At 60.2% G+C, this 176,075-nt stretch carries 137 protein-coding genes, 1 tRNA gene, 1 pseudogene and 1 riboswitch; of the genes and pseudogenes, 84 read left to right on the forward strand and 55 right to left on the reverse strand.

Going from position 1 to position 176,075, the window contains the following annotated elements; genetic code table 11:
* Positions 1–3,017, forward strand: a 3,017-nt coding sequence (locus FH08_RS0117110; protein ID WP_031359495.1) for a YadA-like family protein, incomplete at its 5' end; no start/stop codon positions are given.
* Positions 3,018–3,227: 210 nt separating this feature from the next.
* On the opposite strand, the gene FH08_RS0117115 is transcribed toward FH08_RS0117110, so the two are convergent.
* Positions 3,228–4,073 carry a MurR/RpiR family transcriptional regulator gene (locus FH08_RS0117115; protein ID WP_031359496.1) on the reverse strand — a complete coding sequence of 282 codons (846 nt, stop codon included), beginning with the start codon at positions 4,071–4,073 and terminating at the stop codon, positions 3,228–3,230.
* 281 nt (positions 4,074–4,354) lie between these two features.
* Between FH08_RS0117115 and edd the strand changes: the two genes are divergently transcribed.
* From edd to FH08_RS51380, 9 genes are all read left to right on the forward strand, one after another.
* Positions 4,355–6,208, forward strand: coding sequence for a phosphogluconate dehydratase (gene edd / locus FH08_RS0117120; protein WP_051888334.1), 1,854 nt, complete (start codon positions 4,355–4,357; stop codon positions 6,206–6,208).
* A complete protein-coding gene (eda, locus tag FH08_RS0117125) occupies positions 6,205–6,837 on the forward strand; it encodes a bifunctional 4-hydroxy-2-oxoglutarate aldolase/2-dehydro-3-deoxy-phosphogluconate aldolase (protein WP_031359498.1) in 633 nt (210 codons plus the stop codon). Before edd ends, eda begins: the two co-directional genes overlap by 4 nt.
* Before the next feature lie 188 nt (positions 6,838–7,025).
* Positions 7,026–8,396, forward strand: a complete 1,371-nt coding sequence (locus FH08_RS0117130; protein ID WP_031359499.1) for a gluconate:H+ symporter — start codon at positions 7,026–7,028, stop codon at positions 8,394–8,396.
* A 10-nt stretch (positions 8,397–8,406) separates the two neighbouring features.
* Positions 8,407–8,901, forward strand: a complete 495-nt coding sequence (locus FH08_RS0117135) for a gluconokinase (RefSeq protein WP_031359500.1) — start codon at positions 8,407–8,409, stop codon at positions 8,899–8,901.
* 447 nt (positions 8,902–9,348) lie between these two features.
* Positions 9,349–14,985 (forward strand): Ig-like domain-containing protein, encoded by a 5,637-nt coding sequence (locus FH08_RS0117145; protein WP_031359501.1) that lies wholly within the window; start codon positions 9,349–9,351, stop codon positions 14,983–14,985.
* 551 nt (positions 14,986–15,536) lie between these two features.
* A complete protein-coding gene (locus FH08_RS0117150; protein WP_031359502.1) occupies positions 15,537–18,431 on the forward strand; it encodes an Ig-like domain-containing protein in 2,895 nt (964 codons plus the stop codon).
* 390 nt (positions 18,432–18,821) lie between these two features.
* Entirely contained in the window at positions 18,822–23,414 is a 4,593-nt protein-coding gene (locus FH08_RS0117155; RefSeq protein WP_152602860.1) for an Ig-like domain-containing protein, read from the forward strand.
* Between the two features lie 381 nt (positions 23,415–23,795).
* A complete protein-coding gene (locus FH08_RS0117160; RefSeq protein WP_160172480.1) occupies positions 23,796–28,703 on the forward strand; it encodes an Ig-like domain-containing protein in 4,908 nt (1,635 codons plus the stop codon).
* A 475-nt stretch (positions 28,704–29,178) separates the two neighbouring features.
* On the forward strand, positions 29,179–30,114 hold the full coding sequence (locus FH08_RS51380; protein ID WP_051888335.1) for an Ig-like domain-containing protein: 936 nt from the start codon (positions 29,179–29,181) through the stop codon (positions 30,112–30,114).
* Between the two features lie 117 nt (positions 30,115–30,231).
* Here FH08_RS51380 and FH08_RS0117170 read toward each other — a convergent pair.
* Positions 30,232–30,525 (reverse strand): annotated as a pseudogene (locus FH08_RS0117170) (lyase family protein); the annotation flags it as partial.
* Between FH08_RS0117170 and FH08_RS52580 the strand changes: the two are divergent.
* From FH08_RS52580 to FH08_RS0117185, 3 genes are all read left to right on the forward strand, one after another.
* A complete protein-coding gene (locus FH08_RS52580) occupies positions 30,522–30,707 on the forward strand; it encodes a hypothetical protein (RefSeq protein WP_031359507.1) in 186 nt (61 codons plus the stop codon). The pseudogene FH08_RS0117170 and the gene FH08_RS52580 overlap by 4 nt on opposite strands.
* Positions 30,708–30,787: 80 nt before the next feature.
* The gene (locus FH08_RS0117180) at positions 30,788–31,015 is read left to right on the forward strand and encodes a ParD-like family protein (protein ID WP_031359508.1); all 228 of its coding nucleotides are present in this window, start codon (positions 30,788–30,790) and stop codon (positions 31,013–31,015) included.
* On the forward strand, positions 31,012–31,290 hold the full coding sequence (locus FH08_RS0117185; RefSeq protein ID WP_031359509.1) for a type II toxin-antitoxin system RelE/ParE family toxin: 279 nt from the start codon (positions 31,012–31,014) through the stop codon (positions 31,288–31,290). The genes FH08_RS0117180 and FH08_RS0117185 overlap by 4 nt, the downstream gene beginning before the upstream one ends.
* 125 nt (positions 31,291–31,415) lie before the next feature.
* On the opposite strand, the gene purB is transcribed toward FH08_RS0117185, so the two are convergent.
* Entirely contained in the window at positions 31,416–32,804 is a 1,389-nt protein-coding gene (purB, locus tag FH08_RS0117190) for an adenylosuccinate lyase (RefSeq protein ID WP_031359510.1), read from the reverse strand.
* Positions 32,805–32,955: 151 nt separating this feature from the next.
* Between purB and FH08_RS0117195 the strand changes: the two genes are divergently transcribed.
* Together FH08_RS0117195 and FH08_RS0117200 are read left to right on the forward strand one after the other, a co-directional pair.
* A complete protein-coding gene (locus FH08_RS0117195; protein ID WP_031359511.1) occupies positions 32,956–33,201 on the forward strand; it encodes a FitA-like ribbon-helix-helix domain-containing protein in 246 nt (81 codons plus the stop codon).
* A complete protein-coding gene (locus FH08_RS0117200; RefSeq protein WP_031359512.1) occupies positions 33,198–33,626 on the forward strand; it encodes a type II toxin-antitoxin system VapC family toxin in 429 nt (142 codons plus the stop codon). The genes FH08_RS0117195 and FH08_RS0117200 overlap by 4 nt, the downstream gene beginning before the upstream one ends.
* Positions 33,627–33,649: 23 nt before the next feature.
* On the opposite strand, the gene murU is transcribed toward FH08_RS0117200, so the two are convergent.
* Positions 33,650–34,363, reverse strand: coding sequence for an N-acetylmuramate alpha-1-phosphate uridylyltransferase MurU (gene murU / locus FH08_RS0117205; protein ID WP_419178014.1), 714 nt, complete (start codon positions 34,361–34,363; stop codon positions 33,650–33,652).
* The gene (locus FH08_RS0117210; RefSeq protein WP_031359514.1) at positions 34,363–35,388 is read right to left on the reverse strand and encodes an aminoglycoside phosphotransferase family protein; all 1,026 of its coding nucleotides are present in this window, start codon (positions 35,386–35,388) and stop codon (positions 34,363–34,365) included. The genes murU and FH08_RS0117210 overlap by 1 nt, the downstream gene beginning before the upstream one ends.
* 251 nt (positions 35,389–35,639) lie before the next feature.
* On the opposite strand from FH08_RS0117210, the gene FH08_RS0117215 reads away from it, so the two are divergent.
* From FH08_RS0117215 to FH08_RS0117240, 6 genes are all read left to right on the forward strand, one after another.
* Positions 35,640–38,018 carry an LPS-assembly protein LptD gene (locus FH08_RS0117215; RefSeq protein ID WP_031359515.1) on the forward strand — a complete coding sequence of 793 codons (2,379 nt, stop codon included), beginning with the start codon at positions 35,640–35,642 and terminating at the stop codon, positions 38,016–38,018.
* 121 nt (positions 38,019–38,139) lie between these two features.
* Positions 38,140–39,510 (forward strand): peptidylprolyl isomerase, encoded by a 1,371-nt coding sequence (locus FH08_RS0117220; RefSeq protein WP_081889501.1) that lies wholly within the window; start codon positions 38,140–38,142, stop codon positions 39,508–39,510.
* A gap of 18 nt (positions 39,511–39,528) precedes the next feature.
* Positions 39,529–40,521 carry a 4-hydroxythreonine-4-phosphate dehydrogenase PdxA gene (gene pdxA / locus FH08_RS0117225; protein ID WP_031359517.1) on the forward strand — a complete coding sequence of 331 codons (993 nt, stop codon included), beginning with the start codon at positions 39,529–39,531 and terminating at the stop codon, positions 40,519–40,521.
* Between the two features lie 60 nt (positions 40,522–40,581).
* Positions 40,582–41,394 carry a 16S rRNA (adenine(1518)-N(6)/adenine(1519)-N(6))-dimethyltransferase RsmA gene (gene rsmA / locus FH08_RS0117230; RefSeq protein ID WP_031359518.1) on the forward strand — a complete coding sequence of 271 codons (813 nt, stop codon included), beginning with the start codon at positions 40,582–40,584 and terminating at the stop codon, positions 41,392–41,394.
* A 472-nt stretch (positions 41,395–41,866) separates the two neighbouring features.
* Positions 41,867–42,961 (forward strand): porin, encoded by a 1,095-nt coding sequence (locus FH08_RS0117235; protein ID WP_152602862.1) that lies wholly within the window; start codon positions 41,867–41,869, stop codon positions 42,959–42,961.
* Between the two features lie 150 nt (positions 42,962–43,111).
* On the forward strand, positions 43,112–44,059 hold the full coding sequence (locus tag FH08_RS0117240; RefSeq protein ID WP_051888336.1) for a LysR family transcriptional regulator: 948 nt from the start codon (positions 43,112–43,114) through the stop codon (positions 44,057–44,059).
* Positions 44,060–44,210: 151 nt separating this feature from the next.
* Here FH08_RS0117240 and gloA read toward each other — a convergent pair whose 3' ends face one another.
* The 14 genes from gloA to FH08_RS0117310 all read right to left on the reverse strand — a co-directional run bounded on the left by gloA (position 44,211) and on the right by FH08_RS0117310 (position 59,042).
* Positions 44,211–44,597 (reverse strand): lactoylglutathione lyase, encoded by a 387-nt coding sequence (gene gloA, locus FH08_RS0117245; RefSeq protein WP_031359521.1) that lies wholly within the window; start codon positions 44,595–44,597, stop codon positions 44,211–44,213.
* 170 nt (positions 44,598–44,767) lie between these two features.
* Positions 44,768–45,769: a M48 family metallopeptidase gene (locus FH08_RS0117250; RefSeq protein ID WP_031359522.1), complete on the reverse strand. Its 1,002-nt coding sequence runs from the start codon at positions 45,767–45,769 to the stop codon at positions 44,768–44,770.
* Between the two features lie 96 nt (positions 45,770–45,865).
* Positions 45,866–46,693 carry a lysophospholipid acyltransferase family protein gene (locus tag FH08_RS0117255; protein ID WP_051888337.1) on the reverse strand — a complete coding sequence of 276 codons (828 nt, stop codon included), beginning with the start codon at positions 46,691–46,693 and terminating at the stop codon, positions 45,866–45,868.
* A 74-nt stretch (positions 46,694–46,767) separates the two neighbouring features.
* A complete protein-coding gene (gene gmhB, locus FH08_RS0117260; RefSeq protein WP_031359524.1) occupies positions 46,768–47,331 on the reverse strand; it encodes a D-glycero-beta-D-manno-heptose 1,7-bisphosphate 7-phosphatase in 564 nt (187 codons plus the stop codon).
* An 11-nt stretch (positions 47,332–47,342) separates the two neighbouring features.
* Positions 47,343–49,442, reverse strand: a complete 2,100-nt coding sequence (glyS, locus tag FH08_RS0117265; protein ID WP_031359525.1) for a glycine--tRNA ligase subunit beta — start codon at positions 49,440–49,442, stop codon at positions 47,343–47,345.
* 18 nt (positions 49,443–49,460) lie between these two features.
* Positions 49,461–50,468: a glycine--tRNA ligase subunit alpha gene (gene glyQ / locus FH08_RS0117270; RefSeq protein ID WP_075583345.1), complete on the reverse strand. Its 1,008-nt coding sequence runs from the start codon at positions 50,466–50,468 to the stop codon at positions 49,461–49,463.
* Between the two features lie 181 nt (positions 50,469–50,649).
* Positions 50,650–51,141 (reverse strand): GNAT family N-acetyltransferase, encoded by a 492-nt coding sequence (locus tag FH08_RS0117275; protein WP_200878760.1) that lies wholly within the window; start codon positions 51,139–51,141, stop codon positions 50,650–50,652.
* Entirely contained in the window at positions 51,128–52,831 is a 1,704-nt protein-coding gene (gene lnt, locus FH08_RS0117280; RefSeq protein ID WP_031359528.1) for an apolipoprotein N-acyltransferase, read from the reverse strand. The genes FH08_RS0117275 and lnt overlap by 14 nt, the downstream gene beginning before the upstream one ends.
* 221 nt (positions 52,832–53,052) lie before the next feature.
* Complete coding sequence (locus FH08_RS0117285; protein WP_031359529.1) at positions 53,053–53,973, reverse strand: HlyC/CorC family transporter; 921 nt, start codon at positions 53,971–53,973, stop codon at positions 53,053–53,055.
* 235 nt (positions 53,974–54,208) lie between these two features.
* Positions 54,209–54,880 carry a gamma-glutamylcyclotransferase gene (locus FH08_RS0117290; protein ID WP_031359530.1) on the reverse strand — a complete coding sequence of 224 codons (672 nt, stop codon included), beginning with the start codon at positions 54,878–54,880 and terminating at the stop codon, positions 54,209–54,211.
* A gap of 36 nt (positions 54,881–54,916) precedes the next feature.
* Positions 54,917–55,384, reverse strand: coding sequence for an rRNA maturation RNase YbeY (gene ybeY / locus FH08_RS0117295; protein WP_419178015.1), 468 nt, complete (start codon positions 55,382–55,384; stop codon positions 54,917–54,919).
* A gap of 2 nt (positions 55,385–55,386) precedes the next feature.
* A complete protein-coding gene (locus FH08_RS0117300; protein WP_031359532.1) occupies positions 55,387–56,496 on the reverse strand; it encodes a PhoH family protein in 1,110 nt (369 codons plus the stop codon).
* A gap of 32 nt (positions 56,497–56,528) precedes the next feature.
* Positions 56,529–57,890 (reverse strand): tRNA (N6-isopentenyl adenosine(37)-C2)-methylthiotransferase MiaB, encoded by a 1,362-nt coding sequence (miaB, locus tag FH08_RS0117305; protein WP_031359533.1) that lies wholly within the window; start codon positions 57,888–57,890, stop codon positions 56,529–56,531.
* A gap of 171 nt (positions 57,891–58,061) precedes the next feature.
* Positions 58,062–59,042 carry a LysR family transcriptional regulator gene (locus tag FH08_RS0117310; protein ID WP_051888339.1) on the reverse strand — a complete coding sequence of 327 codons (981 nt, stop codon included), beginning with the start codon at positions 59,040–59,042 and terminating at the stop codon, positions 58,062–58,064.
* 133 nt (positions 59,043–59,175) lie between these two features.
* Here FH08_RS0117310 and FH08_RS0117315 point away from each other — a divergent pair, with 133 nt between their 5' ends.
* The 3 genes from FH08_RS0117315 to FH08_RS0117330 all read left to right on the forward strand — a co-directional run bounded on the left by FH08_RS0117315 (position 59,176) and on the right by FH08_RS0117330 (position 62,023).
* Entirely contained in the window at positions 59,176–59,589 is a 414-nt protein-coding gene (locus FH08_RS0117315) for a VOC family protein (RefSeq protein ID WP_031359535.1), read from the forward strand.
* Between the two features lie 10 nt (positions 59,590–59,599).
* Positions 59,600–60,781, forward strand: a complete 1,182-nt coding sequence (locus tag FH08_RS0117320; protein ID WP_035566473.1) for an MFS transporter — start codon at positions 59,600–59,602, stop codon at positions 60,779–60,781.
* Positions 60,782–61,156: 375 nt separating this feature from the next.
* Positions 61,157–62,023, forward strand: a complete 867-nt coding sequence (locus FH08_RS0117330) for a hypothetical protein (RefSeq protein ID WP_031359538.1) — start codon at positions 61,157–61,159, stop codon at positions 62,021–62,023.
* A gap of 205 nt (positions 62,024–62,228) precedes the next feature.
* Here FH08_RS0117330 and ribB read toward each other — a convergent pair whose 3' ends face one another.
* Positions 62,229–62,948: a 3,4-dihydroxy-2-butanone-4-phosphate synthase gene (ribB, locus tag FH08_RS0117335; protein ID WP_031359539.1), complete on the reverse strand. Its 720-nt coding sequence runs from the start codon at positions 62,946–62,948 to the stop codon at positions 62,229–62,231.
* Between ribB and FH08_RS52585 the strand changes: the two genes are divergently transcribed.
* Positions 62,947–63,102, forward strand: coding sequence for a hypothetical protein (locus FH08_RS52585; RefSeq protein WP_160172482.1), 156 nt, complete (start codon positions 62,947–62,949; stop codon positions 63,100–63,102). The genes ribB and FH08_RS52585 overlap by 2 nt on opposite strands.
* 6 nt (positions 63,103–63,108) lie before the next feature.
* Positions 63,109–63,297, reverse strand: a riboswitch (FMN riboswitch).
* Positions 63,298–63,397: 100 nt separating this feature from the next.
* On the opposite strand, the gene FH08_RS0117345 is transcribed toward FH08_RS52585, so the two are convergent.
* Positions 63,398–64,156, reverse strand: coding sequence for an XRE family transcriptional regulator (locus FH08_RS0117345; RefSeq protein WP_081889502.1), 759 nt, complete (start codon positions 64,154–64,156; stop codon positions 63,398–63,400).
* A gap of 164 nt (positions 64,157–64,320) precedes the next feature.
* Positions 64,321–65,913, reverse strand: coding sequence for a glycerol-3-phosphate dehydrogenase (gene glpD, locus FH08_RS0117350; RefSeq protein WP_081889503.1), 1,593 nt, complete (start codon positions 65,911–65,913; stop codon positions 64,321–64,323).
* 256 nt (positions 65,914–66,169) lie between these two features.
* Between glpD and FH08_RS0117355 the strand changes: the two genes are divergently transcribed.
* Entirely contained in the window at positions 66,170–66,550 is a 381-nt protein-coding gene (locus FH08_RS0117355; RefSeq protein WP_031359542.1) for a hypothetical protein, read from the forward strand.
* Between the two features lie 94 nt (positions 66,551–66,644).
* Here the strand turns inward: FH08_RS0117355 and FH08_RS0117360 are convergent, their stop codons facing one another.
* Both FH08_RS0117360 and FH08_RS0117365 read right to left on the reverse strand, forming a co-directional pair.
* Positions 66,645–66,842, reverse strand: coding sequence for a hypothetical protein (locus FH08_RS0117360; protein ID WP_031359543.1), 198 nt, complete (start codon positions 66,840–66,842; stop codon positions 66,645–66,647).
* Between the two features lie 330 nt (positions 66,843–67,172).
* Positions 67,173–67,952 carry a DeoR/GlpR family DNA-binding transcription regulator gene (locus FH08_RS0117365; protein ID WP_031359544.1) on the reverse strand — a complete coding sequence of 260 codons (780 nt, stop codon included), beginning with the start codon at positions 67,950–67,952 and terminating at the stop codon, positions 67,173–67,175.
* A gap of 749 nt (positions 67,953–68,701) precedes the next feature.
* On the opposite strand from FH08_RS0117365, the gene FH08_RS0117370 reads away from it, so the two are divergent.
* Both FH08_RS0117370 and FH08_RS0117375 read left to right on the forward strand, forming a co-directional pair.
* Positions 68,702–69,529 carry a ferritin-like domain-containing protein gene (locus FH08_RS0117370; protein WP_031359545.1) on the forward strand — a complete coding sequence of 276 codons (828 nt, stop codon included), beginning with the start codon at positions 68,702–68,704 and terminating at the stop codon, positions 69,527–69,529.
* 86 nt (positions 69,530–69,615) lie between these two features.
* On the forward strand, positions 69,616–70,131 hold the full coding sequence (locus FH08_RS0117375) for a hypothetical protein (protein ID WP_031359546.1): 516 nt from the start codon (positions 69,616–69,618) through the stop codon (positions 70,129–70,131).
* Positions 70,132–70,370: 239 nt separating this feature from the next.
* Here FH08_RS0117375 and FH08_RS0117380 read toward each other — a convergent pair whose 3' ends face one another.
* The 4 genes from FH08_RS0117380 to FH08_RS0117395 all read right to left on the reverse strand — a co-directional run bounded on the left by FH08_RS0117380 (position 70,371) and on the right by FH08_RS0117395 (position 75,168).
* Positions 70,371–71,903, reverse strand: a complete 1,533-nt coding sequence (locus FH08_RS0117380; protein WP_031359547.1) for a DEAD/DEAH box helicase — start codon at positions 71,901–71,903, stop codon at positions 70,371–70,373.
* Positions 71,904–72,199: 296 nt separating this feature from the next.
* Complete coding sequence (gene trhA / locus FH08_RS0117385; protein ID WP_031359548.1) at positions 72,200–72,820, reverse strand: PAQR family membrane homeostasis protein TrhA; 621 nt, start codon at positions 72,818–72,820, stop codon at positions 72,200–72,202.
* A gap of 266 nt (positions 72,821–73,086) precedes the next feature.
* Complete coding sequence (locus FH08_RS0117390) at positions 73,087–74,385, reverse strand: c-type cytochrome (protein ID WP_031359549.1); 1,299 nt, start codon at positions 74,383–74,385, stop codon at positions 73,087–73,089.
* Between the two features lie 21 nt (positions 74,386–74,406).
* Positions 74,407–75,168, reverse strand: a complete 762-nt coding sequence (locus FH08_RS0117395; protein WP_031359550.1) for a c-type cytochrome — start codon at positions 75,166–75,168, stop codon at positions 74,407–74,409.
* A gap of 448 nt (positions 75,169–75,616) precedes the next feature.
* Here FH08_RS0117395 and FH08_RS0117400 point away from each other — a divergent pair, with 448 nt between their 5' ends.
* The gene (locus FH08_RS0117400) at positions 75,617–76,552 is read left to right on the forward strand and encodes a CopD family protein (RefSeq protein ID WP_031359551.1); all 936 of its coding nucleotides are present in this window, start codon (positions 75,617–75,619) and stop codon (positions 76,550–76,552) included.
* Positions 76,553–76,578: 26 nt separating this feature from the next.
* Here the strand turns inward: FH08_RS0117400 and FH08_RS0117405 are convergent, their stop codons facing one another.
* Together FH08_RS0117405 and dgoD are read right to left on the reverse strand one after the other, a co-directional pair.
* The gene (locus FH08_RS0117405) at positions 76,579–76,884 is read right to left on the reverse strand and encodes a hypothetical protein (RefSeq protein ID WP_031359552.1); all 306 of its coding nucleotides are present in this window, start codon (positions 76,882–76,884) and stop codon (positions 76,579–76,581) included.
* Between the two features lie 301 nt (positions 76,885–77,185).
* On the reverse strand, positions 77,186–78,334 hold the full coding sequence (gene dgoD, locus FH08_RS0117410; RefSeq protein ID WP_031359553.1) for a galactonate dehydratase: 1,149 nt from the start codon (positions 78,332–78,334) through the stop codon (positions 77,186–77,188).
* 172 nt (positions 78,335–78,506) lie between these two features.
* Here dgoD and FH08_RS0117415 point away from each other — a divergent pair, with 172 nt between their 5' ends.
* The 6 genes from FH08_RS0117415 (at position 78,507) to FH08_RS0117440 (ending at position 87,445) form a co-directional block, all read left to right on the forward strand.
* A complete protein-coding gene (locus tag FH08_RS0117415; protein ID WP_031359554.1) occupies positions 78,507–79,184 on the forward strand; it encodes a FadR/GntR family transcriptional regulator in 678 nt (225 codons plus the stop codon).
* A 153-nt stretch (positions 79,185–79,337) separates the two neighbouring features.
* Complete coding sequence (locus tag FH08_RS0117420) at positions 79,338–80,390, forward strand: DedA family protein/thiosulfate sulfurtransferase GlpE (protein WP_031359555.1); 1,053 nt, start codon at positions 79,338–79,340, stop codon at positions 80,388–80,390.
* Between the two features lie 37 nt (positions 80,391–80,427).
* The gene (locus FH08_RS0117425) at positions 80,428–81,324 is read left to right on the forward strand and encodes an alpha/beta fold hydrolase (protein ID WP_031359556.1); all 897 of its coding nucleotides are present in this window, start codon (positions 80,428–80,430) and stop codon (positions 81,322–81,324) included.
* Between the two features lie 354 nt (positions 81,325–81,678).
* Positions 81,679–84,462 carry a DEAD/DEAH box helicase family protein gene (locus FH08_RS0117430; protein ID WP_031359557.1) on the forward strand — a complete coding sequence of 928 codons (2,784 nt, stop codon included), beginning with the start codon at positions 81,679–81,681 and terminating at the stop codon, positions 84,460–84,462.
* Entirely contained in the window at positions 84,462–85,967 is a 1,506-nt protein-coding gene (locus tag FH08_RS0117435) for a restriction endonuclease subunit S (RefSeq protein WP_075583346.1), read from the forward strand. The genes FH08_RS0117430 and FH08_RS0117435 overlap by 1 nt, the downstream gene beginning before the upstream one ends.
* Entirely contained in the window at positions 85,964–87,445 is a 1,482-nt protein-coding gene (locus FH08_RS0117440; RefSeq protein WP_031359559.1) for an HsdM family class I SAM-dependent methyltransferase, read from the forward strand. Before FH08_RS0117435 ends, FH08_RS0117440 begins: the two co-directional genes overlap by 4 nt.
* A 508-nt stretch (positions 87,446–87,953) precedes the next feature.
* On the opposite strand, the gene FH08_RS0117445 is transcribed toward FH08_RS0117440, so the two are convergent.
* The 4 genes from FH08_RS0117445 to FH08_RS0117460 form a co-directional block, all read right to left on the reverse strand.
* Positions 87,954–88,030 (reverse strand) — tRNA-Met (locus FH08_RS0117445).
* Positions 88,031–88,149: 119 nt separating this feature from the next.
* On the reverse strand, positions 88,150–89,808 hold the full coding sequence (locus FH08_RS0117450) for an MFS transporter (RefSeq protein WP_031359560.1): 1,659 nt from the start codon (positions 89,806–89,808) through the stop codon (positions 88,150–88,152).
* Between the two features lie 227 nt (positions 89,809–90,035).
* Entirely contained in the window at positions 90,036–91,613 is a 1,578-nt protein-coding gene (locus FH08_RS0117455) for a sensor histidine kinase N-terminal domain-containing protein (RefSeq protein ID WP_081889504.1), read from the reverse strand.
* Positions 91,614–91,637: 24 nt separating this feature from the next.
* Complete coding sequence (locus tag FH08_RS0117460) at positions 91,638–92,381, reverse strand: response regulator transcription factor (protein WP_035566508.1); 744 nt, start codon at positions 92,379–92,381, stop codon at positions 91,638–91,640.
* 226 nt (positions 92,382–92,607) lie between these two features.
* Here FH08_RS0117460 and recA point away from each other — a divergent pair, with 226 nt between their 5' ends.
* From recA to FH08_RS0117500, 8 genes are all read left to right on the forward strand, one after another.
* Entirely contained in the window at positions 92,608–93,684 is a 1,077-nt protein-coding gene (recA, locus tag FH08_RS0117465) for a recombinase RecA (RefSeq protein WP_031359563.1), read from the forward strand.
* A 19-nt stretch (positions 93,685–93,703) separates the two neighbouring features.
* Entirely contained in the window at positions 93,704–95,335 is a 1,632-nt protein-coding gene (gene recX / locus FH08_RS51385) for a recombination regulator RecX (RefSeq protein ID WP_051888341.1), read from the forward strand.
* A gap of 252 nt (positions 95,336–95,587) precedes the next feature.
* On the forward strand, positions 95,588–96,277 hold the full coding sequence (locus tag FH08_RS0117475) for a DUF2889 domain-containing protein (protein WP_031359565.1): 690 nt from the start codon (positions 95,588–95,590) through the stop codon (positions 96,275–96,277).
* A 185-nt stretch (positions 96,278–96,462) separates the two neighbouring features.
* A complete protein-coding gene (gene sucC, locus FH08_RS0117480; RefSeq protein WP_326928964.1) occupies positions 96,463–97,644 on the forward strand; it encodes an ADP-forming succinate--CoA ligase subunit beta in 1,182 nt (393 codons plus the stop codon).
* A gap of 132 nt (positions 97,645–97,776) precedes the next feature.
* On the forward strand, positions 97,777–98,658 hold the full coding sequence (gene sucD / locus FH08_RS0117485; protein WP_031359567.1) for a succinate--CoA ligase subunit alpha: 882 nt from the start codon (positions 97,777–97,779) through the stop codon (positions 98,656–98,658).
* Positions 98,659–98,813: 155 nt separating this feature from the next.
* Positions 98,814–99,524, forward strand: a complete 711-nt coding sequence (locus FH08_RS0117490; protein ID WP_031359568.1) for a TerC family protein — start codon at positions 98,814–98,816, stop codon at positions 99,522–99,524.
* A gap of 232 nt (positions 99,525–99,756) precedes the next feature.
* Positions 99,757–100,266: a pilin gene (locus FH08_RS0117495; protein WP_213767645.1), complete on the forward strand. Its 510-nt coding sequence runs from the start codon at positions 99,757–99,759 to the stop codon at positions 100,264–100,266.
* A gap of 231 nt (positions 100,267–100,497) precedes the next feature.
* Positions 100,498–102,318, forward strand: coding sequence for a PglL family O-oligosaccharyltransferase (locus tag FH08_RS0117500; RefSeq protein ID WP_031359570.1), 1,821 nt, complete (start codon positions 100,498–100,500; stop codon positions 102,316–102,318).
* A 181-nt stretch (positions 102,319–102,499) separates the two neighbouring features.
* On the opposite strand, the gene moaC is transcribed toward FH08_RS0117500, so the two are convergent.
* The 7 genes from moaC to FH08_RS0117535 all read right to left on the reverse strand — a co-directional run bounded on the left by moaC (position 102,500) and on the right by FH08_RS0117535 (position 108,598).
* Entirely contained in the window at positions 102,500–102,979 is a 480-nt protein-coding gene (moaC, locus tag FH08_RS0117505) for a cyclic pyranopterin monophosphate synthase MoaC (RefSeq protein ID WP_031359571.1), read from the reverse strand.
* A 228-nt stretch (positions 102,980–103,207) separates the two neighbouring features.
* Entirely contained in the window at positions 103,208–103,822 is a 615-nt protein-coding gene (locus FH08_RS0117510) for a DUF2946 family protein (RefSeq protein ID WP_031359572.1), read from the reverse strand.
* On the reverse strand, positions 103,815–105,113 hold the full coding sequence (locus FH08_RS53410) for a YheT family hydrolase (protein ID WP_235210393.1): 1,299 nt from the start codon (positions 105,111–105,113) through the stop codon (positions 103,815–103,817). Before FH08_RS53410 ends, FH08_RS0117510 begins: the two co-directional genes overlap by 8 nt.
* A gap of 122 nt (positions 105,114–105,235) precedes the next feature.
* Positions 105,236–105,682, reverse strand: coding sequence for a nuclear transport factor 2 family protein (locus FH08_RS0117520; protein ID WP_031359574.1), 447 nt, complete (start codon positions 105,680–105,682; stop codon positions 105,236–105,238).
* 334 nt (positions 105,683–106,016) lie between these two features.
* Positions 106,017–107,066, reverse strand: a complete 1,050-nt coding sequence (gene waaF, locus FH08_RS0117525) for a lipopolysaccharide heptosyltransferase II (RefSeq protein WP_031359575.1) — start codon at positions 107,064–107,066, stop codon at positions 106,017–106,019.
* Between the two features lie 281 nt (positions 107,067–107,347).
* Positions 107,348–107,542: a zinc-finger domain-containing protein gene (locus FH08_RS0117530; protein WP_031359576.1), complete on the reverse strand. Its 195-nt coding sequence runs from the start codon at positions 107,540–107,542 to the stop codon at positions 107,348–107,350.
* A 132-nt stretch (positions 107,543–107,674) separates the two neighbouring features.
* A complete protein-coding gene (locus FH08_RS0117535; protein WP_031359577.1) occupies positions 107,675–108,598 on the reverse strand; it encodes a branched-chain amino acid transaminase in 924 nt (307 codons plus the stop codon).
* A 582-nt stretch (positions 108,599–109,180) separates the two neighbouring features.
* Here FH08_RS0117535 and FH08_RS0117540 point away from each other — a divergent pair.
* From FH08_RS0117540 to FH08_RS0117580, 9 genes are all read left to right on the forward strand, one after another.
* A complete protein-coding gene (locus FH08_RS0117540; protein ID WP_081889506.1) occupies positions 109,181–110,053 on the forward strand; it encodes an AzlC family ABC transporter permease in 873 nt (290 codons plus the stop codon).
* Complete coding sequence (locus FH08_RS0117545; RefSeq protein WP_031359579.1) at positions 110,050–110,373, forward strand: AzlD domain-containing protein; 324 nt, start codon at positions 110,050–110,052, stop codon at positions 110,371–110,373. Before FH08_RS0117540 ends, FH08_RS0117545 begins: the two co-directional genes overlap by 4 nt.
* A 464-nt stretch (positions 110,374–110,837) precedes the next feature.
* Complete coding sequence (locus FH08_RS0117550) at positions 110,838–112,028, forward strand: phosphoglycerate kinase (protein ID WP_031359580.1); 1,191 nt, start codon at positions 110,838–110,840, stop codon at positions 112,026–112,028.
* A 430-nt stretch (positions 112,029–112,458) separates the two neighbouring features.
* Positions 112,459–113,895: a pyruvate kinase gene (pyk, locus tag FH08_RS0117555; RefSeq protein WP_031359581.1), complete on the forward strand. Its 1,437-nt coding sequence runs from the start codon at positions 112,459–112,461 to the stop codon at positions 113,893–113,895.
* Between the two features lie 501 nt (positions 113,896–114,396).
* The gene (locus tag FH08_RS0117560; protein WP_031359582.1) at positions 114,397–115,299 is read left to right on the forward strand and encodes a phosphoribosylaminoimidazolesuccinocarboxamide synthase; all 903 of its coding nucleotides are present in this window, start codon (positions 114,397–114,399) and stop codon (positions 115,297–115,299) included.
* A 219-nt stretch (positions 115,300–115,518) separates the two neighbouring features.
* On the forward strand, positions 115,519–116,046 hold the full coding sequence (gene purE / locus FH08_RS0117565) for a 5-(carboxyamino)imidazole ribonucleotide mutase (RefSeq protein ID WP_031359583.1): 528 nt from the start codon (positions 115,519–115,521) through the stop codon (positions 116,044–116,046).
* A 73-nt stretch (positions 116,047–116,119) separates the two neighbouring features.
* Positions 116,120–117,307 (forward strand): 5-(carboxyamino)imidazole ribonucleotide synthase, encoded by a 1,188-nt coding sequence (locus FH08_RS0117570; protein WP_031359584.1) that lies wholly within the window; start codon positions 116,120–116,122, stop codon positions 117,305–117,307.
* Positions 117,308–117,312: 5 nt separating this feature from the next.
* Positions 117,313–118,335 carry an L-threonylcarbamoyladenylate synthase gene (locus FH08_RS0117575; protein WP_031359585.1) on the forward strand — a complete coding sequence of 341 codons (1,023 nt, stop codon included), beginning with the start codon at positions 117,313–117,315 and terminating at the stop codon, positions 118,333–118,335.
* 133 nt (positions 118,336–118,468) lie between these two features.
* A complete protein-coding gene (locus FH08_RS0117580) occupies positions 118,469–119,965 on the forward strand; it encodes an ATP-binding protein (protein WP_031359586.1) in 1,497 nt (498 codons plus the stop codon).
* A 163-nt stretch (positions 119,966–120,128) separates the two neighbouring features.
* On the opposite strand, the gene FH08_RS0117585 is transcribed toward FH08_RS0117580, so the two are convergent.
* The 3 genes from FH08_RS0117585 to FH08_RS0117595 all read right to left on the reverse strand — a co-directional run bounded on the left by FH08_RS0117585 (position 120,129) and on the right by FH08_RS0117595 (position 124,289).
* Entirely contained in the window at positions 120,129–121,319 is a 1,191-nt protein-coding gene (locus tag FH08_RS0117585; protein WP_031359587.1) for an SGNH/GDSL hydrolase family protein, read from the reverse strand.
* A 247-nt stretch (positions 121,320–121,566) separates the two neighbouring features.
* The gene (dacB, locus tag FH08_RS0117590) at positions 121,567–123,165 is read right to left on the reverse strand and encodes a D-alanyl-D-alanine carboxypeptidase/D-alanyl-D-alanine-endopeptidase (RefSeq protein WP_419178016.1); all 1,599 of its coding nucleotides are present in this window, start codon (positions 123,163–123,165) and stop codon (positions 121,567–121,569) included.
* A 155-nt stretch (positions 123,166–123,320) separates the two neighbouring features.
* Entirely contained in the window at positions 123,321–124,289 is a 969-nt protein-coding gene (locus tag FH08_RS0117595; RefSeq protein WP_031359589.1) for a LysR family transcriptional regulator, read from the reverse strand.
* Positions 124,290–124,415: 126 nt separating this feature from the next.
* Between FH08_RS0117595 and FH08_RS0117600 the strand changes: the two genes are divergently transcribed.
* The 3 genes from FH08_RS0117600 to FH08_RS0117610 are packed head-to-tail and all read left to right on the forward strand — an operon-like array spanning position 124,416 to position 128,026.
* Positions 124,416–125,726, forward strand: a complete 1,311-nt coding sequence (locus tag FH08_RS0117600; RefSeq protein WP_031359590.1) for an MFS transporter — start codon at positions 124,416–124,418, stop codon at positions 125,724–125,726.
* 19 nt (positions 125,727–125,745) lie between these two features.
* Positions 125,746–126,990: a Zn-dependent hydrolase gene (locus tag FH08_RS0117605; RefSeq protein WP_031359591.1), complete on the forward strand. Its 1,245-nt coding sequence runs from the start codon at positions 125,746–125,748 to the stop codon at positions 126,988–126,990.
* A gap of 13 nt (positions 126,991–127,003) precedes the next feature.
* On the forward strand, positions 127,004–128,026 hold the full coding sequence (locus tag FH08_RS0117610) for a histone deacetylase family protein (RefSeq protein ID WP_031359592.1): 1,023 nt from the start codon (positions 127,004–127,006) through the stop codon (positions 128,024–128,026).
* 128 nt (positions 128,027–128,154) lie between these two features.
* Here FH08_RS0117610 and FH08_RS0117615 read toward each other — a convergent pair whose 3' ends face one another.
* A complete protein-coding gene (locus FH08_RS0117615) occupies positions 128,155–129,258 on the reverse strand; it encodes a helix-turn-helix transcriptional regulator (protein ID WP_051888343.1) in 1,104 nt (367 codons plus the stop codon).
* Positions 129,259–129,657: 399 nt separating this feature from the next.
* Between FH08_RS0117615 and FH08_RS0117620 the strand changes: the two genes are divergently transcribed.
* The 11 genes from FH08_RS0117620 to FH08_RS0117670 all read left to right on the forward strand — a co-directional run bounded on the left by FH08_RS0117620 (position 129,658) and on the right by FH08_RS0117670 (position 141,669).
* Positions 129,658–130,665 (forward strand): porin, encoded by a 1,008-nt coding sequence (locus tag FH08_RS0117620; protein WP_035566483.1) that lies wholly within the window; start codon positions 129,658–129,660, stop codon positions 130,663–130,665.
* Between the two features lie 12 nt (positions 130,666–130,677).
* A complete protein-coding gene (locus FH08_RS0117625) occupies positions 130,678–131,874 on the forward strand; it encodes an MFS transporter (RefSeq protein WP_031359595.1) in 1,197 nt (398 codons plus the stop codon).
* Positions 131,875–131,925: 51 nt separating this feature from the next.
* Entirely contained in the window at positions 131,926–133,044 is a 1,119-nt protein-coding gene (locus FH08_RS0117630) for a class II histone deacetylase (RefSeq protein ID WP_031359596.1), read from the forward strand.
* Positions 133,045–133,241: 197 nt separating this feature from the next.
* Positions 133,242–134,102, forward strand: a complete 861-nt coding sequence (locus FH08_RS0117635; protein WP_031359597.1) for a molybdenum cofactor biosynthesis F family protein — start codon at positions 133,242–133,244, stop codon at positions 134,100–134,102.
* Between the two features lie 95 nt (positions 134,103–134,197).
* Positions 134,198–135,697, forward strand: a complete 1,500-nt coding sequence (locus FH08_RS0117640; RefSeq protein WP_031359598.1) for an aldehyde dehydrogenase family protein — start codon at positions 134,198–134,200, stop codon at positions 135,695–135,697.
* A 153-nt stretch (positions 135,698–135,850) separates the two neighbouring features.
* A complete protein-coding gene (locus FH08_RS0117645) occupies positions 135,851–136,513 on the forward strand; it encodes a response regulator (RefSeq protein ID WP_031359599.1) in 663 nt (220 codons plus the stop codon).
* Positions 136,513–137,838, forward strand: coding sequence for an ATP-binding protein (locus tag FH08_RS0117650; RefSeq protein ID WP_031359600.1), 1,326 nt, complete (start codon positions 136,513–136,515; stop codon positions 137,836–137,838). The genes FH08_RS0117645 and FH08_RS0117650 overlap by 1 nt, the downstream gene beginning before the upstream one ends.
* 65 nt (positions 137,839–137,903) lie before the next feature.
* A complete protein-coding gene (locus FH08_RS0117655; protein ID WP_031359601.1) occupies positions 137,904–139,463 on the forward strand; it encodes a DegQ family serine endoprotease in 1,560 nt (519 codons plus the stop codon).
* Positions 139,464–139,814: 351 nt separating this feature from the next.
* Entirely contained in the window at positions 139,815–140,246 is a 432-nt protein-coding gene (locus tag FH08_RS0117660) for a carboxypeptidase regulatory-like domain-containing protein (RefSeq protein ID WP_051888348.1), read from the forward strand.
* Between the two features lie 248 nt (positions 140,247–140,494).
* The gene (locus FH08_RS0117665; protein ID WP_031359603.1) at positions 140,495–140,857 is read left to right on the forward strand and encodes a DUF427 domain-containing protein; all 363 of its coding nucleotides are present in this window, start codon (positions 140,495–140,497) and stop codon (positions 140,855–140,857) included.
* Positions 140,858–140,904: 47 nt separating this feature from the next.
* Positions 140,905–141,669 carry a CoxG family protein gene (locus FH08_RS0117670; RefSeq protein ID WP_031359604.1) on the forward strand — a complete coding sequence of 255 codons (765 nt, stop codon included), beginning with the start codon at positions 140,905–140,907 and terminating at the stop codon, positions 141,667–141,669.
* 9 nt (positions 141,670–141,678) lie between these two features.
* Here the strand turns inward: FH08_RS0117670 and FH08_RS0117675 are convergent, their stop codons facing one another.
* A complete protein-coding gene (locus FH08_RS0117675; RefSeq protein ID WP_031359605.1) occupies positions 141,679–142,329 on the reverse strand; it encodes a TetR family transcriptional regulator in 651 nt (216 codons plus the stop codon).
* Positions 142,330–142,777: 448 nt separating this feature from the next.
* Here FH08_RS0117675 and FH08_RS0117680 point away from each other — a divergent pair, with 448 nt between their 5' ends.
* Genes FH08_RS0117680 through FH08_RS0117690 form a run of 3 tightly spaced genes read left to right on the forward strand, consistent with a single transcriptional unit; the run spans position 142,778 to position 148,914 of the window.
* The gene (locus FH08_RS0117680) at positions 142,778–144,055 is read left to right on the forward strand and encodes an efflux RND transporter periplasmic adaptor subunit (protein ID WP_031359606.1); all 1,278 of its coding nucleotides are present in this window, start codon (positions 142,778–142,780) and stop codon (positions 144,053–144,055) included.
* Positions 144,056–144,083: 28 nt separating this feature from the next.
* Positions 144,084–147,269, forward strand: a complete 3,186-nt coding sequence (locus FH08_RS0117685; protein ID WP_031359607.1) for an efflux RND transporter permease subunit — start codon at positions 144,084–144,086, stop codon at positions 147,267–147,269.
* Between the two features lies 1 nt (position 147,270).
* Positions 147,271–148,914, forward strand: a complete 1,644-nt coding sequence (locus FH08_RS0117690) for an efflux transporter outer membrane subunit (RefSeq protein WP_081889508.1) — start codon at positions 147,271–147,273, stop codon at positions 148,912–148,914.
* 98 nt (positions 148,915–149,012) lie between these two features.
* On the opposite strand, the gene FH08_RS0117695 is transcribed toward FH08_RS0117690, so the two are convergent.
* Positions 149,013–150,386: a nucleobase:cation symporter-2 family protein gene (locus FH08_RS0117695; RefSeq protein WP_031359609.1), complete on the reverse strand. Its 1,374-nt coding sequence runs from the start codon at positions 150,384–150,386 to the stop codon at positions 149,013–149,015.
* A gap of 335 nt (positions 150,387–150,721) precedes the next feature.
* Between FH08_RS0117695 and FH08_RS0117700 the strand changes: the two genes are divergently transcribed.
* The 4 genes from FH08_RS0117700 to fghA all read left to right on the forward strand — a co-directional run bounded on the left by FH08_RS0117700 (position 150,722) and on the right by fghA (position 155,556).
* Positions 150,722–152,152 carry a xylulokinase gene (locus FH08_RS0117700; protein ID WP_031359610.1) on the forward strand — a complete coding sequence of 477 codons (1,431 nt, stop codon included), beginning with the start codon at positions 150,722–150,724 and terminating at the stop codon, positions 152,150–152,152.
* A 79-nt stretch (positions 152,153–152,231) separates the two neighbouring features.
* Positions 152,232–153,464: an AGE family epimerase/isomerase gene (locus FH08_RS0117705; RefSeq protein WP_031359611.1), complete on the forward strand. Its 1,233-nt coding sequence runs from the start codon at positions 152,232–152,234 to the stop codon at positions 153,462–153,464.
* Between the two features lie 62 nt (positions 153,465–153,526).
* Complete coding sequence (locus tag FH08_RS0117710; RefSeq protein ID WP_031359612.1) at positions 153,527–154,633, forward strand: S-(hydroxymethyl)glutathione dehydrogenase/class III alcohol dehydrogenase; 1,107 nt, start codon at positions 153,527–153,529, stop codon at positions 154,631–154,633.
* Between the two features lie 77 nt (positions 154,634–154,710).
* Entirely contained in the window at positions 154,711–155,556 is an 846-nt protein-coding gene (fghA, locus tag FH08_RS0117715; protein ID WP_031359613.1) for an S-formylglutathione hydrolase, read from the forward strand.
* Positions 155,557–155,563: 7 nt separating this feature from the next.
* Here the strand turns inward: fghA and FH08_RS48475 are convergent, their stop codons facing one another.
* Genes FH08_RS48475 through FH08_RS0117735 form a run of 4 tightly spaced genes read right to left on the reverse strand, consistent with a single transcriptional unit; the run spans position 155,564 to position 158,390 of the window.
* On the reverse strand, positions 155,564–155,761 hold the full coding sequence (locus FH08_RS48475) for a hypothetical protein (protein WP_035566485.1): 198 nt from the start codon (positions 155,759–155,761) through the stop codon (positions 155,564–155,566).
* Positions 155,758–156,540, reverse strand: a complete 783-nt coding sequence (locus FH08_RS0117725; RefSeq protein WP_031359614.1) for a metal ABC transporter permease — start codon at positions 156,538–156,540, stop codon at positions 155,758–155,760. Before FH08_RS0117725 ends, FH08_RS48475 begins: the two co-directional genes overlap by 4 nt.
* The gene (locus FH08_RS0117730; protein WP_051888349.1) at positions 156,533–157,450 is read right to left on the reverse strand and encodes an ABC transporter ATP-binding protein; all 918 of its coding nucleotides are present in this window, start codon (positions 157,448–157,450) and stop codon (positions 156,533–156,535) included. Before FH08_RS0117730 ends, FH08_RS0117725 begins: the two co-directional genes overlap by 8 nt.
* Positions 157,451–157,493: 43 nt before the next feature.
* Positions 157,494–158,390, reverse strand: coding sequence for a metal ABC transporter solute-binding protein (locus tag FH08_RS0117735; RefSeq protein WP_035566487.1), 897 nt, complete (start codon positions 158,388–158,390; stop codon positions 157,494–157,496).
* A gap of 405 nt (positions 158,391–158,795) precedes the next feature.
* On the opposite strand from FH08_RS0117735, the gene FH08_RS0117745 reads away from it, so the two are divergent.
* From FH08_RS0117745 to FH08_RS0117770, 6 genes are all read left to right on the forward strand, one after another.
* Positions 158,796–159,569, forward strand: coding sequence for an L-iditol 2-dehydrogenase (locus FH08_RS0117745; RefSeq protein ID WP_031359617.1), 774 nt, complete (start codon positions 158,796–158,798; stop codon positions 159,567–159,569).
* A 204-nt stretch (positions 159,570–159,773) separates the two neighbouring features.
* A complete protein-coding gene (locus tag FH08_RS0117750; protein WP_035566522.1) occupies positions 159,774–161,081 on the forward strand; it encodes an extracellular solute-binding protein in 1,308 nt (435 codons plus the stop codon).
* Between the two features lie 113 nt (positions 161,082–161,194).
* Complete coding sequence (locus FH08_RS0117755) at positions 161,195–162,130, forward strand: carbohydrate ABC transporter permease (RefSeq protein WP_031359619.1); 936 nt, start codon at positions 161,195–161,197, stop codon at positions 162,128–162,130.
* The gene (locus FH08_RS0117760) at positions 162,127–162,975 is read left to right on the forward strand and encodes a carbohydrate ABC transporter permease (RefSeq protein ID WP_031359620.1); all 849 of its coding nucleotides are present in this window, start codon (positions 162,127–162,129) and stop codon (positions 162,973–162,975) included. The genes FH08_RS0117755 and FH08_RS0117760 overlap by 4 nt, the downstream gene beginning before the upstream one ends.
* 46 nt (positions 162,976–163,021) lie before the next feature.
* Positions 163,022–163,750, forward strand: coding sequence for an HAD family hydrolase (locus tag FH08_RS0117765; protein ID WP_419178017.1), 729 nt, complete (start codon positions 163,022–163,024; stop codon positions 163,748–163,750).
* Positions 163,751–163,799: 49 nt separating this feature from the next.
* Positions 163,800–164,921, forward strand: coding sequence for an ABC transporter ATP-binding protein (locus FH08_RS0117770; protein WP_031359622.1), 1,122 nt, complete (start codon positions 163,800–163,802; stop codon positions 164,919–164,921).
* A gap of 77 nt (positions 164,922–164,998) precedes the next feature.
* On the opposite strand, the gene FH08_RS0117775 is transcribed toward FH08_RS0117770, so the two are convergent.
* From FH08_RS0117775 to FH08_RS0117795, 4 genes are all read right to left on the reverse strand, one after another.
* Positions 164,999–165,946 (reverse strand): sugar-binding transcriptional regulator, encoded by a 948-nt coding sequence (locus tag FH08_RS0117775; RefSeq protein ID WP_031359623.1) that lies wholly within the window; start codon positions 165,944–165,946, stop codon positions 164,999–165,001.
* Between the two features lie 140 nt (positions 165,947–166,086).
* Positions 166,087–167,568 carry a xylulokinase gene (gene xylB, locus FH08_RS0117780; RefSeq protein ID WP_031359624.1) on the reverse strand — a complete coding sequence of 494 codons (1,482 nt, stop codon included), beginning with the start codon at positions 167,566–167,568 and terminating at the stop codon, positions 166,087–166,089.
* Positions 167,569–167,690: 122 nt separating this feature from the next.
* Positions 167,691–169,082 (reverse strand): D-arabinitol 4-dehydrogenase, encoded by a 1,392-nt coding sequence (gene dalD / locus FH08_RS0117785; protein WP_031359625.1) that lies wholly within the window; start codon positions 169,080–169,082, stop codon positions 167,691–167,693.
* 431 nt (positions 169,083–169,513) lie between these two features.
* The gene (locus tag FH08_RS0117795) at positions 169,514–170,341 is read right to left on the reverse strand and encodes an EAL domain-containing protein (protein WP_031359627.1); all 828 of its coding nucleotides are present in this window, start codon (positions 170,339–170,341) and stop codon (positions 169,514–169,516) included.
* Between the two features lie 187 nt (positions 170,342–170,528).
* On the opposite strand from FH08_RS0117795, the gene FH08_RS0117800 reads away from it, so the two are divergent.
* The 5 genes from FH08_RS0117800 to fahA all read left to right on the forward strand — a co-directional run.
* On the forward strand, positions 170,529–171,485 hold the full coding sequence (locus FH08_RS0117800; protein ID WP_031359628.1) for an MBL fold metallo-hydrolase: 957 nt from the start codon (positions 170,529–170,531) through the stop codon (positions 171,483–171,485).
* An 18-nt stretch (positions 171,486–171,503) separates the two neighbouring features.
* The gene (locus FH08_RS0117805) at positions 171,504–173,171 is read left to right on the forward strand and encodes an FAD-dependent oxidoreductase (RefSeq protein WP_031359629.1); all 1,668 of its coding nucleotides are present in this window, start codon (positions 171,504–171,506) and stop codon (positions 173,169–173,171) included.
* 11 nt (positions 173,172–173,182) lie between these two features.
* Positions 173,183–173,410, forward strand: a complete 228-nt coding sequence (locus FH08_RS0117810; protein ID WP_035566490.1) for a DUF2783 domain-containing protein — start codon at positions 173,183–173,185, stop codon at positions 173,408–173,410.
* Between the two features lie 10 nt (positions 173,411–173,420).
* Positions 173,421–174,773 carry a homogentisate 1,2-dioxygenase gene (gene hmgA, locus FH08_RS0117815; protein ID WP_031359631.1) on the forward strand — a complete coding sequence of 451 codons (1,353 nt, stop codon included), beginning with the start codon at positions 173,421–173,423 and terminating at the stop codon, positions 174,771–174,773.
* Positions 174,770–176,075: fumarylacetoacetase (fahA, locus tag FH08_RS0117820; protein ID WP_035566492.1), on the forward strand; the 1,306-nt coding region annotated here is incomplete at its 3' end. The genes hmgA and fahA, both read left to right, overlap by 4 nt.

The raw sequence follows: 176,075 nt of genomic DNA on the forward strand, positions 1-176,075 counted from the left end.
ACAACGTTGCAGCTGCGACGACCGCAGCAGGTGCAGCGGCAACGGCAGCCAAGCTAGCATCGGGCAACGCAGTCCAGTACGACAGCACCACGCACGCATCGGTCACGTTTGGTGGCACGGGCGCAGCTGTCGCACTGAAGAATGTTGCAGCAGGCAAGGACACGACTGACGCAGTCAACATGGGTCAGTTGACGGCCATGGGTGCCAAGTTCGACTCGACCGGTCAGATGACGAATGCATTTGTCGCTTACGACAGCGCAGCCAAGACATCGGTCTCGTTGGGCAACGGCACGGCTGGCGTTCAGATCCATCAAGTCGCGGCAGGTACGGCGGACACCGACGCGGTCAACTTCAAGCAGTTGAACGCAATGACTAGCAGCCTCTCGGCTGTGACCGGCAGCCTGAAGTACATTCGCTTTGGCGCTTCAGTAGGTCAGACGGCTATTGCATCGGGCACTGATTCAATCGCGTTCGGCGGCGATGCCAATGCGAACGGTTTGGGTTCGCTCGCGATCGGCCGCAAGTCGACCTCTTCAGGGATCAACGCAATGGCGTTCGGACTGGGCTCGAACGCCAGTGCGGACAATTCGATCGCGCTGGGTGCCGGCTCTTTGGCAACGGACACCAACACCGTTTCGGTGGGCAACTACAACCTGCAACGTCGCATTGTGAACGTCGCGGACGGTCAGGATGCTGAAGACGCAGTCAACCTGGGCCAGGTCGAAGCGCTGATCGGTGCTGCAAACAAGGCTCCGGCAGTGCTGAAGGCCACGCGCTCAGCGGGCTTGCTTGGCGATGGTTTGCCGCCTGCTTCGTTGACGCCGGACCAGTTGATGAAGACGGGCGCGACGGACAAGGTTGACCAGATCGATGCCGTCGGAACCGACGCAATCGCGATGGGCCTCAATGTCCACGCAACTCAAGACGGCGCTGTGGCTATCGGCCAGGGCGCGGGCGCGAGCGGCAATAACGCAGTCAGTATTGGTGTGAATACGGTTTCAGCAGGCGACTTGGCGACCGCAATTGGTGTCAATGCACAAGCCATGGGAGACCGTTCGCTGGCAATCGGACGCTTGTCCAGCGCCAACGGCGACGACACGATTGCGGTGGGTAACAGCAATATCGTTGACGCCTCTGCGGCGAAGGCGGCGGCGTTTGGTTTCGGTAATACGGTGGTTGGCGCGGGTTCGGTTGTTATCGGCAATTCGAATAAGTTGTCGACGGCAAACACGTTCGTGTTGGGTAGCAATATTACCGGTACGGACCTCAAGGGCAAGGGCGGCACAAACAGCATCATCTTGGGCGCTGGCAGCGATGGCTCGCAGTCGAATGTCTTGTCTATCGGTGCAGCCGGTTCGGAGCGCAAGATCGTCAATGTAGCGGCAGGTTCGACCACGACCGACGCAGTCAACTACGGTCAGATGACTGCGGCGATCAAAGCGGCTGGAACAGGCGGCACGGGTGGCGACACGTTCGTGACGCAAGCAGCGGCTGGCAGCGATCTCCTCGTTGGATCGGAAACTGACGGCACGCATGTGAACTTTGCAGGCAAGGGCGGGGCATCGCGTGAACTGATCAACGTGTCGGCTGGTACGACGGATACGTCGGCAGTGAACCTGAGCCAGTTGAAGCCGGCAGTAGCGGCTTTGGGCGGCGGCGCAGGAATCGATGCTTCGGGTAAGGTAACTGGCCCGACGTATTCAATCGGTGGCAAGGACAAGCACACGGTTGGCGACGCTTTCACTGCGGTTGATACCAACCTGACGACGTTGAACAGCACGGTTGCAGGCATCACGGCGGGCGGTACAGGTCTGGTCGTTCAGGACCCGGCAACCGGTGACATCACGGTCGGCGCATTGTTGAACGGCAGCAAGGTCAACTTCGCAGGTAGTGCAGGTGATCGCGTACTGACCGGCGTTGCGGACGGTGCTATCACGAGCTCAAGCTCAGACGCAGTGAACGGCAAGCAGATCGCCGGTATCTCGTCGAGCTTTGCAACGGCGATCGGCGGTGGTTCGCAGATGAACACCGACGGTTCGGTAACCATTCCGACGTTCACGGTGGGTGGCAAAACGGTGAATAACGTCGGCGATGCGATCAACAGCCTCGACACCAATATCAGCAGCCTCGACACCAGGATCACCAACATCAGCAACGCTGGTGGTGTGGCTACGCCGAACGCAGTGGCGTACGACTCGGCAGCGAAGGACACGCTGACGTTGGGCACGGCTGACCAGAAGACGACGCTGACGAACCTGAAAGATGGCGACATCTCCACGGCGACCAGCACGGATGCGGTAACGGGCGGTCAGTTGTACACGACGAACCAAAACGTCGCAGACTTGACGCAGAAGATGATCAACGTCGAAACGACCGGTTCCACGAGCATTGGCGTGAACGGTGCGAACGGTGCTGACGGCCAGCCGGGCGCAGCAGGTGCAGCAGGAGCCACTGGCGCAGATGCAATCGCCATGGGTGACACGGCATCGGCTTCTGGCGATCATTCAGTCGTGATCGGCGGTGGTGCAACGGCTTCGGGTGACGGCACGACGGTCATCGGCGGAAACGGTAGCGCAACGGGTGCGAACTCGACGGCAATCGGTAGCGGCTCCAACGCTACTGGCGCCAACTCGGTAGCATTGGGTGCGGGTTCGGTGGCAGATCGTGACAACAGCGTGTCGGTCGGTTCTGACGGTCACGAGCGTCAGATCACCAACGTGGCAGCTGGTACACAGGGTACGGACGCAGTCAACCTGAACCAGATGAACTCGGCGGTGGGCGGCATTGCTCGCAAGGCGTACAGCGGTATCGCGGCAGCTACAGCGCTGACGATGATCCCGGACGTCGACGCGAACAAGACGTTGTCGATCGGTATCGGCGGCGGTACGTTCCAGGGCTATGCAGCAACGGCCATTGGCGGTACGGCTCGTATTACGCAGAACATCAAGGTGCGCGTAGGCGCAGGTTGGTCGGCAGCGGGTACGACGGTTGGCGCAGGTGCTTCGTACCAGTGGTAATTAACGCTTGACCCAGTAGAGCCCGGTTCGGAAGGGCCGGGCTCTACGAAGGCCAGGAAACAAGATTGTTCAGCAGTACCGTAGTAGCTTGAGTCAAATATTCAGATTGTTCAGCAGTACCGTTGTAACTTGATGCGGGTTCTTCTTCGGAAGAACCCGCTTTTTTTTCGCCTGTTTTTCTTGTTTTTCTAAGGCGAGGTCAGCGCGGCGTCAGTTCCCCACCCGCCGCTTGTCCAGCACGTCCTTCGCCTCAGCGAGTCTCTCCGCAAATTCCGGCCCGCGCGCGAGCGCGACGCCCACTGCCAGAATGTCGCCAATCGCCAGATGCGAGACGCGCGATGTCATCGGCGAAAAGATGTCCGTGTCTTCATCCACGTTAGCGAACAGCCCGACCGTGGCCATGCGCGCGAGCGGCGAATTCCCGTGCGTGATGGCAATGACCTTCGCCCCGCCTTCCAGCGCCGACTTCACGGCATCGAGAATATCGCGCGTGCGGCCCGTATTCGAGATGACGACAACCACATCGCCCGCACCCAGCAATGCTGCCGATGTCGTGTACGTATGAGGATCGGAATACGCGACGCTCGGCACGCCGAGCCGGAAGAACTTGTGCTGGATATCCAGCGCAGCGATGCCCGATCCGCCCGCGCCATAAAATTCGATTCGCCGCGCCTGCGCCAGCAGGGTAATCGCGGCGCCCACGCTATCCGATGACAAACTGTTGCGCACCTGCAGCAGCGCGCCAATCGTCCGGTCGAGCACTTTCGCAACGACGCCGGCCGCCGGTTCGTCGGGACGCACATCTCGGAAAACGGAGGGCGCGGGAACGTCGGATGCGACGCTTTGCGCCAGGCGGATCTTGAACTCGCGGAAGCCAGAAAATCCCAGCGCCTGGCAGAACCGCGCGATGGTCGGCTGGCTCACGCCGGCTCGCACGGCGAAGTCGGTCATCGTGAGGTCGAGCACTTCGCGCGGCGCGTCGATGACGTAATCGGCGAGCTTGCGCTCGGAGGGGCGCAATTGATCGCGCATTGCTTCGACTTGGGACAGCAACATCGGGAATTCGCCTATGCTGGAATTGCACGGACTATAGCCGATTCGCCGAAATGTACAAAAACTACAAGACAAATCACGATTCGAATCAGCTTTCGGACACGGTAAGCGCCCATGTAATAAAAGCATTTCAAAGAAATTAGGGTTTTCCAGATGGTGCGTATGTAGTTTTTCTACTAGAATTTGGATTGATCCGCTCGGGTGCGCCTAGAAAACGATAAGCGCCCAAACCCGCGCACCCCATTTACCTGACGCTCGCCCAGCCGCCAAGCGAAGGAGTTTCGATGGTTTCCCCGCATTCGCATCTTCAAAAAGTCACGCAACGTGTCATCGAGCGCAGCAAGCCCACGCGCACGGCGTATCTGGCGCGTATCGATGGCGCACAAGGTCACTTCCCGGCGCGTGGCGCGTTGTCGTGCGCGAATCTCGCGCACGGTTTCGCCGGCCTTGAAGGGCAAGAAAAGATCTCGATCCGAGCGGTTCGCGAGCCGAACATCGGCATTGTTTCGTCTTATAACGAAATGCTTTCCGCGCACGCGCCGTTCAAGGATTACCCGGACATCATCAAGCGCGCGGCGCGCGAGGCGGGCGGCGTGGCGCAATTCGCGGGCGGCGTGCCGGCCATGTGCGATGGCGTCACGCAAGGCAACGCGGGCATGGAACTGTCGCTGTTTTCGCGCGAAGTGATCGCGATGAGCACCGCCGTCGCGCTGACCCACAACATGTTCGATGCCGCGCTTTGCCTCGGCATCTGCGACAAGATCGTTCCGGGCTTGCTGATCGGCGCGCTGCAATTTGGCCATTTGCCGACCATTTTCGTGCCGGCCGGCCCGATGACAAGCGGCATCAGCAACGACGACAAAGCCAAGGTCCGTCAGAAATTTGCGACTGGCGGGTGTGATCGCGAAGTATTGCTCGAAGCCGAAGCGGCCGCGTATCACGGCCACGGCACGTGCACGTTCTATGGCACGGCGAACAGCAACCAGATGCTGATGGAAGTAATGGGACTGCATTTGCCCGGCTCGGCCTTCATCCACCCGCATACGCCGTTAAGAGATGCGCTCACCGCTGAAGCCGCGAAACGCGTGCTTGAACTCACCGTGGAGCGCGGCCATTACACGCCGGTCGGCCATGTTGTCGATGAAAAATCGATCGTCAACGGCATCGTCGCGTTGCTGGCGACGGGCGGTTCCACCAATCACACGCTGCACCTGGTCGCGATCGCACGCGCGGCGGGAATTGTGATCGACTGGAATGACTTCGATGAGCTCTCGCAAGCCGTGCCGCTCGTCGCGCGCATTTATCCGAACGGCAAGGCCGACGTGAACCATTTCCACGCGGCGGGCGGCATCGCATATCTGGTACGCGATCTGCTGCAAGCCGGCTTGCTGCATGAAGACGTGAAAACCGTCGCCGGCGAGGGCTTGAAACACTACACGCGCGAACCGAAACTGCTCGACGGCAAACTCACCTGGGTCGACGGCACCGAAACCAGCCACGACACGAAAGTCCTGCGCAGCCACAAGGAACCCTTTGCCCCCGATGGCGGTCTGCGTCTGATGCAGGGAAAGCTCGGCCGCGGCGTGATCAAGATCTCAGCGGTGGCGGAATCGCATCGGCTGGTGAAAGCGCCTGCGATTGTTTTCGAGTCGCAGGAGCAGGTTCAGGAAGCCTTCGACAACGGCGAGCTCAAGCGCGATTTCGTGGCGATCGTGCGGTTTCAGGGCGCGCGCGCGAACGGCATGCCGGAGTTGCACCGGTTGACGCCGCTTCTCGGCGTGTTGCAGGATCAGGGCTTCCATGTGGCATTGGTGACGGACGGGCGCATGTCGGGTGCATCGGGCAAGGTGCCCGCCGTGATCCATCTCTCGCCGGAAGCCTTGCTGCAAGGACCGCTGGGCAAGGTGCGCACGGGCGACACAATTATCATCGATGCAAACAAGGGTGTGCTTGACGTCGAAATAGACAACGCCGAATGGGCGGCCCGCGAAGTCGAGCAGCCGCAGCACCAGGCGGAAAACGAAGTGGGTTTCGGCCGCGAATTGTTCGGCGTTTTCCGCCACTCGGCCATGCCGGCGGAACTTGGCGCATCGGTATTCGGCCCGATGGTCGGAGAAATTTCAAGGAGCAGCAAATGAAGACAGTAAGCGAAATCGTGCGCCTCGGGCCGGTGATTCCGGTCCTCGCCTTCGAGTCGGCCGAGCAGGGTGAAAACGTGTCGCGCGCGCTGCACGCGGGCGGCGTCAAGGTGCTCGAGATCACGCTGCGCACGGCGGCGGGGCTCGAGGCGATCGAACGTGCGAGCCATCTGGCGGACGATATTGTTGTCGGCGTGGGGACGATCACGAAGCCGGAACATTGCGCCCAAGCGAAGAAGGCGGGTGCGCAATTCGGGGTATCGCCGGGACTGACGAAGGCCATTCACCAGGCGGCGCTCGATTGCGGCTTGCCGTTGTTGCCCGGCGTGATGACGCCGACCGACATCATCCAGGCCATGGAATTCGGCTACGAGATCGTCAAGCTTTTCCCGGCTCAGCAGGCGGGCGGCGTGTCGATGCTGCAAGCGCTCAACGGTCCGTTCCCTACGCTTAAGTTCTGCCCGACCGGCGGCATCACGGCGGAAACGGCGCCGAATTTCCTGGCGCTGCCGAACGTGGTGTGCGTTGGCGGATCATGGCTGACGCCGAAAGCCGCGCTCACCGCGCAGAACTGGGAAGAAGTCACGCGGCTGGCGCGTGCGGCGAGCACGCTGGCGCCATCGAAATGAACTGATTTAGCTGCACTGCAAAAAGCCTCCGCGCTCACCCCGCGGAGGCTTTTGTTTTTTCAGATTCTGATACGGCTCGTGGGCGAGTTTCTTGCGCCGCAAGTAAAATCGCCGAAGCCATCGGATAACCGTGGTCCTTTGCAACTCGCTCGCGGCATAAAACTTCACAAAATCGGGAGACGCTTCATATGGAACCAGTCCACGGCAGCATGTTGCTGGTGTACGCGGTGATCGCCATCGCGTTGTTGATCCTGCTGATCACGCGCTACAAGGTTTACCCGTTCCTCGTCCTGATCATTGTTTCACTGCTGCTGGGGCTGGCTGTCGGCATGCCGATGAGCAAGATTGTCTCGGCGTTCGAAACCGGCAACGGCAACACGCTCGGGCACATTGCCATTGTGGTGGGCTTGGGCACCATGCTCGGCAAGATGATGGCCGAATCCGGCGGTGCAGAACGCATTGCGAATACGCTGATTGGCTGGTTTGGCGAGAAATATATTCACTGGGCCATGATGGTCGTTGCGCTGATCGTCGGCCTGCCGGTCTTCTTCGAAGTCGGCTTCGTGCTGCTGATTCCAATCGCGTTCAACGTGGCGAAGCGGACCAATAAATCGCTGCTGCTGATCGGCCTGCCGATGGTCGCGGGCCTCTCCGTCGTGCACGGCCTGATTCCGCCGCACCCGGCCGCGTTGCTTGCGGTGCAGGCGTATCACGCGGATATCGGCCGGACGATAGCTTATGGCGTGATGGTCGGCGTGCCGACCGCGATTGTCGCGGGTCCGCTGTTCGCGCTGCTGATCCATAAGTACATCAAGTTGCCTGAGCACAATCCGCTCGCGGCGCAATTCGTGGATTCGAAGAAGGAAGGCGAAGAAGGCGCCAAGCGCGAGCTGCCGGGTTTCGGCATCACGCTGTTCACCATTTTGCTGCCCGTGCTCCTGATGCTGATCGGCAGTTGGGCCGACTTGATTTCCTCGCCGAAGACATTGCCGAACGACTTGCTGAAGTTTGTCGGCACATCGGATGTGGCGCTGCTGGTTGCTGTGCTGTTCAGCTTCTGGAGCTTCGGCGCATCGCGTGGTTTTGATCGGGCGCAGATCCAGAAGTTTTGCGGCGACTGTCTTGCGCCAATCGCGGGGATCACGCTGATCGTGGGTGCGGGCGGCGGTTTCGGCAACGTGCTGCGCGATAGCGGCATATCGCAGCAACTGGTGGCCACGGCGTCGGCGGCGCATTTATCGCCGTTATTGCTGGGCTGGTTCGTGGCCGCGTTGATCCGTCTCGCAACCGGTTCCGCGACCGTCGCCATGACGACCGCATGCGGAATCGTGGCGCCGATTGCGGCGGCATCGCATGGTGCGGTCAGCGCGGAATTGCTCGTGCTCGCGACGGGTTGCGGCTCGCTGATCTTCTCGCATGTGAACGATGGCGGCTTCTGGCTGATCAAGGAATATTTCGGCATGACCGTCGGCCAGACGTTCAAGACGTGGTCGTTGTGCGAGACGATAATTTCGATAATGGGTTTGGGCTTGACCTTCGCGTTGTCGACGGTCGTGTAAGGAGAATCAAATGATATTGATCGCAATGGGCGTATCCGGCTGTGGCAAGACCACGATTGGCGAGATGCTGGCGAAGCAGTTGAACTGCGATTTCGCCGATGCGGACAGTTTTCACAGCCAGGCAAACAAGGACAAGATGCACAAGGGCATTCCGCTCGACGATGAAGACCGTTGGCCGTGGCTGAAGGCGATTCGTGCATCGATTGAAGAGAAGCGGGCGGACGGCAAGCCGCACGTCTATGCGTGCTCGGCGTTAAAGCGTGTGTACCGCGACATTCTCCGCGACGGCGACCGGGACGTGACCTTTGTGTATCTGAAAGGCACGCCGGAGTTGCTGCGCGAGCGCATCAAGACGCGCACGGGCCATTTCTTCGATCCGGCGTTGTTGCAAAGTCAGTTGGATACACTGGAGCCGCCCGGGCCGGATGAAGCGATTGAAGCGGATATTGCCCTGTCTCCGGAAGCTATTGTCGATAAAGTATTAAAGGAAGTTGAAACTCGTTAAATAGATTGCAATTATAAATTGTAACGCGTGCAGGATAAAATTCACGGAATCGATTATCTTAATAATTCCGAATAATGCGCGTTAAATTCATGTCGTTCCTCAGAAAAAGACCGTTTCAGCTTAAGGCTGGACCGGTCTTTGTCTTTTCGATACCTTGAAGCGATAGCGCAAACGCAGATCCTTGTTGCGTATGGCATTGCGTAAGCTCTTGCGCGTTTAAGCACATTTTTTGACGAATCAGACGACCTATTTAATGGTCGGCGAGAACGCCTGCGCATTTAGGAAATGTCCCGTATCAGTGCACGGGCTCGGCGGTCAAAATCGCGAATTCCGCTTCGAGGCCGTTCAACACGGAATTGAGGCGCTCCTTGGTCGGGAATGGACGAATCATTTGTTGCATTCGATTTACGTTTCCCGTCGATTTCTCAGTAATACAGGATTAATGAAATGGCGCTTACTCCTCAAGACCCGCACAAAGCGGTCATTACCTCCGTTGGTTCCGCAATTGGCGGCGGCACGGCAAGCAGCACGAAGCCGGTGATCACGGGAACGGCGGACGCTGGCTCGACGGTCGACATTTTCGACGGCGTGCGCATGATCGGCACGGCACTTGTCGACTCGAAGGGCAACTGGTCCTTCACGCCGACGGCTGACCTGAAAGCGGGCTCGCATTCGTTCACCGCCATTTCGGTATACAGCAACGGCGACATGGGTGCGTCTTCCACGCCAATGTCCGTCACGGTGCCAAGCGGCACGCCGGTCGCGCCGGTGAAGCCGGTCATCGACGGCGGCGGCCCAACGGATGACACAGGTCATCCGCTGTCGAACCCGACCAACGATCCGCGTCCGGAGATGAGCGGCACGGGCACGCCGGGCGACACCATCACCATGTACGACGGCAATACGCCGATCGGCTCGACGGTCATCGACGGCACGGGTCACTGGGTTGTCCATCCGGACAAGGATCTGGGACCGGGCAACCATGACATCTATGTGATCGAAACGAATCCGGCTGGGGTTCCGAGCCAGCCGTCGGACCACTATCCGGTGGTGATCGACACGAGCGTTCCGGCTGCACCTGTCATCACCAGTTTGACCGGTGACAACGGCATTGCTATCCCAAGCGGCGGCGCAACGCCGGACGTCCGTCCGACCATGAACGGTACGGGCGCGCCGGGTGACATCGTAAAAATGTACGACGGTCAGGACGTGATTGGCTCAGCGAAGGTGGATGGGAACGGTCATTGGAGTATTACGCCGACCAAAGACCTGTCGGACGCAACTCATGATCTGTACGCAATCGAAACGAACACGGCAGGCACGGCCGGGCCAACGTCGGCACATGTCGTCATCACGATTGACACGAGCGTGCCGGCGACCCCGGCCGCACCAACCCTGACTGACGACAACGGCGCGACGATTCCAGCCGGCTCGACGACGTCAGATGCGCATCCGCACATCAACGGCACGGGCACGGCGGGCGACACCATCACGATTTACGATGGCAGCACCGTGATCGGTTCAACCACCATTGGCGGCGACGGCAAATGGTCATTCACGCCATCGCCGGATCTTGGTCCGGGCTCGCACGATATTCACGTGATTGATACGAACGCGGCAGGAACGTCGAGCCTCGCTTCGGATTCCATTCATATCGACATTGGCTGGACACCCCCGGGCATCTGGAGCGTCGTTGGCGCATCTGGGCCTCTGGCGGGCGGGGTGGATCAAGGCGGTATAACAACGGACGGCAAGCCGGTGATCAGCGGCACGGGTCACGCGGGCGCGATCATCAATGTCTACGACGGCACGGTTGTGATCGGTTCAACCGTGGTCAATTCGACTGGGCAGTGGTCGTTCAGCCCGTCGGCCAACCTGGGTTACGGCGCTCACAACGTGCATGTAACGGAAACGAAATCGGGGGTGACAAGTGCCTCGTCGCCGACCTATACGTTCACCACGCAATACACGGCGATCACAAGCGTCACTGATTCTAGCGGTCACGCGATTGCTAATGGCGGAGTTGCACAGGGTACGCTGACGGTGACCGTCTGGGTGGACTCGTCGATGATCGGTGGCGTCTTGCGACCGCAGTTCGGTAGAGGTGGTTATACCGACTCGCTCGTTGGCAAAGAAAACATTCCGATTACTGGCAACCCGGTGACATTCACCATAGCAAGCACTGATCATTGGACCGGAAATCAAGCCGCTTCTTTCTTAGGCGGAACGTTCTCGATGTCAGGTAGCGTCGCTTTAAACGGGAAGATTGTTTCCGTGTATTCCGCCGGAACTTCAACTGGCTGGAACGTCACTGATTTCTTTGGCACGCCCACGGTGCTGCCCGCAAGCGGATCAATGGCAGTAACGGACGAGCGTGGCTCATACCTCTCGTCGGGTATCGCAACGATTGATGCACGTCCGACTATAACGGGCACCGGTAACTCAGGCGATACCATAAAAATCTACGACGGTAGCACCCTGATTGGCTCGGCCACAATCGATGCCTTTGGCAACTGGTCATTCAAACCAACGAATGCTTTCTCGGTCGGCACGCACACATTGACCGTGACCGAAACGAATTCGGCCGGCACGAGCCCGGCTTCGGATTCCTTTTCACTGGTGGTGGCGGCGGGCACGGCGCCGGCGCAGCCGTCGGCTCCGGTTTTGGTGGATGACTCGGGTGCGGCGATTCCGTCAGGCAGCACGACGCCTGACGGACATCCGCACATGAGCGGCACGGCAACCGCGGGAGACCTCATCAAGGTGTACGACGGCTCGGTGGTTTTGGGTTCGGTGCTGGTGGGCAGCGACGGCCAGTGGAGTTTCACGCCGAAGACAAATCTTTCCAACGGCACGCATGACCTGTACGTGATCGATACGAACGCAGCGGGAACATCAAGCGCGGCGTCCGTTCATACGTCGCTCGTGGTCGATGTGTCGACAGCGTACGCACCGGGTATCTGGAGCGTAGTTGGCGCATCTGGGCCTCTGGCGGGCGGGGTGGAACAGGGCGGTATAACAACGGACGGCAAGCCGGTGATCAGCGGCACGGGTCACGCGGGCGCGATCATCAATGTCTACGACGGCACGGTTGTGATCGGTTCAACCGTGGTCAATTCGACTGGGCAGTGGTCGTTCAGCCCGTCGGCCAACCTGGGTTACGGCGCTCACAACGTGCATGTAACGGAAACGAAATCGGGGGTGACAAGTGCCTCGTCGCCGACCTATACGTTCACCACGCAATACGCGGCGATCACAAGCGTCACGGATGCTGGCGGTCACGCGATTGCTAATGGCGGAGTTGGACAGGGCACGCTGACGGTGACCGTCTGGGTGGACTCGTCGATGATCGGTGGCGTCTTGCGACCGCAGTTCGGTAGAGGTGGTTATACCGACTCGCTCGTTGGCAAAGAAAACATTCCGATTACTGGCAACCCGGTGACATTCACCATAGCAAGCACTGATCATTGGACCGGAAATCAAGCCGCTTCTTTCTTAGGCGGAACGTTCTCGATGTCAGGTAGCGTCGCTTTAAACGGGAAGATTGTTTCCATGTATTCCGCCGGAACTTCAACTGGCTGGAACGTCACTGATTTCTTTGGCACGCCCACGGTGCTGCCCGCAAGCGGATCAATGGCAGTAACGGACGAGCGTGGCTCATACCTCTCGTCGGGTATCGCAACGATTGATGCACGTCCGACTATAACGGGCACCGGTAACTCAGGCGATACCATAAAAATCTACGACGGTAGCACCCTGATTGGCTCGGCCACAATCGATGCCTTTGGCAACTGGTCATTCAAACCAACGAATGCTTTCTCGGTCGGCACGCACACATTGACCGTGACCGAAACGAATTCGGCCGGCACGAGCCCGGCTTCGGATTCCTTTTCACTGGTGGTGGTGGCGGGCACGGCGCCGGCGCAGCCGTCGGCTCCGGTTTTGGTGGATGACTCGGGTGCGGCGATTCCGTCAGGCAGCACGACGCCTGACGGACATCCGCACATGAGCGGCACGGCGACCGCGGGAGACCTCATCAAGGTGTACGACGGCTCGGTGGTTTTGGGTTCGGTGCTGGTGGGCAGCGACGGCCAGTGGAGTTTCACGCCGAAGACAAATCTTTCCAACGGCACGCATGACCTGTACGTGATCGATACGAACGCGGCGGGCACGTCAAGCGCGGCGTCCGTTCATACGTCGCTCGTGGTCGATGTGTCGACAGCGTACGCACCGGGTATCTGGAGCGTAGTTGGCGCATCTGGGCCTCTGGCGGGCGGGGTGGAACAGGGCGGTATAACAACGGACGGCAAGCCGGTGATCAGCGGCACGGGTCACGCAGGCGCGATCATCAATGTCTACGACGGCACGGTTGTGATCGGTTCAACCGTGGTCAATTCGGCTGGGCAGTGGTCGTTCAGCCCGTCAGCCAACCTGGGCTCTGGAACCCACAACGTGCATGTGACGGAAACGAACGCAGGGGTGACAAGTGCCTCGTCGCCGACCTATACGTTCGCCACAAATTACTCAACGGTCATGAGTGTCACGGATGCTGGCGGTCACGCGATTGCTAACGGCGGAGTTGGGCAGGGCACCCTGACGGTGACCGTCTGGGTAGACTCGTCGATGATCGGCGGCATCTTGAATCCGAGTTTCGTCATAAATAATATGTCCACATCGGTCGCCGCCAAAAGCGCAATCCCGATTACAGGCAACCTGGTGACATTCACCATGGAGAGCACTGATCTCTACAACTCGCGTGGAACCACTACCATGGAGGGCGGAACATACCGGTTGCAAGGTGACGTCGTCGTTGGCGGGCAGATTGTTTCCTCTTATGGCCCCGGCATTTCTACTGGCTGGGCCGTCACTGATCTGTTTGCTACGCCGCAACATCTGAGCATGACCTTAGGGCCAAATGTACGGGACGAGCTTGGCTCATCGGTCGTTGGGACGACAACGATCGATGCACGTCCGACTGTTTGGGGCTTTGGTAACTCAGGCGATATTATAAAAGTCTTCGACAATGGCAACCTAATTGGCTCGGTCACAATCGACAACTTTGGCCAGTGGTCGTTTAAACCGGCCAATGCTTTCTCAGTTGGGTCGCATTCATTGAGCACGTCAGCAACGAATTCGACTGGGACGACCGTAAGTACCTTCTCCAGCAAGGTGGTGGTGATGGCGGGCACAGCGCCAGCGCAGCCGTCGGCTCCGGTTTTGGTGGATGACTCGGGTGCGGTGATTCCGTCAGGCAGCACGACGCCTGACGGACATCCGCACATGAGTGGCACGGCAACCGCAGGAGACCTCATCAAGGTGTACGACGGTGCGGCGGTTCTGGGTTCGGTGCTGGTCGGCAGCGACGGTCACTGGGGTTTCACGCCGAAGACAAATCTTTCCAGCGGCACGCATGACCTGTACGTGATCGATACGAACGCGGCGGGAACGTCAAGCGCGGCGTCCGTTCATACGTCGCTCGTGGTCGGCGGATCGTTGCTGACTTCTGGCCTCGCCGCGATGGATCTGACTGGTACAACCTACCACACGATCGTTTCGGAGCACGATGCGTTCATTGGCACGTCCGCGAACGGCAACGAGACCGTAGACCTGAACGCTGACCCTTCGACGTACTTCAAGGACGCGGCGGCGCATATTGAAGGTGCGAAACACGGCGCCATCGATACCTTGCACCTGACAGGCGACCATCAAGTGCTGGATCTGACCTCGCTGACGGGTAAAACCGCGGCGGCAAAGATCTCGGGCATTGAGGTGGTGGATCTGGGTGGTCAGCACAACACGCTGAAACTGTCCCTTATCGACGTGCTGAATCTGGGCGAAACCGACCTGTTCCAGAAGGACGGCAAGCAGCAGATGATGGTTCAGGGCAAGGACGGCGACACGGTGGACTTGTCGAACACGCACATTGCCGGTCTGGCTGACGGTGAATGGGCGGCGCACGGCACAACGCAAGTTGGCGGCGTGACGTACAACGTGTACGAGCATTCGGGCGCGCATACCGAATTGCTGGTCAGCAAGGCGTGCAGATCGTCGTGCATTAAGGGGTTGTGCATCGGCTTTCGCTAGCTTGCGAAAGGCTCAGTAAAAAGCAGTAAGCCGAGGCCGCCCGGGGAGTTTCCCTGGGCGGCTTTTTTGTCTGAATAAGAGTTTCGAAGAAGTTGATGCTCGAAAAATAAAATAAAACTATAAATGGCAACGCGTGCGGAATAAAAATAACGAAATCGATTATCTTAATAATTCGATTTAACGCGCGTTAAAAGCAGGTCATTCTTTGTAAAAAGACCGTTTCAGCTCAAGGCTGGACGGGTCTTCGTCTTTTCGATACCTTGGAGCGATAGCGCAAACGCAATCTCAGATCGGGATCTGCGCTGCGTAATCTCTATTTATTCAACACATTGTGTGACGAACCGGGCGACCGATTTGGTAGCCCATGGGAATCCTTACGTCTTTAGGAAATGTCCCGTATCCGCGCACGGGCTCGGCGGTCAAAATCGCGAATCATGCTTCGAGGCCATTTAACGCGGCTTCAAAGCGCTCCTTGGTCGGGACCGGACGAATCATTTGTTGAATTCGATTTACGTTTCCCGTCGATTTTTCAGTAACACAGGATTAATGAAATGGCGCTTACTCCTCAAGACCCGCACAAAGCGGTCATTACCTCCGTTGGTTCCGCAATTGGCGGCGGCACGGCAAGCAGCACGAAGCCGGTGATCACGGGAACGGCGGACGCTGGCTCGACGGTCGACATTTTCGACGGCGTGCGTATGATCGGCACGGCACTTGTCGACTCGAAGGGCAACTGGTCCTTCACGCCGACGGCTGACCTCAAAGCGGGCTCGCATTCGTTCACCGCCATTTCCATTGACAGCAACGGCGACATGGGTGCGTCTTCCACGCCGATGTCCGTCACGGTGCCAAGCGGCACGCCGGTCGCGCCGGTGAAGCCGGTCATCGACGGCGGCGGCCCAACGGATGACACAGGTCATCCGCTGTCGAACCCGACCAACGATCCGCGTCCGGAGATGAGCGGCACGGGCACGCCGGGCGACACCATCACCATGTACGACGGCAATACGCCGATCGGCTCGACGGTCATCGATAACACGGGCCACTGGGTTGTCAAGCCGGAGAAGGATCTGGGGAAGGGCGATCACGACATTTACGTGATCGAAACGAATCCGGCTGGCGTTCCGAGCCAGCCGTCGGATCATTATCCGGTCGTGGTTGATACAAGCGTTCCGGCCACGCCGGCCGCGCCGACGCTGACGGACGACAGCGGCGCGACCATTCCAGCGGGCACGACCACGGGCGACGCACATCCGCATATTAACGGCACTGGCACCGCAGGCGACATCATCAAGGTGTACGACAACGGCACGGTCATTGGCTCGACCACCATTGGCGGCGATGGCAAGTGGAGCTTTACACCTTCAGCCGATTTCTCCAGCGGCTCGCATACCATCACGGTGGTGGACGTGAACCCGGCGGGCACGCCGAGCGCGGCTTCCACCCCAATCAGCGTGGTTATCGTAGGCGTACCCGTGGCGCCTGCCGCGCCAACGCTTACTGATGACACCGGCGCGAACATTCCTGCGGGCAGCACAACGCACGTCTCCACGCCGCACATTGGTGGCACGGGCCACGCGGGCGACACAATTACGATCTACGACGGGGCCACGGTGCTTGGTACGGCTACGGTAGACGTAACTGGAAGCTGGTCATTCACACCGTCCACACCGTTGTCGGGCGGCTCGCACAGCATCAGCGTGACTGAAAGCAATGCTGCTGGTGCAAGCGCGCATTCGACGGCTATTAGTGTCACCACGTCCGTGCCGACGATTGCCATTACGGGCCTGTACGATCATGACCATAACTTGATCGCCCAAAACGGCTCAACAACTGGAACCGTAACAATCGAAGGCACGGCGAGCGGTTATGGTGACGGCGACGTCGTCAGCCTTGCATTCATTGGGCCCGCAACAGTGAACGGCGCTCGCTGCCAGATATTTGCAACGATTGTAGACGGCAAGTTTTCCGTGACCGTTTCCGCAAGCACGCTAATAGACCCAACTTTTGGAAGTGGCCCGATATTTAGCGGAGCAGGGAGTTTCACTGTAGCCGCGCTATTAATGCATATGTTAAGCCCTACAAGTGCCGAATTCCGTGCGACGAGTGACCAGTACACCATCACGGACACCAACTGGACCGTTGCGGGCGTACCCGCCACTCCGGCGGCGCCGACGCTCACCGACGACACCGGCGCGAACATCCCCGCGGGCAGCACAACACACGTCTCCACGCCGCACATCAGCGGCACGGGCCACGCGGGCGACACGATTATGGTGTTCGACGGTGCCACTACGCTTGGCACGGCTACAGTAGGAGTGGATGGAAGATGGACATTCACGCCCGCCAAGCCGTTGTCGGGCGGCTCGCACAGCATCAGCGTGACCGAAAGCAATGCAGCTGGTGCAAGCGCGCATTCGACGGCTATTAGTGTCACCACGTCCGTGCCGACGATTGCCATTACGGGCCTGTACGATCATGACCATAACTTGATCGCCCAAAACGGCTCAACAACTGGAACCGTAACAATCGAAGGCACGGCGAGCGGTTATGGTGACGGCGACGTCGTCAGCCTTGCATTCATTGGGCCCGCAACAGTGAACGGCGCTCGCTGCCAGATATTTGCAACGATTGTAGACGGCAAGTTTTCCGTGACCGTTTCCGCAAGCACGCTAATAGACCCAACTTTTGGAAGTGGCCCGATATTTAGCGGAGCAGGGAGTTTCACTGTAGCCGCGCTATTAATGCATATGTTAAGCCCTACAAGTGCCGAATTCCGTGCGAAGAGTGACCAGTACACCATCACGGACACCAACTGGACCGTTGCGGGCGTGCAGGCGGTACTGACCCAGACTGACAACAGCAGCGACCATTCGCAGGCAGCGTCTGTTGGTGACTCGGGTCAGTTGGCACAGCAAACCAATCAGCACACGGTTGTGGGCGAACACGATGCGTTCGTAGGTAAGGCTGCCAATGGCAAGGAAACGGTGGACCTGGCCGCGGACCCGGCTTCTTACTTCAAGGAAAGCACAGCGCATATCCAGGGCGCGGGCGGCACCGCTATCGATACCCTGCACCTGACGGGCGACCATCAAGTTCTGGATCTGACCTCGTTGACCGGTAAAACCGCGGCGGCGAAGATCTCGGGCATTGAAGTAGTGGATCTTGGCGGTCAGCACAACACGCTGAAACTGTCTCTGCTCGACGTGCTGAATCTGGGCGAAACCGACCTGTTCCAGAAGGACGGCAAGCAGCAGATGATGGTGCAAGGCAAGGACGGCGACACGGTGGACTTGTCGAACACGCATATTGCCGGTCTGGCTGACGGTGAATGGGCGGCGCACGGCACGGCAGTAGTGGGCGGTGTGACGTACAACGTCTACGAGCATTCGGGTGCGCATACCGAACTGCTGGTTCAGCAAGGTGTGCAAATCGTCGTGCATTAAGGGTTGAACATCGGCTTTCGCTAGTTTAGGAAAGGCGGATTAAAAAGCAGCAAAGCCAAGGCCGTTCCGGATTTTCCGGAACGGCCTTTTCGATTGTCTGAAGCCTTCTCATCTCGCCCAGTTGTTTATCCGCACGCAAAACGTCTCTCTATTTGTGAAGAATCGTCACATCGAAACCGTGGCATAAGGCTTTCAGCGCGGCCACAAATACTCGCCAATGAAATTAGGACTGTTCCGGTATTCCGACAAGGCTAACGCAAGCAGAATCGCCGCTCACGGGTCGATGGCTACGCTGTCGCCCCTTGCGCTAGGCGGAAGCGCAAGTTTTTGCGCTGTCAGGATGCCTCAGCGATTTCTCATCGATTTCTCAGCGAAACAGGTAATACACACATGGCAACAACATCTCAAGACTTGAACAAAGCGGTCATCACATCGGTAGGCCTGGCGGTTGGCGGCGGCACGGCCAACAGCGCGAGCCCGGTCATCGCGGGTACTGCGACAGCGGGCATGACCATCGACGTGTTCGATGGCGTGCGCATGATCGGCACGGCAATCGCCAACGCAAACGGCGTCTGGTCGTTCACGCCGCCGGCCGATCTCAAGGCAGGCTCGCACTCGTTCACGGCAATTGCAGTGGATAGCAACGGCGACTTCGGCACCTCTTCCACGCCAATGTCCGTCAAAGTGCCGAGCGGCACGCCAGTCGGGCCAGTGAAGCCGGTCATTGACGGCGGTGGCCCGACGGATGACACGGGTCATCCGCTGTCGAACCCGACCAACGATCCGCGTCCTGAGATGAGCGGCACGGGCACGCCGGGCGACACCATCACCATGTACGACGGCAATACACCGATCGGCTCAACTGTCATCGACAACACGGGCCACTGGGTTGTCAAGCCGGAGAAGGATCTGGGACCGGGCAACCACGACATCTATGTGGTTGAAACGAATCCGGCTGGCGTTCCGAGCCAGCCGTCGGACCACTATCCGGTGGTGATCGACACGAGCGTTCCAACCAAACCGTCGATCCCGACCATGACGGACGATAACGGTGCGACGATCCCCGCGGGCAGCACGACCGCCGATGCGCATCCGCACATCAACGGCACGGGCACGTCGGGCGACATCATCAAGGTGTACGACGGCAGCACGCTGATCGGTTCCACCACCGTTGGCGGCGACGGCAAGTGGTCGTTCACGCCCTCGCCGGACCTCGGCCCGGGCGCGCACGATATTCACGTGACCGAGACGAACCTGGCGGGTACGCCTAGCCCGGCGTCTGATCCCATTCATGTTGTGATCAACACGGGCGTGCCGGCAACGCCAGTTGCGCCGACCATGACGAACGACAGCGGCGCGGCGATCCCTGCGGGCAGCACGACCTACGATGCGCATCCGCACATCAACGGCACGGGCACAGCAGGCGACGTCATCAAGGTGTACGACGGCAGCACGCTTCTGGGTTCGACCACGGTCGCAGGCAATGGCCAGTGGACCTTTACGCCATCGTCTGATCTGTCGACAGGTTCGCACAGCATCAACGTGACGGAAACGAATGCGGCGGGCACGCCGAGCGCGCACTCGCCGTCTGTGGCCTTCTCGGTCAATCCATCGCTGGCCTATCCGGTGATCACCTCGGTAGTCGACTCGGTCGGGCCAATTCAAGGCAACATCGCGCAGAACGGCACGACCGATGATCCGCGTCCGGTGTTGCACGGCACGGGCATGGTGGGCGACGTAGTGAAAGTATGGCTCGAAGGCACCACAGTTATCGGATCGGCGGTCGTCGATGCATCGGGGCATTGGACGTTTCAGCCAGCCGCGAACCTGTCCAATGGCGTACATAGTTTCATAGCGACTACGTCACTCCTGTCCGGTTGGGCGAACCAATGGATTATCACGGTCGACACAACAACGCCCGCTACGCCAGCCACACCAACCCTGACAGACGACAACGGCGCATTGATTCCTGCAGGCAGCACGACGGCCGACAATCATCCGCACATCAACGGCACGGGCAAGGCCGGCGAAATCATCACGGTGTACGACGGCAACACGGTGCTGGGCTCGACCACGATCGGCTCGAACGGTCAATGGACGTTCGCGTCGGGGAATATGTCGACGGGTTCGCACAGCATCAACGTGACTGAGACGAACGCGGCAGGTACGCCGAGCGCGCATTCGGGTGCAATCAGTGTGGTGATAAACACTAGTACACCCGCAACCCCGGTCATCAACAGTCTGACGAACGACAGCGGTGCGGCGATTCCGGCGGGCAGCACGACGTCCGACAATCATCCACACATCAACGGCACGGGCACGGCGGGCGACATTATCAAGGTGTACGACAACTACATTTTGATTGGTTCAACCACGATCGGCTCGAATGGCCAGTGGTCGTTCACGCCGTCGAACCTGAGCGACGGCAATCACGCCTTTATCGCGTCGGAAGTGAACGCGGCGGGCACAACGAGCGCACCGTCGGGCTCGATCAGCGTGGCGATCAACACGGCCACCCCAGCCGCTCCGGTCATCAACAGTCTGACGGACGACTATGGCGTGGCGATTCCGTCGGGCAGCACGACCACCGATAACCATCCGCACATCAACGGCACGGGCACCGCGGGCACTCTCATCATATTGTTGGACAACAATAAGACGCTCGGTTCGACCACAGTCGGCTCGAACGGCCAATGGACGTTCACGCCGTCGAGCATGAGCGATGGCAGCCACAGCATCGGGGCATGGGCACAGAACGCGGCGGGCACGATAAGCAGCACTTCTAACACGGTCTTTGTGACGATCGGGCCGGTCGTGGCGACGGCCCCGACGATCACAGGCATCCTGGACACCGTGGGCACGGACATGGTTGCAATTCCGAGCGGCGGCATCACCAACGGTAGCCACCCCACGGTCAGCGGCACGGGCACGGCGGGCAACACGGTTTATATCTATCAGAACGGCGCTGGATGCGGCAGCACCATCGTGGATGGAACAGGTCACTGGTCAGTGACTATTTCCGGCGCCATCGACAACGGCGTGCGCGCCATGACAGCGACCCAGTTCGCCAACGGACAGAGCCCGAGCGCGTCCTCGAACACCTGGACCATCACTATTGACACAACCAGGCCGGATGCGCCTGCCGCACCGACGCTGACCAACGACAGCGGCGTGGCAATTACTGCGGGCTCCACGACAAGCGATGGTCATCCGCACATCAACGGCACGGGCAAGGCAGGCGACGTTATCAAGGTGTACGACAACGGCACCATCATCGGCTCCGTTCAGGTGGGTGGCGACGGCAAGTGGTCATTCACACCGTCGACCGACTTATCCGTGGGCTCGCATAGCATTACGGCGATAGACGTGAACGCGGCCGGTACACAGAGCGCGCCTTCAGGGAGCGTCAGTTTCACGATCAGCTTGGTGCCGCCGACTCCTGCCGCTCTCTCGATGTCGGACGACGCCGGCTACATAATTCCGATCGGCAGCACGACGGCAGATGCGCATCCGCAAATCAATGGATCAAACGGCACCCCTGGCAACATCATCAAGGTGTACGACGGGAGCACGCTGTTGGGCTCGACAACGGTCGGTTCGAATACCCGTTGGACGTTCACGCCGAACGACTTGCCGAACGGCTCGCACACCTTCACGGCGGTCGAAGTTAACGCAGCGGGTACGGCAAGCTCGCCTTCAAACTCAATCAGCATCGTAATCGCCAGCACCAGCGTGGTGCCGCCGTCTCCTGTAATGGGTTCTATGGCGGACGACAACTATGTCAAAATTCCAATTGGCAGCACCACGGCCGATGCGCACCCGCAGATCTTTGGAGCTGGGACCACCCCCGGCAACATCATCAAGGTGTACGACGGAAGCACGCTGCTGGGCTCGACAACGGTTGGTTCGAATGGTGGTAACCGTTGGACGTTCACGCCGAAGGACCTGCCGAACGGCTCGCACACCTTCACGGCGGTCGAAGTTAACCCCGCGGGTATGGCAAGCTCGCCTTCAAACTCAATGAGCGTTGTAATCGCCAGCCCACCCCCACCCCCACCGCCCGTACCGGTAATCACATCGTTTACGAGTAGTGATGGAGTTACAGTCAATTCGGTAAAGACTTACACTGCCAACACTATGTTCTCAATGCAGGGAACCGGAACTCCAGGAGCGACCGTCGCCATTTATGTCCATCAAAACGGGAGCCTCGTTTCGAAGGCTATCGCCCAGGTTGATAGCACTGGTCATTTCAATACCGGATATGTGCTCTGGGTGGCTGTTGGAACAACTGATTTCTGTGTAGCGCAAGTTGTAGACAATAATTGGAGCGACTTTTCGAGCGTCTGGCCGATTAAAATAGTCGCTGCGCTTTCAGCAACCCTCGACGCGACTGTCCATACTGATGACCAGTCGCAAGTAGCATCGGTTGGCGATTCGGATCAGTCCACTCAGCAAACCAATCACCATACGGTTGTGGGTGAACATGACGCGTTCGTGGGTAAGCTTGCCAACGGCAACGAGACCGTGGACCTTAACGCAGACCCTGCTTCCTACTTCAAGGAAAGCACCGCGCACATTCAGGGCGCGGGGGGCACCGCTATCGATACCCTGCACCTGACGGGCGACCATCAAGTGCTGGATCTAACCTCGCTGACGGGTAAAACCGCGGCGGCGAAGATCTCGGGTATTGAAGTAGTGGATCTGGGTGGTCAGCACAACACGCTGAAACTCTCCCTGATCGACGTGCTGAATCTGGGCGAAACCGACCTGTTCCAGAAGGACGGCAAGCAGCAGATGATGGTTCAGGGCAAGGACGGCGACACGGTGGACTTGTCGAACACGCATATTGCCGGTCTGGCTGACGGTGAATGGGCGGCGCACGGTACTGCGGTGGTGGGCGGCGTGACGTACAACGTCTACGAGCATTCGGGTGCGCATACCGAACTGCTGGTTCAGCAAGGCGTGCAGATCGTCGTGCATTAAAGGTTGAGCATCGGCTTTCGCTAGCTTAGGAAAGTCGCTGTAAAAAGCAATAAAGCCAAGGCCGTTCCGGATTTTCCGGAACGGCCTTTTCGTTGGTTTGGACCCTCTCATCTCGCGAAGTTGTTTATTCGCACGCAAAACGCTTCTCTATTTGTGAAGAAGCGTTACACCAAAACCGTCGCATAAGGCTTTCAGCGCGGCCACAAATACTCGCCACTGTAATTAGGACTGTTCCGGTATTTCGTAAAGGCGAACGCAAGCAGAATCGCCGCTCACGGGTCGATGGCTACGCTGTCGGCCCTTCTGCGGGGCGGCAGCGCGCGGGGTTTGCGCGTGGTCAGGATGCCTCATCGATTTCTCAGCGAAACAGGTAATACACACATGGCAACAACATCTCAAGACTTGAACAAAGCGGTCATCACATCGGTAGGCCTGGCGGTTGGCGGCGGCACGGCCAACAGCGTGCGCCCGGTTATCGCCGGCACGGCGACAGCGGGCATGACCATCGACGTGTTCGATGGCGTGCGCATGATCGGCACGGCAATCGCCAACGCAAACGGCGTCTGGTCGTTCACGCCGCCGGCCGATCTCAAGGCGGGCTCGCACTCGTTCACGGCAATTGCAGTCGATAGCAACGGCGACTTCGGCACCTCTTCCACGCCAATGTCCGTCACGGTGCCAAGCGGCACGCCGGTTGCACCGGCGAAGCCGATCGTGAACGGTATGACCGACGACGCAGGTCACGCGCTGACCAACCCGACTAACGACGCGCATCCAACGATGAGCGGCACCGGCACGCCGGGCGACACGATCACCATGTACGACGGCAATACGCCGATCGGTTCAACGATCATCGACAACACGGGTCACTGGGTAATCAAGCCGACCAAGGATCTGAACTCGGGCACGCACGATTTCTACGTGATTGAAACGAATCCGGCCAAGGTCCCGAGCGTGCCGTCGGACCACTATCCGGTGGTGATCGATACATCGATTCCCGCCGCGCCGGTCATCACGAGCGCGACTGACGCAGTCGGTCCGGTGCAGGGTCTGATCCCATCCGGCGGCACGACAGATGACGACAAGCCGACATTTGCGGGCACGGGCGTGAAGGGCGATATCGTCAAGCTGTACGACAAAGGCACGCTGATCGGTTCGGTGTTGGTGGATTCGAACGGCAAGTGGTCGATCAAGCCCACGAACGCGTTGAGCAACGGCGCCCACGACGTCTTCGCCACGGATACGAACACGCTCGGCACGACCAGCGGGGAATCGACACACTTCAAGTTCATCCTGGATACCACCACGCCGGCAACTCCCGCCGCGCCGATCCTGACAGACGACAACGGTGCAACGATTCCGGCAGGCAGCACAACCGCCGATGCGCATCCGCACATCAACGGCACGGGCACGGCGGGCGACATCATCAAGGTGTACGACAACGGCAATGTGATCGGTTCGACCACGGTAGGCGGAGACGGCAAGTGGACGTTCACCCCGTCGACTGACCTGTCCAACGGCACGCACAGCATCACGGTGGTGGATGTGAACCTGGCGGGTACGCCGAGCGCGGCTTCGAATGCAATCAGTGTGGTGATCGGGGTAAGCGTCCCGGATACGCCTCTAACGCCAGCCCTGTTTGACGACGGCATGAACGCCATTTTGGCAGGCGGCACAACCTACGACGTGCATCCAAAGATGTCGGGAGTAAACGTGCCCGGCTACATCGTTACCGTGTACGACGGAAATACGGTGTTGGGTTCGACAACGGTAAACGCAAACTACGGCTGGTCCTTCGCGTCGCCGAACTTGTCAACGGGCTCGCACAGCATCAGCGTGACCGTAACGAATGCGGCTGGCACGTCGAGCGCACACTCGCCATCCAAGGGCTTTTCGATCGACCCGTTACTGGCCTATCCGGTGATCACGTCGATAGTCGACTCGGTTGGACCCGTTCAAGGCAACATTGCGCAAAACGGCACGACCGATGATCCGCGTCCGGTAATGCACGGCACGGGCGTAGTAGGTGATGTGGTGACAGTAGCGGATAACGGAAAAACTATGGGATCAGCGGTCGTCGATGCAACGGGCCAGTGGACGCTGCAGCCGGGCACGAATTTGTCCAATGGCTTCCATAGTTTTGTAGCAATTGGGAAGCTTGTGTCCGATTGGTTGGGCGGGTGGAATATCACGGTCAACACAACAACGCCTGCCACGCCTGCCACTCCAATCCTGACAGACGACAACGGCGCTTTAATTCCGGCGGGCAGCACGACAGCCGACAATCATCCGCACATCAGCGGTACGGGCACGGCGGGTGACATCATCAAGGTGTACGACAACTACATTTTGATTGGTTCGACCACGATCGGCTCGAATGGGCAGTGGACGTTCACGCCGCCAAACTTGAGCGACGGGATCCACGCCTTTATCGTACAAGAAGTAACTTCGGCGGGCGCAATAAGCACACCGTCGGGCTCGATCAGCGTGGCTATCGATTCGAGCACGCCAACGCCGGCCAAGCCAGCTACTCCGACCCTGACAGACGACAACGGCGCGATCATTCCGGCGGGCAGCACGACGGCCGATGCGCATCCGCACATCAACGGCACGGGCAAGGCCGGCGACATCATCAAGGTGTACGACGGCAGCACAGTGATCGGTTCAACCACCATTGGCGGAGACGGCAAATGGTCGTTCACGCCCTCGCCGGAGCTCAGCGCGGGTGCGCACGATATTCATGTGATTGAGACGAACCCGGCGGGTGCACCGAGCCCGGCGTCCGATCCCGTTCACGTTGTGATCGACACAAGCACGCCTGCCACACCGGCGGTTCCGACCCTGACAGACGACAACGGCGCATTGATCCCTGCCGGCAGCACGACGGCGGACAATCATCCGCACATCAACGGTACGGGCAAAGCAGGCGACATCATTACGGTGTACGACGGCAGCACGGTGCTGGGCTCGACCACGATCGGCTCGAACGGTCAATGGACGTTCGCGTCGGGAAATATGTCGACGGGTTCGCACAGCATTAACGTGACGGAGACGAACGCGGCGGGCACGTCGAGCGCGCATTCGGGCAGCATCGGCTTTACGTACTCGAACGTGTCGGGGGCGCCGACGATCACAGGCATCCTGGACACCGTGGGCGCGGCCATGGTTGCAATTCCGAGCGGCGGTACGACCAACGGCAGCCATCCCACGGTCAGCGGCACGGGCACGGCGGGCAACATGGTCTACATCTACGAGAACAGTAACGGATGTGGCAGTGCGGTCGTGGATGGAACAGGCCATTGGTCTGTGACCATTCCTGGGGCCATGGGCGACGGTGTGCACGCCATGACAGCGACGCAGTTTGGCAGCGGACAGAGCGCAAGCGGATCCTCGAACACCTGGACCATCACAATCAACACGAGCGTGCCGGCTACACCAGTTACACCGACGTTGACCGACGACAACGGCGCGTCAATTCCAGCGGGCAGCACGACAGCGAATAATCATCCGCACATCAACGGTACGGGCAAGGCGGGCGACATCATCACGGTGTACGACGGCAACACGGTGCTGGGCTCGACCACGATCGGCTCGAACGGTCAATGGTCGTTCGCGTCGGGCAACATGTCGACGGGTTCGCACAGCATCAACGTGACGGAGACGAACGCGGCGGGTACGCCGAGCGCGCATTCGGGCAGCATCGGCTTCACGTACTCGAACGTGGCGGGAGCACCGACGATCACAGGCATCATGGATACTGTGGGCTCGGCCATGGTTGCAATTCCGGACGGCGGTATGACCAACGGTAGCCACCCCACGGTGAGCGGCACGGGCACGGCGGGCAACACGGTTTATATCTATCAGAACGGCACCGGGTGCGGCAACACCATTGTTGATGGAACAGGTCACTGGTCATTGACTATTTCCGGCGCCTTGGGCGACGGCGCACGCGCCATAACAGCGACCCAGTTCGCCAGCGGACAGAACCCAAGTGCGTCCTCGAACACCTGGATCATCACGATTAACACAAGTCCGCCTCCCGCGCCTGCCGTCCCATCCCTGAGTGACAACTACGGCTCGTGGATTACTGCAGGCTCCACGACAACCGATGGCCATCCGCACATCAGCGGCACGGGCGCGGGGGCAGGCGACGTCATCAGGGTGTACGACTACGGCACGCTCATCGGCTCGGCTCAGGTGGGTGGCGACGGCAGGTGGGTATTTACGCCGTCGACCGACTTATCCAAGGGCTCGCATAGCATCACGGTGGTGGATGTGAACGCGGCAGGTACGGCAAGTCCGGCTTCAGGGGCAATCGGCTTTGTAATCAGCGACGTACCCTACGTACCTCCCGTACCCACCGCACCGACGATCACATCGATAACTGATTCTGGAAAAATGGTTGACTCGAGCAGTTGGACTTCCCCCTACACCTGGGTTCTAGTCGCCGGAACCGGCACTCCGGGGGCATTTATTAGTATCTACTTGCATACAAAAAACGGCTCTAAAGCCTCGGCTACAAACTATTTATACGTCGTTGATAATACCGGTCATTGGCAATCCGGAGCGCGTGATTTCTACCTTATTCTTGGAACGACTGATTTCTTTGTAACGCAGACCATATCCAATGTAGAGAGCGCACCGTCGAGTGTTTGGGGGGTCGCCGTAGGCAATTATCAACAAACGCGCGACCTGACTGTCCATACTGATGACCAGTCGCAAGTAGCATTGGTTGGCGATTCGGATCAGTCCGCTCAGCAAACCAATCACCACACGGCTGTGGGTGAGCATGACGGTTTCGTGGGTAAGCTTGCCAATGGCAACGAGACCGTGGACCTTAACGCGGACCCTGCTTCCTACTTCAAGGAAAGCACCGCGCACATTCAGGGCGCAGGCGGCACTGCTATCGATACCCTGCACCTGACGGGCGACCATCAAGTGCTGGATCTGACCTCGCTGACGGGTAAAACCGCGGCGGCGAAGATATCCGGTATTGAAGTAGTGGATCTGGGCGGTCAGCACAACACGCTGAAACTGTCCCTCATCGATGTGCTGAATCTGGGCGAAACCGACCTGTTCCAGAAGGACGGCAAGCAGCAGATGATGGTTCAAGGCAAGGAAGGCGACACGGTGGACTTGTCGAACACGCATATTGCCGGTCTGGCTGACGGTGAATGGGCAGCGCACGGCACGGCAGTCGTTGGCGGTGTGACGTACAACGTCTACGAGCATTCGGGTGCGCATACCGAATTGCTGGTTCAGCAAGGTGTGCAGATCGTCGTGCATTAAGCCAAGTGAACGCCGCTTTCGCCAAATAGGGAAAGCGGGTTGATTCAGGCGACAAGAAAAACCGTTCCAGGAACTTCTGGAACGGTTTTTTGTTTTTGACTGCTCGCCCGTGTCTGACAAACTCAGCATGCAACGAAGTTCACGCTGCGCTTTAAATTCGCTGAAACCTGCAACAGGTTATTTCACCGTTCTTATGGCTTTGCCCGGCATGACCAAGTAACTTGGTCGTTCGATTGCGGTCCCGCCTCGCCTTGGCGTCGTGGTCAATGAAGCGAATACCGCCGCTCAAGATTCGCGCAATCTAAGGCGGAGGAAACCTTCCCCCTATTCGTGTCATGTTTGCATAACCAAAACCGGGTGGGCGCCGGCTTCTGTTCTCGACTGACGCATCGCCTGACATGCGCGCAATCGAATGCAGGCAAATGAATTGCCAAGTAGTCACCGCGTCGATTCTCTTAATAAAAGGATTCCCCCGATGCCTTCCGATTTTAACGTTCGCGTACAAGCAGTTATCACCGACGTGCAGGGTGTAACGAACGGCGGCACCATAACCAGCGAGAAACCGCTGATCGCTGGCAAAGCCGATCCTTTTGCGACTATCGACGTGTACGACGGCACAACGTTGCTCGGCGTGGTTGCGGCGAACGGACAAGGCGGCTGGTCGCTGCAACTTTCTACGCCACTTTTTGATGGCATTCATGATCTTTCCGCAGTTCAACTGAACGAGTTTGGCGTTGGCCCCAGCACAAGTTATTTCGCCATTACGGTTGATACGTCGGAAAGTGAGCAGGTGGCCCAAAACAATGACTCATTGTTCGAACGCACGCCCAGGGTTCTTGATAATCAAACAGGTAGCGATTTGCCGTATTTTCCGCCGAACCTTTTCAAACTTCACTCAGCGTCGTCCAACGCCAATACCGATGGTATCGTTGCTGACAAGACCGCTCACGGTCTTGTTGATTCAACCGGTGATCCGCTGCCCTATGTCAGGCAATCATCCGCGCCCCTGGAAAGTGGCAAGGGCTTCGACATGATTTCGTTCTTGGGAGACCACCAGGTTCTCAATCTGAACAATTTCACGGAGCACTCCGCCGCCGCCGCACAAACTCAAAGTGTTGTGGGTTTTGATCTCGGCGGCCACCACAACGCGTTGAAAGTATCGCTTGCCGACGTGCTTAGCCTGGGCGAGCAGGATCTTTTCATCGACGATGGAAAACAGCAATTGATTGTGAACGGCAAAGAGGGAGATTCCGTGGATCTGACCAGCTCGCATGTTGCGGGTTTGGCAGAAGGCGATTGGCACCATCATGGAACCGCGGAAGTGGGTGGCGTTCTTTACAACGTTGTCGAGCATTCGACCGCGAATACGGAATTACTCGTTGAACATTCGGTGCGAATTGAAATGCACTGAGGCGCAGGTGGCCATTTCGTTGTTCTGCTGTTTTGCTAAACAATCAGTGATCGGACCAACAAGCAAAAGGCCGTTCAAATTGTTGAACGGCCTTTGCACTTGATTACGCCGAACGTATTACTTGATCCGCTGCGCCAGCTCCACGGCTTTCCCAACATACGATCCTGGCGTCATGGCGAGAAGCAGGTTCTTGGCGTCATCGGGAATAGCGAGCCCTTTGATGATGGGATTGACCTTGTGCGGCATCGTCGATGAACCGATCTCTCCGGCTTTAGTCCGCTGCTTGAAATAGCCGACCGAAATGTAACCCCAGATATCGCGGTCCAGATCGAAAAGAATGGTGTTGGCGCGCGAGACGGCATCGAAGACCTCGGCCATGTAATCTTGCGGTTCAATCTGAGCAGATGATGGTCCAAGGCAAGGATGGCGACTCGGTGGACCTGCCGAACGCACAAATCACCGGTCTGGCTGACGGCGAATGGGCGCAGCACGGCACCGCGGTAGTCGGCGATGTGACGTACAAGGTCGTGGGGCATTCGAGTGCAAATGCGGAACTGCTGGTTGAGCACGAGGTGTGTATCGAATTGCATTGAATTTAACCCTTGTTCCAGCTCCGGACGCGTTGCGCCTCTGCTACAATTTCGTTACTACATTTGTAGCAAAGGAGGTTGAGATGAGCATGCCCGTCCGGATTGATGACGAGTTGTACGAGCAGGCGAAGGCCGATGCGTCGGCAGAACACCGATCAATCGCCGGCCAGATTGAATTTTGGGCAAAGATCGGACGCGCAGCGCTGGACAACCCGGATCTGCCAGCGTCGTTCATTGCCGAGTCTCTGATCTCGATGGCCGAACCGCGTGAACACTCCACACCGTTCGTGCCACGAGGCCGCAGGGCATGAGCTACGCGGTACGTCAAACGAGGCGTTTCGCAAGGCAATACAAGAAGCTTCACGACAACGTCGCTGCGGATGTTGACGAGGCAGTGGCTGTCGTCGCGGCCGATCCGGTTGCCGGCGAGCGAAAGAAAGGGGATTTGGTTGATTTGCTTGTGTACAAGTTTCGTTGCCAGGGGCAGTTGTTCCTGCTCGGCTACACGGTCGACGACGGACTACGATTGGTGTACCTCGAAGCGATCGGACCACACGAAAATTTCTATCGGGATCTGAAGCGATGAGCCCCTCGCGCGGTTAGGACGAGGTTGGCTCAATCCTTTTCACTCTCTTCAAGCCTTGCCGGCACGGATAAAAAAAGCCGCACGATCAATTCGAGCGGCTTCAGTGCCGAGCCGAAAGCGGCGTATTACTTGATCCGCTGCGCCAGCTCCACGGCTTTCCCAACATAGGACCCCGGCTTCATGGCGAGCAACAGGTTCTTGGCGTCATCGGGAATAGCGAGCCCTTTGATAAACGTCTGCAAGCCTTCCTGCGTGATCCCTTTGCCGCGCGTCAGTTCCTTCAACTGCTCGTAGGGGTTTTCGATGCCATAACGGCGCATCACTGTTTGAATCGGCTCGGCCAGCACTTCCCAGCAATTATCCAGGTCTTCATTCAGCCGCGCGGCATTGACTTCGAGCTTGTCCAGTCCGCGAATCAGCGAGTCATAAGACAGAAGTGAATATCCCAGCGCGACGCCGATATTGCGCAGCACGGTCGAATCCGTTAAGTCGCGCTGCCAGCGGGAGATCGGGAGTTTATCGGCGAGATGGCGCAGCAGCGCATTCGCCATGCCGAGATTGCCTTCCGAATTCTCGAAGTCGATGGGATTGACCTTGTGCGGCATTGTCGATGAACCGATCTCTCCGGCTTTAGTCCGCTGCTTGAAATAGCCGACCGAAATGTAACCCCAGATATCGCGGTCCAGATCGAGAAGAATCGTATTCGCGCGCGAGATGGCATCGAAGAGTTCGGCCATGTAATCGTGCGGTTCAATCTGGATGGTGTAGGGATTGAACGTCAACTTCAGCCGGTCTTCCACGACCGCTTCGGAGAACGCTTCCCAATCGAATTCCGGATACGCCGATAAATGCGCGTTGTAGTTCCCCACGGCGCCATTCATCTTCGCCAGAACCGGCACTTCGGCAATCCGTTCAATCGCCTGCTGAAGCCGCGCCGCCACGTTCGCCATTTCCTTGCCGAGCGTGGTCGGACTTGCCGGCTGGCCGTGCGTGCGCGAGAGCATGGGTTGCGCGGCGTGCGTGTGGGCGAGCTTTACCAGGCGCTCATGCACCGAGCGCAGTGCCGGGAGGATCACGTGTTCGCGCGCGCCGTCGAGCATCATGCCGTGCGACGTGTTGTTGATGTCTTCCGAGGTGCAAGCAAAGTGGATGAACTCGCTCGCGCGTTCAAGTTCCGCATTGCCTTTCACGGATTCCTTGAGCCAGTATTCGACGGCTTTCACGTCGTGATTCGTGACTTTCTCAATGTCCTTGATCCGGGCGGCGTCGTGAGCGGTGAAGCGTTCGGCGAGCTGGAGCAAGAAGTCTTCGGCGGCGTCGGAGAAACGCGGGATTTCATCGAAACCGGCTTGCGACAGCGCGATCAGCCAATGAATTTCCACCTTCACGCGATGCTTCATGAACGCGGATTCGGACAGCCAGTCCCGCAGCGCTTCGGTTTTAGCGGCATAACGGCCGTCGAGAGGAGACAGCGCGGTGAGCGCGAAGAGGGTATCGGGACGGGTATCGGACATGGGCAACCGCGAAGAAAAGGCGAAAGGGAAGGCACTATTTTAACATTTGCAAACCGCGTGCTGATCGACACCGGCTTCATCCTGCTGACAAGCGACCATCCTCCGCACTATGTGCTAGCATTGCAGTCAATGACAGCAGACGGAGGACTCAATGGCCACGCTGACAATTCGCAATCTGGACGAACAAGTAAAGGCTTTGCTTCGTGTTGAAGCGGCGCGGCATGGCCGGTCGATGGAGGAAGAGGTACGAGTGATCCTGCAAAATGCGTTAGCAGGCACTGCAAACGTGACGGGTTTCGGCAGCCGTGTGCACCAACGCTTTGCGAGCCTCGCAGACAAGGGCCTGACAATACCGGATCGCACGGAACAGCCACGGGCCGCTGAGTTTCCGGAATGATCATTCTGGATACGAACGTCTTGTCGGAGCTCATGCGCGCCAACCCCGACGAAAATGTGCTGGCTTGGCTGGACGTCCAGAACATGCAGGACCTGCAAACCACGGCCGTCACTGTCGCCGAACTGTTTTACGGTGTTCAGAGGCTTCCGCACGGCCGACGCAAATCCGCGCTGCGCGGCGCAATCGAATCGATGCTCGACGGCGAACTCGCCGGCAAGGTACTGCCTTTCGATGATCATTCCGCACGTCAATACGCCATGCTCGTAGCCGAACGCGAGGCGCAAGGCCGGCCGATCAGTTCCGCCGATGCGCAGATCGCCGCAATCTGCCACAGCCGCGACGCGGCGCTCGCGACGCGAAACGGCAAGGACTTCGAAGGAACGGGCGTCTTGGTCATCGATCCCTGGACTGCAGATGTAGAGTAACGCGCTGCGCTTGTTTGCTGCGATTACCTGTTCCGCAACGCCCGATCCAGCGCCTCCAGTTGCGCCGCGGTACCAATGTTCTCCCATCGTCCTTCGAACAGCTCGCCGGTAGCGCGTCCGGCCGCAACAGTCTCCTGGTAATACGGCGTCAACGCTCGCCGCGTGTTGGGAGCGAGATCGCGAAACATGCGTGTATCGTACAAACCGATGTTGCCGAACGTGTAGCGCGCCGCGCCATCGAGGGCAAGCGTGCCGTTGGGATTGAGCGCGAAGTCCCCAAGTGTATGAAACGGCGGATTCGGCACCATCACCAGATGCATTTCCGGCTCGGATGCAAGCGCCATCGAGGGCGCGCGTGCCCGCAAACTTGCGTAATCGAAATCGCAAAAAACATCGCCGCTGACGGCCAGGAAAATCGCCGGCTCACCTTGCGTTTCCAGTAGCGGCAAAGCCTTGGCAATCCCGCCCGCCGTCTCCAGCGCGTGCATCTCGTGCGAATAACGAATCTCGACACCCCATCGCGAACCGTTGCCAAGATTCGATTGCAGCATCCGCCCAAGCCACGCGTGATTAATCACGATGACTTTAAAACCCGCCGCCGCCAGCCGTTCAATCTGCCAGACGATCAACGCTTTGCCGCCCACTTTCAGGAGCGGCTTGGGACACGTATCCGTCAACGGACGCATGCGTTCGCCGCGCCCGGCGGCGAAAATCATTGCAGTATTCAAGGCGCTCATCAAAACGTATATCCCACATCCACGGCGCGGCCTTCCAGCGTATCGAGCAATCGCGCAAACGGGCGCAACGGCCTGTAGCGCTCGGAAACTTTCCTCGCATAGCCAATAAATCGCGGCAGATCAGCCAGATACTGCGGTTTGCCATCGCGATGATAAATCCGCGCAAACAGCCCCAGCACCTTGATATGCCGCTGCAATCCCATCCATTCGATCTGCCGGTAGAACTCGCCGAAGTCCGCATCCACCGGCAAGCCGGCCTTGCGCGCGCCTTCCCAGTAGTACACGAAGCAGTCTAGCTCGAACTCTTCTTCCCAGCTCACGAACGCGTCGCGCAACAGCGAAGCGATGTCATACGTCAACGGTCCAAACACTGCGTCCTGGAAATCGAGCACGCCGGGATTCGGCTCGCAGATCATCAGGTTGCGCGGCATGAAGTCGCGCAGCATGAAACCCTGCGGCTGGGCCAAAGCGCTTTGAACGAGCACGTTGAACGTATCGTCGAGCACCTTGCGTTCGGCCGTGTCCAGCGTGTGGCCGAGATGCCGCGCCACGAACCACTCGGGCATCAATTCCATTTCACGACGCAGGAATGCTTCATCGAACGCGGGCAGAACGCCCTCACGCGAGCTGACCTGAAATTTGATCAATGTATCAATGGCCGAGCGCATCAGCGGCCGGGCATTTTTTTCATCGAGGACGGAAAGATAGGTCGTGGTGCCGAGATCCGTCACCAGCATGAAGCCGGCATCGAAATCCGTTTCCAGGATCTGCGGCACATGCACGCCGGCTTCGCGCAGCAAGCCGGCTACCTGGACGAACTCGCGGCACTTCTCAGGCGGCGGGGCATCGACGGCAATCAGCGTGTTGCCGTGCTCGCTGTCAGCAGCCAACCGGAAATAGCGCCGGAAACTGGCGTCGGTGGAAGCGGGGACAAGCGTGGAAAGATCCAGCCGATACCGCTCGCAAAGGGGAAACAACCAGTCGTGGAGCTGGGTAAGGCGAAAATCCGGGGGATTGGGCGTCATAAACTCGAGGGGTGAAACGTCTTGCCATATAATACCCCACGACTTTTTTAAGCATTCCGTTTGCGCCCGGCGCGAAGCCTGCGGCAGGCCATAAAGGCTGCCGTTGGCCGAGATCACCGCCCGTTCCATCCATCGATCGATTCATTTTCGTTCGCAGCGAACCGTCAACTCCGGTGGCGCGAGTTCCGGTGGCTGTGCCCGGGTGCTCTCGTCGAGCGCGGGGCGCGGGCGCGATTGAACAGCACTCAAACATGCCGCCACGACAGTTTTCCAAACCAGTTCCCTTGCGCGAAGCGCGGCCACGCAGGCGGCGGCTGTTCGCGGCATTGTTAGCCGTGCCGGGTCTCATGCCCGCGCTTGCGCACGCGCAGCTTTCGGGTGCGGCAGCCGATACGCAGCCGCTCGGCGACCCGTGGAGCCTGCGGCTCGCGCCGCAACTCGAAGAACGGCCGCTGAAGCAAGGCAGCCAGCCGGCTACGTTCGTCCTCGGCGACCACACCACGGGCACGGCCGACCAGGACATGGCCGCGAAGGGTTCGGCCGAATTGCGCCGCAATGTCTCGGTGATCAAGTCGGATGCGCTGCATTACGACCAGGACACCGACATGGCCGATGCTTACGGTCATGTCAGGATCTTCAGCAACGGCAATACGTTCATCGGCCCGGAAGCGCACTTGAAGGTGGAGGCGAACGAGGGTTACATGACGAACCCGAAGTACCGCTTCAATCTCTCGAACGGCTCGGGCAGCGCGCAGCGCGCGGACCTGATCGATGACGAACAAACGAAGGTTGATCACGGTACCTACACGGCGTGTTCGTGCGAGACCGATCCGGCCTGGTACATCAAGGGCACGTCGTTCGACTTCGATACCGGCGCGAACGAAGGCGTCGCGCATAACGGCGTGCTGTTTTTCCAGGGCTTCCCGGTATTCGCGAGCCCGTGGTTGTCGTTCCCGCTGACCAGCGAACGGCGCAGCGGCATCTTGCCGCCCACGGTGTCGGTGAATTCGACCACCGGTTTTGAAGTGGAGATGCCGTACTACTTCAATATCGCGCCGAATCGCGACCTGGTGGTCACGCCGCGCCTGATGACACGGCGCGGGATCCAGATCCAGTCGACGTTCCGGTATTTGTCGCCGACTTATTCGGGCACGATCACCGGCGAATTTTTGCCGCAGGACCTGCAGACGCATACGAACCGCTATGCGATCTACATCCAGCACCAGCAGAACTTCGGCGGTGGTTTCGGCGCGTATATCAACTACAACAAGGTCTCGGACAATCAGTATCCGGAAGACCTGGGCAACGCCTCGAACCAGATCATCAACGGCACGCAGGTGCTGTATCAGCAGGAAGTCGGGGTCACGTACAACAACGGGCCGTGGTCGATTCTCGCGCACGAACAGCGCTGGCAGGTGTTGCCGCCGGCGACCTCGCCGTACGCTCGCGAACCGCAGTTGAACGTCCTGTACAACAAGTACAACGTCGGCGGTTTCGACTACGGCGCGGAAGCGGATTACACGCGCTTTACGACGACCATCGCGGACTCCACGGAAGGCCAGCGGGTCGTTTTCAATCCCTACCTGAGCTACAGCGTCACCGGACCGGGTTATTTCGTTACGCCGAAGATCCAGTATCACTTCGCGTCGTACGACTTGAACCAGATTGGCAGCGCGGCCAACGGCACGCCCGCGGGCCAGCCGAAGAACCTGTCGGAATCCATTCCCACGGTCAGCTTCGACACCGGCCTCGTGTTCGACCGCTCGGTGCGCATCTTCGGGCAGGATTACATCCAGACCCTGGAGCCGCGCCTGTATTACGTGTACACGCCGTACCGTAACCAGGAATTCGCGCCGATCTTCGACACCGGCCAGTCGGACTTCAGCCTCGCTGAAATCTACACGCCGAACACGTACGCAGGTAACGACCGCATTGCCGACGCCAACCGTCTGACGGTGGGCCTGACTTCGCGTTTCATCAACCCGGCGACGGGCGACGAACGTGCGCGTTTTGTGATCGCGCAGCAGTATTATTTCCAGCCGCAGCGCGTCACGATCACGGAAGGCCAGCCGCTTGACCAGGCGAAGCACTCGGACTTGATCCTGGGCGCGTCCTTCAAGCTGGGCGCTGGTTTTTCACAGGAAACTGCGTTCCAATATAATGCCGATAACAACCAGTTGGTGCGCTCCAGCATTGGTTTCGGGTTCAGCCCGGCGGCGCGCGAAGTCATCAATATTGGATATAGATACACGCGGGCGAACGAGACCACGCTGTCCACCTCGCCGATCAACCAGATTCTGGTTTCGGCGCAATGGCCACTATCGCGACACATTTATAGCGTCGCCCGGGTGAACTACGATCTGGCAGGCCATCGTCTCGTCGACGGGCTGCTGGGCTTCCAGTACGATGCCGACTGCTGGACTCTGGGCATCGGCTTGCAGCGTTACGCAAACGGTGTCACCGAGACCGGAAGTAACACTGCCGGGACGCGTATTCTCGCTCAAATGACGTTCAAGGGCTTGTCGAACGTCGATAATGGCCTGACCGCAGCGTTCCGCGCCGGCGTCAACGGTTACACGCCGCCACCGCCGCCGCCCGCACCGCTCGCGCGTTACACGAATTACGAATGAGCGTGCGGAGTGTGTGTGCCGAAGGGTATGCGGTACGCCGTGGGCAATAGGGCAAGGGCAATAGGGCAACAGGCAACAGGGTCGGTCACCGGCCGCAATCGATGGAGTATCTGTGTCAAACATGAATAAGTTGAAGTGCGCAATGTTCGCGGCAGGTGTTTTCGCCGTAGCTTTACTGGCCGGCCCGGCCGCGCACGCTCAGGCGCTGTCGGCCACGACAACGGCCGGCGGCGCGCAGATTGCAGACTCTGTCGTCGCGGTAGTGAACAATGACGTCATCACGGAACGTGAACTCGCCGACCGCACAGGTCTGATCGTGCGCCGCCTGCAACAGCAGAACGCGCCGGTTCCCCCCGCGGATCAGTTGCAACGGCAGGTGCTCGACCAGATGGTGATCGAGCGCATCCAGTTGCAGAAGGCGAAGGAAGACAACATCACGGTTGACGACGCCACCGTGCAACGCACGCTCGAGCGTCTCGCGCAGCAAAACAACATGACGTTCGATGTGTACCGCGCGCGCATCGAGTCGCAAGGGGTGCCCTGGACGACGTTCCAGCGCGATGCCCGCACCGAGCTGACGCTGTCGAAACTGCGTGAGAAAGAGGTGGATAGCAAGATCACGGTGTCGGACGGCGAAGTGGCCAACTACGTTGCCAGCCAGCGCGGACCGAACGCCCGCCAGTCGAACGACCTGCATCTCCAGCACATCATGTTCAAGGTTCCGGACAACGCGTCGCAGGCTGATATTGCCGCTATCCAGGCGAAGGCCGACGCCGTGTTGAAAGACGCGCAAAGTGGATCGGACTTTACCAAACTGGCGAAGAACAATACGCAGGATACCGACGCGGCCAAGGGCGGCGACCTCGGTTTCCGCACGCAGGCTTCGCTGCCGGCTGACATTGTGAACGCGGTTGCAACGCTGCGTCCGAACGAGGTGAATCCGCAACTGATTCGCACTGCCGGCGGTTTTGAGGTCATCAAATTGGTGGACCGCCGCGTGGGCCAGGGCCAGGCCGCCGATGCCCCGAAGCTCGTGCAAACCCACGTCCGACACATCTTGCTGCGCGTAGCCGACGGCGTGTCCGAAGCGGCGGCTCGTCAGAAGCTGCTGGACATCAAGAGTGACGTTGCAAAGGGCGGCGATTTCGCCAACTTCGCGCGGACCTATTCGCAGGACGGTTCAGCGTCGCAAGGCGGCGATCTCGGCTGGATCAGCCCGGGTGAAACCGTGCCGGAATTCGAGCGCGCCATGAACAACCTGAAAGACAACCAGGTCAGCGACCCGGTCCGCAGCGAGTACGGTTATCACTTGATCCAGGTGCTGGCACGCCGCGATGCGGAAGGTTCGGTGCAGCAGCAACTCGATACGGCACGTCAGGCGATCGGCCAGCGCAAGGCCGAGCAAGCGTATTCCGACTGGCTGCGTGAACTGCGCGACACCGCGTATGTGCAGTACAAGGGTGTTGCGGCTCAGCAAGCGCTGAACCAGTAAAGCAAAGGCCTTGGCCAGATGAACGCAGTGAACCGCCCACTTTCCTCAGTGTCAATTGCCATTACCACCGGGGAACCGGCGGGCGTGGGACCTGAGTTGACGGTGGCGGCGCTGTCTGAGGCGGCGCAGCGCTGGCCGTCGGTGCGGTTTACCGTGCTCGGCGACCGGGAACTGATGGCTGAGAGGGCTGGTTCATCGCCGTGGCTGTCTAATGACGCGGCAATCGAGATCGAGCATCACGCGCTCAGTACGCCTGTCACCGCAGGCAAGCTGAATGCAGCCAACGGGCGCTACGTGCTCGGCTTGCTTGATACGGCTATTGACGGAGCAGTGAGCGGGCGTTTCGACGCCATCGTCACTGCGCCGCTGCAGAAAAGCACCATCAACGACGCCGGTGTTCCGTTCACCGGCCACACCGAATATCTCGCTGAACGCACCCATACGCCGCGCGTCGTCATGATGCTGGCGGGCATGGGCGACAAGCCGTTGCGCGTCGCGCTGGCCACCACCCATCTGCCGCTGAAAGATGTCTCGGCGGCGCTGACGGTGGAGGGGATTGTCGAGACGCTGAGCATTATCGATCGCGATCTGAAAGCGCTGTTCGGTCTGCCGAAGCCACGCATCCTGGTCACCGGGCTCAACCCGCACGCGGGCGAAAACGGTTATCTGGGCCGCGAGGAAATCGATGTCATCACGCCTGCGCTGATACGGGCACGTGAGTTGGGTATCGACGCCCCCGGTCCCTATCCGGCAGATACGCTGTTCCAGCCGCGTTATCTTAAAGACGCCGACTGCGTGTTGGCCATGTTCCACGACCAAGGTTTGCCGGTCCTGAAATTCGCCACGTTCGGCGAAGGCATCAACATCACGCTTGGGCTGCCAATCATCCGCACGTCGGTCGATCACGGCACCGCGCTCGACCTCGCCGGCACCGGCCGCGCTGATCCGGGCAGCTTGATCGTGGCTATCGACACAGCCGTTGCCATGGCGCGCCATCGTCGCGCGGCCTGATTGCTTTTGCGTGATCCCCTGTCTCATTCCTTTTCATTGCGGTTTTAATCGGCTTCTCCGATGTCCATCAAGCACCAGGGCCACTTCGCGCGCAAGCGCTTCGGGCAGAACTTCCTCGTCGATCAAGGCGTGATCGATTCGATCGTCGATACCATCGCGCCCAAGCGCGGCGAACGCATGGTCGAGATCGGCCCGGGTCTTGCCGCGCTCACCGCGCCGCTGATCGAACGGCTCTCCACGCCTGAGTCGCCCTTGCACGCGGTGGAGCTTGATCGTGACCTGATCGGGCGGCTCGAGAAGCGATTCGGCAATCTGCTGGCGCTGCATGCCGGCGACGCCCTCGCATTCGACTTTGGTTCGCTCGCGCTGGAAGGCGAAAAACCGTCGCTGCGGATTGTCGGGAATCTGCCGTACAACATTTCCAGTCCGCTGCTGTTTCACCTGACCGCGTTCGCGCCAAAAGTTATCGATCAGCATTTCATGCTGCAGGATGAAGTCGTGGACCGGATGATCGCCGAGCCGGGGAACAAGGATTTTGGCCGGCTAACGGTGATGCTTCAGTACCGGTATGCAATCGATAAACTCATCGACGTTCCTCCCGAATCGTTCAATCCGCCGCCGAAGGTGAATTCCGCGATCGTGCGGATGATTCCCTTCGCGCCGCATGAGTTGCCGGACGTGGACGACAAAGTGCTCGGCGAAGTCGTGCTCGCGGCGTTCTCGCAGCGTCGCAAGATGATGCGCAACACGTTGGGTGTGTATCGCGATCGCGTGGATTTCGATGCGCTGGGATTCGACCTTTCACGGCGTGCGGAAGAAGTGCCCGTGGCCGAATTCGTGAAGTTGGCGCAAGTGGTGAAGGCGGCGCAGTAGCCGCTGCTGAGGCTTCCGAAGCCGCAGGCGGATTTCGATGGCGTGTGCCGTGGGGCTGTTGACGGCCTGCGCCGCGCCGGTCGCGCCAAAGCGGTTTTATCAGGCTGCGATCGCGCCTGCGGCCACTGATCTCATCTTTTCTATCTCACTATTCCGGGTTCGCTTCCGCGAACCGCGCGACCTCCGTTCCGCTTCTCCTTTCTCCTCGTCCCCATGCGGCTTCCGCATTCTTCCAATGCATGGAATGCACTGGAGTTAATCCTCTCGTTAGTCTCAAATTGGCAGCGCAAACGCGCTGCAGACCCTTATAAAGGGCTTCCGCTTTAGCGGCGTGACGCGGATGCATTGGAGATGGGCAACGACTTCTTTGATTCGTGGCGATACAGGCGAGGCCTGATCGTCGCATGACGACATCACAAGGAGACGTATGAACAGGTCGGGACAACTTAAAAGAAAGGGCAATTGGTGGCGGATGAGTTGCGCATTGCTGCCCGCCGCGTTCGCCGGCGAAACGAGCCACGCGCAATCCAGCGTCACGCTCTACGGTATTGCCGACGTGAGCGTGCGGTATCTGTCCAACGCCGACACGCAGGGTAACGGCCGCTTCCTGATGGGACCCGGCGGCATGAGCGAGAGCCGCTGGGGGATCAAGGGCGTCGAAGACCTGGGCGGTGGCTGGTCGACCACTTTCAAGCTCGAAAACCGCTTCTTCCTGAACAACGGCCAGAGCGATCCCACCATGCCGTTTTTCAATGAAGCGCAAATCGGATTGCAATCATCGACGTATGGGCAGGTCGTGTTGGGCCGTCAGTACAACGTGATGATCGAAGGGATCACCATGGGCGGGTACTCCAGCAATCCATGGATTCCGTACGACTTCAACTTCCAGCCCGAAGTGACCATGACTGGCGACATCTGGAGCAGCAACCAGATCCAGTATCACGGTAAGTACAAGGACTTCCGCATTTCGACTGCGTATTCGTTTAGCGGCAACGCCGGCCATATGGCATACGGCAGCCAGTACGGCGTGGCTGCAGCCTACGCGCCCGCAAACGGCCCGTTCACGCTCGGCGGTGCGTTCAAGGAGACGAAGGACTCTATCAACGGCAGCAACGCCAAGGCGTGGACGGTCGGTGGTTCGTACACGTGGGACAAGACGCGTTTTGCGCTGGGTTATATCGTCAATCAGAACGACAAGGGGTTCTCCACTTTTGCCAATGGACCGTTCGCCGCGCCCGGACTCGCTGCACTGAAATATTCCGACTTCAAGAAGCGCAGGATGATTCTCGGCGGCATTACGCAGCAAGCCGGAGTGTGGCATTTCGCCGGAAACGTGTGGCGCACGCTGCAAGACGGCAAGACCCAACCGATGGACGGCTCGGCGTGGCAATTCCAACTGGTCGCCGATTACGACCTGTCCAAGCGCACCGACGTGTATCTGGAAACCGATTATTCACTCTATAGGGGCGATCTGATCGGGACACAGTTGCAAGGCGTGAACGCCGTCGGCCTCGCGCAGAAAAGCACGCAGCTTGGCGTGATGGCCGGGATCCGGCATAAGTTCTGAGTGCACCGGGAGACCGGCGGCATTCGACGCGCAATGCTGCCGGTTGTTTGCGAACGTTCTGCGCGGGTATGCGCGGCTCCGTGGCAGAGCGAGATGGTATAACCACCCGCCTCAGAAACAAGCATTCAATTATTTAGGGTTCCGTTTTAAATGATGCATGAGATCAATTCACGGCGCCTCGCGCACCTCGTCGCGCTCGCCGAAGAGGGCAGTTTCGCGCGGGCCGCGGAGCGAGTTCATCTGAGTCAGCCGGCGCTCAGCCGCAGTATCCAGGCGCTGGAAGACGAGTTCGATATCAAGCTCTTCGATCGCGCGGCCCGCGGCGTGGTGACCACCGCTGCCGGCCGGATGCTGGTCGAGCGTGCCCGGCGCGTGCTGTTTGAAGCGCGCTGTCTTTTTCGCGATGTCGAGTTGATCCGGTCGGACGCTCTGGGCGAGGTGAGAATCGGCATGGGACCTTATGCCGCTGCCATCCTGTTTCCGCATCTGCTGGTCGAATGTGCGAGGCAGTTTCCCGCCACCAAGGTATCCGTGCAAATAGACGAAGCCAGCGTGCTGATGCAAAGCCTGCGCTCGGAAAGCACGGATTTCGTGGTGGTAGATCGTCGCGAGACACCGGCTGCGCCCGATGTCACCACGCACCGCCTGATTAGTCACGACGGCGGCTGGTTCGTCCGCCCCGGTCATCCGTTGCTCGCGCGTGCGCCAGTGTCGCTTGCTGGTTTGCGCGAATTTCCGATGGTGTCAGTGCCGTTGTCCGCGTTCATGGAAGATGCGTTGCGGCGGCTCTTGAAGTTTCGCGCGCACGAAGCCGTTCCGGTGCAGTTGGAATGTAACGATGTCACCGTGCTGAAGGATGTGGTCGCCCGATCGGATGCCGTGATGTTTTGCACGGCTTCAGTGTTGCAACGAGATCCCGACGGCCAGCGCCTCGTGCGCGTGCCGATTGTTCATCCCCGCAAACTTGGCCTTCAGTTTGCGCTTGTTTGTCTTGCGGATCGGACGCAATCCGCCGCGGCTGACGCGGCGCTTGCGCTTGCCGGCCAGATCATGAACGACGCCAGCCGCGCCGCGCAAGCGGGCGGGCGTGTGCGGTAGCCAGTGCGCTCAGGTGCGCTCCGACCTATGGATCGATCGTGCTCGCGAGTGCTAATAATTCAGGATATCTGATGATAATTCGCGAAGGGTCAGCATCAAGCGGAAACGAATGAGGCTCCCGAAGGAGCCTCAGACAGCGGGTGCTCTTGACTTAACTATGCTTCTCGATCAACTCGACCTTATACCCGTCCGGATCTTCAACAAACGCGATCACCGTTGTTCCGCCTTTCACCGGACCGGCTTCGCGCGAGACCTTGCCGCCTGCTTCGCGGATGCGGTTGCAAGCTGCCGCCGCGTCGTCCACTTCCAGCGCGATGTGGCCGTACGCCGAACCCAGGTCGTACTTGTCGACGCCCCAGTTGTAGGTCAGTTCGAGCACGCTGTTTTCGCTTTCATCGCCATAACCGACGAACGCCAGCGTGTACTTGTACTCGGTGTTTTCGCTTTGACGCAGCACTTTCATGCCGAGGATGCGGGTGTAGAAATCGATCGATTTTTGCAAGTCGCCGACTCGCAGCATGGTGTGAAGAAGTCGCATGATGAGGTTCCTGTGGGGAATGTCGATTGACCGGGTGTTCCGCTTTACCGTGTCTTTTACTGTGCCTCAGCGGCCAGCGCGCACGATGAAAACGGCCACATCCAAAATTGTACTTCCCGCAGCAAAGGCTCGCAGCGCGCTGCTCTGTGCCGGTCGGCGCTAAGCAGGCGCTAAAGCAGCGGCAGCAACTCGGGAGGATGATGCTTGAGCGTATGCCGCGCTTCGCGGAAGTCCGGAAAAATGGATTCGACCGTGGCCCAGAAGCGCGCACTGTGATTCATCTCTCGAAGGTGTGCGAGCTCGTGCGCGACCACATAGTCGATCACATGCACCGGGAAATGAATCAGCCGCCAGTTGAGGCGGATCTTGCCTTCGCTGGAGCAACTGCCCCAACGCGTCGCTGCGGACGACAGCGCATAGGCCCGGAACTCCACGCCTAATTTGGCCGCATACACCGGCAAGCGCTCGCCGAAAACCTGCAACGCCCGAACATGCAGCCAGCGTTGCACACGCTCGCGAATGAGCTGAACATCCGCTAATGCGGGCAGGCCGAGCCAGAGCACACCATTGTCGGTATCGAAGGCCGGTTGAGTCGCGCTCTTGCCCGTCGTACCCGGTGCAGCGCTCAACATGACGCTGATGGTCTGCCCGAGATACGGAAGCTGCGCGCCATCCTTCCATTCAATCCGGGGTACTGCGCGTTGTTCCACGCGCGTCTGCCATTCGGTGAGCTTCTTGAAGATCCACTTTTCCTTCTCGGCAATCGCGCTTTCGATTGCCCCGATCGTCACCCAGCGCGGCGCGGTGATCGCGAGGCCGGTGCCATCGATAGTGAAGCCGATCGTCCTGCGCGACGAACGTTTCAAGCGGTAATCGAGCATCTGCGAACCGAGCACGAGGTGCCGGCTGCGTGTGCCGTCAGGCGCACTGGGCCCGTTGGGTGCACGAAAAGGCGGCGCGGGAGGGGTTGCGATCTCGGTTGTATCGGTCGGCGCGATGTCGCCACGCAACGTTGCAGGCATGGCGGGGGCAGGTGCGGCAGGAGCGCCGGACATCGCAGGCGATGGTGCCGCACTCGACAGCCTTGGCTCACTGGGGAGGTTGAGCGGCAGGTCGAGTTGCGGGTTGTCGAGCGCGGCAGCGGGACGCTGTCGCGAGGGGGTGTTCTGCATCGGCTCAGCTTGGCGCACGCGGCGCAGGAATGACGGAAAGAACGACACTAACAATAGAAGCGAACGTAACGAACGAAACGATAACGACACCCGCGCCTACAGGCCGGTAGCCGCGCCCTGAGACTTGGACTCGGAATCAGACTCAGCGTCAGACTTGGAGTCAGCGTCAACATCAGGCTCAGCGGCGAAACGATCGGCGGGACCGTACGAGTCCGGATCAATCCGACGCATTTCCGTTTCGATCCAGCGCTCTACGCGCAGGTTGACTTCTTCCGGCGTGAGTCCTGTCGTGTCGATCGGGCGACCGATCGACATTGTGACTATACCCGCATATTTGAGAAACGATTTCCGCGGCCATACGTGTCCGGCGTTGTGGGCAACAGGAACGACCGGTGCACCCGCTGCGCACGCGAAGCGCGCACCGCCTGACTTGTACTTGCCTTGCTTGCCCACGCGGGTACGCGTGCCTTCCGGGAACATGATGACCCACGCTCCCTCGGCCATGCGCTCGCGCCCTTGTCGCGCCACCGATGCAAACGCGTCCTTGCCCTGACGACGGTCGATATGAACCATCTTCAGCATGCCCATGGTCCAGCCGAAGAACGGCACGAACAGCAACTCGCGCTTGAATACATAGCAGAGCGGTCGCGGCATCAACGCGGGGAATGCCAGCGTTTCCCAAGCCGACTGGTGCTTCGATAACAGCACGGCGGGACCGTCGGGAAGATTCTCCATGCCTTCGATCTGATACCGGATGTTGTTCAGGTATCGCATCACCACGATGCACGACTTGCACCAGTACGCCGCCATCCAGTAACGCTTTTCGGCGCGCATGAACGGGAACACGAGGAAGCACACGCACGCGTACGGCACCGTATAAACGGCGAAAAAAATCATCAGTAACAGCGAACGAATGAAGCGCATCGGCTTGTATGAGTCTTAGGTGATGTGACGAAAAAACCCGAGCGTCAACTAATCAAGTAATCACGTCAGTCAGGTCAGTCGTGATGTGCGGCGAGGAAGTCGAGCGCGAAGGTGCGCAGGTCGTCGTGCACTTTCGTATTCGGCGGCAGATTGGCTCCTGCCAGCGTTTTACGCCCCTTGCCGGTCAGCACAAGATGCAGCTCGAAGCCGAGCGTCGCGCCTGCTTGCAGGTCACGCAGCGAATCGCCGACCATGGGCGTTTCCGTGGGATCGATCTCGAAGCGCTCCACAATCTGCTGCAACATGCCGGGCTTTGGCTTGCGGCACTCGCACTCGTCTTCCTGCGTGTGCGGACAGAAAAACACGGCGTCGATTCGGCCACCCACTGCCGCCGCCGCCCGGTTCATCTTTTCGTGCATTGCGTTGAGCGCGGCCATGTCGAAGAGCCCTCGGCCTATACCCGATTGATTCGATGCAATCGCCACGCGATAGCCGGCCTGGTTCAAACGCGCGATCGCTTCCAGGCTGCCCGGGATGGCAACCCATTCGTCAGGCGACTTGATGAACGCGTCCGAGTCGACGTTGATCACGCCGTCACGATCGAGAACCACCAGTTTCTTGCTTGCGTTGGTCGGCATGGTGTGGCGCATCAGGCGGCAAGCTTCGAAATGTCCGCGACGCAATTCATCTGCTGATGCAGTGCGCCGAGAAGGGCCAGGCGGTTGTTACGCAACGCCGGATCTTCCGCGTTCACCATCACGTCGTTGAAGAAAGTATCCACGGCATCGCGCAATGCAGACAGCGCAGACAGCGCTTCCGTGTAGTTGCGCTCGGCCAGTTGCGTTTGCACGCGCGGTGCGACTTGCTCGAGTTGAGCGTACAGCGCTTTTTCTGCTGCTTCTTGAAGCAAGGCCGGCTGCACGCTGGACGGCACGCCTTCCGCCGACTTCTTCAGGATATTCGAGATGCGTTTGTTCGCCGCGGCAAGCGATGCGGCTTCAGGCAACGACGCGAATTCGCGCACGGCGTCCAGACGCGCGACGATGTCATCCAGGCGCGTTGGGTTCAGGCTCAGCACGGCGTCGATTTCGATCGCGTTGAAACCGCGCTCGCGCAGCACGCCGCGCAGCCGGTCCATGAAAAACGCGTAGATGGCGTCGGTTGAATCGACGACTTGCGGCATGTCCGCGAATTGCTTGTGTGCGATGCGCAGCAAGTCGAACAGGTCGATAGGCAGGCGCTTTTCCAGCAGGATGCGCAACACGCCGAGCGCGTGCCGGCGCAGCGCGAACGGATCTTTCTCGCCGGTTGGCTGCAGGCCGATGCCCCAGATACCAACCAGCGTTTCCAGTTTGTCGGCCAAAGCAACTGCGCTGCTCACGCCGGTGGCAGGAGTTTCATCGCCGGAAAAACGCGGCTGATAATGTTCCGAACACGCAAGTGCGACTTCTTCCGGCTCGCCGTCGTGGCGTGCGTAGTACGTGCCCATGGTCCCCTGCAATTCCGGGAACTCGCCGACCATGTCGGTGATCAGGTCGGCCTTCGCGAGCAGGGCGGCGCGCTTTGTGACGGTGGCATCCACGCCGATCATGGGCGCGATTTCACCGGCCAGCGCTTCAAGCCGCTGCACGCGTTGCAACTGCGAACCGAGCTTGTTGTGATACACCACGTTCGCGAGCAGCGGCACACGATCGGCGAGGCGTTTCTTCTTGTCCTGCTCGAAGAAGAACTTGGCGTCGGCCAGACGCGGGCGGACCACGCGTTCGTTGCCTTCCACAATATCGCCCGGCGTTTCGGTATCGATGTTCGACACAATCAGGAAACGCGAACGCAGCTTGCCGTGTTCATCCGTCAGCGCGAAATACTTCTGGTTCGTCTGCATGGTGAGGATCAGGCATTCCTGCGGTACTTGCAGGAACGACTCGTCGAAACGGCATTGATACACGACCGGCCATTCGACCAGCGCATTCACTTCGTCCAGCAGCGACTCGGGCATCACCACGCGATCTTCGCCCGCGAATGCTTGCAACTGCGTGCGGATGGATTCGCGGCGATCGTCGAAATTCGCTACGACCTTGCCCTTCGAGCGCAGGGTCTCGACGTAGTCGTCGGCGTGCGCGATCGCGATAAACCCTTCCGACATGAAGCGATGACCCAGCGTGGTATCGCCGGAGTCGATGCCGAGTGCGCTCACCGGCACGATATGGCGGCCATGCAACGCGATCAGCCCTTGCACCGGCCGCACGAACTGCACGTTAGTGCCGTCGGGGCGTTGGTACGTCATCAGCTTTGGAATGGGCAACTTGCCGAGCGTTTCTTGCAGAGCGGTCTGCAGTCCGTCGGCAAGTGTTGCACCGGGCGCAGCGTAGCGCAGGAAAAACGCTTCGGCCTTGCCGTCCTGGGCACGTTCGAGATCGCCGATGGCGAAGTCGGGGAAACCCAGCGCCGCCAGTTTCTTCGCGAGCGGCGCGGTGGGCTGGCCGTCTTTGTCCAGCGCCACGGAAACCGGCAGCACCTTCTCGCGTACCTGCCGTTCCGGCGCAACCGCGCGCACGTTCTTGATAAGCACGGCGAGACGTCGCGGCGTGGCGTATTTTTCGACACTCGCTTCGCCTTCAATCAGGTCGCGCGCGGCAAGCCGCTGCACGATGCCTTCGGCAAACGAGGCGCCCAGGCGTGCGAGCGCTTTCGGCGGAAGTTCTTCGGTCCGCAGCTCGACGAGCAGCGATGCAAGATTGGTTTCGGTCATTGTTATGTCGTGCTCTGGTCAGGCCTGATCGATATTGCGCTCGACCTTCAGCGCCGGCGCCCACGCGGGCCTGGCGGCATCTTGTGCGTCCGAAACGAGTCCGGCCGCGGCGTGTACGGGATTGCCCAGCATGGGGAAGCCGAGCGCTTCTCGCGACTCGTAATAGCCCTTTGCGACCGCACGCGACAGATCGCGAATCCGGCCGATATACGCCGCGCGCTCCGTCACCGAAATCGCGCCGCGCGCGTCCAGCAAGTTGAACGTGTGGCCGGCTTTCAGCACGAGCTCATACGCGGGCAGCGAGAGCTTCGCTTCAATCATCTTCTGTGCTTCGGCTTCGTAGCTCTTGAAGAACGTGAACAGCAGGTCGACGTTCGCGTGCTCGAAGTTGTAGGTGGACTGCTCGACTTCGTTCTGGTGATACACGTCGCCATAGGTGAGGCGCCGGAGTTCGCGGCCGTTCGGGCCTTCTTCTTCCCATTCGGTCCACACGAGGTCGTAGACGTTCTCCACTTTCTGCAGATACATGGCGAGCCGTTCGAGACCGTAGGTGATCTCACCCAGCACCGGCTTGCAGTCGATACCGCCGACCTGCTGGAAGTACGTGAACTGCGTCACTTCCATGCCGTTCAGCCAGACTTCCCAGCCGAGTCCCCATGCGCCGAGCGTTGGATTTTCCCAGTCGTCTTCCACGAAACGCACGTCGTTCTGCTTCAGGTCGAAGCCGAGCGCTTCGAGCGAGCCGAGGTACAAGTCGAGGATGTTTTCAGGCGCGGGTTTCAGCACCACTTGATATTGGTAGTAGTGCTGCAGGCGGTTCGGGTTGTCGCCGTAACGGCCGTCCTTCGGACGCCGCGACGGCTGGACGTACGCCGCACGCCAGGGTTCCGGGCCGATGGCGCGCAGGAACGTGTGCACGTGCGAAGTGCCCGCGCCGACTTCCATGTCGATCGGCTGGAGAAGTGCGCAACCCTTGTTGTCCCAATAGGATTGCAGCGTCAGGATGATTTGCTGAAAAGTGAGCATGAATGCCTTTGAAGCGTGCCTTCGAGCTTAAGCCGGTGGGCCGGCGCGGGGTCGAAGCGGACCGGAAAAATGCATCGGCCGGAGGGCTAAAACGTTGAATTTTAGCGGGAATGAGGGGCTTGTGCGACTTTCTGGGGGCGAACGGCGGACTCATAGGCCGTTAGGCCGGTAAAAACGGGTGTTATACGCTGAGCCGTTTCGTCATGGGCACACAATCCATGATCAGGCCGCGCGGCGATTGAAATGGCGCGATTTCATCGCCTCTGAAACCGAGGGCGCGATAAAACGGCGCAGCGTTCAGCGTGGAGTCGAGCTTGAGTTCGCGCAGCCCTTCCGAGCGGGCGAGGGACTCCAGATAACGCATCATTGCCGCACCAATGCCGCGTTTCATATACGCCGGATGGACAAAAATCGCATCGATCTTGCCAGTCGCGAGGTCGATCATGCCGGTGCCGGCCACATGGTCGCCGAAGGTGGCTACCAGCAAACGCTCTTCCACGGCATCTGCGAATGCTCTCGAGGCCGTACCGCCAGTCCATTGCTCCAGTTGGTCCGAGGAATACGCTCCCGCGCATTCGCTCATCACGGCCGCGCGGCGGATGTCCCACGCGGCTTCCGCGTCTGCCCGCAAAGCTTTGCGGATCGCGAACTGGGCGGGTTCAGGATTTTCCAAGGCCGTTGTCGTCAGGCTTGTTGCGGCCATTCCTGCCCGGCGCGAACGCAAATGCGAAGGCCAGCAGCAACAGTGACACCACGATCACCGTCATGTTGCCGCTCGTGACATAGGGTGTACGGCCGGACGTGCCCTGGACGATGGCATTAATAGAACCGACTGTGTACACGGGCAACCGTGCCACTACCGCGCCATTCGCCGCGATCACCGCCGTCGTGCCCGTGTTGGTCGAGCGCAGCATCGGGCGGCCGGTTTCGATCGAACGCATGCGGGCCATTTGCAGATGCTGATCCAGCGCGATGGTGTCGCCGAACCAGGCAAGATTCGTCGAGTTCACCAGAATGCCCGCGGGTGCTTCTTGTTCGCGAATCGTCCGCGCAATCTCTTCACCGAAAATGTCTTCGTAGCAGATGTCGACGGCAATCGGCTGGTTGTGCACGAAGAACGATTTCTGCACCGGTGGCCCGCGCCCGAGATCGCCGAGCGGAATGCCCATGAGCGCCACGAACCAGTGGAAACCCGTCGGCACAAATTCGCCGAATGGCACGAGATGATGTTTGTCGTAGCGGTACACGTCCCGCTGATTCGGCGTGATGCCGAACAGGCTGTTCGTGTAGCCCGTCACGCGGCCTTCCGAAGCGGTTACGCCGATAGCGCCGAACAGGATGGATGAATTCGTTGTATCGGAGAACGTGCGCAGCGCGAGCGCCAAGTCTGGGGGCACTTGGACGGCAAGAATGGGAAATGCCGTTTCCGGCGTGACGATGAGATCCGCCGGCTTTTCCGTGATCAGCTTTTTATATAACGCCAGCGATTGATCCACACCTTCCTGCTCGAATTTCATCTCCTGCTTCACGTCGCCTTGCAATAGCCGAACGGTGAGCGGCGCGTTCGCTGGAGTCGTCCATTCGACCAGCGACAGCAACATGCCGGACGCAAGCAACAGCACCGCGACGATGAATGGCGCAAGACGCGCAACCTTCGATGTTTCTGCCGCTGAGTTGCGTTTGACACCGTAGAACCCCTGCACGAGCAACGCCGCCACAAGCCCCAGCACCCATCCCACGCCATACACGCCCGCAACAGGTCCAAACCCCGCCAAGGGGCCATCGACTTGCGCATACCCGCTCGCAAGCCACGGGAAGCCGGTGAACACGAGGCCGCGCAACCACTCGCCCAGCGCCCACGCGCTCGCAAAGGCAAACGCGCCGTGCCAGGTCGGCACGAAGAGCGGTTCATCGATAGGCACTGCAGCGGACGAGCCATTGTCGTCATAGCGTGCACGGCCCGCGCACAGCGACCAGACCACACCCGCCAACGCCGGATAGATCGCGAGATACATTGAGAACAACGCGACGGCCGCAGCTGCCAGCGGCGCGGCCATGCCGCCGTAGTCATGCATGCTGACGTATAGCCACCACACGCCCGTCACGAAGTTGCCGAACCCAAATGCCCAGCCCGTCATGGCCGCGCCTTTCCAGCCACTCGTACGCGTAAGCCAAGCGAAGAACAGCGTGAAGATCACCAGTTCCAGCCAGCCGCCGTGCGGCGTAGGCGCGAACGAAAGCGTATTCGCGGCACCCAGCACGGCCGCGACGAGGTAGTGCCAGAACGGCAAGGACTGAGCCGCGCCAGCGCGGTTTTCAGCGGACATCGGCCGCGAGGCAATAGGAGACGAAGAGTCGGCCATGGATAACGAGGTCGGCAGAAAGTAAGCGAATGACGGAGCGTGACCGGCGCTCGTCATGTCACGAAAAAGGCGCAAAACGCCTGCATAGCCGGCACGCCGCCGGCAATTGACGCGTAGTGTGAACACGCAGTGTTACAGGCTTAAGCAGGTCAGGGCCGCTCAGTGGCGTACCAACGCGTTCTCTGTTGAGATCAAGCCGGATCGGACGCGCTCAATCGCGATCAATCGCGTTCGTCGTCGTGATCATTGTCGCGGCGATGGTTGCGCGAATTGCCGTCGAGCACGTTCGTGTTCGGTGCTCGACGTACGCGCAGCACGTGGATCTGGCGGGCGTCGCCGCGCAGAATCTCGAACGCGAATTCGTCAATACGCACCTTTTCTCCACGATGCGGCACACGCCCGAACCGATGCGTGACCAAGCCGCCGATGGTGTCGACTTCGTCGTCGGAATAGTGCGTGCCGAATTGTTCGTTGAACTGTTCGATGCCAGTCAGCGCACGCACACGATGCGCTCCATCCGGCGTCGCAATGATGTTGCCGGCTTCTTCGTCGAAGTCGTATTCGTCTTCAATGTCGCCAACAATTTGTTCCAGCACGTCTTCAATCGTGATCAGCCCGGCCACGCCGCCGTACTCATCAACCACGATGGCAATGTGATTCCGGTTCACGCGGAAATCATGCAGCAAGACGTTCAGGCGTTTCGATTCGGGGATGAACACGGCGGGGCGAAGCATGCCGCGGACATCGAATTCTTCTTCGTGGTAATAGCGCAGCAAGTCTTTTGCAAGCAGCACGCCGATCACGTTGTCACGGTTGCTTTCGAATACCGGATAGCGCGAGTGCGCTTTTTCGAGCATGAACGGAATGAACTGCTCGGGCGTTTCGGAAATGTTGATGGCGTCCATCTGGGCACGCGGGATCATGATGTCGCGCGCGCAGAGTTCCGACACCTGGAACACGCCTTCGATCATGGAGAGCGAATCCGCGTCGAGCAGATTGCGTTCGTGGGCGTCCTGAAGGACTTCCAGCAATTCGTCGCGCGATTCAGGTTCGTGCGAGATGAAATCGGTCAGGCGCTCGAGCAGCGTGCGCTTTTCCGGCGGTTTGTCGGTTTGTCGTCGACTGGGATAGGCGTCGTTCATAGTGGGGCGCCCGGATTGTTCCGGACGCGAAATTTCGGAAAGTTAAGAATACACCAAGGAAAATTCGCGCCAATTCGGGCCGGCACGAAGACGTTCAAATCTCGTAGAAACATCGTAACTGATAAATATCGGCCGAGTATGTCGAGCGGGTGACGTTGGCCGATCGGTCGAAATTAACTAGGTTACCGCGCATTCAGAGCAGTTTTATGCGTGCTTTTAACGCATGCCGTCACGCTCATTCCTGCGACGAATTCGCATCTCGCCAGCATCGCTGCAACAGCGCTTCGAGCTGCCGGTCCGGCATGCCGCATTCGCGTAGCGCTGCGACCGTGCGGCTGACGTAGTCGAGCGTGGTGCCGTATCGGCCGGTGGCGCAGCCGAGCACGTGGCGCACCATCTGGTCGGCCAACTTGCCGGTGTAGGTGGACACCTCGCGTCGCATCACGAACGCCAGCGCTTCCACGCGGCGGCCGTCCACCAGCGTGCACGGCAACCACGCCACGCGATAGGAATTCATCGCCATCTCGCGTCGCCACAGCACTTCAAGGTGAGGCTCCGCGCCCTCGGCGGCAAGCCGGAACGCCATGCCCGAGCACGAACCGCCGCGATCCAGCGCCAGCACGAGCCCAGGCTGCTCGGGCGTGCCGCGATTCACGCGCGACCACAAATACAGCCCGCGATGATAACCGTGCACCTTGCTGCGCACCGTTTCTACGGCGGGCAAGCCCGGGTTCCAGATCAGCGAGCCATAACCGAACAGCCAGAGATCGGTCTTGCGATCCCAGTGCGCCAACGCTTTTTCACGCGATGCCGCCAGTTCTTCATCGGTGAGAAGGCGCGACTCCGCGAACACCGGCGGATAGTGGTCGGGAATCTGCGAAGGTAGGTCCTTCGGCGGTTCCTTCATCAGTTCGGGGACGGGGGAAGGGGCGTCAGTCACGGCTTAGTCGGGCGGCAATGGCAAGTAAGGATCGGTGAAACCGAGCTTTTGCATGATGCCCGTTTCGATCGATTCCATCTCTTCCGCTTCCGCCGAATCTTCATGATCGTAACCCTGAGCATGCAGCGTACCGTGCACGATCAGATGCGCGTAATGCGCGGCGAGAGGCTTGTTCTGCTCGCGCGCCTCGCGTTCCACTACCGGACAGCACAGCACCAGGTCGCCCGTGACCGGATCGTCCTCCGACTCGGCGTACGCGAACGTCAGCACGTTAGTGGCGTAGTCCTTCTGCCGATAAGACCGGTTCAACGTCCGGCCTTCCTCGGTATCGACGAAACGCACAGTCAGTTCCGCGTCCGCGAACAACGACGCCTTGATCCAGCTGGCTACGGTCGCGCGCGGCAATAACGCCTTGTGTTCAAGGAACGATTTGGCAGCGGGAAATTGCAGCGTCAAGGCAAGTTTGGGCATGCTTATTCAGAGCGAAACTTTGCGGCGGCAATCGCCGCGGCAGCGCTGTCCCGCTCCGACTGCGCGTCGTACGCTTCCACAATGCGCGCGACCAGCGGATGCCGCACTACGTCCACGCTGGTGAACTTTGTCATCGCGATACCGCGGACGTCAGCCAGGATGTGTTGCGCTTCAATCAGCCCACTTCGATGACCACGCGGCAAATCGACCTGAGTGGTGTCGCCGGTGACAACGGCCTTCGACCCGAAACCAATCCGCGTCAGAAACATCTTCATCTGCTCGGGCGTGGTGTTCTGCGCTTCGTCCAGAATAATGAACGCGTGATTCAGCGTCCGGCCGCGCATGTACGCGAGCGGCGCAATTTCGATCATCTGGCGCTCGAACATTTTCGCGGTTTTATCGAAGCCGAGGAGGTCGTAGAGCGCGTCGTACAACGGCCGCAAATACGGATCCACTTTCTGCGCGAGATCGCCCGGCAGGAAACCCAGCCGTTCGCCCGCTTCCACGGCGGGACGGGTCAGCACAATGCGCTTCACCTGATCGCGTTCGAGCGCATCCACCGCGCACGCCACCGCCAGATAGGTCTTGCCCGTACCCGCCGGGCCGATGCCGAACGTCACATCGTGCGCAATGATCTGCTTCAGGTATTCGCGCTGCATGGGCGTGCGGCCGCGCAGATCGGCGCGTCGCGTGTAGAGCTTCGGACCGGGATCCTCTTCTTCGCCCAGATCGATGGTGGCGCTGGGTTCATCGAACGGATGATCGGGGTCACCGCGGAAACGCGGATCGACGGGATCGGAATTCAGGTTATTCGATGGTTTGTTGACATTCAACGCGCGCCGCGCCGCGTTGCGCGCCTCCACGAGCGCTAGCTGGATATCGTCCACCGACAACGTGTCCTTCGCGCGATTGTAGAAATTCTCGAGCGCCGCCAGCGCAACCTTCGCGCCGCGCCCGCGGATGCTGATCTTGTGTCCGCGACGCGCGAGCGTCACGTCGAGCGCCTGCTCGATCTGCCGCAGGTTTTCGTCGAGCGGGCCACACAGGTTGGCGAGCCGCGCGTTGTCGTCGTGCGGTGCGGTGAATTCCAAATGCTGCTGAGCGGTCTTCAAGGCGAGAGTCGGGTTCCTGTCGAAGCTGCAGTTTAGTGAGTCGTAGCGGGCGTCATGATCAGTTCGCCGCGCAACGAATGCGGATACGCCACGTTGATTTCCACATCGACCATCTGTCCAATCAGCCGTTTATGGGATGAGATCGGCGCCGGGAAATTCACCACGCGATTATTCTCCGTGCGACCAGCGAGCTCGCTCGGATCCTTGCGCGACGGGCCTTCCACCAGAATGCGCTGCACCGAACCCAGCATGGAATTGCTGATCTTCGCCACGTTCGCCTCGATGGTCGCCTGCAAATGTTGCAAACGCTTGAGCTTCACTTCGCGCGGGGTATCGTCGTGGAGGTTCGCTGCGGGCGTGCCTGGGCGCGGACTGTAGATGAACGAGAAACTGGTGTCGTAGCTCATTTCATCGATGAGCTTCATCATCTTCTGGAAGTCATCCTCCGTCTCTCCCGGGAACCCGACGATCATGTCGGTCGACAGCGACAAATCGGGACGGATCGCGCGCAATTTGCGGATCACCGACTTGTATTCGAGCACGGTGTAACCGCGCTTCATCGCCATCAGGATGCGGTCGGAACCGTGCTGCACCGGCAAGTGCAAGTGGCTCACCAGCTTGGGCACCTTCGCGTACGTATCGATCAACCGTTGGGTGAATTCCTTCGGATGCGACGTGGTGTAGCGAATCCGTTCAATGCCTGGAATCTCCGCCACGTATTCGATCAGCGTGGCGAAATCCGCGATGTCCGTGGAATGCTGTGTCACCGGTCCACGATACGCATTCACGTTCTGACCGAGCATGGTGACTTCGCGCACGCCTTGATCGGCAAGACCGGCGATTTCGGTAAGCACATCATCCAGCGGCCGCGATACTTCTTCGCCGCGCGTGTAGGGCACCACGCAATAGCTGCAGTACTTGCTGCAGCCTTCCATGATCGATACAAATGCGCTCGGGCCATCGACACGCGCCGGCGGCAGGTGATCGAATTTTTCAATTTCCGGAAACGAGATATCGACTTGTGAACGGCCGGTGGAACGGCGTTTCGCAATCATTTCCGGCAGACGATGCAAGGTCTGCGGGCCGAACACCAGATCCACGTACGGCGCGCGGGACACGATTGCCGCGCCTTCCTGGCTCGCCACGCAGCCGCCTACGCCAATGATCAGGTTCGGGTTCGCTTCCTTCAATTCGCGCACACGGCCGAGATCGGAGAAAACCTTTTCCTGCGCTTTTTCGCGTACTGAACACGTGTTGAAGAGAATAACGTCCGCGTCTTCCAGCGTTGTCGTCTGGATGAGGCCATTGGCTGCGCCGAGGACGTCGACCATTTTGTCGGAGTCGTACTCGTTCATCTGGCAGCCAAAGGTCTTTACATACACTTTCTTGGTCATGAATTTCGCCGGTCGCAGTGATTAGTCTGGGGGCGCGGTTTTTAATGCGTTAAAGGGATTTGCGTGTTTCGTTTCGTCGGTGTTTGCGGTCGCTTTTAGAGCCGTTTTGGGCCTATTTCGCCTGAAATGACCTAAATTCGGGCGCCGCATAAGTCGACGATTAGCTCGATATTATAGCGTCCGCACGACTTCGTGACCCCGCTGGCCGGGCGGGTAGGCCCCGGGCGGGTAAGCCAAGTCGCCAAGCAATTCCGCCGTCGCGCGGTCGAAGCGTTCAATCAGGAAGTCCAACAGCACGCGCACCCGCGGCGCCATATACCGGTTGCAGTGATACACGGCGTGGACCGCCGCCTCGTTCGAACACCAGTCTGCCAGCAAAATTTTCAGCGCGCCGGAGTGGACATCGGCGGCTATATCCCAGATCGATTTATGCGCAATGCCCTGGCCGGCCAGCGCCCAGGCGCGGGACAACGCGCCGTCGTTGGTTTCCCAGGCGTTGTCGAGCGGCACGGTGTGAGTGAAACGCTCATCGCCACGGACGAACTGAAACTCGTTGAACGTCGCGGTGGATGTCACCAGCACCGTGAACACGTGCGTGGCGAGATCGGCGGGCGTTTTCGGTTCGCCGTACCGCGCCAGGTATGCCGGCGATGCGCACAGCACACGCCGGTTCGGCGCCAGCCGCCGCGCAATCAGATTGCCCTCCGTCGGCCGGTTGAAGCGAATCGCCAGATCAATATCGTCGAGCAGCAGGTTCGATACCGAATCCGACAGCGTCAGCGAAAAACTGACGGCCGGGTGCAGGCGGCTGAATTCATCGAGCCAATGACACAGCAGGTTGCGGCCGAAATCCGAGGTCGCCGAAATTCGCACCTTGCCGCGCACGAGATTCTGGCCGGCGTGCAGCGCGGCTTCGCCGTCGTCGATAGCCTGCAGCGCAATCCGGCAATGCTGCAGATAAAGCCGGCCTTCGTCGGTGAGCCTGAGCTGGCGGGTAGTGCGCTCGAAAAGGCGTGCGGTGAGGGATTTTTCCAGCTTGAGCAGCCGGGCGCTGGCCGCCGCCGGCGATAAACCCAGCTTGCGGCCCGCCGCCGACAAACTGCCGAGCGTTGCGGCTTCGGTGAACAGGCGCATGTCGCCGAGTCGATCCATCGTGATTCTCAACCTGCTTTTGATAATGCTTCAAATGCTACGCCAATTATCAAAATGACTCTCGACGCGCAGAATTTGGTGCATTGCAGCGTATGAGGTTGACTATGCCGCCCGAATTTCCTGGACGCACCCGATGAAACTCGATCACGTCACGATCGTCGCGCCCGATTGCGAGCCGATCCGCCATTTTCTAGTCGATATAGCCGGCATGAAAGTCGGTCCGCGCCCACCGTTCGGGATAGGCGGGTACTGGCTTTATCTCGATGGCGCGCCCGGCGTACATCTGATCGAGAACGGCTCGGTGCTGGCTTCGCCGCCCGGCGGCCGGGCAGCCACGCGCATCGATCATCTCGCGCTGCGCGTTCAAAGCGCCGCTGAATGGCACGCGTTGCTCGCACGCCTGCACGAACACGCGATCCCGTTTTCCGAAGCCGACGTTCCGCTCGCCCGCGAACAGCAAGTGTTCGTGCAGCTCGCGCCGGGCGTGGTTATCGAATTCGTGACGTCGCTTTCTTCGCCATCCGCATTCTCCGCATTCTCAAACTAAGGGGATTTCCATGCCTATTCCACTTCTGGCGCTCGCGATCAGCGCGTTCGCCATCGGGACGACCGAGTTCGTCATCATGGGGCTGCTGCCCGATGTGGCCCGCGATTTGGCTGTATCGATTCCATCGGCGGGCTTTCTCGTCACCGGATACGCGCTGGGCGTGGCCGTGGGCGCGCCGTTGCTCGCCGTGCTGACCGCAAAAATACCGCGCAAACTTGCGCTGCAATTGCTGATGGGCGTGTTTATCGTCGGTAACGTGCTGTGCGCCGTTGCCCCCGGTTATTCGATGCTCATGGTCGCCCGCGTGGTGACATCGTTCGCGCACGGCTCGTTTTTCGGGATTGGCGCGGTGGTCGCGGCGTCGCTGGTTCCGGCTGAAAAGCGGGCGAGCGCGATTGCGCTCATGTTCACCGGGCTCACGCTCGCGAACGTGCTCGGCGTGCCGTTTGGGACGTTTATCGGGCAGGAATTCGGCTGGCGCGCGACGTTTTGGGTCGTGGCGGCGCTCGGCGTGGTGTCGCTTGTCGGCGTGGCCGCGCTCGTGCCGAATAAGCATGATTCGGGACCATCGAATTTCGGCCACGAACTGCGCGTGCTGAAGGAGCCGCAAGTCTGGCTCGCCCTTGCAATGACCGTGCTCGGCTTCGGCGGCGTGTTCGTGGTCTTCACCTACATTGCGCCGATCCTCGAACAGGTCAGCGGATTTTCGCCTCACGGCGTCACGCTGGTGCTCGTGCTATTCGGCGTCGGATTGACGATCGGCAACACGATCGGCGGAAAGTTGGCCGACCGGGCGTTGATGCCTTCGCTAATGGGCATTCTCGTCGCGCTCGCGATCATCATGGCGGTGTTCGCGAAGACTAGCCACAACCAGACGTTGGCGGCGATCACGATCTTCATCATCTGGGGCATCGCCGCGTTCGCCACCGTGCCGCCGCTGCAAACGCGCGTGGTCGAAAAGGCGAAACACGCGCCGAATCTGGCGTCGACGTTGAATATCGGTGCGTTTAATTTGGGTAATGCCGGGGGAGCGTGGCTCGGCGGTGTGGTGTTGACCCAAGGGCATCCGCTGGATTCGCTGCCGTGGGTCGCGGCCGTAGTTGCCGTGGTCGCGCTCGGCGTGACGTGGTACGCGGCGCGACTCGATCGCGGCGGGCAGGGCGCGAGCGCGGCTGCGGTGGATGCGGTTTGAATCGATGGGGCGTGCCGCATGGGGGGAGACGCACGTCGATCTGGCGTGCGGTTTTGAAGGCGCACGAGCCGATCCAAAGTGCGCTGCATGGGCGGTGCATAAGCCGATCGAGGGTGCTTCATGCACGGTGCATAAGCCGATCCAGGGTGCTGCATGGGCAGTGCACAAGCCGATCCAGGGTGCTTCATGAGCGGTGCGCGCGCCGATCCAGCGTGCAGCATTCGAAGGTGTGCGCGCCGATCCAGCGTGCCCGACAGCGAGACCCGCACGCCGACGGCCCCTGCTGATGTTGACCCGGCGTCCTCAACCGACTAGCGTGTCGTGCGAGCCGAATTCGCGGCTTATCGCTTCATCACGCTTTTCGACTGAGGTTTTATGGAAGACATCACGCTGCGCCAATGCCTGAAGGGCGCATGGCGCGACGCCGCCTCCGCCGTGCGACACATGCCGATCGTATTTCTAGTGGCGTTCGTAGCCGTGCTCGCGACGGGAACCGCCGGATACAAGGCGCAATTCTCCGGAATGGCGGCATCGGGTGCACTGACGGCGATGACCAGCAGCAGCGCCGGTCACAGCGACGGGTTCACTCAGGGGCTGATCTCTCTCGGCATCACATTCGTGCAGACGCTGGTTCTGGCAGTGCTGGCCGTGTTTGTGGTCCGCTTCGCGATGAAACTGAGCGCAGAGCCCGTGGCAGCTTCCGCCACGCCCACGCCGATACTCCCGGCGACACGCCTCTGGGACGCCGGTATCCGGCGCTATTTCCTGCTCTGCGTCGCGCTGATTGCCGGGTACGTGGGCGCGACGCTCGCGGTCATGATCGTCTGGATCGGGTTGCGGCTGGCGGGATTGTCCAGCGGCACGTCAATGGCTGCCACTGCCACGCTCGCGGTGCTGGTCGTATGCGGCGTGAGTTATGTGTCGGCGCGGCTCTCCTTGCTGTTTCCGCATACTGCGGCTGGCGGCCGGATTCAATGGCGCGCCGCCTGGGAGGACTCGCGCGGGCACTTCTGGTTTATCGCGACGGCTGCGTTGCTCGCGATCCTGCCTATCGTGGGAATCGCAACGGTGCTGACGGTGGTCGCGGAAATGCTGGCGGCGGCAGGATCCATCGGCAGCCTGACCTTGGGTCTGATGATTGTGCAAAGCGTGGGCACGCTGCTTTATACGGCGACGGGAGCGACCTGTTCGGTCTGGCTTTACAGGAAGTTCGCGGCGATCTTGAGGGCGGAACCGGCGTGATTTTTTGTGTGGAAGGTGTTTGGGATTCGACGCTTGCTTGAGAGTGGTTTGAAGCGCTTCGATTGGCGCGGCGGCGGTTGAGTTTTTGCCGGACGCGGCTGTTCTGAGTTTTCCTACGATGCGCAAATGCAAAACGCGGCCCTTCTCAGGGCCGCGTTTTTCCGTTGCTCTCGACACTCCGTTGAACGGAGCCTCGCTCCCGCCGTTAAACCGTTTCCTCCGCCAACTCACGCGCGGCGGCGAGCGCCATCCGGAAATCGGCGAGTTCGGCGATGGTCAGCACCGGAATGTTGCGCTCCTTCACGAACGCATCGATCTGCGCGCCGCGCGCCATCGTGCCATCCGGGTTCATCAGTTCGCACAGCACGCCAGCCGGCTTCAACCCGGCGAGGATTGTCAGATCGACGGTTCCTTCCGTATGGCCGCGCCGGGTCAGCACGCCGCCCGGCTGCGCGCGCAGCGGGAATACATGACCCGGGCTCACGATATCGCCAGCTTTAGCGTTATCGCCGATCGCGGCGCGGATCGTGGTCAGCCGGTCCACGGCGGATACCCCCGTCGTCACGCCCTCGCGTGCTTCGATAGAGACCGTGAACGCGGTGCCGTATTTGCTCCCGTTGTCGGCGACCATCGGCGGCAGGTGGAGCGCGCGAGCGGTCTCGTCAGGAAGGCACAAGCACACGATGCCGCTGCACTCTCGGATCATCAGCGCCATGCCTTCGACGTCGAGCTTTTCAGCGGCGTAAATGAGGTCGGCTTCGTTCTCGCGATCGTCGTCGTCGAGCAGGGCGACCGCGCGGCCTTCGCGCAACGCTTGCAGGGCAGCGGCAATTCGGTGGGGGATAGCAACGGACGCGTCGCCTGCGCGAAGTTGCGCAAGATCAGCAAAGGCGGTGGCCGGGGAGGTGGAAACTGAGTAGGACATGGATGAAACGCTCTCGCAAAAGAAAATGGGGCGAAAAACGTTTCAGGGCATTGCAAACAGACAGAACGACACGCGTTTTCAGCGCCGTGAATTCGACAGCGCCGGTTCATCGCGGGCGCAAATACGCCGCGGCAAACACGCGAAACGGACATGACCGTCTGCACATCTTCTTCCATCCGGACTATGACCGTCGGCTCTGGCATCTCACCAGATCTGCTGACCCCGTTACTTGTGACCTGTGGCTCGCAATTGCTTGCAAGCCGCGTTCACGGGCGCTCGCGGGCTCGCGAGAGGCTTTCGCCGCTCGCATACCGCCGGTGGGGAATTGCACCCCGCCCTGAAGACGTACTGACTTGTCGCTAAACACTTAACAACGCGACTAATTTCAGGATACAACAGACTTGCTAATGCTGCAGCGCTGCCTGTTTGAAGCTTCTACTTAAACGCGCTTAGCTGGCATCGTCGATACGACGTGAATCGGCCGGAACATGCCAGCGCGGGGGCGTTTCCGCGTTCACCGTGACCTGGTATGCGCGCGCTTCCGTATTGCCGGGATTGCGCAGCGTGTGGGGCTGGTCGGCATCGAACACAATGGCGTCGCCGGTGGCCAGCAACTGCGCCCGGTCGTGCACGCGGATTTCCAGCGTGCCGTCGCTCACGACCAGATTGATCGTGGTGCCGGGCGGGCGCGGGCTGCCGGATTCGGCGTGCAGCGGCGCGATCCGCAATTCATGGAATTCCGCCGATGCCGGTGCGCTCAGCGGAAACAGCGGCCGGGCCGAGAAGCGTCCATTCGATGTCACAAGCCGCGTTGCCTGCTCGGCCGGCAAATATTCGATGCCATTGGTCGCGTGGCGTCGAAGAAACGCGGCTACCGATACCTTCAGGGCGCTCGAAATCTTGTGCAGCACCTTGATGGACGGCACGCTGCGCCCCGATTCGATCTGCGCCAGCATGGCCCGCGATACGCCTGAGGCGCGAGCGAGGGCATCGAGCGAGAGCTGGCGTTCAGCGCGCAGCCGCGCCAGGTTCACGCCGACGAGATATTCGAGTGCGTCGTTCGCTTCCTGCACGTCGGTCTGCTGCGCGTGATGTGCATGATGAGCGCTAGCCGACGCCGCCTTTGTTGCCTCGGCGAGTTCGGCCGGCGCGTGCGCATCGAACGACTCGCGCACGAGTTCCAGCGATGAATAAGCCGGTGCAACCATGGTGAGCCTCCAGTCTTTCAGTCGTGCTTCCGATAAGTCCCGCTCCGCGAAACGGCGCGGGAACGAGTGAAGGCAAGACTAGCATCGGCTTAACTGAGGTCAAACGAAGATATCGTCACACCGTTATCAGGCGCCGCAGGGTAGCTATCCGCGGCAACGCCCGGTTAAACGACCGTACGAGTGGGCGTGGATGATGTGGACGGGGTGGATGACGCGACCCGCGGCTCCGCTTCCGCCTTGCTCGACGCGAACCACGCGTCAATGCGGCGAATCACGTCATCCAGCGACCCCGGTTCCAGATGCAGGCCGAGTTTTGAGCGGCGCCAGAGCACGTCGTCCGAACAGGTCGCCCATTCGTTGTCTCGCATGTAGCGGAGTTCGGCTTCGTAGAGACCCGGTGCCAACTCGTCGCCGAGATCGGCCAGGGCGCTTGCGTCGCCCAGGAGCTTCTGCGCGCGTGTCCCGTAAGCCCGTGCATAACGATGAGCGAGCTCGCCGGGCAGCCAGCGATTGCGCTGCTTGAACGCGCTGAGGAAAAGCGCGAAATCGGCATTGGCGATGTCGCCGCCCGGCAGCGGCGCGCCTTCGGTCCAGGTTTTACTCCGCGCCGGTGATTGCAGCGCTGCGCCGAGTTTGTCGACGGCTTCTTCGGCCAGCTTCCGAAACGTGGTGATCTTCCCGCCGAACACCGACAGCAACGGCGCTTCGTTCGCGGGCGTGTCGAGTTCGAGCAGGTAATCGCGCGTGACGGCCGACGCGTTCTCCGCGTTTTCGTCCTCGAGCAGGCCACGCACGCCGGCATAGGTCCAGCAGACGTCAGCCGGACTGATGTGTTTCTTGAAGTAGCGATTGATGGAGTCGCAGAGGTACGCGGTTTCTTCCGGGCTGATGGTGACTTTCGACGGGTCGCCGTGATACTCGAGGTCCGTTGTCCCGATCAGCGTGTAATCGTGCTCATACGGAATCGCGAAGATGATGCGCTTGTCCGGGTTCTGGAAAATATACGCGTGGTCGTGCTCAAAGAGGCGCCGGGTCACTATGTGGCTTCCCTTGACCAGCCGCACGGTGTGGCGCGTGTGCGTGTTGCTGTTGAGCGAATCCTTGAGCAGGTCGCTGACCCACGGCCCGGCGGCGTTCGCAATGGAGCGCGCCCGAATTTCAAAGGTCGCGCCGTGGTTGTCGGCGAGCGTGGCACGCCAAACGCCTTCGCCGCGACGCGCACTCACCAGGCGCGTGCGCGTCTTGATTACCGCGCCGTGTTCCTGCGCGTCGACCGCGTTGAGCGCGACGAGTCGCGCGTCGTCCACCCAGCCGTCGGAATAAACAAACCCGCGCTTGATTGAGTCGATAAGCGGAGCACCGGCGGGGTGCCGGCGCATGTTGATACCCCGGGAGCCGGGCAGCAATTCGCGGCGCGCGAGGTGATCGTAGAGAAACAGGCCAGCGCGGATCATCCAGGCGGGGCGCAGGTTGGGCATGTGCGGCATGACGAAACGCAACGGCCATATGATGTGCGGCGCCGCGCGCAGCAACACCTCACGCTCCTGAAGCGCCTTGCGCACGAGCCGGTATTCACCGTATTCGAGATAACGGAGCCCGCCGTGAATGAGCTTCGTACTCGACGACGACGTGTGCGAAGCCAGGTCGTCCTTTTCGCACAGCATGACGGTGAGGCCACGGCCCGCCGCGTCCCGCGCTATACCCGTGCCGTTGACCCCGCCGCCCACCACGAGCACATCGTAAAGATTGCCTTGCATCGCTTGTCCGCCCCATGGCCACCAACGGAAAACTCCGTCGGAACATAATAATGTTCGAATTCGAAATTTAACGAACAAAAACGAAAATGTAAAGTCGTCTGAACGGCTAACGTTCCGCTATTACGGCGTTTTGCCGGAAAACTGCAGATCGCGGTCGTATTTGGGTTTAATTTGGACTCATAGGCCGTCCGGCCGAGTGGCGCGAAGCGGGCCGCCGACCGATACTCTAGCTACTGAAGATGAAGGAGTGAATGCAATGCGAAAGATGCTGGTGGCCGGCGCGCTAAGCGCGCTGATGCTGGGCGGATGTTTATCCGCGCCTGATGTGGCGGGGTCTGGTCGAGCGCCGTCCCTGGCCGCGCTTCAGGCCATGTGCGGTGGCAGCGCCGTGGATTACGGCACAGACGCGCAGGGTGTTTATTCGGCGTTTCTCGATGCCTACATCGCGCAAAAGCGCGGCAAGTTGCCGAAGGAGCAGTACTGCGCGTTCCAGGCGGGAATCGCGAGTCAATATGCAACGTTTAATGCTAGCCGTACAGCGGCGGCGCAAAGCGCGTGGGCTTCGTTTTTCGCGGATCAGCGGGCGCAAGCGCTTAGTTGGCGCGCAACCGTCGACCCGACGTTGCGCGCTGGCTAAGACGTTCGCTAAGTGGTTCGCTAATCGGCTCGGTAATTCACCCGCTCGCAGCCTGATTCACTCGCTGCGAGGGTGAGCTGACCGAAAAGCGGATTTACGAATACCGTTTGATTGCTTTGATCGTGGAGTCACCGGAAGCCGTCAGGCTCCACAGTTGGCGTCCAGACGCGAGATTTTCTAACTGGACAAGCTGGCGTTCGAGCAAGGCGTCGAGTTCGTCGCGCACCATGTCCATCTGATGGGGGGCGTCTTGCAACAGGAGCAGTGTGGCAAATTCATGCGGACTGAGCATCGTGTTCTCCATGACGATCTAACGGCACTTTGTCCGGTCGGCGACCGGCAATCGTGCTTTGGAACGTTTGCGCGAGGCAGGAACTTCGATCGGCAGACGCATGATGCATAGCGTGGTTCGCGGCGCCGAAAAGCGGCGCTTCGTTGCCGGGATTTGATTGTAGGCACTTGTCTGACGCGTGCCAAACGCTTGCGGAAAATATTGGGTTTGACTTTTTTGGGGCGCGAAAGCGGTTCGGCGGACAAGCGGAATCGTAGAAATTACCTGAGGTTCCTGCCGCAGTGCACACAGCCAGCGCGCACCGGAGGCGCAGGTTTTTGGGGCCGGATGTCAGTCCGCTATGAACACCTGCGTGTTTGCCTCGGCGAGCGTTTGGGCCATTTCGGGTGGCGCGGGGGCATCGGTGAACAGCGCGTCGATCTGGCTCAGGTGACCGAGCCGGACGAGCGCCGGGCGGCCGAACTTCGAATGATCGGCGGCGAGGAATACTGTGCGGGCGTGTTTGATGATCGCTTCGGCCACGCGGACTTCGCGAGTATCGAAATCCCGCAGCGTGCCGTCGGTTTCAATGCTCGACGCCCCAATGATCGCGAAGTCCACCTTGAACTGGCGGATGAAGTCGATAGCCAGCTCGCCCACAATGCCCTTGTCCCAGGGCCGCACAATGCCGCCGGTGATCAGCACCTCGCATTCGGGGTAACCGCTCATCATGCTCGCCACGTTGAGGTTGTTCGTGATCACGTGCAAGCCGCGATGCCGATTGAGCGCCCGGGCAACTTCCTCGGTCGTGGTGCCCAGGTTGATGAAGAGCGATGCCTGATCGGGAATGTGCTGAGCGACCAGCGCGGCTATGCGACGCTTTTCGTCGTGGAACATGCGCTGGCGCGCCGTGTATGAGACGTTCTCCGAACTGGTCGGGAGACTTGCACCACCGTGATAGCGGCGCAGCAGGTTCATGTCGGAGAGCCAGTTGACGTCGCGGCGAATGGTTTGCGGCGTGACGTCGAAATGCGTGGCCAGGTCCTCTACCGTCACGAAGCCATCGCGTTGCACCCAGTCGAGCAGCTCTTGCTGTCGTGCGTTCAAGGTGATGCGGGGATCTCGTGTCATGGCGTCGAAGAGTGCGCTTTATTGTCTTGAGGTGGCCCGTATTGTAAGGGAAAGGGCCGGCAGTCCCGCAATGCTCGATCAGCCGTCTTGGCCTTTGGGAATCACTGTCCGGCGATACCCAGGCAAGCTCGCCAGCGAGCGCCTTGCTAAGGGAGATTGCGGCTCGCGCGGCCCATTGAGAGCGACAAGTTCGTTACGACGCATTACGTCGTGGGGCAAGTACGAATGGCCTGGGATGGAGCCGTTCTCACGTGACCCAAACGTGTATATATCCGCATGTCCCGATGTCTATACCGAGCGTACGGATTGCATGCTTCGCGTTCTGCGCACCAACTCGTCAGGATGGCAAAATTGATGGTGTCGAGTCTGAACGCAGCTTAGCGGCCTAACTGTATTTCGCTGTGTACGGATTCAGTATGAAAAATCGCTCGGTGAAAACGCCATTGCCGAATCGTCGTTGAGTAGCTTGCCGAAATGTGACTGTAAGCGGGTGGGAATCAGTCGTGACATGCGTTATCGCAACGCCCTCCAGCCCGGTACGATTTATGCTGATTTAAGCGGTATCCGGAACTGACATGTGGTTCTGACGGTCTGTCTTGGGGCCTGCAGCTTAGTTGCAACCCGGCTAAGATGCAGAATCCAAGTCTTTAACCACATGAGGACGCCGCGACTTACGTTCACGGCGTCGCCTGATTTTCGGCCGGTTTGGCTGACGGCGCGTTCAGTACAGCTTTGGGAGCGCGATTTTTATGCACACTAATAGTACCCATGTGATGCCCTGGCGAATCGAAGACATTGACCTGTCCCGGATCGACCGGCGCAAAGCGGCATCTAACGAACACCTTCTCCTGTTGCTTTGCGCGGCTTCGTTCATTGAGAGCGGGACCGATCTTTATACGAGCAATTTGAGCACCTATTTCAACGACGATCCCGAAGTTTCCGACTGGCTCAACAATGAGTGGGAACCGGAAGAAATGCAGCACGGTCGCGCGTTGAAAACCTATATCAATCATGTGTGGCCCGAGTTCGACTGGGATACGGCATTCAAGAACTTCTTCGCCGAATACTCGCTGACGTGTTCAGTCGAGGACTTCGAAAAAACGCGTGCGCTGGAAATGGTCGCGCGATGTGTGGTTGAAACCGGGACGGCCACGCTGTATCGGGCAATCAACGAGTGCTCGGATGACCCGGTGCTCAAGCAACTTACCGACAACATTCGCACAGATGAAGTCCGCCACTACAAGCACTTCTTCCGCTTTTTCAAGAAGTACAACAGGATCGAGGGCAACGGCCGCTTCGCGGTTCTCGGCGCATTGCTGCGTCGTGTAATGGAAATCAAGAATGAGGATTCCGAGATTGCGTTGCGCCATGTATTTGCCATCCGCTATCCGGAGCGCGCGCATGACACCGCGCACAATCGCGAGTTGGCGGCGCGTGTGAATGCGCTAGTCCGGCGCAATTTGTCGGCTGATATGTGCGTGAAAATGTTGCTCAAGCCACTCGATCTGCCGGCCCGAATTCAGCCCAGCGTGCACTATCCGCTAGCGAAGATCACGCAGCACGTGTTCTTCCGATAGGTCAACCGGCGTTTGCATTGAACGGTTCGGTACGCTTTAATCGATGGCCCGCTTGCGCGGGCCATCGTCTTTTCACGGAGATCCGCATGACTGATTTCACTGCGTCCGGTGATCATGGTATCGAGCACGGCACGTTCGACGAATGGCCTGCCGAATTGCGCACGTTGTTCGACGGCACGTCGATCGATACAAAAACGGGCTTCACGGCGTCGTTGCTCGCAGCCGATGAAGGCCGCGTTCGCACGTCGCTGTTAAGCGTTGGCGAGTTGTTCGCGCCGGATCCGGGCACGTTGTGTTTTTCGTTGTGGCCGCAATCGCGGGCGGCGCGGTTGGTGTCGAAGACAGGTTGCGCCACACTGACTTTCGTCTTCGATGAAGCCTTCTTTCAGGTGCAACTTCAGGCGCAAATTGCGCTATTGGAGGGTGCACCGGTCACGTGTTTTATCGCAACGATAGAAAGCGGGGAATGGCAGAAAGTGCCTTATGCGCGACTCGTGCAGGGCATTGGATTCGAGTTTGCCCAAGGGCAGGGGGATGCGGTGCTGGCGCGCTGGAAGAAACAGATCGATGTGCTGAAGCGTGCGGCGAGCGCCGCTGCTTGAAACGAAAAAGCGGAGCCGAGGCTCCGCTTCGAGTGCTATGTGGGGTGGCTACGCCGCAGAGAGAGAAGGTGGGCACCTGGCTTTTCGCCAGCATGGCGAGGCTCGAAGCAGCCATGCTCGAAGCAGCCTTGGTTGAAGCAGCCTCGCCTGAAGCAGCAACGCTCGCACAACATCCCCGCCTCGGCGGTCGTTACACGCAGAAGGCACAGGCGAGCAACCCACCCACCTTATCACGCCACTTAACGCCCGCGTTGTCCGGTGCGCGGCGTATCGCGTCGACCTGCACCGCCGCCGCCTTCATTGCGAGGCTTGCCGCCGAGCAGCGCAGCGCCAGCCGGCCGTGAGCCTTCGGGTTTGCGCGGCGCGCCACCATTGCCGCCGGTTTTCGCTGCAACGGGTTTCGGCGAGCGCGAACCGTAGCCGCCACCGTTGCCACCACTCCCATTACCATTGCCATTACCGCCGCCACTACCGCCATTACCAGCCGGCTTGGCCGATGCCCGCCCGCCGCCGTTCGATTGCTTCGGCGCGCCCTGACGCGACGCACCTTGACCCTGACGCGGGGCACCTTGACCTTGACGCGCACCGCCGCCTTGGCCGCGTCGGAGAATCGGTTCCGGCTTTTGCGTCAGATCCGGTTCAAAACCCGCGATAACTTCCTGCGGAATCGGCCGCTTGATCAGGCGCTCGATGTCCTTTAGCAACTGATGTTCATCGACGCAAACCAGCGACAGCGCCTCACCCGTTGCGCCAGCCCGTCCAGTCCGTCCGATCCGGTGAACATAATCCTCCGGCACGTTCGGCAGATCGAAGTTGACGACGTGCGGCAACTGGTCGATATCGATACCGCGCGCCGCAATATCCGTCGCCACCAGCACTTGCAGCGTGTTGTCCTTGAACTCGGCCAAGGCACGGGTGCGTGCCGACTGGCTCTTGTTGCCGTGAATGGCGAGCGCGCTGATGCCGTCCTTCGCCAACTGCTCGGCGAGCCGGTTCGCGCCATGCTTCGTGCGCGTGAACACCAGCACCTGGAACCAGTTGTTCTTTTGGATCAGGTGCGTGAGCAACTCGCGCTTCTTGTCGCGATCAACCGGGTGAATCTTCTGCGCGATGGCTTCAACCGTCGAATTGCGACGCGCCACCTCAATCAGCGCCGGGCGGTCGAGCAGGCCGTCCGCGAGCGTCTTGATTTCTTCGGAGAACGTAGCCGAGAACAGCAGGTTCTGGCGCTTCGGCGGCAACTTGGCGAGCACGCGCTTAATGTCGTGGATGAAGCCCATGTCGAGCATGCGATCGGCTTCATCGAGCACGAGAATCTCGAGCTTCGACAAGTCGATGGTCTTCTGCTGCATGTGATCGAGCAAGCGGCCTGGCGTTGCCACGACGATATCCACACCGCGTCGCAGTGCATCGATTTGCGGGTTGATGCCTACGCCGCCGAACATCACGGTCGATTTCAGTTTCAAATACTTACCGTAGCCACGCACGCTTTCTTCCACCTGCGCCGCGAGTTCGCGCGTAGGCGTGAGGATCAGCGCGCGGACCGGGCGCTTCGCACCGGCGGCCGGCGCGGGTGCTTCGGACAAACGTTGCAGGATAGGCAGCGTGAAGCCTGCTGTCTTACCCGTACCGGTTTGGGCGCCTGCGAGCAGGTCGCCGCCGTTCAGCACGGCCGGGATGGCCTGCAACTGGATGGGAGTAGGGACGGTGTAGCCGAGTTCGTTGACAGCGCGAAGCAAGGGTTCGGACAAGCCGAGGGAATCAAAAGACATAAGTATTCACAGATTCGGTATGACGACCGGCGCTATCGCTTAAAGCCCCAAGAGGCATGAAGCCCCAAAAAAGGCGGCCCGCACCACTAGGTGCGTGCGTACGACGATCGAGGAAATCGGGCGGCATGACGTTCGGGGCGCTTGCTCGAGGTACACGCTACGAGCGCCGGGAAAGATGCCGCGAAGATCAACGCGCTATCAAGACACGCTGACTGGCGTTAAGTTGCATTTGAAACGCCGTAAAACGCTTCGCGTCAGGCATTAGGTGCCGATTAGGGCAGTCTCATGCAACGTACTCACGCAACGTAGCGTGCAATGCTGACGAATTGACACAAGCTGCCGCCCAGTACGAACAGGTGCCAGATACCATGTCCGTGCCGGATGCGCTCGTCGTTGATGAAAAAGTAAATGCCTGCGCTGTAGATCAAACCGCCGGCCAGCAGCCACGCCGTGCCGGCGGGCGGTAATGCTGTAACGAGAGGACGGACGGCTACGAGCGCGAGCCAACCCATCAACACGTAAATCACCATCGATACGCTGCGGGTTCGACGCCCGAGCGTGAGTTCCTGAACAATGCCGAGAGCGGCGAGCCCCCAGCTTACGCCGAATAGCGACCAGCCCCACGGGCCGCGCAACGTAACAAGCGTGAACGGTGTGTAACTTCCCGCGATCAGCAAGTAAATGGCCGAATGATCGCATTTTTGCAATACCGCCTTGGCCCGCGGGCTGCGAACCGAGTGATATAGCGTGGAAATGGTGTACAGCACGAGCAACATGGCGCCGTACACGGCAAAGCTGACGATCTTGTACGGGTCGCGTTCCATCGCGGCCATGGTGACGAGCGTAGCGACCCCTGCCACCGACAGCACCGAGCCGACGAGATGGGTAACGCTGTTGAACCGCTCACCAAAATGCATCGACCATCCTCATCGCGATATTGCGATCCCGTCTGCAACGCCGCGCTTTTCTGCTTTCAGAAAATGTGAGGCCCGGGCCAAGCCCGCGCAACCAAACAAACCAACCCCGGCATTTTACCGCCCTCGAGGCCCGTCCAGCGTGCCTGCCCGCGTTCCAGCTTGTTCGTGCTCAAAAAAGAAGAAGGGCGCAGCCCCGGTTTCGAGGCCTGCGCCCTGCTTGCGCCTTTCAGCGTATTTTACGCTACCTGCGGAAAACCCTTCTTTTATCAGTCGAGCGGTGCCGAACGCAGGTTGCTGACTTGTTGCGGCGCCACCGGCGTACCGTGGTTGCCCCACGACATACGAATGTACGTCACGACCGCAGCGACTTCCGTATCCGACAGCGCTTGAGCGAACGGCGGCATGCCATACGGATGCGGGTTGCCGTCCGTGCTCGGCGGATAACCGCCATTGAGCACCATGCGGATCGGGTTCACGGCCGATTGCATCTGAATGGACTGGTTCGTGGCAAGCGGCGGGTAGGCCGGCGGTTTGCCGAGACCATTTTCCGCGTGGCACTTCGCGCAGTTTTCCGTGTAGATCTTCTTGCCCTGTTGCAGCAACTCCGAACCGAATTGCGCCGATGTTTCGAACTGCATCGTTTCCGGCGCTTCACCCTTTTGCGGGATCGACTTCAGGAACGTCGACATGGCGTTGATGTCCGCGTCCGACAAGTACTGCAAGCTGTTGTGGACCACTTCGGCCATCGGACCGAACACCGCGCCGCGTTGCGACACGCCGGTCTTAAGCAACGAGTTGATGTCCTTGATGTCCCAGTCGCCGAGGCCGGCTTCCTTGTTCGACGTCAACGACGGCGCATACCAGTTCTGCAACGGGATCAGGCCGCCGCCGAACGCTGCCGAGCTGACCGGGCCGCCCATTGCGTTGATCGATGTATGGCACATGCTGCAATGGCCAAGTCCTTCGATCAGGTAAGCACCGCGGTTCCACTCAACCGATTTGGTCGGATCAGGCTTGAATTCGCCTTCGCTGAAGAACAGCACGCGCCAGCCAATCAGCATGTTGCGCTGATTGAACGGGAAGCGCAGTTCGTGCGGACGGCTGGCTACATTGACCGGGGGCACCGAGCGCATGTACGCAAACATGGCGTCCGAGTCGGCGCGCGTGACCTTCGTATAAGCCGTGAACGGCATGGCCGGGTACAGCAGGCTGCCATCTTTCGAGCGACCGAGATGGATCGACCGGTAGAAATCTTCCGACGTCCATTTGCCGATACCGTACTGGTCGTCGGGCGTGATGTTCGGCGTGTAGAGCGTGCCGAACGGCGTGAGCATGGGCAGGCCGCCGGCAAACGTCTTGCCGCCGCGAACCGTGTGGCAGGCAATACAGTCACCGGCACGCGCCAGATATTCACCGCGTTTGATCAGCTCGGTCTGGTCGGCGGGCACGGCGGCAACGGCGCCGCCCGAATGGAAGGTCTCGCCACCTGACCAGAGTGCGGCAGCGGCTGCGGCGGCCGTAATGACAACAACAGCCGAAAGTGCGAACAGGGACTTGCGTTTCATATTCTTCTCGCTCCTCGCGCCTTATTGCGGTTCGCTGCCGCAGGCGAGCGGCGTTTTGCGCGAGCCTGCGGGCGCGGGTACCGGATTAGCCGGTGCGGTTTGCGTGGAGAGCCAGGCGGCGACAGCGGTCACGTCGTCGTCGGTCAGGCGGGTGGCGATCTGTTGCATGCAGTCAGGTGCGATTGCGTGACGCGAGCCCGCACGCCAGGCGCCAAGCTGCGCGCTGATGTAGTCCGGGTGCAATCCCACGAGACCCGGAATAGCCGGTTGCATACCCGTCAGGTTCGTGCCGTGGCACGCCGCGCAGGCGGGAATACCGCGGCCCGCGTCGCCGTTCAGCACGATCTGCTGGCCTTTCGACAAAGTCGTCCCCGACACAGTCGGCTTGGCCGGTTGCGGATACGGCGGACGTTGTTCCGAGAAATACGTGGCGATCTGATGAAGGTAGTCGTCCGAGAGATACGTGACGAGATAGTTCATTGGCGGATACTTCCGGCGGCCTTCGCGGAAGTTCTGCAACTGGTTGTACAGGTAGTCAGCCGGTTTGCCGGCAAGCCGCGGGAAATAGTCGTTGTCCGTGCCTTCGCCGTGGACGCCGTGACATGCCGTGCAACCCTGAACACGCGCTGCCATGGTGTCCGGCGCCATTGGCTGGGCGGCGGCTTGAGCGGGCGCCGGGGCTTCTGCTGCGCCGGCAATGCTGGCTGTGCCGATCAGCGCCAGAGCCATTAGCGGGGCGAGCAACGGACGAAAGATGCGTCTTGAAGACACGCGACACTCCATGAATTTCGAGGACCTGCCGAGCTTCGTTCGGCCCGGTGCGAATATGTGGTGAACCATTGCCACATTGGCTCTGCGAGCCCCTGATGCGACGCGGCATTCTATCATCGATGCCTGATGATGACTATTTGGGCATAGCCCTGTTGCGTCGCACTTTCAACGTGTACGCGACAATTTGTCACGCGACCGATCGACAGGGGTTTTTGACTATGCGTGACAGTTAACGGTAGACGATGTTTTACGAAGCATCGGTGGAAATTGCGACGTTTAGCGGCGGTTTTGTGGCGCTTGGATGTCCTTGCGCTCCGGTGCATTCCATGTGCCCGTTCCGCTAGACTCGCGTTCCGGCGGTTTGTTTTGTTTTTGTTTCTTCCTCGACCCTTCATCGAACCTTCAATGCATTCCTTGTTTCCTTTCAGCCTGAATTTCTTCGCTTCGTTGAGTCGCGGTCATGAGTGACGATCCGCTGTGGTTCGCTCAAGTCCTCGTTGCGGCGCTCGCTGACATCGCGTTTGCCTGCTCGCTCGGCGGGGCGTTCCTGAGCGTGTGGTTATCGAAGGAAAATGCGGCTGCACCCGTTTCGCCCGCGCGTCTCGGCTGGGTCAGGGCAAGGCAGTTGAGCACGGGCGGCGCAGTCGTGCTCGCGTTGGCTGATCTTGTGCTGGTGTGGTTGCAGGCGGCATCGATGAGCGGTGCGCCTCTCTTTCAAGCCTTCGATGCCGTTGTCACCGTCGTGACGGGCACGCACGCCGGCATGGGCTGGGCGATTGCGTTCGCCGGCAGCGTGCTGCTGATCCTGGCTACGGTCTTGGGTAACCCGAAGGGCGGACCGCGGGTCGGGCTGTTCACGGTCGGGGCGCTCGTGGCGGCGGCGGGCAAGGCGTCGGTGGGACATGCCGCCGATGCCGGCGCGTTTTCTTTGGCCGAAGGCGTGCAAACCGTTCATTTGCTGGCAACTGCCGCTTGGGGCGGCTTGGTTATCGCGAGCGCGTGGCGGGTGTTGCCGGCGCTGGGGACATCGCTTGCGCGGGCGTTTTTGATTCGTATCGCCGGGAAGGTTTCCACGGCGGCGGTGGTTGCCGTATCGCTGGTGATTCTCACCGGGATATATAACGCGTGGCGCGGGCTGGGTGGATCGGCGCAAGCGCTCGAAACAAGTGGCTGGGGCCACGCGCTGGTCGTGAAAGGCGTGCTGGTCGCGACCGCGTTGCTACTCGGCGCGATGAACCGATGGTCCGTCATGCCGCGATTGCAACGCACTGCATCGACAGTCGACGCGCACACGTTCACCGGCGTGATGCGGATGGAGGCGTTGCTGATTGTTGCTGTGTTTGTCGCGGCCGCCGTGCTGTCGCACAGCGTGCCGGGTTTTTCTGCGATGGGTTAATTCAGGCTACAAGAAGACGCCGATAGTTACTCGTAGCCCAGTCTGTGACTCACGATAGGCGCGCAGAACAGCGCGAGCGCGCAGCCGATCGCCTTGCCTTGCAGTTCGATGAACGCTCGGTGCGACATGGGCGATGACATCAGCACATCGAGGAGCTGGGGCAAGCAAAACAGCACCGCCGCGCCGATAAAGCAGCGCGTCACAGTCTTCATGCGCCAGCCGTGCTGGGCGCCCATGGCGGCACAGATCACGCGCAGCACGCCGAACAGCACCAACGCGCCGACGGCCATCTGCGTGCGGACGAATTCATCTGGAAGCGTGTAGTAAGACATGCTGGACTCTCTAACTTGGTCGTCGCGCTCTTCCCGGGCGCTGGGTCGAAACAAACACACGTACGCCAGATAATGCAAAACACGGGCCAGGCGTCGCCATTGCGGCAAAGCCTTGCGGCACATAGGTTTCGTGAGACTTTATGTGCCACAAGGAAGCCGCTTCCGGCGCCGTAACCCGTTGGCCGATGAAAACCCGCCAGCATGTTACGCAACGCCATCGAGACGAAATTGCTGTCTCAATAAACGCTATTCTACGATGACCGCCGCTTCTGCATAGTGCGCTGCAGCGCAATTCTTCATATCACCATTCGGCAACGCTGCCATCCGCGTGACGCCACACCGGATTGCGCCAGCGATGCCCCACCTTAGCCATCTCGCGCACCTTCTCCTCGTTCACTTCGATGCCCAAGCCCGGCCCTTGCGGGATCATCACCATGCCGTCTTCATATTTGAAGACTTCAGGGTTCTTGATGTAATCGAGCAGGTCGTTGCCCTTGTTGTAGTGAATTCCGAGGCTTTGCTCCTGGATGAAGGCGTTGTAGCTGACCGCATCGATTTGCAGGCAGGTCGCCAGCGCGATCGGGCCGAGCGGGCAATGCAGGGCGAGCGCGACGTCGTAGGCTTCGGCCATCGATGCAATCTTGCGGCACTCCGTAATCCCGCCCGCGTGCGACGCGTCCGGCTGGATGATGTCCACGTAACCGCCCGCCAGGATGTGCTTGAAGTCCCAGCGCGAGTACAAGCGCTCGCCGAGCGCGATCGGCGTGCTGGTCTGGTTCACGATGTCGCGCAACGCTTCAACGTTCTCCGACAGCACCGGCTCTTCGATAAACAGCAGCTTGAACGGATCGAGTTCCTTCGCGAGGACCTTCGCCATCGGCTTGTGCACGCGGCCGTGGAAGTCCACGCCGATGCCAATATTCGGTCCCACGGCCTCACGCACAGCAGCCACGTTGTTGATGACGGCCTGGACTTTGTCGAAGGTATCGATGATCTGAAGTTCTTCCGAACCGTTCATCTTCACCGCCTTGAAACCGCGGTCCACGACGGCGCGCGCGTTGTTCGCGACATCGCTCGGGCGGTCGCCGCCGATCCACGAATACACCTTGATCCGGTCGCGGACCTGACCGCCGAGCAGCGCGTGAATGGGCACGCCGTGATGCTTGCCCTTGATGTCCCACAGCGCCTGGTCTACGCCCGCAATCGCGCTCATGCCGATCGGCCCGCCGCGATAAAACCCCGCCCGATACATGACTTGCCAATGGTCTTCGATCAGCAGCGGGTCCTTGCCGATCAGGTAGTCCGACAGTTCATCGACCGCGGCTGCGACCGTGTGCGCACGGCCTTCCACGACCGGTTCGCCCCAGCCGACGATGCCTTCATCGGTCGTGATCTTCAGGAAACACCAGCGCGGCGGAACGATAAAAGTCTCGAGTTTGGTGATTTTCATGCTGGCGTCTCCTGATTTTTCCGGTGAGTGGGGAACGAGGGTTTCTATGCTATCAAAAATTGGTTTGTTGTGTATATTAATAGTACTATTTGATGGAAAGGCTTGTCGGGAAAGGGTCCGTATAATCACGTCGGTTCTTTAGCATTACGTTTCGGCGAAAAAGGGGAAAGCTATCCAGCACGATCTGCACGGACGCGTGGCGTATGAACTTGGCACCGAGATTCTGCGCGGCGATTTCCCGCCTGCGTCCACTTTGCCGCGCGAGGCTGAACTGATGGAGCGTTTTGGCGTCAGCCGGACCGTGCTGCGGGAGGCGCTGCGGACGCTGACATCGAAGGGAATGATTGAATCGCGGCCGAAAATTGGGACGCGCGTGCGGCCGCAGCATGCCTGGAATCTTCTCGATGCCGATGTTCTCGAGTGGTATTCGCGTGTTGCGAAGCCGTTGCAGTTCGCGCTGAAGCTGCAGGAAATGCGCGAGATGGTCGAGCCTTATGCTGCTGCGTTGGCCGCCGCGAATCATGATGACGACGCGTTAGCCCGCCTCGGCGATGCGCATAGGGCGATGCTGGACGCGCGCAATGTCGATGAATGGGTTCGTGCCGATTTGCGGTTTCATCTGAGCGTGTTGAATGCGTGCAGCAATGAATTGCTGGTGCCGCTCGGGACGCTGATCGAGCGCACGCTCGAGGCGCAGTTGCGGTTGAATGCGCGGCGGGCGGAGGTTTTCAACGCATCGATGGCGGAACATACGGCCGTTTTCGATGCCATCGTCGCGCGGAATTCGGCGGCGGCGCGTGACGCGATGGGCGGTTTGCTCGGCGTGACGCGGGCGCGGATCGAGGGGTAGGGAGGAGATAAACGACGTTCGGCGCGCTCGGCGATAATTTCATTTTCGCGATAAAGTTGCGGGTCCGAGCGCTGTTTGGGATTGGTTTTAGCCGAGGTTTTTAGCTGTTCTATCCGACACGCGGCGCTCCGCATCCTTCCGAAGGAGCCCGAATTGCCGCACGTCCCGATCTCCGTCATGTCCTCGTGGGGCGCGTGGGCCGTGTTCGTCAGCGTGCTCGCCACCCAACTCGGCGTCCCCATTCCCGCTGCACCCATGCTGGTGCTCGCCGGCACGTTAGTCGCGGCCGGGCTGGCTTCGTTCTGGCATATGTTGGCGGCCGCGGTCATTGCGGTGGTTATCGCCGATTCGCTTTGGTTTGCTGCCGGGCGGTTATATGGCCGGCGGTTCCTGACCTCGCTCGTGCGGTTCTCACTTTCCCTTGATACCACTTTGCGTACCGCCCGGCATTGGTTCGAGCGGTTCGGCGTGCCTTTGCTCGCGCTCTCTAAATTCGTTCCGGGATTGGGATTGGTGTCGTCGCCGTTGCTCGGGACGACGCAGATCGATGTGCGCGTTTTCGTGTTCTGGGATCTGGTGGGCGCTACGTTGTGGGCGTCGGCGTGGATGCTCGGCGGCGCGATCCTGAATGCCGAAGTGGCGCATCTGCTGGTGTTCGTGAGGACGTATGGGCTCACCGCGCTCGATGTGCTCGGGATGGCCGCGGGCGCGTTTTTCGCGTATCGATGGGCGCGCCGCATCCAGTTCCGTCGATGGCTCGCGAAGTATCGGATCTCGCCCGAACAACTCGATGAAATGATGCGGTCGGATGCGCCGCCGGTTATTTTCGATGCCCGGCCGGAAGAGGTGAGGAAGAAGGAGGCGCATCGGATCAAAGGCGCGATTCCGCTGGACCTGGAGTCGTCGAGGAAAATCGATCCGATGTTTCAGGAACACGAGGTCGTGGTGTATTGCGTGTGTCCGAATGAAGCGACGGCCAAGCATATTGTGCGGCAGTTGCAGGCGAAGGGGTTTCGGAACGTGCGGCCGCTGAAGGGCGGGTTGGACGCGTGGGAGAAGAAGGGGTTTCCGGTGGAGGCTATTCCTTTTGATTCGTTGCGGACGGGTTCTGCGGTGTCTTCGTCTTCCTCTTCCCCTACGCTCGATGACGACGATGATCGGAGCATGGGCGATATGGTGACCGTTCGGGCTACGGCGCCGGAGTGAGTTTTTTGTTGTTTTTTGCTAACCGGAGCTGCGTCGGATGAAGCTGTTGGATAGGGTGGATCCCTCGCAACTTTTTGGCCTGCCAGCGCCGGATATCGCCACGTTGGATGATGGCCTGCAAGTTCCCTTTGTACAGACCGGGCACGAGCATCACGAGGTGATGCTGTTCGTGCATGGGTCGCTTTGTGACTTTCGATACTGGAAGCCGCAGTTAGGGCCGCTTGCGAAGCAGTATCGATGTGTCGCGCCTAGTCTTTCGCATTACTGGCCTTCGAGGGTTTTGGGGTTTGGTGCGATGGCCGGTGGCTCGCGGCAATTTAGCTGGGACGCGCATGTTGATGAGTTGGGGCGGTTTGTTGAGCGGCTGGGTGTTGGGGCGGTGAATGTTGTTGGGCACTCGCGGGGTGGGTGTGTTGCGTTTCATCTTGCCGTGAGATATCCGGAGTTGGTGAAGTCGTTGGTGCTCGCTGATCCCGGTGGGGCGGTGTCTCGGCCGGGCGATGATGGGCGAGCGCGGACGGTTTTGCCTGCGCCGGTTAATGCGCTGCGGGCGAAGGCTGCGGAGTTGATTGGTAGCGGGGAAGTGGATGCGGGGTTGGAGCTTTTTGTCGATTCGGTGAGCCGGCCCGGGTTCTGGGCGAGGAGTCCGAAAGAGTTCAAGGCGATGGCGATGGATAACGCGAATACGCTGGCGCTCCAGTTTCGAGATCCGTTGCCTGCGTACGATGCGCGGGATGCGGGGAGGGTGCAATGCCCGACGCTGCTAATCGATGGGGAGAAGAGTCCGCGGATGTTTCGGGATGCGGTGGGGGCGCTGGAAGGGTGGATTCATGGTGCGCAGAGAGTGACGATTGAAGGCGCGTCGCATGGGATGAATGTGACGCATGCGAGCGTCTTTAATCGGACTGTAGGGGCGATGGTTTCCGCCGCTTAGCGTATTGAGGCAATCGATGCGAATGGATCGCCCGCGAGAAACCAACCAATAAGGTATCCGGCGCACTGGCGATCTCTCGCAAGATCCGAAATCGAACAGCGCAGCCTATGCTAGGCGAGCGCGACACGTGGACACGGCCGCACATCTTTTGACGATCCTTACTAAAAACCGCTTATGCTTCTCACCTCTTCTTTGATCTGAAATTCGAATGAGCCGTTACTGCGGGGACAAATACGCCAAGCCGATTTTAGATGCCGCCGAATACTGGCGGGATGCGGCATTAATCGGCGAGGCGTGACGCTACTTCCTTTATCATTCGCTTGACGCCAACTAGGGCCAAGAGCGATCTCGCGTATGACCGAAAACCAGAATCCAGAACAAAAAGCCCGAGACAATATTGACGCGCTGCTTAAGCGAGCAGGTTGGGTCGTTCAGTCAGCGAAGAAGATTGATTTCGGCGCAGGGCTTGGCATCGCTGTCCGGGAATACCAAACCGATGTCGGTCCGGCGGATTATGTGTTGTGGGTCGACAAAAAAGCAGTGGGAGTTATCGAGGCAAAGAAGGAGGACCTTGGCCACAAAATCATCGAAGTCGAACAGCAGACCGAAGGATACGCTGCTGCCAAACTAAAGTGGGTGAATAACAAGGGTCCCTTGCCCTTTCTCTACGAGAGCACCGGCATCATCACCCGTTTCACCGACGGCCGTGACCCCAAGCCCCGCTCCCGGGAGGTGTTCAATTTCCATCGCCCGGAAACCATCAAGGAATGGTTATCTCAAGGCTCCAGCCTCCGCCGGCGCTTGCAGACCATCCCTGCTTTGAATTCGAACCACTTGCCCGCTCAGGAACTGCACCTGCGCGACTGCCAGGAAATTGCCATCAACAACCTGGAAGAATCTTTCAAGGCAGACCGACCTCGTGCCCTGATCCAGATGGCCACCGGTGCCGGCAAGACCTACACCGCCATTACCTCCATCTATCGCCTGCTTAAGTACGCCGAGGGAAAGCGCATCCTCTTTCTCGTCGATACCAAGAACCTTGGCGAGCAGGCCGAGCAGGAAATGATGTCCTACGTTCCGCTTGACGATAACCGCAAATTCACTGAGCTTTACAACGTCCAGCGGCTCAAATCCTCGTACATCGCCAAGGATAGCCAAGTATGCATCAGTACCATCCAGCGCCTGTATTCCATCCTGAAGGGAACTGAGCTCGACGAAGCCACCGAACAAATCAATCCAGCCGAGCTCGTTCAGCCCAAGGCGCCGATGCCCGTCGTCTATGACGCCAACATCCCTCCGGAGTTCTTCGACTTCATCTATATCGACGAATGCCACCGATCGATCTACAACCTCTGGCAGCAGGTTATTGACTACTTCGACGCCAGCTTGATCGGTCTTACCGCCACGCCTGACAACCGGACCTATGGATTCTTCAAGAAAAACGTCGTCAGCGATTACAGCCACGAAAAAGCCGTGGCCGATGGCGTCAATGTCGGCAATGAAATTTACGTCATCGAAACGCAGATCACCAAAGCCGGTGGCGAAATCAAAGCACAGCAGCAGGTTGAGCGGCGGGAAAAGCTCACCCGCAAGAAGCGCTGGGAACAGCAAGACGAAGACGAGACTTACTCCGCCACGCAGCTTGACCGCAATATCGTGAACCCGGATCAGATTCGAACCATCATCCGTACTTTCCGCGACAAGCTGCCGGAAATATTCCCCGGCCGCGAAGAAGTGCCCAAGACCCTCATTTTCGCCAAGAGCGACAGCCACGCCGACGACATCATCCAGACCGCCCGTGAAGAATTTGGCGAGGGTAACGCCTTCTGCAAAAAGCTTACCTACAAGAGTGAAGAAGACCCCAAGTCTGTCCTAGCCCAGTTCCGGAACGATTACTACCCGCGCATTGCGGTCACCGTGGACATGATCGCCACCGGCACCGACGTCAAACCGCTCGAATGCCTGCTGTTCATGCGCGACGTCAAAAGCCGCAACTACTTCGAGCAGATGAAGGGGCGCGGCACCCGAACGCTTGAAATGGACGATCTGAGGAAGGTCACGCCGTCCGCTAAGAGCGCCAAGACCCACTATGTCATCGTCGATGCCATTGGCGTTACCAAGTCGCTAAAGACTGCCAGCCAGCCCCTCATCACCAAGCCCTCGATCCCACTCAAGGATTTGGCCATGGCCGTCATGATGGGCGCCACCGACGAAGACACAGTGTCGTCCCTTGCCGGCCGTCTGGCCCGCCTCAACAAGCAACTCGATACCGACGAGCAACGGCAAGTCCGCGATGCAGCCGGCGGCATCGAGCTCAGCCAGATCGTCGGCAGGTTGTTCGGCGCTATCGACGCCGATAACATTGAAGCCAGAGCGTTGGAGCTGGCCGGCCTCCCAATAGGCTTCGACCCCGGCGATAGCAAGCGCCAACAAGCGCAGGAGCAGTTGATAAATACCGCCTCCAGTGTCCTCAACGGCGAGCTGATCGAACTCATCGACGCCATCCGCCGCGATAAAGAGCAAACGATCGACCACGACAACATCGACATTCTTCTGCGTGCCGAATGGGACAAGGACGCTGCGAATAATGCCCAGGCCATCACCGATGAGTTCGTCGAATACCTGAAGTCCAAACAGGACAACATCAGCGCGCTCACCATCTTCTTCAGCGAGCCGTACAGAAGGCGCGAACTCAGCTTCGACCTAATTCGGGAGGTAGTCGACAAGCTCAAGATGGACAAACCCAAGCTCGCGCCACTGCGGGTGTGGCAGGCTTACAGCCACTTGGACGACTACAAGGGCGGGCAGCCGATCAGCGAACTCACGGCGCTCGTGGCGCTCATTCGCCACGTCTGCGGCATGGATAAAAAGCTATCCACCTTCGACGACACCGTTCGCCGTAACTTTCAGAATTGGGTGATGAAGCACCACTCCGGCGGCAGTGAAAAATTTAACGAGGAACAAATGAATTGGCTGCGTATGATCCGCGACCACGTCGCCAACTCTTTTCACATCGAGCGCGGCGATTTGGAAATGTCGCCCTTTGATGGGCAAGGCGGCCTGGGAAAAATGTATCAACTGTTTGGGACGAAGATGGATACGCTGCTGGACGAATTGAATGAAGTGTTGGTGGCGTAATGAGAGACGAATCAATTTGTCCGGGCTGGCATCCTACTACTCTTCGAGAAATTGCTTCGTGGGGTTCCGGCGGAACGCCTTCGCGGGCAGTTGCAAGATATTTTGTAGGAACGATTCCCTGGATCAAAACGGGAGAATTGGGAGAAAAGTACATCCGCTGTTCTGAAGAAAAAATCTCGGAAGAGGCGCTGAACAATTCAAGCGCTAAGATTTTTCCCAAGAACTCGGTCGGTATCGCGATGTATGGAGCAACCATCGGAAAATTGTCGATATGGGGAATTGACGCTTCAACTAACCAGGCGTGCGCTGTCGGTGTTCCGAGTGAGGCCGTTGATAAAGAATATCTTTACTACTTTCTCCTATCTGAGAGGGAAACACTCATCAAGGCCGGAAAAGGCGGCGCACAGCCAAACATTTCGCAAGGCATCATCAAAGAGTGGCCAATTGCCTTACCCCCACTCCGCGAACAACATCGCATTGTTGCCAAAATCGAGGAGCTGTTCTCCGAGTTGGACCAGGGCATTGAAAGCCTGAAGACCGCCCAGGCCCAGCTGAAGGTGTACCGCCAAGCCCTCCTAAAGCACGCCTTCGAAGGCAAGCTCACAGCTCAATGGCGCGCCAACAACCCAGACAAACTCGAAACCGCCGATGCCCTGCTGAAAAGTATTCAACATGAGCGTGCGCAACGCTATCTAGAACAACTCGCCGAATGGGAGGCAGGTGGCAAAGAGGGAGCCAGACCCAAAGCTCCAAAAACGCCATCGTTACTGACTGCTGAAGAACTTGCTGAGCTGCCTCAACTGGAAATCGGTTGGGTATGGATCAAATACGGAGATCTATGTTCGCATGTGAGGAATGGCATCTCTGCTAAGCCTGAGGGGGACACTGGGGCACCTATTTTTCGAATCAGCGCGGTGCGCCCAATGTTCTTTGATATGGCTGACATCAGACATATCCAAAACTCAGGGGGGGAGCTCGACAGTTATTACCTGCAACGAGGAGACTTGGTTTTCACCCGTTACAATGGGTCGAGACGTTATGTTGGTGTATGTGCTGAATACCGGTCTGACGAAAAAAGGCTGTTTCCGGACAAATTGGTTCAAACAAGAGTTTTTTCCAGACAGATCGCCACTGCATATCTGGAAAAGGCATTGAACTCGGGGGCCTCGCGCCGCTTCGTTGAGTCAAAGATCCGAACGACGGCGGGCCAATCAGGTGTTTCTGGTGAGGACATCAAAAACATCCCGGTACCCATCTGCAGTTTCGAAGAGCAGAACGGAATTATGGAATTGCTGGAACCCAAACTATCTGAGACAGACCATCTAGAGCACACCATAACTAATGCCCTGCAACAGACTGAAGCGCTGCGTCAGTCCATCCTAAAGCAAGCTTTCTCCGGCAAACTGGTTCCACAAGACTCCGCTGAGGAACCCGCTTCGGTCCAGCTCGCACGCATTGAGGCGGAAAAGTCCGCCCAACTCCAAGGCAAGAAAACCCTCAAATGAACGCAACCGCATCCATCGTTTCAAAGGTCTGGAGTTTCTGCACCACGCTACGCGACGATGGCGTGGGCTACGGCGACTATCTGGAGCAGCTCACCTATCTGATCTTCCTAAAAATGGCGGACGAGTACAGCCAGCCACCCCATAATCGCAAGGTTGGCGTCCCGGCCGAGTACAACTGGCAGAGCCTCAAGGCCAAGCGAGGAGCAGAGTTGGAGGTTCATTACGTGACGCTATTGCGCGAACTGGGCAACATGCCTGGCATGCTCGGCGCGATCTTTACCAAGGCGCAGAACAAAATTCAGGACCCCGCCAAGCTGTATCGCCTGATCGACATGGTGAACGAAACTCAGTGGGTCACCATGGGTGCTGATGTCAAAGGTGACATCTACGAGGGCCTGCTCGAACGCAACGCCGAAGATACCAAGTCTGGCGCCGGCCAATATTTCACGCCCCGCGCCCTCATTCGCGCCATGGTTGAATGTGTCCGCCCCGAACCCAACAAGACGATTGCCGATCCCGCCTGTGGCACCGGCGGCTTCTTCCTCGCCGCGTACGACTTTCTGGTGACGACGCACCAGATGAATAAGGCACAAAAAGCCTTCCTCAAGCACGACACCTTCTACGGCAACGAGATCGTCGCGAGCACCCGCCGACTCGCTTTGATGAACATGTTCCTCCATAACATCGGCGAGATAGACGGGGACAGCATCGTTTCCCCTAACGATGCGTTGGTCGCCAGTTCGCCGCAAACTTACGACTACGTACTTGCCAATCCACCCTTCGGCAAGAAGAGTTCTATGAGCTTTACGAATGATGAAGGTGAACAGGAAAAGGACGACCTGACCTACAACCGCCAGGACTTTTGGGCCACCACGTCAAACAAACAGCTCAACTTCGTTCAGCACACCCGCACCATGCTGAAGACCACCGGGCGTGCTGCCGTAGTCGTGCCTGACAACGTTTTGTTCGAAGGCGGTGCTGGTGAGACTGTTCGCAAGAAGCTGATGGAAAACACCGACCTCCACACCATTCTGCGCCTGCCGACCGGCATCTTCTATGCCAATGGCGTTAAGGCAAACGTGTTGTTCTTCGACAATCATGCCGCCAGCAAAGACCCCTGGACCAAGGAAGTTTGGTTCTATGACTACCGCACCAACATTCATCACACGCTCAAAAAGAAGCCGCTCCGCTTTGAGGACTTAAAGGATTTCATCGCCTGCTACAACGTGGACAACCGCTTTAAGCGCAAGCAAACGTGGAGCGAGAAGAGCAACCCCGAGGGCCGTTGGCGCAAATTCACTCATGAGCAGATCTTGGCTCGGGACAAAACCAGCCTTGATATTTTCTGGCTCAAGGACAAAAGGCTTGCCGACCTCGACAATCTTCCCGAACCGGACGAGTTGGCCATCGACATAATCGACAACCTCGAGGCTGGGCTAGATAGCTTCCGAGCGATTGCTGCCGCACTTAATGCCTAATCGTCACATCCCTGCATTATGCCGACAGCCGCAGGCAAGAGCAGTTCTTCGAGAGATGCTGAGGCGGCCGGACGGACGACCAGCCTCCCTACACTTCTTCAATGCCGTTGCCGCAAAGAGCGCATATGTTTTTGATCAAAGCAACAGGCGTGAAGAATTTCTCGATGGCACGCTTTCTTGAGGAGGGCCCGGCGCGCCATCGATAGCGACACGTTGATGCGTTGATGGATGACGGCCGATGGGTTCAGCGGCAGGCGGCCCGGATGATCTCGACCGCAGTGGCGCATGGTGATCAATGGCCGATTGCATTCCAGAGGCAGGTGAGGTGCGGCGGGCGAGAGGGCAACGCCGCCTTAGTAGATCAAGGACCTACGAAAAAGGATTCCCGCGGGCCCCTATTCGAAACTAGAAATTAGATATCTGCCAGAACTGCTTCCCGGACTGGGTCCCGCACGCACCAAAACAAAAAGCCGCTACTTCTTTCGAAGCAGCGGCTTTCTTTACAACTTGGTGGCGAATCAGGGATTCGAACCCCGGACCTGCGGATTATGATTCCGTCGCTCTAACCGGCTGAGCTAATTCGCCAAGAGATCGAGATTATGAAGAGGGTTGCGAAACCTGTCAACCCCTTCCAGGCTCATTCCTAGAGACAAGGTAGCCCGGAAAGCGACCACCCCACAATCGCTCCCCGAACCGCCCGAAAATCAATCCGAGTCATAAACCGCCGTCCCGCGCGTCTCCTTAACAAACAGCATCCCGATCACGAACGCCGCCAAGGCGATCACAATCGGATACCACAGCCCCGAGAAAATATTCCCCTTCGCGGCCACGATAGCGAACGCCGTCGCCGGCAAGAACCCGCCGAACCAGCCATTGCCGATGTGATAAGGCAGCGACATCGACGTGTACCGGATCCGCGCCGGGAACATCTCAACGAGCATCGCGGCGATAGGCCCATAAACCATCGTCACGAAGATCATCATGATGGTCAGGATCACAATAGCCATCGTCCAGTTGATCAGCGCCGGATCAGCTTTCGCCGGATAACCCGCCGACTTCAGCGTGCCAGCCAGCGTTTTGTCGAACGCGGCGCCCTGGGCCTTCGCATCGGCGGCCTTGCCGTCATACGTATCCACCACGGTGTCGCCCACCTTGACCTGCGCGATCGTCCCGGCCGGAGCCGCCACGTTCTCGTAGTTCAAACCGGCCTTCGACAACGCGCTCTTGGCAATATCGCAGGAGGTCGTGAACTTCGATGTTCCCACCGGGTTGAACTGGAACGAACACTCGTCCGGATTGGCAATCACGCTGATCGGCGCCTTCAAGGTCGCGGCTTCCAGCGTCGGATTTGTGTAGTGAGCCAGCGCGTGGAAGAGCGGGAAGTACGACAGCGCGGCAATCAGGCACCCAGCCATGATGATCGGCTTGCGCCCGATCTTGTCCGACAGCGACCCGAAGAACAGGAAGAACGGCGTCCCGATCAACAACGCCACCGCCACCATGATGTTCGCGCTGGTGCCATCAACCTTCAGCGTCTGCGTCAGGAAAAACAGCGTGTAGAACTGGCCCGTATACCAAACAACGGCCTGTCCCATCGTCAGCCCGAACAGCGCGAGCAGCACGATCTTCAGGTTCTTCCACTGCCCAAACGCTTCGGTCAGCGGCGCTTTCGACGTCTTGCCTTCCGCCTTGATGCGCTCGAACACAGGCGATTCATGCAGCTTCATCCGGATCCACACGGACACAAGAAGCAGCAGGATCGACACAAGGAACGGTACACGCCAGCCCCACGCACCGAACTTTTCCTCACCAACAGAACTCCGTACCAGCAAGATCACGATCAGCGAGATGAAAAGCCCAAGCGTAGCCGTCGTCTGGATCCACGCGGTCCATGCGCCGCGCTTGTTGGCGGGCGCATGTTCAGCGACGTAAGTTGCCGCGCCACCGTACTCCCCGCCGAGCGCGAGCCCTTGCAGCAGCCGCATCGCGATGAAGAGCACAGGCGCGGCTATCCCGATCGTGCCGTACCCCGGCAGCAGCCCGACCACGAACGTCGACAGACCCATGATCACGATGGTCACAAGGAACGTGTACTTGCGCCCGACCATATCGCCGAGACGCCCGAAAACAATCGCGCCGAACGGCCGCACGGCAAAACCCGCCGCAAAGCCGAGCAAGGTAAAGATGAAAGCAGCAGTCGGATTGACGCCGGAGAAGAACGTCCTGCTTATATAGATGGCAAGCGAGCCCGCCAGATAAAAGTCGTACCACTCGAATACCGTGCCTAGCGATGACGCGAAAATCACGCGCCGCTCTTCGCTCGTCATCGGTGCGTGGGAAATGCGCCCCTCGACCGTTGCCATGAAGTCGTCTCCTGTATGGATCTTTGAATGGCATCTGCGGATAGCAGCGCCGTGCAACGATTATTGGAGGGAAAACTTACGGCGTTCTGACGCGGAAGGGGTCCGCGCTAAGACGCTTTCTTATCTTCTTATTGATCTAAATGCTTCAAATACGCTTTCTTCTATCTCAATAAGTTAGCTAACATCCGTTTAAATTGGCTCTTGAAGAAATGCCGGGCAGGCTTCGATCAGGGTTTGTCCCGGGCAGGATAAACCCGCTGCAAGCCCACCCGGACAAGCGTTCCGGCTTGTCGCGGCGCTTCGTTGTACACGTGATCGTCTATATCGAGAGTGCCGCCGTGCATGATCGCGATCTCTCGGACGATGGCAAGACCGAGTCCGCTGCCATCGCCTTCACGCCCAAGAATGCGATAGAACCTCTCCACCACACGCGTGCGTTCCGCTTCAGGAATGCCCAATCCCGTGTCTTCCACTTCGAGAAAGACGTGCCGCGTGTCGGACTCGTCGGTGCGCACCCGGACCGTGATCCGGCCTCCGGGCGGGGTGTAGCGAATGGCGTTATCGATAAGATTCGACAGCATTTCGCGCAACATCACTGCGTTGCCTTCAACCTCGACCGGATGCGGCGGCTCCTCGTAACCAATGTCCATCCGTTTAGCCAATGCCGCCTGCACCCAGTCGCGAACGGCGAGCCGCGCGAGATCGGTCAACTCCACGCGCGAGAAAATCTGCCCCGACATCCGGTTCTCCGCCCGAGCCAACGCGAGCAGTTGCGTCACCAGTCGCGCCGCGTGCTCGGAGCTCGTCGCAATCTGTTCAAGCGAGCGCTGCACTTCCGCCGATACATCCTGCCGCAACGCAAGCTCTGCCTGCGTCCTCAAGCCCGCGAGCGGCGTTTTCATCTGATGCGCGGCGTCGGCTATGAACCGCTTCTGCAACTGCATGTTCTGCTCGAGCCGGTTGAGTAGATCGTTGAACGATGCCACCAATGGCGCGATTTCCGGCGGCGCGCGGCTGGCTTCGAGCGGCGAAAGATCATCGGGACGCCGGGCGCGAATATTCGCTTGCAGCGCATGCAGCGGCGCGAGCCCGCGCGACAACCCGAACCAGACCAGCACGATAGCTAGCGGCAAGATCACGAACTGCGGCAGGATCACGCCCTTGATGATGTCGTTAGCCAACTGGCTGCGTTTATCGAGCGTCTCGGCCACTTGGACCAGCACCGGTTGAGAGAGCGTCGGCGCTTCCACCGTCGTATAAGCGATGCGAATGTCGTTGCCGCGCAGCACATCGTCACGAAACTCCACGATGCCGGGCTGCGGCCGGTCATCGTCGTGGGGCAAGGGCATATCGGCGTCGCCACCTACCAGTTCACCACGCGTACCCAGTACCTGGAAAAACACGCTGTCCACGTTATCCGCGCGCAGGAAGTCGCGCGTGGCGTTCGGCAGCCGCAATTCGGCGACGCCGTTCACCGGCGCGATCTGCCGTGCGAGCACGTAGGCATCCGTCTCCAGCGCGCGGTCGAACGGCCCGTTGGCAATCGACTTGGCGACGAGATACGTGACCGCAATACTCATGGGCCACAAAAGCAGCAGCGGCGCGAGCATCCAGTCCAGGATCTCCCCGAATAGCGAACGCGGCGCTGGCTCGCCGTCGGGCTCGAGCTCGTCGGGCGGCGCGAACGGATTCGCGTAACGCGCGTCGCGGGAAGCGTCGGGATCGGCTTCGGGCAAATCGGGCGAAAGGGGTGACAGCTCGCGCAACGCCGGAGCGGCGCGCTCGGGGGACGCTGGCGAGCCCATGGCGTAATTACTCGTGGTTACTTGCTACTTGTAGTGCGGGCTGGGCGAGACAGGCTCGTCGGTATTTGCCGGGGCAGGCGCTACAGGAGTGGCCACCGCGGCAACGGCTTTTTCAAGGCTATAGCCTAACCCGCGAACAGTTATGATTCGCGCGCCGCCGGGCTCGATTTTTTTTCTTAGCCGATGGACATAGACTTCGATCGCGTTGTTGCTGACTTCCTCGCCCCACTCGCAAAGGTGGTTGACGAGTTGTTCCTTCGACACCAGCCGGCCAACCCGTTGCAGCAGGACTTCAAGCACGCCGAGTTCGCGCGCGGATAACTCGATCACCTGGTCGTTGATGGACGCAATGCGCCCGACCTGATCGAACGCGAGCGCGCCATGTTTGACGACCGTGGGGCCGCCGCCCGCGCCGCGCCGGGTAAGGGCGCGCACGCGGGCTTCGAGTTCGTTCAGCGCGAACGGTTTGGCCATGTAGTCATCGGCGCCGAGGTCGAGGCCCTTGACGCGTTCGTCGACACTGTCGGCGGCCGTCAGGATGAGCACGGGCATCTGGGAATTGCGGGCTCTGAGGCGTCTCAGGACCTCCAGGCCGGACATCATCGGCAGGCCCAGATCGAGGATCAAAAGGTCGAAAGTTTGTAGCGACAGCGCGTTGTCCGCGTCCACGCCGTGGCGCACGTGATCCACGGCATAGCCCGATTGGCGGAGTGATCGAATGAGACCGTCCGCGAGTATGCTGTCGTCTTCGGCAATGAGGATTCGCATCGTAGTGTGCGCAAAAAGCATTGCCGGCACCGCAATTCGCCCGGCGCGGCGGTCTCCAGGTGTAGTGGTGTCCCGCATGGGTCGAACGTGGCGCTGAAACTACGCGCTTCGATCGGACTTGCAAAAACACCTGTTTTTTTATACAGTGTCTGCAGCAGTGCGCCCAACCGGAAAAAAGTCCCAAGGGCATGCGCCAGACGCCGTTCATCATAGCAAAGGACGATTCATGGAAGATAGCAAGAAAGGCCCGGGCGGGATGTCTGCAGAGAAGAGCAAGGCGCTTGCCGTCGCGCTCGCGCAGATCGAGAAGCAATTCGGCAAGGGGTCGATCATGCGACTCGGCGCTGGCGAAGCCATTGAAGACATTCAAGTGGTGTCGACCGGTTCGCTCGGACTGGATATTGCATTGGGCGTCGGCGGCTTGCCGCGTGGACGCGTAGTGGAAATCTACGGTCCGGAATCGTCGGGCAAGACCACGCTGGCGCTGCAAGTGATTGCGGAGATGCAGAAGGTCGGCGGCACTGCAGCGTTTATTGACGCGGAACACGCGCTCGACATCGCTTACGCGCAAAAGCTTGGCGTGAGTCCGTCGGACCTCCTGATCTCGCAGCCGGACACGGGCGAGCAAGCGCTGGAAATCTGCGACGCACTCGTGCGCTCGGGTTCCATCGACATGATCGTGATCGACTCGGTCGCGGCCCTAGTGCCGAAGGCTGAAATCGAAGGCGAAATGGGCGATTCGCTGCCTGGTTTGCAAGCACGTTTGATGTCGCAGGCGTTGCGCAAGCTGACCGGCACGATCAAGCGTACGAACTGCCTGGTGATCTTCATCAACCAGATCCGCATGAAGATTGGCGTGATGTTCGGCAATCCGGAAACCACCACGGGTGGTAACGCGCTGAAGTTCTACGCATCGGTGCGCCTGGACATTCGCCGTATTGGTTCGATCAAGAAGAACGACGAAGTGATCGGCAACGAAACCCGCGTGAAGGTGGTGAAGAACAAGGTTGCGCCGCCGTTCCGCGAAGCCATCTTCGACATCCTCTACGGCGAAGGAATCTCGCGTCAGGGTGAAATCATCGACTTGGGCGTGCAAGCCAAGCTGGTTGATAAAGCCGGCGCCTGGTACAGCTATAACGGCGAACGGATTGGTCAAGGTAAGGACAACGCACGCGAATTCCTGCGTGAGAATCCTGAAATGGCGCGTGAAATCGAAAATCGGATTCGCGAATCGCTGGGCGTCAATGCAATGGCCGACGCGGTTGCACCGGGTGTTGCCGAAGTGGCGGATGAAGAAGAATGAGTTTTAGGCGGTAAAGATTATGCGCAGCAAGAGCCGGTTCGGATCGAAGACCGGTCGCGATTCAAATCGTGACGCGGAGCAGGACGTAAAGGAAGATCCGGACGGCTCGAAGTCCATAAGCGACGAAGACGAAAGTCTCGGAGCAGAGGAAGGGGTTGATCGCTATGAACGTAGCAGCGATCGATACCGCGCAGCAGCAAGCGAACGCGTCGGTGCGGAGGGATCTGCGTCGGCGCGTCGTTCGTTTGGAAACAGCTTCTCGAAGAGTGGTGGGGTTTCCGGCGAGAAGAGCGGGGGCGGTGGGTTTAATAAGGGTGGTGGGTTTTCTAGCGGCAAGAGTGCTGATACTGGAAGTGGCAGTAGCGGTAACAGTAGTTTCGCCAGGAAAAGCAGCTTTGGGCGGCCGGGTGGTTCCAGTTTGTCATCTGGTGGCAGCAGCAAGGCTGAGGCGATAGCCGCGAGTCTGGAGGCAGCGGGCGAAACCACGCAGCAGGACAGCGAGCCGGTATACGAACGGTCGAGTGATCGCGCGTTTCCGAAACGTGGATCGTTTGGCGGTGGGGCTTCGGCGCGATCGTCTTCGAATAGTGCGTCGGCAGATGCCCCAGCTGAGTACGAACGGTCGAGTGATCGCAGCAAATTTGGACGTGGTGGGTTGTCAGGGCGCAAAGCGGCTAGTCCGGCTTCGCGTGGAAAATCTTCGCCTCAGTCGGCTGACGGCGAGGATGTTTTCGAACGATCCACCGACCGACAAACCAGCCGTCGCAATTCGCCAAAGTCGGCAAAACCCGCGGATGAGAACCGCGCTGAAATCTCGGATATTGCGGTTGCGCCGCAAGTCGACCAGCACCAAAGCGAACCCGTGCAGCCTGATTCGGCTGCGGGATTGGACGCGGTCAATGCAGAGGAGCGCTTGAAGCGCGCTCGGGCGGTGTTGGAACAGGCACAAGCAGTTGTTCAATCACAGGCCGCGCCTGAAAAAGCAGCCCGCAAATCGCAATCGAAACCCGCGGTTATTTCTCCGGGTATCCAGCGAGAAACAGGCATCGACATAGCCGATCCATTCGAGCCCTTCGAACAGTGCGCGCCATCGGCAGCGGATGGGGTTAGCGAAAGCCAAAACGCCGAAGCGGTTTATACGCGCGGCTCTACCGGTCGCGGCAAAGCCTCCGCAGCCGGCGATTCCAAGCGAAAAGGGCCGCAATTATCGTTACGCGGCCGTGCGCTGGGTTATTTATCGCGTCGTGAACATAGCCGCACTGAGCTATCCCGCAAGCTGACGCCGCATCTGGGCGAAGGCGATTCCCTCGATACCTTGCTCGACGCGCTCGAACAAGAAGGGTGGTTATCGAATGAGCGATTTGTGGAGAGTGTCGTTCATCGACGGGGCACTCGTCTTGGCACAAGCCGAATCGTGCATGAGTTGAAGCGCAACGGTATCGACGAAACGCTGATTCAGGACGCTGGCGCTGAGTTGAACAAAACCGAGCTCACTCGTGCTCGCGAGGTCTGGAGCAAGAAATTCGCCGATCTGCCGACAACGCCGGCCGAACGCGCGAAACAAGCGCGCTTTCTCGCCACGCGAGGGTTCAACGGCGGAACGATCGTGAAAGTGCTGAAAGCGGGCGACGACGAATTTATCGACGAATAAGCGCTGCCGTTCATTGGCAGCAACGCCCAAAGTGAAACCTCAACACCCACCCCAAAAGCACAAACAAAAACCCCAATCCCGACGTTGAGCGAAATCCCCCACCGCCGCGTACCCTGGCGAAACAAACCCGAAACAAACCCCCACCCAAGCCTGCGCATTGCCCCTCAAGCTTCCCCGCGGCAACTCGGTCCGGCTGAAAATGGCCAGTATGGTAAAATTTCGGCGTTTTCTCATTCCGGCCTTCCTCTGCACATGCCGCTTTCTCCGCCCGTTTCCCGACAGTTGCGCCATCGCCGCGCGATTCGAATGGAAGCGTTTGAGCGTCAAGATGGCTTGTGGGATATCGAAGCCTGTCTAACCGATGAAAAGCCGCGCGACGTCAAACTCGCGTCGGGCGTCCGGCCTCAAGGCCTGCCGATCCATGAACTCTGGCTGCGCATCACTATCGACCGCACGTTCAATATCGTCGACGCCGAAGCGGCTTCCGAGTGGGCTCCGTATGCGGGTCTGTGTGCAGCATCGAACTCCGCGTACCGCGCACTCATCGGCCTCAATCTTGTGCAAAATTTCCGTCGTGAATCCAGCCGTTTGCTGGCCGGAACGACCGGTTGCACGCATATCACTGAACTCTGCGCCGTGTTGCCCACAGCCGCCATCCAGGCATTCGCCGGCGAAGTGTGGAACACCGAAACAGGCGGCGCGCCCGGTGAACCATCGGATAGTTCAGCGAGCACAGAAGCAAGCACAGCAGCCGGAAACAAAACCGACAAACCCCCATTCCAGCTTGGCCGTTGCAACGCATTGCGTTTCGACGGTGAAGCCGTTCGACAATATTATCCGCGCTGGTTCGGCCATGCGCCCCGTGGCGCGGCAGACCGGATGGCGGATCAGGACAACTCCAGAAAGGCCGGAAGCGAAGTGGAGCCGGCTCAGCGAAATTAAGCGAATTCAAGCGGACTTAGTAGCAGACCCTAAGCGAAATTAGCAAGAGCAGGTTCCCAGAACTGGCCGACCAGGAAACATCAGCATGACTCCGGGCGCGCTTACTTTTCACGCCGGAAGCAACGCTCAACGTAATCCAAGTAATCCTTTAATCCACGTAATCGAAGTTCAATCCAACTCTCAGACTGAAGGAATCACGCATGAAGATTCACGAGTACCAGGGAAAGGAAATCCTGCGGAAGTTCGGCGTCGCGGTCCCGCGCGGCAAGCCCGTGTTCTCGGTGGACGATGCGGTCAAGGCCGCTGAAGAGCTGGGCGGCCCGGTATGGGTCGTCAAGGCTCAGATTCACGCTGGCGGTCGCGGTAAGGGCGGCGGCGTGAAGGTTGCAAAGACGCTGGACCAGGTTCGCGAATATTCGAACCAGATCCTCGGCATGCAACTCGTCACGCACCAGACCGGCCCTGAAGGCCAAAAGGTGAACCGCCTGCTGATCGAAGAAGGCGCGGACATCAAGAAGGAACTGTACATCGGCCTCGTGCTCGACCGTATCACGCAAAAAGTCGTGGTGATGGCATCGAGCGAAGGCGGCATGGACATTGAAGAAGTCGCGGAAAAGACGCCGGAACTGCTGCATAAGTTCGCCGTCGAGCCGTCGACGGGTCTGCAAGACGCAGACGCCGACGACCTCTCGCGCAAGATCGGCATTCCGGAAGGCTCGATCCCGCAAGCACGCGCAATCCTGCAAGGCCTGTACAAGGCATTCTGGGAAACGGACGCATCGCTGGCGGAAATCAACCCGCTGATCGTCACCGGCGACGGCAAGGTGATCGCACTGGACGCCAAGTTCAACTTCGACGCCAACGCGCTGTTCCGTCACCCGGACATCGTCGCGTATCGCGATGTCGACGAAGAAGATCCGGCTGAAGTGGAAGCATCGAAGTTCGATCTGGCCTACATCTCGCTCGATGGCAACATCGGCTGCCTGGTGAACGGCGCCGGCCTGGCAATGGCCACCATGGACACGATCAAGCTGTTCGGCGGCGAGCCGGCCAACTTCCTCGACGTGGGCGGCGGTGCTACGACGGAAAAGGTCACGGAAGCCTTCAAGATCATGTTGAAGAACCCGGGCCTCAAGGCAATCCTCGTGAATATTTTCGGCGGCATCATGCGCTGCGATGTGATCGCGGAAGGCGTGATCGAAGCGTCGAAGGCCGTGTCGCTGAAGGTGCCTCTGGTCGTGCGCATGAAGGGCACGAACGAAGATCTCGGCAAGAAGATGCTGGCGGATTCAGGCTTGCCGATCATCGCGGCCGACAGCATGGAAGAAGCTGCGCAGAAGGTTGTTGCAGCAGCCGAGGGCAAGTAATCCGCGTTGTTTAGTTAAACACCACACCGGATTACGAGCGTTCCACCAGATACGAAAGGCTGCGCTTTTAGCTGCGTGCTTTGAAACAAGGCACGAGGGCTAGAAGCGACGTCGACGAACAGAGGTCACACTATGTCGATTCTGATCAACAAAGACACCAAGGTCATTACCCAGGGTATTACCGGCAAGACCGGTCAGTTCCACACCCGCGCTTGCCGCGAGTATGCGAACGGCCGTGAAGCGTACGTTGCGGGCGTGAACCCGAAGCGCGCCGGCGAAGATTTCGAAGGCATCCCCATCTACGCAAGCGTCGCGGAAGCGAAGGCTGAAACGGGTGCAACCGTTTCGGTGATCTACGTGCCGCCGGCTGGCGCCGCTGCCGCAATCTGGGAAGCGGTCGAAGCCGACCTGGATCTCGCCATCTGCATCACGGAAGGCATTCCCGTGCGCGACATGCTCGAGATCAAGGACCGTATGCGTCGCGAAAATCGCAAGACGCTGCTGCTCGGACCGAATTGCCCGGGCACGATCACGCCGGACGAACTGAAGATCGGCATCATGCCGGGTCATATCCACCGTAAGGGCCGTATTGGTGTGGTGTCGCGTTCGGGCACGCTCACGTACGAAGCAGTCGGCCAGTTGACGGCTATTGGCCTTGGCCAATCGTCGGCAGTGGGTATTGGCGGTGATCCGATCAACGGTCTGAAGCACATCGACGTCATGAAGATGTTCAACGACGATCCCGACACGGACGCCGTGATCATGATCGGCGAGATCGGCGGTCCGGACGAAGCGAACGCGGCTTACTGGATCAAGGACAACATGAAGAAGCCGGTGGTTGGCTTCATCGCGGGCGTCACGGCTCCGGCCGGCAAGCGCATGGGTCACGCGGGCGCGTTGATTTCGGGCGGCGCGGATACGGCCGATGCCAAGCTGGAAATCATGGAAGCGTGCGGTATCACCGTCACGAAGAACCCGTCGGAAATGGCGCGTCTGTTGAAGGCGATGCTTTAAGGGTTTAGGGAACGGCCGATCGACAGAAAACGCAGGGCTGCGTTATGCTTGCGTAAGCCTTTCGTAAAACGTCGGTTCTAAAAGCGGGGGAGCTCAGGCTTCCCCGCTTTTTTTATCGCGCGTTTTTTCTGTCGCTGTCGTTCACCGGTTTTTTCATGCTCGAATTTTTCGCCACGCTCCATTGGGGCGCTGTTCTGCAAATCATCGTTATCGATATCCTCCTTGGCGGCGATAACGCCGTCGTCATCGCGCTCGCCTGCAGGAATTTGCCGCCGCAGCAACGCACGCGCGGCGTGCTGCTCGGTACGCTCGGCGCCATCGTCTTGCGGGTCGCGTTGATCGCGTTCGCCGTGGTGCTGCTCGATGTCCCATTCCTCAAGTTCGTCGGCGGGCTGATGTTGTTGTGGATCGGCGTGAAGCTGATGATGCCGGATCACAGCGACCCGAATATCAAGCCGACCGACCAGCTTTGGGCCGCGATCAAGACGATCATCGTGGCCGATGCCGTCATGAGCCTCGACAACGTGATCGCCGTAGCCGGTGCTGCCGAAGCCGCCGATCCGCAGCATCGGTTGGCGCTGGTTATCTTTGGCCTGCTGGTGAGTATTCCGTTGATCGTTTGGGGTAGCACGCTGGTGCTCAAACTGCTCGACAAATTCCCGATCGTGATTGCGCTTGGCGCTGGTTTGCTCGGGTGGATCGCAGGCGGATTGATGATCGATGATCCGTTCTTCGACCGCTGGCCCGCGCTGAACGTGCTGGGCGCGGAGTACACCGCGCACGTGGCGGGGGCGGTGCTGGTGCTGGCCGTAGGCTGGCATTTTCGGCGGCGCATGCTGGCGAAGGAAGCGAAAGTCGCGCACTGATTTCGGGTCAAGCCATAGGCCGTCTGGCTGACTGTTGAGGCCGGGCAGCACTCGCTAAGATCGAAGCGTCTGGATTGCATCACGCAACCAGACGCTTCGTCTTTTTGGGAGTTCAGCGATGGCAGCAGCAATAACGGCAGCGGTGTGCAGGGCAGATGAAGCGGGTAGCGACGTGGGTAGCAAAGCGTGGTTTCGAAGGCTGTTTACGCGCGGCAAGATAAAGCGTTTCGGGATGGGCTTCACGTTGATCGAGTTGATGATCGTGCTGGCGATTGTCGGCGTGGTCGCGGCGTACGCCATTCCGGCCTATCAGGATTATCTGGCGCGTAGCCGGGTGGGCGAGGGCTTGTCGCTGGCATCGTCGGCGCGGTTGGCGGTGGCGGAGAATGCCGCGAGCGGCTCTGATCTGGGCGGGGGATATTCGTCGCCGCCGGGGACTCGGAACGTGGAGTCGATTCACGTCGACGATACCAATGGGCAAGTCACCATCGCGTTCTCCACGCGTGTGGCGCCGGCCGGATCCAATACGCTGGTGCTCGTACCGTCAACTCCGGACAACGCCGAGACGCCGACGGCACGTACGGTTCTGACCAAGGGTTCGGTTCAGGCCGGATCGATCACGTGGGAATGTTTCGCCGCCACGAAAACGGCGTCTTCCTTGCCAGCGCCGGGTGCGGGTCCCTCACCTTCGGAAGCACCAACGTTACCGCCTAATCTGGCACCGCCGGAATGCAGGACTTGATGCGCTAATAAAAGGACCTGAAAGGCTGGCCGCATGAAACCGTAATCGCGGTGAATCGTTATCACGAAGCTTGTAAGCGAGTACGCGGATTGCGGACAGCCTCGGTATTTCGCCGAAACCGCCACGGAATTTTCAGGAATGGTGGTGATTTCGGCGCATTTCATGCCAGGCGCCGCACAGCAAGAGTAATTTTTTGTATAGTGCGCCGGTTGCCGACGTTCCCGACCCCACATGCCTTCAAACATCGCGCGCTACCTTTCTTTTGCTGTCCTCTGTCTGGCACTGACGATTCCGTTCGCGGTCGTCAACCACACCTATCCCATTCCGACCTTCTACGCCGAGTTCAGCGCGCTTGCACTGTTCTTGATGCTTGGCGGGGGAATGGCGCTGATCGTGCGTTTGTCCGAGCCGCGCGTGCCGTTCGCGACGCCGGTCATCGCGTTGATGCCGCTTGTGCTCGGTTTGCTGCTCGTGGCGCAGACGGTGGTTTTGCCGGTGTCGCAGCCGTCGATGAACTGGCTCGGCGGCGGTTATTTGCTGGCATCGTTTATCGCCGTGCATACGGGTTATGGCTTCGTGCGCGCGGGTCTGGCCGAGAAAGCATTCCGCTGGGGCGCGGCGGCATTGATTGTCGGTGGCCTGTTCGCCGTGTTCTGCCAGGTCGTACAGTTGTTCCATATGGAGCCGAAGTTTTCGCCGTTCGTAGTGGCCTACAACGTGGCAATCGAACGGCGGCCGTTCGGCAACATGGCGCAGGCGAATCATCTCGCGAGCTACATTGCGTTCGCGACGGCGGGTGCGCTGTATCTGGTGCAAACGCGACGCCTGCCTGTGATCGTGTGGCTGGTCTTGTCGGCAATCTTTTCAACCGGGCTCGCGTTGACCGTGTCGCGGGGACCGTGGTTGCAGATGGGTGTGATCGTGGTCGGGGGATTCTGGATGGCCCTCATCCAGGGCCGCTCGACCGTTGCCGGCGACCCGGATGGTCCCACCAGCCGTGCCGCTCGCAACAAAACGCGCGCATGGCTGATTCCGGTCGTGTTGCTCGTGCTGTTCTTCGCGGTGAACGCGGCGATTCGCTGGGCGAACTTGCGTTTCCAGCTCGAACTTGGCCAATCGGCGGCGGAGCGGATGCAGGATGCGAACCAGATCGCGCCGCGGCTTGCGCTCTGGCGGTATGGCTGGACCATGTTCCTGACGCATCCGTTGCTGGGTGTGGGCTGGGGCGAGTTCCCGCTGCATCAGTTCGAGTTCGTGCGGGAGCTTGGCGGGGTGGAGATCGCCAACAATTCGCACGATATCTTCATCGACTTGCTCGCGAAAACGGGTCTGCTGGGCATGGCGATCTTGTTGTTCAGCGTGGTCTGCTGGCTCGTGCGCGTGCTGCGCGCACCGCATACGCCTGCGCGGATTTTTGCGCTGTCGCTGCTGGGCGTGCTGATGATGCACGCGCTGGTCGAGTATCCGCAGCAGTACATGTTCTTTTTGATGCCCGCGATGCTGATTTTCGGCCTGCTGGAGACCCGGCCATTGCGATGGGTGTCGCGGTCGTTTTCTTATGGTTTGTATGTCGTGCTCGTGGTGCTTGGACTGGCTTCGCTATATCCCATCTTGCGCGACTACAACCGGTCTGAAGTGCTCTATTACGGTTCGCAGCCGGCTGAGCAATATCATGCAGATCCGTCGTTTTTATTCGGCGCTTGGGGGGAGTATGGTGCCGCAACATTGCTGCCGATGAACAGCCAGGACCTCGCCACGAAGCTCGTCATGCATCGTCAAGCACTGGCGTTGTTGCCGGGGGAAACCGTGTTGAGGCGTTACGCGGTGTTGCAGGCGCTGGCCGGACAATCGCAGGACGCGCTCGATACCATCGCCCGGTTGAAGATCTTCTCCACCGAACTGCACGACTGGCCGCAACAACTGGCGGATGTTTATCAGTTATTGGACGATCAGGGTAAGCCGCTGGCCGGGTTTAAGGCCGAGCTGATGAAGATGTATGGCGTGCCCGCACCGTCCGCTACCGACGATGATAGTGATGATGGGGATGATTGAGAAAGCGGCTTGATCGATGGCCTCGGTGAGGCAGAGAGTCTTGAAGCAGACGAGATCGATTGCGGCTAAAAGCAAAAGGCAGTTCCGACTTGCGTTGGAATTGCCTTTTTTTCTCAGCTAGACATTGTCAGTTGCCAAGCAGCGACAACGATTTACCAGGGATCAGCGCGGGTGCTCGTGATCAACTCCCCGCCACCCAATCCCCCGATTTCCCGCCGTGCTTCTCCAGCACCTTCACATCGGTGATCGTCATTCCGCGATCCACCGCTTTGCACATGTCGTAAACCGTCAGCAGTCCGACCTGCACGGCAGTCAGCGCTTCCATCTCCACGCCTGTGCGCCCGAACGTTTCCACGCGTACTTCGCAAAATACGCCTGGCAGGGTTTCATCGATGGAAAAGTCCACCGCCACTCGCGTCAATGCCAGCGGATGGCATAACGGGATCAAATCGGAGGTTCGTTTCGCGCCCTGGATCGCTGCAATTCGCGCGACGCCGAGCACATCGCCCTTTTTAGCCTTGCCGTCGCGAATCAGCGCAAGCGTGGCGGGCAGCATGACGATCGAACCGCGCGCGATGGCTACGCGACGCGTCTCGCTTTTGTCGCCGACATCGACCATGTGCGCTTCGCCAGAAGCATCGAAATGTGTAAGTCCGGACATAAGCTCTCCTTGCAACGGGCGCTCATCATAACAGCGGCGCGCGGGTGGTCCAGGCGCGCGCACGCCGCTACGATAAGCCTTTCAAGTTGTTTTCGCTTGTCCGTTCACAGCGTTTTCAGCCGATGGCCGCGCGCCATCCCGGCGACCGTATAGCAAAGTTTGCCATGCGTCCAAACCGACTAGTTGCCGCCGTTTTGCGAGATGGAGAAGGACGATAGTTAGGAGGCTTTACGAGGCCGCTGCTTTCGCCGCCGGGCTGGTGACAAAGCCAAACTTGCCCGGCACATCAGCTCGTTCGATATGCCCCAGCGCCAGATCCAGGCCAGCCGCGAAATGGAATAAGCCGCCGTTATCGTCGAGATCGGCGTGCGTGGAAAACAGGTCGAGATCGTGATCGTGCAACGCGGCGATGCGCGAAGCGCAGGGAGCATCCAACTTATCGGAGCCATCCGAGAACAGCACACCGCCTTCATCGTCGAGCCAAACCGCCGTCGGCTCGAAGCGCCCGCCTGCGTGATCGGTCAGCCGCAGCGGGCCGCCCGCCGCGCCGTCCACTGCGCCGTCAATTTCGCTCAGCCGCACGATCCACGGCGTGTAACCCAGCTCCACATACACGCGCTGCGGGCCGTTTTGAAAGAACCACTGACCGTCGGCATCGGCGGCGTAGTTGCGGTTGATGAAACCGAGCAACGCGTCGTGGCGGATGATATCGCCGGGAAGACCTGCTGCCTGCGTGGCGTCGTCGCGCATGCGCCACTGGCCGCGCCGGTCGAGCAGCAGCCAGCCGGTGCAATGCGGGACGTTGGGCCATTTGGCCAACGCCTGTTTGACGATCTCATCCATGCTCGGAATCCGTTTGGTGTGCCGTGTGATGCACATGATGCACGTGAGTCTGCAAATAACCAAAAACCCGCTGCGACAACCAGTCGATCCTTCCCGGAAACGGCCCGGTCATAAACCCGACGTGGCCGCCGTGCGCGGGTTGATCGAGGGTCACCGTCGCAGAAACTTCAGCCGCCGACGGCAACACCCGCCCAGGCAGGAACGGATCATTGCGGGCGTTCAGAACCAGCGTTGGAATGGCGATGCGCGGCAGAAACGGCCGCGTGGTGGCGCTAGTCCAGTAGTCGTCGGTATCGCGGAAACCGTGCAGCGGCGCGGTCACGGCGTTATCGAAGGCGTGCAGAGTGCGGGCCGCGAGCATGGCGTCGCGGTCGAACAGGCCGGGATACTGGTCGAGTTTCGCCTGCGCCTTGCGCTTGAGCGTCTTGAGGAAGCTGCGCGTATAGACCATGCCGAACCCCTGGGATATCGCGTGGCCACCGGCGTGGACATCCAGCGGTGCGGAGATCGCGGCAGCAGCGTCCAGAATGGCGGCTGCGTCCTGTTCCTGCTCGCACAACCAGCGCAGCAACACGTTGCCGCCCAGCGATACCCCCGCCGCAATCACCGGCCCAGGATGTTGCGCTTTCAATCGGCGCAAGACCCAGTCGACTTCGGCGCTATCGGCAAGATGGTAGAAGCGGGGGAGGAGGTTCATCGAGCCTCCGCAACTGCGGAAATGCGGCACGACGCCAAACCAGCCGCGCGCCTTCGCTTCGGCCATCAGCACGCGTGCATAGTGGGAGTCCGAGCTGCCTTCAAGTCCGTGGAAGAGCACGAAGAGCGGTGCGGCCGGGTTGGGAGGGGGATTCGCCGCTTGCGCCGCTACCGTTTCGCGGCCGAAGCTGTCGTGCAAGGCCGCGGTTTCATCGAACGATGTTGCGACTGCGTTTCGAAGCTCGCGCGGCGCAAGGTGTAAGGCGTTTGCGGTGGCGGCACTGGAATCAGCGCGTTTGTTGGCTTCACCAGCGATGTCATAAGCCAGCCAGTCGAGATCGATGAAATCGCCGTCCGGGGTCGCCCACCTTTCTCGTCGGTATTTCACGGCTGGCCGCTGTGCGAACAGCGCCGGCACGATGGTCTGCGCGTGAGCGGTAGGCAGCCATCGTGGCGCTCGGTACAGCCATTCTGCCAGCGGTTCAAGCGTTGTTTGGCTCACTGCGTTAAGAGCGGCCGAAGCGGTCTGCTTGAGCGCAGAGCGGGATGCCAGCGCCGGAGCGTCAGGAATGAGATGAGCGTGATCGCGTTTCATGGCGCGTCTTCATACAGGATGCAGGATGCGAACGGATGCCAACGGCCTGCCGATCAAACTGACAGAGCTATCGTCGAGCTGCGGACGCCAGCTACCCTGCCCAGCGTCCCGCAAAACCGATGTCAATGCAGCGGACCTTGTCCATGTCGCATTTTCGCCGCAATCTGGCCTGCGGCTTCGTCTGCTATCGCACTAGCGTGGATATGTGCAATGCGCCATTCACCACGTTCGTGGACCATCACATAGGTGCTGAACACCATGGCGGGCGAGCTGCCCGGTTCGGCGGGCTGATGTGCCTCGGCGATCGCGTAGACCACGGTGCCGAGACTGTCGTAGACGCGGATATCGAGCGGCTCGACCGTGACTGGCCGGTTCGCCAGTTGCGTCGCAAGGCCCGCGCGAATGCTGTCCAGGCCGGCCAGATGGGAGCCGTCCGCACAGATGAAGGTGGCGAATTCCTCGTCGATCCAGAGCGCCATGATGCTGTCGATATTGCCCTCCGCGACAGCCTGGTAATAGGCGTTGAGGGTATCGGCGGCGGCTTCGAACAGGCGGGCAAAACGTGGCATGGCTAGTGGGTCTCTAACGGTCGATGCATGGCGCCCGATGTTTTCGGACAGTAAGCGCCACGGTTCGGTCAAGTTTCAAAAGCATGCCCCGGCTTAGGGACATTGGCATGTCAGGACTTGCCGGGGACCACAAACGCGCCGCCGATGGAAACTCGGGAGGACGCGGCCGCGGCGCCGATGATCCTGGCGTGGCAGACGCTGCTCTGACGAAGTCACGCTGACGCGGTCACACTGACGAAGTCATGAAGCAGTATTTGAAGCTGAAGCGGCCTCCGGGCAAGCCCGCTCGATCAGCACGAGCCATGACGCCAAATCCGCTCCAACCCAACCCGCTTTAATGACGCTGCATCATCAACATGCCGCGTAGATCGCCGAAAACCTGCTCGGCGCCGAGTTCACGCAAACAGTTCATATGACCCAGCGGACACTCGCGGGCAAAGCACGGACTGCATTCGAGGTGTAGCCATTGTACCTTTGCGAGATCGGACAGGGGCGGTGTGTGGCGCGGGTCGGTCGAGCCGAACACCGCCACCAGCGGGCGACGCAGGGCGGCAGCCACATGCATCAGGCCGGAATCGTTGGTGACCACCGCGCTCGCACGCGAGATCAGCGCGCAGGCTTCGCCGAGGGACGTCTGCCCGCACAGATTGCGCACGTTCGGCGCACGATCGGCAATGGCTTGCGCGATAGGCGAATCTTTCGGCGAGCCGAGCGCGACGATCCGTGCATACGGGAACGATTGCGCGATGAACTGCGCGAGCGTCGCGAAATGCTCCGGCGGCCAACGTTTTGCCGGACCGTATTCCGCACCCGGGCAAAACACGACGAGCGGCGCGCGCGTATCGAGATTAAAGCGGGCGGAGACGCGCGCCGCTTCATTCAGGTCGGTATCGAGTCGCGGTACCGGCATGGGAACCGTGGCGTTTTCCTGCAGCCACGGCAGCTTCGCGCCCGGCGCATAGGCGAGGGCGGCGTACTGGCCCACCATGGGCGGACGTTGACCCTTGGCCGGATTCGCGTGCCGCACGTTCAGCAGCCCATAACGGCTTTCGCCCGTATAGCCGACCCGCAGGTTGATCTTCGCCATCCACGGAATCAACGCCGATTTGAACGAGTTCGGCAACACGTACGCCGCGTCGTAACCCACGTCGCGCAGATCGCTCGCGAGTTGCCAGCGACGCAGCATTTGCAGCTTGCCGTGGGCGAGATCGGTGGCGTAGACATCGTGGATCTCGGGCATGCGTTCCAGCACGGGCGCGACCCAGGCGGGCGCGACAGCATCGATGACAATGCGCGGATGCAGCTTCTTCAGCAGCGAAAACAGCGGCTGCGCCATCAATGCGTCACCAATCCAGTTCGGTGCGATAACCAACGCGCGACGCATCTATTTAAGTTCCAGTCTCAAAAATAACGCAGCTCACACCATGCGGGTGGGCGCGTTGTGCAATTTGGGGTGAGGGCGCCCGGCTGCCAGCATGTCCGGCGTCGGGGCGCGAGGTGTTGTGCTTTGAAAACATCGAGCGCGGCCGGAACGCTGTATTCAACGGGATCGGCGGCATCGACGGTTGCATACGGCACAGCATCGCAAGTGGCCGCGAAGACAAGCGGGCGGCGTGGTTCAAACCGCATGTCGCTTGCTTCGCGATGTCGAAAATTCGCGAAGATTCAATGACCCTTGATGTGTTCACCGTCTTTCAGCTTGTAGCGTGTGCCGCAATACGGGCAACGCGCTTCGCCGTGGGAAATATCGAGGAAAACACGCGGATGGGTGCTCCACCGCGGCATGTTGGGGTTCGGACAGAACGCCGGCACATCTTTCGCCGACAACTGGACCAGCGGCATTTCCTTCAGTTCGCTCATGAGGAATCTCGTTCGTTCTAGTCTGGGGACGCGGTGAACCTGGTTTTTTCCTGGTCCGATATTAAACCCGGAAAACCATGGCTCACCGCCGTACGTCATGCGTCGGATTGCGCGCTAAGTTACTCAGTTGCGTCACTTAACCTGCGCAAGCCAATCGGCGTACTTTTCGTTCTTGCCGGTCACGATATCGAAGAAGGCGCTTTGCAGCTTCTCCGTGATCGGGCCACGCTTGCCTTCGCCGATGGTCCGATTGTCCAGCTCGCGGATCGGCGTGACTTCAGCGGCCGTGCCGGTGAAGAAGGCTTCGTCGCAGGTGTAGACCTCGTCGCGGGTGATGCGTTTTTCGATCACCTGAATGCCGAAGTCGCGCGCGAGCGTGATGACCGTATCGCGCGTGATGCCGTCCAGGCACGACGCCAGGTCCGGCGTGTACAGCTTGCCGTTGTTCACCAGGAAGAAGTTTTCGCCGGAGCCTTCGGACACGTAGCCGTCGACGTCGAGCAGCAGCGCTTCGTCGTAACCGTCGGTAATGGCTTCCTGGTTCGCGAGGATCGAGTTCACGTACCAGCCGGACGCCTTGGCGCGGACCATGGAGACGTTCACATGATGGCGCGTGAACGATGACGTCTTCACGCGGATGCCCTTCGCAATGCCGTCGTCGCCAAGATAGGCGCCCCACGGCCACGCGGCGATCGCGACGTGAATGGTGTTGCCTTTCGCCGATACCCCCAGTTTCTCCGATCCCACCCAGACGATCGGCCGGATGTAGCAGGACTCCAGCTTGTTCACGCTGACCACTTCGAGTTGCGCGGCTTCGAGCGTGGCGTGGTCGAACGGCACTTCCATCTGGAAGATCTTGGCGGAGTTGAGCAGGCGCTTGGTGTGGTCTTTCAGGCGAAAGATCGACGTGCCGGTGCCGGTCTTGTAGGCGCGCACGCCTTCAAAAACGCCCATGCCGTAGTGCAGCGTGTGGGTGAGCACGTGGATGTTGGCGTCGCGCCAGTCGATCAGCTTGCCATCCATCCAGATCTTGCCGTCGCGGTCGGCCATTGACATACGATTTCTCCTGGCGAGTTGTGTGCAGATAATGAGTGGGCCGCCGATTTGCACCGGCTTGTCGCGTCCGTATCTTTCGCCCGCTTGACCAGCATGGCGATGACAACGGGCTTCATGCGCCTTGTTCCGAGCCGCGGCGCCTGTCCGGAGACAGCACACGGGGCATGGAATTTCAGCGAAAAACCGGCACACTGCCGGGCGGCCAAAGACCCTCATTTTAGCGTCTTTTCGATCAAAAAATGGGCGCTGTCGGCCATTTGGCGGCTTTCACGACGCTATAATTCGCCTTTCACCGTCACGGGATGCGCCCTAAGGTGCAGTCAACGTTGCGGTTCGAAAGCAAATCGTGAGGAACTCGCTAAAGGTCGCCATCCGGGTGCGTGGGGCTGATACGGCGTGATTCAAGGCTCGCCGCAAGGCTCTCCGCAAGGCCCGGCGTCGCGGTTTTGGGTCGTTTGGTCAGCGATTCAGGCTCGATCCACGGCGGGTCCACGCCAATCGTCCGGTCCTGCCTGTTCTTTGCCGGATCAGTCGGATCCGCCGCTCAACCGCACAAGTACACCGCGACTCGCACCAATCTCCATGTTCGACCGGCTGTCAGACCTCAACCGACGCGCGTTTCTCGATGGCGTCAAGACCCTCTCTCCGGCGGTTCCGGCCACTTTCTCGTGGGGTCTGGTAACAGGCATCGCGATGGCCAAGTCCGTGCTGACCGTGCCGCAGGCGCTGGGCATGTCGCTCGCGGCCTACGCGGGATCGTCGCAACTGGCGGTGCTGCCGTTGTTCGCTGCCAAATTGCCGCTCTGGACCATCCTGCTGACCGCCGCCATGGTCAACCTGCGGTTTGTTATTTTCAGTGCGGGGCTGGCGCCTCATTTCGCGTATCTGCCGCTGCGCCGCCGGCTGGTGCTCGGTTATTTCAACGGCGACATTATTTACCTGATGTTCCAGAAGCGTAATTTTCCGACCGGCTATCAGCCCGGCAAGGAGGCGTTCTTCTGGGGCATGGCGGCGACGAGCTGGTCCTCATGGCAAGTGTCATCTATAGCGGGAATCCTGCTCGCGAGCCTTTTCCCCGATAACTGGGGCCTCGAACTCGCCGGCACGCTTGCGCTGATTCCGCTGATCGTCTCGACTATCGCGACGCGCTCCACGCTGGCGGCGGTTGGCGTGGCGAGCGTGATCGCGCTGGTTGCGCTGGACTTGCCGTACCGGCTGTCATTGCCGCTGGCCGTGGCGGCGGCCCTGCTCGCTGGAACGTTTGTCGATGTCATGGCGGAGAAGCTGGGGGCAGGGCGCAAAACAAGCGGCGCGGCAAGGCGTATGGAAACCGCCGCGCCTCGTCTCACCGACGCCGAGCCAGTGAATCCTCCATTCGATCCTTCATTCGATATCCAGCCATCCGATCTCGACAAATCGCCGGTCAGCCCCAAAAGCACCCGGAGTGCCCGATGAGCGCCGCGCAAGTTTGGCTGGCGATCGCAGGCATGGGGCTGATCACGGGCATCACGCGCGCGCTGTTCCTGATGGGCGGCGAGCGCATGATCCTGCCTGAGCGGGTGCAGCGCGCGCTGCGCTACGCGCCGGCCGCGGCACTCGTTGCGGTCGTCGTGCCTGATCTTCTGACTACGCCGACCGGACTGTCGGTCGCTTTCTCGAATCACGCGCTCTACGCTTCCCTGTGCGGTCTCGCCTGGTTTCTCTGGCGCCGCGGCATGCTGGGGACAATTGTCGTGGGCATGATTGTCTTCACGGTGCTGCGGCTGGTCGCATGACACTGGTTTTGCTGCGGCGCGTCATACGGCGCTTTATTTAAGCCATCGAAAAGTCACCGATCCCGAATCCTGGGGATTTGCGTTTCCAGCGTCGGACGGGCATGGGTATCGGTTAAAATGGCGCTCTCGCTGTCGTATCGAATGAGGTCGAAACGTGTATCCGGCAGTCACCGCACACCAGCTCCACTCGCTCCATTCTTCGCTGCAACGCCTCGTCGCCTGGGCCGTCAGGTCGCCGGCGAAAGGCGCTGCACGCCTCATTTCGTTGTCCCTTGCTTGTTCGAATCGTCCACTTGGGCGCGGCCGCCTCGTGATATTGCGCGCAGGCCGGCTCACCGCCGGAATGGTTGTGAGCACTTCAATTTCCCCGTAGCGACCTTGTGAGCCCGCTGGTATAAATCCACGGCGCGCAGATTCAACTCGCCCGAACCGCTTTCCAATTACTCGCTCACCCGCTGACTCCCATGACGAAAGTATTGCGTTTCACCGATCTGATCGCCGAAGGCAAAGTGTCCGGCAAACGTGTTTTCATCCGCGCCGACCTCAACGTCCCGCAGGACGACCAGGGCAACATCACCGAAGACACGCGCGTGCGCGCCTCGGTGCCGGCCATTCAACAAGCGCTGGCAGCGGGCGCCGCCGTGATGGTCACATCCCATCTCGGCCGCCCGACAGAAGGGCAGTTCAAGCCTGAAGATTCGCTTGCGCCGGTGGCCAAGCGGCTTGGCGAATTGCTCGGGCGTGAAGTACCGCTGATCGCCGATTGGGTCGATGGCGTGCAGGTTCAGCCGGGCCAGGTCGTGCTGCTCGAAAACTGCCGCTGCAACAAGGGTGAGAAGAAGAACGACGACGCGCTGTCACAGAAGCTCGCCAAACTCTGCGATATCTACGTGAACGACGCGTTCGGCACCGCGCATCGGGCGGAAGCGACTACGCACGGCATCGCGAAATACGCGCCGGTGGCGTGCGCCGGCCCGCTGCTCGCAGCCGAACTCGATGCATTGGGCAAGGCGCTCGGCGAGCCGAAGCGCCCGCTGGTCGCCATTGTCGCGGGATCGAAGGTATCGACGAAACTCACTATCCTCAAGTCATTGGCCGAGAAAGTGGACCAGTTGATCGTGGGCGGCGGGATTGCCAATACGTTCATGCTCGCGTCGGGGTTGAAGATCGGCAAGTCGCTGGCGGAGAAGGATCTCATCGATGAAGCCAAGACCATCATCAGCGAAGCGCGGGCGCGTGGGGCATCGGTGCCTATTCCCAGCGACGTTGTGACCGCGAAGGAATTCGCCGCAACCGCAAAGGCGGAAACGAAAGCCGTGGATCAAGTGCAGGACGATGACCTGATCCTCGATATCGGCCCGGATACCGCCAAGGCGCTTGCCGCGCAGTTGGAGAAGGCGGGCACGATCGTATGGAACGGGCCGGTTGGCGTGTTCGAATTCGACCAGTTCGGCAACGGCACGAAGACGTTGGCGGATGCGATTGCGAACTCATCGGCGTTTTCGATAGCAGGCGGCGGCGACACGCTCGCGGCCATCCAGAAGTACGGTATCCACGACAAGATCTCGTACATTTCAACTGGCGGCGGCGCGTTCCTGGAGTTCCTGGAAGGCAAGACGTTGCCGGCGGTGGAAGTGCTCGAATCGCGGGCCTGAGCCCATGAAAAGAGCCACGTCGAAGAGTGATCGTCCTGAGTCCGTCGTTGCGGTTGCTGCAGATAAAGAAGAGTTGGCTGCTGACGCGGGTTTGTCGGTGGCGGCTGAAATTGGATCGAGGGTGGCGGTCGGGGTCAAGCCCAGCCCCACTCACGCACCGGCCAAATCGAAGCGTTCCGCTGCGACGCCGGCCCGGCGTGGTTCGGATGTAAAGCAGGAAAGAAGGAAGGAAATACGCAAGGAAACCGCGGTCATGATTGGCGGCGCGAGTGCGTCGCTGATTCCGGTCGCCGGACAGATATCGAATAGTCATCACAAAGCGACGCCGGCCCGAGCCAGCGCGCGTTCGCAGGCGGAGACAGCTTCATCCCCGTCGGCACACCGTACTCGCAGCGCTGTTCCAGGCGATACCACCCAGACGAGGAATTCCATGCATCGCGCTACAAAGATTGTCGCCACTATCGGCCCCGCTTCCAGTACCCCTGAAGTCCTGCTGCAAATGATGCAGGCAGGCCTCGACGTGGTCCGCTTCAACTTCTCGCACGGCACCGCCGACGACCATCGCCAGCGCGCGCAATACGTTCGCGATGCCGCCAAGCAATGTGGCCGTGAAGTTGCGCTGATGGCCGATTTGCAAGGCCCGAAGATTCGCGTGGGCAAGTTCGAAAACGGCAAGGTCACGTTGATCGCGGGCAATGCGTTCATCCTCGATGCGCGTTGTGAGCTGGGTAATGACGAACGAGTTGGCCTGGATTACCCGGATCTGCCGCGCGACTTGCGCAACGGCGACGTGCTGTTGCTGAACGACGGGTTGATCGTGCTCGATGTGGTCCGCGTGATTGGCGAGGAGATTCATACCACGGTGAAAGTGGGTGGCGATCTCTCGAACAACAAGGGCATCAACCGGCAGGGCGGCGGCCTGACTGCGCCGGCGTTGACCGAGAAGGACATGGAGGACATCAAGACGGCGATGTCGCTTGGTGCGGACTTCGTGGCGGTGTCGTTTCCGAAGAACGCAACGGATATGGAGATGGCTCGGCAACTGGCGAACATCGCGGGCGCGCCTTATGGCATCAAGCCGAAGATGATTGCGAAGATTGAGCGCGCTGAAGCTATTCCGGCGTTGCAGGGCATTCTTGATGCGTCGGACGGCATCATGGTCGCGCGTGGCGATCTGGCGGTGGAAGTGGGTAATGCGGCTGTGCCGGCGCTGCAAAAACGCATGATCCGGATGGCGCGCGAGTCGAACAAGTTTGTGATCACGGCTACGCAGATGATGGAGTCGATGATCTATGCACCTGTGCCGACGCGTGCTGAAGTATCGGACGTCGCGAATGCGGTGCTGGATGGTACGGATGCAGTGATGTTGTCGGCTGAGACGGCGGCGGGGAAGTATCCGGTGACGACCATCGAGACAATGGCGGCTATCTGTCTGGAAGCCGAGAAGTCTGAGCAGAGCGAGCTTGACAAGGATTTCCTTGACCGCACGTTCACGCGGATCGATCAATCCATTGCGATGGGCGCGTTGTTCACGGCTTACCACTTGGGTGCCAAGGCGATTGTTGCTTTGACCGAGTCGGGGGCGACGGCGTTGTGGATGTCGCGGCACTGGTCGCATGTGCCGATTTTTGCGCTGACGCCGCGCATTGGCAGCGAGCGGACGATGGCGCTGTATCGGAATGTGACGTCGTTGCACCTGGATACGAACACCGATCGCGATATCGCGCTTCAGCAGGCGCTGGAAGTGGTGGTGTCAAAGGGCTATGCCGCTCGCGGCGATATGGTCGTGTTGACTGTCGGCGAGCCGATGGGGCAAGCCGGCGGGACCAACGCAATGAAGATCGTGCGGGTGGGAGATCCGTTTTAAGTTTGTTGACTGGGTCTCGAGCTTAGCTCGTGGGTTCGGGGTTGGTGGAGGGCGGTTGCAAACAGCAGTTCTCCACCTATCCTCTCGCCGACTTGCGAATCCGGCATGTACCGGAACCTCTAGTCCGAATTTGCGAGCCGCCAGTCGAAATTCGGTCCGTACGATTACCTGAAAACCGCCCGTGAGCCAGGTGTTTAAACGGTCCGCTGGACGGCTTTTTTTGAGATAGCCATTCTCGACGGCGTGGCAGGCGGTTTCACCCGCCGCCTCACCGTCGACGAAGCAAAACCGGGTCGTCCGCCCGACACGTTTACAATAGTGGTGAGTCGCGTTTGTCGCCCGGTTTTGCGCCGGGCATCGATACGCAGAATGAATGCAAAAGGCTGACCCCAGGCGCATGACAGGGCCAGCCGACACGAACCGCCGTTCCCGCAATTCCGGGGAACGGCGTGTTGGTTTTTTCTCTCAGCCTGATTTGCGGCACTTTTCCGGTAGATGACGATGTCCACCTCACATTCCCCGCTGTACGAATCCACGCTGAAATCGTTGCCCCTGCTCGGGCGCGGCAAGGTCCGCGACAACTACGCCGTCGGCAAGGATCAACTCCTGATCGTCACCACCGATCGCCTCTCGGCGTTCGACGTGATCATGGGCGAGCCCATTCCGAACAAGGGCCGCGTCCTGAATCAGATGGCCGATTTCTGGTTCGCGAAGCTCTCGCACATCGTGCCGAACCACAATACGGGCATCGATCCCGCAACTGTGGTCGCCGCTGACGAAGCCGATCAGGTCAAGGGCCGCGCCGTCGTGGTAAAGCGGCTGGAGCCGATCCTGGTGGAAGCGGTGGTACGCGGTTATCTGGCCGGCAGCGGCTGGAAGGACTATCAGGCAACGGGTTCGGTCTGCGGCGTGGAATTGCCGCCGGGCCTGAAGAATGCCGAAAAGCTGCCCGAGCCGATCTTCACGCCGGCAGCGAAGGCGGAAATGGGCCATCACGACGAAAACATCACCTACGATGAGATGGAACGCCGGATCGGCACGGAACTCTCGGCGACCATCCGCGAGATTTCGATCAAGTTGTATAAGGAAGCGGCCGAGTACGCGGCGACGCGCGGCATCATCATCGCGGATACGAAGTTCGAATTCGGCCTCGATAACCACGGCAAACTGTTCCTGATGGACGAAGTGCTGACGGCGGATTCGTCGCGCTTCTGGCCGGCGGACGGGTATCAGGTGGGCACGAACCCGCCATCGTTCGATAAACAATTCGTACGCGACTGGCTCGAAACGCAATCGTGGGGCAAGACGCCTCCGGCGCCGAAACTGCCCGACGACGTGGTCGCGAAAACGGCCGAGAAATACGAGGAAGCGCTGCAACGGTTGACCGGGCAGTCTCTGGCGTAAGTTTTAGGCGACCGGACCGGCATAACGAATGCGCTCGCTCCCATGCGGGCGGTTCGAGCAGCCCGGCCGCTGTGAAAACAAAGGGCATTCAACGCACCCAAGCGTCCAGCCCCGCAGCGCCGAGCCCCGCAAGCCATTCCATAATGGCCGAATGCTTGAAATCCGCATCACCCGAAAATGGCCGCCAAAGGCCAATCCACCCCAAAGGAATGCAGCACGATGAGCGAAGTCCAGACCGCCGCCGCGGCCCACACGCATGACGCACCGTTGATCGGCGTGTTAATGGGTTCCAGTTCCGACTGGGACGTGATGAAAAACGCGGTCGCGATCCTTCAGGAATTTGGCGTCCCTTACGAAGCGAAGGTCGTGTCGGCGCACCGCATGCCAGACGAAATGTTCGCCTACGCCGAAAGCGCGCGCTCGCGCGGCCTTGTGGCGATCATCGCGGGCGCGGGCGGTGCGGCGCATCTGCCGGGCATGCTCGCTGCCAAAACTACGGTGCCGGTGCTGGGCGTGCCGGCATCGAGTAAATATTTGAAGGGCGTGGATTCGCTGCATTCGATCGTGCAGATGCCCAAGGGCGTGCCCGTGGCGACGTTTGCGATCGGCGAGGCGGGCGCGGCGAACGCGGCGTTGTTCGCGGTCTCCATTCTCGCTGTCACCCAAACGGCCTACGCTGACAAACTCGCGGCATTCCGCGCGCGCCAGAACGAAGCGGCGCACGCCATGGTCCTTCCGCCGCTATAAACGCAACGGAACAGTTTTACGTAGCACATCCGGCACTATTTCCGGCCGAGACCGACTGACCGACCCCCACAAGATGAACGCACAAACTCAACCCAGTTCTCCCATCCAGCCGGGCGCATGGCTCGGCATGGTCGGCGGCGGCCAGCTCGGCCGCATGTTTTGTTTCGCCGCGCAGTCCATGGGCTATCGCGTGGCGGTCCTCGATCCGGATGAGACGAGTCCGGCCGGTACCGTCGCGGATAAACACATCCGCGCCGCCTACGATGACCCATCCGCGCTGACCGAGCTCGCGCGCTTGTGCGCGGCGGTATCGACGGAATTCGAGAACGTGCCGGCCGCCAGCCTCGATTTCCTCGCGAAAACCACCTTCGTCAGCCCCGCTGGCCGATGCGTCGCGATCGCGCAGGATCGCGTGGCCGAGAAACGGTTTATCGCGAGCACAGGCGTGCCGGTGGCGCCGCATGTGGTGATCGAGTCGCCCGAGGCGCTGGCCGCTTTGAGTGATGAACAAATCGCTGCCGTGTTGCCGGGCATTCTGAAGACGGCGCGTCTCGGCTATGACGGTAAAGGCCAGACAAGCGTGCGCAACGTCGATGAAGTGCGCACCGCTTACGGCTCGCTCGCGGGCGTGCCTTGCGTGCTCGAAAAGCGCATGCCGCTCAAGTTCGAGGTGTCCGTGCTGATCGCGCGGGCGGGCGACGGAAAGTCGGCAGTTTTTCCGCTCGCGCAGAACCAGCACGTCAACGGCATTCTGGCAAAAACCGTGGTGCCGGCGCCGGACGCGTCACCTGCGCTCGTCGCCCAGGCACAGGACGCCGCGCTCACGATCGCCGCGAAACTGGATTACGTCGGCGTGCTGTGCGTGGAGTTTTTCATCCTCGAAGACGGCACGCTGATCGCCAACGAAATGGCGCCGCGTCCGCACAATTCCGGTCATTACACCGTCGATGCCTGCGCCACCAGCCAGTTCGAGCAGCAAGTCCGCGCGATGACCGGCATGCCGCTGGGCGACACACGCCAGCATTCGCCGGCCGCGATGCTGAATATTCTCGGCGATGTCTGGTTCGAAGGCACGAAAGCGCGCACGCCGCCGTGGCATGACGTTGTCGCGTTGCCGACTGCGCGGCTGCATCTGTACGGCAAGGAAGAGGCACGGCCCGGCCGCAAGATGGGCCATGTGAATTTCACCGGGGCCACGCTGGAAGAAGTGCGCACGGCGGCGCGCGATTGCGCCCGCATGCTGCACATTGCGCTGGATTGACCTTGATGACTTTCGAAGCTCCCACCGTCGCGCAGATCCAGGAGGCGGCCGCATTGCTCGACGCCGGGCAACTCGTCGCGTTTCCGACTGAAACCGTCTACGGACTGGGCGGCGATGCCGAGAATCCCGAGGCTATCGCGCGGATCTATGCGGCGAAAGGGCGGCCGTCGAATCATCCGGTGATCGTGCATCTCGCGCCCGGCGGCGACCCGGCGTACTGGGTCGAAGCGCTTTCCGACGATGCGCAGAAACTGATCGATGCCTTCTGGCCCGGCCCGCTCACGCTGATCCTGAAGCGCGCAGCGCACGTGCCGGCGGCGGTCAGCGGCGGGCAGGATTCCGTTGCTATCCGTTGCCCGTCGCATCCGGTCGCGCAGGCGCTGCTCACTGCCTTCAGCACGTTGCGCGATGGTCATGGCGGTGTGGCGGGGCCATCGGCGAACCGGTTCGGACATGTCAGCCCGACCACGGCGCAACATGTCCGCGATGAATTCGGCGCAAGCGTGCACGTGCTGGATGGCGGGGCGGCGAAGGTGGGCATCGAATCGACGATTCTGGATTTATCGCGGGGCTTTCCTGCATTGCTCCGGCCTGGGCATGTGAGTCCGCTGGAGATCGCAGACGTGCTTGGCGTGATGCCGCGTCTGCCCGATGGCACCGATGCCAGCGCGCCTCGCGCCTCCGGCACGCTGAAGGCGCATTACGCGCCGCGCACGCCGCTTAGTTTGTTGCCGTTCGCAGCGCTGGAACCGTTGCTCGCGGCCCATCCGCTGGATGCCGGCAAGAAGCTGGCGCTGGTTGCGCGAGCCTCGAGCGCCGGTCGATGGGCGGTCGCGCCGAACGTGCATTTCATCGCCGCACCCGATGATCCGCAGAGCTACGCACGCGAGCTGTACGGACTGCTGCGTGCGCTCGATTGCGCCGATGTCGAGCGAATTTTGATCGAGACGCTGCCGGTATCGGCGGAATGGAGCGCGGTGAATGACAGGTTAGGGCGTGCGGCGGCGGCGTTTGAAGAGCAGGAGTAGGGGCATGGCTGGCTCAACCTCCGTTGACCGATCCCTCATAGCGTTCTTAAGTTAGCCAAAAATTATGATAAAAATCATGCGCTTAGAGTGGCAAAAAAGTTAAGATACAAAAAAGTATCTTAAAGGTATCGGGATGGCGCAATGGTCGTTTTACGGTCGCACGGGCACGCTGGAAACGCTCGACAAACTGGTTCACGGACCAGCTTGGTTCTTTTGCCGCATTCAAGGTCGTCGGCGTATAGGCAAGACAACGCTGCTGCGCGAGCTTTCCAAATCCGACGGAACATTGCTGGCCCGCATGGTTTACATGCAAATTCCCGACTCGGATGAGCGCGATGTCGCCGCGAGTTTTCGCCGTACCCTCAGCGATTGCGAGTCCCCTTTTGCGAACTCCCTGGCCGATTCGGTAGTGGATTTCAGTTCCATGGCTTTGGCTATTGGCGATTTGTGCCGGGACGGGCTTGTCGTCGTGCTCGATGAATTTCAGTACTTCACGGCGCCAAAGCTTCGGCCTTTCAATTCGTTTTTGCAGGAGCAAGTGGATCGGCTTCGCGAGACGCATAAAGGCGGCTTGTTTGTACTCGGCTCGCTTCAATCGGAAATGAGCGCGCTACTCGACGACAAAGGCGCACCGCTCTTTGGCCGGCTGACCGCGACCATCGAATTGCAGCATTGGGATTTTGAAGATTTGACCTCCGTGTATCGCGCGCATGAGATCGAGGATCCTTATCAGTGGCTCACGCTATGGAGCTTTTTCGAGGGCGTGCCGAAGTTTTATCGAGATGCTTTCGATCAGGGATTGTTTTCCGTACCTCGGGACAATTTTCCCCAAGCGCTGCTGGAACGGATGTTCCTCAAGGAGGGAAGTCCGTTGGCGGAGGAAGCGGACACATCATTTCTGCGAGAGGTGAAGGGGAAGATGCTGTCCATCCTGAACTACCTTGCGGAGAACCCCGGATGCAGCAACGGTGACGTCGTCGCTGCCGTCAACCGGGAAGACGACATGACGCCTCTGGGCGCGCATATCAGGCGTCTCGTCGAAAACTACCAGATGATCGACAGGCGGCAACCCGTATTCTCCGACAGCAACAGCCGCAATGCCCGGTACTACGTTACCGATAATTTTCTGCAGGCGTGGTTGGCGGTGGTCAAGCCGGCGCGGGACACCTCACGCATGCGCCCGCTCGCCAAGGCAATCGAACGCGCGATGCCACGTTGTTTTGTGCACGAAGGTTTTGCGTTCGAAAAACTGATCCGGCATTTGCATATTGAATGCTCACGTAAGGGCTTGGGCGACTTCTCCCTGAGCTCCATCGAACTCGGCTATTGGAACCGGGCGCGCAATGTGGATAACGATATTGAGATCGATATCGTGGCGTTGGATGCCGACGATCAACGCGTGCGATTCGGTTCATGCAAGCGCAATGCGACCGCGCACGATGGAGCGTCTCTCGCGAAGTTCGAGACGCATGTCCAGAGATTCCTCTCGACAAAAGAAGGCAGAAAAGTTGCCGGATGGACGGTTGAGAAAGCGCTGTTTTCGCCCGTATTCACCGGGGCCGAAAAGGATGCCTTTGCAGCCAGGGGTTACGAGTGCCGAGACCTGCAATGGTATGCGGCGCTTTTTTAACGTGCACCACCTGTGTCTTCGGGAGACCTCGTACCGAAATTATCCGGCGGGTCTGGGGGCGCCTGGATTCCTCAGCGTACACCTGTCCACCAACCCCAAAAAGCAAAACGCCCGGTCTTCCGACCGGGCGTTCTCACTTCATCGCTTCATCATCCAGCCGACCCTATTTCCCCAGCCCGCTCGCAGCAATCTGCTGCTCCACGAACGTGGAGAACAATGCGTGCAGGTGCGTCGTCGGGTGGACAGTATCCGCGTACATATACGACTGGTCCGCGCCGGCCACCGTGTAGGTTTGCGGTGAGCAGAACAGCGACGTGCCGAATGCGCTCGGGTCAGGCTCGCCCAGCTTGGTTGCGGCGGCGATCATAGCGGCGAGATTACAGGCCGTGCCCGTATTCGATACCGTGAACCCGTTCGCCTGGAAGTTTGCCTGGATGCCGTCGACCCAGGTGTAGGCATCGACGTAAATCACCTTCGACAACAAGCCGGACTGTTGCAGCGCGCCCTTCAGCGTGCCGTTGAACAGCTGCGTCACTTGCGAGAAGGTCACGCCTTTATCGGCGCTGCCCAAGCCCTCAGGCGATCCGCCGATGTCAGGAACCGCCGATACCACCACGTGCGTCGCACCCGCTTGCACCACCCGGCCAATCAACGTCGCCAGGTCGATTGCCGCCTGACTGATGGCCGTCGTCGCAGCGGTCGTCGCGGCGGTGCCGGCTGCCTGCGCCTGCGCCGGCGTGATGGCGCCCGCGGCGAGCTCGGCCTGAATGCCGGCGGCAGTCGCTTGCGCCACGGCCAGGTTATAGAAGATGTCGTTGGCGCCGCCATTCACCAGCACGAGCTGGTTGGCGTTGAACGAGCCATTCGACCCTAGGAACTGGGTCACCTGGTCGTTGATCGGGATCGTCGTGGCCTGCGAGAAGTCGGCGTTTGCCGTGCCCGGCGTGGCGTGGCCAATCCCCGGCTGCAGCGTCACGCGTGAGCCGCCTTGTGCATAGCCCAAACCGCCGGCCGCCGAAAGCGGGATCCCGAAGCCGCCAGTGTTCGCCGCCGTCAGCGTGCCGCCGTAATACTGCGCCACGTTCTGGGTCCAGATCTGGCCGGGATTCGTCGTGAAGCGGCCGCCTCCGAAGTCCGCCGTTGCGACCGGCGCATACGTGCCGACGTCCGAGAGACTGTCGCCAAACGACACCACTTGCAGTTTTACGCCGCCCGCGGGCGTGTTGTTATTGTTGTTATCGCTGCCGCCGCCGCACGCGGCCAGCATCGCAATCGCGGCGCACGCAGTGGCCGTCTGCACGGCGAGCAGCCAGCGTTTTTGACGCGCGGCGGGTTTCGTCAGGGCGGGTTTCATCGACTTCATCTCCTCGTTCCTCGTTTATCTGGTCATGTGGTCTGCACGCCGCTTCGAGGTTGCTGTCGGCTGGCTTTCCGCTTGGGCGTTGGCTTCGAACGACACGCACTGTGGACAATGCGTGTCGTCGGCCAAGCGTGGCGATAGCTTACCGAATCTTTAAGAGGATTTGAGATTGTTTCCTACGAGGGTTTGCCTGTGCTTGCAGACTGCGCGTCCTCGGGTTCCAAGTCGGTCCAGAATCGCTTCACTCCGCAGACCCTGTGCGGCGCGCGCCTTCATACACCCACTCGAGCAGCGCGTCATGCGCCGCCCGCGCCGCTTCGGCATGCGGATCGTTGATGAAACTCACCACCACGTAGCTCTCGCCGTTCTCCGCGCCCACGTAGCCGGCGATGGCCCGAACGTCGCGCAGCGTGCCCGTCTTGATGTGGGCGTTGCCGCCCGCGCCCGCGTTGGTGAGCCGGTTGCGCATGGTGCCGTCCACGCCCGCAATGGGCAGCGACTCCACGAAGACCTGCGCCACCGGGCTTGAATTCGCTGCCACCAGCAGATCGGCGAGCGATTGCGCCGTGATGTGTTCTTCGCGCGACAACCCAGAGCCGTTATCGAGGTAAAGGTTGGTCATGGGCAGCGCGCTGCGATGCAGGAACGCCTCGATCGCCGCCGCTGATTTCTGGGTGGTCGCCGGCGGTTTGCCCATCGCGGCGCCGATGGTCAGGAACAGGTTGCGCGCCATCACGTTGTTGCTGAACTTGTTGATGTCGCGAACGATGTCGGACAGAACCGGGCTGCGGTGCGTGCCGACCAGCCGCGCGCTGACCGGCGTCGGGCCTTCGCGGGTGGTGCCGTTGAACGTGCCGCCCGCCTGTTTCCACAGCGCGAGGAAGCCGCCGGCAAAGAAAGTGGAGTGATCGAGCGCGGCGACATTGATGGTGCGCGGGCCGCAGCGCAGCGGATAGTCGCCAATAAACGACGCCTGCACAAAACCGCCCGTGGTTTGCGCCACGCTCGGCGACGCTGCCGGCAGCGAGCCCGCGCAAGCGCCGCGCGTGACCTTGAGTTCGTTGTCGATTTGCAACTGCGCGAGTTGCGGCAGCACGTCAATCGAAACTTGGCCGTCCGGGCTGGGTGTCAGCGTGAAGGACAGCGATTTGAACGCATACAGCAGCGGGTCCGGCCCGACGTTGTAGGGGGCGTTTTCGTCGGCGTCGAAGGCGGGGAGATCGCGGGTGGAGGTATCGAAGTAGCGTTTGTCCAGCACCAGCGCGCCGTCGATGCCCGTGATGCCGTTGCGGCGGATCTGGTCCACCAAATCGATGAGTTCTTCCGGCACGAGTTTCGGATCGCCCGTGCCCTGGATATACAGGTTGCCGTGGAGGATGCCATTCGTATCGACTTCACCGTCGGCGTAGGCCGTGGTTTTCCAGCGGTAATCCGGACCCAATAACGACAAGCCCGAGTACGTGGTGACCAGCTTCATGGTGGAGGCGGGCATCATCGGCTCGTTGGCGTTGATCGCAACCAGCGGCACGCCGCCGCCGCCAATCCGCTCGACCACGACGCTCATCGATGAAATCGGCACGTGGGCACGTGCCAGCGCGGCCATGACGGTCGCCGGAAGGGGACCGGCCGGAACAACGACGCGCTGGAACTTCGACTTGTTCGCCGCTGCGCGTTTCGGGGTCGGTTTCTGCGTTTCCGACTTCGGGCCGCCACCGCCGCGGGCCTCGACAGGCGTGTTCATCGCGAAGGTGAAAGTGGCTGCGGCTATAACCAGGGTCGCGGCTGCGCGCCAACGTTTGGCAAGTCGATTTTTCCTGTGCAAAAAGGGTGTTCTATACATGTGATCGGATGGTGATGTCGAGGTGTGATGCGGATTTGCGGATTGCCGGGCGACGCTGCCCCAAGCGGTGCGGCTATTGTATGGGGGTTCTGCTTACGGTTTAAGGTTTGCGGGCTTTCAACGGGCCGTAAATTCGCAGACTTGGCACGACGGGCTCAGCGCGGCGCCAGCCGTTCGGGCAGTGAATAACGCTGCATCGTGCGCTCCATGCCATCGAGGAAAGCCTGTTCCGCCGCGTTCATCTTGCGTCCGCGATGCCACAGCAGGTCGACGTCGACATCGACCAGACCCTCTTCCGGCGGCAATCGCCAGAGGCGCTGTTGCGTGAGGTCGTCGCGGACTATGTGCTCGGGCAGGCAGCCGATGCCATACCCCGCGAAGATCAGCCGCCGCACTTCGTCCAGACTGGGCGATGCCGCCACGATCCGTCCCGTGAAGCCGCGCTGATCCCGAAACACGGTCAGCGGCGACAAACTGTCGCCAATTTGATCACTCGTGAATGACACGAAGTTTTCCGCGAGCAAATCTTCCATGGTCAGCCCGTGCCGTCCAAACAAGCGATGGTATCGGCCGCAAAAAATGGCGTATCTCTGGCGCAGGAAACAGCGCTGCTCGAGTTTATCGATGGGCGTGCGGCACAAACTCAGCCCCGCCGTCGCGGTCTTTTGCAGCAGCGACGAAATGATGTCCGACGAACGCATGACCTCGATATGCAGGTCGATACGCGGATAGGTCCGGTGGAATTCGCCGAGAAACTCGTCGTACACGCCTGAATCGATGCGGCTCACCGTGAGCAGCCGGATCGAACCGGTGATGTCTTCGCTGCGGTCATCGAGTTCGGTTTCGAGTCGCGACATGTGGCCGTAGATATCGCTGGCGATCCGGTACACCTCTTCGCCCGCGTGCGTGGGCTCGAAGTGCGGGCCGCGACGCTGGATCAGGTTGCGCCCGAGCGTGTCTTCCAGGCGCTTGAGCGCCTGGCTCACCGCCGGTTGCGTGAGATGCAGGCGCGCCGCGGCGCGGCTCACGCTGCGCTCCTGCATGATGACCAGGAAGGTCCGCAGCAGATTCCAGTCGAGCCGGTCGTTCAGGAACCGCGCTATGTCCACACGCCGTTGAGCCATAGGGAAATATCCAAGGTATTAGCAAAACTTATACAGCGAATAATAAATCGAAATTGGACTAATGTTTTATGGCTGGCGATAAAACATTCTGACCACCTGCAAAAACCAAGCGAATCAGGAGACACCGTGATCCCAACACCCAGTCCGACTCGCCAGCCCGTACGCGCGGCGACCGCTGCTTTCATCGGCACGATGATCGAGTGGTACGACTTTTACATCTACGCTACCGCCGCCGCGCTGGTGTTCGGCGAGCTGTATTTTCCGTCGCATGATCCGTTCATCAGCACGATGGCGTCATTCGCGACGTTCGCCGTCGGGTTCTTCGCCCGGCCGCTGGGCGGGGTGATTTTTGGTCATCTCGGCGATAAGATCGGCCGCAAGAAAGCGCTGATGACCACGCTGATGATGATGGGCGTCGCGACCGTCTGCGTCGGCTTGCTGCCGGCTTATTCGAAGGTGGGCCTGCTCGCGCCGGTGCTGCTGGTGTTACTGCGCGTGGTGCAGGGCATCGCGGTTGGGGGTGAATGGGGCGGAGCGGTGTTGATGGCTGCCGAACATGCACCGAAGGGACGGCGGACGTTCTTTGCATCGTTCGCGCAACTCGGCAGTCCCGCCGGGCTGATCCTGTCGCTGATCGCGTTTCGCGCGGTGACATCGATGCCGCATGAGGAGTTCATCGCGTGGGGCTGGCGCCTGCCGTTCCTGGTGAGCGCGGTGTTGCTCGTGGTTGGTCTCCTGATCCGCATGGGCGTGAACGAGTCGCCGGAATTCGAGCGGGAGAAGTTGTCCAAGCGCACGGTTGAATTGCCGATTGCCGAAGTATTTCGCTCGTCGGGCGCGCTGGTCGCGTTTTGCATCGGCGCGAATACGATTGGGATTGCCGGCGTGTATTTCACCAATACCTTCATGATTTCGTACACGACGCAGTATGTGGGCGTGACGAAATCGCTGATCCTCGATTGCCTGTTTGCGGTTGCGATCATCCAGTTCCTCACGCAGCCGCTGGCCGCGTTGCTCGCCGAAAAAATCGGCGGTGCGCGCTTCCTGAAGCTCACGGCCTTGTGCGCGATGATCTCGCCCTATCCCATGTTCATCCTCGTGCAAAGCGGCAACATGGTGTCGATGATTATCGGCATCGCGATTGCCGTGGTCTGCATGGCGAGCTTTTATTCGGTGATCGCAGGGTTTGTCAGCGGGGTGTTTCCGGTGCGTGTGCGCTACTCGGCGATCTCGATTTCGTATCAGGTCTGCGGCGCGATTGCGGGCGGTTTGACGCCGCTAGTGGGCACCTGGCTTGCGCATAAATTTACTGGGCAATGGTGGCCGCTGGCGGTGTTTTATACATGTCTCGCCGGGATTTCGCTGCTGTCGATTGTCGCGCTTGATGCGCTGAAACATCGTCGTGCCGATGCCCCGGAAGCGCTGGCTGCTCGCTGACTCTAGAGGATACCGAAGCATGTTGAAAATTGACGGCCCGCGCCTGTGGGCAAGCCTGATGGCCATGGCGAAAATCGGCGCAACGCCCAAGGGCGGTGTACGTCGCCTCGCGTTGACGGAGGAGGACCGGCGAGGGCGCGAGTTGTTCGCCACGTGGTGCCGTGAAGCGGGAATGACGGTGCGTACCGATGAAGTCGGCAACTTGTTCGCGCGTCGCGAAGGCTCGAATGCGAATGCGAAGCCCGTGTTGATCGGCAGTCATCTGGATACGCAGCCGGAAGGCGGCCGCTTCGATGGCGTCTATGGTGTTCTGGCCGCGCTCGAAGTGGTGCGCACGTTGAACGATCACGGCGTGGTGACCGAGAAGCCCATCGAGCTCGTCTCGTGGACGAACGAAGAGGGCGCGCGCTTTACACCGGCCATGCTCGGCTCGGCGGTGTTTGTCGGCGCGACGCCGCTGGACACTGCGCTGCAGACGAAGGATGCGCAGGGCGTGACGTTGCGCGAGGCCTTGAATGAAATCGGGTGTGCGGGAACACGCTGCCTCGGCGTACAAGACGTCGATTCGTATTTCGAAGCGCATATCGAACAAGGGCCGATTCTGGAGAGTCATGGCAATCCGATCGGCGTTGTCACCGGTGGCCAGGCAATCCGCTGGCTTGATGTCGAAGTGACGGGCGTTGCTGCGCACGCCGGCACGACGCCGATGCCGTATCGGAAGGACGCGTTGTTTGCGAGCGCGGCGATGGCGCTTGAACTTGAATCTATCGCGCGACGTTTCGCGCCGCTGGGACTCGTCACGATCGGTCAGGTGGACGTGCCGAATTCATCGCGTAACACCATTGCGGGGCGCGTTGTGTTCACGGTCGACCTGCGTCATCCCGACGATACGCAAATCGATGCGATGGAACACGAAGTGCGTGCGGCCTTCGGCAAGATCGCTGCGGATCGCGGGCTTGAAGCCGACATCGCAACGTACTGGAAAAGCCCCGCGACGCCGTTCGATTCCGCGTGCGTCGATCTCGTGGAAGAAGCCACCAAAGGCTTCGGCTACTCGTACGAACGTATCGTCAGCGGCGCGGGTCACGACGCCATCCACCTCGCGCGGCACGTACCCACGGCGATGGTTTTCATCCCCTGCGTGGACGGCCTGTCGCACAACGAAGCCGAGGACGCGCTCCCCGAAGACGTCACGTGCGGCGCGAATGTTTTGATCAATGCGGTACTGGCGCGTGCGGTGATTGGCGCGACAGTTGACGCGTAACAAGGATTTTAAAATGCTGACTTACTTCCATCCTTCGCAACTCAAGCATCATCCGCGGACGTACCTTTCGCGTGGTCAGATGCGCACGCCGCAAGAGATTCCGGAGCGTGCGTTGCGGTTGGTCGAGGCGTCGAAGGCCATGGGTTTCGATGTCCGCGAACCCGCCGACTTTGGCGCTGCGCCGCTCGCCGCGGTGCACGGCATGAACTACTTGCGCTTCCTTGAGGAAGCGCATCGCGAGTGGAAGAAGATGCCTGCCGAATGGGGCGACGAAGTGATGTCGAATGTGTACATCCGCGAGAACAATCCGCTACGTGGTGTGCTCGGACAAGCGGCGCGTTATCTCGCCGATGGCAGTTGCCCGGTCGGCGCTGACACTTACGAATCTGCCTACTGGTCGGCGCAAAGCGCGCTGGCGGGCGCGAACGCGATCCTGGACGGCGAACGCGAGGCGTACGCATTGTGCCGGCCGCCGGGGCACCATGCGCGTGCCGAAGCCGCAGGCGGTTTCTGCTATCTGAACAACGCGGCAATCGCGGCGCAGGCGCTGCGTGCGAAGTACGGCCGCGTTGCAATCCTCGATACCGACATGCACCACGGCCAGGGTATACAGGAAATTTTCTATGACCGCAGCGACGTGCTGTATGTCTCTATTCACGGGGACCCGACGAACTTCTATCCAGCCGTAGCCGGCTTCGACGATGAACGCGGCGAGGCGGCCGGCGAAGGTTACAACGTGAATTTGCCGATGCCGCATGGTTCATCGGAGGAGGTGTTTTTCGATTCACTCGATACCGCCGCGCGCGTGCTTAAGCGCTTCCAGCCGGATGTTCTGGTGCTGGCGTTGGGCTTTGACATCTACAAGGACGATCCTCAGTCGATGGTTGCGGTGACGACCGAAGGATTCGGCAAGCTAGGCGGCGCGATCGGCGCGCTGAAATTGCCTACGCTGATCGTGCAGGAAGGCGGGTATCACATCGATACGCTGGAAGTGAATGCGCGCGCGTTCTTCGATGGATTCAACGCGAGGCGCTGAATAACGGGGATTCGCGATGCGCGTGGCGCAATCGTCAAGCTGCAGGGTTGAGAAACCAGTGCTCGATTTCGAGCCGCGCGCGAGCACAGCGGGCGCGCCCTCCCTGCACGCCAACAACCCGGCCCGACTCAATCAGTTCCAATCAATGAACCGTTGCCGCGCATGCCAAGACCAAGCAACCGCTGAATCTGGCTCTTGTTGTGCATTTCCAGTTTTTTATAAGCGCAGCGCAAGTAGTGGCGCACGGTCGTCGGCGCGATTGCCATGCGCTGCGCAACCTCCTTGTGCGACATCCCTCCGCCAAAGAGGCGGATAGCGATCAGCTCGCGCGGACTCAGACGATCGAGTGGCGAGCGAGGCTGCGCGTCGAGCTGAAACAACCCGGCCACTGGCAAGCAACGGATGACTATCGACTTCCCCGCATAGGCACGCCGCGAATCGTTGCGCAGATGGCGCACAAGCGCGTGCGGCAGCGAGCCATGCTCGCAGTCCGGCCATTCGCTGCGCAGAATGGCGAAAAATCCAACGTCCCCCTGATGCACGGTTCCAAATCGATCACACAGCGCGCGTCCCGGTACGCTCACGCGGTCAGCGCGTTCGCGCGTGAGTTGGAACGAGCGGTTGATCGTGAGCGCTGCGGCGAGATGCGGAATCACGTCTTCAATCCTGCGGGCATCTTCTTTCGAGAACGGCTTGTCTAGTGCTCGCCGATACACCGAGAGAAAAGTGGTCAGCCCGAACCGATGGTCGAGCGTAAAGACGCACATCAATTGCGCGAGGCCGTGTTTGATGGCCCAGTCACGAAAGCGCGGAGCAATGCCAGGGTCGACGATGGAAATCGACATCGCTTCTCCATAACGCCCCGACATGCGTTGTGCGAGCGGATCGCAATCGCGAATGCCGGTCCAGCCCGCGAAAAAGTCTTCGTTTAGGGCGACCATAAAACTGTTGTGCATAACCGGGCCGCTGAGCGCATGGGTCGCCACGCCGGTCCAGCCGGCATCGAAGGGCAACTGCTCGGCAAGCAGTCCAAAAAAACCTTTCTCAAACTCGCCGATGTCGCTGCGGCCAGCTAGCGCATAGAGCTCGAGCAACAGGACGCTCAGGTCCCGCGACGACGTGCCATTGCGGGCGAAAGCTCCTTCGAAATCGACGCGGCGCGCGCGCCCGGATGGGGCGGTGCATTGGTCAAGTGATATGGCATCTGGCACGTCCTCGATCTGTACGTCCATCCCGCCGGGGTCAACGATGAATGTCACGCTCTGCTCCTCGCACGGGCTACGGATGCTCGTCGAGCCGTTTCGCCTGACTAAGATAAATCATACCCGGACTATTTAAATAGTCCTACGAATAAATCGAGCCAGTCCCCTCCATTTGAACGGTGTGCGCATCCTCTGCGCGACCCACCGCATCGTCGCGCACTCTCGCTTCATCGAACAAGCCCGCCAGGTCCTGTTTCGATGTCTATCCCAGGGTTTCCCGCATCGTCCATCTGAACGACTGTTCAATGCTCGTGGGGATGCAGACACTGTTTCTGCGGCACATCCACAACAACACCTAAAACCAAGAGACGGTCTGGAGCCTGGCTAATGAAACGAAACTATCGGAGGCTTCGCGCCGCGTATTGCTGCATGCTCGCGTCGCAGGTCCTCGCCCCACGCGCGGCGTCGGCCCAATCGAGCGTGACGATGTACGGGATACTCGACGCAGGCGTGCAGTACTTGACGCATGCCGATGGACAGCATGAGTCGGTGAGCCTGCAAAACTATGGAGTCCTGCCGTCTCAGATCGGGGTGACCGGCACGGAGGAGTTGGGCGGTGGCCTGCAGGCCTTCTTCAAACTCGAACAAGGCCTCAACCTCAACGATGGCACGCCGACGGTGCCCGGGCTTGCGTTCTTCCGCGGTGCGTATGTTGGTCTCACGGGTACCTTCGGCACCGCGACCATCGGCCGTCAGTTCAGCGTGCTGTTCGACAAGACCGTTCTCTATGATCCGCTGCAATACGCGGCGTATGGCGGCCAGGGCGTACTCATGCCAATGATGTCGAACTTCATCGACAACGCATTCAAGTACAAGACCCGCGAATTCGGCGGCTTCAACGCGGAAGCACTGGCGGCGACGGGTGGCGTCGCTGGCAACTCACGTAGCGGCCGGGTGCTGGAGATCGGCGGTGAATATGCGAGCAAGGTCTTGGGCGTGAGCGCGGTATTGCATCGTCGCCAAGGCACGGTTGCCTCAGCGACCGATACCTCGGGCCAGCAGTTGACGGTCGGGACGCTCGCCGCGCACTGGAGTATCGATCCCCTCACGGTGTATGGCGGCGTCGAACGCCTGACCGGCTCGTTGGCGCCTACCAAGACGGTCGGGTGGGCCGGTGTTCGCTATCAGGCCGCCCCGGCCCTCGGTTTTGCGGGCGGCGTCTATCAGACGTTCTCGAACACGCCGAGCATCGGGCATCCAACGCTCTTTATCGCAAGCAGCACCTACAACCTTTCCAAGCGCTCGGCCGTCTACGCCAACCTCGGCTTCGCGCGCAACAGCGGGCATAGCTCGCAGACGGCCTACGAATACGACCCGGCTCCGCTCAACGGCGCATCGCAGCTTGGCGCGATGGTCGGTATGGTCCACCTGTTCTGAGACCCGCTACTTATGAAAACTTATCTGGCTCCCGTCGGGCCAAGCGTGGGTCCCGCACGCGGGTTCACCCGGTCGACACTTGTCTCCCTCGTTGTTTTCGCCGCAATAACACCGTTACTCCTGCTGGTCGCACCGGCGGTCGCCGCGCAACTCGGCGGACCGATGGGCTTGAGCGCATCGCAGATCGGCACGTACTTTTTTGTCGAACTCGGCGCATTCAGCTTGGCCACCGTGCCCTCGTATTTATGGCTCGGCCGAGTGGACGCTCGCCGCGTGGCGGGATGGGCGACTGCCGTGTTTTGCGTCGGCAACCTGATCACCGCGCTCGTGATGCCCGGCTTCGTCGGGTTGTTGGCTCTGCGGGCAGTCACGGCGCTCGGTGGCGGAACGTTGATGGTGCTTTGCATGACGAGCGCCGCAACCAGCGGCGACCGTGACCGGGTCTATGGTTTGTGGGTCGTGGGACAACTGGTCGCGGGCGCGCTCGGCCTGCTCTTGCTGCCGCATCTCTTCAATGCGTTCGGCTTGCGTGCGCTTTACGTCACGCTCGCGCTGCTGGCACTTTGCGCCGCTCCACTCACACGCGGCTTCGATCCTGCACTGGGCGGCAAGCGTCATCAGCGTGACACGCACAACGAACACACGGCCGGGGCGACAGGTGGCAACACCTCCGGCACAGCCAACGCAGTGTTCGCCATTGCCGGCGTCTTTGTCTTCTACCTTGCCATTGGCGGTGTCTGGACCTTTGCAAGCGAGGCCGCCTCGCTTGCGGGACTCGATGCGAGCCGCAGCGGCAGCGTACTGGCAATCGCCAGCGTGATGGGCATCGCCGGCGCGGGCACTGCCTCGCTGATCGGCGGCCGCTTTGCCCGCCGCGCGATGCTCGTGGCGGGGTACGGATCGCTCTTCGCTGCGTTGGCCGGACTTTCCGTCAATTCAAGCGTTGAGGCTTACATGACGACGATCTTCGCCTTCAAGTTCGCCTGGACTTTCGTTCTGCCATTCATTCTCGCGGCCGCCGCGAACAAGGATCACTCCGGGCGCCTGATCGCTTCGCTCAATTTTGTGATCGGTGCGGGTCTCGCGATGGGCCCGCTGATCGCCGGTTTTCTGCTCGACGCAGGCACTGGCCTCCACACGCTGTTCGCCGGCGCGGCGGCAATTTGCACGCTTTCACTCGTCTGCCTGCTTCGTGTCGAGCGAAGCTGAAGCACGGTTGCGCCTGCCCTACCAACGAACCATTCCAAAACGAGTCACACGATGGCCCACACCGCTTTTTTCACCGATGAACGCACGTTCTGGCACACCAGCGGCGCCCACGCTTTATTTTTCCCCGTTGGCGGTTGGGTGCAGCCTCCTTCGAGCGGTGGCTACGCCGAATCGCCCGATTCGAAACGTCGTCTCCTCTCATTGATCCAGATGTCCGGCCTCGGCAATCAGCTCGACATGTGCAGCGCGTCCATGGCAACCGACGACGAGCTCATGCGTATTCATCCGCGTGAGTACCTCAGACGCTTCAAGGCCCTGAGCGACACAACGGGTGGCGATCTCGGCGACCCCGGCGACCTCGCGCCGTTCGGCAAAGGCAGCTACGAGATCGCGGCGTTATCGGCTGGTCTGGCCATTGGTGCCATCGATCGCGTGCTTGAACGTCGCGCGAGCAACGCGTTTTCGCTGTCGCGCCCGCCAGGCCACCACTGCCTGCGCGACAAGCCGATGGGATTCTGCCTGCTCGCCAACATTCCGGTTGCTATCGAGGCGGCGCGGGCGAAGCATCAGGTGGAGCGTGTCGCGGTGATCGACTGGGATGTCCACCACGGTAACGGGACGCAGTCGATCTATTACGAAGACCCCCACACGCTGACCATCTCGCTTCATCAGGACCGATGCTTTCCACCGGGCTATAGCGGTGCCGCGGATCGCGGCGCAGGCCCGGGGCTCGGCGCGAATATCAACATTCCGTTGCTGCCGGGCGGCGGCCACGACGCGTATCTGTATGCCATGGAGCGCATTGTGATTCCCGCGCTCGACCGGTTTCGGCCCGAACTGATCGTGGTAGCCAGCGGGCTGGATGCGAGCGCCGTTGATCCGCTCGCGCGGATGCTGCTGCATACAGGAAGCTACCGCGCCATGACGCGCCTCATGCTCGACGCCGCGGACCGGCATTGCGCCGGGCGCCTCGCGATCGTTCACGAAGGCGGCTATTCGGAGGCGTATGTGCCTTTTTGCGGTCACGCGATTGTCGAGACGCTTGCGAGCGTGCGCACTGACGTGATCGATCCAATGCTTGATCTTGCCATCGCGCAGCAGCCCAACGAACGGTTCGTGCAGTTCCAGCGTCAACTTATCGATGAATTGGCAGCTGGATATTCACGATGAGCGCAGTCCGCAGTCTGCAGTCATCAGAGCCAGCGATTGATTTCGATCGGGCAATTGCACCGGCCGCGTCGATCAAGTGCCGTCCCAAAAAAAGTGGCGTGCTGCAGGCGGAGGCAGGTGCTTGTTGCCTGCTCGTCGCGGCAAGCGTTTGTCCGTCGATGCCCCCTATGTTTTAACTTTCAAGGAGTTCTATTGCCATGACATCACAGCCCGGTTTCATTCAAGTCGGCGCGCTCGCCGAAGGCTTCGCGCCCAACAGCAACATACTGCCCGCCACCGCGGATCTGGCCGGTCGCGATTTGCGGTTGCAATTCAGCGACGGTTCCTCTCTGGCACTGGAATTCCTCGCCGCCGACACCTTGCGCACGACGAGCGGCGAACACGCCTATCGCGCAAGCTCGGTGCGTGACGGGATTTATTTCGTCGACTATTGCGGCGGCGAGAACGGCGCGTCATCGACCAGCCTCGTGCTCGACCTGCGTCGCGGACTGGCTACGTCGGTCACCGGCACCTTGCCGGGCGAGCGCGAAACGCGCGTCGATGCGTTCACTCGGGTCGAACGCGGCGACGAATTGACCTCCGTGCGCGCGAGCTTCCGACACGGTGTGATCGCACACGGCGCGGCGGCGGCGCCCACGGTCGATGCAACCGCGCTGCATGCCCCGACGACCGAGTTGATCGGCATGCGCAATCTCTACATCTATAGCGAGACCGAGCGCTACGAGCATATCTACCTGAACGAGCACTTCTACGCGTGGCAATGCCTGGAGGGTGCAGAGCAGGGGCTGGCGGACGTTGACCGGTGCCACTGTTTTCGCATCGACGAGCAGCTTTATCTGTTCGTCTGGCGTGAAAAGGTCATTCCGACGCTGGGCGTGGTGATGATCGATCTGGCGCGCATGAAAACTGACGGCAAGATCATTGGATATCAGGGTGATTCGTTCGACGCCGTCTCGAATTTTCCGGTCGGCGCACAGGCCGAGGTGATCAACATCACGCGATATCCACAACGATTGAAGGTCGATGGGCGAGGCCGGCGGCTGGGGCGCGAGTCGTGAGGCAGATAAACGCGAGCGTCGACGGTTCTATACGACCAGTCCAGACCGGAAAGTCCCCTTCGGTTCCAACACTCCTCACTTTGGAAAACATCGACATGCGTAACGATGGCTTAGTGGTAGTCAACAACGACGTTTGTTCATTTATTAAGCGCGAACTGGGGATTTTTGTCGATGGAGCGTGGCAGTCTGCGCATTCCCCGCGCCGGCTCGATATTTTCGATCCCGCGAGCGGCGAGCGAATTTCAAGCGTGCCGGACGCGGACGTGAGCGACGTCGATCGCGCGGTGCGAAGCGCCCGCGCGGCATTCGACGCCCGTGTGTGGAGTGGCCTGCGACCTTCGGAGCGTGAGCGCATCTTGTTGCGTCTAGCCGATTTGCTGGAGGCACACGGCGAAGACCTCGCACAAATGGAAACGCTCAACCAGGGGCAATCGATCAATGTCGCGCGGGCGGTAGGGGTCGGAGCGACCATTGAATATGTTCGATACATGGCGGGTTGGGCGACCAAGATTACGGGCGAGACGCTCGATGTATCGATCCCGTTTCCACCCGGCACGAAATACACGGCCTTCACCCGCAAGGAGCCCATTGGCGTGGTTGCGGGGATTGTGCCGTGGAACTTTCCGCTGATGATCGCCGTCTGGAAGCTCGTACCTGCGCTTGCTGCGGGCTGTACGGTTGTCATCAAGCCTTCGGCGGAGACGCCGCTCACGGCGCTCAGGCTTGCGGAACTCGCACTTGAGGCGGGCGTGCCGCCTGGCGTTTTCAACGTGATCACGGGCGGACCGGAATGCGGCGCGGCGCTTGCGGCCCATCCTGGCGTCAGCAAGATCTCGTTCACCGGCTCGACGCCCACGGGCAAACTCGTGGGCGCTGCCGCGGTGAATAACATGACGCGTTTCTCGCTTGAGCTTGGCGGCAAGAATCCGGCCGTGATGCTCGCCGATATCGATGTCGATCAAGCGGTGCAGGGCGCCATCATGGGTGGTTTCTTCAACCAGGGGCAGGTCTGCGCGGGCGCCTCGCGGATCTATGTGCATCGCAGCCGATACCGGCAAGTTGCCGATGGACTCGCCGACATCGCCAACGCGATGAAACTGGGTCCCGGCCTTGACCCGTCGGCGCAAATTAACGCGCTTGTATCGGCGCGACATCGCGATCGGGTCGAGGACCATATTGCTCGCGCGCATGCGGAGGGTTTGCGCTTTCTTGCGGGCGGCACGCCGGTCATGAGCCGGGGTTATTACGTCCGGCCGACGGTGCTGGCGGACGTACCGCCGGACGCGTCGATTGTGCGGGACGAGGTTTTTGGCCCCGTGCTTGCTGTCATACCGTTTGACGATCCTGCAGAAGCGATTCGTCTTGCGAACGATAGCCCTTATGGATTGGCTGCCAGCCTGTGGAGTAATGACCTCACGGCGGTGATGAATCTGATCCCTCGACTGGAAGCCGGGACGGTATGGGTGAATTGCCACGTTCCGCTGGATCCAGGCATGCCGTTTGGCGGCTACAAGCAGTCGGGAATAGGCCGCGAATTCGGCAAATACGCGATTGAGGGTTTCACGGAAACGAAATCGGTGTGCATCGCTCATTAGTGCCGGCGGCAGGATAGCTGAAACGTGCAAACCGAAGCGTGTGCAAGGGGGGCGACGAAAACCCGTCTTAAGTCCCCTTTAAGCCCCGCTTGATCCGTCCCGGCTAAAATGAACGCCCGGGCCGCAAGGCCGCCAAGAGCCGCAGAGCGAAACATGCGAATCCTGCTAGTAGAAGACGACAGAATGATTGCGGAAGGCGTCCGCAAGGCGCTGCGCAGTGACGGATTCGCGGTGGACTGGGTGCAGGACGGCGAAGCGGCCCTAACGGCGGTAGGTGGCGAACCTTACGATCTCATGCTGCTGGACCTCGGCTTGCCGAAACGCGACGGTCTCGATGTCCTTAAAAGCCTGAGAGCAAGAGGCAACGCGCTGCCCGTGCTGATTGTCACGGCGCGGGATTCCATCGCCGATCGTGTAAAAGGCCTCGACGCCGGCGCCGACGATTATCTCGTCAAACCTTTCGACCTTGACGAACTGGGCGCTCGCATGCGCGCCCTGATCCGCCGCCACGCCGGCCGCGGCGACTCCCTGATCCGCCACGGCACATTGACGCTGGACCCGGTGGGCCACCAGGTCACATTGGAAGGCAACGCCGTAGCGCTGTCCGCACGCGAATTCGCGTTGCTCGAAGCCCTGATGGCGCGCCCGGGCGCGGTTTTATCGAAGAGCCAGCTTGAAGAAAAAATCTACGGCTGGGGCGAGGAAATCGGCAGCAACACGGTCGAGGTCTACATCCATTCGCTGCGCAAAAAGCTTGGGCCCGACCTTATCCGCAATGTCCGTGGACTCGGTTACATGGTGTCGAAGGAAGCCTGATGCATTCCATTCGCCGCCAACTGCTGGTCTGGCTGCTGGCGCTGGTGATCGTCGGCGTGGGGTTTGCGGGCTGGCTGATCTATCGTCAGGCACTGGCCGAAGCAAACGAACTGTTTGACTATCAACTGGAACAGATCGCGGCCGCGTTGCCGTCGGAGCCGTTTTCGTCGGTGCTGCAGTCGCGCAGCGACAGCGACGAAGGCGTCGTGATCCAGATCTGGAACCGCAACGGCGTGCTCATGTATTACTCGCACCCGCGCGTGCCGCTGGCGCCCCACGCAGAACTGGGCTTCTCCACCGAAGCCACGCCGCGCGGCGTATGGCGCGTCTACAGCGCCATTGTTGGCGATAACGTCGTCCAGCTCGCGCAGCCGCTGTCCATCCGCAACCGGCTGGCAGCGGGTGTCGCGTGGCGAACCTTGTGGCCGCTCGTGGTGCTGTTGCCGCTGCTCGGCATGGCGATATGGATCATCGTCGGACGGGGTTTGAAGCCGTTGCAACGCGTCACGCGTGCGCTCGACACCCGTCATCCCGAAGCGCTGGAACCTCTACCCGACAACCGCTTGCCCGAAGAGGTCGTGCCTGTCGTGCGCGCGTTGAACGCGCTGCTCTCCCGTCTCGCGACCGCGCTCGATACGCAAAAGGCTTTCGTCGCCGATGCCGCCCACGAGCTGCGCACGCCGCTTGCCGCCGTGCAGATCCAGTCGCAACTGGTGGCGCGCGCGAAGGACGACGAGTCGCGCAAGGAAGCGCTCGACGACCTGCAGGCGGGTATCACGCGCGCCACGCGGCTGGCCGAGCAACTGCTTGCGCTCGCACGCTCGGAACCCGACGGCAAGAGTGAAAGCAAGCCAGTGGACCTGCATGCGCTGCTGGACGAATGTGTTGGTGGCTCCGTGCTGGTGGCGCAACAGCGGGGCGTTGACCTGGGCATCGAGGCGAACGAACCGGCGACCATCTCCGGCGATGCCAACGCATTGCGCGTGATGTTCAATAATCTCATCGATAACGCCACGAAATACACGCCGAGCGGTGGCCGCGTGGACGTCTGCCTGCAGGTGAAAGACGGCCATCCCACGGTGGAACTAGCGGACACCGGCCCAGGCATTCCCGCCGATGAACGCGAGCGTGTGTTCGACCGGTTTTATCGGGCGGGAATGGGCGCCAGCCGTGCGCGCACGGACGTGGCGGGCAGCGGCCTGGGCTTGGCGATCGTGCGCCGGATAGCGCTTCAGCATGACGCGAAAGTGTCGCTCGCCGAATCGAAAAACGGCGGTCTGCTCGTCTCCATTCAATTCAGCTCTGCTTTAAATACCTCGCTTTAAGTGCCCTTTAAGCGGCGCCTCTTAATCTTCGTTTCATCCTGAAGCGCATCCCCGAGGAGCACACGATGAATTCGAAGGTCATTTCCCGCAGCGCCATTGCAGCAGCTGTTGTCGTCGCCTTGTCGGCGGGTTACGTCGCCGGAAACCGGAACGTACCGGCGCCGCAGGTCATCACACCGGTACAAGCCGCCATGATGCCGGCCGAAGCCGCTGCAAAGACCGGTATCCCGGATTTCTCCGGCCTGGTCGAAACCTACGGCCCGGCGGTCGTCAACATCAGCGCCAAACATGTGGTGAAGACTGCGTCGCGCCGCAACGGCATGAACGGCGGCATGAATGGTGGCATGAACGGCGGGGCGAACGGAGCTAATCCGCAATTGCCGATCGATCCGAGCGATCCGTTCTATCAATTCTTCAAGCATTTCTACGGTAATGGCGTGCCGGGCATGGGCGGTAACGACGGCCAGAACGCCGCTGATACCCCAAGCGAAAGCCTGGGTTCGGGCTTTATCGTGAGCAGCGACGGTTACATCCTGACCAACGCACACGTGGTCGACGGCGCCAACGTGATCACGGTCAAGACGACCGACAAACGCGAATACCATGCGAAGGTGATCGGCACGGACAAGCAGTCGGATGTCGCCGTTCTGAAGATCGATGCGAAGAACCTGCCGGTCGTCAAGATTGGCGATCCGAACGGCAGCAAGGTCGGCCAGTGGGTGGTCGCAATCGGTTCGCCTTACGGTTTCGATAACACCGTGACGTCCGGCATCATCAGCGCGAAATCGCGCTCGTTGCCGAACGAGAATTACACGCCGTTCATCCAGACCGACGTGCCGGTGAATCCGGGTAATTCCGGCGGCCCGCTTTTCAATCTGCAAGGCGAAGTGATCGGTATCAATTCGATGATCTATTCGCAGACCGGTGGCTTCCAGGGACTTTCGTTCGCAATCCCGATCAATGAAGCCATGAAGGTGAAAGACGCGCTGGTGAAGACTGGCCATGTGGATCGCGGCCGCCTTGGTGTGACCGTGCAGGGCATGGACCAGACGCTTGCGAAGTCGTTCGGCCTGCAAAGCCCGAATGGGGCGCTCGTGAGTTCCGTCGAAGCGGGCGGTCCGGCGGCGAAGGCTGGCCTGCAGCCCGGCGACGTGATCCTCTCGGTCAACGGCGAACCGGTTGCGGACTCGAACGCGTTGCCGTCGCAGGTGGCAGCGCTCCCGCCGGGTACCACGACCAAGGTGCAGGTCTGGCGCGACAAGGCCACGAAGGACCTGAGCGTGACCGTGGGCACGTTGTCCGATGCAAAGACTGCTAGCACGGGCAAGGGTGCGGACCAGGCTGATTCGGCATCGCAGGACGCACGGCTGGGTGTCTCGGTGCGGCCGCTGACGCCTGACGAAAAGCAAAGCGCGTCGCTGTCCCGCGGTTTGCTCGTGCAGCAAGCGGGCGGCGCGGCTGAAAGCGCCGGCATCCAGGCCGGCGACGTGATCCTGGCGGTCAACGGCCAGCCGATCACGAGCGTGGAGCAATTGAAGACGATGGTGGCTCACGCAGGCGACAGCATCGCGTTGCTGATCCAGCGCGATGATGCGCAGATCTTCGTGCCGGTGGATCTGGGTTGACAGTAGGCTAATTGAAATGTCGGCTGAAGGCCGATGCGGGAACAGGGCGGCATGCGTAACTTGGCATGCAACAATGCCGCCCTGGAAAATAGCGTGAATTGCAGGCATGAACCGTGCGCATAGTTTCTCTCCCGAAGCGCTTTAGCCCGGCTGCGCAAAACTTCGCGTGCTGCACGTCGGGAGACAAGCGCAACGCCGATGAAGGCGTCTGAAGTTCATAAGGAGCTGATCACGATGACCAAGACGACTAAAGCAGCGATTGAAGCATCTACCGAAGCAAACACCGTTACGTTAACTAAACATCGCCGGCCTGCCGCGAGAAAGGCGTCCATTGCCGTGCTAGCAGCCGCGATGACGTTCGGAATGGCGGGCGCCGCGTTCGCGCAGACCGTAGGCGGGGGAACGAGCGACATGAGCAGCGCCGGCAACACGAACGGCGGCGGGCTGCCGCAGGTCCAGACGCAGGGCGACGTGTCGTTCACATCCGGCGGCGTGGGCCTGGACGAATCGCACGCGCTGATTCGCGAACAGGCGCATTGGCCGCTCTCGTTGCGTTTCACGGGGCCGACGTCGGACTATCTCTCTGATGTCCACGTCCGTATTGCCGATGCTAAGGACGCAGAAGTGCTCAAGACCGACGCCATGGGCCCGTACATGCTGGTGAAACTGCCCCCGGGTCATTACACGGTTTACGCCAAATACAAAGACTCGGAAAAGAAGCAAGGGGTGACGGTGGCCGGCAACGGGAAGGCGAAGGCCGATTTCCACTGGTCCATGCAGTAGGCCGTCAAACACCATCAAACGCACCATGCGCCGTGGTGAGCTACCGTACGCAAAACCGCATATGAAGCAAAAGACTGCGGCGATTCGTTAAGTGTGGCGCAGGTACCAAAGACGCTAACGGAGCTTGCACAAGCACCCCCAAGTTGTCACATAATGAAGCCACGGGTCCCGGAAAACCCGTGGCTTTTTTATGTCGCTGCTGCAAACGCGACGGCGGACGTTCAGTTTTTTGGTACCGGGAGCGCGCGATGAGCACGGACACCCATCACATTGAAATCTCGCTGAATACGCGACGCCATCGCGTGATTCATCAGGGCGTGACGTACGCGGACACACACGCGGCGTTGACGCTGATCGAGACAGGCCACGATCCCGTGCATTATTTCCCGCGTGCCGATGTCAACATGGCGCGCCTCTCGAAGTCCACGCATACCTCGCATTGCCCTTTCAAGGGCGACGCAACGTACTACCATTTGCTGACAGAAGACGGTCCGGTGGAAAACGCTGTCTGGAGTTACGAGCAGCCGAAAGAAGGCGTCGAGAAAATTAAAAGCTATCTGGCGTTTTATCCGTCGCGGGTCGATCGTATCGACGAGACGGCCGGTACCTGAAACGCCGGGTCAATATAAAAATGGGCGCCATGCATGGGGAGGGCCCAATGGAAGTCGCCGATGCTTTACGCATTCCGCTCGAACCCGCTCAGGTGCGCGAGGCGTTGGGAGATCTTGCGCTGGTGCGCGCGAGTATCGATAACTGCGAATCGCTGGTACGTCTTGCCGGTGGCGAATACACATTGAGGTTGACGGTGCCGCTTGGCGCGTTGCGGGCGCACTACGCAATCCGGGCACACGTTGCGGATGCAACCCGTTTGCCGCGTCATGACGGACAACCCGGCGAAGTCGACGCGCAAACCCTCAGTTTTAAGGCGTGTGGCGAAGGCGTGGGATCGTTGCGCGGACAAATCGCGGTGGCGCTGATTCCGGATGCCAACGGTTCATCTACATGGATTGAATACACGGTCTGGGCGACGCTCACCGGCCCGCTGGCAGGTTTGCCGGCACGCCAGATAGAAAATTCACTGCGTGAAGTCGCCGACGATTTTTTTATCGAATTCTGCGAAGTCGTGCGGGCGAAGCATGGCCATCAGCCTGCTGCCGCGCTCAAGCCGGCTGTCTCGCGCCGGCATGTGTTCTTGCGGCCGATCTCTATGTCGGCTGCATTTGCGCGTCACGGCCCTCCCGCGGCGCACAAATCCCGCGCGGCGGCTACGGCCGACGTTATTGGCGGCGTCTTGCGTCATCGGCTGCCCGGTCACGCGCCTCGCCATCCACATCCACACAGCTTGCCCGCCTGGGCGTGGGCCGCGTTGGTCTGCTGTGTCGCCGTATTCCTGTTTCTAGCGCAGCGCTACGGTCTGCGATAACACGCCCCGCTACGAGGGGTCGCCGGAACGCAGCAGCATATGGGGGCTGTAGCGCATGACGTCGAAACAGGAATCGATCAGGCGTTCTGCATCATTCTTGAGGTCGATGCTCTCGGGCCACATCAGCGAGTCGTAGAGAATGCCGGTGAAGAGCGCGTGCAGGATGGTGGTGGCGTGGCGCGTATCGAGCATGGGCGGCAACTGGCCTTTGTCGACTGCATTGCTCAGTCCGCGCTCGATCTTCTCTTTCCCCTCGCGCATGTTCGTCTGATGCCGCTCGCGCACCGGCCCCATGTCTTCCACGAACTCGCATTTGAGAAACAGGATGTCGAATACGCGCCGGCGCTGCTCGTCGAGCGCGATATTACGCATGCACCAGATGAAGATGTCGCGGATCCGGCCAAGCGGATCGGCCTCTTTGGTGTCGAGCGTTGCTTCGACCAGTTCATCAAGCGGTAACAGGCTGCGGTCGAACATGGCGGTGAATAGATCACCCTTGTTCGCAAAGTGCCAATAGATTGCGCCGCGCGTGACGCCGGCTTCCAGCGCGATGTCCGCCAGCGTGGTGCGCGAAACGCCTTTCTCGAAGAACACGCGTTCTGCTGCATCGAGAATACTATTGCGCGTCTCCGCCGCTTCTTCCTTGGTTCGTCTGACCATTATTTCGTGGGTTCCTGCTTGCCTGCCCGCAGCTAGTTTACTGCGGTCTTACATTGCACTGCAGCGACGTCATACATTTGTTCATCGCCCGCCAATCCTTCGAGACGATTCCCCTCGCACTGCTCTTGTTCACGTACGATCGTCTCTTTTACGTTCGTTCGTGAATGTATATACAATACCATCCGTCCAACGATAGCCCAAGCAGCACTGACCGGTTAATATCCGACACAGCTTTCATTCCGCCGTCCGTCCGCGTGCCCATCCAAGGGCGTTGTCAGCGGCAGCCGTACACAGAAACGGCTCCAGGCGCTGCGGACGAATGATGGTCGGGGCACTGGTTTTTGCGCCCACTGGCTACTGGTAAGCGTCTCCAGACGCTCGTAGCGGCCCGCCCGTAGAAGGCGGCCGCGCACTTATTTCAATCTCAGTCTTTGACAGAGGTCGCTCCATGCGCGTCGAACGGGTTCCATTCCGCTTAATCAGTGCCGCGACGGCTGCCGTGATTCTTGCAGCCTGCGGACAAAAACCATCAGCACCGCCGCCCCAAACCCCCGAAGTCGGGGTCATCACCGTCCAGCCCACCACCGTTCCTGTCGTGAGCGAACTGCCTGGCCGCACAAGTGCATTTCTGGTCGCCCAGGTTCGTGCACGGGTCGACGGCATTGTGCTGCGTCGTGAATTCATTGAAGGCGCGGAAGTGAAGGCGGGCCAGCGGCTCTACAAGATCGATCCGGCACCGTACATCGCGGCCCTGAACACGGCCAAGGCAACACTCGCCAAGGCGCAGGCCAACGTTGTCACGCAAAACGCCCAGGCGGCGCGCTACAAGATCCTCGTTGCGGCAAACGCGGTCAGCAAGCAGGACTACGACAACGCCGTGGCGACTCAAGGCCAGGCCGTAGCCGACGTCGCGTCGGGCAAGGCGGCTGTCGACACCGCGCAGATCAACCTCGGTTATACGGACGTAGTGTCGCCTATCACGGGCCGCACGGGTTTGTCGCAGGTCACGCCGGGCGCTTACGTGCAGGCTAGCGCCGCCACGTTGCTCACCACGATTCAACAACTCGATCCGGTCTATGTCGACCTGACGCAATCGAGCGTGGACGGCCTGAAGCTTCGCCGTGACATTCAGGAAGGCCGCTTGCAGACCGGTGGCGTCAACGCCGCCAAGGTCACGCTGATCCTGGAAGACGGCCGCACGTATTCGGAAGCGGGCAAGCTGCAATTCTCCGACGTGAGCGTGGACCAGGGCACCGGTTCGGTCACCGTGCGCGCGATTTTCCCCAATAAGGACCGCGTGCTGCTGCCAGGCATGTTCGTGCGTGCGCGTATTGACGAAGGTGTGAACGACAAGGCGCTGGTGGTCCCGCAAGTCGGCGTGACGCATGACCAGAAGGGGCAGCCGACGGCGCTCGTGGTCGGTCCGGACAACAAGGTGGCTTTGCGCCAACTGGTGACGTCGGGTACCTACGGCGACAAGTGGGTCGTGGATAGCGGCCTGAATGCGGGCGATCGCGTGATCGTGCAGGGCACGGAGAAAGCGCGACCGGGCTCGACTGTGAAGCCTGTCGACGCACAGCTTCCGGCTGAGGCGGCTCAACCGGCATCCGGCGCGGCTCCAGGTGCAGCTCCTGCGGCAGCAGACGCCGGCGCAAGCGGTGCGGCGGCTTCGAGCAATCCGGCACCCACTTCCGCGGCGGCAGCATCCGCGGCATCAGGCGCGTAATCAGGCGCAATAAAAGGGAGCCTGTTTCATGGCAAAGTTCTTTATCGATCGCCCGATTTTTGCATGGGTGATCGCCATTATTCTGATGCTGTCGGGGATCGCTTCGATCTTCACGTTGCCGGTCGCGCAGTATCCGACGATCGCGCCGCCGGCCATTCAGATCAGTGCTACGTACCCGGGTGCGTCCGCCAGCACGGTGGAAAACACGGTAACGCAGGTGATCGAGCAGCAGATGAGCGGCCTCGACCACTTGCTGTACCTGTCTTCCACCAGTGATGACTCCGGTACGGCCACCATTACGTTGACGTTCGCGGCCGGCACGAATCCGGACATCGCGCAGGTGCAGGTGCAGAACAAGCTGCAACTCGCGACGCCGCTCTTGCCGCAAGCCGTTCAGCAGCTCGGCTCCAAGGTGACGAAGTCGAGCAGCAGCTTCTTGATGGTGATGGCGTTCGTCTCCACGGACGGCAGCATGGGCCGCTACGACCTCGCCAACTACGTGGCGTCGAAGGTGGAAGATCCGATCAGCCGTATCGACGGGGTGGGGACGGTGACGTTGTTCGGCTCGCAATTCGCCATGCGGATCTGGCTGGATGCAACCAAGCTGAACAACTACGCGTTGACGCCGCTCGATGTGACCAACGCTGTCGCTGCACAGAACGTGCAGGTGGCAGGCGGCGGTCTGGGTGGCACGCCGGCAGTGCCGGGCCAGATGCTGCAGGCGACCATCACGGAAGCTACGCTGCTGCAAACGCCTGAGCAGTTCGGCAATATCCTGCTGAAGGTTAATCAGGACGGCTCGCAAGTGCGCCTGAAGGACGTGTCGCGCATCGAGCTGGGCGGTGAGAACTACAACTTCGATACCAAGTACAACGGTCAGCCGACCGCCGGCTTCGGCATCCAGCTCGCGACAGGCGCCAACGCGCTGAACACGGCGAAGGCGGTGCGCGCGAAGATCGACGACCTGTCGAAGTATTTCCCGGCAGGCCTGGTCGTGAAGTATCCGTACGACACCACGCCGTTCGTGAAGCTGTCTATTGAAGAAGTGGTCAAGACGCTGATCGAAGGGATCGTGCTGGTGTTCCTGGTGATGTACCTGTTCCTGCAGAACCTGCGGGCCACGTTGATCCCGACCATCGCCGTGCCGGTCGTGCTGCTGGGTACCTTCGCGGTCATGGGGCTGGTGGGTTTCTCCATCAATACGCTCTCCATGTTCGGGCTGGTGCTCGCCATCGGCTTGCTGGTGGACGATGCGATCGTGGTGGTGGAAAACGTCGAGCGGGTGATGGCCGAGGAGGGTTTATCTCCTCGGGACGCCACCCGCAAGGCGATGGACCAGATTACCGGCGCGCTGGTTGGCGTGGCGCTCGTGCTGTCGGCCGTGTTCGTGCCGGTGGCGTTCTCGGGCGGTTCGGTGGGCGCGATCTACCGGCAGTTTTCGCTGACGATTGTCGCGGCCATGATCTTGTCCGTGCTGACCGCGTTGATCTTGACGCCGGCATTGTGCGCGACCCTTCTGAAGCCGATCGACAAAGATCATCACGTCGAGAAGAAGGGTTTCTTCGGCTGGTTCAACCGTACGTTCACGAAGAGCCAGGACAAGTATCACAGCGGCGTGGAGCACGTGATCAAGCGCTCCGGGCGCTGGCTCATCATCTATCTGGTGGTGATCGTCGCGGTGGGTTTCCTGTTCGTCCGTCTGCCGAAGTCGTTCTTGCCTGACGAAGACCAGGGCACGATGTTCGTGCTCGTCCAGGCGCCGGCGGGTTCTACGCAGGAACGCACGGCCAAGGTTCTCGCCGACGTAACCCACTGGCTGCTGACGGACCAGAAGGACATTGTCGAAGCGGTCTTTACGGTGAACGGCTTCAGCTTCGCGGGCCGCGGCCAGAACTCGGGCCTCGTGTTCGTGCGGATGAAGGACTATGGGCTGCGCCAGCATGCCGACCAGAAGGTGGGCGCGCTCGTCGGACGCATGTTCGGGCACTTCGCGAGCTACAAGGACGCGATGATCTTCCCGGTCAATCCGCCGTCCATTCCGGAACTCGGCACGGCTTCAGGTTTCGACTTTGAGCTGGAAGATCGCTCGGGTCTCGGTCACGCGAAGCTGATGGAAGCCCGCAACATGCTGCTTGGCATGGCGTCCAAGGATCCGACGCTCGCGCAGGTTCGTCCTAACGGCCTGAACGATACGCCGCAGTTCAAGGTGAACGTGGATCGGGAGAAGGCGAATGCGCTGGGCTTGTCGCCGGCGACTATCGACCAGGTGTTCTCGATCGCGTGGGCTTCGTCGTACGTGAACAACTTCCTGGACGTCGATAACCGGATCAAGAAGGTGTACGTACAGGGCGACGCGCAGTTCCGCATGAATCCGGAAGACCTGAACAAGTGGTACGTGCGCAATACCGCCGGCGCGATGGTTCCGTTCGGAGCGTTCGGTTCTGGCGAATGGATCTACGGCTCACCGAAGCTCGAACGCTACAACGGTATTTCCGCGGTGGAAATCCAGGGTGCGGCGGCTCCGGGTAAATCGACGGGTCAGGCTATGCAGGCCATTGAAGCGATCGCGGCGAAGTTGCCGGCCGGTATTGGCTACGAATGGACGGGCTTGTCGCTGCAGGAACGCCAGTCGGGTTCGCAAGCGCCAATCTTGTACGGCATCTCGATTCTCGTCGTGTTCTTGTGTCTCGCGGCGTTGTATGAAAGCTGGTCGATTCCGTTCTCGGTGATCATGGTCGTGCCGCTCGGTATCTTGGGCGCGTTGCTCGCGGCTACCTTGCGCGGGCTGGAAAACGACGTGTTCTTCCAGGTCGGCTTGCTGACTACGGTGGGGTTGTCGGCGAAGAACGCAATTTTGATCGTGGAATTCGCACGCGATTTGCGCAGCCAGGGCAGGACCACGGTTGAAGCGGCAATGGAAGCGGCGCGTCAGCGGTTGCGCCCGATTCTGATGACGTCGCTGGCGTTCATTCTCGGCGTGTTGCCGCTTGCAATCAGTAACGGCGCGGGTTCAGCCAGCCAGCACGCCATTGGAACGGGCGTGATCGGCGGGATGTTGACGGCGACCTTCCTGGCCATTTTCATGATCCCCATGTTCTTTGTGGTGATCAGCAAAATCAGCCACGACAAGGGTACGCCGCAGCACACCCACGGCGGCGATGGCAATGATGGTGGCCACGGTGGCACGCCTGCTCCGGCCAAGGAAGGACATTGAGATGCTAAAACACTCCTTGATAGCGGCAGCGGTCGCGTTTTTCGCGGCAGGCTGCACGATGGCGCCGAAGTACGAGCGCCCGGCGGCGCCCGTCGACCAGACGTTCCCGACGGGCGGCGTCTATGACAAGCAGCCGGACGCAACGTCGTCGGCTGCGCCTGGTGATTCCGCGCAGGCGAAGCCGGCGGTGGACATCGGCTGGCGCGATTTCTTCGTCGATGCACGCTTGCAGCAGATCGTTGCAATCGCGCTGAAGAACAACCGTGACCTGCGCGTGTCCATGCTCAACGTGGCAGCGGCGCGCTCGCAGTATCAGATCACGCGTGCCGAGTTGCTGCCCACGCTCGACGCCGTCGGGTCGCAGACGAAGTCGCGCACGCCGAAGGATCTGTCGTTGTTCGGGCAGACCATCTCGAACCAGTATTCGGTCGGCGTGAATGCGTCCTGGGAAATCGACTTCTTCGGGCGGATCCAGAGCCTGAAGGACCAGGCGCTCGAGCAGTATTTCGCGTTGGCGGAAACGCGCAAGGCGGCGGAAATCTCGCTGGTGTCGCAAGTCGCCGACCAGTATTTGACGATGCTCTCGGACGACGACCAGCTCACCGTCACGCGCAATACGTTGAAGACGGCGCAAGAGTCGTATCGGATCACGAAGCTGCAATTCGATAACGGCGTAGGCACCGAACTCGACGTGACTCAGTCTGAAGGCATCCTGCAACAGGCCGCTGCCAACCTTCAGTCGCAATTGCGTCTGCGGGCGCAGGCCGAGAATGCGCTGGTGTTGTTGATCGGAGAGCCGCTGCCGGCAGATTTGGCGCCGGGCCTGCCGCTCGACAGCCAGAACCTGCTCGCCGATATCCCTGCCGGGTTGCCTTCGGACCTGCTCGTGCGGCGTCCGGATATTGCGTCGGCGGAGCATTCACTGCTTGCCGCGAACGCGAACATCGGTGCTGCGCGTGCGGCGTTTTTCCCGAAGGTTTCGCTGACGGGTAGCTTCGGGACGTTGGCGCCTTCGCTTGGCACATTGTTCAAGCCGGGTTCGGCGGCATGGTCGTTCGCACCGCAAATCTCGATTCCGATTTTCGAGGGCGGCACGAACCTGGCCAACCTGGATCTGGCTCAGATCCAGAAGCGCATCGAGATCGCGAATTACGAGAAGGCGATCCAGACGGCGTTCCGCGAAGTGGCGGACGGGCTGGCCGCGCGCGGCACTTACGACGAGCAGATCAAGGCGCTCGAGTTGTTTGTGAAGTCGCAGGCTCGCGGGCTGGAGCTGTCGGATATGCGATATCGCAACGGCGTGGACAACTATCTGAGCGTGTTGACGGCCCAGACGAACCTGTACACCGCGCAGCAGTTGCTGATCACGGCGCGGCTGAACCGCGTGACGAATCTCGTCGATTTGTATCGTGAGCTGGGTGGCGGCTGGGTCGAGCATGCAGGCGATCAGCCACGTCCTTCGGATGCAATGCCGAATTACCGCGATATTGGCACGCCGACGGCGGCTGCTGCGCCTGCGGCTTCCGGTGCGACGGTCAGCTCGGCTTCGGCAGGTCCTGCGAAGCTGGTTCCGGTGCAGCATCTGGTGCCGGCTGCAAAGCCGCAGGTTGATGCCGACGGGAAAGCAGTGGGATCGGCAGGGTAAGGTATTACGTGGTCCAGATGTTCAAAAACCGCAGCCTTTTGGGGCTGCGGTTTTTTTTATTGCGGCTTTTTTTATCTCTCAGTTCTGCGCGAACTCCCTCAGTGCTTCACCTTCGCCCTCCCATCAAAATCCCTTCCGGCACGATGGATCGCGCAGGTCGCATCGCGTTCTTTCTTCACTCCGTTGAAGACGATATTCAACAGCACCGCCGACACCGACGCCAGCAAGATCCCGCTATGAAGAATGGGTTCCAGCGCATGCGGTAACTGCGAGAAGAACTTCGGTGCGACGACCGGCACGAGACCCAGGCCAATACTCACCGCGACGATAAACAGGTTGTGGTGGTTCTTGACGAAATCGACCTTCGACAGGACCTTGATCCCGTTCGCCGCGACCATGCCGAACATGACAATGCCCGCGCCGCCAAGCACGAACGGCGGCACCGACGCCACCACTTGCGCCATCTTCGGAAACAGCCCGAGCGCCACGAGGATCACGCCGCCGGTCGCACAAACGAAGCGGCTCTTCACACCCGTGACGCCGATCAGCCCGACGTTCTGCGAGAACGACGTATGCGGAAACGAGTTGAAGATCCCGCCAATCAGCGTGCCCAATCCGTCGACTCGCAGTCCGCGCACCAGCGCGTTCTGATCGACGGGACGCTCGACCATGTCGCCGACGGCGAGGAACATGCCCGTCGATTCGATGAACGTGACGAACATGACGATGACCATCGTTGCAATGGAAAGCGGGTCGAAGTGCGGCAGGCCGAAGTGAAACGGCAGCACGATGCCGACCCACGGCGCGTTCGTCACGCCGTTGAGATCGACGCGTCCCAGCGACATAGCGATCCCGAACCCCGCCACAATGCCGAGCAACACCGAAATATTCGCGATAAACCCGCGTGCAAACTTGTTGATCATCAGGATCAGCGTGAGCACGACCAGCGCCAGCAGCAGGTAAACCGGATTGCCATACTCGGGGTTCCCGACACCCCCGGCTGCCCAGTTGATGCCCACGCCCATCAGCGACAAACCGATCACCGCGATGACCGTGCCGACCACCACGGGCGGGAAAAAGCGCAGCAGCTTTCCGATCATCGGCGCGAGGAAAATCCCCACGATACCCGCTGCGATCGTCGCGCCGAATATGTCGAGAATGCCGAGCCCCGGATTCGTGCCGATGGCGACCATCGGACCGACGGCGGCGAATGTGCAGCCCATGATGACCGGCAAGCGGATGCCGAAGATCCAAAGGCCTAACGTCTGGATAAGCGTTGCGACGCCGCACGAGAATAAATCGGCACTGATGAGAAACGCTATCTGGTCTTTCGGCAGCTTGAGCGCCGCGCCGAGAATCAGCGGGACCGCGACGGCGCCTGCGTACATGACGAGTACGTGCTGAATGCCGAGTGTAAGCAACTGGGCGGCGGGTAAGCGTTCGTCGCAGGGATGAACCGGGATTGTTGCCATGTTGTTTCTGTCTCCAAATTTTGATCCGAGCGTGCCCTCGAATTAGTGATTCAAGGTACGTGGCGCAAAAAGCGAGAACAAGTCGACGTTGGCGTATGGCCCCCTTAGCCGCGCTGATATGCCGCGAGTGCCTTAATATCGCGTCTGACGTGGTGAAGCCACGGCTGGCGGGCGAAGGACGATTTGCGTCGCGCTTGGCAGGGCGTCCACCTACGAGGCGTGGTTATGATGGTTATCTGCCCTCCCGCATAGTCTGTTTTCCTGAGGCGCGACGCGGGCAGCGGGTTAACCCGTCGCAACCCGTTTTTACCGCTTAACTTTTTCTGCGAATCTCCATGCGATTTCTTGGCATCGATCTGGGCACGGCATCGCTGAAACTCGCTATCGTCGATGAAAACGGCCACGAACGCGCCTTCGCGAACGCCGCGTACACAGTCTCAACGCCCGTTCCCGGCTGGGCCGAAACGCCGGTGGAAACCTGGTGGAACGCACTGCGCGATGCAGCCGCGCGCTTGCCAGCCCATGAGCGCGAGCGGGTGAATGCAATCGGTTTCTCGGGGCAGATGCATGGCGTCGTAGTCACCGACGAAAACAACCAGGCGCTGCGCCCCGCGATGTTATGGCCCGATACCCGCGCGCTAGATTTGCTCGACGCCTGGCGCCCACCGCAACTGAATCCCGTCGCGCCCGGCATGGCAGGGCCGTTGCTGCGCTGGCTCGCGGCGAACGAGCCGGCGGTGATGAGCAAGACACGCTGGGCCTTGCAGCCGAAAGACTGGCTGCGAACGGCGTTGGGCGGCGAAGTTTGCACTGATCCGTCGGACGCGTGCGCCACCGCGCTTGCTGAACCTTCGGGCGTGTGGGACGACGCGTTGATCGCGGCAATCGGGCTGCGGCGCGAGTGGTTCGCGCCGCTCGCGCCATCGTATGCAGCGGCCGGCACGTTGAACGCGGAGGGTGCGAAACTGCTCGGTTTGCGGGCGGGAATAGTGCTGGCCGTGGGTGCGGGCGACACCGCTTGCGCCGCGCTCGGCAGCGGTCTTTTTGCCGATGGCGACGCGTTGCTGACTACCGGCAGCGGCGGCCAGATCGTGGTGGAGTCTGCCGATCAGCCGGCCTCTGTCATCGGCCTGCACGCGTATCGTGCGGCGACTGACCAGTGGTATCGGATGGCTGCGATGCAGAACGTGGGCGTGGCGCTCGAAGCGGTGCGCGGCTGGCTCGGCTACACGAATTGGCCGAGCGCCTATGACGATGCGTTCGGTGCGTCTGCATCCACGCACGTGACGTTCTTGCCGTACGTGAGCGGTGAGCGTTCGCCGTGGATGAATCCATCGGCGAGGGCGGGTTGGCTCGGCCTCGGTCTTGGCGACACACGCGGCATGATGATGCGCGCGGCCTTCGAAGGGGTGGCTTTTGCGCTGCGTGCCGGCCTCGACGCCATTCGTCTGAACGCCGGATCGTCGGCCGTGGTACGAACCCTGCGGCTTGCCGGAGGTGGCTCGATCGATTCGCGCTGGCGCCAGCTTCTGGCCGATGCGCTCGATGCGGACCTGCAAGCCGTCGATTGCCCGAACGCGGCGACGCGCGGCGCGGCGATCCTTGGCGGCATTGCGCTCGGGTCCTGGCACGCGGCGGATCTGGCGGCGCTGGCGCCATCGGCGACGCTGGTTGCATCGCCGCGCGGTGCAGATATCGCCCGGGATCTGGCGCTCCGTCATACGCGTTTCATCGATTTATACCAGCGTAACGCGAGCTGGTTTTGACGCACGTTTTCGACCTCCGCTTACACTAGCGCACGCCCAAGCGAATCCACGAGACAGCACGAAAAGCCTCATACGAAATATGTCCGATACAACCACGTCCTTGCCTACCCATCCCGACTATCCCGACTTTCGCTCGCGTGAGTTCCTGCTCGATCACGCATTGCGGACCATGACCTTTTATCACCCGCATTGCATGGACCCGGCGGGCGGTTTTTATCATTTCTACAAGGACGACGGCACCCTCTACGACCGCAAGTCGCGGCATCTGGTGTCAAGCACGCGCTTCGTTTTCAACTACGCAATGGCGTACAAGCACTTTGGGCTCGATGAGTACCGCGGCGGCGTGCGTCATGGCATTGAATACCTGCGCGAGTTTCATCGTAATGCGCAGACCGGCGGTTATGCGTGGACGCTCAACGGTCGCGATGTCACCGACGCCACCAATCATTGCTACGGCCTCGCGTTCGTCGTGCTGGCCTATGCGAAGGCGCTGGAAGCAGGCTTCGAAGAAGCGCGCGGGTATCTGGAAGAAACCTGGGACCTGATGGAAACACACTTCTGGGACGCGGCTAACGGCCTGTACAAAGACGAGGCCAGCGCGGACTGGGTGGTATCGGACTATCGCGGACAAAACGCCAACATGCATACCTGCGAAGCGATGCTGGCTGCATTTGAAGCATCGCAGGATGTGCGTTATCTGGACCGCGCTGCGCTGCTCGCGGACAACATGGTGAATCGTCAGGCTGCGCTTGCCGGCGGGCTGGTCTGGGAGCACTACAAGCCGGACTGGTCGGTCGACTGGGAATACAACAAGGGCGACAAGACCAACATCTTCCGGCCGTGGGGATTCCAGCCGGGCCATCAGACCGAATGGGCGAAGCTGCTGCTGATTCTGGACCGGCATCGTCCGGATCCATGGCACGTCACGCGCGCACGAGAACTGTTCGACCGAGCGCTGGATTTTTCGTGGGACCACGAGCACGGTGGGATGGTTTACGGCTTCGATATCAAAGGCGAGTTCTACGACGAGGACAAGTATTTCTGGGTCCAGGCAGAGTCGCTGGCCGCCGCCGCGTTGCTCGCCGATCAAGCCGCGCACGCTGGTGATGCGGCCACTGCCACGCGTTACTGGAACGATTACGACCGTCTGTGGACGTATAGCTGGGATCATTTCGTCGATCACAAATGGGGCGCGTGGTACCGCATACTCGCCCGCGACAACACGAAATACAGCAACGAGAAAAGCCCGGCCGGCAAGGTCGACTATCACACCATGGGCGCATGCTACGAAGTACTAAACGTCGTGTCTTAACGTAGTACGACGCACAGCCTGCCTGCCCACTCTGAATCAACGAGCAACTAACGGAGCCAAATATGAAAACCAAAGCCGCCATTGCATGGGAAGCCGGAAAGCCGCTCACCATCGAGGAAGTCGATCTCGAAGGACCGCGCGCCGGTGAAGTGTTGATCGAAGTGAAAGCGACCGGCATTTGTCACACCGACTATTACACGCTATCGGGCGCCGATCCGGAAGGCATCTTCCCGGCAATTCTCGGACATGAAGGCGCGGGCATTGTGGTCGATGTCGGCCCGGGCGTGGGCACGTTGAGGAAGGGCGATCACGTCATTCCGCTCTATACGCCCGAGTGCCGGCAGTGCAAGTTCTGCCTGTCGCGCAAGACCAATTTGTGCCAGGCGATCCGTTCGACGCAAGGCCGTGGCCTGATGCCCGATGCAACGTCGCGGTTTTCCATCGACGGGAAGCCGTTGTTCCACTACATGGGTACATCGACGTTTTCGAACTACATCGTCGTGCCGGAAATCGCAGTGGCGAAGGTGCGTGAAGATGCGCCCTTCGACAAGATTTGCTACATCGGCTGCGGCGTGACGACGGGCGTGGGCGCGGTCGTGTATTCGGCAAAGGTCGAGGCCGGTGCGAACGTCGTGGTGTTCGGGCTGGGCGGTATCGGCTTGAACGTCATCCAGGGCGCGAAGATGGTCGGGGCGGACAAGATCATCGGCGTCGACATCAACCCGCGTCGCGTGGAGCTTGCGAAGAAATTCGGCATGACGCACTTCATCAACCCGAACGAAGTTCCGAATGTGGTCGATCACATCGTGCAGTTGACCGATGGCGGCGCGGACTATTCGTTCGAATGTATCGGCAACACGAAGGTGATGCGCCAGGCGCTGGAATGTACGCATAAAGGCTGGGGCCAGTCGTTCATCATCGGCGTGGCGGCGGCGGGTGAGGAGATCAGCACGCGGCCGTTCCAACTGGTCACGGGCCGTGAATGGAAGGGCTCGGCGTTCGGCGGCGCACGAGGACGTACCGACGTCCCGAAGATCGTGGACTGGTACATGGAAGGCAAGATCAATATCGATGATCTGATCACGCACACGCTGCCGCTGGAGCGCATCAATGAAGGTTTCGATCTGATGAAGAAGGGCGAATCGATCCGCTCGGTGGTGTTGTACTGAGGTATTCGCGGAGCGCTAGCGGGTGGCGTGCCAAAGACGGCGCGCTGCCTCGGCGAAAAAATCGAAGGGATGAAGCAATGCTAGAACTTGTGGAAGAACATCGGTGCTGGGGTGGCGTGCAGCGGACCTACAAACATGACTCGCAATCGATTGGCTTGCCGATGCGGTTTTCGGTGTTTTTACCAGCCGAAGCATCGACAGGGAAAGTGCCCGCGTTGTTCTATCTTGCGGGCCTGACTTGCACAGAAGAGACCTTTCCGATCAAGGCCGGCGCGCAACGATATGCGGCCGAGCATGGCATCGCGCTGATCGCACCGGATACCAGCCCGCGCGGTGCGGGCGTGCCGAACGAAAGCGCGGCGTGGGACTTCGGCGTGGGTGCGGGATTTTACGTCGATGCCACGCAGGAACCGTGGGCGCGTAACTATCGGATGTACTCGTATGTGACGCGGGATCTGCTCGTTGCGGTGCTTGCTGAATTGCCGGTGCGTGAAGATCGGCTGGGGATTTTCGGGCACTCGATGGGCGGTCACGGCGCACTGGTTCTCGCGTTGAAGAACCCCGACATTTATAAGTCGGTGTCGGCATTCGCGCCAATCGCCGCGCCTTCGCAATCGCCTTGGGGCGTGAAGGCGTTTTCGGGTTATCTCGGCGAGGATCGGGAAACGTGGAAGCAGTATGACGCGAGTGAGCTAGTGAAGAACGCAGCGTCGAAATTTGCAGCGGGGATTCTGATCGACCAGGGTCTCGCCGATAACTTCCTCGCGGCCCAGTTGCATCCGGAGCTATTCGAAGCGGCGGCGAAAGAGGTAGGGCAGGCGGTGACTGTACGGAGGCATGACGGCTACGACCACGGGTATTACTTCATCTCGACGTTTATCGGCGAGCATATTGCGTTTCATGCACGCACGCTGTGTGCTTGAAAGTGGGTCAGGCGGAGGCGTGTGGTGCGCTTCCGCTTTCGATTATGATTTCATCGCCTGATTTCTCAGTCGGTTCTTTCCATCCCTCGAACGGATCACGGGTGCAGATCCCTTGATTGCGGTCTTCCGTGCTCAGGAAATCCTCGGGCACGTCCACGTGTTTAAGCAACGCAAAGAACTCATCCCAGTCAGCGTATTGATTCATTTCCGTCCCAACAAACTCAACCCATAAACCCCTGCCGCCAGGATCGTGATCCAGAAGCTGGTCGGCCAGTCGGTGTAATACGCCAGCGTCAATCCCAACCACGCCTGCACCAGCGCGAAAACCGCCGAGAGCAGCACGCCGGTCGATAGCCGCGTCGCTACGTTTTGCGCCGCCGCGGCCGGTCCCACCATCAGCGCGAAGACCAGCAAAACACCCACTATCTGCGTCGATGCCGCCACCGCCAACGCCGTGATCGCAAGGAACAGGATGGACACGAGGCGCAGCGATACCCCTTTCGCCTCAGCCAGTTCCGGTTGCAGCGATGCGAACAGCAACGGCCGCATGATGATCGCGAGCGCGCCGAGGCTGACCACCGCGAGCCCGGCGAGCACCACCAGCGTTTCATGGTTCACGCCGAGCACATTGCCGAACAGCAGCGCGGTCGCCTGGCTGGCGTAGGCGGTAAAGAAGTGCAGGAACAGCAAGCCGAAGCCGAGCGACAACGTCAGGATCACGCCGATAGCGACATCGCGTCCGGTCAGCTTTTCGCCGAGCGCGCCCATGCCGATACCCGCCGCAAGCGTGAAGCCGATCATGCCCCAGAGCGGCGACATGCCGACCAGCACGGCGCCGGTCGCGCCGGTGAAACCTACGTGCGATAACGCGTGACCCGCAAAGGTCTGGCCGCGCAACACGAGGAAGTAGCCGACCACGCCCGCCAGCACCGCGACAATGCCCGACGCCGCGAAGGCGTTTTGCATGAACTCGTATTCAAACATCGTGGGAATGCTTTCCGGTGTGGTGATGAGCGTGACCGTGCGCGTGGCCGTGGTCGTGATCGTGGGAATGGCCTTCGGCGCCGTCTTCGTGCGCGTGGTCGAGCTTGTCGACTTCCACGTCACCAGCCATCACGAAGATGCGGCCGTTCACACGCATCACGTCAATCGGTGATCCATATAGCTGCGATAAAACCGGCTTCGTGATGACTTCATCGATCGTACCGAGCGCCGCGCGCCCATTGCCGAGATACAGCACACGGTCGATGGAGTTGAGCAGCGGATTGAGTTCGTGCGCGGAGAACAGCACGGTAATGCCGAGTTCACGCTGCACGCTTCGCACGAGATCGACTACGCCGGTTTGATGACGCGGATCGAGACTGATCAGGGGTTCATCGAGGAGCAGGAGTTTCGGGTCGCCGAGCAGGCATTGTGCAAGCAGCAAACGCTGACGTTCGCCGCCCGACAACTCGGACAATGGCCGCGTGGCGAGCGCTCGGCCGCCGACCAGATCGAGCACGCGATCGACATCGGCACGCGCTGCGGCGCTCGCGCGCGGCAGGCCCCAACGATGACCATCGGCGGCCATGGCGACAAAATCGCGGCCGCGCACATGTCGTCCGGCGAGACCGCTGCGCGTTTGCGGCATGTAGCCAATGGACGGATTGCCGCGTACGACCGGCGCACCGTTCACGCGAATCGCGCCCTTCGATAACGGCAGCAACCCCAGCATGGCACGCATCAGCGTGGTCTTGCCGGCTCCGTTCGGACCCAGCACGCCGATAAACTCGCCCGCCGCGACACTGAAGCTGGCGTCCTTGAGAATCGATCGTCCGCCAAGTTCGAGCGCGACGTGCTCGACCTCCAGCGCGCCGGCTTTACCGCGCGTCGAACCCGCGTCCGGAACCGTCATTGCAACGCGCCCGAAAGCGCGAACATCTTTGTGCCACATCCCATCATTGTGTCTTTCCCTGCAGCGCAACCGACAACGCGTCGAGCTGCGACGTCATCCATGTCTGGAAGGTCTTGCCGGCGGGCAGCGTCTCGGTGACGCTGATGCTCGGCACGTGTGAATCGTGGGCCACTTTCAACATGCGCTTCGTGAGTGCTTCCGTCGCCTGGCTGTTATAGATCAGCACGTGCACGCGACGCTCGCGCAGATCCTTTTCGAACGCAGCAATATCCGTTGCACTCGGCTCCGTATCGTTCATCGCGGCGAGCTGGAAGCGGTTGTTGCGCATGTCGAGCCCGATCGCATCCGACATATAACCGAACACCGGTTCCGTCGCCGTCACGGGTACGCCCTTGTATTGGCTCTTGAGCGCAGCGACCTTGTCGTCAATAGGTTTCACCGATGCCAGGAACGTCGCCAGACGCGCATCGTAGTCAGCCTCGTGCGCCGGATCCGCCTGCACCAGATAGTTTCTCACCGCTTTCGCCACCGTCGGCATGGTCGCCGGGTCGTACCAGAGATGCGGATTATCGCCGGATTTCCTGCCCATCAGTTGCGCCGCGACGATGGTCGTGCGCCCCTTGCCCTTCGATGCCGACAGCAGCTTGTCCATCCACGGATCGTAGTCGGCGCCGTTGTACACCACAAGCGTCGCATTCTGCAACGCGCGCGCGGTCTTCGGGCTGGCTTCGAAGAGATGCGGATCTTCGTCGGGGTTGCTCAGGATGCTCGTTACCTGGACATGATTGCCGCCGAGCTGGCGCACGACATCGCCATAGAAATTCTCGGCTGCGACCACCGGTACCACGCCCGTGGACGCCGTTTGCGCCGTGGCTGTGCTGCAGAAGCTCACCGATAAAAGGGCCGTGCAGGTCAGGATGGCGGCGGCAAGTTTGCTCATGGTGTTTCCTGGAACGAGGGTGGATAGCGGCGGACGGTGTGCGTGGCGTTCTCGTTCTGCGTGCTCGCCGCAGAGGCAACGCGACCGTTCGAATCGACGGCGATGATATAACGTATCACTTCGTTTTGCATCCATTGACGTATTACGAAAGCCTGTCCGCGACTCTTCCCAGGTGTTGTCCAATTCCCGCAAACCCGCGCCGGTTGGGGTTTTCCCGCAGTTTTGGGGTGCTTTGCGCGCCGCACCATCGAAACATGGCGGCGTGCCTTGACACCGCCTCACGCCTCGCCGATCATTCGACCAAACAGAGAGCAATTGATCGCGCAAAGAGCGTTCGCTCACCATCGACGCGTTCAAGTGTGGAATTTTCAGGCAGCGGAATCAGAGACGAATCGGAGAAAAGCCGTGAGACTGCAGGACAAGGTAGCAATCGTGACGGGTGCGGCAAGCGGAATTGGCGAAGCGGTCACGAAACGATTTCTGGACGAAGGCGCGAAAGTCGTCGTCGTCGATCTGAAGGACGAAACCGAGTTGGCGCAGCGTTTCCCGGACAGCGTCGGGCGTGTGCTTGCCTTGAAGGCTGACGTCACGAAGCGTGAAGACCTGGAGCGCATCGTCTCGACCACCGTCGAAAAGTTCGGCGGCATCGACATCCTCTTCAACAACGCGGCGCTCTTCGACATGCGCCCGATCCTCGACGAATCCTGGGACATCTTCGATCGCCTCTTCTCGGTCAACGTGAAGGGCATGTTCTTCCTGATGCAACTAGTCGCGCAACGCATGGTGGAGCAGGGCCGTGGCGGCAAGATCGTGAACATGTCGTCGCAGGCCGGGCGTCGCGGCGAGGCGCTAGTTTCCCACTATTGCGCGACCAAATCCGCCGTGATCAGCTATACGCAATCAGCCGCGCTGGGCCTCGCCAAGCATGGCATCAACGTGAACAGCATCGCACCGGGTGTTGTCGATACCCCGATGTGGGAGACCGTTGACGCGCTCTTCGCGAAGTACGAAAACCGCCCGCTCGGCGAGAAGAAGCGTCTGGTTGGAGAGGCTGTGCCGCTCGGCCGCATGGGCCTGCCGAGCGATCTGACGGGCGCAGCGCTGTTCCTCGTATCGGCGGATTCTGACTACATCACGGCACAAACACTGAACGTGGACGGCGGCAACTGGATGAGTTGACAGCGCGGCTTGCATGCTTGCAAACGCACGCATGTATCCCAAGCCGCCTCAGTGAAGAAGATTAGGAAAGTTGATTAAAGCAACACCTGTACTACCCGAGTATCGACTGCTGCAAGCAACGCAACGCAAGACCAGCGCCCGTGCTAACGATAAAGGAGACGAAACAACATGAAACGCGCCAACTTCACCCTCAAGAACCTGCCGATGCGCTCGCTCGCATTCGCTGCATTCGCCGTTGCCGCGATTGCGCCAATTGCCGCCAAAGCCACGACCGTGACGATCGCGACGCTCAACAACCCGGACATGATCGAGTTGAAGAAACTGTCGCCGGCATTCGAAAAAGCGAATCCGGACATTCAGCTGAAGTGGGTCATTCTCGAAGAAAACGTACTGCGTCAGCGCGCCACCACCGACATCACCACGAACAGCGGCCAGTTCGACGTGATGGCGATCGGCACGTATGAAGCGCCGCAGTGGGGCAAGCGCGGCTGGCTCGCGCCGATGAACAATCTGCCGGCCAGCTACGATCTCGACGACGTGGTGAAGACCGCTCGCGACGGCCTCTCGTATAACGGCCAGTTGTATGCATTGCCGTTCTACGTCGAAAGCTCGATGACGTATTACCGCAAGGACCTGTTCGAAGCCGCCGGCCTGAAGATGCCCGACCAGCCGACCTACGACCAGATCAAGCAATTCGCCGACAAGCTCACCGACAAATCCAAAGGCCAGTACGGCATCTGCCTGCGCGGCAAAGCGGGTTGGGGCGAGAACATGGCGTTTTTCTCGACGGTCGTGAATACGTACGGCGGCCGCTGGTTCGACGAAAAATGGGATGCCCAACTCAATACCCCGGAATGGCACAAGGCCCTCACGTTCTACTCGGACCTGCTCAAGAGCGACGGCCCTCCGGGAGCCAGCTCGAATGGTTTCAACGAGAACCTGACGTTGATGTCCTCGGGCAAGTGCGCGATGTGGATCGACGCGACGGTGGCGGCAGGCATGTTGTACAACAAGGCGCAGTCGCAAGTGGCTGACAAGATTGGCTTCGCCGCAGCACCGATCGCGGTCACGCCGAAGGGCAACCACTGGTTGTGGTCGTGGTCGCTCGCGATTCCGAAGACCTCGAAATCGCAGGACGCTGCCAAGAAGTTCGCAACCTGGGCGACGTCGAAGGAATACATCGAAATGGCTGCGAAGGACGAAGGCTGGGCCTCGGTTCCCCCGGGCACGCGCAAGTCCACCTACGCCAATCCGGAATACAAGAAAGCGGCGCCGTTCGGCGACTTCGTGCTGAGCGCAATCGAATCGGCGAGCCCGACCGATGCAACGCTGCAAAAGGTGCCGTACACCGGTGTGCAGTTCGTCGGGATTCCTGAATTCCAGTCGTTCGGTACCGTGGTCGGCCAGTCGATCGCTGGTGTGGTCGCCGGGCAGACGACTGTTGATGCCGCACTGACTGCGGGCAACGCCGCAGCCAATCGTGCCGTGAAGCAGGCCGGGTACCAGAAGTAAGGACCCGAAGCAGCAGTCACTTGCTGCGCCTAATGTAGGACAGCGGGCCGCGCCGCTTCCGTGAGGAAGCTTGGCGCGCGGCCTGCGCATCATCATCGAGAGGTGACACGATCATGAGTCAACTTAATCCCCCCCTCACAGACGGTTATGCGGAATCCGCCGCAGCGCGCGACAAGAAACGCGCGAAGTCGGTCCGCTGGCTCATCATGCCGTCGACCGCCGTACTGTTCCTGTGGATGGCCATCCCGCTTGCGATGACCATCTGGTATTCGTTCTCTCGATACAACCTGTTGAACCCCGACGTCAAAGGTTTTGCCGGTCTCGATAACTATGAATTCCTTGCCACCGATCCGGCCTTCCTGCCGTCGATTGTTCACACGCTGACCCTGATCGGATCGGTGTTGCTGATTACGGTGATTGGCGGCGTGCTGCTTGCCGTGTTGTTCGATCGCAAGTTCATCGGCCAGGGTATTGCGCGGCTGCTCGTCATTGCGCCGTTCTTCGTCATGCCTACAGTCAGCGCGCTGATCTGGAAGAACATGATCCTGCATCCGGTGTATGGCCTGATAGCGCAGTTGATGCGATCGTTGGGGCTCCAGCCGATCGACTGGTTTGGCGACTATCCGCTCTTTGCGGTGATCGTGATCGTTGCGTGGCAGTGGCTGCCGTTCGCGTTCCTGATTCTCTTCACGGCGATCCAGTCACTGGACCAGGAGCAGAAGGAAGCGGCACGTATCGACGGCGCCGGTGCGTTCGCCATGTTCTTCTACATCACGCTGCCGCACTTGAAACGCGCGATTGCCGTGGTGGTGATGATGGAAACCATTTTCCTGCTCTCCATCTTCGCTGAAATCTATACGACGACCGGCGGCGGCCCAGGCACGGCGACCACCATCCTGTCGTACTTGATCTACGCGCTCGGCCTGCAGCAATTCGACGTCGGCCTGGCTTCTGCAGGCGGCATCCTGGCGGTCGTGCTGGCGAACGTCGTTGCGTTCTTCCTGGTGCGCATGCTCGCGAAGAACCTGAAAGGGGAGTACGAATCATGAGCCATCCCGTTACCGCAACAACGTCCGTGCCGATCCTCGATACGCTCAAGCGTGGCGTGCTGGGTGTGATCGCGTGGCTGTTCGCACTGCTGCTGTTTTTCCCGATCTTCTGGATGACCATCACGGCGTTCAAGACCGAGCAGCAGGCTTATTCGTCATCGTTGATCTTCTCGCCCACGCTGGACAGTTTCCGCGAGGTGTTCGCGCGGAGTAACTACTTTGCGTTTGCGTGGAACTCCATCCTGATCTCGGTCGGCGTCACGGTGATCTGCTTGCTGTTCGCCGTGCCGTGCGCCTACGCCATGGCGTTCTTCCCGACCAAGAAAACGCAGAAAGTACTGCTGTGGATGCTCTCGACGAAGATGATGCCGTCCGTGGGCGTGCTCGTGCCGATCTATCTGCTGTGGAAAAACACCGGCATGCTCGACACGGTGTGGGGCCTGGTGATTGTCTATACGCTGATCAACTTGCCGATCGCCGTCTGGATGTCCTACACGTACTTCAATGAAATCCCGCGCGACATCCTGGAGGCAGGGCGTATAGATGGTGCGGCGACGTGGCAGGAAATCGTCTACCTGCTGATGCCGATGTCGCTGCCCGGGCTCGCCTCCACCGCGTTGCTGCTCGTGATCCTGTCGTGGAACGAGGCGTTCTGGAGCATCAACCTGTCGAGTTCGAACGCGGCGCCGCTGACGGTGTTCATCGCGTCGTATTCGAGTCCTGAGGGCTTGTTCTGGGCGAAGCTTTCGGCGGCTTCACTTCTCGCTGTGGCGCCGATCCTGATTGTCGGCTGGTTGTCGCAGAAGCAACTGGTGCGTGGCCTGACCTTCGGCGCGGTGAAATGACGTGCAACCCAAGGTGGAACGCGAGGTCGATCCAGTGAACCTGAACTTGTCCCAAGCCGGCGTACCAGGCGTGCTCGCTCCAGTCGTTGCCCACGATGGGCATCTGCTGATCTGCGACTGCGACGGCGTATTGATCGACAGCGAAGCGATTGCGGGACGCGTGCTCGTGCAGGAGATGCAGGCGCTCTGGCCCGGCGTGGATGCCGAGCCGATCGTCACGCCGCTGCTCGGGCTGCGGATCGAAACGGTGCTGCTGCGCACGGCTGAAGCGCTCGGCCGGACGCTCGATGCAGCCCAGATCGACGCAATCCGGGTGGTCGTGGAAGCCGCGGCCGTGGAAGGGCCTGCAGTCGACGGAATCGAGGCCGCGCTGGCCGCGATTTCCTTGCGCAAGGCCTGCGCGAGCAACAGCTTTACGTCGTATGTGGAAGCCGTGCTGAACCGCACGGGCCTCGTGCGGTTTTTCGGCGAGCGTCTGTTTTGCGCCGATAAAGTGCCGAACCCGAAACCCGCGCCCGACGTGTACCTCGCGGCGGCGCGGACCATGCGGGTCGCACCGGAACGTTGCGTGGTGGTCGAAGACAGCGTGACCGGCGTTACTGCGGCGGCGGCGGCGGGCATGACGGTGCTCGGTTTCCTGGGCGGCGGGCATGCAACTGAAGGACAAATTGATGCGCTGAAACGTGCTGGCGCAAGTGTCGTGTTCGAAGAGATGGGACAACTTCCCACGCTCGTCGGGCAGTGGCTGCAAAACGCAAGCTTCGAACTGCCGTGAGCCTCTTGCTCGCAGAAAACGAAGCCAAGTTAAAGACGGAGACTCCATCATGGCAAGCCTGAATCTGCGCAACATCAACAAACGCTACGAAGAAACGGAAGTGATTCGCAGCGTGAACCTCGATATCGCCGATGGCGAGTTCGTCGTGTTCGTGGGCCCAAGCGGTTGCGGAAAATCCACGCTGATGCGAATGATCGCGGGGCTGGAAGATATCACCGGCGGCGACCTGACTATCGACGGCGTGCGTGTGAACGACCTGCAGCCGGCCAAGCGTGGCATTGCGATGGTGTTCCAGTCGTACGCGCTGTATCCGCACATGACCCTGTACGACAACATGGCGTTTGGTCTGAAGCTCGCCGGCACGAGCAAGCCGGAGATCGATGCAGCGGTGAAGCAGGCCGCGAAGATCCTGCACATCGATCATTTGCTCGATAGGAAGCCTAAGCAGTTGTCCGGTGGCCAGCGTCAGCGGGTGGCAATCGGTCGTGCGATCACGCGCAAGCCGAAGGTGTTCCTCTTTGACGAACCGCTGTCCAACCTCGACGCCGCGTTGCGCGTGAAGATGCGCCTGGAGTTTGCGCGCCTGCACGACGAGCTTAAAACCACGATGATCTACGTGACGCACGATCAGGTGGAAGCCATGACGCTGGCTGACAAGATCGTGGTGCTGTCGGCGGGTAACGTGGAGCAGGTCGGCTCGCCGAATCAGCTTTATCACGCGCCGCAGAACAAGTTCGTGGCCGGTTTTATCGGCTCGCCGAAGATGAATTTCTTTAACGCCGAAGTCACGCAGGTGCTAAGCGATGGCGTGCTCGTGAAGTACGCGACAGGTGAGACCCAACTGACGGCGGTCGAACCGGGTAATGCGAAGGTCGGCGATTCCGTGACGGTCGGGATTCGTCCGGAGCATCTGCATGCAGGGACCGCGGCGACGGTGGAGCACGGGGTATCGGCTAAGACGATGGCCGTCGAGTCGCTCGGGGATGCGGCGTATCTCTACTCGGAGTCTTCCGTGGCGCCGGAGGGGATCATCGCCCGGATTCCGCCTCTGGAGCGCCATTCGCGTGGCGAAGTGCTGAAGCTTGGCGCGTTGCCTGAGCATTGCCATCTGTTTAACGCGGATGGCATTGCGTATCAGCGGAAGATTGTCGAGGTGCTGTCGGCGGCTTGAGTTTTACGTTCTTCGATGTGAAAGCGCCCGGGTCATCAATGGCCCGGGCGCTTTTTTACACTACGTTTAAACCTCTCTCAAGCGTCCAGCGCTGCTTGCGCGCACAACTCATCCGTCACCAGCCCCGACAGCCATTTACCTTGCAACGCGGCGATCACCGCTTCGCGTTTTCTCAAGCCGCCAGCGAACCCTATAGTCGGCCGCTTCGGGGGTGCATCGAGCCGCAAACTCGTCACACGCTCGCCGGTCGTTGATTGCACCCGCACACCTAGCGCGTCGATCGGCAGTCCGAGCAACTCTGCCACCGCGCCCGCCTCCATCATCTCTTCCACTTCGGCGGTCGTGATAAAGCCATCCTCATGCAGCGGACAATTGATCCCGATATTGCCGATCCCGATAAACGCGACATCGGCGTTCCCGGACAGCGCATCGACAATCCGGTACAGCCGGTGATTGCACCATTGCTCGCGCTCGGCGCGGCTATCGGCCATCAACGGCGCGGGCAACATGAAATGCTTGCCGCCGGTCTTTTCGGAGAGATGCTGCGCGACGTCGTAGCGGTTCGAGGAACCGTCCTGGGCAATAGCCCCTACCATCGACACCAAGCGGTGCTGCGGACGCTCCAGTTGCCCGATTTGCGCGACCACGGCCTTTAGCGTCCGGCCGGTGCTGATCGAGATCACCAGCGGTTTTTCATCGGTGAGATAACGCTCCATCACTTGTGCGCCCGCGACTGCCAGCTTGCGATCCACCTGCTCGGGGGTATCACCGTCGATGGGCACGACTTCGCACATCGACAAGCCGTATCGCTTCGATAACTTCGCGGCCAGCGCGAGGCAGTCGGCAATCCGGTGATCGACGCGCACGCGGATCAGGTTCTTTTCCACCGCGAACGCGACCAGCCGCTGCGCGACGGGCCGCGAGATCTGCAGCTTCTCTGCTATTTCATTCTGCGTGTTGCCCGCGACGTAATACAGCCACGCGGCGCGGGTGGCGAGATCGAGTTTTTCGTTGGACTTGGGCACGGTGGCTCGATGTCTGGTCGTTCGTGTCGAATACAAAGAGAATCGCGCGCCATAAAGGCACGCGATAGATCGACATTGTGCACGCTCGACGCCTGAGGGCAAAAACTCTTCGCGCGCCGCTTAAGTCATCATTCAAACCGTCACGCGAGCCGCGGACGCGCCGGATCGAACAACGGGCGCACGTGCTGATACAACTCGCGGAAACCCTTCAGCCGCTGCCGCAGGATTGCATGGCGTTCCGCGTTCGGGATGAACTCGTCCTTCACGGGTGGCTTAGCCAGCACCACGGCCGGATCGCCGCCTGCCGCCAGCCAGCCGAGCCGTGCCGCGCCGAGCGCTGCGCCGGTCTCGCCGCCGCCGTGCGTGCGCGTGCGGGTGTTGAGGGCATCGGCTAATAATTGGCCCCAGTACTTGCTGCGCGCACCGCCGCCCAGGAGCGACAGCGCATGCACTTCCGTGCCGGCGGCCTGCAATGCATCGAGGCCATCGGTCAACGCGAGCGTCACGCCTTCGAGCACCGCATAACCGAGCAACGCGCGGTCGGTTGCGTGCGTCATACCGAAGAACACGCCTTGCGCGTACGGGTCGTTATGCGGCGTACGTTCGCCGCTGAGATACGGCAGGAAGAGCGGCGCGATTTCGAGTGCGGCGGGATCGAGCGCCGCGATTTCAGCAAGCAACGTGGGTTCGTCGGTCGAGGTGAGCTTGCAGACCCAGCGCAGGCAACTCGCCGCCGACAACACCACGCTCATCTGATGCCAGCGATCCGGAATGGCGTGACAAAACGCATGCACCGCCGACGATGGATTCGGCCGGAAGCGGTCGCCGACCACGCACAGCACGCCCGATGTTCCCAGCGACAGAAAACCATCGCCCGGTTCCGTCGCGCCGATACCCACCGCGCTTGCCGCGTTGTCGCCGCCACCGGCCGCGACGACCACGCCATCGCGCAATCCGAGTTCGCGGGCGAGCTCGGGCAGCAGCGTGCCCGATGGTTCGCTGCCTTCGGCCAGCGCCGGCATCTGCGCGCGCGTCATGTTGCAGGCGGCGAGCAGTTCATCGGACCAGTCGCGGCGGGCGACATCGAGCCACAAGGTGCCGGCGGCGTCCGACGGATCGGATACTTTCGTGCCCGTCAGATGCAAGCGCAAATAATCCTTCGGCAACAACACACATGCCGTCCGATTGAAAATGTCCGGCTCGTTGTGCTGTACCCACAGAAGCTTCGGCGCGGTGAAACCGGGCATCGCGAGATTGCCGGCGATTTCGTGCAAATGCGACGCGCGCTCCGTCAGCTCGTCGCATTCCTTGTCGCTGCGCATGTCGTTCCAGAGGATCGCCGGCCGCAGCACGCGATCTTCCGAATCGAGCAGCACCGCGCCGTGCATCTGTCCCGACAAACCAATGCCGCGCACCTGCGCGAATTCTTGCGGGAATTTATCGCGTAAAGCGAAGAGCGCGGCGCGTGTGCCGTCCCACCAGTCGAGCGGATTTTGCTCGGACCAGCGGGGCTTCGGACGCGATACGGTGAAGGGCGTGCCCGCTGTGCCGACAACACTGCCGTCGCTTGCGAGCAGGAGAACTTTTACTTCGGAGGTGCCGAGATCGATGCCTAAATACATGGACGAACCCTTGATGAAGGCGTGAAGCCGCGGGAAACCGGAGGCGCTAATGTAGCGCCGCTGCCGGTGTTACGCCATTGGCAATAACACCGGACGGGCATGAAGAAGGGTGATTGAGCAGCTTAGGCTCTCTTGGCGAGCCATGTATCGACACGGCCCAGCGCCGCGCGCAGCACGCGTTCCAGATCAGCGCTTTGGGCGAGGCTGCCCCACAAAAGTTTATCGGCGACGAAAGCCTTCACCGGATCGTCTGCCTCAAAGAAAGCGTGCGCGGTGGCGGGATCCATCACGCCGTCCTGGTAAGCGTACGGCAGCTTGCCTTCGTGCCAGCGTTCGAGGAAGCGGAAGAACAGCGCGGGCAACATGGCGGTCGCATTCGGATCCACCTGGCGCGCAAAACATTCACGCAAAGTCGGCGCGATAAAACCGGGGATCTTGGAGAAGCCATCGGCGGCCACGCGTTGATTCGTGTCCTGGATATACGGATTGACGAAGCGATCGATGACCACATCGCGGTACTTGGCCAGGTCGATCGGACTCGGCGACAGGCACGGAATCACGTCTTCGGTCACGTAGGCTTCGGCGAGTGCGCGGATATCGGCGTCTTGCGTGCCTTCGTGAATGTATTGATGCCCGACCAGCGTTCCCGCCCACGCGATACAGCTATGCGTCGCGTTGAGAATGCGGATCTTCGCTTCCTCATACGGCAACACCGAGTGGACCATTTCCGCACCGACGTTCTCCCAAGCCGGGCGCCCCGCAATAAATTCGTCCTCGATCACCCACTGGATAAACGCTTCGCCCATGACGGGCGCTTTATCGTCGATACCGGTTGCAGCCAGCACGCGCTCGCGGACATCGGGCGTCGGGCGTGGCGTGATGCGGTCGACCATCGCGTTCGGGCACAACGTATTCGCGATCATCCAGTCGCGCAACGCAGTTTCGCCACGCAGTTGCAGGAATTCGAGCATGCCGGCTTTAAAACGATCGCCATTGCTGCGCAGGTTGTCGCAGTTCTGCAGCGTCACCTTGCCCGCGTTCTGCTTCATGCGAGCATCGAGAATGGCGGCGAGCGCGCCATAGATCGTCGTGCGGGCGCCTTTCAGGTCGGCGGCCAGATCCGGATTGGCCGTGTCCAGCTTATGGTGTTCATCGAGGTAATAACCGCCTTCGGTCACCGTGAACGACACGATCTTGCACTCCGGCGCAGCGCCCGCCGCCACAAGCGCGTTCAGGTCCGCTGCCCACGGCACGACCTTCGTGATCGAGCGGATGGTTTCGTACGCTCGCTCGCCCTGCGGCGTGACGGTTTCCAGCGTATAGGTGCCGTTTTGTGCGGCTAGCGCTTCCAGCACGGCGTTCATGTCGCCGCGGATATTGCCGACCGTCAGCGACCAGCGCGTGTCTCCGGATTCAATCAGCTTGTGCAGGTACCACGCCTGATGCGCACGATGAAAAGAACCCGCGCCGATGTGCAGGATCACGTCGGCGGCTGCGTGGCTTTCGGTAGTCATGTCGTCTTCCTCTGATCTGGATGCGCCTCATGCGGTGCCGGGCGCTGTGCTGTGTCTCGTTGTCGTCGAACAAGGAGTGGGCGCAGGGCCAAATCCGTGTTGCGTCGATCATTTGCTCGTTCTGTGAGCGAATGATCGTATTCGATTCGATGAAAGTCAAGGCACTGCGCAGCATTTCCGTTTGTGTTTTTGCGTGGTTTTACGGGGCTATCGTGCGGGAGCATCGCTGCGATTGAAAGCTATTGCATTGCACAATGCTCGTCGAACTGCAGGGTTGGCGATGAAGGAGGGTGCTCGGATGAACACGCAGAATGTTGCGATGATTCCAGGCATCGCCATGCCTGTTGATGGCAGGTTCACAGCCGGATGATTTTTGGTTCGAGCTCGCGGACGGGCTTGAAAGGCAACGGGGTCAGGACGTACCAACGACCCTACCGTCCCCCCGGCACAATCGCATGTGCCTCGAACGCGGGCCCTTGAACAAAGCTCACATCGAATTGCTGCAGCGCTTCGAACTGCGCTTCGTCGCCGACGTGATCAAAAATGAGCGGAATCTTCAGCCGGTGCGCATACCCCACCAACGGCTTCACCACAGAATCCCTGAGCGCCATACCCGCATCCATCTTGATGAAATCCAGCCGGGCCATATCCGACACGGACATGATCTGCCCGGCATTGGGCAAGTTGCCGGCGACCTTGAACCCATACTTCTGATAACTCTTCACGAGATATCCGAGGAAGGTCCGATGCGCGACCGCCGCAGACGGCAACTCAATCACGATCCGCGCCGGGTTCAATCCAAACTCGATCAGCACGGACGAAAAATGCTTGCCGTGATCGTATTTCACGCTCTTGAGCAGACGCTCATGCACCCTTAAGAACAGCAAGCCCGGCCGCTGCGCGCCAAAAAAATTAAACGCGTGCAACGCGCGTGAGAGGCGGTCGAGTTCGACCAGCTTCGGGTCGTCGTCGAGTTGCCCGAAAGGATCGAATGACCCGCCATCGCCGGTGAGGGTCAGCGCTTGAAAACCAAGTTCATCGCCGAATCGCTCAGCACTTTCCACCGATGCCGTCAGGGATTGCGGCAACCCTCGCGTGGTGACATCGAAGATAGGTTCATAGCCGCTCGCCAGACAAAACCCTTCGGAGACCGCGATGGCCGTGCCCGCGCTCGCCCCTTCGCCCATGACAATGCGCGCGCCGGGAAACGGGTAGTCCGAGGCGCGGGAAACAAGTTGCGGGACGGTTGGGGCAATCATGAAAGCGGATGTGTGAGAGGTGTAGCGTCGATGGTAGCAGTGCCACGCGTGACGCCTTGCACAAAATCCACATATTCATATGAGCCGAAACCATCGCGTCACACATGACTAGGGTTAACATTAATTTCACTTAACGTAATTCGTTTTACTATGCGTAATTGAAACCGCAAACTATCAGGAGACACTCATGGCTGGCGAGAAGAAATTTGCGTCGCAGGCAGACTTGGCGGAAAAGAAGGTGACATTCGAGCGACTCTCCGAGCACGCGTATGCGTATACGGCAGAGGGCGATCCGAATACGGGCATCGTGATTGGCGACGACGCGGTGCTCGTCGCCGACACGCAAGCCACGCCCGTCATGGCGCAGGACGTGATTCGCCGGATCCGTGAAGTCACCGATAAACCCATCAAATACGTCCTGCTCACGCACTATCACGCGGTGCGGGTGCTCGGTGCGTCGGCGTATGGCGCGCAGCAGATCATCGCGAGCCAAGATACGTACGACCTGATCGTCGAGCGCGGCGAGCAGGACATGAAGAGCGAGATCGAGCGCTTTCCGCGCCTGTTCAATGCGGTGGAGTCGGTGCCGGGGCTGACGTGGCCGACGCTCACGTTTGAGGGTGAGATGACGCTCTGGCTGGGTAAGCTCGAAGTGAACATCATGCAGCTCGGCCGGGGCCACACCAAAGGCGATACGGTGCTGTGGCTGCCCCAGGACAAGGTGATGTTGTCGGGTGATCTGGTCGAATACGGTGCGACGCCTTATTGCGGCGATGCCTATTACCAGGACTGGCCGGCCACGCTCGACGCGCTCGCGGCGTTCAATCCGGAGAAGCTAGTTCCAGGCCGCGGCGCCGCGCTGAAGACGCCGCAACAAGTGGCGGACGGTATCGCGGGGACGCGGGCTTTCGTGAGCGAACTGTTCAATCAGGTGAAGTTGGGCGCCGCGGCGGGCAAGGACCTGAACGAGATCTACAAGCTCACGTATGCCGCGCTCAAGCCGAAGTTCGGCGACTGGGTCATCTTCGATCACTGCATGCCGTTCGACGTCACGCGCGCCTTCGATGAAGCCACGCAATATCGCGATCCGCGCATCTGGACAGCGCAGCGCGACAAGGAAATGTGGGAAACGCTCGAGAGCTGATTGGTGACGATAATGACCATGGCTATCGACTTCCAGGCGCTCACGTTCGAGTACCGCCGCTCATCTGATCAGGACGGCGACGCGCCGCTGCATCCGGTCGTCGTGATCGGCGCGGGCCCGGTGGGTCTCGCGACCGCGATCGACCTCGCGCAGCAGGGCGCCCCGGTCGTGCTGCTCGACGATGACCACACGTTGTCGTCGGGATCGCGCGCCATTTGTTTTGCGAAACGTACGCTCGAGATATTTGATCGGCTCGGCTGCGGCGAACCGATGGTGCAGAAGGGCGTGAGCTGGAATGTGGGCAAAGTGTTCCTGCAAAACGAGTTGCTCTACGCGTTCGATCTGTTGCCCGAAGCGGACCATGCGCGGCCCGCGTTTATCAATCTGCAGCAGTATTACGTCGAAGGGTATCTGGCTGAGCGGGCGCGCGAGTTGCCCTTGCTCGATGGCCGCTGGCATAACAAGGTCACGGGTATTACGCAGTCGGAAGAATGCGTTTCTCTGCAGATCGACACACCCGACGGTCCGTACACGCTGCGAGCTAGTTACGTAGTTGCTGCTGATGGCGCTCGTAGCCCAGTGCGTGCTCTCATGCACCTCGATGCGCACGGCCGCACATTCAAGGATCGCTTCCTGATCGCCGATGTGCGGATGAAAGCCGACTTCCCGACCGAGCGCTGGTTCTGGTTCGATCCGCCGTTTCATCCGAATCAGTCGGTGCTGCTGCATCGGCAGCCGGACAACGTGTGGCGCATCGATTTCCAGTTGGGATGGGACGCTGACCCCATCGCGGAGAAAGCACCGGAGCGTGTGATTCCGCGCGTGTGCGCGTTGCTCGGACCCGACGTTGAATTTGAACTGGAATGGGTGAGCGTCTATACGTTCCGATGCCAGCGCATGGACAAGTTTCGTCACGGCCGCGTGCTGTTTGCGGGCGATTCGGCACATGGGGTATCTCCGTTTGGCGCGCGTGGCGCGAACAGCGGCGTGCAGGACGCGGACAATCTTGGCTGGAAATTAAAGCTGGTGATTGACGGCGATGCGCCCGATGCGTTGCTCGACACCTACGCCAGCGAACGCGAAGCCGCCGCCGATGAAAACATCCGCCACTCCACACGTTCAACAGATTTCATCACGCCGAAGAGCGATGTATCGCGTGTGTTCCGCGACGCCGCTTTGCGGCTCGCGAAAGATTGCGCCTTTGCGCGGCGGATAGTGAACAGCGGGAGGTTATCGACGGCATCTGTGCTGCATGACTCGCCGTTAAACACGCCGGACCGCGATGCATTCCATTGCGCGCTCGTACCCGGCGCGGTGGCGGCAGATGCGCCCGTGTTTTTTGCCGGCCATGACGGATGGTTCTTGCAGCGCGTGGGGTCGTCGTTTGCGGGTGTGTTGTTCGGCGAATCCCCGGATGCACTGAACGCGTTGAAAGATTTGCGCCCGCAAATGAAGCTTGTTTTGATCGTGCCGGCGGGTTCTGATGTTGAATCGCGCGAAGGTATCGAGGTGCTGGAGGACGTAAAAGGTCTTCTCGCCCAGCGTTTAAATGCTCATCCCGGCACCTTCTATCTCCTGCGTCCGGACCAGCACATTGCTATGCGGGCTCGGTCGTTAGAACCCCACGCCGTCCGCGAAGCACTCGCCCGCGCGACTTGGCGCCTGAACCAAACCCAGCCCGCATGATGAGGACCGCCATGCTCGATACCACCTTGCGCCTAGCCGACCCCGATGCCTTCTATGAAGCGCTGATCGATATGCATCGCGACCTCGGCAACGACGAAAGCCAACTGGTGAACGCGAAATTGATCCTGCTGTTGTCGAACCAGATCGGCGATATGGATGTGCTGCGCGAAGCGATGTTAGTGGCACGAAGCGGCGTTGCGGCTTCTGTTGCGACCTCGAGCGCCAGCGTATTAAATTGAGGAAAAGAACATGAAACCAGAATCGCCTGGCGCATTCACAAGTCACACCGAAACCAGCCGTCACTATCAATCGGGCTTTGCCGCCGACTTCGCCACCGAGGCGTTGCCCGGCGCGCTGCCGCTTGGCCGCAATTCACCGCAGCGCGTGAACTACGGGCTGTATGCCGAGCAGCTCTCGGGCTCCGCGTTCACCGCGCCACGAGGGCATAACCGGCGCTCGTGGTTGTATCGGATACGGCCGGCGGCGGTGCATCAACCGTTCACGCAGATCGAAGGTAACGCACTGCGCGCGAAGCTCGTCGCGAACTTCGCCGAGGTGCCGCCAACGCCGCCGAATCAACTGCGCTGGGATCCGCTGCCGATGCCCGATGCGCCCACGGATTTCATCGATGGCTGGGTGACGATGGCCGGCAACGGCGCGGCCGAATCCATGCAAGGCTGCGCGATCCATCTCTACGCCGCGAACCGTTCGATGCAGGACCGCTTCTTCTATAGCGCCGATGGTGAACTGCTGATCGTGCCGCAGGAAGGGCGCTTATCGATTGCGACTGAACTTGGCCGGCTCGATATTGAACCCTTTGAAATAGCGGTCATTCCGCGCGGTGTGCGCTTTTCCGTCGCGCTGCCGGACGGCACCGCGCGCGGCTACATCTGCGAGAACTTCGGCGCTTTGTTGAGGCTGCCTGACCTTGGGCCTATCGGTTCGAACGGTCTTGCGAATCCGCGCGATTTCCTCACGCCGCACGCGGCCTATGAAGACCGCGAAGGTGCGTTTGAACTCGTGGCGAAGATGAACGGCGCTTTATGGCGCGCGGATATCGGTCATTCGCCGCTCGACGTGGTCGCGTGGCACGGCAATTACGCGCCGTACAAATACGACTTGCGGCTTTTCAACACCATCGGTTCGATCAGCTTCGATCACCCCGATCCGTCGATCTTCCTCGTGCTGCAATCGCAGACGGATACACCGGGAGTGGACGCCATCGACTTCGTGATTTTCCCGCCGCGCTGGCTCGCAAACGAAGACACGTTCCGGCCGCCCTGGTTTCATCGGAACGTCGCGAGTGAATTCATGGGCCTCGTGCATGGCGTCTACGACGCGAAATCCGAAGGGTTCATGCCCGGCGGTTCCAGCCTGCATAACTGCATGTCCGGACATGGACCGGACGCGCAGACCTTCGAGAAGGCCTCGAACGCGGATACATCGACGCCCGTAAAAGTAGGCGACACGATGGCGTTCATGTTCGAAACGCGCACGCTGATCAAGCCGACCCGCTTCGCCCTGGAAACCGCGCAACTGCAGGCGCATTACTATGAGTGCTGGCAGGGACTGACCAAACATTTCAACCCGGAGCAACGATGAGCTTTTCAGACGGTTCGACTCACGAAGCGCTTGAAGCGACGCGCGATCCAGCGCTTAAAAGCTGGATCGAATCCGCGAACGATCCGCTAAGCGACTTCCCGATCCAGAACCTGCCGTTCGGCATTTTTACCGATGAAGTCAATCCGCTGCCGCGCGCGGGCGTGGCGATTGGCGACTGGATTCTCGACCTCGCCGTCGTGCATCGCGCGGGGTTGATCGAATGCGAACCGGTGTTCGCGCAGCCCACGCTGAATGCGTTTATTGCGTTGGGACGCGATGCGTGGCGACACGTGCGTGTCCAGGTGAGCGCACTGCTCGCAGCCGATTGCGACACGCTGAAAAACGATACGTCGGTCCGTCCACACGCGCTTGTGCCGAGAGCAAGCGCAACGCTGCGTCTGCCTATCGATATCCCCGGCTACACGGATTTTTATTCATCGAAGGAACACGCGACCAATGTGGGTTCCATGTTCCGCGATCCGAAGAACGCGTTGCTGCCGAACTGGTCGGAGATGCCGATTGGGTACAACGGGCGCGCTTCATCGGTGATCGTGAGCGGTACGCCGGTGCGCCGGCCGAGCGGCCAGATCAAGCTGCCCGATGCCGAGCGGCCGGTGTTCAGCGCATGCCGCAAGCTGGATATAGAACTGGAGACGGGGTTTGTCATTGGTGCGGGAAATGCGCTGGGTGAACCTATTGACTGTGAAGATGCGGAGTCGCATATCTTCGGCATGGTGTTGCTCAACGACTGGAGCGCCCGCGATATCCAGCAATGGGAATACGTGCCGCTCGGGCCGTTCAACGCGAAGGGTTTTGCGACCACGATTTCGCCGTGGATCGTCACGCTCGATGCGCTCGAACCGTTCCGTGCGGCCACGCCGAAGCAGGAGCCTGAACCGCTTCCGTATTTGCGCCACGCTGGTAATCATGCATTCGATATCGAACTCGAAGTGCATCTGCGGCCGGCGCTGGCTGGATCGGCAACCAAGCTTTCGCGAACTAATTTCAAGCTGATGTATTGGTCGATGGCGCAGCAACTCGCGCATCACACGGTGGCGGGTTGTAACACGCGCGTGGGGGATCTGATGGGTTCCGGCACGATCAGCGGAGCAACGCCGGATTCATGCGGAAGCCTGCTTGAGATGACGTGGAATGGGCAGCGCCCGATCACGCTGGAAGAGGGCGGCGAGCGCAGGTTTATTGAAGACGGTGATGAATTGACGCTTACCGGATGGTGTCAGGGCGAGGGGTATCGGGTGGGGTTTGGCGAATGCAAGGGCGTGATTCTGCCCGCGCGCGGTG

Source organism: Caballeronia sordidicola (genome assembly GCF_000729995.1).
Lineage (GTDB): Bacteria > Pseudomonadota > Gammaproteobacteria > Burkholderiales > Burkholderiaceae > Caballeronia > Caballeronia sordidicola_A.

Bases quoted from the DNA above. Each gene is read 5' to 3' on its own strand.
- FH08_RS0117115 (WP_031359496.1), bottom strand. From the start codon at position 4,073: ATGTTGCTGTCCCAAGTCGAAGCAATGCGCGATCAATTGCGCCCCTCC.
- edd (WP_051888334.1), top strand. From the start codon at position 4,355: ATGGTTTCCCCGCATTCGCATCTTCAAAAAGTCACGCAACGTGTCATC.
- eda (WP_031359498.1), top strand. From the start codon at position 6,205: ATGAAGACAGTAAGCGAAATCGTGCGCCTCGGGCCGGTGATTCCGGTC.
- FH08_RS0117130 (WP_031359499.1), top strand. From the start codon at position 7,026: ATGGAACCAGTCCACGGCAGCATGTTGCTGGTGTACGCGGTGATCGCC.
- FH08_RS0117135 (WP_031359500.1), top strand. From the start codon at position 8,407: ATGATATTGATCGCAATGGGCGTATCCGGCTGTGGCAAGACCACGATT.
- FH08_RS0117145 (WP_031359501.1), top strand. From the start codon at position 9,349: ATGGCGCTTACTCCTCAAGACCCGCACAAAGCGGTCATTACCTCCGTT.
- FH08_RS0117150 (WP_031359502.1), top strand. From the start codon at position 15,537: ATGGCGCTTACTCCTCAAGACCCGCACAAAGCGGTCATTACCTCCGTT.
- FH08_RS0117155 (WP_152602860.1), top strand. From the start codon at position 18,822: ATGGCAACAACATCTCAAGACTTGAACAAAGCGGTCATCACATCGGTA.
- FH08_RS0117160 (WP_160172480.1), top strand. From the start codon at position 23,796: ATGGCAACAACATCTCAAGACTTGAACAAAGCGGTCATCACATCGGTA.
- FH08_RS51380 (WP_051888335.1), top strand. From the start codon at position 29,179: ATGCCTTCCGATTTTAACGTTCGCGTACAAGCAGTTATCACCGACGTG.
- FH08_RS52580 (WP_031359507.1), top strand. From the start codon at position 30,522: ATGGTCCAAGGCAAGGATGGCGACTCGGTGGACCTGCCGAACGCACAA.
- FH08_RS0117180 (WP_031359508.1), top strand. From the start codon at position 30,788: ATGAGCATGCCCGTCCGGATTGATGACGAGTTGTACGAGCAGGCGAAG.
- FH08_RS0117185 (WP_031359509.1), top strand. From the start codon at position 31,012: ATGAGCTACGCGGTACGTCAAACGAGGCGTTTCGCAAGGCAATACAAG.
- purB (WP_031359510.1), bottom strand. From the start codon at position 32,804: ATGTCCGATACCCGTCCCGATACCCTCTTCGCGCTCACCGCGCTGTCT.
- FH08_RS0117195 (WP_031359511.1), top strand. From the start codon at position 32,956: ATGGCCACGCTGACAATTCGCAATCTGGACGAACAAGTAAAGGCTTTG.
- FH08_RS0117200 (WP_031359512.1), top strand. From the start codon at position 33,198: ATGATCATTCTGGATACGAACGTCTTGTCGGAGCTCATGCGCGCCAAC.
- murU (WP_419178014.1), bottom strand. From the start codon at position 34,363: ATGAGCGCCTTGAATACTGCAATGATTTTCGCCGCCGGGCGCGGCGAA.
- FH08_RS0117210 (WP_031359514.1), bottom strand. From the start codon at position 35,388: ATGACGCCCAATCCCCCGGATTTTCGCCTTACCCAGCTCCACGACTGG.
- FH08_RS0117215 (WP_031359515.1), top strand. From the start codon at position 35,640: ATGCCGCCACGACAGTTTTCCAAACCAGTTCCCTTGCGCGAAGCGCGG.
- FH08_RS0117220 (WP_081889501.1), top strand. From the start codon at position 38,140: ATGAATAAGTTGAAGTGCGCAATGTTCGCGGCAGGTGTTTTCGCCGTA.
- pdxA (WP_031359517.1), top strand. From the start codon at position 39,529: ATGAACGCAGTGAACCGCCCACTTTCCTCAGTGTCAATTGCCATTACC.
- rsmA (WP_031359518.1), top strand. From the start codon at position 40,582: ATGTCCATCAAGCACCAGGGCCACTTCGCGCGCAAGCGCTTCGGGCAG.
- FH08_RS0117235 (WP_152602862.1), top strand. From the start codon at position 41,867: ATGAGTTGCGCATTGCTGCCCGCCGCGTTCGCCGGCGAAACGAGCCAC.
- FH08_RS0117240 (WP_051888336.1), top strand. From the start codon at position 43,112: ATGATGCATGAGATCAATTCACGGCGCCTCGCGCACCTCGTCGCGCTC.
- gloA (WP_031359521.1), bottom strand. From the start codon at position 44,597: ATGCGACTTCTTCACACCATGCTGCGAGTCGGCGACTTGCAAAAATCG.
- FH08_RS0117250 (WP_031359522.1), bottom strand. From the start codon at position 45,769: ATGCAGAACACCCCCTCGCGACAGCGTCCCGCTGCCGCGCTCGACAAC.
- FH08_RS0117255 (WP_051888337.1), bottom strand. From the start codon at position 46,693: ATGCGCTTCATTCGTTCGCTGTTACTGATGATTTTTTTCGCCGTTTAT.
- gmhB (WP_031359524.1), bottom strand. From the start codon at position 47,331: ATGCCGACCAACGCAAGCAAGAAACTGGTGGTTCTCGATCGTGACGGC.
- glyS (WP_031359525.1), bottom strand. From the start codon at position 49,442: ATGACCGAAACCAATCTTGCATCGCTGCTCGTCGAGCTGCGGACCGAA.
- glyQ (WP_075583345.1), bottom strand. From the start codon at position 50,468: ATGCTCACTTTTCAGCAAATCATCCTGACGCTGCAATCCTATTGGGAC.
- lnt (WP_031359528.1), bottom strand. From the start codon at position 52,831: ATGGCCGACTCTTCGTCTCCTATTGCCTCGCGGCCGATGTCCGCTGAA.
- FH08_RS0117285 (WP_031359529.1), bottom strand. From the start codon at position 53,973: ATGAACGACGCCTATCCCAGTCGACGACAAACCGACAAACCGCCGGAA.
- FH08_RS0117290 (WP_031359530.1), bottom strand. From the start codon at position 54,880: ATGAAGGAACCGCCGAAGGACCTACCTTCGCAGATTCCCGACCACTAT.
- ybeY (WP_419178015.1), bottom strand. From the start codon at position 55,384: ATGCCCAAACTTGCCTTGACGCTGCAATTTCCCGCTGCCAAATCGTTC.
- miaB (WP_031359533.1), bottom strand. From the start codon at position 57,890: ATGACCAAGAAAGTGTATGTAAAGACCTTTGGCTGCCAGATGAACGAG.
- FH08_RS0117310 (WP_051888339.1), bottom strand. From the start codon at position 59,042: ATGGATCGACTCGGCGACATGCGCCTGTTCACCGAAGCCGCAACGCTC.
- FH08_RS0117315 (WP_031359535.1), top strand. From the start codon at position 59,176: ATGAAACTCGATCACGTCACGATCGTCGCGCCCGATTGCGAGCCGATC.
- FH08_RS0117320 (WP_035566473.1), top strand. From the start codon at position 59,600: ATGCCTATTCCACTTCTGGCGCTCGCGATCAGCGCGTTCGCCATCGGG.
- FH08_RS0117330 (WP_031359538.1), top strand. From the start codon at position 61,157: ATGGAAGACATCACGCTGCGCCAATGCCTGAAGGGCGCATGGCGCGAC.
- FH08_RS52585 (WP_160172482.1), top strand. From the start codon at position 62,947: ATGGATGAAACGCTCTCGCAAAAGAAAATGGGGCGAAAAACGTTTCAG.
- ribB (WP_031359539.1), bottom strand. From the start codon at position 62,948: ATGTCCTACTCAGTTTCCACCTCCCCGGCCACCGCCTTTGCTGATCTT.
- FH08_RS0117345 (WP_081889502.1), bottom strand. From the start codon at position 64,156: ATGGTTGCACCGGCTTATTCATCGCTGGAACTCGTGCGCGAGTCGTTC.
- glpD (WP_081889503.1), bottom strand. From the start codon at position 65,913: ATGCAAGGCAATCTTTACGATGTGCTCGTGGTGGGCGGCGGGGTCAAC.
- FH08_RS0117355 (WP_031359542.1), top strand. From the start codon at position 66,170: ATGCGAAAGATGCTGGTGGCCGGCGCGCTAAGCGCGCTGATGCTGGGC.
- FH08_RS0117360 (WP_031359543.1), bottom strand. From the start codon at position 66,842: ATGCTCAGTCCGCATGAATTTGCCACACTGCTCCTGTTGCAAGACGCC.
- FH08_RS0117365 (WP_031359544.1), bottom strand. From the start codon at position 67,952: ATGACACGAGATCCCCGCATCACCTTGAACGCACGACAGCAAGAGCTG.
- FH08_RS0117370 (WP_031359545.1), top strand. From the start codon at position 68,702: ATGCACACTAATAGTACCCATGTGATGCCCTGGCGAATCGAAGACATT.
- FH08_RS0117375 (WP_031359546.1), top strand. From the start codon at position 69,616: ATGACTGATTTCACTGCGTCCGGTGATCATGGTATCGAGCACGGCACG.
- FH08_RS0117380 (WP_031359547.1), bottom strand. From the start codon at position 71,903: ATGTCTTTTGATTCCCTCGGCTTGTCCGAACCCTTGCTTCGCGCTGTC.
- trhA (WP_031359548.1), bottom strand. From the start codon at position 72,820: ATGCATTTTGGTGAGCGGTTCAACAGCGTTACCCATCTCGTCGGCTCG.
- FH08_RS0117390 (WP_031359549.1), bottom strand. From the start codon at position 74,385: ATGAAACGCAAGTCCCTGTTCGCACTTTCGGCTGTTGTTGTCATTACG.
- FH08_RS0117395 (WP_031359550.1), bottom strand. From the start codon at position 75,168: ATGGAGTGTCGCGTGTCTTCAAGACGCATCTTTCGTCCGTTGCTCGCC.
- FH08_RS0117400 (WP_031359551.1), top strand. From the start codon at position 75,617: ATGAGTGACGATCCGCTGTGGTTCGCTCAAGTCCTCGTTGCGGCGCTC.
- FH08_RS0117405 (WP_031359552.1), bottom strand. From the start codon at position 76,884: ATGTCTTACTACACGCTTCCAGATGAATTCGTCCGCACGCAGATGGCC.
- dgoD (WP_031359553.1), bottom strand. From the start codon at position 78,334: ATGAAAATCACCAAACTCGAGACTTTTATCGTTCCGCCGCGCTGGTGT.
- FH08_RS0117425 (WP_031359556.1), top strand. From the start codon at position 80,428: ATGAAGCTGTTGGATAGGGTGGATCCCTCGCAACTTTTTGGCCTGCCA.
- FH08_RS0117430 (WP_031359557.1), top strand. From the start codon at position 81,679: ATGACCGAAAACCAGAATCCAGAACAAAAAGCCCGAGACAATATTGAC.
- FH08_RS0117435 (WP_075583346.1), top strand. From the start codon at position 84,462: ATGAGAGACGAATCAATTTGTCCGGGCTGGCATCCTACTACTCTTCGA.
- FH08_RS0117440 (WP_031359559.1), top strand. From the start codon at position 85,964: ATGAACGCAACCGCATCCATCGTTTCAAAGGTCTGGAGTTTCTGCACC.
- FH08_RS0117450 (WP_031359560.1), bottom strand. From the start codon at position 89,808: ATGGCAACGGTCGAGGGGCGCATTTCCCACGCACCGATGACGAGCGAA.
- FH08_RS0117455 (WP_081889504.1), bottom strand. From the start codon at position 91,613: ATGGGCTCGCCAGCGTCCCCCGAGCGCGCCGCTCCGGCGTTGCGCGAG.
- FH08_RS0117460 (WP_035566508.1), bottom strand. From the start codon at position 92,381: ATGCGAATCCTCATTGCCGAAGACGACAGCATACTCGCGGACGGTCTC.
- recA (WP_031359563.1), top strand. From the start codon at position 92,608: ATGGAAGATAGCAAGAAAGGCCCGGGCGGGATGTCTGCAGAGAAGAGC.
- recX (WP_051888341.1), top strand. From the start codon at position 93,704: ATGCGCAGCAAGAGCCGGTTCGGATCGAAGACCGGTCGCGATTCAAAT.
- FH08_RS0117475 (WP_031359565.1), top strand. From the start codon at position 95,588: ATGCCGCTTTCTCCGCCCGTTTCCCGACAGTTGCGCCATCGCCGCGCG.
- sucD (WP_031359567.1), top strand. From the start codon at position 97,777: ATGTCGATTCTGATCAACAAAGACACCAAGGTCATTACCCAGGGTATT.
- FH08_RS0117490 (WP_031359568.1), top strand. From the start codon at position 98,814: ATGCTCGAATTTTTCGCCACGCTCCATTGGGGCGCTGTTCTGCAAATC.
- FH08_RS0117495 (WP_213767645.1), top strand. From the start codon at position 99,757: ATGGGCTTCACGTTGATCGAGTTGATGATCGTGCTGGCGATTGTCGGC.
- FH08_RS0117500 (WP_031359570.1), top strand. From the start codon at position 100,498: ATGCCTTCAAACATCGCGCGCTACCTTTCTTTTGCTGTCCTCTGTCTG.
- moaC (WP_031359571.1), bottom strand. From the start codon at position 102,979: ATGTCCGGACTTACACATTTCGATGCTTCTGGCGAAGCGCACATGGTC.
- FH08_RS0117510 (WP_031359572.1), bottom strand. From the start codon at position 103,822: ATGGATGAGATCGTCAAACAGGCGTTGGCCAAATGGCCCAACGTCCCG.
- FH08_RS53410 (WP_235210393.1), bottom strand. From the start codon at position 105,113: ATGAAACGCGATCACGCTCATCTCATTCCTGACGCTCCGGCGCTGGCA.
- FH08_RS0117520 (WP_031359574.1), bottom strand. From the start codon at position 105,682: ATGCCACGTTTTGCCCGCCTGTTCGAAGCCGCCGCCGATACCCTCAAC.
- waaF (WP_031359575.1), bottom strand. From the start codon at position 107,066: ATGCGTCGCGCGTTGGTTATCGCACCGAACTGGATTGGTGACGCATTG.
- FH08_RS0117530 (WP_031359576.1), bottom strand. From the start codon at position 107,542: ATGAGCGAACTGAAGGAAATGCCGCTGGTCCAGTTGTCGGCGAAAGAT.
- FH08_RS0117535 (WP_031359577.1), bottom strand. From the start codon at position 108,598: ATGTCAATGGCCGACCGCGACGGCAAGATCTGGATGGATGGCAAGCTG.
- FH08_RS0117540 (WP_081889506.1), top strand. From the start codon at position 109,181: ATGTTCGACCGGCTGTCAGACCTCAACCGACGCGCGTTTCTCGATGGC.
- FH08_RS0117545 (WP_031359579.1), top strand. From the start codon at position 110,050: ATGAGCGCCGCGCAAGTTTGGCTGGCGATCGCAGGCATGGGGCTGATC.
- FH08_RS0117550 (WP_031359580.1), top strand. From the start codon at position 110,838: ATGACGAAAGTATTGCGTTTCACCGATCTGATCGCCGAAGGCAAAGTG.
- pyk (WP_031359581.1), top strand. From the start codon at position 112,459: ATGCATCGCGCTACAAAGATTGTCGCCACTATCGGCCCCGCTTCCAGT.
- FH08_RS0117560 (WP_031359582.1), top strand. From the start codon at position 114,397: ATGTCCACCTCACATTCCCCGCTGTACGAATCCACGCTGAAATCGTTG.
- purE (WP_031359583.1), top strand. From the start codon at position 115,519: ATGAGCGAAGTCCAGACCGCCGCCGCGGCCCACACGCATGACGCACCG.
- FH08_RS0117570 (WP_031359584.1), top strand. From the start codon at position 116,120: ATGAACGCACAAACTCAACCCAGTTCTCCCATCCAGCCGGGCGCATGG.
- FH08_RS0117575 (WP_031359585.1), top strand. From the start codon at position 117,313: ATGACTTTCGAAGCTCCCACCGTCGCGCAGATCCAGGAGGCGGCCGCA.
- FH08_RS0117580 (WP_031359586.1), top strand. From the start codon at position 118,469: ATGGCGCAATGGTCGTTTTACGGTCGCACGGGCACGCTGGAAACGCTC.
- FH08_RS0117585 (WP_031359587.1), bottom strand. From the start codon at position 121,319: ATGAAACCCGCCCTGACGAAACCCGCCGCGCGTCAAAAACGCTGGCTG.
- dacB (WP_419178016.1), bottom strand. From the start codon at position 123,165: ATGTATAGAACACCCTTTTTGCACAGGAAAAATCGACTTGCCAAACGT.
- FH08_RS0117595 (WP_031359589.1), bottom strand. From the start codon at position 124,289: ATGGCTCAACGGCGTGTGGACATAGCGCGGTTCCTGAACGACCGGCTC.
- FH08_RS0117605 (WP_031359591.1), top strand. From the start codon at position 125,746: ATGTTGAAAATTGACGGCCCGCGCCTGTGGGCAAGCCTGATGGCCATG.
- FH08_RS0117610 (WP_031359592.1), top strand. From the start codon at position 127,004: ATGCTGACTTACTTCCATCCTTCGCAACTCAAGCATCATCCGCGGACG.
- FH08_RS0117615 (WP_051888343.1), bottom strand. From the start codon at position 129,258: ATGGACGTACAGATCGAGGACGTGCCAGATGCCATATCACTTGACCAA.
- FH08_RS0117620 (WP_035566483.1), top strand. From the start codon at position 129,658: ATGCTCGCGTCGCAGGTCCTCGCCCCACGCGCGGCGTCGGCCCAATCG.
- FH08_RS0117625 (WP_031359595.1), top strand. From the start codon at position 130,678: ATGAAAACTTATCTGGCTCCCGTCGGGCCAAGCGTGGGTCCCGCACGC.
- FH08_RS0117630 (WP_031359596.1), top strand. From the start codon at position 131,926: ATGGCCCACACCGCTTTTTTCACCGATGAACGCACGTTCTGGCACACC.
- FH08_RS0117635 (WP_031359597.1), top strand. From the start codon at position 133,242: ATGACATCACAGCCCGGTTTCATTCAAGTCGGCGCGCTCGCCGAAGGC.
- FH08_RS0117640 (WP_031359598.1), top strand. From the start codon at position 134,198: ATGCGTAACGATGGCTTAGTGGTAGTCAACAACGACGTTTGTTCATTT.
- FH08_RS0117645 (WP_031359599.1), top strand. From the start codon at position 135,851: ATGCGAATCCTGCTAGTAGAAGACGACAGAATGATTGCGGAAGGCGTC.
- FH08_RS0117650 (WP_031359600.1), top strand. From the start codon at position 136,513: ATGCATTCCATTCGCCGCCAACTGCTGGTCTGGCTGCTGGCGCTGGTG.
- FH08_RS0117655 (WP_031359601.1), top strand. From the start codon at position 137,904: ATGAATTCGAAGGTCATTTCCCGCAGCGCCATTGCAGCAGCTGTTGTC.
- FH08_RS0117660 (WP_051888348.1), top strand. From the start codon at position 139,815: ATGACGTTCGGAATGGCGGGCGCCGCGTTCGCGCAGACCGTAGGCGGG.
- FH08_RS0117665 (WP_031359603.1), top strand. From the start codon at position 140,495: ATGAGCACGGACACCCATCACATTGAAATCTCGCTGAATACGCGACGC.
- FH08_RS0117670 (WP_031359604.1), top strand. From the start codon at position 140,905: ATGGAAGTCGCCGATGCTTTACGCATTCCGCTCGAACCCGCTCAGGTG.
- FH08_RS0117675 (WP_031359605.1), bottom strand. From the start codon at position 142,329: ATGGTCAGACGAACCAAGGAAGAAGCGGCGGAGACGCGCAATAGTATT.
- FH08_RS0117680 (WP_031359606.1), top strand. From the start codon at position 142,778: ATGCGCGTCGAACGGGTTCCATTCCGCTTAATCAGTGCCGCGACGGCT.
- FH08_RS0117685 (WP_031359607.1), top strand. From the start codon at position 144,084: ATGGCAAAGTTCTTTATCGATCGCCCGATTTTTGCATGGGTGATCGCC.
- FH08_RS0117690 (WP_081889508.1), top strand. From the start codon at position 147,271: ATGCTAAAACACTCCTTGATAGCGGCAGCGGTCGCGTTTTTCGCGGCA.
- FH08_RS0117695 (WP_031359609.1), bottom strand. From the start codon at position 150,386: ATGGCAACAATCCCGGTTCATCCCTGCGACGAACGCTTACCCGCCGCC.
- FH08_RS0117700 (WP_031359610.1), top strand. From the start codon at position 150,722: ATGCGATTTCTTGGCATCGATCTGGGCACGGCATCGCTGAAACTCGCT.
- FH08_RS0117705 (WP_031359611.1), top strand. From the start codon at position 152,232: ATGTCCGATACAACCACGTCCTTGCCTACCCATCCCGACTATCCCGAC.
- FH08_RS0117710 (WP_031359612.1), top strand. From the start codon at position 153,527: ATGAAAACCAAAGCCGCCATTGCATGGGAAGCCGGAAAGCCGCTCACC.
- fghA (WP_031359613.1), top strand. From the start codon at position 154,711: ATGCTAGAACTTGTGGAAGAACATCGGTGCTGGGGTGGCGTGCAGCGG.
- FH08_RS48475 (WP_035566485.1), bottom strand. From the start codon at position 155,761: ATGAATCAATACGCTGACTGGGATGAGTTCTTTGCGTTGCTTAAACAC.
- FH08_RS0117725 (WP_031359614.1), bottom strand. From the start codon at position 156,540: ATGTTTGAATACGAGTTCATGCAAAACGCCTTCGCGGCGTCGGGCATT.
- FH08_RS0117730 (WP_051888349.1), bottom strand. From the start codon at position 157,450: ATGACGGTTCCGGACGCGGGTTCGACGCGCGGTAAAGCCGGCGCGCTG.
- FH08_RS0117735 (WP_035566487.1), bottom strand. From the start codon at position 158,390: ATGAGCAAACTTGCCGCCGCCATCCTGACCTGCACGGCCCTTTTATCG.
- FH08_RS0117750 (WP_035566522.1), top strand. From the start codon at position 159,774: ATGCGCTCGCTCGCATTCGCTGCATTCGCCGTTGCCGCGATTGCGCCA.
- FH08_RS0117755 (WP_031359619.1), top strand. From the start codon at position 161,195: ATGAGTCAACTTAATCCCCCCCTCACAGACGGTTATGCGGAATCCGCC.
- FH08_RS0117760 (WP_031359620.1), top strand. From the start codon at position 162,127: ATGAGCCATCCCGTTACCGCAACAACGTCCGTGCCGATCCTCGATACG.
- FH08_RS0117770 (WP_031359622.1), top strand. From the start codon at position 163,800: ATGGCAAGCCTGAATCTGCGCAACATCAACAAACGCTACGAAGAAACG.
- xylB (WP_031359624.1), bottom strand. From the start codon at position 167,568: ATGTATTTAGGCATCGATCTCGGCACCTCCGAAGTAAAAGTTCTCCTG.
- dalD (WP_031359625.1), bottom strand. From the start codon at position 169,082: ATGACTACCGAAAGCCACGCAGCCGCCGACGTGATCCTGCACATCGGC.
- FH08_RS0117795 (WP_031359627.1), bottom strand. From the start codon at position 170,341: ATGATTGCCCCAACCGTCCCGCAACTTGTTTCCCGCGCCTCGGACTAC.
- FH08_RS0117800 (WP_031359628.1), top strand. From the start codon at position 170,529: ATGGCTGGCGAGAAGAAATTTGCGTCGCAGGCAGACTTGGCGGAAAAG.
- FH08_RS0117805 (WP_031359629.1), top strand. From the start codon at position 171,504: ATGGCTATCGACTTCCAGGCGCTCACGTTCGAGTACCGCCGCTCATCT.
- FH08_RS0117810 (WP_035566490.1), top strand. From the start codon at position 173,183: ATGCTCGATACCACCTTGCGCCTAGCCGACCCCGATGCCTTCTATGAA.
- hmgA (WP_031359631.1), top strand. From the start codon at position 173,421: ATGAAACCAGAATCGCCTGGCGCATTCACAAGTCACACCGAAACCAGC.